Origin of the sequence: Streptomyces sp. ASQP_92 (assembly GCF_025399895.1) — a bacterium.
GTDB lineage: Bacteria > Actinomycetota > Actinomycetes > Streptomycetales > Streptomycetaceae > Streptomyces.
Window position 1 is genome coordinate 1 of sequence record NZ_JAODUA010000010.1, and the last position, 230686, is coordinate 230686.

At 70.8% G+C, this 230686-nt stretch carries 186 protein-coding genes, 1 tRNA gene and 1 riboswitch (1 of these 188 cut by a window edge); of the genes, 115 read left to right on the top strand and 72 right to left on the bottom strand.

Annotation, left to right across the window (positions count from 1 at the left end; genetic code table 11):
• Positions 1-39: 39 nt before the first annotated feature.
• Both N4G70_RS21235 and N4G70_RS21240 read right to left on the bottom strand, forming a co-directional pair.
• A complete protein-coding gene (locus N4G70_RS21235; protein WP_261714267.1) occupies positions 40-438 on the bottom strand; it encodes a hypothetical protein in 399 nt (132 codons plus the stop codon).
• Positions 439-751: 313 nt separating this feature from the next.
• Positions 752-823 (bottom strand) — tRNA-Arg (locus tag N4G70_RS21240).
• A 166-nt stretch (positions 824-989) separates the two neighbouring features.
• On the opposite strand from N4G70_RS21240, the gene N4G70_RS21245 reads away from it, so the two are divergent.
• The 25 genes from N4G70_RS21245 (at position 990) to N4G70_RS21365 (ending at position 26943) form a co-directional block, all read left to right on the top strand.
• Positions 990-1415 (top strand): response regulator, encoded by a 426-nt coding sequence (locus tag N4G70_RS21245; protein WP_261714268.1) that lies wholly within the window; start codon positions 990-992, stop codon positions 1413-1415.
• A gap of 101 nt (positions 1416-1516) precedes the next feature.
• The gene (gene nrtL / locus N4G70_RS21250; protein WP_261714269.1) at positions 1517-2551 is read left to right on the top strand and encodes an ArgS-related anticodon-binding protein NrtL; all 1035 of its coding nucleotides are present in this window, start codon (positions 1517-1519) and stop codon (positions 2549-2551) included.
• 67 nt (positions 2552-2618) lie between these two features.
• Entirely contained in the window at positions 2619-4010 is a 1392-nt protein-coding gene (lysA, locus tag N4G70_RS21255) for a diaminopimelate decarboxylase (protein WP_261714270.1), read from the top strand.
• Between the two features lie 98 nt (positions 4011-4108).
• Positions 4109-5401: a homoserine dehydrogenase gene (locus tag N4G70_RS21260; RefSeq protein ID WP_261714271.1), complete on the top strand. Its 1293-nt coding sequence runs from the start codon at positions 4109-4111 to the stop codon at positions 5399-5401.
• 6 nt (positions 5402-5407) lie between these two features.
• Positions 5408-6466 carry a threonine synthase gene (gene thrC, locus N4G70_RS21265; protein WP_120721386.1) on the top strand — a complete coding sequence of 353 codons (1059 nt, stop codon included), beginning with the start codon at positions 5408-5410 and terminating at the stop codon, positions 6464-6466.
• Positions 6467-6743: 277 nt separating this feature from the next.
• Positions 6744-7661 carry a homoserine kinase gene (thrB, locus tag N4G70_RS21270; protein WP_261714272.1) on the top strand — a complete coding sequence of 306 codons (918 nt, stop codon included), beginning with the start codon at positions 6744-6746 and terminating at the stop codon, positions 7659-7661.
• Between the two features lie 401 nt (positions 7662-8062).
• Positions 8063-10168, top strand: coding sequence for a transcription termination factor Rho (rho, locus tag N4G70_RS21275; protein ID WP_261714273.1), 2106 nt, complete (start codon positions 8063-8065; stop codon positions 10166-10168).
• Positions 10169-10511: 343 nt separating this feature from the next.
• Positions 10512-11624: an LCP family protein gene (locus N4G70_RS21280; protein ID WP_261714274.1), complete on the top strand. Its 1113-nt coding sequence runs from the start codon at positions 10512-10514 to the stop codon at positions 11622-11624.
• Between the two features lie 178 nt (positions 11625-11802).
• Positions 11803-12030: a 50S ribosomal protein L31 gene (gene rpmE / locus N4G70_RS21285; protein WP_053726981.1), complete on the top strand. Its 228-nt coding sequence runs from the start codon at positions 11803-11805 to the stop codon at positions 12028-12030.
• A gap of 100 nt (positions 12031-12130) precedes the next feature.
• Complete coding sequence (gene prfA / locus N4G70_RS21290; protein ID WP_261714275.1) at positions 12131-13210, top strand: peptide chain release factor 1; 1080 nt, start codon at positions 12131-12133, stop codon at positions 13208-13210.
• A gap of 32 nt (positions 13211-13242) precedes the next feature.
• Positions 13243-14124: a peptide chain release factor N(5)-glutamine methyltransferase gene (gene prmC / locus N4G70_RS21295; RefSeq protein WP_261714276.1), complete on the top strand. Its 882-nt coding sequence runs from the start codon at positions 13243-13245 to the stop codon at positions 14122-14124.
• Positions 14125-14170: 46 nt separating this feature from the next.
• Complete coding sequence (locus N4G70_RS21300; RefSeq protein WP_261714277.1) at positions 14171-14818, top strand: L-threonylcarbamoyladenylate synthase; 648 nt, start codon at positions 14171-14173, stop codon at positions 14816-14818.
• Positions 14815-15465 carry a protein-tyrosine-phosphatase gene (locus N4G70_RS21305; RefSeq protein ID WP_261714278.1) on the top strand — a complete coding sequence of 217 codons (651 nt, stop codon included), beginning with the start codon at positions 14815-14817 and terminating at the stop codon, positions 15463-15465. The genes N4G70_RS21300 and N4G70_RS21305 overlap by 4 nt, the downstream gene beginning before the upstream one ends.
• Before the next feature lie 66 nt (positions 15466-15531).
• A complete protein-coding gene (gene glyA / locus N4G70_RS21310) occupies positions 15532-16770 on the top strand; it encodes a serine hydroxymethyltransferase (RefSeq protein ID WP_261714279.1) in 1239 nt (412 codons plus the stop codon).
• Positions 16771-16963: 193 nt separating this feature from the next.
• Positions 16964-18307 carry an MraY family glycosyltransferase gene (locus N4G70_RS21315; RefSeq protein WP_261714456.1) on the top strand — a complete coding sequence of 448 codons (1344 nt, stop codon included), beginning with the start codon at positions 16964-16966 and terminating at the stop codon, positions 18305-18307.
• A 264-nt stretch (positions 18308-18571) separates the two neighbouring features.
• Positions 18572-19009 (top strand): hypothetical protein, encoded by a 438-nt coding sequence (locus N4G70_RS21320; RefSeq protein ID WP_261714280.1) that lies wholly within the window; start codon positions 18572-18574, stop codon positions 19007-19009.
• Between the two features lie 225 nt (positions 19010-19234).
• The gene (atpB, locus tag N4G70_RS21325) at positions 19235-20059 is read left to right on the top strand and encodes a F0F1 ATP synthase subunit A (RefSeq protein ID WP_261714281.1); all 825 of its coding nucleotides are present in this window, start codon (positions 19235-19237) and stop codon (positions 20057-20059) included.
• 76 nt (positions 20060-20135) lie between these two features.
• Positions 20136-20369 (top strand): ATP synthase F0 subunit C, encoded by a 234-nt coding sequence (gene atpE / locus N4G70_RS21330; protein ID WP_053726990.1) that lies wholly within the window; start codon positions 20136-20138, stop codon positions 20367-20369.
• 51 nt (positions 20370-20420) lie between these two features.
• The gene (locus N4G70_RS21335) at positions 20421-20957 is read left to right on the top strand and encodes a F0F1 ATP synthase subunit B (RefSeq protein WP_120727706.1); all 537 of its coding nucleotides are present in this window, start codon (positions 20421-20423) and stop codon (positions 20955-20957) included.
• On the top strand, positions 20954-21769 hold the full coding sequence (locus tag N4G70_RS21340; protein WP_261714282.1) for a F0F1 ATP synthase subunit delta: 816 nt from the start codon (positions 20954-20956) through the stop codon (positions 21767-21769). Before N4G70_RS21335 ends, N4G70_RS21340 begins: the two co-directional genes overlap by 4 nt.
• A 139-nt stretch (positions 21770-21908) precedes the next feature.
• Positions 21909-23501 (top strand): F0F1 ATP synthase subunit alpha, encoded by a 1593-nt coding sequence (atpA, locus tag N4G70_RS21345; protein WP_261714283.1) that lies wholly within the window; start codon positions 21909-21911, stop codon positions 23499-23501.
• Between the two features lie 23 nt (positions 23502-23524).
• On the top strand, positions 23525-24442 hold the full coding sequence (locus N4G70_RS21350) for a F0F1 ATP synthase subunit gamma (protein WP_261714284.1): 918 nt from the start codon (positions 23525-23527) through the stop codon (positions 24440-24442).
• A complete protein-coding gene (gene atpD / locus N4G70_RS21355; protein ID WP_120721371.1) occupies positions 24442-25884 on the top strand; it encodes a F0F1 ATP synthase subunit beta in 1443 nt (480 codons plus the stop codon). Before N4G70_RS21350 ends, atpD begins: the two co-directional genes overlap by 1 nt.
• Before the next feature lie 110 nt (positions 25885-25994).
• Positions 25995-26369 (top strand): F0F1 ATP synthase subunit epsilon, encoded by a 375-nt coding sequence (locus tag N4G70_RS21360; RefSeq protein WP_100577446.1) that lies wholly within the window; start codon positions 25995-25997, stop codon positions 26367-26369.
• A 127-nt stretch (positions 26370-26496) separates the two neighbouring features.
• Positions 26497-26943, top strand: coding sequence for a DUF2550 domain-containing protein (locus tag N4G70_RS21365; protein ID WP_114038179.1), 447 nt, complete (start codon positions 26497-26499; stop codon positions 26941-26943).
• Between the two features lie 302 nt (positions 26944-27245).
• Here N4G70_RS21365 and N4G70_RS21370 read toward each other — a convergent pair whose 3' ends face one another.
• The 3 genes from N4G70_RS21370 to N4G70_RS21380 all read right to left on the bottom strand — a co-directional run bounded on the left by N4G70_RS21370 (position 27246) and on the right by N4G70_RS21380 (position 31159).
• Positions 27246-29096, bottom strand: a complete 1851-nt coding sequence (locus N4G70_RS21370) for a glycoside hydrolase family 18 chitinase (protein ID WP_261714285.1) — start codon at positions 29094-29096, stop codon at positions 27246-27248.
• Between the two features lie 165 nt (positions 29097-29261).
• A complete protein-coding gene (locus N4G70_RS21375; RefSeq protein WP_261714457.1) occupies positions 29262-29900 on the bottom strand; it encodes a response regulator transcription factor in 639 nt (212 codons plus the stop codon).
• Between the two features lie 2 nt (positions 29901-29902).
• A complete protein-coding gene (locus N4G70_RS21380; protein ID WP_399036301.1) occupies positions 29903-31159 on the bottom strand; it encodes a sensor histidine kinase in 1257 nt (418 codons plus the stop codon).
• Between the two features lie 87 nt (positions 31160-31246).
• Between N4G70_RS21380 and N4G70_RS21385 the strand changes: the two genes are divergently transcribed.
• The 4 genes from N4G70_RS21385 to N4G70_RS21400 are packed head-to-tail and all read left to right on the top strand — an operon-like array spanning position 31247 to position 34534.
• Positions 31247-31894: a hypothetical protein gene (locus N4G70_RS21385; protein ID WP_261714287.1), complete on the top strand. Its 648-nt coding sequence runs from the start codon at positions 31247-31249 to the stop codon at positions 31892-31894.
• A gap of 23 nt (positions 31895-31917) precedes the next feature.
• Positions 31918-32613, top strand: a complete 696-nt coding sequence (locus N4G70_RS21390) for a response regulator transcription factor (RefSeq protein WP_261714288.1) — start codon at positions 31918-31920, stop codon at positions 32611-32613.
• A complete protein-coding gene (locus N4G70_RS21395; protein ID WP_261714289.1) occupies positions 32610-34070 on the top strand; it encodes a HAMP domain-containing sensor histidine kinase in 1461 nt (486 codons plus the stop codon). The genes N4G70_RS21390 and N4G70_RS21395 overlap by 4 nt, the downstream gene beginning before the upstream one ends.
• A gap of 44 nt (positions 34071-34114) precedes the next feature.
• Complete coding sequence (locus N4G70_RS21400; RefSeq protein WP_261714290.1) at positions 34115-34534, top strand: hypothetical protein; 420 nt, start codon at positions 34115-34117, stop codon at positions 34532-34534.
• 729 nt (positions 34535-35263) lie between these two features.
• Here N4G70_RS21400 and N4G70_RS21405 read toward each other — a convergent pair.
• From N4G70_RS21405 to N4G70_RS21415, 3 genes are read right to left on the bottom strand one after another with little or no spacing between them, the layout of a single operon-like run.
• Positions 35264-35836: a cob(I)yrinic acid a,c-diamide adenosyltransferase gene (locus tag N4G70_RS21405; RefSeq protein ID WP_261714291.1), complete on the bottom strand. Its 573-nt coding sequence runs from the start codon at positions 35834-35836 to the stop codon at positions 35264-35266.
• 13 nt (positions 35837-35849) lie between these two features.
• Complete coding sequence (locus N4G70_RS21410; protein WP_261714458.1) at positions 35850-36605, bottom strand: ABC transporter permease; 756 nt, start codon at positions 36603-36605, stop codon at positions 35850-35852.
• A gap of 2 nt (positions 36606-36607) precedes the next feature.
• A complete protein-coding gene (locus N4G70_RS21415; protein ID WP_261714292.1) occupies positions 36608-37402 on the bottom strand; it encodes an ABC transporter ATP-binding protein in 795 nt (264 codons plus the stop codon).
• 82 nt (positions 37403-37484) lie between these two features.
• Between N4G70_RS21415 and N4G70_RS21420 the strand changes: the two genes are divergently transcribed.
• The 4 genes from N4G70_RS21420 (at position 37485) to N4G70_RS21435 (ending at position 42392) form a co-directional block, all read left to right on the top strand.
• On the top strand, positions 37485-38126 hold the full coding sequence (locus N4G70_RS21420; RefSeq protein ID WP_261714293.1) for a TetR/AcrR family transcriptional regulator: 642 nt from the start codon (positions 37485-37487) through the stop codon (positions 38124-38126).
• Between the two features lie 134 nt (positions 38127-38260).
• The gene (locus N4G70_RS21425; protein WP_261714294.1) at positions 38261-39109 is read left to right on the top strand and encodes a 3-hydroxyacyl-CoA dehydrogenase family protein; all 849 of its coding nucleotides are present in this window, start codon (positions 38261-38263) and stop codon (positions 39107-39109) included.
• A gap of 135 nt (positions 39110-39244) precedes the next feature.
• Entirely contained in the window at positions 39245-39568 is a 324-nt protein-coding gene (locus N4G70_RS21430) for an STAS domain-containing protein (protein ID WP_100577458.1), read from the top strand.
• A 256-nt stretch (positions 39569-39824) separates the two neighbouring features.
• Positions 39825-42392: an ATP-binding protein gene (locus N4G70_RS21435; protein ID WP_261714295.1), complete on the top strand. Its 2568-nt coding sequence runs from the start codon at positions 39825-39827 to the stop codon at positions 42390-42392.
• Positions 42393-42477: 85 nt separating this feature from the next.
• On the opposite strand, the gene nucS is transcribed toward N4G70_RS21435, so the two are convergent.
• Positions 42478-43149, bottom strand: a complete 672-nt coding sequence (nucS, locus tag N4G70_RS21440; RefSeq protein WP_261714296.1) for an endonuclease NucS — start codon at positions 43147-43149, stop codon at positions 42478-42480.
• Between the two features lie 228 nt (positions 43150-43377).
• On the opposite strand from nucS, the gene N4G70_RS21445 reads away from it, so the two are divergent.
• Positions 43378-43770, top strand: coding sequence for an SCO5389 family protein (locus N4G70_RS21445; RefSeq protein ID WP_120721356.1), 393 nt, complete (start codon positions 43378-43380; stop codon positions 43768-43770).
• A gap of 115 nt (positions 43771-43885) precedes the next feature.
• Here N4G70_RS21445 and N4G70_RS21450 read toward each other — a convergent pair whose 3' ends face one another.
• Positions 43886-44923 (bottom strand): LLM class flavin-dependent oxidoreductase, encoded by a 1038-nt coding sequence (locus tag N4G70_RS21450; RefSeq protein ID WP_261714297.1) that lies wholly within the window; start codon positions 44921-44923, stop codon positions 43886-43888.
• 225 nt (positions 44924-45148) lie between these two features.
• Between N4G70_RS21450 and N4G70_RS21455 the strand changes: the two genes are divergently transcribed.
• Complete coding sequence (locus N4G70_RS21455) at positions 45149-45478, top strand: ATP/GTP-binding protein (protein WP_261714298.1); 330 nt, start codon at positions 45149-45151, stop codon at positions 45476-45478.
• 18 nt (positions 45479-45496) lie between these two features.
• Here the strand turns inward: N4G70_RS21455 and N4G70_RS21460 are convergent, their stop codons facing one another.
• The 7 genes from N4G70_RS21460 to mce all read right to left on the bottom strand — a co-directional run bounded on the left by N4G70_RS21460 (position 45497) and on the right by mce (position 55425).
• Positions 45497-46366 carry an ABC transporter permease gene (locus N4G70_RS21460; RefSeq protein WP_261714299.1) on the bottom strand — a complete coding sequence of 290 codons (870 nt, stop codon included), beginning with the start codon at positions 46364-46366 and terminating at the stop codon, positions 45497-45499.
• Positions 46363-47523, bottom strand: coding sequence for an ABC transporter ATP-binding protein (locus N4G70_RS21465; protein WP_261714300.1), 1161 nt, complete (start codon positions 47521-47523; stop codon positions 46363-46365). The genes N4G70_RS21460 and N4G70_RS21465 overlap by 4 nt, the downstream gene beginning before the upstream one ends.
• Positions 47524-47663: 140 nt before the next feature.
• Complete coding sequence (locus N4G70_RS21470) at positions 47664-48443, bottom strand: ABC transporter permease (RefSeq protein WP_261714301.1); 780 nt, start codon at positions 48441-48443, stop codon at positions 47664-47666.
• 3 nt (positions 48444-48446) lie between these two features.
• Positions 48447-49445 (bottom strand): ABC transporter ATP-binding protein, encoded by a 999-nt coding sequence (locus tag N4G70_RS21475; RefSeq protein ID WP_261714302.1) that lies wholly within the window; start codon positions 49443-49445, stop codon positions 48447-48449.
• A 95-nt stretch (positions 49446-49540) separates the two neighbouring features.
• Positions 49541-50479, bottom strand: coding sequence for a cellulose-binding protein (locus tag N4G70_RS21480; RefSeq protein ID WP_261714303.1), 939 nt, complete (start codon positions 50477-50479; stop codon positions 49541-49543).
• 114 nt (positions 50480-50593) lie between these two features.
• On the bottom strand, positions 50594-54784 hold the full coding sequence (scy, locus tag N4G70_RS21485; protein ID WP_261714304.1) for a polarized growth protein Scy: 4191 nt from the start codon (positions 54782-54784) through the stop codon (positions 50594-50596).
• A gap of 200 nt (positions 54785-54984) precedes the next feature.
• Complete coding sequence (gene mce / locus N4G70_RS21490) at positions 54985-55425, bottom strand: methylmalonyl-CoA epimerase (RefSeq protein WP_261714305.1); 441 nt, start codon at positions 55423-55425, stop codon at positions 54985-54987.
• A 149-nt stretch (positions 55426-55574) separates the two neighbouring features.
• On the opposite strand from mce, the gene N4G70_RS21495 reads away from it, so the two are divergent.
• Both N4G70_RS21495 and meaB read left to right on the top strand, forming a co-directional pair.
• Entirely contained in the window at positions 55575-56777 is a 1203-nt protein-coding gene (locus N4G70_RS21495; protein WP_261714306.1) for an acetyl-CoA C-acetyltransferase, read from the top strand.
• A gap of 54 nt (positions 56778-56831) precedes the next feature.
• Positions 56832-57791: a methylmalonyl Co-A mutase-associated GTPase MeaB gene (gene meaB / locus N4G70_RS21500; RefSeq protein ID WP_261714307.1), complete on the top strand. Its 960-nt coding sequence runs from the start codon at positions 56832-56834 to the stop codon at positions 57789-57791.
• A gap of 246 nt (positions 57792-58037) precedes the next feature.
• On the opposite strand, the gene N4G70_RS21510 is transcribed toward meaB, so the two are convergent.
• The 4 genes from N4G70_RS21510 to N4G70_RS21525 form a co-directional block, all read right to left on the bottom strand.
• Positions 58038-58514, bottom strand: a complete 477-nt coding sequence (locus tag N4G70_RS21510) for a MarR family winged helix-turn-helix transcriptional regulator (RefSeq protein WP_261714308.1) — start codon at positions 58512-58514, stop codon at positions 58038-58040.
• 141 nt (positions 58515-58655) lie between these two features.
• Positions 58656-59432, bottom strand: coding sequence for an AIM24 family protein (locus N4G70_RS21515; protein ID WP_261714309.1), 777 nt, complete (start codon positions 59430-59432; stop codon positions 58656-58658).
• Positions 59429-60079, bottom strand: coding sequence for an AIM24 family protein (locus N4G70_RS21520; RefSeq protein ID WP_261714310.1), 651 nt, complete (start codon positions 60077-60079; stop codon positions 59429-59431). The genes N4G70_RS21515 and N4G70_RS21520 overlap by 4 nt, the downstream gene beginning before the upstream one ends.
• Positions 60079-60711 (bottom strand): AIM24 family protein, encoded by a 633-nt coding sequence (locus N4G70_RS21525; RefSeq protein WP_261714459.1) that lies wholly within the window; start codon positions 60709-60711, stop codon positions 60079-60081. The genes N4G70_RS21520 and N4G70_RS21525 overlap by 1 nt, the downstream gene beginning before the upstream one ends.
• A gap of 161 nt (positions 60712-60872) precedes the next feature.
• On the opposite strand from N4G70_RS21525, the gene N4G70_RS21530 reads away from it, so the two are divergent.
• From N4G70_RS21530 to N4G70_RS21545, 4 genes are all read left to right on the top strand, one after another.
• The gene (locus tag N4G70_RS21530) at positions 60873-61217 is read left to right on the top strand and encodes a DUF3817 domain-containing protein (protein WP_261714311.1); all 345 of its coding nucleotides are present in this window, start codon (positions 60873-60875) and stop codon (positions 61215-61217) included.
• A complete protein-coding gene (locus tag N4G70_RS21535; RefSeq protein ID WP_261714312.1) occupies positions 61214-61507 on the top strand; it encodes an MTH1187 family thiamine-binding protein in 294 nt (97 codons plus the stop codon). The genes N4G70_RS21530 and N4G70_RS21535 overlap by 4 nt, the downstream gene beginning before the upstream one ends.
• A 250-nt stretch (positions 61508-61757) precedes the next feature.
• Positions 61758-63524: a cellulose synthase catalytic subunit gene (locus N4G70_RS21540; RefSeq protein WP_261714460.1), complete on the top strand. Its 1767-nt coding sequence runs from the start codon at positions 61758-61760 to the stop codon at positions 63522-63524.
• A gap of 3 nt (positions 63525-63527) precedes the next feature.
• Positions 63528-65483: a kelch motif-containing protein gene (locus tag N4G70_RS21545; protein WP_261714313.1), complete on the top strand. Its 1956-nt coding sequence runs from the start codon at positions 63528-63530 to the stop codon at positions 65481-65483.
• Between the two features lie 4 nt (positions 65484-65487).
• On the opposite strand, the gene N4G70_RS21550 is transcribed toward N4G70_RS21545, so the two are convergent.
• Complete coding sequence (locus tag N4G70_RS21550; RefSeq protein WP_261714314.1) at positions 65488-66516, bottom strand: glycoside hydrolase family 6 protein; 1029 nt, start codon at positions 66514-66516, stop codon at positions 65488-65490.
• Positions 66517-66693: 177 nt separating this feature from the next.
• Between N4G70_RS21550 and N4G70_RS21555 the strand changes: the two genes are divergently transcribed.
• The 3 genes from N4G70_RS21555 (at position 66694) to N4G70_RS21565 (ending at position 69609) form a co-directional block, all read left to right on the top strand.
• A complete protein-coding gene (locus N4G70_RS21555) occupies positions 66694-67200 on the top strand; it encodes a MarR family winged helix-turn-helix transcriptional regulator (RefSeq protein ID WP_261714315.1) in 507 nt (168 codons plus the stop codon).
• A gap of 274 nt (positions 67201-67474) precedes the next feature.
• A complete protein-coding gene (locus N4G70_RS21560; protein WP_261714316.1) occupies positions 67475-67813 on the top strand; it encodes a DUF3817 domain-containing protein in 339 nt (112 codons plus the stop codon).
• A gap of 95 nt (positions 67814-67908) precedes the next feature.
• Positions 67909-69609, top strand: coding sequence for a methylmalonyl-CoA mutase (locus N4G70_RS21565; protein ID WP_261714317.1), 1701 nt, complete (start codon positions 67909-67911; stop codon positions 69607-69609).
• A gap of 374 nt (positions 69610-69983) precedes the next feature.
• On the opposite strand, the gene N4G70_RS21570 is transcribed toward N4G70_RS21565, so the two are convergent.
• Both N4G70_RS21570 and N4G70_RS21575 read right to left on the bottom strand, forming a co-directional pair.
• Positions 69984-71399 (bottom strand): cell wall metabolism sensor histidine kinase WalK, encoded by a 1416-nt coding sequence (locus N4G70_RS21570; RefSeq protein ID WP_261714318.1) that lies wholly within the window; start codon positions 71397-71399, stop codon positions 69984-69986.
• Entirely contained in the window at positions 71396-72091 is a 696-nt protein-coding gene (locus N4G70_RS21575; protein WP_261714319.1) for a response regulator transcription factor, read from the bottom strand. Before N4G70_RS21575 ends, N4G70_RS21570 begins: the two co-directional genes overlap by 4 nt.
• 189 nt (positions 72092-72280) lie before the next feature.
• Here N4G70_RS21575 and N4G70_RS21580 point away from each other — a divergent pair, with 189 nt between their 5' ends.
• Positions 72281-73426 carry a glycosyltransferase gene (locus tag N4G70_RS21580; RefSeq protein WP_261714320.1) on the top strand — a complete coding sequence of 382 codons (1146 nt, stop codon included), beginning with the start codon at positions 72281-72283 and terminating at the stop codon, positions 73424-73426.
• Positions 73423-74421: an SDR family NAD(P)-dependent oxidoreductase gene (locus N4G70_RS21585; RefSeq protein ID WP_261714321.1), complete on the top strand. Its 999-nt coding sequence runs from the start codon at positions 73423-73425 to the stop codon at positions 74419-74421. Before N4G70_RS21580 ends, N4G70_RS21585 begins: the two co-directional genes overlap by 4 nt.
• A gap of 59 nt (positions 74422-74480) precedes the next feature.
• Here the strand turns inward: N4G70_RS21585 and N4G70_RS21590 are convergent, their stop codons facing one another.
• Positions 74481-75116: a TetR/AcrR family transcriptional regulator gene (locus tag N4G70_RS21590; protein WP_261714322.1), complete on the bottom strand. Its 636-nt coding sequence runs from the start codon at positions 75114-75116 to the stop codon at positions 74481-74483.
• A 297-nt stretch (positions 75117-75413) separates the two neighbouring features.
• Between N4G70_RS21590 and N4G70_RS21595 the strand changes: the two genes are divergently transcribed.
• From N4G70_RS21595 to N4G70_RS21615, 5 genes are all read left to right on the top strand, one after another.
• On the top strand, positions 75414-76382 hold the full coding sequence (locus N4G70_RS21595) for a tetratricopeptide repeat protein (RefSeq protein WP_261714323.1): 969 nt from the start codon (positions 75414-75416) through the stop codon (positions 76380-76382).
• Between the two features lie 642 nt (positions 76383-77024).
• The gene (locus N4G70_RS21600) at positions 77025-77708 is read left to right on the top strand and encodes a DUF6230 family protein (RefSeq protein WP_261714324.1); all 684 of its coding nucleotides are present in this window, start codon (positions 77025-77027) and stop codon (positions 77706-77708) included.
• Between the two features lie 108 nt (positions 77709-77816).
• Entirely contained in the window at positions 77817-78317 is a 501-nt protein-coding gene (locus tag N4G70_RS21605; RefSeq protein WP_261714325.1) for a DUF6114 domain-containing protein, read from the top strand.
• The gene (locus tag N4G70_RS21610) at positions 78307-79668 is read left to right on the top strand and encodes a hypothetical protein (RefSeq protein WP_399036326.1); all 1362 of its coding nucleotides are present in this window, start codon (positions 78307-78309) and stop codon (positions 79666-79668) included. The genes N4G70_RS21605 and N4G70_RS21610 overlap by 11 nt, the downstream gene beginning before the upstream one ends.
• A gap of 165 nt (positions 79669-79833) precedes the next feature.
• Positions 79834-81318, top strand: coding sequence for a hypothetical protein (locus N4G70_RS21615; RefSeq protein WP_261714327.1), 1485 nt, complete (start codon positions 79834-79836; stop codon positions 81316-81318).
• 75 nt (positions 81319-81393) lie between these two features.
• Here N4G70_RS21615 and N4G70_RS21620 read toward each other — a convergent pair whose 3' ends face one another.
• The 7 genes from N4G70_RS21620 to pta all read right to left on the bottom strand — a co-directional run bounded on the left by N4G70_RS21620 (position 81394) and on the right by pta (position 93222).
• Positions 81394-82635 (bottom strand): D-alanyl-D-alanine carboxypeptidase family protein, encoded by a 1242-nt coding sequence (locus tag N4G70_RS21620; protein WP_261714328.1) that lies wholly within the window; start codon positions 82633-82635, stop codon positions 81394-81396.
• A 220-nt stretch (positions 82636-82855) separates the two neighbouring features.
• Positions 82856-83209 carry a hypothetical protein gene (locus N4G70_RS21625; protein ID WP_261714329.1) on the bottom strand — a complete coding sequence of 118 codons (354 nt, stop codon included), beginning with the start codon at positions 83207-83209 and terminating at the stop codon, positions 82856-82858.
• Positions 83210-83222: 13 nt separating this feature from the next.
• Positions 83223-87053, bottom strand: a complete 3831-nt coding sequence (locus tag N4G70_RS21630; RefSeq protein ID WP_261714330.1) for a hypothetical protein — start codon at positions 87051-87053, stop codon at positions 83223-83225.
• A 55-nt stretch (positions 87054-87108) separates the two neighbouring features.
• A complete protein-coding gene (locus N4G70_RS21635) occupies positions 87109-88029 on the bottom strand; it encodes an FG-GAP-like repeat-containing protein (RefSeq protein ID WP_261714331.1) in 921 nt (306 codons plus the stop codon).
• Positions 88030-88374: 345 nt separating this feature from the next.
• Positions 88375-89805: a pyruvate kinase gene (gene pyk / locus N4G70_RS21640; RefSeq protein ID WP_261714332.1), complete on the bottom strand. Its 1431-nt coding sequence runs from the start codon at positions 89803-89805 to the stop codon at positions 88375-88377.
• A 106-nt stretch (positions 89806-89911) separates the two neighbouring features.
• On the bottom strand, positions 89912-91141 hold the full coding sequence (locus tag N4G70_RS21645) for an acetate kinase (protein ID WP_261714333.1): 1230 nt from the start codon (positions 91139-91141) through the stop codon (positions 89912-89914).
• Positions 91138-93222 (bottom strand): phosphate acetyltransferase, encoded by a 2085-nt coding sequence (pta, locus tag N4G70_RS21650; protein WP_261714334.1) that lies wholly within the window; start codon positions 93220-93222, stop codon positions 91138-91140. Before pta ends, N4G70_RS21645 begins: the two co-directional genes overlap by 4 nt.
• 255 nt (positions 93223-93477) lie before the next feature.
• On the opposite strand from pta, the gene N4G70_RS21655 reads away from it, so the two are divergent.
• A complete protein-coding gene (locus tag N4G70_RS21655; protein ID WP_261714335.1) occupies positions 93478-94503 on the top strand; it encodes an ATP-dependent 6-phosphofructokinase in 1026 nt (341 codons plus the stop codon).
• 395 nt (positions 94504-94898) lie between these two features.
• Here N4G70_RS21655 and N4G70_RS21660 read toward each other — a convergent pair whose 3' ends face one another.
• The 6 genes from N4G70_RS21660 to N4G70_RS21685 form a co-directional block, all read right to left on the bottom strand.
• Positions 94899-95573, bottom strand: a complete 675-nt coding sequence (locus N4G70_RS21660) for a helix-turn-helix transcriptional regulator (protein WP_261714336.1) — start codon at positions 95571-95573, stop codon at positions 94899-94901.
• Positions 95574-95696: 123 nt separating this feature from the next.
• On the bottom strand, positions 95697-96545 hold the full coding sequence (locus N4G70_RS21665) for a carbohydrate ABC transporter permease (RefSeq protein WP_261714337.1): 849 nt from the start codon (positions 96543-96545) through the stop codon (positions 95697-95699).
• Positions 96542-97438, bottom strand: a complete 897-nt coding sequence (locus N4G70_RS21670; RefSeq protein ID WP_261714338.1) for a carbohydrate ABC transporter permease — start codon at positions 97436-97438, stop codon at positions 96542-96544. The genes N4G70_RS21665 and N4G70_RS21670 overlap by 4 nt, the downstream gene beginning before the upstream one ends.
• Positions 97435-98805, bottom strand: coding sequence for an extracellular solute-binding protein (locus N4G70_RS21675; protein WP_399036338.1), 1371 nt, complete (start codon positions 98803-98805; stop codon positions 97435-97437). Before N4G70_RS21675 ends, N4G70_RS21670 begins: the two co-directional genes overlap by 4 nt.
• 112 nt (positions 98806-98917) lie before the next feature.
• Positions 98918-99604, bottom strand: a complete 687-nt coding sequence (locus tag N4G70_RS21680) for a response regulator (RefSeq protein ID WP_261714339.1) — start codon at positions 99602-99604, stop codon at positions 98918-98920.
• Positions 99601-101199 carry an ATP-binding protein gene (locus tag N4G70_RS21685; protein ID WP_261714340.1) on the bottom strand — a complete coding sequence of 533 codons (1599 nt, stop codon included), beginning with the start codon at positions 101197-101199 and terminating at the stop codon, positions 99601-99603. The genes N4G70_RS21680 and N4G70_RS21685 overlap by 4 nt, the downstream gene beginning before the upstream one ends.
• A 137-nt stretch (positions 101200-101336) precedes the next feature.
• Between N4G70_RS21685 and N4G70_RS21690 the strand changes: the two genes are divergently transcribed.
• Positions 101337-102722, top strand: coding sequence for a cation:dicarboxylate symporter family transporter (locus N4G70_RS21690; RefSeq protein ID WP_261714341.1), 1386 nt, complete (start codon positions 101337-101339; stop codon positions 102720-102722).
• A gap of 107 nt (positions 102723-102829) precedes the next feature.
• Here N4G70_RS21690 and N4G70_RS21695 read toward each other — a convergent pair whose 3' ends face one another.
• Both N4G70_RS21695 and N4G70_RS21700 read right to left on the bottom strand, forming a co-directional pair.
• Positions 102830-103282 carry a phospholipase gene (locus N4G70_RS21695; protein WP_261714342.1) on the bottom strand — a complete coding sequence of 151 codons (453 nt, stop codon included), beginning with the start codon at positions 103280-103282 and terminating at the stop codon, positions 102830-102832.
• A gap of 238 nt (positions 103283-103520) precedes the next feature.
• Positions 103521-104084, bottom strand: coding sequence for a TetR/AcrR family transcriptional regulator (locus tag N4G70_RS21700; protein ID WP_261714462.1), 564 nt, complete (start codon positions 104082-104084; stop codon positions 103521-103523).
• Between the two features lie 214 nt (positions 104085-104298).
• Here N4G70_RS21700 and N4G70_RS21705 point away from each other — a divergent pair, with 214 nt between their 5' ends.
• Positions 104299-105969, top strand: a complete 1671-nt coding sequence (locus tag N4G70_RS21705) for an MFS transporter (protein ID WP_261714343.1) — start codon at positions 104299-104301, stop codon at positions 105967-105969.
• 9 nt (positions 105970-105978) lie between these two features.
• Here the strand turns inward: N4G70_RS21705 and N4G70_RS21710 are convergent, their stop codons facing one another.
• Both N4G70_RS21710 and N4G70_RS21715 read right to left on the bottom strand, forming a co-directional pair.
• Positions 105979-106845, bottom strand: coding sequence for an aldo/keto reductase (locus N4G70_RS21710; protein WP_261714344.1), 867 nt, complete (start codon positions 106843-106845; stop codon positions 105979-105981).
• 1 nt (position 106846) lies between these two features.
• The gene (locus N4G70_RS21715) at positions 106847-107755 is read right to left on the bottom strand and encodes an NAD-dependent epimerase/dehydratase family protein (RefSeq protein ID WP_261714345.1); all 909 of its coding nucleotides are present in this window, start codon (positions 107753-107755) and stop codon (positions 106847-106849) included.
• 78 nt (positions 107756-107833) lie between these two features.
• On the opposite strand from N4G70_RS21715, the gene N4G70_RS21720 reads away from it, so the two are divergent.
• The 4 genes from N4G70_RS21720 to N4G70_RS21735 all read left to right on the top strand — a co-directional run bounded on the left by N4G70_RS21720 (position 107834) and on the right by N4G70_RS21735 (position 111638).
• Entirely contained in the window at positions 107834-108364 is a 531-nt protein-coding gene (locus N4G70_RS21720) for an Lrp/AsnC family transcriptional regulator (protein WP_261714346.1), read from the top strand.
• Positions 108365-108479: 115 nt separating this feature from the next.
• Positions 108480-108917: a MerR family transcriptional regulator gene (locus tag N4G70_RS21725; RefSeq protein ID WP_261714347.1), complete on the top strand. Its 438-nt coding sequence runs from the start codon at positions 108480-108482 to the stop codon at positions 108915-108917.
• Positions 108914-109246, top strand: coding sequence for a thioredoxin (gene trxA / locus N4G70_RS21730; RefSeq protein ID WP_315904279.1), 333 nt, complete (start codon positions 108914-108916; stop codon positions 109244-109246). The genes N4G70_RS21725 and trxA overlap by 4 nt, the downstream gene beginning before the upstream one ends.
• A gap of 160 nt (positions 109247-109406) precedes the next feature.
• Positions 109407-111638, top strand: a complete 2232-nt coding sequence (locus tag N4G70_RS21735; protein ID WP_261714348.1) for an AAA family ATPase — start codon at positions 109407-109409, stop codon at positions 111636-111638.
• Positions 111639-111691: 53 nt separating this feature from the next.
• Here the strand turns inward: N4G70_RS21735 and N4G70_RS21740 are convergent, their stop codons facing one another.
• The 5 genes from N4G70_RS21740 to N4G70_RS21760 all read right to left on the bottom strand — a co-directional run bounded on the left by N4G70_RS21740 (position 111692) and on the right by N4G70_RS21760 (position 114849).
• Positions 111692-111910 (bottom strand): hypothetical protein, encoded by a 219-nt coding sequence (locus N4G70_RS21740; protein ID WP_261714349.1) that lies wholly within the window; start codon positions 111908-111910, stop codon positions 111692-111694.
• Between the two features lie 95 nt (positions 111911-112005).
• Positions 112006-112854, bottom strand: coding sequence for a helix-turn-helix transcriptional regulator (locus N4G70_RS21745; RefSeq protein ID WP_261714350.1), 849 nt, complete (start codon positions 112852-112854; stop codon positions 112006-112008).
• A gap of 15 nt (positions 112855-112869) precedes the next feature.
• Positions 112870-113394: a DUF6879 family protein gene (locus tag N4G70_RS21750; protein WP_120721302.1), complete on the bottom strand. Its 525-nt coding sequence runs from the start codon at positions 113392-113394 to the stop codon at positions 112870-112872.
• The gene (locus N4G70_RS21755; RefSeq protein ID WP_120721301.1) at positions 113366-113608 is read right to left on the bottom strand and encodes a hypothetical protein; all 243 of its coding nucleotides are present in this window, start codon (positions 113606-113608) and stop codon (positions 113366-113368) included. The genes N4G70_RS21750 and N4G70_RS21755 overlap by 29 nt, the downstream gene beginning before the upstream one ends.
• A 158-nt stretch (positions 113609-113766) precedes the next feature.
• Positions 113767-114849, bottom strand: a complete 1083-nt coding sequence (locus N4G70_RS21760) for a LacI family DNA-binding transcriptional regulator (protein WP_261714351.1) — start codon at positions 114847-114849, stop codon at positions 113767-113769.
• 215 nt (positions 114850-115064) lie between these two features.
• On the opposite strand from N4G70_RS21760, the gene N4G70_RS21765 reads away from it, so the two are divergent.
• From N4G70_RS21765 to N4G70_RS21790, 6 genes are all read left to right on the top strand, one after another.
• On the top strand, positions 115065-116360 hold the full coding sequence (locus tag N4G70_RS21765) for a sugar ABC transporter substrate-binding protein (protein WP_261714352.1): 1296 nt from the start codon (positions 115065-115067) through the stop codon (positions 116358-116360).
• A gap of 128 nt (positions 116361-116488) precedes the next feature.
• Positions 116489-117448, top strand: a complete 960-nt coding sequence (locus N4G70_RS21770) for a carbohydrate ABC transporter permease (RefSeq protein ID WP_261714353.1) — start codon at positions 116489-116491, stop codon at positions 117446-117448.
• On the top strand, positions 117448-118350 hold the full coding sequence (locus N4G70_RS21775) for a carbohydrate ABC transporter permease (protein ID WP_261714354.1): 903 nt from the start codon (positions 117448-117450) through the stop codon (positions 118348-118350). The genes N4G70_RS21770 and N4G70_RS21775 overlap by 1 nt, the downstream gene beginning before the upstream one ends.
• Positions 118351-118409: 59 nt before the next feature.
• Positions 118410-119645 carry a glycosyl hydrolase gene (locus tag N4G70_RS21780; RefSeq protein ID WP_261714355.1) on the top strand — a complete coding sequence of 412 codons (1236 nt, stop codon included), beginning with the start codon at positions 118410-118412 and terminating at the stop codon, positions 119643-119645.
• 22 nt (positions 119646-119667) lie between these two features.
• Entirely contained in the window at positions 119668-121671 is a 2004-nt protein-coding gene (locus N4G70_RS21785; RefSeq protein ID WP_261714356.1) for an endo-beta-N-acetylglucosaminidase, read from the top strand.
• A 31-nt stretch (positions 121672-121702) separates the two neighbouring features.
• Positions 121703-124750, top strand: coding sequence for a glycoside hydrolase family 38 C-terminal domain-containing protein (locus N4G70_RS21790; protein WP_261714357.1), 3048 nt, complete (start codon positions 121703-121705; stop codon positions 124748-124750).
• 69 nt (positions 124751-124819) lie between these two features.
• Here the strand turns inward: N4G70_RS21790 and N4G70_RS21795 are convergent, their stop codons facing one another.
• Positions 124820-129151, bottom strand: a complete 4332-nt coding sequence (locus N4G70_RS21795; RefSeq protein ID WP_261714358.1) for an FG-GAP-like repeat-containing protein — start codon at positions 129149-129151, stop codon at positions 124820-124822.
• A gap of 827 nt (positions 129152-129978) precedes the next feature.
• Here N4G70_RS21795 and N4G70_RS21800 point away from each other — a divergent pair.
• Both N4G70_RS21800 and N4G70_RS21805 read left to right on the top strand, forming a co-directional pair.
• Entirely contained in the window at positions 129979-135861 is a 5883-nt protein-coding gene (locus N4G70_RS21800; RefSeq protein ID WP_261714359.1) for an RHS repeat domain-containing protein, read from the top strand.
• 141 nt (positions 135862-136002) lie between these two features.
• A complete protein-coding gene (locus tag N4G70_RS21805; protein ID WP_261714360.1) occupies positions 136003-136509 on the top strand; it encodes a hypothetical protein in 507 nt (168 codons plus the stop codon).
• Positions 136510-136630: 121 nt separating this feature from the next.
• On the opposite strand, the gene glgB is transcribed toward N4G70_RS21805, so the two are convergent.
• The 4 genes from glgB to N4G70_RS21825 form a co-directional block, all read right to left on the bottom strand.
• On the bottom strand, positions 136631-138976 hold the full coding sequence (gene glgB, locus N4G70_RS21810; protein ID WP_261714361.1) for a 1,4-alpha-glucan branching enzyme: 2346 nt from the start codon (positions 138974-138976) through the stop codon (positions 136631-136633).
• Between the two features lie 39 nt (positions 138977-139015).
• Positions 139016-140377, bottom strand: coding sequence for a maltokinase N-terminal cap-like domain-containing protein (locus N4G70_RS21815; RefSeq protein ID WP_261714362.1), 1362 nt, complete (start codon positions 140375-140377; stop codon positions 139016-139018).
• A 144-nt stretch (positions 140378-140521) separates the two neighbouring features.
• Entirely contained in the window at positions 140522-142228 is a 1707-nt protein-coding gene (treS, locus tag N4G70_RS21820) for a maltose alpha-D-glucosyltransferase (RefSeq protein WP_261714363.1), read from the bottom strand.
• Entirely contained in the window at positions 142225-144321 is a 2097-nt protein-coding gene (locus N4G70_RS21825; protein WP_261714364.1) for an alpha-1,4-glucan--maltose-1-phosphate maltosyltransferase, read from the bottom strand. The genes treS and N4G70_RS21825 overlap by 4 nt, the downstream gene beginning before the upstream one ends.
• 360 nt (positions 144322-144681) lie before the next feature.
• On the opposite strand from N4G70_RS21825, the gene glgP reads away from it, so the two are divergent.
• Positions 144682-147315: an alpha-glucan family phosphorylase gene (gene glgP, locus N4G70_RS21830; RefSeq protein ID WP_261714365.1), complete on the top strand. Its 2634-nt coding sequence runs from the start codon at positions 144682-144684 to the stop codon at positions 147313-147315.
• Positions 147316-147467: 152 nt separating this feature from the next.
• Here the strand turns inward: glgP and N4G70_RS21835 are convergent, their stop codons facing one another.
• Positions 147468-149501 (bottom strand): M4 family metallopeptidase, encoded by a 2034-nt coding sequence (locus tag N4G70_RS21835; RefSeq protein ID WP_261714366.1) that lies wholly within the window; start codon positions 149499-149501, stop codon positions 147468-147470.
• A 203-nt stretch (positions 149502-149704) separates the two neighbouring features.
• Positions 149705-149938: a hypothetical protein gene (locus N4G70_RS21840; RefSeq protein ID WP_261714367.1), complete on the bottom strand. Its 234-nt coding sequence runs from the start codon at positions 149936-149938 to the stop codon at positions 149705-149707.
• A 1134-nt stretch (positions 149939-151072) separates the two neighbouring features.
• Here N4G70_RS21840 and N4G70_RS21845 point away from each other — a divergent pair.
• Positions 151073-151579, top strand: a complete 507-nt coding sequence (locus N4G70_RS21845; RefSeq protein ID WP_261714368.1) for a DinB family protein — start codon at positions 151073-151075, stop codon at positions 151577-151579.
• 23 nt (positions 151580-151602) lie between these two features.
• Here the strand turns inward: N4G70_RS21845 and N4G70_RS21850 are convergent, their stop codons facing one another.
• A complete protein-coding gene (locus N4G70_RS21850; RefSeq protein WP_261714369.1) occupies positions 151603-152715 on the bottom strand; it encodes a HAMP domain-containing sensor histidine kinase in 1113 nt (370 codons plus the stop codon).
• Positions 152708-153415 carry a response regulator transcription factor gene (locus N4G70_RS21855; protein ID WP_261714370.1) on the bottom strand — a complete coding sequence of 236 codons (708 nt, stop codon included), beginning with the start codon at positions 153413-153415 and terminating at the stop codon, positions 152708-152710. Before N4G70_RS21855 ends, N4G70_RS21850 begins: the two co-directional genes overlap by 8 nt.
• Before the next feature lie 87 nt (positions 153416-153502).
• Here N4G70_RS21855 and N4G70_RS21860 point away from each other — a divergent pair, with 87 nt between their 5' ends.
• Complete coding sequence (locus N4G70_RS21860) at positions 153503-154693, top strand: endonuclease/exonuclease/phosphatase family protein (protein WP_261714371.1); 1191 nt, start codon at positions 153503-153505, stop codon at positions 154691-154693.
• A 25-nt stretch (positions 154694-154718) separates the two neighbouring features.
• Here the strand turns inward: N4G70_RS21860 and N4G70_RS21865 are convergent, their stop codons facing one another.
• Together N4G70_RS21865 and N4G70_RS21870 are read right to left on the bottom strand one after the other, a co-directional pair.
• Positions 154719-156572 (bottom strand): ABC transporter ATP-binding protein, encoded by a 1854-nt coding sequence (locus N4G70_RS21865; protein ID WP_261714372.1) that lies wholly within the window; start codon positions 156570-156572, stop codon positions 154719-154721.
• The gene (locus N4G70_RS21870) at positions 156569-158575 is read right to left on the bottom strand and encodes an ABC transporter ATP-binding protein (protein WP_261714373.1); all 2007 of its coding nucleotides are present in this window, start codon (positions 158573-158575) and stop codon (positions 156569-156571) included. Before N4G70_RS21870 ends, N4G70_RS21865 begins: the two co-directional genes overlap by 4 nt.
• Before the next feature lie 198 nt (positions 158576-158773).
• Here N4G70_RS21870 and N4G70_RS21875 point away from each other — a divergent pair, with 198 nt between their 5' ends.
• Genes N4G70_RS21875 through N4G70_RS21890 form a run of 4 tightly spaced genes read left to right on the top strand, consistent with a single transcriptional unit; the run spans position 158774 to position 162426 of the window.
• A complete protein-coding gene (locus N4G70_RS21875) occupies positions 158774-159676 on the top strand; it encodes an ABC transporter ATP-binding protein (RefSeq protein ID WP_261714374.1) in 903 nt (300 codons plus the stop codon).
• Positions 159673-160464: an ABC transporter permease gene (locus N4G70_RS21880; RefSeq protein ID WP_261714375.1), complete on the top strand. Its 792-nt coding sequence runs from the start codon at positions 159673-159675 to the stop codon at positions 160462-160464. The genes N4G70_RS21875 and N4G70_RS21880 overlap by 4 nt, the downstream gene beginning before the upstream one ends.
• A gap of 59 nt (positions 160465-160523) precedes the next feature.
• The gene (locus N4G70_RS21885) at positions 160524-161792 is read left to right on the top strand and encodes a sensor histidine kinase (protein ID WP_261714376.1); all 1269 of its coding nucleotides are present in this window, start codon (positions 160524-160526) and stop codon (positions 161790-161792) included.
• Complete coding sequence (locus tag N4G70_RS21890) at positions 161782-162426, top strand: response regulator transcription factor (RefSeq protein WP_261714377.1); 645 nt, start codon at positions 161782-161784, stop codon at positions 162424-162426. The genes N4G70_RS21885 and N4G70_RS21890 overlap by 11 nt, the downstream gene beginning before the upstream one ends.
• A 2-nt stretch (positions 162427-162428) precedes the next feature.
• Here the strand turns inward: N4G70_RS21890 and glgX are convergent, their stop codons facing one another.
• The gene (glgX, locus tag N4G70_RS21895; RefSeq protein WP_261714378.1) at positions 162429-164675 is read right to left on the bottom strand and encodes a glycogen debranching protein GlgX; all 2247 of its coding nucleotides are present in this window, start codon (positions 164673-164675) and stop codon (positions 162429-162431) included.
• 141 nt (positions 164676-164816) lie between these two features.
• Here glgX and N4G70_RS21900 point away from each other — a divergent pair, with 141 nt between their 5' ends.
• The 6 genes from N4G70_RS21900 (at position 164817) to N4G70_RS21925 (ending at position 171613) form a co-directional block, all read left to right on the top strand.
• The gene (locus N4G70_RS21900; RefSeq protein WP_261714379.1) at positions 164817-166046 is read left to right on the top strand and encodes an Ig-like domain-containing protein; all 1230 of its coding nucleotides are present in this window, start codon (positions 164817-164819) and stop codon (positions 166044-166046) included.
• Positions 166047-166283: 237 nt separating this feature from the next.
• A complete protein-coding gene (locus N4G70_RS21905; RefSeq protein ID WP_261714380.1) occupies positions 166284-167525 on the top strand; it encodes an Ig-like domain-containing protein in 1242 nt (413 codons plus the stop codon).
• A 123-nt stretch (positions 167526-167648) separates the two neighbouring features.
• Entirely contained in the window at positions 167649-168416 is a 768-nt protein-coding gene (locus tag N4G70_RS21910) for an enoyl-CoA hydratase/isomerase family protein (protein WP_261714381.1), read from the top strand.
• A gap of 285 nt (positions 168417-168701) precedes the next feature.
• On the top strand, positions 168702-169205 hold the full coding sequence (locus tag N4G70_RS21915; RefSeq protein WP_261714382.1) for an ATP-binding protein: 504 nt from the start codon (positions 168702-168704) through the stop codon (positions 169203-169205).
• 408 nt (positions 169206-169613) lie between these two features.
• Positions 169614-170432 (top strand): polysaccharide deacetylase family protein, encoded by an 819-nt coding sequence (locus tag N4G70_RS21920; protein WP_261714464.1) that lies wholly within the window; start codon positions 169614-169616, stop codon positions 170430-170432.
• A complete protein-coding gene (locus N4G70_RS21925; RefSeq protein WP_261714383.1) occupies positions 170432-171613 on the top strand; it encodes a YncE family protein in 1182 nt (393 codons plus the stop codon). The genes N4G70_RS21920 and N4G70_RS21925 overlap by 1 nt, the downstream gene beginning before the upstream one ends.
• Before the next feature lie 64 nt (positions 171614-171677).
• Here N4G70_RS21925 and N4G70_RS21930 read toward each other — a convergent pair whose 3' ends face one another.
• From N4G70_RS21930 to N4G70_RS21940, 3 genes are all read right to left on the bottom strand, one after another.
• A complete protein-coding gene (locus N4G70_RS21930; protein WP_261714384.1) occupies positions 171678-172868 on the bottom strand; it encodes a cytochrome P450 in 1191 nt (396 codons plus the stop codon).
• Complete coding sequence (locus N4G70_RS21935) at positions 172865-173560, bottom strand: tRNA-dependent cyclodipeptide synthase (RefSeq protein WP_261714385.1); 696 nt, start codon at positions 173558-173560, stop codon at positions 172865-172867. The genes N4G70_RS21930 and N4G70_RS21935 overlap by 4 nt, the downstream gene beginning before the upstream one ends.
• 202 nt (positions 173561-173762) lie before the next feature.
• The gene (locus tag N4G70_RS21940) at positions 173763-174413 is read right to left on the bottom strand and encodes a GNAT family N-acetyltransferase (RefSeq protein WP_261714386.1); all 651 of its coding nucleotides are present in this window, start codon (positions 174411-174413) and stop codon (positions 173763-173765) included.
• Positions 174414-174645: 232 nt separating this feature from the next.
• Between N4G70_RS21940 and N4G70_RS21945 the strand changes: the two genes are divergently transcribed.
• Together N4G70_RS21945 and N4G70_RS21950 are read left to right on the top strand one after the other, a co-directional pair.
• Positions 174646-174858 (top strand): EF-hand domain-containing protein, encoded by a 213-nt coding sequence (locus tag N4G70_RS21945; RefSeq protein WP_261714387.1) that lies wholly within the window; start codon positions 174646-174648, stop codon positions 174856-174858.
• Positions 174859-174997: 139 nt separating this feature from the next.
• Entirely contained in the window at positions 174998-175657 is a 660-nt protein-coding gene (locus N4G70_RS21950) for an NADPH-dependent F420 reductase (RefSeq protein ID WP_399036369.1), read from the top strand.
• 101 nt (positions 175658-175758) lie between these two features.
• On the opposite strand, the gene N4G70_RS21955 is transcribed toward N4G70_RS21950, so the two are convergent.
• The 4 genes from N4G70_RS21955 to gcvT form a co-directional block, all read right to left on the bottom strand.
• The gene (locus N4G70_RS21955) at positions 175759-177129 is read right to left on the bottom strand and encodes an L-serine ammonia-lyase (protein WP_261714388.1); all 1371 of its coding nucleotides are present in this window, start codon (positions 177127-177129) and stop codon (positions 175759-175761) included.
• 155 nt (positions 177130-177284) lie between these two features.
• Positions 177285-178544 carry a serine hydroxymethyltransferase gene (gene glyA / locus N4G70_RS21960; protein WP_261714389.1) on the bottom strand — a complete coding sequence of 420 codons (1260 nt, stop codon included), beginning with the start codon at positions 178542-178544 and terminating at the stop codon, positions 177285-177287.
• 32 nt (positions 178545-178576) lie between these two features.
• Complete coding sequence (gcvH, locus tag N4G70_RS21965) at positions 178577-178951, bottom strand: glycine cleavage system protein GcvH (protein WP_261714390.1); 375 nt, start codon at positions 178949-178951, stop codon at positions 178577-178579.
• 100 nt (positions 178952-179051) lie between these two features.
• A complete protein-coding gene (gene gcvT, locus N4G70_RS21970; RefSeq protein ID WP_261714391.1) occupies positions 179052-180176 on the bottom strand; it encodes a glycine cleavage system aminomethyltransferase GcvT in 1125 nt (374 codons plus the stop codon).
• A gap of 153 nt (positions 180177-180329) precedes the next feature.
• Positions 180330-180426, bottom strand: a riboswitch (glycine riboswitch).
• Between the two features lie 128 nt (positions 180427-180554).
• Here gcvT and N4G70_RS21975 point away from each other — a divergent pair.
• The 11 genes from N4G70_RS21975 to N4G70_RS22025 all read left to right on the top strand — a co-directional run bounded on the left by N4G70_RS21975 (position 180555) and on the right by N4G70_RS22025 (position 193246).
• Positions 180555-181223: an AAA family ATPase gene (locus tag N4G70_RS21975; RefSeq protein ID WP_399036374.1), complete on the top strand. Its 669-nt coding sequence runs from the start codon at positions 180555-180557 to the stop codon at positions 181221-181223.
• Positions 181224-181349: 126 nt separating this feature from the next.
• A complete protein-coding gene (locus N4G70_RS21980; protein ID WP_261714392.1) occupies positions 181350-182123 on the top strand; it encodes an enhanced serine sensitivity protein SseB in 774 nt (257 codons plus the stop codon).
• A 171-nt stretch (positions 182124-182294) separates the two neighbouring features.
• The gene (locus tag N4G70_RS21985) at positions 182295-183092 is read left to right on the top strand and encodes an enhanced serine sensitivity protein SseB C-terminal domain-containing protein (RefSeq protein WP_261714393.1); all 798 of its coding nucleotides are present in this window, start codon (positions 182295-182297) and stop codon (positions 183090-183092) included.
• Positions 183093-183479: 387 nt separating this feature from the next.
• Positions 183480-184484, top strand: coding sequence for an ABC transporter permease (locus N4G70_RS21990; RefSeq protein ID WP_261714394.1), 1005 nt, complete (start codon positions 183480-183482; stop codon positions 184482-184484).
• An 80-nt stretch (positions 184485-184564) separates the two neighbouring features.
• Positions 184565-186337 carry an ABC transporter substrate-binding protein gene (locus N4G70_RS21995; protein ID WP_399036378.1) on the top strand — a complete coding sequence of 591 codons (1773 nt, stop codon included), beginning with the start codon at positions 184565-184567 and terminating at the stop codon, positions 186335-186337.
• 123 nt (positions 186338-186460) lie between these two features.
• A complete protein-coding gene (locus N4G70_RS22000) occupies positions 186461-187459 on the top strand; it encodes an ABC transporter permease (RefSeq protein WP_261714395.1) in 999 nt (332 codons plus the stop codon).
• A complete protein-coding gene (locus N4G70_RS22005; protein ID WP_261714396.1) occupies positions 187456-188553 on the top strand; it encodes an ABC transporter ATP-binding protein in 1098 nt (365 codons plus the stop codon). Before N4G70_RS22000 ends, N4G70_RS22005 begins: the two co-directional genes overlap by 4 nt.
• Positions 188550-190076, top strand: a complete 1527-nt coding sequence (locus tag N4G70_RS22010) for a dipeptide ABC transporter ATP-binding protein (RefSeq protein WP_399036382.1) — start codon at positions 188550-188552, stop codon at positions 190074-190076. Before N4G70_RS22005 ends, N4G70_RS22010 begins: the two co-directional genes overlap by 4 nt.
• 97 nt (positions 190077-190173) lie before the next feature.
• On the top strand, positions 190174-191577 hold the full coding sequence (locus N4G70_RS22015; RefSeq protein WP_261714397.1) for a M1 family metallopeptidase: 1404 nt from the start codon (positions 190174-190176) through the stop codon (positions 191575-191577).
• A gap of 45 nt (positions 191578-191622) precedes the next feature.
• On the top strand, positions 191623-192282 hold the full coding sequence (locus N4G70_RS22020) for a trimeric intracellular cation channel family protein (protein WP_120721255.1): 660 nt from the start codon (positions 191623-191625) through the stop codon (positions 192280-192282).
• Between the two features lie 94 nt (positions 192283-192376).
• A complete protein-coding gene (locus tag N4G70_RS22025) occupies positions 192377-193246 on the top strand; it encodes a thioesterase family protein (RefSeq protein ID WP_261714398.1) in 870 nt (289 codons plus the stop codon).
• Positions 193247-194055: 809 nt separating this feature from the next.
• Here the strand turns inward: N4G70_RS22025 and N4G70_RS22030 are convergent.
• Positions 194056-194676 (bottom strand): TetR family transcriptional regulator, encoded by a 621-nt coding sequence (locus tag N4G70_RS22030; RefSeq protein ID WP_261714399.1) that lies wholly within the window; start codon positions 194674-194676, stop codon positions 194056-194058.
• 123 nt (positions 194677-194799) lie between these two features.
• Between N4G70_RS22030 and N4G70_RS22035 the strand changes: the two genes are divergently transcribed.
• From N4G70_RS22035 to N4G70_RS22045, 3 genes are all read left to right on the top strand, one after another.
• Positions 194800-194955, top strand: a complete 156-nt coding sequence (locus N4G70_RS22035) for a hypothetical protein (RefSeq protein ID WP_261714400.1) — start codon at positions 194800-194802, stop codon at positions 194953-194955.
• Between the two features lie 2 nt (positions 194956-194957).
• Positions 194958-195227: a DUF4190 domain-containing protein gene (locus N4G70_RS22040; RefSeq protein ID WP_261714401.1), complete on the top strand. Its 270-nt coding sequence runs from the start codon at positions 194958-194960 to the stop codon at positions 195225-195227.
• A gap of 70 nt (positions 195228-195297) precedes the next feature.
• A complete protein-coding gene (locus N4G70_RS22045; RefSeq protein ID WP_261714402.1) occupies positions 195298-196467 on the top strand; it encodes a cysteine desulfurase family protein in 1170 nt (389 codons plus the stop codon).
• Between the two features lie 111 nt (positions 196468-196578).
• On the opposite strand, the gene N4G70_RS22050 is transcribed toward N4G70_RS22045, so the two are convergent.
• Positions 196579-197187, bottom strand: a complete 609-nt coding sequence (locus N4G70_RS22050) for an N-acetylmuramoyl-L-alanine amidase (RefSeq protein WP_261714403.1) — start codon at positions 197185-197187, stop codon at positions 196579-196581.
• Positions 197188-197370: 183 nt separating this feature from the next.
• Here N4G70_RS22050 and mnmA point away from each other — a divergent pair, with 183 nt between their 5' ends.
• Complete coding sequence (mnmA, locus tag N4G70_RS22055) at positions 197371-198516, top strand: tRNA 2-thiouridine(34) synthase MnmA (RefSeq protein WP_261714404.1); 1146 nt, start codon at positions 197371-197373, stop codon at positions 198514-198516.
• 11 nt (positions 198517-198527) lie between these two features.
• Here mnmA and N4G70_RS22060 read toward each other — a convergent pair whose 3' ends face one another.
• On the bottom strand, positions 198528-199475 hold the full coding sequence (locus N4G70_RS22060; protein WP_261714405.1) for an NADP-dependent oxidoreductase: 948 nt from the start codon (positions 199473-199475) through the stop codon (positions 198528-198530).
• 115 nt (positions 199476-199590) lie between these two features.
• On the opposite strand from N4G70_RS22060, the gene N4G70_RS22065 reads away from it, so the two are divergent.
• The gene (locus N4G70_RS22065) at positions 199591-200577 is read left to right on the top strand and encodes a GlxA family transcriptional regulator (protein WP_261714406.1); all 987 of its coding nucleotides are present in this window, start codon (positions 199591-199593) and stop codon (positions 200575-200577) included.
• Between the two features lie 10 nt (positions 200578-200587).
• On the opposite strand, the gene N4G70_RS22070 is transcribed toward N4G70_RS22065, so the two are convergent.
• Complete coding sequence (locus N4G70_RS22070; protein WP_261714407.1) at positions 200588-200917, bottom strand: DUF427 domain-containing protein; 330 nt, start codon at positions 200915-200917, stop codon at positions 200588-200590.
• 80 nt (positions 200918-200997) lie between these two features.
• Here N4G70_RS22070 and N4G70_RS22075 point away from each other — a divergent pair, with 80 nt between their 5' ends.
• The 15 genes from N4G70_RS22075 to N4G70_RS22145 all read left to right on the top strand — a co-directional run bounded on the left by N4G70_RS22075 (position 200998) and on the right by N4G70_RS22145 (position 222313).
• Complete coding sequence (locus N4G70_RS22075; RefSeq protein ID WP_261714408.1) at positions 200998-201537, top strand: TIGR00730 family Rossman fold protein; 540 nt, start codon at positions 200998-201000, stop codon at positions 201535-201537.
• 39 nt (positions 201538-201576) lie between these two features.
• Positions 201577-202266: an SDR family oxidoreductase gene (locus tag N4G70_RS22080; RefSeq protein ID WP_261714409.1), complete on the top strand. Its 690-nt coding sequence runs from the start codon at positions 201577-201579 to the stop codon at positions 202264-202266.
• A 40-nt stretch (positions 202267-202306) separates the two neighbouring features.
• The gene (locus N4G70_RS22085; protein ID WP_261714410.1) at positions 202307-203332 is read left to right on the top strand and encodes a methionine synthase; all 1026 of its coding nucleotides are present in this window, start codon (positions 202307-202309) and stop codon (positions 203330-203332) included.
• 31 nt (positions 203333-203363) lie between these two features.
• Entirely contained in the window at positions 203364-205559 is a 2196-nt protein-coding gene (gene ligA / locus N4G70_RS22090) for an NAD-dependent DNA ligase LigA (protein WP_261714411.1), read from the top strand.
• Between the two features lie 274 nt (positions 205560-205833).
• Complete coding sequence (locus N4G70_RS22095; RefSeq protein WP_261714412.1) at positions 205834-207951, top strand: bifunctional diguanylate cyclase/phosphodiesterase; 2118 nt, start codon at positions 205834-205836, stop codon at positions 207949-207951.
• 473 nt (positions 207952-208424) lie between these two features.
• Entirely contained in the window at positions 208425-208721 is a 297-nt protein-coding gene (gatC, locus tag N4G70_RS22100; RefSeq protein ID WP_003966094.1) for an Asp-tRNA(Asn)/Glu-tRNA(Gln) amidotransferase subunit GatC, read from the top strand.
• A 5-nt stretch (positions 208722-208726) separates the two neighbouring features.
• Positions 208727-210220 carry an Asp-tRNA(Asn)/Glu-tRNA(Gln) amidotransferase subunit GatA gene (gatA, locus tag N4G70_RS22105; RefSeq protein WP_261714413.1) on the top strand — a complete coding sequence of 498 codons (1494 nt, stop codon included), beginning with the start codon at positions 208727-208729 and terminating at the stop codon, positions 210218-210220.
• Positions 210217-210456, top strand: a complete 240-nt coding sequence (locus N4G70_RS22110) for a hypothetical protein (RefSeq protein ID WP_120721241.1) — start codon at positions 210217-210219, stop codon at positions 210454-210456. Before gatA ends, N4G70_RS22110 begins: the two co-directional genes overlap by 4 nt.
• A 17-nt stretch (positions 210457-210473) precedes the next feature.
• Positions 210474-211982, top strand: a complete 1509-nt coding sequence (gatB, locus tag N4G70_RS22115) for an Asp-tRNA(Asn)/Glu-tRNA(Gln) amidotransferase subunit GatB (RefSeq protein ID WP_261714414.1) — start codon at positions 210474-210476, stop codon at positions 211980-211982.
• Between the two features lie 794 nt (positions 211983-212776).
• Complete coding sequence (locus N4G70_RS22120; protein ID WP_261714468.1) at positions 212777-214873, top strand: phosphocholine-specific phospholipase C; 2097 nt, start codon at positions 212777-212779, stop codon at positions 214871-214873.
• A 164-nt stretch (positions 214874-215037) separates the two neighbouring features.
• Positions 215038-217242 (top strand): MMPL family transporter, encoded by a 2205-nt coding sequence (locus N4G70_RS22125; RefSeq protein ID WP_261714415.1) that lies wholly within the window; start codon positions 215038-215040, stop codon positions 217240-217242.
• A 34-nt stretch (positions 217243-217276) separates the two neighbouring features.
• Entirely contained in the window at positions 217277-217846 is a 570-nt protein-coding gene (locus N4G70_RS22130) for a GNAT family N-acetyltransferase (protein WP_261714416.1), read from the top strand.
• Positions 217847-218007: 161 nt separating this feature from the next.
• Positions 218008-218649, top strand: coding sequence for a hypothetical protein (locus N4G70_RS22135; protein ID WP_261714417.1), 642 nt, complete (start codon positions 218008-218010; stop codon positions 218647-218649).
• Positions 218650-218863: 214 nt separating this feature from the next.
• On the top strand, positions 218864-219040 hold the full coding sequence (locus N4G70_RS22140; RefSeq protein WP_261714418.1) for a hypothetical protein: 177 nt from the start codon (positions 218864-218866) through the stop codon (positions 219038-219040).
• Positions 219041-219253: 213 nt separating this feature from the next.
• The gene (locus N4G70_RS22145; RefSeq protein WP_261714469.1) at positions 219254-222313 is read left to right on the top strand and encodes a helix-turn-helix transcriptional regulator; all 3060 of its coding nucleotides are present in this window, start codon (positions 219254-219256) and stop codon (positions 222311-222313) included.
• Positions 222314-222319: 6 nt separating this feature from the next.
• On the opposite strand, the gene N4G70_RS22150 is transcribed toward N4G70_RS22145, so the two are convergent.
• A complete protein-coding gene (locus N4G70_RS22150; RefSeq protein WP_261714419.1) occupies positions 222320-223483 on the bottom strand; it encodes a sorbosone dehydrogenase family protein in 1164 nt (387 codons plus the stop codon).
• Positions 223484-223667: 184 nt separating this feature from the next.
• Entirely contained in the window at positions 223668-224681 is a 1014-nt protein-coding gene (locus N4G70_RS22155) for an aldo/keto reductase (protein ID WP_261714420.1), read from the bottom strand.
• A gap of 74 nt (positions 224682-224755) precedes the next feature.
• On the opposite strand from N4G70_RS22155, the gene N4G70_RS22160 reads away from it, so the two are divergent.
• The 3 genes from N4G70_RS22160 to N4G70_RS22170 form a co-directional block, all read left to right on the top strand.
• Positions 224756-225697 carry a 2-hydroxyacid dehydrogenase gene (locus N4G70_RS22160; RefSeq protein ID WP_261714421.1) on the top strand — a complete coding sequence of 314 codons (942 nt, stop codon included), beginning with the start codon at positions 224756-224758 and terminating at the stop codon, positions 225695-225697.
• A gap of 391 nt (positions 225698-226088) precedes the next feature.
• Positions 226089-228956 (top strand): bifunctional diguanylate cyclase/phosphodiesterase, encoded by a 2868-nt coding sequence (locus tag N4G70_RS22165; RefSeq protein ID WP_261714422.1) that lies wholly within the window; start codon positions 226089-226091, stop codon positions 228954-228956.
• Positions 228957-229183: 227 nt separating this feature from the next.
• Positions 229184-230686 carry the 5' portion of an acetolactate synthase large subunit gene (locus N4G70_RS22170; protein WP_261714470.1) on the top strand. Its footprint extends 366 nt past the window's final position, so only the first 1503 of its 1869 coding nucleotides appear in the window; it begins with the start codon at positions 229184-229186; the stop codon falls past the right edge of the window.

Here is a 230686-nt window from a genome sequence, read left to right on the forward strand (position 1 = left end):
GTAAGAAATTTACGGTCACGGTGCGGGGCTTTTTCGCGTTCATGACTGAGCGGCAGACCGCGCTTTGCCGGCCTTCCGGAAATCGAGATAGGAAAGCCCCAGGACCAGCACGGGGGCCACGATGCACATCAGTGTGACGCGGAGGGGCCCGTCGGTGAGAAGGACGATCAGGAGCACCACGGCGGCGCTGCCCACAAAACCGAAGAACTGCCGGTAGGAGGCGAAGCCCCCTGTGGGCGCGGGCCGGGTCGTCGGCGGCGTACTCACCTCATCGGGGCCGTCGTCTTCGTGCCACACGGCGCGAGCCGGGTGGCTGCGGCCGTCGTGCCTGGCTTGCCGCCAAGCGAAGAACCAGCGACCCAGGACGTAGAAAACGATCACGCCCAGGTAGATCCACCATTCGACGGGATCGTCGGGTAATGAGCGAGCCAGTGTCATGCGCACCGTATGCCCCGACGACTGGGGAGTAGACGGTTCCACATGTGGTGCGAGCCATCGCCGGACGCATCGGCATCGGCATCGGCGCCGGACGCACAGGCATCGGCACCGAGCTCAACTTCCGCGCAGACAGCCGGAGTTGGTGCTCTCGCCGTCCGGTCCGTATGCGTATGCCAGGCCGGCCTTGGGCGGGGGAGTGGAGTCGTGGACCTTCGGTGAGGTACGACGAAGAGCGGGACCCAGTGGAACTGGATCCCGCTCTCGAAGTTCGGCACTCGCGCTGATCAACCGCATGACCTGGGTTGAAGCGAAGTGCCCCCGGCAGGATTCGAACCTGCGCACACGGCTCCGGAGGCCGTTGCTCTATCCCCTGAGCTACGGGGGCGTGCGCCGCGTTCGGCGGCGACGGGTAGAACCCTACCAGCTCTGTCGGGGTGGCCGTGAACAGGTATTTCGGTCTCCCCGGCGGCCCGCTTCCCCCGCGTGGGGTGGAAGTGGGGAAAACCCGGACGCGGCGCCCTCCTCGGACCTAACCTCGAAGTGTGTCAGGCGTGTCCGGTCGGGTCCTTGTGGTGGACGACAACAAGGTCATCCGGCAGTTGATCAGGGTCAACCTCGAGCTGGAGGGCTTCGAGGTCGTGACCGCGGCCGATGGTGCCGAATGCCTGGAAGTCGTGCACCAGGTCAGCCCCGATGTGATCACGCTCGACGTGGTCATGCCCCGGCTCGACGGACTGCGTACGGCGGCTCGGCTGCGTTCGGACCCGAGGACGAGCGGGCTGCCCGTCGCCATCATCAGTGCCTGCACCCAGTACGAGGTGGAGACCGGGCTCGCCTCCGGTGTCGACGCCTTTCTCGCGAAGCCCTTCGAGCCGGCGGAACTGGTCAGGCTCATACGGCAACTGCTGCACCGGGAGGCTCCGCCGTCCAGCGACGGCAGCAGGGAGTCCGGGCGGGCCGGCAGCACCCGGGGCTGACCCCGCCCGTCCACCCGAGCCCGCCCGCCCCGCCTCCGCCCTCTGCCCGTATGGCGAAACCGGTTCGCGGAGGGACCCCCCCTCTCCCATACGCTGGTCACGTGACCCCCGCCGAGCTCTCCCGTACCGTCGCGCACGTCGTGCGTGGCGCGGTCGGCGAGGGCGCTCTGGGTGCGGTGGGTGACGTGGTGCCCGAGGCCGTCAAGGTCGAGCGGCCCCGCCCCGGGGGCGCCGGCGACTACGCCAGCGGGATCGCTCTCAAGCTCGCCTCCGCGGCGGGGCTGCCTCCCCGCCAGGTGGCCGAGGTGCTGCGACAGCGGATCGCCGGGCGGCCCGGGATCGCCTCCGTCGAGATCAGCGGGCCCGGCTTCCTCAACATCACCCTTGACCGCGACGCCCAGTACGACCTCGTACGCCACATTCTCGAGTCGACGAGTGGGGTGGGTGCGGCGGGTGCGGGGAGGGTGACGTCCGGTCGCGCCCCTTATGGACACGGCGACGCCCTCCGCGGTGAAACCCACGAGTTCGTCGATGGCGTGGACGAGCGCGGGCGGGTCGTCGTCGAGGTCGTGGTGGGGCTGCTCCGGGCTCAGGGGGCGGTCGCGCGGGTCGTTCCGGGCGGGAGCGGGCGGAAGCTCGCCGTCGTGCCCTGTCCCGTGCCCCGGCTCGCCGAGCTCGTCGGGGTCGACGCGGCCCGCTGGGCCATGCTCAGGGCCGCCCGGCACGACCGGCCCCGTACCGACGTCGAGGAGTTGCTCGCCCAGCGGGAGAGCAACTCCCTGTTCCGGGTGCGGTACGCGTACTCCCGCAGCCGTGCCCTCACGCGCAACGCCCTGGAGTTGGGGTTCCGCTCCGAGGCCGGGCCCGTGCCCGAGGGGGGTGCGCTGCTCGGATTGTTGGGCGACCACCCCACCGTGCTCGAAGGCGCCGCCCGGCACCGGGCGCCCGACCGGCTGGCGCGGCACCTCGAAGCCGTCGCCGACGAACTGCTGCGTCACCAGCACGCGGTGCTGCCGCGCGGCGACGAGAAACCCTCGGCCGCCCACCGCTCCCGGCTGGCCCTCGCCGAGGCCGCCGGGACGGTGCTGGCCGGTGGCCTGTCCCTGCTCGGCATCGACGCCCCCGAGTTTCTGTGACATGCGGCGACCCACACCGTCAGCCGCCGTCATGACCGCAGACGTGTAAGAGAAAGACGTACCGAACATGAGCCGATCCGCGCACCCCGCCGGACCCCGCCACGCCGACGTGCTGACCGAGGGGCACTACTCCGCGCCGCCCGCCGACCTCAACGCCCTCGATCCGAAGGTCTGGTCGAGCACCGTCGACCGCGGCGCGGACGGCGAGCTGACCGTCGGCGGGCTCCAAGTGACGCGCCTGGCCGAGGAGTTCGGCACGCCCGCCTACTTCCTCGACGAGTCCGACTTCCGCTCCCGGTGCCGTGCCTGGGCCGAGGCCTTCGGGCCGGGCGCCGACGTGTTCTACGCCGGGAAGGCCTTCCTGTCGCGGGCCGTCGTGCGCTGGCTGCACGAGGAGGGACTCAACCTCGACGTGTGCTCCGGCACCGAACTCGTCACCGCCCTCGACGCGGGAATGCCCGCCGAGCGCATCGCCTTCCACGGCAACAACAAGAGCGAGGCCGAGATCCGGCGGGCCGTCGAGGCCGGGGTCGGCCGGATCGTGCTCGACTCGTTCCAGGAGATCGTGCGCGTCGCGCACATCGCCCGAGAGCTGGGCACCGTGCAGAAGGCCTTCCTCCGGGTCACCGTCGGCGTCGAGGCGCACACCCACGAGTTCATCGCCACCGCGCACGAGGACCAGAAGTTCGGCATCGCCCTCGCCGACGGCCAGGCCGCCGAGGCGGTGCGCCGCGCCCTCAGGCTCGACGGGCTCGAACTCGTCGGCATCCACTCGCACATCGGCTCGCAGATCTTCGACATGGCGGGCTTCGAGGTGTCCGCGCGCCGCGTCGTCCAACTGCTCGCCGAGGTGCGCGACGAGCACGGCGTCGAGCTGCCCGAGATCGACCTCGGCGGCGGGCTCGGCATCGCGTACACCTCCGACGACGACCCCCGCGAGCCGCACGAGATCGCCAAGGCGCTGACCGAGATCGTCACGCGCGAGTGCGACGCGGCCGGCCTGCGCGTGCCCCGCATCTCCGTCGAGCCGGGCCGCGCGATCGTGGGGCCGACCGCCTTCACCCTGTACGAGGTCGGCACGATCAAGCCGCTCGAAGGGCTGCGGACGTATGTGAGTGTGGACGGCGGCATGTCCGACAACATCCGCACCGCGCTGTACGACGCCGAGTACTCGGTCTCGCTCGTCTCGCGCACCTCCGACGCCGAGCCGATGCTGGTGAGGGTGGTCGGCAAGCACTGTGAGAGCGGCGACATCGTGGTCCGGGACGCGTTCCTGCCCGCCGACCTCGCGCCCGGTGATCTGATCGGGGTGCCGGCGACCGGCGCGTACTGCCGCTCCATGGCCAGCAATTACAACCACGCGCTGCGCCCGCCGGTCGTCGCCGTACGGGATGGATCGGCGCGCGTGATCGTCCGGCGTGAGACGGAGGAAGATCTCCTGCGTCTCGACGTCGGGTAGATGAAATAGTTGTCTCAGGATCCGGACCGAGGGCAGAAACCCCGGTCCGGTGAGTGAGACTGGTTCGCATTCCAGGTTTGAAGAGGAAACGAGGTCGGATGATGCGTACGCGTCCGCTGAAGGTGGCGCTGCTGGGCTGTGGAGTGGTCGGCTCAGAGGTGGCGCGCATCATGACGACGCACGCCGACGACCTCGCGGCGCGCATCGGCGCCCCCGTCGAGCTCGCCGGGGTGGCCGTCCGCCGGCCCTCCAAGGTGCGTGAGGGCATCGACCCCGCCCTGGTCACCACCGACGCCACCGCCCTCGTGAAACGCGGCGACATCGACGTCGTCGTCGAGGTGATCGGCGGCATCGAGCCCGCCCGCACCCTCATCACCACCGCGTTCGAGCACGGCGCCTCCGTCGTCTCCGCGAACAAGGCGCTGCTCGCCCAGGACGGGGCCGCTCTGCACGCCGCCGCCGTCGAGCACGGCCGGGACCTGTACTACGAGGCCGCCGTCGCCGGCGCGATCCCGCTGATCCGCCCGCTGCGCGAGTCGCTGGTCGGCGACAAGGTGAACCGCGTGCTCGGCATCGTCAACGGCACCACCAACTTCATCCTCGACAAGATGGACTCGACGGGCGCCGGCTACCAGGAGGCCCTCGACGAGGCCACCGCGCTCGGCTACGCCGAGGCCGACCCGACCGCCGACGTCGAGGGCTTCGACGCCGCCGCCAAGGCCGCCATCCTCGCGGGGATCGCCTTCCACACCCGGGTCCGCCTCGACGACGTGTACCGCGAGGGCATGACCGAGGTCACCTCCGCCGACTTCGCGTCGGCGCGCCAGATGGGCTGCACCATCAAACTGCTCGCGATCTGCGAGCGGGCGGCCGACAACGGTTCCGTGACCGCCCGGGTGCACCCCGCGATGATCCCGCTCGACCATCCGCTGGCCTCCGTGCGGGGCGCCTACAACGCGGTGTTCGTCGAGGCCGAGGCCGCCGGTCAGCTCATGTTCTACGGGCCCGGCGCGGGTGGCGCACCGACCGCCTCCGCCGTCCTCGGGGACCTCGTCGCGGTCTGCCGCAACAAGCTCGCGGGGGCCACCGGTCCCGGCGACTCGGCGTACACCCGGCTGCCGGTCAGTCCCATGGGCGATGTCGTCACCCGCTACCACATCAGCCTCGACGTGGCGGACAAACCGGGCGTGCTCGCCCAGGTGGCGACGGTCTTCGCCGAGCACGGGGTGTCCATCGACACCGTGCGGCAGTCCGGCAAGGACGGCGAGGCCTCCCTCGTCGTCGTCACTCACCGCGCGGCCGACGCGGCCCTCACCGGGACCGTGGACGCCCTGCGCAAGCTCGACACCGTGCGTGGTGTCGCCAGCATCATGCGTGTTGAAGGGGAGTAACCAGCAATGACCCACCAGTGGCGCGGAATCATCGAGGAGTACCGGGACCGGCTCCCCGTCTCCGCTACGACGCCGGTCGTCAGCCTCCGCGAGGGCGGCACGCCGCTCGTACCCGCGCAGGTGCTCTCCGAGCGCACGGGCTGCGAGGTCCACCTCAAGGTCGAGGGTGCCAACCCGACCGGGTCCTTCAAGGACCGCGGCATGACGATGGCGATCACCCGGGCCAAGGAGGAGGGCGCCAAGGCCGTCATCTGCGCCTCCACCGGCAACACCTCCGCCTCGGCCGCCGCCTACGCGGTGCGGGCCGGGATGGTGTGCGCGGTCCTCGTGCCGCAGGGCAAGATCGCGCTGGGCAAGATGGGCCAGGCGCTCATCCACGGCGCCAAGATCCTCCAGGTCGACGGCAACTTCGACGACTGCCTCACGCTGGCCCGCTCGCTCTCCGACAACTACCCGGTGGCGCTGGTCAATTCGGTCAACCCGGTGCGCATCGAGGGCCAGAAGACCGCCGCGTTCGAGATCGTGGACGCGCTGGGCGACGCCCCCGACATCCACGTCCTGCCCGTGGGCAACGCCGGCAACATCACGGCGTACTGGAAGGGCTACAGCGAGTACGCCGCCGACGGCGTCTCGACGCACCGCCCGCGCATGTGGGGCTTCCAGGCCTCGGGTTCGGCGCCGATCGTGCGCGGGGAGGTCGTCAAGGACCCCTCGACGATCGCCACCGCGATCCGTATCGGCAACCCGGCCTCGTGGCAGTTCGCGCTGGCCGCGCGGGACGAATCCGGGGGCTTCATCGACGAAGTGACGGACCGTGAGATCCTGCGCGCCTACCGGCTGCTGGCCTCGCAGGAGGGCGTCTTCGTCGAGCCCGCCTCCGCGGCCTCGGTCGCCGGGCTGCTCAAGGCCGCCGAGCGCGGCCTCGTCGACCCGGGCCAGAAGATCGTCTGCACGGTGACCGGAAACGGCCTGAAGGACCCCGACTGGGCCGTCGCCGGAGCACCGCAGCCCGTCACCGTCCCGGTGGACGCGGCGGCCGCGGCCGAGCGCCTCGGTCTCGCGTAGCGGCCGCTCGCTCGTCGCGTACGCGTCCCGCCCCGGTGGGACGCGTACGTAAAGCCGGACAAGCCCGCACGTAGGGGCACAGGGGGCTCGCGACACGCATCGTGCGCCTCCTGTGCGCCCTATGTCGCCGCGGAACCTTCCTTCGATAGGCTGTACCCAACCCGCCCCGCCGCATATGCCGTGGTGCAGTCGCCCACGTGGCCCTCGGGTGTTTTGTACGTCTCCGAAAACCTCGCAGCAGACCCCAGCAGCAGCCTCACAAGGAGTCATCAGAGCGATGGCCGGTCCCGCATTCCGCGCCGCCGCCGTACGGGTGCGCGTCCCCGCCACCAGTGCCAACCTCGGCCCGGGCTTCGACTCCCTGGGCCTGTCACTGGGGCTCTACGACGACGTGGTCGTCCGCGTCGCCGACTCCGGCCTGGGCATCGACATCGCGGGCGAGGGCGCCGAGACGCTGCCCCGCGACGAGAGCCACCTCCTCGTACGGTCCCTGCGCACCGCGTTCGACCTGCTCGGCGGGCAGCCGCGCGGTCTTGAGGTCGTGTGCGCCAACCGCATCCCGCACGGCCGCGGCCTCGGCTCCTCCTCCGCCGCCATCTGCGCCGGCATCGTCGCCGCGCGCGCCGTGACCATAGGCGGCGACGCCCGCCTCGACGACGCGGCCCTGCTGGAGCTCGCGACCGAGATCGAGGGCCACCCCGACAACGTGGCCGCCTGTCTGCTCGGCGGTTTCACGCTCTCCTGGATGGACGGCGGCTCGGCCCGCGCGATCAGGATGGATCCGGCGGACTCCGTCGTTCCGGTGGTCTTCGTGCCCGGCAAGGCGGTCCTGACCGAGACGGCCCGCGGGCTCCTGCCGCGCACGGTCCCGCACGTCGACGCCGCGGCCAACGCCGGCCGGGCGGCCCTGCTCGTGGAGGCCCTGACCAGGCGCCCCGAGCTGCTGCTGGCCGCCACCGAGGACCGGCTCCACCAGGAGTACCGCGCGCCGGCCATGCCGGAGAGCGTGGCGCTGGTCAACCGGCTGCGCGCGGACGGCGTCCCCGCGGTCATCTCCGGCGCGGGGCCGACCGTGCTCGCGCTGGTCGAGGAAGGTGCCGCCGACAAGGTCGCACGCCTGGCGGGGGAGGGGTGGGCCGCCAACCGGCTCGGCCTCGACGCCGCGGGTGCGAGCGTCCTGCCGCTCGGGTCGTAGACGGGCGCGGGAAGCGCGGCTTGCCGGTGAACGAGAGGGGGAATGTTTGTTGGATCCGGTAGTGTTAACCTCAAGTCTGCATCGGTCGTCTTCGTGGCGCGGTGCTTCGTGTCCCCTTCAGGGACCGCCTTTCTTCCGAGAGCCTCCCCAACTGCCTGCGCAGCCTGCCTGAGCAGTTTCGAGCACGCTCCGGAACCGGCACGACACCCCACGCTTTTTCCCGGCAGGGGCCGAGCAGGGGGATCTCGGGCCGGAACCCACGCACTTTTGTCTCTCCGCCGTACGCGGCGGACCACCGCCCCGGCACGATCAGTGGTCGAGAAGATCACGGGACGCAGCCGGACAGCACAACCGGTCGCCGAGCCAGACAGGCCGACGTCCGCTCCAGGGAAGGACCCTTCGTGAGCGACACCACCGATCTGATGGGCGTGACTGCCGACAGCTCTGTCGACACCTCCGCGCCCGCCGCAGGTGCTGCCTCTGGCACCACCTCACGGCGCCGCCGCTCCGGCACCGGCCTCGACGGCATGGTCCTGGCCGAGCTGCAGCAGGTCGCGTCCGGCCTCGGCATCAGGGGCACCGCGCGCATGCGCAAGAGCCAGCTGATCGAGGTCATCAAGGAGGCGCAGGCCGGAGGCGGTTCCCCGGCCCCGGCCAAGAGCGCCGCGCCCGACGCCGAGGCCAAGCCGAAGCGCCGCGCCACCTCCAAGGCGCGTACGGGCGAGGAGGCCGCCGCGCCCGCCGCCGAGAAGCAGGCCGCGCAGCAGCAGATCGACATCCCCGGCCAGCCTTCCCCCAAGGTCTCCGACCAGGCCGCCGGCGACGAGCAGCCCGCGGGCGAGCGTCGCCGCCGCCGTGCCACCGCGCCGACCGGCAGCCCCGAGTCCGCGGCGGTCGAGACCGTCACCAAGACGGAGGTCAAGGCCGAGGTCAAGTCCGAGGGCCAGCAGCCCGAGGGCAGGGCCACCGAAGCGGTCGACACCGCCGAGGGCCGCCGGGAGCGCCGCGACCGCGGTGAGCGGGGCGAGCGCGGCGAGCGCCGGGACCGCCAGCGCGGTGACCGGGGGGAGCGCCAGACCCAGGACCGTAGCGACCGCGGCGACCGCGGTGACCGTGGAGAGCGCCAGGACCGCGACCGCGGTGACCGCGGTGAGCGCCGCGGCAAGGGCGACGACCAGCAGGGCGGCCAGCGCCAGCAGCGCCAGGGCGGCCAGCAGGGCCAGCAGCAGAACAACAACAACGGCCCTCAGGACGACTTCGACGATGCTGACGGCCGTCGTGGCCGTCGCGGCCGCTACCGCGACCGGCGTGGCCGCCGCGGAGGCCGCGAGGAGTTCGGCGCGGAGCCGCAGGTCGCCGACGACGACGTCCTGATCCCCGTCGCGGGCATCCTCGACATCCTCGACAACTACGCGTTCATCCGGACCTCCGGCTACCTGCCGGGCCCGAACGACGTGTACGTCTCGCTGGCCCAGGTCCGCAAGAACGGTCTGCGCAAGGGTGACCACGTCACCGGTGCCGTCCGTCAGCCCAAGGACGGCGAGCGCCGCGAGAAGTTCAACGCCCTGGTGCGTCTGGACTCCTCCAACGGCATGGCGGCCGACTCGGGCCGCGGCCGCCCGGAGTTCAACAAGCTGACCCCGCTCTACCCCCAGGACCGGCTCCGTCTGGAGACCGACCCGGGCATCCTGACCACGCGGATCATCGACCTCGTGTCGCCGATCGGCAAGGGGCAGCGAGGCCTGATCGTGGCCCCGCCGAAGACCGGCAAGACCATGATCATGCAGGCGGTCGCCAACGCGATCACCCACAACAACCCCGAGTGCCACCTGATGGTCGTCCTGGTCGACGAGCGTCCGGAAGAGGTCACCGACATGCAGCGGTCGGTGAAGGGCGAGGTCATCTCCTCGACCTTCGACCGTCCCGCCGAGGACCACACCACCGTCGCCGAGCTGGCCATCGAGCGCGCCAAGCGTCTCGTCGAGCTCGGTCACGACGTGGTCGTGCTGCTCGACTCGATCACCCGCCTGGGCCGTGCGTACAACCTGGCGGCCCCGGCCTCCGGCCGCATCCTGTCCGGTGGTGTCGACTCGACGGCGCTCTACCCGCCGAAGCGCTTCTTCGGTGCGGCGCGCAACATCGAGGACGGCGGCTCGCTGACCATCCTCGCCACCGCGCTCGTGGAGACCGGCTCGCGCATGGACGAGGTGATCTTCGAGGAGTTCAAGGGCACCGGCAACATGGAGCTCAAGCTCGACCGCAAGCTCGCCGACAAGCGCATCTTCCCGGCGGTGGACGTGGACGCGTCCGGCACCCGTAAGGAAGAGATCCTGCTCGGCAGCGACGAGCTCGCGGTCGTCTGGAAGCTGCGCCGGGTGCTGCACGCCCTCGACCAGCAGCAGGCCATCGAGCTGCTCCTGGACAAGATGAAGCAGACGAAGTCGAACGCCGAGTTCCTGCTCCAGATCCAGAAGACGACGCCGGGGCCGGGCAACGGCAACGACTAGCAACTCCGGTTCCAGCAGGGCCACTTGAGAGCGCCCCCGGCACTTCGGTGCCGGGGGCGCTCTCGTGTGCGCGGGCCCGGCGGCCTCCGGGTGGGCGCTGAGGCGTACGACACACGCCCCTCGGCGGACCGGCCCCCGTGCGAAAGCGGTGGCCCGGGTGAAGCCGCAGGTGAGAGCGGTGCGACGCGGGCCGGGCCGGGCGGCGGCCCCGCGCTGCTCTTAGGGCGTTCTTAGAACCCTGTGCAACCCTTCTTGGTGCTTCGACCGTCTGACAAGTGTCGACAATCCGTACCCGCACATCGGGGTAGGGGGCATCGGAGGCACACCGGGAACTGAGGAGACCATGGCCGAGCAGGGCACACGCACCAGCCGAATACGCGGGGCGGGCAAGCGCCGCAAGCAGCCCAGCACGCGCCGTCGCGCCGTGCGGATCGCCGCCTGGAGCGCGGCCGGCGTGGTGCTCGTCGGCGGGGCCGGCCTCGGCTATGTGTACTTCCAGCTCAACGGGAACCTCAAGGGCGTCGACATCAACGCCCGGCTCGGCACCGACCGCCCCCAGAACGTCGACAACGGCTCGATGGACATCCTGGTCCTCGGCTCGGACTCGCGGGCCGGCGCCAACAAGGAGTACGGCGAGGACGAGGGCGGCGCCCGCTCCGACACGGCCATGGTGGTCCACGTCTACCAGGGCCACAAGACCGCCGGCGTCGTCTCCATCCCGCGCGACGCCCTGATCACCCGCCCCTCCTGCACCACGCAGGACGGCAGCAGGACCGACCCGGGCGCCCAGCGCCAGATGTTCAACACGGCGTACGAGGTCGGCGGCCCGGCCTGTGCCGTCAAGACCGTCGAGCAGATGTCCGGCATCCGCATGGACCACTACCTCGAGGTCGACTTCACCGGCTTCAAGAAGCTCATCGACGAGCTCGGCGGGGTGCCCGTCACCACCAACAAGCCGATCAAGGACGCCAAGAGCCACCTCGATCTGCCGGCCGGCCGGCACACCCTCGACGGGGAGCAGGCGCTCGGTCTCGTGCGGACCCGGCACGGCGTCGTCGGCGACGGCAGCGACCTCGGCCGCATCCAGCTCCAGCAGGCCTTCATCAAGGCACTGATCGGCCAGGTCGAGAGCGTCGGCGTGCTCAGCAACCCGGCCAAGCTGTACGGGCTCGCGAACGCCGCCACCAAGGCGATCACCACCGACACCGACCTCAACTCGGTCAACTCGCTCATCGGGTTCGCGAGCGGCCTCAAGGGCCTGGACGCGGCCGACGTCAAGATGATCACGCTGCCGGTGCAGTACGACAAGCGCGACCCCAACCGCGTCAGCCCGCTGCCCGCACAGTCGCGGCAGGTCTGGGAGGCCCTGTCCAAGGACCAGCCGATCCCGGCGTCCGCGACCGCCGACTCGGCGGGCGACAAGGGCACCGCGGGCGGTTACGTCGCCGGTCAGTAGGGGCGCGGCCCGGTGGAACGGGCGCCCTCGAAGGCCCTGGACCGGCCGGGGAATAGATGCGGGCGTACCCCGGTTTTGGGAGATACGGCCAGTCCTGGCAGACTGGTACGTCGGCCCCGGTTCACGTATGCGCAATCCGCGCCTGCGACCCGGAGCCCTCCCGAACCTAGGAGACACCTTGAAGCGCGACATCCACCCCGAGTACGTCGAGACCCAGGTCAGCTGCACCTGTGGCGCGGCTTTCACCACCCGTAGCACGATCGGCGGCGGCTCCATCCGCGCCGAAATCTGCTCCGAGTGCCACCCGTTCTACACGGGCAAGCAGAAGATCATGGACACCGGTGGCCGTGTGGCCCGCTTCGAGGCCCGCTTCGGCAAGGCCGCTGCCGGCTCCGCCCAGAAGTAGCGAGCCCACTGCGCCGGTCCGCGGCGCCTCCTTCCCGGGGGCGCCGCGACCGGCGCTTTGCCGTCCAGTCCTACTTCTTCGTCTGAACCAGGAGTCACCGATGTTCGAAGCGGTCGAGGATCTGATCGGCGAGCACGCCGACCTCGAGGCGAAGCTCGCCGACCCTTCGGTCCACGCCGACCAGGCCAACGCGCGCAAGCTGAGCAAGCGCTACGCCGAGCTGACGCCGATCGTCGGGACCTACCGCGCCTGGAAGCAGACGGGCGAGGACATCGAGACGGGCCGTGAGTACGCGGCCGACGACCCCGACTTCGCCGCCGAGGTCAAGGACCTGATCGCGCAGCGCGAGCAGCTCACCGAGAAGCTCCGCCTGCTCCTGGTCCCGCGCGACCCCAGCGACGACAAGGACGTCCTCCTGGAGATCAAGGCGGGCGCGGGCGGCGACGAGTCGGCCCTGTTCGCCGGAGACCTCCTGCGCATGTATCTGCGCTACGCCGAGCGGGTCGGCTGGAAGACCGAGATCATCGACTCCACCGAGTCCGACCAGGGCGGCTACAAGGACGTCCAGGTCGCCGTGAAGACCAAGGGCGGCCAGGGCGCGACCGAGCCCGGCCAGGGCGTCTGGGCGCGGCTGAAGTACGAGGGCGGCGTGCACCGCGTGCAGCGCGTGCCCGCGACCGAGTCGCAGGGCCGCATCCACACCTCCGCCGCCGGCGTGCTGGTCACGCCCGAGGCCGAGGAGGTCGACGTCGAGATCAACATGAACGATCTGCGCATCGACGTGTACCGCTCCTCCGGCCCCGGCGGCCAGTCCGTCAACACCACCGACTCCGCCGTGCGCATCACGCACGTACCGACCGGTGTCGTCGCCTCCTGCCAGAACGAGAAGAGCCAGCTCCAGAACAAGGAGCAGGCCATGCGCATCCTGCGCTCGCGGCTCCTCGCCGCGGCCCAGGAGAAGGCCGAGGCCGAGGCCGCCGACGCCCGCCGCAGCCAGGTGCGCACCGTCGACCGCTCCGAGAAGATCCGGACGTACAACTTCCCGGAAAACCGCATCTCGGACCACCGGGTCGGCTTCAAGGCGTACAACTTGGACCAGGTGCTCGACGGCGACCTGGACGCGATGATCCAGGCCTGCGTCGACGCGGACTCCGCGGCCAAGCTCGCGGCCGCCCAGTAATCACACCCCCGTACGACTGCCGGAGGACCAGCGTGCAGCAAAACACTGGGGGGCGCCCCCCAGGCCCCCGAAGCGTGCTGCTTGCCGAGGTGGCCCAGGCCACCCAGCGGCTGGCCGACGCCGGCGTGCCTTCCCCGCGCTTCGACGCGGAGGAGCTCGCCGCGCACATCCACGGGGTGAAGCGGGGAGAGCTGCACAACGTCAAGGACGCCGACTTCGACGCCCGCTACTGGGAGGCGATCGCCCGCCGCGAGGCCCGCGAACCGCTCCAGCACATCACCGGCCGCGCCTTCTTCCGCTACCTCGAACTCCACGTCGGGCCGGGGGTGTTCGTGCCCCGCCCGGAGACCGAGTCGGTGGTCGGCTGGGCCATAGACGCCGTCCGCGCGATGGACGTCGTCGAGCCGCTCATCGTCGACCTGTGCACCGGCTCGGGCGCCATCGCGCTCGCCATGGCGCAGGAGGTGCCCCGCTCGCGCGTGCACGCCGTCGAGCTGTCCGAGGACGCCCTGGCGTGGACGCGGAAGAACGTCGAGGGGTCCCGCGTCGTTCTCCACCAGGGCGACGCGCTCACCGCGCTGCCCGAGCTGGACGGCCAGGTCGACCTGGTCATCTCCAACCCGCCGTACATCCCGCTCACCGAGTGGGAGTACGTCGCCCCCGAGGCGCGCGACCACGACCCCGAGCTCGCGCTGTTCTCCGGCGAGGACGGCCTCGACACCATCCGGGGCATCGAACGGACCGCGCACCGCCTCCTGCGGCCCGGTGGGCTCGTCGTCATCGAGCACGCCGACACCCAGGGCGGCCAAGTGCCGTGGATCTTCAACGAGGAGCAGGGGTGGACGGACGCGGCCGACCACCCCGACCTGAACAACCGCCCCCGCTTCGCCACGGCCCGCAAGGCCACACCGTGATCCGCGTGAACACCCAGACCGTGTATGTGTACGAGGAGGCCCGCTAATGGCTCGGCGATACGACTGCAACGACGCGACCGACCGCACGACCGGTCTGCGCGAAGCCGCGTCCGCCGTCCGCCGCGGCGAGCTCGTGGTGCTGCCGACCGACACCGTGTACGGGATCGGCGCCGACGCGTTCAGCTCGCAGGCCGTCAGTGATCTGCTGGACGCCAAGGGCCGCGGCCGCAACATGCCCACGCCCGTGCTCATCGGCTCGCCGAACACCCTGCACGGCCTGGTCACCGACTTCACCGAGCAGGCCTGGGAGCTCGTCGACGCGTTCTGGCCGGGCGCCCTCACCCTGGTCACGCGCCACCAGCCGTCCCTTCAGTGGGACCTCGGCGACACCCGGGGCACCGTCGCGATCCGGATGCCGCTGCACCCGGTCGCCATCGAGCTGCTCAACGAGGTCGGCCCGATGGCCGTGTCCTCCGCCAACCTCACCGGCCACCCCTCGCCCGAGGACTGCGACGCGGCCCAGGGCATGCTCGGCGACTCCGTCTCCGTGTACCTGGACGGCGGCCCGACGCCGGGCATCGTCCCGTCGTCGATCGTGGACGTGACCGGCAAGGTCCCGGTGCTGCTGCGCGCCGGCGCGCTCGACGCGGACGAGCTGCGCAAGGTGGTACCCGACCTCGAGGTGGCCAATTGACCGCCCCTGAGGGGCGTGGCATAGGCACGGTCCACCCCGCGGTGGACTCGTTCCGCATCCTCCACGTCAGCACCGGCAACGTCTGCCGCTCGCCCATCACCGAGCGGCTGACCCGCCATGCCCTGAGCGACCGGCTCGGGGACCCGTTCTCGGGCGGCCTCATCGTGGAGAGCGCCGGCACCTGGGGGCACGAGGGCGCTCCGATGGAGGCCAACGCGGCCGCCGTCCTCGCCGACTTCGGCGCCGACGCGACCGGCTTCACCGGGCGCGAGCTCCTCGACGAACACGTCATCACCGCCGACCTGGTCCTGACCGCGACCCGCGACCACCGGGCCCAGGTCATCTCCATGGGCCACTCGGCGGGCCTGCGCACCTTCACCCTGAAGGAGTTCACCCGGCTCGTACGGGCCATAGACCCGGCCACCCTGCCCGACCCGCTCCAGGAGGGCATGGTCGAGCGTGCCAGAGCGCTGGTGCGGGCCGCGGCCGCGCTGCGCGGCTGGCTGCTCGCCCCCAGCGCCGAGGCCGACGAGGTCAACGACCCCTACGGCGCCCCCATCACGTTCTTCCGCTCCATCGGCGACGAGATCAACCAGGCGCTCGACCCGGTCGTCACCGCGCTGACGGGCGTGCCGACCCACCACTGACCCCACCCGGGGGTATCGACTCCCGCACGCCGGGCGGCCCCGGCGGCCGAGGCCTACGCTGAAGTCATGCCGGTCATCTCCGCGGAAAGCGCCCAACTCGCGGGGTCCGACGCCCTCAGGCGCCAGGACCCCGAAATGGCCGACGTGCTCCTCGGCGAGGCCGAGCGCCAGGCCACCTCGCTCCAGTTGATCGCCGCCGAGAACTTCAGCTCCCCGGCGGTGCGTGCCGCGCTCGGCTCCCACCTCGGCAACAAGTACGCCGAGGGATATCCGGGCGCGCGCCACCACGGAGGGTGCGAAGTCGTCGACGTGGCCGAACGCATCGCCGTCGACCGCGCCAAGGCCCTCTTCGGGGCCGCCCACGCCAACGTCCAGACGCATTCGGGGACTTCGGCGGTACTGGCGGCCTACGCGGCGCTCCTGAAGCCCGGAGACACCGTTCTGGCGATGGGCCTCCCCTACGGCGGACACCTCACGCACGGCTCGCCCGCCAACTTCTCGGGGCGCTGGTTCGACTTCGTCGGGTACGGGGTCGAGCGGGACACCGGGCTCATCGACTACGGCGAGGTGTGGGACCTGGCGGCCGAGCACCGGCCCAAGGCGATCGTGTGCGGTTCGATCGCCTACCCCCGCCACCCGGACTACCGGGCCTTCCGCGAGATCGCCGAAGACGTGGGCGCCTACCTCATCGCGGACGCCGCGCACCCCATCGGCCTGGTCGCCGGGGGAGCGGCACCGAGCCCGGTGCCGTACGCCGACATCGTGTGCGCCACCACCCACAAGGTGCTGCGCGGCCCGCGCGGCGGGATGATCCTGTGCGGCGCCGACCTCGCCTCCCGCGTCGACCGGGCCGTCTTCCCCTTCACCCAGGGCGGCGCCCAGATGCACACCATCGCCGCCAAGGCCGTCGCCTTCGGCGAGGCGTCCACTCCCGGGTTCACGGCGTACGCCCATCAGGTGGTCGCCAACGCGCGCACGCTCGCCGAGGGGCTGCTCACCGAGGGGTTCGGCGTCTTCACCGGCGGCACCGACACCCATCTGGTGCTCGCCGACCCTTCTCCGTTCGGCGTCGACGGCCGCACCGCGCGCGGCCGTCTCGCCGGCGCCGGCATCGTCCTGGACTCCTGCGCCCTGCCGCACGCGGACGCCCGCGGCATCCGGCTCGGCATCGCCGCCGTCACCACCCAGGGCATGCGGGAGACGGAAATGGCCAGAATCGCGGTGCTGTTCGCGATGGCGATGCGAGAGGATCCCAGGGCGCGGGCGGCGGTGAGGGAACTGGCGGAAAGGTTCCCCCCTCCCTGAGGGGCGGTTCCCCAGGATCCCCAGGAGAAGGGGAATACGGGATTCGGCGCATTCTCACAGGATTCGCATAACGGCAAAAATGCGGGCTTATCCGTGCTTTACCGGGGTAGCTGCAACCATCTGCCGGATCCGGATGTCCTCAACCACATGCACGCGAAGCTAGGGTGTGGGGCTGAGATGGCCAGCGATACCTCTGGGGCAGCCCGTGCGTGAATACCTGCTGACGCTCTGCGTCACGGCCGCGGTGACCTATCTGCTCACCGGGCCGGTGCGGAAGTTCGCCATCGCCGTCGGTGCGATGCCGGAGATCCGCGCGCGTGACGTGCACCGGGAACCGACGCCGAGACTCGGCGGCATCGCCATGTTCGGCGGCCTGTGCGCGGGACTGCTCGTCGCCGACCATCTCGACGGGCTCAACGGCGTCTTCAGCCAGTCCAACGAACCGAGGGCCCTGCTGTCCGGCGCCGCGCTGATCTGGCTGATCGGCGTCCTGGACGACAAGTTCGAGATCGACGCCCTGATCAAGCTCGGCGGCCAGATGATCGCCGCCGGCGTCATGGTCATGCAGGGTCTGACGATCCTGTGGCTGCCCATCCCCGGCATCGGCTCGGTCTCGCTGACCTCCTGGCAGGGCACCCTGCTCACGGTCGCGCTCGTCGTGATCACCATCAACGCGGTGAACTTCGTGGACGGCCTCGACGGCCTGGCCGCCGGCATGGTGTGCATCGCGTCGGCGGCGTTCTTCATGTACGCCTACCGGCTCTGGTACGGGTACGGAATCGAGGCGGCCGCCCCCGCCACCCTGTTCGCCGCCATCCTCATGGGGATGTGCCTGGGCTTCCTTCCGCACAACATGCACCCGGCCAGGATCTTCATGGGCGACTCGGGCTCGATGCTGATCGGGCTCGTCCTCGCGGCGGGCGCGATCTCCATCACGGGCCAGGTCGACCCCGACGCGATGAAGCTCAACTTCGGCGGCACCCGCGACGCGACCCACGCGATGCTGCCGGTCTTCATCCCGCTCCTGATGCCCTTGACGATCATCGCGATCCCGATGGCCGACCTGGTGCTCGCGATCGTCCGCAGGACCTGGAACGGGCAGTCGCCGTTCGCCGCCGACCGGGGGCATCTGCACCACCGGCTCCTGGAGATCGGGCACTCGCACAGCCGGGCGGTGCTGATCATGTACTTCTGGTCGGCGCTCATCGCCTTCGGCGCGGTCGCCTACTCGGTGCACTCCGCGTCGATGTGGATCGTGCTGCTGATCGTCGCGCTGAGCGCGGTGGGGCTCGTCCTCCTGCTGCTGCCGCGGTTCGCCCCGCGCACCCCGCGGTGGGCCGAGCGGTTCGTTCCGCCGCGCTACCGGCGCACCCGCGAGGAGCCGGAGACGGTGCACTCGCTCGCCCCCGAGGAGGGCGACGAGGTGCGCGGCGAGCGCGCCCCGGTGGCGGCCGGAGTCTCCGGCGTCAACGGAGCGACCGCGATCGGCCCCCGTTCGCGCTTCCCCGACCGACGTAAGACCGGTGCGTCGCGCTGACGATTTGCCGCGTCCAAGCCCAATACCAGACATCTCGCCGCCCGTTGTGCACAAACGCGCGGCACCACTCTCAAGTGTGATGGGCAGCACACTTCCATGGTAAAGACCTCATCAAATAGTTTGTGATACGGTTCACGAGACCCGGCGCCAGAGCCGAAGGACCGTAGTGCGACGGTCCGTTGGCCCGAGGGACCAACTCGGCCCGGGCTTACGCTCGTCCATGACGACACCACTTTGCCCCCACCAGCAAGCGGAGCTGCCGCCATGCCGTCCAACGACGCACGCACTCTTCTCCCCACCGCCCTACCCACCGCTGCCGCGGGCGCTGTTGCGACCCTCGTGAGCGGTGTGGTCGCGGGCGGCAAGGGAGCGGTGGGTGCCATCGTCGCGACGCTGGTCGTGATCCTCTTCATGGGCATCGGACTCGTCGTCCTGGAGCGCACTGCCAAATCGCTTCCGCATCTGTTCCAGGCCATGGGACTGATGCTGTACACCGCGCAGTTGCTCCTGCTCTTCATCTTTGTCGCGGTCTTCAAGAACACGACGCTGTTCAACCCGAAATGCTTTGCGGCAACCCTTGTGGCGCTGACCCTCGTCTGGATCGGCGCGCAGGCGCGTGCGCACATGAAGGCGAAGATCCTCTACGTCGAACCGGACACCGCCAAGGGCGACAAGCCCGAAAAGACGGGGCCGTCGTCGTGAGAGGTAGGGCCGGAATAAATGCGAGTTCAGGACCCTGCTATCGTCCGGTGCCAACTGCGGCACTGCGGGCGCGGGCATCTGAGCTGACGCCTGCTCAATCGCGAGGCTTGATGCCCGACCGCCGCCCCATCATCCGAAACACCAGTCCAGTGCCGAACCGCGGCTGCGCGCCGCGCCGACACAACGAGGTTGCCGTACCTATGCGCCACGCTGAAGGAGCCCGCGGTGAGTGCTGACCCGACGCAGGTGCTCGCCTTCGATCCGAGCTGCCACATCTTCCAGTCGAACGGCTGTGGCTTCGAGGGTCCCGGCCTGCACTCGTTCCTCTTCGAGCCGCTCTGGGGCGACACCGACGGGGTGTACTTCAACAAGCCGATGCTGCTGGCCCTGCTGGGCTCGCTGATCATCGTCGGCTTCTTCTGGGCCGCCTTCCGCAAGCCGAAGCTCGTCCCCGGCAAGTTCCAGATGATCGCCGAGGCCGGCTACGACTTCGTACGCCGCGGCATCGTCTACGAGACGATCGGCAAGAAGGAGGGCGAGAAGTGGGTCCCCCTCATGGTCTCGATCTTCTTCTTCGTCTGGATGATGAACCTCTGGTCGATCGTCCCGGTCGCCCAGTTCCCGGTGACGTCGATCATCGCGTACCCCGCGGTGCTCGCCGCGGTCGTCTACGTGATCTGGATGACGCTCACGTTCAAGCGTCACGGGTTCGTCGGCGGCTTCAAGAACCTGACCGGCTATGACAAGACGCTGGGCGGTGTGCTGCCGCTGGTCATGACCATCGAGTTCTTCTCGAACGTGCTGGTCCGCCCCTTCACCCACGCGGTGCGACTCTTCGCGAACATGTTCGCCGGGCACACCCTGCTGCTGCTCTTCACGATCGCCAGCTGGTACATGCTCAACGGCATCGGGATCGCGTACTCCGGCGTCTCCTTCGTGATGGTCATCGTGATGACCGCCTTCGAGCTCTTCATCCAGGCCGTCCAGGCATACGTGTTCGTGCTGCTGGCCTGCGTCTTCATCCAGGGCGCGGTCGCCGAGCACCACTGACCGCCCGCCCCCTCCATACCCCCAGTCGTCCGGTGGCCAACCCCCACCGGTCCGTGAAAGAGAAGGAAGAACTGGCATGTCCCAGATCCTCGCTGCCTCCGATGGCGTCACCGGCTCGCTCAGCTCCATCGGTTACGGCCTCGCCGCGATCGGCCCCGGCGTCGGCGTCGGCATCATCTTCGGTAACGGCACGCAGGCTCTCGCCCGTCAGCCCGAAGCGGCCGGCCTGATCCGCGCCAACCAGATCCTCGGTTTCGCGTTCTGTGAGGCGCTGGCCCTGATCGGCCTCGTCATGCCGTTCGTCTACTAAGACGAACCACGACCAGACCGACCGACGAAAGGCACTGATGTGAACCTCACCATGGTTCAGCTGGCGGCCGAGGGCAAGGAAAACCCCCTCGTTCCGCCGTGGCCTGAGCTCGTCATCGGCCTCATCGCCTTCGTCATCGTCTTCGGCTTCCTCGCCAAGAAGCTCCTCCCGAACATCAACAAGGTTCTGGACGAGCGTCGCGAGGCCATCGAAGGCGGGATGGAGAAGGCCGAGGCCGCTCAGACCGAGGCCCAGAGCGTCCTTGAGCAGTACAAGGCGCAGCTCGCCGAGGCCCGCCACGAGGCTGCGCGCCTGCGCCAGGAGGCGACCGAGCAGGGCGCCGCGCTCATCCAGGAGATGAGGGCGGAAGGCCAGCGGCAGCGTGAGGAGATCATCGCTGCCGGCCACGCCCAGATCGAGGCCGACCGCAAGGCCGCCGCGCACTCGCTCCGTCAGGACGTGGGCAAGCTGGCGACCGACCTGGCCGGCAAGCTGGTCGGCGAGTCCCTCGAGGACCACGCCCGCCAGAGCCGCACCATCGACCGTTTCCTCGGCGAGCTCGAGGAGAAGGCCGAGGCCGTCCGATGAACGGTGCGAGCCGCGAGGCACTGGCCGCCGCACGCGAGCGTCTCGACGCGCTGATGGACAACACGTCCGTCGACGCGGCGAAGCTCGGCGACGAGCTGGCCGCCGTCACCACGCTGCTCGACCGCGAGGTCTCGCTGCGTCGGGTCCTGACCGACCCGGCGCAGGCCGGCGAGGCCAAGGCCGAGCTGGCCGGGCGTCTGCTCGGCGGCCAGGTGGGCGGCGAGACCGCCGACCTGGTGGCCGGCATGGTCCGCTCCCGCTGGTCGCAGTCGCGTGACCTGGTGGACTCGCTGGAAGAACTGGCGGCCACCGCCGACCTCACCGCCGCGCAGCAGTCGGGCGCGCTGGACGACGTCGAGGACGAGCTGTTCCGGTTCGGCCGCATCGTCACCTCCAGCACCGAACTGCGCTCCGCGCTCACCAGCCGCACCGCCACGGTCGCGGCCAAGAGCGAACTGCTGCGCAGCCTGCTGGGCGGCAGGGCCAACCCGGTCACCGAGCGTCTGGTCGCCCGTCTTGTGACCCGGCCGCGTGGACGTAGCTTGGAATCGGGACTCGAGTCCCTCTCCAAGCTCGCCGCGGGACGCCGGGACCGGATGGTCGCCGTGGTCACCTCGGCGGTACCGCTGACCGACCTCCAGAAGGCGCGCCTCGGCGCGGCTCTGGCGAAGATCTACGGCCGCCAGATGCACCTGAACCTCGACGTGGACCCCGAGGTCCTCGGCGGGATCTCGGTGCGCGTCGGCGACGAGGTCATCGAAGGCACCATCGCGGAGCGCCTCGAAGAGGCGAACCGGCGGCTGGCGCGCTGACCTCACGGTCGGCACAGCAAGTGAATTAGCAACACCAGCGGCCCGGTTGGGCCGTGCAGAAATTGCAGAAGATTCCTGGGGGTCGGCCCCCAGACCCCCTTAGAAACTTCGGGCCCAACAAGGAGAGCAGGGAACCCAGATGGCGGAGCTCACGATCCGGCCGGAGGAGATCCGGGACGCGCTGGAGACCTTTGTCCAGTCGTACCAGCCGGACGCGGCCTCGCGCGAGGAGGTCGGTACGGTCAGCGTTGCCGGCGACGGCATCGCGAAGGTCGAGGGTCTTCCCTCGGCCATGGCGAACGAGCTGCTGCGGTTCGAGGACGGAACCCTTGGTCTCGCCCTCAACCTCGAGGAGCGCGAGATCGGTGCGATCGTCCTCGGCGAGTTCAGCGGAATCGAAGAGGGCCAGCCGGTGCAGCGCACCGGTGAGGTGCTCTCGGTCGGCGTAGGCGAGGGTTACCTCGGCCGCGTCGTCGACCCGCTCGGCAACCCGATCGACGGCCTCGGCGAGATCGAGACCGACGGCCGCCGCGCCCTGGAGCTTCAGGCTCCGGGCGTCATGGTCCGTAAGTCGGTGCACGAGCCGATGGCGACCGGTTACAAGGCCGTCGACGCGATGGTGCCGATCGGCCGTGGCCAGCGTCAGCTGATCATTGGTGACCGTCAGACCGGCAAGACCGCTCTGGCCGTCGACACGATCATCAACCAGCGCGACAACTGGCGCTCGGGCGACCCGAAGAAGCAGGTTCGCTGCATCTACGTCGCCATCGGCCAGAAGGGCTCGACCATCGCCTCCGTGCGTGGCGCCCTGGAAGAGGCCGGCGCGCTGGAGTACACGACGATCGTCGCCGCTCCCGCGTCCGACCCGGCCGGCTTCAAGTACCTTGCCCCGTACACCGGTTCGGCCATCGGCCAGCACTGGATGTACGACGGCAAGCACGTCCTCATCATCTTCGACGACCTGTCGAAGCAGGCCGACGCCTACCGCGCCGTGTCCCTGCTGCTGCGCCGTCCGCCGGGCCGCGAGGCCTACCCGGGCGACGTCTTCTACCTGCACTCGCGTCTGCTCGAGCGCTGCGCGAAGCTGTCGGACGAGATGGGCGCCGGTTCGATGACGGGTCTGCCGATCGTCGAGACCAAGGCGAACGACGTGTCGGCGTTCATCCCGACCAACGTCATCTCCATCACCGACGGCCAGTGCTTCCTGGAGTCGGACCTGTTCAACGCCGGTCAGCGCCCCGCCCTGAACGTCGGTATCTCCGTCTCCCGAGTCGGTGGTTCCGCGCAGCACAAGGCGATGCGCCAGGTGTCCGGCCGACTGCGTGTCGACCTCGCCCAGTACCGCGAGCTGGAGGCGTTCGCCGCCTTCGGTTCCGACCTGGACGCCGCCTCCAAGGCCTCCCTGGAGCGCGGTAAGCGCATGGTCGAGCTGCTGAAGCAGCCGCAGTACTCGCCGTACCCGGTCGAGGAGCAGGTCGTCTCCATCTGGGCCGGCACCACCGGCAAGATGGACGACGTGCCCGTCGAGGACATCCGCCGCTTCGAGGCCGAGCTGCTGGAGCACCTGCGCCGCGAGCGCAAGGAGCTCCTCACCTCGATCGCCGAGGGCGCCAAGATGTCGGACGACACGCTCCAGGCCGTGGGCGACGCCATCGCCGGCTTCAAGCGGCAGTTCGAGACCTCGGACGGCAAGCTCCTGGGCGACGACGCTCCGGTCAGCACCAGCAAGTGACGACGACGGAAGGGACCTGACTCATGGGAGCGCAGCTCCGGGTCTACAAGCGTCGCATCCGATCCGTCACCGCGACCAAGAAGATCACCAAGGCGATGGAGATGATCGCCGCCTCGCGCATCGTCAAGGCGCAGCGCAAGGTGGCGGCCTCCGCGCCGTACGCGACCGAGCTCATCCGTGCGGTGACCGCGGTGGCGACCGGCTCCATCACCAAGCACCCGCTCACCACCGAGGCGGAGGCGCCGACCCGCGCCGCGGTCCTGCTCATCACGAGCGACCGCGGTCTGGCCGGCGGCTACTCCTCCAACGCCATCAAGGCCGCGGAGAAGCTCTCGGAGCGGCTGCGGAGCGAGGGCAAGGAGGTCGACACGTACATCGTCGGCCGCAAGGGTGTCGCCTACTACGGCTTCCGTGAGCGCAAGGTCTCACAGTCGTGGACCGGCTTCACCGACAGCCCGACCTACGCGGACGCCAAGCAGGTGGCCGCACCGCTGATCGAGGCCATCCAGACGGAGACGGCCGAGGGCGGAGCGGACGAACTGCACATCGTCTTCACGGAGTTCGTGTCGATGATGACGCAGACGCCGGTCGACAACCGGATGCTGCCGTTGTCGCTGGAGAAGGCTCCGCAGGAGGAGGGCGCGAAGGGCGAGATCCTTCCGCTCTTCGACTTCGAGCCGTCGGCGGAGGACGTCCTCGACGCCCTGCTGCCGCGCTACGTCGAAAGCCGCATCTACAACGCGCTGCTTCAGTCGGCCGCTTCCGAGCACGCCGCCCGCCGCCGTGCGATGAAGTCGGCCACCGACAACGCCGGAGAGCTCATCAAGAGCCTCTCCCGGCTTGCCAACGCGGCCCGCCAGGCCGAAATCACCCAGGAAATCAGCGAGATCGTCGGTGGCTCCAGTGCGCTGGCCGACGCGACCGCGGGGAGTGACAAGTAATGACGACCACTGTTGAGACGGCCGTTGCCACGGGCCGCGTCGCCCGGGTCATCGGCCCGGTCGTCGACGTGGAGTTCCCCGTCGACGCGATGCCGGAGATCTACAACGCCCTGCACGTCCAGGTGGCCGACCCGGCCGAGGACGGCAAGCTCAAGACGCTGACGCTCGAAGTCGCCCAGCACCTGGGTGACGGCATCGTCCGCGCGATCTCGATGCAGCCCACCGACGGTCTGGTCCGCCAGGCCCCGGTGACCGACACGGGCAACGGCATCACGGTGCCGGTCGGCGACTTCACCAAGGGCAAGGTGTTCAACACCCTTGGCGAGGTGCTGAACAAGCCCGAGGAGAACGCCAACATCGGCGAGCGCTGGCCGATCCACCGCAAGGCGCCCAACTTCGACCAGCTCGAGTCCAAGACCGAGATGTTCGAGACCGGCGTCAAGGTCATCGACCTTCTCACCCCGTACGTCAAGGGTGGAAAGATCGGCCTGTTCGGCGGTGCCGGTGTCGGCAAGACCGTCCTCATCCAGGAAATGATCTACCGCGTGGCCAACAACCACGACGGTGTGTCGGTGTTCGCCGGTGTCGGTGAGCGCACCCGTGAGGGCAACGACCTCATCGAGGAGATGCAGGACTCGGGCGTCATCGACAAGACCGCCCTGGTCTTCGGTCAGATGGACGAGCCGCCGGGCACGCGTCTTCGGGTCGCCCTGGCCGGTCTGACGATGGCGGAATACTTCCGTGACGTCCAGAAGCAGGACGTCCTCTTCTTCATCGACAACATCTTCCGGTACACCCAGGCGGGTTCCGAGGTGTCGACCCTGCTCGGCCGTATGCCCTCCGCGGTGGGCTACCAGCCGAACCTGGCCGACGAGATGGGTCTCCTCCAGGAGCGCATCACCTCGACCCGTGGTCACTCGATCACCTCGATGCAGGCGATCTACGTCCCCGCGGACGACCTGACCGACCCGGCCCCGGCCACCACCTTCGCCCACCTCGACGCGACGACGGTTCTCTCCCGTCCGATCTCCGAGAAGGGCATCTACCCGGCCGTGGACCCGCTGGACTCCACGTCCCGGATCCTGGACCCGCGCTACATCGCGCAGGAGCACTACGACGCCGCCATGCGCGTCAAGACGATCCTGCAGAAGTACAAGGACCTCCAGGACATCATCGCCATCCTCGGCATCGACGAGCTCGGCGAAGAGGACAAGCTGGTCGTGCACCGCGCCCGTCGCGTGGAGCGCTTCCTGTCGCAGAACACGCACGTCGCCAAGCAGTTCACCGGCGTCGACGGTTCGGACGTCCCGCTGGAAGAGTCGATCACGGCGTTCAACCAGATCTGCGACGGCGAGTACGACCACTTCCCCGAGCAGGCGTTCTTCATGTGCGGTGGCCTGGAAGACCTCAAGGCCAACGCCAAGGAGCTGGGCGTCTCCTGACGCGCCCCACCGCGAAGAGGGGCGGGTGCGTCCCGCCCCTCTCCGCACGCCTACTAGAATTCGACCCAACACCCGGCCGAACCGCCGGGTGGTGACCCGAGGAGCCAACCTTGGCTACTGAGCTGCACGTCGAGCTCGTCGCCGCGGACCGCAGCGTGTGGTCCGGCGAGGCCACCCTGGTCGTCGCGCGCACCACGTCCGGCGACATCGGCGTCATGCCCGGTCACCAGCCGCTCCTTGGTGTGCTGGAGTCGGGCCCGGTGATGATCCGTACGAGCGAGGGCAGCACCGTCGTCGCGGCGGTGCACGGTGGATTCATCTCCTTCGCCGACAACAAGCTTTCGCTGCTCGCCGAGATCGCCGAGCTGGCGGACGAGATCGACGTCCAGCGTGCCGAGCGTGCGCTGGAGAGTGCGAAGTCGGAGTCGGACGCCGCCGCCGAGCGACGCGCCGATGTACGACTGCGTGCGGTGGCGGTGCGCTAGCACCCCCGCCGGAGATTTCCCTCAGCCGCGGCTCGGTCCGGAATTTCCCGGAGCCGGTCGCGGCTGAGGCGATGCAGGCAGATTTTTCCGTTGCTGGATTACTGGTTGAGCGAGGAGGTCGGTGTAGATGACTCTCGCTCTGCTTGTGTGTGGCCTGGTCGTCGCGCTGGTACTGGTGGGACTCTTCGTCTTCGGTCTGCGCCGGCGGCTGATCCAGCGCTCGGGCGGGACCTTCGACTGCAGTCTGCGCTGGGGCCTTCCGGAGACGCCGGACACCAGCGGCAAGGGCTGGGTCTACGGGGTGGCCCGCTACAACGGTGACCGGATCGAGTGGTTCCGCGTCTTCTCCTACGCGCCTCGGCCGCGACGCGTTCTGGAGCGTTCCGCCATCGACGTGGTGTCGCGGCGTCTGCCCGAGGGCGAGGAGGAGCTGGCGCTCCTGTCCGACGCGATCATCCTGGGGTGTACGCATCGGGGTACGCGCCTCGAGCTGGCGATGAGCGAGGACGCGCTGACCGGTTTCCTCGCCTGGCTGGAAGCGGCCCCGCCCGGCCAGCGGGTCAACGTGGCGTAGGCCCCCGGTGGCCCTGGGGCTCCGCCCCAGACCCCGTATCGCGCCTGAACGGCGCTCGTCCTCAATCGCCGGACGGGCTGAAATGCCCGATGCGGGCCAGCACCGGTCCTGCCAGGGGCGCGGGGAACTGCGCGAGAAGCGGGCACGGCCCGCACCGAAAAGCGGGTTTCAGGGGCGCGGGGAACTGCGCGAATGGCCAAGCGCGGTGGGCCGCGGGTGAAAGACGTTCCTGGGGCTGGGTAACCCAGAGACCCCGGGGGCGGGGGACGGGCCCGCCTCCGGGGTGCTGGGGTTGGCCCGGGCTACTTGAGGCCGCTGTCGATCGCCGAGATCAACTCACCATTCGACGTGTCGCCGCTGAACTCCCAGAAGAACGCCCCCCTCAACCCCTGGTTCTTCACGTACGTCATCTTGCCGCCGATCGTCGCCGGCGTGTCATAGCTCCACCAGTTGCTGCCGCAGTGGGCGTAGGCCGTGCCCGCGATGGTGCCGGTCACGGGGCAGGACGTCTTGAGGATCTTGTAGTCCTCGATGCCCTGCTCGTACGTGCCGGGCGCCGGACCGGTCGCCGTGCCGCCGGGGGCGTCCTGGGTGACGCCCGTCCAGCCGCGGCCGTAGAAGCCGATGCCCAGGTTGAGCTTGCTCGCCGGGACGCCCTTGCCGAGGTACTTCTGGATCGCCGCGTCCGTGTTGAAGCCCGCGATCGGGATGCCGTTGTACGAGGTCAGCGGGGAGTGCGGGGCGGTGGGGCCCTTGGCGTCCCACGCGCCGAAGAAGTCGTACGTCATCACGTTGTACCAGTCGACGTAGCTCGCGGCGCCGCCGTAGTCGGCCGCGTCCATCTTGCCGCCCGTCGAGCCGTCGGCGGTGACCGCCGCCGTGACCAGTGCCGAGCCGCCGAACTTCGCGCGCAGCGCCGCAAGGAGGTTCTTCAGCGCCGCGGGCCCGCTGGTGTCGCAGGACAGGCCGCAGGCGTTGGGGTACTCCCAGTCGATGTCGATGCCGTCGAAGACATCGGCCCAGCGCGGGTCCTCGACCAGGGAGTAGCAGGAGTTCGCGAACGCCGTCGGGTTGGCCGCGGCCGCGCCGAAGCCGCCGGACCAGGTCCAGCCGCCGAAGGACCACAGGATCTTGATGTTCGGGTACTTCTTCTTCAGCTCGCGGAGCTGGTTGATGTTGCCCGCGACCGGCTGGTCCCAGGTGTCGGCCGTGCCGTCCACGCTGGAGGAGGCGTCGTACGTCTTCTGGTAGTCGGCGTAGGCGTCACCGATGGCGCACTGGCCGTTGGTGACGTTGCCGAAGGCGTAGTTGATGTGGGTCAGCTTGCTCGCCGAGCCCGAGGTGACGATGTTCTTCACCTGGTAGTTGCGCTGGTAGATGCCCCAGTCGGTGAAGTAGCCGAGGCGCACCTTGTCGCCGACGGGACCGGGTCCTGTGCCCCCGCCGGTGGTCGTCACCGTGACCGAGCCCGAGGAGGGGCCGGTCTGGTCGGCGGTGTCGCGGGCGGTCACGCTGTAGGTGTACGTCGTGCCCTTGGTCAGGCCCGAGTCGGCGTAGGTGGTGCCGGTGACGGTCGCTATTTTGGCCGAGCCCCGGTAGACGTCGTAGTTCTTGACGCCCTTGTCGTCGGTCGCGGCCGACCAGGAGAGGGAGACACCGGTGTCGGTGACGTTGCTCGCGGTCGGGGTGCCGGGGGCGGAGGGCGGGGTGTCGCCGGGCGGGGTCGAAGTCCCGTCGCAGGAGCCGCCGTTGAGCTTGCAGCCCGAGGGCGATCCGCTGCCCGCGCCGTTGAAGCCGAAGCTCACGCTGGCGCCGGGGGCAAGGGTGCCGTTGTACGACTTGTTCTTGGCGGTCCAGTGGGTGCCGGAACTGGTGACGTCCGCGTCCCAGGCCGAGGTCACGGACGTACCCGAGGGGTAGTCCCACTCCACGGTCCAGGAGCTGAGTGCGGTGGTGCCGGTGTTCTTGATGGTCCAGCCGGCCCCGAATCCCGTACCCCAGTCCGAGGACTTGGCATAGGTGGCGGTCGCCGAGGTGGCGGCTTCGGCGGGGGAGGCCAGGCCGACGAGGGCGGCCAGGGGGAGGGCGAGTGCGGTCAGGGCCGCTGCGGCTCTTGATCTGAAGCGCGTTCGTACGACACGTGCGGTTCTCAAGGCTGCTCCCGAGTGGTGCGACGGTGGTGGGGGTGGAACCCTGCTCCGTCCGGTGGGCGTGCCTTGAGCGCCAGGGACGGCGCGCCCACCACAGCAGTGTGCGGTGAGCGTAGAAAGGTCTGGACCAACCGTCAAGAGGTCCAGACCTCCGGTGGAGGGGACGGCTCAGATCCCCAACTCCCTTGCCAGCACGGCCGCTTGGGCTCTGCTGCGCAGCTCCAGCTTGCCGAGCAGCCTGCTGACATGGGTCTTCACGGTGGCCTCCGCCATGTCCAGGCGGCCGGCGATCTCCGCGTTGGACAGCCCGAGACCCAGACAGGAGAGCACCTCGCCCTCGCGCCGGGTGAGCGCGTCCAGGGCCGCCGGGCGCCGCGGCGCCGCGGGGCGCGGCGAGGAGGCGAACTCCGCGATGAGGCGGCGCGTGACGGCCGGGGCGATCAGGCCCTCGCCGCGCGCCACCGTCCGTACCGCCTCGATCAGATCCCTCGCTTCGGTGCTCTTGAGCAGGAAGCCCGCGGCGCCCGCGCGCAGCGCGCCGAACACGTACTCGTCCAGGTCGAAGGTGGTCAGGACCAGCACGTCGGCGAGGTGCTCGGCGACCACGGCCGCGGTGGCCGAGACCCCGTCCAGCCTGGGCATCTGGATGTCCATCAGGACCAGGTCCGGGCGCAGTTCGCGGGCGAGCGCGACCGCCTGCTCGCCGTCCGCGGCCTCCCCGACCACCTCGATGTCCGGGGCGCTGGAGAGGATCAGGACGAGCCCGGCCCGCACGGCCGACTGGTCCTCGGCGACCAGGATCCGGATCGTCACGTCCTCAAGTTCCTTTCTTCTGCGGGCAGTTGAGCCTCCACCCGCCACATCCGGCTGCCGTCCGGCGCCGTTACGGGGCCCGCGGTGAAGGTGCCGTCGAGCAGTTCGGTCCGCTCGCGCATCCCGATGATCCCGGCCCCCGAACCCGGCGCGCGCGGTCCCGGCCGGTCGCCGTGGGGGCTGGTGACGCACACGGCCAGCAGCCCGTCCACGCGGGAGAGGGCGACCTCCACGGTGCCGGGCGTCGCGTGCTTGAGCGCGTTGGTGAGGGACTCCTGCACGATCCGGTACGCCGCGAGCTCCACCGGGGCCGGCAGCGGCCCGGTCCCGGCGCGCCGGTCGTCGAGCGTGAAGCCGAGCCCGCTGTCGGCGCCGTTGGTACGGGCCTGGGCGACCAGCGCGTCGAGGCCGGACAGGGTGGGCGCCGCGGTCGGCTCGTCACGGCCGCCGGTGTCGCGCAGCAGACCGATGAGCCGGCGCATCTCGGCGAGCCCGTCCACGCTGTTCTCGCGGATCACCGACAGCGCCTGGCGGGTGGTCGCCGGATCGTCCAGGGAGAGCGCGGCCGTGGAGTGGATGGCGATCGCCGAGAGGTGGTTGGCCACCATGTCGTGCAGCTCGCGGGCCATCCGCGCGCGCTCGGCGACCACGGCCTGGCTGCGGTCCATCTCGGCGAGCAGGGCGGTCTGTTCGGCCCGCAGCCGGGCGCTGTCGGCGGCGTCCCGGTGGTGGCGCACCAGGGCACCGGTGGTCGCGGGCGCGAACGTGATCAGCCCGGTCACCACGCCGATGAGCAGTGCCTCCGGCTGCTGGAACCAGGCGTAGAACCCGATCGTCATGCCGACCGTGACGATCCCGGTCGTCACCGGGATGCGGCGCGCGGCGGCCGGGGTGCCGTAGACGACGGCCGCGTAGACGAGGTCGGTGAACATCACGACCGTCGCCAGGCTGCCCCGGGTGAACTGGTCGAGGACCAGCAGGCAGGTGCCGAGGGCCAGCGCGGGTTGCGGGGCGGTGCGGCGCAGCAGCTCCAGGGCGGCCGTCCCCACCAGCGGCAGCAGCACCCAGGCGCCGGGCAGCGAGCGGCCGCCCTGGGTGTGCAGCCCGACGGCCCACAGCACCAGCCCGCTGAGCAGGCCGCCCACGGCGATGAGGACGTCGTCGCGGTGCGGGCGGGAGGTCGGGGTCACGTACTCATCCAACACGGCCGCCCGGGCGGGGGCCTCCCCACCCCGGCCGAGGCGGGACTGCATCGAAGGATGCAGTCCTCTTTCGTCACTGACGACGACGCCCGGACGCCGGGCGCGGGCGAGCCTTGAGGAGTACGAGAGGAGACCACCGTGATCGTCGCTTTGATCATCGCCTGTGAGGTCGGCTTCTGGGTCCTGCTCGCCCTCGGCCTCGCCCTGCGTTACGTCGTCGGCATGCGCAGGACGAGCGTGGCGGTCCTGCTGTGCGAGCCGCTCCTGGAAGTCGTGCTGCTCGTGGTGACCGCCATCGATCTGAAGAACGGCGCACAGCCGGACTGGAAGCACGGCCTGGCCGCCGTCTACATCGGCTTCTCGGTCGTGATGGGCCACGATCTCGTCACCCGCGTCGACGCCTGGGTCGCGTACCGCTTCGCCGGCGGCCCGAGGCCCGCCCGGGCGCCGCGGGGCGGGGCGGCGAGGACGGCGTACGAGTGGCGGGTGGCGGGCCGCTTCACCGGCGCCGCGCTGCTCGCGATCGCCCTGCTCCAGGCCGCGATCTGGTACGTCGGCGGCGACGGCGCCACCGACTCGCTGCGGGCATGGCAGAGCAGGATGCTGGTGGTGATCGGCATCAACCTGATCATCGCGCTGAGCTACACGCTGTTCCCGAAGAAGGCCGAGGAGGCGAAGGGGTCGCCCTCGGTGCTCGACCGGCTCCTCAAGCCGCCGGCGGATCGCACCGGACAGGACACGCCCGGTCGGCACACAGGGGAGGACCGTACGCTGACCCGGCGGTAGCCGGACGACGTGAGGGAGCGCGGATGAGCGGGCCGAGCCGTGCCAAGGACGTGCTGGTCGTGGACGACGACGACGCGGTGCGCCGCTCCCTGCACCGCGGGCTCGGGCTGCACGGCTTCCGGGTCCGCACCGCCGACGGGGGACGGGCCGCGCTCGACGCCATCGAGCAGAGCCCGCCCGATGTGCTGGTCCTGGACGTGTCCATGCCCGGCATGAGCGGCATCGAGGTGTGCGCGGCGCTGCGCCGGTCCGGACACGATCTGCCCGTCCTGATGCTGTCGGCCCTGGACGAGACCGCCGACCGCATCGCCGGACTCCAGGCGGGCGGCGACGACTACCTGGTCAAGCCGTTCGCCCTGGAGGAACTGGCGCTGCGGCTGAGCGCCCTGCTGCGCCGGCGGCCGCCCGGCCCGCACGACGTGGTCCGCGCCTGCGGCCTGGTCGTAGACCCGGCGGCCCGCACCGCCCACCGCGACGGACACCCCCTCGACCTCACCCGGCGCGAGTTCGCCCTGCTCGAAGTCCTGGCCCGCAACGCCGGACACGTACTGAGCCGCGACCAACTGCTCGAACGGGTCTGGGGGTACGACGTCGAGGTGCGCACCGACGCCGTCGACACCTTCGTCAGCTATCTGCGCCGCAAGCTGGAGGCCGACGGCGCGTCCCGGCTCGTGCACACCGTGCGGGGCGTGGGCTTCGTCCTGAGGGAACGGCCGTGAAGCTCTCCACCCGGATCGCGCTCGCCGTCGGCGTCACCGTCCCGCTCCTGGTGCTGGCCTGCGGCGGCCTGCTGCTCGCCCTGGTCGCCCGCGATCTGCACCGCGCGGAGGACAGCCACCTCAAGGCCCGCGCGGCCGCGATCGCCCCGGACGCCCGTACCCTGCTGCGCGCCGCCGCCAACGATCGGCCGACCGCCGAGGAGAACCGCCAACGCAGGCTGTTCAACGCCGCGTTGGACGTCGGCGTACGGCTCACCGGCCCCGACGAAACCTACAGCGGCGGACCCCAGCCCGGCCCCTCGGTGGCGCTGCCCGCGCCCGGCGGAGGGCCGGTCACCGTGCGGGGCGCCGGGCGCGGCTGGCGGGCGTACGCGCTGCCGCTCACGGGGCCTCAGGTCTCCGGCACGCTGTGGGTGTTCGCGCCGGACACCGCGAGCCGCGCCCAACTCGCCCTGGTGCGCGGGCGGGTGGCGACCACGGCGCTGCTCGCCGCCCCGCTGTCCGCGCTGCTCGCCTGGGCCATCGCGAACGGGGCGACCCGCCCGCTGGGCCGGCTGCGCAAGGCGGCGGCCGGGCTCGACCCGAGGACGACGTCGGTACGTCTGGAACACCGCCCGACCCGGATCGTCGAGGTGGACGAGCTGGCCGCCACCCTCGGCACGGTCCTGGCCCGCTACGACGAGCAGGCCGCCCGCACCGCCGAGGCCCTGGACACCGCCCGCTCCTTCTCCGCGGCCGCCTCGCACGAACTGCGCAACCCGCTGATGAGCATCGGCACCAACCTCGACGTCCTGGCCCACCCGGGGCTCCCGGACGGCGAGCGCGCCGAGGTCGTCGAGGAGCTGCGGCGCGAGCACCGGCGGCTGCTCGGGATGCTGGTGGCCCTGCGCGAGCTGGGGCGCGGCGATCTGGTGGAGGCCGACGCGTTCCACCCGCTCGACGTGGCGGAGGTCGCCGACGCCGCGGTCGCCGAGGCGCGACGGCGCGCCCCGGACGCCGAGATCGCCCTGAACGCGCGGGCCGCGCCGGTGCACGGCTGGGAGCCCGGCGTCCGCATCCTGCTCGACAACCTCATCGGCAACGCGCTCACGCACGGCAGGGACGGGGCGGGGCGGGCCGAGGTCGCGGTCACCGTGGCCCGTGACGGCGACCAGGTGCTGGTCACCGTCGACGACCGGGGGCCGGGCATCACACCCGCCGACCGTCAGGAGGTGTTCCGCCGCTTCCACCGGGGGCCCGCCAGTACGGGCTCCGGGCTCGGGCTCACCCTGGTCGCCCAGCAGGCTGCGCTGCACCGCGGCACCGTCGAACTCGGCGAGGGGCCGGGCGGGACGGGTACCCGCTGTACGGTGCGGCTGCCCGTCAGGGGGCCGGAGGGGAGTCAACTCCCGCTCCGGCGGGACTGGTTGACGGTCACGGCGGGGCGGTCACAGAGTTCCCACAAAGAGCCGTCCTAGCGTGCGGGCGTATCGGACACCCGTACCTCAGGGAGGCATCTGCCATGCGCAACGCCATCATCCGCCGCCGTCGCCGTCTCGCGGCGGCCGCCCTCGCCGCGACGGCCGTGCTGACCGTCACCGCGCCCAGCGCCTTCGCCGACTCTTCGCCGTCGCCCGCCGCCACGGCGAAGGCGCCCACGGGCGACGGCGCCAAGGGCATCTGCAAGCGCGAACCCAAGACCGAGAAGCACCTCGAACGCGCCCTGAACCGCCTCGGCGGGGGAGCGGGCACGGTGGGCTCCGTGGCCCGGCTGCAACAGCGGGTGGACGACGCGAAGAAGGAGGGCCACACCGCGATCGCGACCTACCTCGACCACCGGCTCACCTACCGCAAGGGCCTGGTGACGACGCTCCAGCAGCGGCAGAAGGACCTCAAGGACGTGGCCTCCTGGTGCGCGGCCAACGACAACGGGAAGAAGTGATGCGTGCGGGGGGTGTGGGGCCGGCCATCGCGGCGGTGGCCCTGGCGGGCGGGCTCGTGACGGGCTGTACGCACTCCCATGCGGCGGGGTCTTCGGGGTCTTCGGAGTCGTCGGGAACGGAGCGGCAGATGGGGGAGAGGGTGTCCGACGCGGAGTCCGCGGCAGCGGCGGCCGACACGGACGCGGCGGGCTCCCCCTGACCCGGGGCGCGTTTTCCCACCCACCCGCCCGTGCGGCAGGGTCGGTCGGTTCCGGCCCCCCTGGGGCTCCGCCCCAGACCCCGGGGTGTTTTCCCACCCACCCGCCCGTGCGGCGGGGTCGGTCGGTTCCGGCCCTCCTGGGGCTCCGCCCCAGACCCCGTTCGCGCCTTAAGGGCGCTCGTCCTCAATCGCCGGACGGGCTGAAATGCCCGATGCGGGCCAGCACCAGTGCCGTTAGGGGCGCGGGGAACTGCGCGAAAAGCGACCACGGCCCGCAGGGTCGAGAGGGGTTAGGGGCGCGGGGAACTGCGCGAGGAGCGTCCACGACCCGCAGTCCGAAGCGGGTTCAGGGGCGCGGGGAACTGCGCGAGAAGCGACCACGACCCGCAGGCTGAAGCGGGTTCAGGGGCGCGGGGAACTGCGCGAGAAGCGACCACGACCCGCAGGCTGAAGCGGGTTCAGGGGCGCGGGGAACTGCGCAAAAAAGGGCCCCCGGGAGATGCCCCCCGAACGTGCGGCCCCCCGAGCCTTACCTCTCCCCACCCGGGACCCACAACACATCCCCCACCCCCTTGTTCGCCGAACGGGCCAGGATGAACAGCAGGTCGGAGAGGCGGTTGAGGTAGGTCGCCGTCAGGGGGTTCATGACGGGGGCGTGGGCCTCAAGGGCCGCCCACGTCGAGCGTTCCGCGCGCCGCACCACCGTGCACGCCTGGTGCAGCAGCGCCGCGCCGGGCGTGCCGCCCGGCAGGATGAAGCTGCGCAGCTTCTCCAGGTCCTCCAGGAAGTGGTCGCAGTCCGCCTCCAGCTTGTCGACGTAGGACTGCTCCACCCGCAGCGGCGGGTACTCCGGGTTCTCGACGACCGGCGTCGCGAGGTCCGCGCCGACGTCGAAGAGGTCGTTCTGGACCCGGACGAGGACCTTCACGACCTCCTCGGGGAGCTGCCCGAGCGCGATGGCCGTGCCGATGACCGCGTTGGCCTCGTTGGCGTCGGCGTACGCCGCGATCCGCAGATCGGTCTTGGCGGTCCGGCTCATGTCGCCGAGGGCGGTGGTGCCCTGGTCGCCGGTGCGGGTGTAGATGCGCGTCAGATTGACCATGCCGCCAGAGTAGTTACGCTCCGGCCGTCCGGAAGACGCGTGTGCCCACCGTCACGGCGAGCGCCGCGAATCCCGCCGCCACCAGGGCCCCGTACAGCATGGTCGTGGTGGCGTACGAGCCGAGATAGGCGTCCCGTACCGCGTCCACCAGATAGCGGAACGGCATGAGGTGGGACAGGACGTCCAGCCAGGTCGGCGCGAGCGTCATGGGCAGCATCAGGCCGGACAGCAGCATCGACGGCATCGCCAGGGCGTTGACCGCCGGACCGAACCCCTGCGGGGTGCGCACCTTCATGGCGAGCGCGTAGGACAGGGAGGCCAGCGACAGGGTCAGCAGCGCCACGAAGGCGAAGCCGATCAGCACCCCCGCGAGCGGCGCGCGCAGGCCCATGACCAGGGCGGCCAGGACGAGCAGCACCGCCTGGAAGACGAACAGGGCGGAGTCCCGCAGGACGCGGCCCAGCAGCAGCGCCAGGCGTGAGACGGGGGTGACGCGCATGCGCTCCACCACGCCCCAGTTGTTCTCGATGATGATCGCGAATCCCGCGAACGAGGCGCCGAACAGGGCGAGTTGGAGCAGCAGGCCGGGCACCAGGACCTGCCAGGAGCTGCCGTGCGAGCCCAGCGGCATACCCGTCAGGAGCGGGCCGAAGAAGAACAGGTAGAGCAGCGGCATCAGCACGCCGAAGAGGATCTGGAACTTGGAGCGCAGGGTCGCGCGGGCGTACCTGCCGAAGATGAGGGCGGTGTCGCTGAGCAGGGGCGGGATGGTCACGGGGCGTCCTGGAGGGCTACGGGGGCGGAGTCCTGCGGGGTGATGGTGCGTCCGGTGATGGCGAGGAAGGCCTCCTGGAGCGAGGCGCCGGGGCCGCTCGCGTACCGGGTCTTGAGGTCGGCCGGGGTGCCCTCGGCCACGATCACGCCCCGGTCGACGATCACCAGACGGTCGGCGAGGGCGTCGGCCTCGTCGAGGTAGTGGGTGGTGAGGAAGACGGTGGTGCCGTGCTCCGCGCGGATCCGGCGGACCAGGTCCCACAGGTCGGCGCGGCTGCCCGGGTCGAGCCCGGTGGTCGGCTCGTCGAGGAAGAGCACGGCCGGCCGGTGGGTGAGGCCCATCGCGATGTCGAGCCGCCGGCGCTGGCCACCGGAGAGCGTGGCCGTGGTGCGTTCCAGGAGGTCGCCGAGCCCGAGGTCGGCCGCCAACTCCTCGGCGCGCAGGGCGGCTTGGGACTTGGTGAGCCGGTAGAGGCGGCCCTGGGTGACCAGTTCCTCGCGTACCGAGATGGTGGGGTCGACGCCGCCCGACTGGGCCACGTAACCGCACGCCCGCCGCACCCCGGCCGGGTCGCGCAGCAGATCGTGGCCGGCCACCGTCGCGGCGCCGCCGGTCGGCGCGAGCAGGGTGGTGAGCATGCGCAGGGTCGTGGTCTTGCCCGCGCCGTTGGGGCCGAGGAGGCCGAGGATCTCGCCGGCCCGGACGGTCAGGTCGATGCCGCGTACTGCTTCGACCGGTCCGGCCCTGCCCGGGAAGGTCCGGGCGAGCCCGGCCGTGCTGATGATTGCCATGACCCCAGAAAAACAGAGTCGCTTAAATTTTGCAACGGCACCAAAATTAAAGCGTGTGCACGGGATCGCCTACTCTGATGCCATGGCAGAAGGGCTCAGGGAGCGCAAGAAGCGCGAGACGCGGCAGCGGATCTCGGACCTGGCCACCGGGCTCTTCATGGAGCGCGGCTTCGAGGCGGTCACGATCGCCGAGATCGCCGAGGTGGCCGACGTCTCGGTGAACACCGTCTACAACTACTTCCCCGCCAAGGAGGACCTGTTCCTCGACCGCAGCCGGGGCATCGTCGACCGGCTCTCGCGCTGGGTGCGCGGCCGCGACGAAGGGGAGTCGGCCGCCGGGGCGGTCCTGCGCGAGCTGCGCGCGGAGGTCGAGTCGGTGTCGCCGCGCGTCGGCCTGATGGAGGGCTACAGCCGGTTCATGGCCGTCATCCACGAATCGCCCTCGCTCAAGGCCCGGCTGTGGGCGGTGGGCCAGGAGGTCCTGGAGAACCTGGACGCGACCCTGCGCGACGAGGTCGGCGCGCCCCCCGAAGAAGCGCTGCCCTCGCTGGTGGCCGGTCAGCTCAGCTGGGTCCACCAGACGGCCATGGGCGCCATCAGCCGCGAGATGATGGCGGGCCGCGACCCCAAGGTCGTCTCCCGAGAGGTGCTCGTCCTGATCGACGAGATGGAGGGGCTCCTGGGGGACAAGGTGCTCAACTACGCCGTACGGGGCGCCCGCTGAGACCCACCTCACGCCGCCGGTGTGATGTCCGTCATCCGAGACGTGACGCGTATTACTTAGCACTCCCAGAAGGCCTCCCGGCCGATAGCCTCCGCCAAGAAGGCTTGGGTGGAAACCTGTTGGAGGGAAGTGTCGTGGCCAGGAAGCTCGCCGTCATCGGAGCCGGACTCATGGGGTCCGGTATCGCGCAGGTCTCGGCCCAGGCGGGCTGGGACGTCGTGCTGCGCGACGTCACCGACGAGGCCCTCACCCGGGGCACCGACGGCATCAAGGCCTCGTACGACCGGTTCGTGAGCAAGGGGAAGCTGGCCGCCGAGGACGCCGAGGCCGCGCTCGCCCGCATCACCACCACCACCGATCTGGACGCCGCCGCCGACGTCGACATCGTCGTCGAGGCCGTCTTCGAGAAGCTGGAGGTCAAGCACGAGATCTTCCGCACGCTCGACAAGATCGTGCGCCCGGAGACCGTGCTCGCCTCCAACACCTCCGCCATCCCGATCACCAAGATCGCGGCGGCCACCGAGCACCCCGAGCGGGTCGTCGGCGTCCACTTCTTCTCGCCGGTCCCGATGATGCAGCTCTGCGAGCTGGTGCGCGGCTACAAGACCAGCGACGAAACCCTGGCCGCCGCGCGGGAGTTCGCCGAGTCCGTCGGCAAGACCTGCATCGTCGTCAACCGCGACGTGGCCGGCTTCGTCACCACCCGCCTCATCTCGGCGCTCGTCGTCGAGGCCGCGAAGCTGTACGAGTCGGGCGTGGCCAGCGCCGAGGACATCGACCTCGCCTGCAAGCTGGGCTTCGGCCACGCGATGGGCCCGCTCGCCACCGCCGACCTCACCGGCGTGGACATCCTGCTGCACGCCACCAGCAACATCTACACGGAGTCCCAGGACGAGAAGTTCGCCCCGCCGGAGCTGATGCGCCGGATGGTGGACGCGGGTGACATCGGTCGCAAGAGCGGGCAGGGCTTCTACAAGCACTGAACCGCCGACCGCCCGAGACCTCACCCCCAGGGGTGAATTAGGTATCGGTTGGCTCACGGGCGGCAACTTCTGCGGCCGTCGGGCAGTCAGTTGTTGAGTCGGTTGTCGAAAAGCCAAGCACTCTCGGGAGCGCATATGCACATCAGGGGCGACCACGTCGAGCTGGTCGTCGGGGGCCGCCTCGACGTCCGCAGCGCGGCGGACGCCCGTACGGCCCTGCACTCGGCGGTCGACGACGGGGCCGGTGACCTCGTGCTCGACCTCACCGAACTGGACTCGTGGGACGCCACCGGACTCGGCGTCATCATGGGAGCCCACCGCCGGGCCGGCCGGTGCGGTCGCCGCCTCGTGCTGCGCGGCGTGCCGCCGCAGATGCAGCGCCTCCTGGTCGCCACCCGGCTGCACCGCATCCTCGCCATCGAGGGCGGCATCGTGGCCGAGGCCCTGCCGCGCGTCTAGGGAAGGCCCGTCCGGGAGTTGTCCGGACAGGAGTGCGGTAAACGGACTCCGCGCACAATCCTCACGAGACCGTGACGTCTTGGGCGGGGCGGCACCCCGCCTGTTCGTAGATACTGTCCGGAGTCTAGGGTTCGGCTTCCCGCCGATCGACGAACCCACACGGCGGGGACCGGACCAGAAGCGACAGCGAAGAGCGAAGTGCGTAAGGGCCGGGAGGGGCAATCCTTACGCACCACGCATCTGGGGGGCTTTCACCATGGACCCGAAGAGCCGGGGACCGGAAGAGTTCAACCATGCCGACGACTCCGTCGGCGTTGCGGGCGCACACGCGGAACCGGGCGCCGGACCGCAGCGCTCCGCACGCGACAAGGAGCCCGCGGCCCCCGAGTTCGCCCAGCGCGCGGCCGGCCTCGCGCGCACCGTCCAGCTCGTCGCGGGCGACTTCCTCCTGACGGTCAATCCGGTCGACGGCAGCGAGATCGAGAACTGCCCGCCGGGCGAGATACCCGGCCGCCCGGTACGGCGCACCGCCGCCGAGCGGGCCGAGAGCGAACGGGCCGCCCGGCCGCCGCTGCCGCCCGGCCTGATGACACCCGCCCCCGCCCTGCTCGAACGGGCGGAGGAACGCGCCCGGTTGGTGCGCCTCCTGGGCCGTGGCCGCTCCGTGCGGCTCACCGGGCCCGCGGGCGCCGGACGCAGCGCCCTGCTCGACGCCGTCGCCGGCGACTGCGCCGAACTCGCGCCCGACGGCGTCGTACGCCTCTCGGGCCACCGTCGCGGCCCCGCCGAGCTCCTGCACGAGCTGTACGCCACCGTCTTCCGCACGCCCCTGTACCGGCCCGACCGGCCCACCCTGCTCGACCGCGTCCACGAGATCGGCGCCGTCGTCGTCCTCGACGACCTCGAGTTCGGCGGGGCCGCCCTCGAAGAGCTGCTCATGGCCACGCCCGAGTGCGCCTATGTGCTCGCCGCGACCCCCGACACCCCCGCGCCGCACCCCGACTCGCACGTCGAAGAGGTCTTCCTCGCGGGCCTCGGCCGCAACGCCTCGCTCGAACTCCTGGAGCAGGCCGTCGACCGGCCGCTCACCGACGAGGAGGCCAACTGGGCGGGCGACCTCTGGTTCGAGTCCGAGGGTCTTCCGCTGCGCTTCGTCCAGGCCGGCGCCCTGCTGCGCCAGCGCGACCGCCTCCGGGGCGAGGGCACCTCGCGCGACGCGTACGGCTTCCCGGTCGACGAGCCCGCGGACGCGTCGGTGTTCTCGGGCGAGGGCCGCGAGATTCCGCTGCCCACGCTCGGCGAGGGCGCGGCCCCCGCGGCCCTGCTCGCCTCCCGGCTGAGCGAGGCCGCCCGCGCCACCCTGCGCTTCGCCGTCGCGCTCGGCGGTGAGGTGCCGCACCAGGCGCATCTGCCCGCGCTCATCGGCGACACCCACGCGGACGCCGCCCTCGGCGAACTCCTCGACAGCGGGCTCTTGTCCCCGGTCGGCTCCCGCTACCGGCTCGCCGCGGGTGTCCTCACGCAGCTGGAGAGCACCGGTTACGCCGCCGACGCGGGGGAGCGCGCCCACTCCTCCGCCCAGCACTACACCTGGTGGACCGGCCACCCCTCGGTCACCCCCGAGCGGGCCGCGGCCGAGGCCGACGCGGTGCTCGCCGCGATGAGCGCGCTCGTGCCGGGCGACCAGGACGAGCACCCCGCCACCGCCGTCAAGCTGGCCCGCACCGCCGCGCCCGTCTTCGCCGCGGGACTGCACTGGGGTGCCTGGGAGCGGAGTCTGCGGGTCGGGTCCGAGGCGGCCCGGCTGACCGGCGAGGTCGCCGAAGAGGCGTACTTCCACCACGAGTTGGGTGTCCTCGCGCTGTGCAACGGCGGCCTGGACCGGGCCCGCGCCGAGCTGGAGGCCTCCATCGCGCTGCGCGGCGCGCTCTCCGACAAGCGCGGCACCGTCGCCGGACGCCGGGCGCTCGCCCTGGTCGAGGACTGCGCGGGCGGCCTCACCGTGGCGGGCCGCACCCCCGTCGGCGAAGAGGTGCCCGCCGCCCGCCACGAGGAGTCCCAGTCGCAACCCGGGACCGTCCCCGCAGCGGCGGTGACCGCCCAACTCCCGGACTACGGCGCCCCGTTGATCACCCGACGTGACACCCCGGTCGGCGGCGCCATGCCCTCCGCCCGGCGGCGCACGGTGTTCGGCGGTGCCCGGCGCAACCTCGTCGCGGCCGGAGCGGGGGCGCTGCTCGCCGCGGTGCTCGGCACCGTGGTCACCCTGGGCGCGACCTCCAACGACAACAGCGACGGCGGCGGCGGTGGCGTCAAGCAGCATCAGCCCGCCGACGAGGGCGGCTCCGACGGTGGCCCGGACGCCGGCTCCGACAACTCCGGCCCCGGAGCCACCCCCGGCGACGGCAAGGGCGGCGGCCCCGCGAGCCCGAGCAGGCCGGGCACCACCGGCAGGCCCGGCACCTCGGGTCAGCCCGTCCCCGGCACCAGCGGCAGCCCGGTCCCGGGCCATTCCTCCACCGGACCGTCGACGCCGGGCACCCCCAAGCCGTCCACCTCGGGCCAGGCCTCGCCGTCGGGCAAGCCGTCGCACTCGGGCAAGCCCACGCCCACCAGCTCGGGCTCGACCTCGCCGTCGCCCTCGGGGTCGACATCGCCCGGGCCCTCGGCCTCGCCGAGCAGTGGCGGCAGCGGCCCGCCGCCTTCCACGAAGGCCCCGCCGCCCTCCACCAAGGCACCGCCGCCTTCCAGCAGCGCCTCCACCTCCCCGACGTCCAGCGCGCAGGCAGGATCCAAGCCGCCGTCGCCGTCGACCAGCTCGTAGAACAGTGGCAGCACACACGAGAAGGGGCCCGCAGCACTCTGCGGGCCCCTTCTCGTACGTCACCGCGGCCGTCGCGGTCCCGGGGTCAGAACAGCCGGAGCTTGTCGTCCTCGATGCCGCGCAGGGCGTTGTAGTCGAGCACCACACAGTTGATGCCGCGGTCGGTGGCGAGCACCCGGGCCTGGGGCTTGATCTCCTGGGCCGCGAACAGGCCCTGGACCGGCGCGAGGTGCGGGTCGCGGTTGAGCAGCTCCAGATAGCGGGTGAGCTGCTCGACACCGTCGATCTCGCCGCGCCGCTTGATCTCGATGGCGACGGTCCTGCCGTCACCGTCCCGGCACAGGATGTCCACCGGGCCGATGGCCGTGGGATATTCGCGGCGGATGAGGGTGTAGCCCTCGCCGAGGGTGTCGATGCGGTCGGCGAGCAGTTCCTGGAGGTGCGCTTCCACGCCGTCCTTGATCAGGCCAGGGTCCACGCCGAGTTCGTGCGAGGAGTCGTGGATGACCTCCTCCATCGTGATGATGAGCTTCTCGCCCGCCTTGTTGATGACGGTCCAGACGCCCTCGTCGTCCCCCGAGCCCTCCTTGAGGGTGCACGGCGGCGACATCCAGTTCAGGGGCTTGTAGGCCCGGTCGTCAGCGTGGATGGAGACGCTGCCGTCCGCCTTCACCAGGATGAGACGGGGGGCGGAGGGCAGGTGGGCGGTGAGCCGGCCCGCGTAGTCGACGGAGCAGCGGGCGATGACGAGACGCATGGGGCGCAACGCTACTCGAATCCCCCCGCCGAACGCGATTCGCCCAGGAGTGCACTGTTCGTTATTGGCCGGTTACGTGCCAAGTACCTGCCACTAGCCGGACATCGCGCCTACCGTGGACGCGGGAGGTTGTCGGCCGCGCACGCTGCGTTGTGGAAAGAGACGGCCGTCATCGTCCCCTTCCCTGCCCGTAAGGCCCCGCTCCCCGGGGTCGCGAGAGGAGAAACCATGTCGCTCGACGTCTCACCGGCCCTACTCGAACAGGCCGAGCGAGGCGAGGTCGACGAAGCTGCCTTCGTCGACTGCGTCCGGACCTCCCTGCCCTACGCGTGGGAGATGATCAGCTCTCTGGTGGCCCAGCTGAAGGTCGACGGCGGTACGTTCGCCGACAACCAGACGCCACCGCCGGACGAGCAGGCCCGCGGCCAGCTGCTGCGGGCTCTTGCGAGTGACGCCATACGCGGTGCGCTCCAGCGGCACTTCGGTGTCCGTCTGGCGTTCCAGAACTGCCACCGTGTCGCGGTGTTCCCTCTGGACCCCTCCTCCGATGAGCGGCTGGCCCGCTTCACCTCGATCAGGGGTCAACTCCTCAACCAGTCTCCGGAGCTTCGGGACTGCTGAGTCTTCGCTGCCGCTCCGCGTCGCGGGAGGTGCAACTGACGCGGGGCGGCGGCCACTTGGCGACGGCCGCCCGGGTGCCGGGCCCGGGTCCGGCGTCCCGGCCCCGCTTGGGGGGCTACGTCAGCAGGGGCAGCACCTCGGTGCCGAGCCTGCGTACATTCTCCTCCGTGGCGGCCAGGTCGCCCGATCCCTCGACCAGCAGGGCGAAGCGGGTGATGCCGGTGCGCTCCGACGTGGCGGCCAGCCGGTCCGCCGCCAGCCGCGGGGTGCCCACCGGGTGCAGGCGGCACAGCAGTTCGGTGTACGCCACCGGGTCGCGCATCGCGCGATGGCGGCCGTCGACCGTCACATGGGCGTCGAGCCCCTGCTTGAGCCAGCCCGGCATCGACTTCACCAGGGTTTCCGCGGCCTCGGCCCGGCGGTCGGCGATCTGGGCGACCCCGGCCGACACATGGCCCGCCGCCATGACCTTCTCCGGCGCGTGCCCCGCCGCGAGCGCCTCCTTGCGCCACAGTGCGACCATCCCAGCCTTGTCCTCGTCGCCGCAGTGCATCCCGAGCAGCATCGGAAGACCGCGCTCCGCGGCCAGCTTCACGCTCTTCGGCGAGGTGCACGCCACGATCACCTCCGGACAGTCGTCCTCGGGGCCGCCGTCCAGGATCTCGGCGGGCCGCGGCACGACCGGCACCTCCCGGAAGGGGAATCGTTCCCCAAGGCCGGCGACCCGGGGCTCGCGCAGCCAGCGCAGGAGCAGGTCGAGCGATTCCGGGAAGCCGTGCTCGTACGCCGCGAGGCCCGCGCCGAACACCTCCAGGTCGACCCAGGGCCCGCCGCGCCCCACGCCGAGCGTGAACCGCCCGCCCGAGGTGAGGTGCAGCAGCGCGGCCTGCTCGCCGAGCGTGACCGGATGCGCGGTCGGCAGCACGGAGACCGCGGTGCCGACCCTGATCCGCCGGGTGCGCCCGAGCAGGAGCGCCGCCAGTGTCACGGCGGACGGGCATACCCCGTACGGTACGAAGTGGTGTTCGGCCAGCCACACCGAGTCGAGTCCGGCCTCCTCGGCCACCTCGGCGGACCTGACCGCTCGGTGGAGCGTTTCTCCCTGCCCCTGGCCCGGAAACTGGGCTGCCAGTACAAAAGTGCCCACACGCATCGCCTTCTGCCTCCTTGCGGCCGACGCGGCTCTCCCCCTCTTACTGGCAGGAACGTCTGACAAGTGCCAAAGGCACGGCCCATCGCCAACTTCTTGCGATTGTCCGCTAAGAGTCCCTCGAACGGGTGATGCCGCGGCCGTCGAAACTCCCTGCCAGGACGGGTACCCGGACCGCGTGGGCCTAGGCTGGACGGAAACGTCCGGCCCGCCCCATGAGGTGTCTACGTGTCCCCGCGCCGCAACCGCCCCAAGGGCGGCGAGAAGCCGACCGAGTCCGAGAGCAGGACCGGCGGCGACCGCTTCGGCCTCCAGGGCACCGAGTACTGGCAGGGCGAGGAGTGGTCGATCCGGCACGTGGCGGGCGCCAGCGCGGCCGGCAAGCGCTACCGCTGCCCCGGCTGCGACCAGGAGATCCCCTCCGGCGCCCCGCACCTGGTGGCCTGGCCCGAGTACGGGGGCGTCGACGAGCGCCGCCACTGGCACAAGGCGTGCTGGAACGCGAAGGACCGCCGCACCACGAGGGTGCAGCGGTCCAGGAACGCGCCGAGGTACTGAACGTCCGCGTGAACGGCGTTACACGTCACGCGAGTTGAGCGAGAGGAACGCGCCGCCGAGCGCGACGGCGGTGATCCCGGTGATGATCCACAGCGGGTCCCAGCCACTCGGACCCGTCTCCGAGATCGTGGCGCCGTAGAACACCCCGAGCTGGCTCGGGATCGAGTACTCCATGAGGAAGTCGCGCACTCCGCTCAGGGACTCGGTGAACATGAACAGGGCGAGCACCAGGGGCAGCAGTACGACGCCGATCATGATCGTGATCGAGCCCGCGGAGTGCCGGATCAGCGCGCCGACCGCCAGCGAGAGCAGCCCGATCATCGCGACATAGAGGCCGACGCCCACCGTGGCGCGCAGCCATTCGTCGGCGCTCGGCGTCGGAGCGTCCGGCACCAGCGCGGTCTGGATGACCGCGACCAGGGCGGTTCCCACCGTGACGATGACGAACGCGAGCAGGAAGAAGACGACCGACTTGGCCGCCAGGATCCGGGCCCGGCTCGGGCAGGCCGTCAGGGTCGTACGGATCATGCCGGTGCCGTACTCGGACGCGATGGTCAGGACGCCCAGCGTGATCACGCAGATCTGGCCGAGCAGCACCCCGTAGAAGCCCAGGACGAGCACCGAGGTGGTGCCCATATCGGGGTTGCTGGCGCGCACGGCGAAGCCGGCGAGCAGGCCGAGGCCGAGCAGGAGCACGATCAGCACACCCAGCGTCCACATGGTGGAACGCACCGACCGGATCTTGGTCCACTCGGAGGCGAGCGCGTCGCCGAAGGTGGCCCGGCGCACCGCGATCGGCGAGGTGTACGTGCCGAGTTGGGGACCCGGCGCCTGAGGGTGCTGCTGCGGGTGCGGCGGCTGGTGCTGCTGCTGGTAGGGGGTGGTCATCGGGCGTCCTCGGGCTTGGTCGGGGCGGCAGGCCCGGCCGGGGCCTGCGGAACCGGGGGAGCGGCGGGCGGCTGCGGGGCCGGCGGGGCCGGCTGGGCGGGGGCTGCGGCGGGAGCGGCCGCGTACGGGTTCTGGCCGGGCGGCGGCGGGGCGTACCAGCCCTGCTGCGGCACCTCGGGGACGACCGGCGGCAAGGCGTACCCGGGCGGCATGGCGGGCTGGAGGCCGGCCTTCTGGTCGTCCGTCGAGCGGTAGTCGACCGCGCCCTGCGTCATCCGCATGTACGCCTCTTCGAGGGAGGCCTGGTGCGGGGAGAGCTCCCACAGCCGTACGTCGGCCTCGTGGGCCACGTCGCTGATGCGGGGCAGGGGCAGACCGAGGACGCGCAGGGCGCCGTCCGGCTCGGACATGACCTGGCCGCCCGCCTCGGTCAGCGCGGCCGTCAGCTTCTCGCGCTGGGCCGGGTCCGTGCCGGGGGTGCGCACCCGGGCGAAGTCGGCGGAGTTGTGCGAGATGAAGGCGGTGATGGGCATGTCGGCGAGGAGCTGGCCGCGGCCGATCACGATGAGGTGGTCCGCCGTCAGCGCCATCTCGCTCATCAGGTGCGAGGAGACGAAGACCGTACGGCCCTCGGCGGCCAGCTGCTTCATCAGGTTGCGCACCCACAGGATGCCCTCGGGGTCGAGGCCGTTGACCGGCTCGTCGAAGAGCAGGACCTGGGGGTCCCCGAGCAGCGCCGCCGCGATGCCGAGCCGCTGGCCCATGCCGAGCGAGAACCCCTTGGAGCGCCGCTTGGCGACCTCCTGGAGGCCGACCACGCCGAGCACCTCGTCGACCCGCCGGGCCGGGATGCCGGAGAGCTGGGCGAGCGAGAGCAGGTGGTTGCGGGCGCTGCGGCCGCCGTGCACCGCCTTGGCGTCGAGCAGCGCACCGACCTGGCGCGGGGCGTTGGGCAGCTCGCGGAAGGGGTGGCCGCCGATCGTCACATGGCCGGCGGTCGGCTGGTCGAGGCCGAGGATCATCCGCATGGTCGTGGACTTGCCGGAGCCGTTGGGGCCCAGGAATCCGGTGACCGTGCCCGGTCGCACCTGAAAGGAAAGGTTGTGCACGGCTGTCTTGGCGCCATAGCGCTTCGTCAGGCCGACTGCCTCGATCATTCTCCAGCCCCATCGACGGTTTGGGTCGTCGGGGCGGTGTCCGGCGTGCGGCCGGCATGCCCCCGTATGAGTGAGGAGCTTATCCAGGCCTTGACGGTTCCGGCTAAGTCGTGACGTTCGTCCCTCGTGTCACATGCGCCTCAGGCGTCCCGCTTCTTCAGGACGAGCAGGCCGCCGGCGACCGCCGCCACCACCCACAGCGCCATGATGCCCAGACCGCCCCAGGGCCCGTACGGCGCCGGGTCACTGTTCATGGCGTCCGGGACCACCTGCATGATCTGCGAGCCGGCCCGGTCGGGGAAGTAGCGGGCCACGTTCTTGGCGCCCGGCACCGCGGACAGGATCTGCGAGATCAGGAAGAAGAACGGCATCAGGATGCCGAGCGACAGCATCGAACTGCGCAGCATCGCCGCCACCCCCATCGAGAACAGCGCGATCAGGGCCATGTAGAGCCCGGCGCCGACGACGGCGCGCAGCACGTTGGGCGCGCCGATGGTGGTGCGGTGCGAGCCGAGCAGCGCCTGCCCCAGGAAGAACGACAGGAAGCTGGTCACCATGCCCACCACCAGGGCGAGCAGCGTGGCCACGGTGAGCTTGGAGAGCAGGAACGTGGCGCGCCGCGGCACGGCGGCCAGCGAGGAGCGGATCATGCCCGAGCTGTACTCGGTGCCGACGACCAGGACCCCGAAGACGACCATCGCCAACTGGCCGAGGACCATCCCGTAGAAGCTGTTGAGCGTCGGGTCGAAGGTCAGCTTCTCCGCCGGCGAGAGGTCGTCGAACTGCGACTTCATCAGCGCGCAGAGCGCCGCGCTGATCGCCACCGTAACGATGAGCGCGCAGGCCAGTGTCCAGGTCGTCGAGGAGACCGTACGGATCTTGGTCCACTCGGACTTGAGGACCGCGGGTGCCGATGCCATCGTTCAGATCCCCTTGTCCTGGTCGTGCGCGCCCCAGTTCGGTGCCTGCCGGCCCTCGCCCCGTCCGGGCGGGGCGAGCGGCCGGTCGGGGGCGGGGGCGCCGTGCGCGTGGTATTCCACCGAACCCGCCGTCATCTGCATGAACGCCTCTTCGAGGGAGGCCTGCTGGCCGGAGAGTTCATGCAGGACGAGCTGGTGCTGGGCGGCCAGTTCGCCGAGCGACTCGATCCTGCCGTTGTCGATTTCGATGGCGCCGTCCCCGGTCTGCGTGAACGCGATCCCGGCCTGCTCCAGCACATCCAGAAGCCGTTCCCACTGCGGTGAACGCAGCCGTACGAAACTCCGGGAGTTCTCGCGGATGAAATCGGCCATCGATGTATCGGCGAGCAGTCGGCCCTGCCCGATAACGATCAAGTGGTCGGCGGTGAGCGCCATTTCGCTCATCAGGTGAGACGAAACGAAGATCGTTCGTCCTTCACCGGCGAGCTGCTTCATGAGATTGCGGATCCAGTGAATTCCCTCGGGGTCCAGACCATTGACGGGTTCGTCGAACATCAGGATCTCGGGATCGCCCAGCAGCGCCGAGGCGATTCCCAGCCGCTGTCCCATACCCAGCGAGAAGCCCTTCGCCTTCTTCTTCGCCACCGCCGTCAGACCCACCGTGTCCAGGACCTCCGAGACCCGCGAGGCCGGGATCCGGTTGGACTGGGCAAGACACAGGAGGTTGTTGTACGCGGTGCGGCCGCCGTGCATCGCCTTGGCGTCGAGCAGCGCCCCGATGTACTTGAGCGGCTCCGCCAGTTCGCGGTAGTGCTTCCCGTCGATGCGTACCGTGCCGCTGGTCGGGTTGTCCAGATCGAGCAGCATGCGCATGGTGGTCGACTTGCCGGCCCCGTTGGGTCCCAGGAAACCCGTCACCACACCGGGTCTGACCTGGAACGACAGATGGTCGACGGCGACCTTGCTGCCATAGCGCTTGGTGAGGCCCTCCAGCTCAATCATGCGGCCACGCTACGGGCGCACAAAGCCCCCCGCCACCGGAATGGCAGGGGGCTTCGCGAGATTCTTCCGCAGCCCACGGGGGAGGGGCTGCGGGACTAGCGGGACTGCTGAGCCGGAACGCCACGCGAGACGGGCTCGTCGTCGACCGGGGAACCGGCGGCGGCCACGGCCGCACCGGTCAGCGTCGCCAGCATCTCGCGGACGTTGGTGAGCTGCGCGTTGATCGAGTCGCGGCGGTTGGTGAGGGCCGCCAGCTCGCGCTCGGATTCCGAACGGATGCGGTCCGCCTTGGCGTTGGCGTCGGCCACGATGTCCTCGGCCTGGCGCTGCGCCGTCTCCACCGTCTGGCGCGCCCGGCGCTCGGCGTCCGTACGCAGCTTCTCGGCCTCCAGGCGGAGCTGCTCCGCGCGGTGCTCGATCTCCGCGAGGCGCTTCTCGGCCTTGGCCTGACGCGACGCCAGGTCGCGCTCCGACTGCTCGCGACGCTTGGCGAGGTTGGTCTCGAAGTCCGCGGCGGCCTGGGCGGCCTTGGCGCGGGTCTCCTCGAAGAGCGCGTCCGCCTCCTCGCGCTTGGACTGCGCGTCCTTCTGCGCCTCGGAGCGCAGCGTGGAGGCGTCACCCTTCGCCTTCTCGACGATGCGGACGCCCTCGTCCTCGGCCTTCGCCTTGCGCTCGGACGCGAACGACTCGGCATCGTTGCGCACCTGCTGGGCGGCCGACTCGGCCAGCTCACGGTGCTGCTCGGCGGCGCGGCGGGCCTCCTCGCGCAGGTCCTTCGCCTCTTCCTCGGCGAGCCGCAGGATCTTCTCGACCCGCGCACCCAGACCCGCGTACGACGGCTCCGCGTCGTTCACCTGGGCCTGGGCGTTCTGCGTTTCGAGGTGGAGCTCCTCGATGCGCTTTTCCAGAGAAGTGATCCGTGCCAGAGCACTGTCACGGTCGGCGACGAGCTTGGTAATGCGGTCATCCACCTGACCGCGGTCGTAACCACGCCGCACTAGCTCGAAGCCGAAGGGGGAGGAAGTGTCGCTCATGGGGTTCCTGTCGAATGAGACCGGTGAGGTGATAGGGGGAATCCTAGGGGCCCAAGCGGCGTGTCATCGAGCGGATGCCCGTTTGATCTGGAGAATGTCCAGCCTTTTGAGTGGCTAGCCCTCCGAAGACTTGCCACTCGAACGTGTTGCCCCGGCCGCCGCGCCCGCCTTGACACCTGCGGAGGAACCGCCGCCGGACCCCGACTTGCCGCCCGCCGTCGGCGCCTCGAAGGATTCCAACGCCTCAAGTACGTCCTGGACACGGGAGATCTCGGCATTGATGTCCTGGCGCCGCCGAACCAGTTGGTCGAGTTCGCGCTTGCCCTCCTCGACGGTGCGGCGCGCTTCGGCCGCCGCGTCGTCACGCAGCTTGGTGGCCTCGCGGATCAGCTCCGCCTTCTTGGTCTCCGCCTCCTTGAGCAGCGCCTCCGCCTTCTTCACGGCGGCGATGCGCACCTTGCCCGCCTCGGAACCGGCGTCCGCCACCAGCGCCTTGGCCTTGGCCTCGGCCTCGGCGGCCTGCTCGGTCGCGGCCTTCACCAGCTTGTCGACGCGCTCGCCCGACGTCTTCATCTGCTCGGCGCTCTCGCGGCGGGCCCGGTCGTGCAGCTCCTCGATCTCGGCCTCGGTACGGGCGCGCACCTCCTCGGTGCGCTCCCTTATGGCGGTGGCGTCCGCGCGCGCACCGGCCAGCAGCTCGTCGGCGTCCGTACGGGCCTTCTCCACCAGGGAGTTGCCCTCGACCGTCGACTCGGCGACGATCCGCTCGGCCTCCTTGCGGGCCGCGCCGACCATCGTGTCGGCCTGCTCCTCGGCCTCGGTCGCGGCGCGCAGCGCCTCTTCCTGGGCCTTGTTGATGAGCTGGTCGGCCTGCTCGGCCGCGTCCGCCCGGCGCTTGGCGGCGGCGGTACGCGCCTCGTCGAGCAGCCGGTCGGCCTCCTCGCGGGCCTCGGTACGCGTCTTCTCCGCGGCCTGTTCGGCGCGGGACCGGTTCTTCTCGGCCTCCGCCCGGATCCGCTCGGCGGCCTGCTGCGCGGAGCCCACCGTCTCGGCGGCCTCGGCGCGCAGCCGCTCGGCCTCGCCACTCGCCTCCGCGATCAGCTGGTCCGCCTGGGTGGCGGCGTCGCTGCGGCGCTTGTCGGCCGCGCGGCGCGCCTCGTCGAGCAGTCGCTCGGCCTCGGCGCGGGCCTCGTTTATGGTCTGCTCGGCCTCGGCGGTGGCCGCGCCGAGCGTGGAGCCGGCCTCGGCGCGCGCCTCGGTGGTGACCAACTCGGCATACGCGTTGGCCTCGTTGGTGGTGCGCTCGGCGTCCGCCTGCGCCTGGCCGGTGACGCGCTCGGCCTGCTCGCGGGCGGCCGTGGTGACCTGCTCGGCCTCGGCGAGGGCCGCCGAAGTGACCCGCTCGGCCTCCGCACGCGCCTCGGCGCGCAGCGCGTCGGCCTCCGCCTGGCCCTCGGTGCGTACCTGCTGGGCCTCGCCGAGGAGCCGCTCCGCCTCCGCTGTCGACTCGGCGGCGAGCCGCTCGGCCTCCGCCGTCGCCTCGGTGACCAGGCGGTCGGCCTGGCTCGCGGCGTCGGAGCGGATGCGGTTGGCGTCCTCGCGCGCCTCGGCCCGGGTGCGGGCCGCGTCCTGCTCGGAGGAGGCCAGCGCGTCCGAGGCCTCGGTACGCATGCGCTGCGCGTACTCGGAGGCGTCCGAACGCGCCTTCTCCGCCTCGGCCATGGCGTCCGTGACGGTCCGCTCGGCCAGCGCCTTGGCGGCCTCGGACTCCTCCTGGGCGCGGGTGCGGATCCGGCTCGCGTCCTCACCGGCCCGCTCGCGCTCGGCGTGCGCGTCGGCGCGGACCCGGTCCGCCTCCGCCTGCGCCTCGCTGGTGGTGCGCTCCGCCGTGTGCTCGGCGGCGCTGCGCAGCCCCGCGATCTCCTGCTCGGCCTCCTCGCGGAGCCCGGCGACGGAATCCCGTACGTCCTTGGCGGTCTGCTCGGCCGTCGACACCAGCTCGGTGGCGCGCCGGTCGGCCTCCTCGCCGAGCCGCTGCGCCTCGTTCTGGGCCTCCTCGACCCGCTTGCGGGCGGAGGCGAGCAGCTCCTCGCTCTGCTCACGGGCCTGGGCGCGCTCCGAATCGGCTTCGGCACGCGCCGAGTTGAGGGTCTCCTCGGCCTCGCGGCGACGCCGGGCGGCCTCCTCCTGGGCGGCGGCCAGCGCCTCGGCGGCCTCGGTGCCGACGCGTTCGGCGGCGGCCGCGGCCTCCGCGCGCATCCGGTCGGCGGCCTCCTGCGCCTCGTACTTGAGCCGCTCGGCCTCCGCGGACGCCTCCGAGCGCAGCCGTACGGCCGCGTTCTCCGCCTCCGATCGGGCGGTCGAGGCATCGGCGGCGGCCTCGGTGCGCAGCCGCTCGGCCTCCTGCTCGGCCTGCGCCTGGAGCGTACGGATGCGCTCGGCGGCCTCCGTGCGGATCCGCTCGGTCTCCTCGGCGGCCTCGCGCCGGATCCGCTCGCCCTCGGCGCGGGCCTCGCTCAGGGCCTGCTCGGCGGCCGCGTGGCGCTGCTCGGCCTCGGCGTGCAGCCGGGTCAGTTCCTCGGCGGCCTCGGCCTGGCGCGCCGCTATCGCCCGCTCGGTCTCCTCGCGCAGACGGACGGCCGCGCCCTCGGCGTCCGCCGTGGTCTGCCCGGCCTGCTCCTCGGCCTCGGCGCGCATCCGCTCGGCCTCGGCGCGGGTGCGCTCCAAGGTCTCCTCGGCCTGCTTGCGCAGCGTGGTGGCCCGCTCCAGCGCCTCGTTCCGTACCCGCTCGGACTCGGTGCCCGCGGTGGTGCGCAGCTCGTCGGCGTCCGCCTTGGCCTTGGCGAGGAGTTCCTCGGCGGTCTTGGCCGCGCCCTCGATCTGCTGGACGGCCTCGCGCCGCGCCTCGCCCCGGATCCGCTCGCCCTCGGCGACCGCCTCGGCGCGCAACTGCTCGGCCTCGCCGCGCAGCCGGCGGGCCTCCTCCTGGAGCTCGACCGTTTTGGCCCGGTACTCCTTGGTGTCGTCCTTGGCCGCGCCCTTGAGCTCGTCGGCCTGCTCGGCCGCCTCGCCGCGCAGCCGCTCCGCCTCGGCCTCCGCCTCGCGCCGGATCCGCTCGGCCTCCTCGGACGCCTTGCGGGTGGTCTCCCGGGCGTCCTCGGACGCCTTGGTGAGCACCTCCTCGGCCGTACGGGCGGCCTTGGCGAGCTGGGCCGCGGTGTCCTCGGCGGCGCTGGTGCGCGCGGCCTCGGCGGCCTCGGTACGCAGCCGCTCCGCCTCCGCCTTCGCGTCCGCGAGCGCCTGCTCGGCCTCGGCCTTGAGGGTCTCGGACTCCTTGGTGGCCTCCGCGACCAGACGGGCGATCTCGGTCTTCGCGGTCCTGGTGCGCTGCTCGTTGGCGGACTCGGCGCTCGCCAACTGCTTGGCCGCGGCCTCCTTCGCCTCGGTGAGGGCCCGCTCGGCCTCGGCGCGCGCCTCGCGCAGCGCGGCCTCCGCCTCCTGCATCCGCTGCTCGGCGGCGCGGCTCAGCTCGGCGGCCTGCTGGCGCGCCTGGTCGGACTCGGCGGTGGTGGTCGTCCGCAGCCGCTCGGCGTGGGAGGTGGCCTCCTGGGCCTGGGTGGAGGCCGCGTTCAGGAGCCGCTCGGCGTCCTTGCGGGCGCGCAGCAGCGTCGCTTCGGCCTCGGCGCGGGCCGACTCCGCCTCGGAGCCCAGCCGTTGACGGGCCTCCTCGGCGATCCGGGTGGCCTCCGCGCGGGCCGCGGCGAGGGACTGCTCGGCCTCGGCGCGGGACTCCTCCATCAGGCGGCGGGCCTGCGCCTCGGTGCGGGCGCGCAGCTGCTCGGCCCACGCCACGTTCTCGTTGACGTGCGACTCGACGGTGGCCCGGCGCTCGGCCAGCTCCTGGTCCAGGCGCTGGCGGCGGCTGACGGCCTCGGCGTGCAACTCCGCCTGGAGACGCGCCTGGTGCTCGGCGTGCTCCTGGAGGATGCGCTGGGTCTGGGCGCGGGCGTCCCGCAGTTCGCGCTCGGCGTCGTTGCGCAACTGCTCGGCCTGCATCTGGGCGTTGCGGAGCAGCTGTTCGGCCTGGTAGCCGACGTTCGCCGTGTCGTAGGCGGGACGGGTCGCGAGATTGCGGCGCGCCTCGTGGAGCTTGGCGCGCAGCACTTCGACCTGGTAACCGAGATCCTCGGCGTGCTGAACGGCCTTCTCCCGCTCGGTCTTCAGCCGCTCCATCTCGGCCTCGAACCGCGAGAGGTGGTCGTCAGGCCGGTGGCTCTGGCTCTCCTGGCGTTCGTAGCCCCGCACTGCGCGGTCCCATCCGTCCCCTGGTCGCGAACACTGCCCGTACGAGCGCCGTCCGACCGCGAGTGACAGCGGACGGGCCCCCGGTGAATGGTGTCAGATCAAAACAGGGGCGTGGGTCCCAGGCCCCGACCCGACCCCGGCCCGGAACCGCCCACTGTACCGGGCCGAGTATCCGGAGGTCCGGCCTCCACTGTGTGGGCTCAGTGGTCGTCTGCGCCCGTGGGTGCGGAAGTGACGAGTTCGGTGAGCACGCCGTGGCAGTCCTTGGGGTGCAGGAAGGTGATCTGCGAGCCCATCGAGCCGGTCCGCGGCTGGTCGTAGAGGACCCGTACGCCCTTGTCGCGGATGGCCTCGGAGTCGGCGGTGACGTCCCCGGTGCCGAAGGCGATGTGGTGGACACCCTCGCCGTTCTTGGCCAGCCACTTGCCGACCGCGGAGTCCTCGCGGGTGGGTTCGAGGAGCTGGAGGTAGGAGGCTCCGCCGTCGGAGGTCTCGTTGATCTTGAGCATGGCCTCGCGCACGCCCTGCTCTTCGTTGACCTCGGTGTGGAACACCTCGAATCCGTAGGTGGCACGGTAGAACTCGACGGTCCTGTCGAGGTCGAAACAGGCGATCCCGATGTGGTCGATTCGCGTCAGCATGCCTCCAGTGCAGCGCTACCAGGGGCGGTTACGCAACGTGCGCGCCATCACACCGGCCGACCGGTGACGTGGGGCAGTACCGCTCAGTACATTCGACGCACTCGAAGTAAACCCTCGTTCACATCTCACCTCCCTAAGGGCCGTGCCTCATGTCTGGAACGACCGGTACCACCTCAGTGATCGTCGCGGGCGCCCGTACGCCCATGGGCCGCCTGCTCGGCTCCCTCAAGTCCTTCTCCGGCGCGGACCTCGGCGGCTTCGCCATCAAGGCGGCACTGGACCGGGCCGGCATCGGGGGCGACCAGGTGCAGTACGTGATCATGGGTCAGGTGCTCACGGGCGGGGCCGGCCAGATCCCCGCCCGCCAGGCCGCGGTCAAGGCCGGCATCCCGATGAACGTGCCCGCGCTCACCATCAACAAGGTCTGCCTGTCGGGCCTGGACGCGATCGCCCTCGCCGACCAGCTGATCCGCGCCGGTGAGTTCGACATCGTGGTCGCCGGCGGCCAGGAGTCCATGACCAACGCCCCGCACGTGCTGCCGAAGTCCCGCGAGGGCTTCAAGTACGGCGCGATCGAGATGCTCGACTCCATGGCGCACGACGGTCTGACCGACCCCTTCGAGTCCATCCCCATGGGTGAGTCGACGGAGAAGCACAACACCCGCCTCGGCATCGCCCGCGCCGAGCAGGACGAGATCGGCGCCCTCTCGCACCAGCGCGCCGCGACCGCGCAGAAGAACGGCATCTTCGAGGCCGAGATCACCCCGGTCGAGATCCCGCAGCGCAAGGGCGGCCCGGTCCTGTTCGCCAAGGACGAGGGCATCCGCCCCGACACCACCGTGGAGACGCTCGGCGGACTGCGTCCGGCCTTCGCCAAGGACGGCACCATCACGGCCGGCACCTCCTCGCAGATCTCGGACGGCGCGGCCGCGGTCGTCGTCATGTCCAAGGCCAAGGCCGAGGAGCTCGGCCTGGAGTGGATCGCCGAGATCGGCGCCCACGGCAACGTGGCGGGCCCGGACAACTCGCTCCAGTCCCAGCCGTCGAACGCGATCAAGCACGCGGTCGGCAAGGAGGGCATCACGGTCGAGGACCTCGACCTGATCGAGATCAACGAGGCCTTCGCGGCGGTCGCCGTGCAGTCGATGAAGGACCTCGGGGTGTCCCCGGAAAAGGTGAACGTCAACGGCGGCGCCATCGCGCTCGGCCACCCCATCGGCATGTCCGGCGCCCGCGTCGTGCTGCACCTGGCCCTCGAACTGAAGCGCCGCGGCGGCGGTGTGGGCGCGGCGGCCCTGTGCGGCGGCGGCGGCCAGGGCGACGCCCTGATCGTGCGCGTCCCGGGTAAGTAGTCCCGGAACGACCCCCTGATCCCTGCGGTGCGTACGCGACTGAACGGAGCGGCAATGGTGGATGTCCCCGAACTGGTGGCCCAGGCCCGAGAAGGCCGGCCCCGGGCCGTCGCCCGGCTGATCTCGCTGGTCGAGGGAGCCTCCCCGCAGCTGCGCGAGGTCATGGCGGCGCTGGCCCCGCTGGCGGGCAACGCGTACGTCGTGGGGCTCACCGGCTCGCCCGGTGTCGGCAAGTCGACCTCCACCTCCGCCCTGGTCTCCGCCTACCGCAGGGCCGGGAAGCGGGTCGGCGTGCTCGCCGTCGACCCGTCCTCGCCCTTCTCGGGCGGGGCCCTGCTCGGCGACCGCGTCCGGATGTCGGACCACGCCTCCGACCCGGGCGTCTACATCCGCTCGATGGCGACCCGGGGCCACCTGGGCGGCCTCGCCTGGGCCGCGCCCCAGGCGATCCGGGTCCTGGACGCGGCGGGCTGCGAGGTGATCCTGGTCGAGACGGTGGGCGTGGGACAGTCCGAGGTGGAGATCGCCTCCCAGGCCGACACCTCGGTGGTGCTGCTCGCGCCCGGCATGGGCGACGGCATCCAGGCGGCCAAGGCCGGCATCCTCGAAATCGGTGACGTGTACGTCGTCAACAAGGCCGACCGGGACGGCGCGGACGCCACCGCCCGCGAGCTCAACCACATGCTGGGCCTGGGCGAATCGCGCGGCCCCGGCGACTGGCGGCCGCCCATCGTCAAGACGGTGGCCGCACGCGGCGAGGGCATCGACGAGGTCCTGGAGGCGCTGGAGAAGCACCACGCGTGGATGGCCGAGCACGGCGTCCTCGCGGAGCGCCGCCGGGCCCGCGCGGCCCGCGAGGTCGAGACCATCGCCGTCACCGCGCTGCGCGAGCGCATCGGCTCCCTGCACGGCGACCGCCGCCTGGACGCGCTGGCCCAGCGCATCGTGGACGGCGAGCTCGACCCGTACGCGGCCGCCGACGAGCTGGTGTCGAGCCTCACCGAGACCGCTTAGCCGCGTTCTCTCAACAGCCCCGGAAAATCCGCTCGTTGGGTGGGTACCGGGGCTGTTGGCGTGCTGGGCATGCTCCTGCTCCGCGCGTAGGTGCCGCCCGTACCCGGGCCGGGGCGTGGGTCAACACCGCGGTGAACGCCGGGAGTTCGGGTGCCGGCGCCGCGGCGGGTCTGCTGGTGGGGAGGCGGCCCGTCGCCCTGTGCTTCGTGCTCGCGGGAGTGCCCGCGCCGTGTTCGGCGTTCGCCGTCAGATCTTTCCGCGGTGTCCGCGCAGATGCTCGGCGACCGGCCCGAGGGACTCGCGCAGATCGGCCAGCGCCTCGCTCGACAGCAGGTCGATGAAGTGGCGCCGGACGGACGCCACATGGTGCGGGGCGACCTTCTCCATGGTGTCCGTGCCCTGCTCGGTCAGGACGGCGTACAGCCCGCGCCGGTCAGACTCGCAGTTCTCGCGCCGGACCAGACCCGCGTTCTCCATGCGGGTGATCTGGTGCGAGAGGCGGCTCTTGGACTGGAGGGTGGCGGCCGCGAGGTCGCTCATCCGCATCCGCTTGTCCGCCGACTCCGAGAGGTTCACCAGGATCTCGTAGTCGTTGTTGGTCAGGCCGAACGGCTGCAGATCCTTCTCCAACTGGTACGTCAGCATCCTGTTGACGTCCAGATAGGTGCGCCAGGCGCACTGCTCGTCGTCGCTCAGCCAGTTCGTGGCCGTCTCGGTCTCCATATGTGGATTCTACCTAAGAAGTTGAATTCTGAACAAAGTCCGGGAGTGTGACGCCCGGCACGTCGGGCGGTCGCGCATGGCGCGCGCACCGCCCGCCCCGAGGGGCTCAGACGTTCGACGTCACACTCCGCAGACTACCGCTCACAGGCCGAAGCGACGCTGGAGGTCACCCAGCTGGCCGGGAAGGCGCGGTCCCGCCGCGGCCTGGCCCGGCCCGCCCTGGCCGCCGCCCGGCACCCCGGGCTCGTTGGCGACCTGCCCGGTCGCCTGCTCCGCCATGAGGACCTCGGTGGACTGGAGCAGCACCGTACCCGCCCCCACGAACTCGAACTGGTGCTCCTCGCCGGACGTTCCGCCGAGCCCGGTGAGTGACCGGATTCCGCCCAGGACGCCCGTCATGTACCCGTGGTCGTAGTGGTGACAGGGGGAGGGGCAGTCCGCCCAGCCGACCAGTGCCTGCGGGTCCACCCGGATCGGCGGCTCCATGAAGACGACCGGACCGTTGGAGGCCGCGACGAACTTGCCGGTGCCGATCAGGGTCAAGAAGCCCGGCACGATCGACTGCTTCAGGGCCAGCGTGGGCTGGTAGGCCAGCAGGTTGCCGGAGCGGATCGTCAGATTGCCGTCGTCCAGGTCGTAGCTGTTGACGTCGAAGGCGCGGTCCGCGAGCAGCATCTTGCCGCTGCCGTCCGCCACCACCCAGTCGCTCGCGTGCAGCGGCGAGTGGAAGCTGGTGCGCAGCAGCCGGTCGAGCCGGCCGTGGCCGATGCCGTTGAACTCGATCCGCCCGTAGTAGGCGATCATCTTGCCCTTCTGCAGGAACCACTGGCTCGATTTGAGCTCCACGCAGAAGGTGTACTTGTTGACGTTGTCGTCGGACGGCAACGAGTGGGGATCGAAGATCACCGGGGCGGTCACAGCTTGTCCTCCGAGGCCTGTACGTACACCGAACCCTGGCCGGACAGTTCGAGCTGGAAGGCCTCGCCGGAGCCCCGGCCCACCATGTCGCGCCAGCCGAGCGCGGTCGAGAGCTTGTTGCGCACGTCGCCGTGGTGGGCGACGTAGGCCTGGGGGTCGACATGGACCGGGCGCTGCGGGGTGATCGGAAGCTCGATCACGCCGCCGTGTGCCATCACCGCGACCGCGCCGTGGCCCTTGAGGGTGGTGGTGAACAGGCCCTGGCCGGTCACCTGGCCGCGCACCATGCCCATCACGCCGCCCTGCGAGCCCATGAACATGGTGCCCTGCTGGAGGGTGCCGTCGAAGGCGAGCAGACGGTCGGCCTCGACGTACAGGGTGTCGCCCTGCAGGTTGATGACCTGGATGTGGTGGCCGCCGTGGCCGAACATCACGGTCCCGCTGCCCTCGACCGTCATCAGCGGGGTCGCCTCGTTGGCCACCCGGCGGCCGATCATCGACATCAAACCGCCCTGGCCGCCCTGGATGTTGGGGGTGAAGGACACCTCGCCCTTGTAGGCGAGCATCGCGCCGCGCTGGCTGAACATCTTCCGGCCGGGCTCCACCGTCGCCTCGACCATCTTCGAGTTGATCTCGCGGAAGGGCATCAGACGTCCCCGCCGATCGTGTTGCGCTCGCTCGGCTGCACGTACACCAGGCCCTCGCCCTCGAACCGGATCTGGAACGCCTCGCCCGAGCCCTCGCCGAGGAAGGTGCGGAAGGTCACCCCGGACTGGAAGTGCTGCTGGAGGTTGCCCTGGTGCGCGATGTACGCGCCGGGGTCGACGGACAGCGGGTACTGGGCGCTGACCCGCAGCACCACGGCAGGCCCGTCCGACATGATCGCGGCCTGCCCGTGGCCCTCGATGGTCGTGGTGAACAGGCCGTTGCCCTGGCTCGCGCCCCGCAGGCCGGTGAAGGTGGTGCCGGTGCGCAGCCCGGCGTCGGTGGCGAGCAGATTGCTCGACTCGACGAAGAGCTTGTCGCCCTGGAGGCTGACGAGGTTGATCTCGCTCGCGCGGTCGGCGAAGTAGCACGTGCCGTGTCCCTTCACCTCCATCACGGTCATCTGTTCGCCGGTGAGGCGGCGGGTCACCATGCCGCGCAGACCCTCACCGCCGCCGGACATCTTCTTGAACGCCATCTGGCCGTCGTAGGCGACCATCGAGCCGTTCTTCGCTTTCACTGCGTCGCCCGTCATGTCGACGGCGAGCACCTTGCTGCCCTGGAGTCGGAACATTGCCACGGCCCGACGTTAGCTGCCGGGGACCCGCCCCGACAGGGGCAAGGGTGCGATGTCAGAATGGGGAACGTTTGTGCATGCGTTCACAAAGATCGCTGCCGAACGATCGCGCCTGACGATCACTGCCGCCCGCCCCTCCCAGCGAAGGTGCCCCGCCCGTGGACCTCAAGACAGCCTCCGCCCTGCATCGACTCCGACTGATCTCGCTCCCCGAGGCCATCTCGTTCCCGATCCTGCTGGTGTGCTCCCTGCTCAAGCGCACCACCTCGTTCGACGGGGTCATGGTGATGGGCATGGTCCACGGCATCCTGTTCACGCTGTACGTGATCTTCTGGCTGGACGCGTGGAACCGCACCAAGTGGTCGGCGAAGACCGGCGTGCTCTACTTCGTGCTCGCGGTGCTGCCCTTCGGCGGCTTCTACGCCGAGCGCAAGATCCGGCGCGAGCTGGACGACGCGGTGATCGCCACCCGCGCCCGCAAGGAAGGCGTGGTCAACGCGTGATCGTCGCCTTCTCGGTCAGTCCGCTCGGCGTCGGTGAGGACGTGGGCGAGTACGTGGCGGACGCGGTCCGGGTGGTGCGCGAGTCGGGTCTGCCCAACCGCACGGACGCCATGTTCACCTCCATCGAGGGGGAGTGGGACGAGGTGATGGACGTCGTGAAGCGTGCGGTGGCCGCCGTCGAGGCCCGCTGCAACCGCGTCTCGCTCGTCCTCAAGGCGGACATCCGCCCCGGCGTCACGGACGGCCTGACGTCCAAGGTCGAGACGGTGGAGCGCCACCTGTCGGCCTGACCGGCCACCCCTGGACGACCGAACGCACCCGAGAGCCCCCGGCCCACCCCGGCCGGGGGCTCTCGCGCGTCCGGAACCCGGCCGCAACCCGCCCGGAACCCGGGCGCGAGGGGCCGCTCCCGGCCACCAAAGCCGTCCACCGTAGAACCGCTCACTCGGAGTACTCCAGTCGACACGCCGGGCTTTCTCCACTTTTGTGGGGATATCACCCCGTGCAAAAACCCTGCTCGACGACAAGCTGGAGGGCACCGTGCGTCCGGAGGGCTATGACTACGACACCCACAGCCGACTGGCCGGACCCCTGACAGAGCCGGGCGCCAAGCCCTACCGGGTCCAGTACCGGAGTCTGCTCTCCCAGGAACCGCACCGCATACGCGCCGTGCTCCTGATGACCCTGGCCCCCATACTCACCGGCCTGCTCCTCGTCTATCTCGTCTGGCCCACCCACTGGGTCGAGCGCGAGGGCGGCGACCGCTGGCTGATCGACCTCGACATCGCGATGCTGGTGTCGATCGCTCTGATCGAGCTCTTCATGGTCGCCAACGTCGCCTCGGTGGCCCACGCCACGCTGGTCGCCCGCGACCCCGTCCCGGTCACCCCCGAAGAGGGCACCCGGGTCGCCTTCCTCACCACGTACGTACCGGGCAAGGAACCCATATCCATGGTGCGGGGAACCCTGGAGGCGGCCGTCCGGCTCACCCACACCGGGCCCCTGGACATCTGGCTCCTGGACGAGGGCGACGACGAACGGGCCAAGGCGCTCTGCGCGGAACTCGGCGTACGCCACTTCACCCGCAAGGGCGTCCCCGAGTGGAACCGCGAGAAGGGCGCCCACAAGGCCCGCACCAAGCACGGCAACTACAACGCGTGGATCGCGATGCACGGCGGCGGCTACGACTTCTTCGCCTCCGTCGACACCGACCACGCCCCGCTCCCCAACTTCCTGGAGCGGATGATGGGTTACTTCCGCGACCCCGACGTCGCCTTCGTCGTCGGACCGCAGGTGTACGGGAACTACGACTCGCCGGTCACCAAGGCAGCCGAGTCCCAGCAGTTCCTCTTCCACGCGCTGATCCAGCGGGCCGGCAACCGCTACCGCGCCCCGATGTTCGTCGGCACCAACAACGTGGTGCGGATCGCGGCCCTGCGCCAGATCGGCGGCCTGTACGACTCGATCACCGAGGACATGGCCACCGGCTTCGAACTGCACCGGCACAAGAACCCGAGGACAGGACACCACTGGCGCTCCGTGTACACCCCGGACGTGCTGGCCGTCGGCGAGGGCCCGGCCTCCTGGACCGACTTCTTCACCCAGCAGATGCGCTGGTCGCGCGGCACCTACGAGACGCTGTTCAAGCAGTACTGGAAGGCACCCTTCACCATGCCGCCCGGCCGGCTGCTCTCGTACACCCTGATGCTCGTGTACTACCCCATGACGGCCGTCAACTGGCTTCTGGGGATCGTGAGTTGCGTCCTCTTCCTCTGGTTCGGAGCCTCCGGCACCGAGGTCACCGCCTCCGTCTGGCTGATGCTCTACAGCGACGCGGCCGCCCTCCAGATCGGCCTGTACCTGTGGAACCGGCGGCACAACGTCTCGCCCCACGAACCCGAGGGCTCGGGCGGCCTCGCGGGCATGGGCATGTCGGCGCTCTCGGCGCCCATCTACCTCAAGTCGCTCGGCTCGGCCCTGCTGCGCACCCGCGGCCGGTTCGTCGTCACGCCCAAGGGCGGCCAGGCCAGCCCCGACCGGCTGTGGACCTTCCGGATCCATCTGTTCTGGGCGGCCGTGCTCGCCTGCTCGCTGGTCGCCTCCGTGCGCTACGGCCACACCCACGCCGCGATGCGCACCTGGGCCGTGCTCGCCCTGTGCATCGCGCTGGCCCCGGCGGCCATCTGGGCCTGGACCGCGGTGCGCGCACGCGCGGCGACCCGCGGCACGGTGAAGCCCGCCGCCCCGCAGCCCAAGGCGACCGGTGAGGCGGAACCCGCCGTCGCCACGACGACAGGAGGGAACTGAGCCATGCCCTTCCGGCCCTCGAAGAGGACGAAGAAGACCCTGCTGGGCGGCGGCGCCGTCGTGGTCCTCGCGGGGCTCAACGCACCCGCGGCCGTCTCCTTCGCCACCGCGCAGTACCACGCCTACGAGATCGCCCAGCCCGAGTACATGCGCCAGTACGGCGCCTGGCACGGCGTCGACATCCCCAAGGAGTACCGCACCAACGCCATCCACGCGGCGCTGCTGCACACCGGCAAGGTGCTCATCATCGCGGGCTCCGGCAACAAGCAGACCCATTTCGACGCGGGCACCTTCGACACCGTGCTGTGGAACCCGAAGGACAACTCCTTCAAGAAGATCCCCACCCCCGAGGACTTTTTCTGCGGCGGCCACGCCCAGCTCCCGGACGGCAAGCTCCTGGTGGCGGGCGGAACGGCCCGCTACGAGGTCCTGGACGGCGAGGTGAAGCGGGCCGGCGGCGGCATGCGGGTCAAGAACGAGGACCCCAACAAGCCCGTCACCCTCAAGAAGGGCACCAGATTCCGCTCGCCCTCGGGCGTGGAGTACGTCTCGAAGTTCGACGTCACCGTGCCCCGCGCCAAGCGCGAGTTCGAGATCTCGTACTACGCGTCCGGGCAGATGAAGCCGTGGAAGACCAAGACCACCGCCGCCGAGGCGCGGGTCTTCGTCGAAGCGGTCGACGAGGGCCCCCAGTCGGTCGCCACCGACCAGGCGCAGTACGAGGTCGAGGGCCTGACCGGCAAGGACGCCGACAACGTGTACGGGCTCGCCGAGAAGATCACCCTGGAGAAGCAGGACTACCAGGGGATCCGGGCGGCGTACGAGTTCGACCCGAAGGCCGAGAAGTACATACCCGTGACCCCCATGAAGGAGGCCCGCTGGTACCCGACGCTCACCACCCTCCAGGACGGCAGGGTGCTCGCCGTCTCCGGCCTCGACGACGTGGGCGCCATCATCCAGGGCGACAACGAGATCTACGACCCGAAGTCGAAGAAGTGGTCCAAGGGTCCCTTCCGCTACTTCCCGACCTACCCCTCGCTGTTCCTCACCAAGGGCGGAAAGCTCTTCTACTCGGGCGCGAACGCCGGGTACGGGCCCGCCGACAAGGGCCGCGAGCCGGGCCTGTGGGACGTCGAGAAGAACACCTTCACCAAGATCGGCGGCCTGAGCGCCGCGGACCAGCTGGAGACGGCCAGTTCGCTGCTGCTGCCACCCGCGCAGGACCAGCGCTTCATGCTCCTGGGCGGCGGCGGCGTCGGCGAGTCCAAGAAGGCCACACCGCGCACCGCCGTGGTGGACCTGAAGCAGAACAACCCCGCGTTCACCTCGGGCCCCGAACTCCCGCAGGGCACCCGCTACTTGAACAGTGTGCTCATGCCGGACGACTCGGTCTTCACCACCGGCGGCTCCTCCGACTACCGGGGCCGGGGCGGCTCCAACCTCCTCAGCGCCCAGTTCTACGACCCGAAGGCGAACGCCTTCCGCGAGGCGGCCGACCCCACCATCGGACGCAACTACCACTCCGAGGCGCTGCTGCTGCCCGACGGCCGGGTCGCCACCTTCGGCTCCGACTCGCTCTTCGGCGACCGGGACAACACCAAACCCGGCAAGTTCGAGCAGCGCATGGAGATCTACACGCCGCCCTACCTCTACCGCGACAAGGACAAGCGCCCCGCGCTCGGCGACGGCCCCGAGGCCGCGGCCGCCGACGGTCGCGCGACCTTCAAGACCGACCACCCCGAGCGCGTCGTCAAGGCGCGGCTGATGCGGCCGAGCGCGGTCACGCACACCACCGACGTCGAGCAGCGCTCGATCGAACTGGGCCTGACCAAGGACAAGAGCTCGGTCACCATCACCGTCCCCAAGGACCACGCCCTGGTCCCGCCCGGCTGGTACATGGTCTTCGTCTCCGACGCCGAGAACACCCCGTCCGAGGCGAAGTGGCTGCGGGTGGACTGAGCCCTCAGGGCCGCGCGCGCCGGGCGAGCCCGAGCGCGTACTCCGGCCACCAGGTTCCGGCGGACGGGCCCCCGCGGCAGGGCCCGTCCGAGTCGCCCGGCCGCTTGATCCACAGATACGCGTCGACGAGCGGATCCCCGGTGCTCACCGACGGCGGGGCTCCGAGCGAGCGGCCCGGGGGATTGCACCAGGCCTGGTCGCGGTCGTCGAGCAGCGGGCCCTCGCCGTTGCGGCTGGTGTCCATGACGAAGTGCTTGCCGCCCAGACCCTGGGAGACCTTCGCCCCGTACGCCCGTACCGCCGCGTTGGTCTGGAAGTTGGAGACGTTCAGCGCGAACCCGTCGGCCTGCTCGACGCCGGCCCGCCGCAGCGGCTCGACGAGGCTGTGGGGATCGGGGATCCAGGACGGGTTCCCGGCGTCGAGATAGACCTTGGTGCGCGGCAGCCTCTTGAGGCGCTCGATCGCCTCGCCGAGCAGCTGATAGCGCTCGTCGTGATGCTCGGGTGTCGTGCACCCGTCGACCACGTGGGCGACCGCGTCGGGCTCCAGGACCACGAGCGCCGGTGCGTCGCCGATCGCCTCGGCGAACATCCCGAACCAGGCGCGGTAGCCCTCGGCGCCGTTCGCCCCGCCCGCCGAGTACTTGCCGCAGTCGCGGTGCGGAATGTCGTACGCCACGAACAGCGAGGTCCGCTTCTCCTTGACCGCGCCCTCGACGGCCTTGCGGATCCCGGGCCGCGGGTCGTCCCCGGACGGCCAGATGGCCACCGGCCGCTCGGCGATCCGCCGGAGCACCTGCGCGTCGGCGGTACGGCCCTGGCCCTGCCAGAGCTTGATCTGCCGGGCGGCGTCGCTCTCCGGGTCGACCCAGAAGGGGGCGCCCGGCGCGGGCGCGGGCGCGGATCCGGCCGGGGCCGAGCCCCGCACCACGGAGCCCTCGCCGGGGCCCGCACCGGACGAGCAGCCCGCGACGGCGGTGACCAGCAGGGCGGTGAGCGGAACGGCGGCGAGGAGCGTTCGGTACCGGGACATCGGGCCCCTTCGGGGTCGCGAGAGCAGGACGCAACCGGCCAAGCCTCACATATCCCCCGCTCCGCGCCGGGGAACGCCGTGCCGGGCGGCACCCGCCGATCACGCGGCCGCCGGCGCCGGGGTACCGAACTTCGAGACGGGGCTGACCGGCATGTGACCAGTGGGTAAGGTCGACGGGTGCCCAAGCCGCTCAGCCTGCCCTTCGACCCCATCGCCCGAGCCGACGAACTCTGGCAGCAGCGCTGGGGACCCGTGCCCTCGATGGGGGCGATCACCTCGATCATGCGGGCACACCAGATCCTGCTGGCCGAGGTCGACGCGGTGGTCAAGCCGTACGGGCTCACCTTCGCGCGGTACGAGGCGCTGGTGCTGCTCACCTTCTCCAAGGAGGGGGAGCTGCCGATGTCCAAGATCGGCGAGCGGCTGATGGTCCACCCGACCTCGGTCACCAACACGGTCGACCGCCTCGTGAAGTCGGGCCTCGTCGACAAGCGCCCCAACCCGAACGACGGCCGCGGCACGCTGGCGTCCATCACGGACAAGGGGCGCGAGGTGGTGGAGCGGGCCACGCGGGATCTGATGGCGATGGAGTTCGGGCTCGGCGTCTACGACGCGGAGGAGTGCGGGGAGATTTTCGCGATGCTGCGGCCGCTGAGGGTGGCGGCGAACGACTTCGAGGACTAGCCCTCGCGCTCCCGACCCCCTTTTTGGCCGCGGACCGTGCGGAGTTGCTCGCGCAGTTCCCCGCGCCCCTGAAACCCTCTTCGGCCTGCGGACCGTGCCCGCTTCTCGCGCAGTTCCCCGCGCCCCTTAGCAGTACTGGTGCTGGCCCGCCTCGGGGCATTTCAGCCCGTCCGGCGTTTGAGGACGAGCGCCCTTTAGGCGCGAACGGGGTCTGGGGCGGAGCCCCGGGGGGCCGAGGGAAGATCGCCCGGCATGTCCGGTTAGGCTCGGCGGCATGAAAAAGAGCGTGCTGACCCGCTACCGCGTCATGGCGTACGTCACCGGCGTCCTGCTGGTCCTGCTGACCCTCGGCGTGATCGCGAAGTACATCCTCGACATGAACGGCGCCGCGGACTTCACCAAGATCATCGGCATCGCCCACGGCTGGCTGTACGTGATCTACCTCGTCTTCGCCTTCGACCTGGGCTCCAAGGCGAAGTGGCCGGTCGGCAAGCAGCTGTGGGTGCTGATCGCCGGCACGATCCCCACCGCCGCCTTCTTCGTGGAGCGCAAGGTCTCCAAGGAGCTGGAGCCGAAGGTCATGGGCACCGTCCCGGCCGGCGCCAACGCCTGACCCCACCGCGTCACCGCACGACCCACCGCCGCGCGAGCACAACGCGTGGCGGTCGGCCATCGACATTTACTAGGACGTCCAAGTAAATTTGAGCCATGGACGCTGACGCGATCGAGGAAGGCCGCCGCCGCTGGCAGGCCCGTTACGACAAGGCCCGCAAGCGCGACGCGGACTTCACCACACTCTCCGGGGACCCGGTCGACCCCGCGTACGGGCCCCGGCCCGGCGACACCTATGACGGGTTCGAGCGGATCGGCTGGCCCGGCGAGTACCCCTTCACCCGCGGCCTGTACCCGACCGGCTACCGGGGGCGCACCTGGACGATCCGGCAGTTCGCCGGGTTCGGCAACGCCGAGCAGACCAACGAGCGCTACAAGATGATCCTGGCCGCCGGTGGCGGCGGCCTGAGCGTCGCCTTCGACATGCCGACCCTCATGGGCCGCGACTCCGACGACCCCCGCTCGCTCGGCGAGGTCGGCCACTGCGGCGTCGCCATCGACTCGGCCGCCGACATGGAGGTCCTGTTCCAGGACATCCCGCTCGGTGACGTGACGACGTCCATGACCATCAGTGGTCCGGCCGTCCCCGTCTTCTGCATGTACCTGGTCGCCGCCGAGCGTCAGGGCGTCGACCCGGGCGTCCTCAACGGCACGCTCCAGACGGACATCTTCAAGGAGTACATCGCCCAGAAGGAGTGGCTCTTCCAGCCCGAGCCGCACCTGCGCCTCATCGGCGACCTGATGGAGCACTGCGCCAAGGGCATCCCCGACTACAAGCCGTTGTCCGTCTCCGGCTACCACATCCGCGAGGCCGGGGCGACGGCCGCGCAGGAGCTGGCGTACACCCTCGCCGACGGCTTCGGCTACGTCGAGCTCGGCCTCAGCCGCGGCCTGGACGTCGACGTCTTCGCGCCCGGCCTGTCCTTCTTCTTCGACGCGCACGTCGACTTCTTCGAGGAGATCGCCAAGTTCCGCGCGGCGCGGCGTATTTGGGCCCGCTGGATGAAGGAGGTGTACGGCGCGCAGTCGGACAAGGCGCAGTGGCTGCGCTTCCACACCCAGACCGCCGGGGTGTCGCTGACCGCGCAGCAGCCGTACAACAACGTCGTACGCACCGCCGTCGAGGCGCTCGCGGCGGTGCTCGGCGGCACCAACTCCCTGCACACCAACGCCCTCGACGAGACCCTCGCGCTCCCCTCCGAGCAGGCCGCGGAGATCGCGCTGCGCACGCAGCAGGTCCTGATGGAGGAGACCGGCGTCGCCAACGTCGCCGACCCGCTGGGCGGTTCCTGGTACGTCGAGCAGCTCACCGACCGCATCGAGGCGGACGCGGAGAAGATCTTCGACCAGATCCGGGAGCGCGGCACCCGGGCCCACCCCGACGGGCAGCACCCCATCGGCCCCATCACCTCCGGCATCCTGCGCGGCATCGAGGACGGCTGGTTCACCGGGGAGATCGCGGAGTCCGCCTTCCGCTACCAGCAGTCCCTGGAGAAGGGCGACAAGCGGGTGGTGGGCGTCAACTGCCACCACGGTTCTGTCACCGGTGACCTGGAGATCCTGCGGGTCAGCCACGAGGTGGAGCGCGAGCAGGTGCGCGAGCTGGCCGCGCGCAAGTCGCGGCGCGACGACGCGGCGGTGTCGGCGGCGCTGGACGCGATGCTGGCGGCGGCGCGGGACGGCTCGAACATGATCGCGCCCATGCTGGACGCGGTGCGGGCGGAGGCGACGCTGGGGGAGATCTGCGGGGTGCTCCGCGAGGAGTGGGGCACGTACACGGAGCCGCCCGGCTTCTAACCCCGCGGCACTGGGGCGCGGCCCCCCTCGCGCAGTTCCCCGCGCCCCCAAAACCCCCGGTCGCGTGCGGACCGTGGTCGCTTTTCGCGCAGTTCCCCGCGCCCCTAGCTATTCGGTGCTGGCCTGCATCGGGGCACCTTAGCCCGTCCGGCGTTTGAGGACGAGCGCCGTTCAGGCGCGATCGGGGTCTGGGGCGGAGCCCCAGGTGGGTCGGCTTTCGGGTGCGAGTCCTGCCTGGCTGGTCGCGCAGTTCCTCGCGCCCCTGGCGGTACTGGTGCTGGCCCGCATCGGGCAACCTCAGCCTGTCCGGCGTTTGAGGACGAGCGCCGTTCAGGCGCGGGCGGGGTCTGGGGCGGAGCCCCAGGGGGCCGGGGCTATCCCACCCCCGTCACGGGTGGGTGGGTGGGCGGCGGGCCCAGGGTCAGCCGGAACAGCGCCCCACCCCCTGGCGCGGGATGCGCCGAAAGCTCCGCCCCGTGCGCCCGCGCGATCTGCCGGGCCATCGCGAGCCCCAGCCCGGACCCCGGCAGGGCCCGCGCCCGCTCCGCCCGGTAGAACCGGTCGAAGACATGGGGGAGATCGGCCTCCGCGATGCCGGGCCCGTGGTCCCGTACCGTCAACTCCGAGCCCGACAGGGCGACTTCGACCGGCGACCCCGGAGGGCTGAACTTCGCCGCGTTGTCCAGGAGGTTGGAGATCAGCCGGGCGAGCCGGGCCGGAACGCCGGGCAGCGTCACCGAGGCGTCGACGAGGTCGAGCTGGAACGGCGTCGCCGGCCAGTGCGCCCGCGCCGTGTCCACGGTGTGCGCGAGCAGCGGAGCGAGCCGCACCTCCTCCAGGAGCGGCGTCGGCTCCTCGTCCCTCGCGAGGTCGATGAGGTCGTTGACCAGGATCGACACCTCCCTGATCTGACGGCCCAGCGCCGCCGAGGCCCGCTCGCGTTGCACGGCGGTCAACCGGTCCCCCCGCGCCAGCAGTTCGGCGTTGGTACGCAGTGCCGTCAGCGGCGTCCGCAGCTCGTGGGAGGCGTCGGCGACCAGTCGCCGCTGGGCCGTCACCGACTGCTCCAGCTCGCCGAGCATCGTGTTGAAGGACGCCGCGAGCCGCGTCACCTCGTCCTCCCGGTGCGGCGGCCCCGGCGGAAGCTCGATGCGATGGCTCGGGTCGCGGGTGGCCGCGATGTGTTCGGCCGTCGCGGTGAGGCGGGCCACGGGGGCGAGGCCCGTGCGCGACACCCAGTACCCGAGCGCGGCCGCGAGCAGCACCCCGGCCGCCCCGACCCCGCTCAGCAGCCAGGCCGCCTGCGCCACTCCCTTGCGTACCGTGTCCGAACGCAGCGCCACCTGGAGCGAGGCACCGCTGCCGCCGAAGGTGGTGGTGAGCATCCGGGCGGGCTCGCCGCCGGGAAGCGTGATGTTGGTGGTGTACGGCCTGCGCTCACCGGTGGCGACCTCGCGTACGGGCGGGCTCACCGGCAGCAGATAGGGCCTGGCGGGATCCTTCACCGGGTCGGCGGGAACGACCTGCGCGCAGGCCGGAGCCGACAGATAGCGGCACTCCCCGGCGAGCACTCCGGGCGCCGCACCCCGGTTCTGCTGGATGGTCAGCGTCGCCGACTGGGTCAGGTTCAGGTCGAGCTGCTGGTACAGCTCGAAACGGATCACGAAGAAGGCGGCCGCGCACACCCCGACCGCGACCAGCGCGACCGCGGCCGACGCGGCCACCGCGAGCCGGGTGCGCAGCGGGCGGTGGCGGCGCCAGCGCGCCCCGAGGCGGCGCCGGGAGCTCACGAGGCGTCCAGCCGGTAGCCGACCCCGTGCACCGTGTGCACCAGCCGCGACTCGCCCGCCGCCTCCAGTTTGCGGCGCAGATAACCCACGTACACCGCGAGGGAGTTGGAGTCCGGACCGAAGTCGCGCCCCCACACCAGCTCGTGGATCAACTCCCTCGGCAGGACCTGTCCGGGGTTGCGCATCAGGAGTTCGAGCAGGGCGAACTCGGTGCGCGTGAAGTCGATCGGGCGCTCGCCCCTGCGGGCCGTGTGGGCGACCGGATCCACCACCAGATCGGCGTAGCGCAGCTCCTGCGGCTCGGCCGGATCGGGAGCCGCCCGCCGCAGCAACGCCCGTACGCGGGCGATGAGTTCGTCCAGTGCGAAGGGCTTCACCAGATAGTCGTCCGCCCCCGCCTCCAGGCCGTCCACCCGCTCGCTCACCGAGTCGAGCGCGGTGAGCACGAGCACCGGGGTGCGGTCGCCCATCGCGCGCAACTGGCGGCACACGCCGAGGCCGTCCAGGACCGGCATCATCACGTCCAGGACGATCGCGTCCGGCCGCCAGGCGGCCACCTCGGACAGCGCCGCGAGGCCGTCCCGGGCGCCCCGGACCTCGTACCCCTCCACCGCGAGGCCGTCCTCGACGGCCGCCCGTACCTCCGGCTCGTCGTCGACGACGAGGATTCTGACCGCGCGCGTGGTGCTCATGGGCAAAGCCTGCCAAACGCGGCTCTTAGAACCTTCTTATGGCGCCCCGTGACGCCAAGCGCGGCTCTTGGAACCTTCTTATGGCGCCCCGTGACGCCAAGCGCGGCTCTTGGAACCTTCATAAGGCGCCCCATGCCGCCAGGCATCGCTCTTAGAACCCTCTTAAGCCGCCCCGTGAACCTCGGTGCCATGCGCACACCATTGTCAGTAGTGATCGGGGCGGGCGGCACCGGAGGGCACATCTACCCCGGGCTCGCGCTCGCCGAGGCACTGCGGCGGGCCGTCCCCGACGCCGTGATCTCCTTCGTCGGTACGACCCGGGGCCTGGAGGGCGAGCTCATACCCGGCGCCGGGTACCGGCTGCACACCGTCGACATGATCCCCTTCGACCCGTCGCTGGGCGCCAAGCGGTATCTGCTGCCGGCCGCCCTGCTGAAGTCGGGCGCGCAGTGCCGGTCCATCCTCAAGGCGCAGGGCGCCCAGGTCGCGGTGGGCATGGGCGGCTACCCGAGCGCGCCCGTCATCGTCGGCGCGAAGATGGCCGGGCTGCCGAGCCTCATCCACGAGTCCAACGCGGTGCCGGGGCGGGCCAACCAGTTCGCGGCCCGGCTCACCCCGCACATCGCGGTCGCCTTCGACCGCAGCCGCGCCCATCTGTCGGGCGGCGAGAACGCCGTCACCACCGGCATGCCCATCGCCGCCTCGCTCGCCTCGCTCGACCGTACGGCGCTGCGGACCGAGGCCCGGCGGGTGCTCGGCGTGCCGCCCGGCGCGCGGCTCGTGCTGGTCAACGGCGGCAGTCTGGGCGCGGCCCGGCTCACCGCGGCGGCGATCGGCCTCGCCGAACGGTGGCGGGAGCGGACCGACGTCCACCTCCTCATCAAGACCGGGTCTGTCCAACTAGCCGACACCCAGTGCCAGTTGAGTGGTCTGCCCGGAGCGCGGGCGGTGCCCTACCTCGACCGGATGGACCTCGCGTACGCCGCCGCCGACCTCGTGGTGTGCCGGGCGGGCTCCGCGACCGTCGCCGAACTCGCCGCGACCGGCGTGCCCGCCGTCCTCGTGCCCTATCCGCACGCGCCCGGCGACCACCAGACCCACAACGCGCGGGTCCTCTCGGACGCGGGCGCGGGCCTGCTCGTGCCGGACGCCGAGACCACCGCGTTCCGTCTGGCCGGCCTCATCGAACCCCTCCTGGCCGACCCGGCGCGCCTCGCCGCGATGAGCGGCGCCGCCGACCCCGGCGACCACGCCCGCGCCGCCGAACTGCTGGCCGCCCGCGTCCTCGCACTCGCCTCCTACCCCACCTCGTACACCAGGGAGTACGCAGCATGAGCACCTCCACCGCATGGCAGAACCGCACCGTCCTGGTCACCGGCGCCGAGGGCTTCATCGGCTCGACGCTGGTCGACCTCCTCGTCGAACTCGGCGCGAACGTCCGGGCGTTCGTGCACTACAAGCCGTACGCCGAGAAGGGCTTCCTCGCCCACCTCATCGGCCACCCCCGGGTCGAGATGGTCTCCGGGGACGTCCGCGACGCGGGCCGGGTCTCGGACGCCGTGGCCGGCTGCGACACCGTCTTCCACCTCGCCGCCCTCATCGGCATCCCGTACAGCTACGAATCCCCGGGCGCCTACGTCCAGACGAACGTCGTCGGCACCGAGAACATCGCCGAGGCCTGCCGCCGCCACACGGTCCGCCGACTCGTCCACACCTCCACCAGCGAGGTGTACGGGACGGCCCTGACCGCGCCGATCAGCGAGCAGCACCCCCTCCAGCCGCAGTCGCCGTACTCCGCGTCCAAGATCGGCGCCGACATGATGGCGCTCTCGCACTGGCACGCCTTCGAGCTCCCGGTCACCGTGGTGCGCCCCTTCAACACCTACGGCCCGCGCCAGTCCGCCCGCGCCGTGATCCCGACGATCCTGGCCCAACTCCACGCGGGCGTACGGGAGATCAGGCTCGGCTCGCTCACCCCGACCCGCGACTTCACCTACGTCACCGACACCGCCCGGGGCTTCCTCGCGGTGGCGGAGTGCGACCGGGCGCTCGGCGAGGTCGTGAACCTCGGCAGCGGACGGGAAATAGCCATCGGCGACCTGGCCCAGGCACTCATCACCGCCTCCGGCCGCGAGGCCTCGGTCGTGGTCGACCCGGCGCGTCTGCGCCCTTCGGGCAGCGAGGTGGAGCGACTGCTTTCGGACAACGCGCGGGCCCGGGAGTGGGCGGGCTGGGAGCCGGAAGTGAGCCTGGAGGAAGGCCTGAAGCGGACGTCGGCGTGGGTGGAGGAGAACCTGGCCCTGTTCGCGCCGGGGCGGTACCAGGTCTGAGCGCGGCCGGCGAAAGCGCTCTCAGGCCAAGGGCTCCCACGCGAGGGGGTGGGCGGGGCTCAGGCCGTCGCGGCCAGCCCCGAGCAGATCAGCAGGGTGAACTCCCGGGCCCACTCCTCGTCGACCGGTTCCGCGCTGACCAGCGCCCGGTGCACCACCGCGCCGGCCACCACGTCGAAGATGAGGTCGGTGTGACGGGCGGAGACCACCGGGTCCGTCTCGTAGGGGAGTTCACCGCGGGCCTGGGCGCGCTCGCGACCGACCAGAACCAGCCGCTTCTGCCGGTCGACGATGGCCGAGCGGATCCGCCCGCGCAGGGCGTCGTCCCGGGTGGATTCGGCCACCACCGCCATGAGCGCGGTCTTGGTCTCGGGGCGTTCCAGGAGCGCCGCGAACTGGAGGACCACACCCTCCACATCGGCCACCAGGCTGCCCAGATCCGGGAGTTCGAGCTCGTCGAAGAGGACCGCGACCGCGTCGACGACGAGTTCGTTCTTGCCTGCCCAGCGGCGGTAGAGGGTCGTCTTGGCGACCCCGGCCCGCGTCGCCACGTCCCCCATCGTCAGCTTCGACCAGCCCAGGTCGACCAGCGCCTCGCGAGTCGCCAGCAGGATCGCCGCATCGGCCTCGGCGCTGCGGGGCCGACCGGTGCGACCCGTGCAGGGCCGTCTCGCGGCGCGGGGTGAAGAAGGCATGTCGGCGACCATACCGGCCGGTAGCAATCGCGCCAGGGGGCGCGCTATGTGCGCGAGATCACCCTGCGCGCCGGGCCCGCGACCAGTTACGCTACGACTCGTAGCGAAAGCCTTGAGCGGCCTTCAGCGACAACCACATGTCACCGGCGCCGGGGTGGGGACCCGGGCGCCACAAGAGAAGATCCGCGGCGCGATCCGTGGCCCCCGATGCCTCGCAATCCGGCGGGAGGCAGCGGGTGGGCACGGATCCTGCCACCGGATCACCACGCACCGTCGCGGAAGGGGGAGGATGTACGCATGCAGCCTAGGAACATGTCCATGAGCGGCGTCGTCGACCTCGCCGCGGTGAAGGCGGCCAGCGAGGCCAAGAGCAAGGCGGAGCAGGCCCGAGCCGAGGCCGCCCGGCAGGGCGGGGCCCCGGCCATCACGCCGTCCGCGCTCGTCATCGATGTCGACGAGGCCACCTTCGAACGCGACGTCCTGACCCGCTCCTCCGAGGTGCCCGTCGTCATCGACTTCTGGGCCGAGTGGTGCGAGCCCTGCAAGCAGCTCGGCCCGCTGCTCGAACGTCTCGTCGTCGAGTACAACGGCCGTCTGCTCCTTGCCAAGATCGACGTCGACGCCAACCAGATGCTGATGCAGCAGTTCGGGATCCAGGGGATCCCGGCGGTCTTCGCGGTCGTCGCCGGTCAGGCGCTGCCGCTCTTCCAGGGCGCGGCCCCGGAGGCGCAGATCCGCGAGACGCTCGACCAGTTGGTGCTGGTCGCCGAGGAGCGCTTCGGTCTGACCGGCATCGCGGTCGACCCGAACGCCCAGGCCCCCGCCGCCGAGGCGCAGGTCCCGGTCGGCCCGTACGACGCCCTGCTCGAAGCGGCCGTGGTCGCCCTCGACTCGGGCGATCTGGCCGGCGCGGCCCAGGCGTACCGGAACGTACTGTGCGACGACCCCGGCAACCCCGAGGCCAAGCTCGGCCTCGCGCAGGCCGAACTGCTCCAGCGCGTCCAGTCGCTCGACCCCCAGCAGGTCCGCAAGGAAGCCGCCGAGAAGCCGGCCGATGTGGCCGCGCAGATCGCCGCGGCCGACCTGGATCTCGTCGGCGGCCATGTCGAGGACGCCTTCGGACGGCTCGTCGAGACCGTGCGGCGCACGTTCGGTGACGATCGCGAGGCCGCACGGGTGCGCCTGCTGGAGCTGTTCGAGGTGATCGGCGGGGACGACCCGCGCGTCATGGCGGCCCGAACCGCCCTGGCGAGGGTGCTCTTCTGACCCTCCCGTGAACGCCGTCGAGCGTTCATCCACCTGTCACCGAATGAGCGTCCGGGCGGGGTAACCGACGGGCGATTTGGCGACAGAGAGACAAGAGGCGGCCGCGCTTTGCCAAAACTTGGTAAACGCGGCCGCTGTTACTTGCAGTAAGTTGAGCCGCTTCTTACGTCCGCTTTTCTGCGGCGATTTCCGCTTCTGTCCGGTCACTCGGCGGCACCCTGAGTGCCCGCCCGATGCCGACCGGTCGCACCTCGGTTATCAGGCCGTTACTGGCTAGTAACGACCCCCCTTGTGCCCCGGCCCGGAATGGACCACGATCGGCCACGCTCGGTCCAATAACGCACCAGCCCGACAGCCATTCGGCGCTGCCGCCCACTTGGGTCCCCACCGAGCCGACCGGTGACGTTGACACCGGCCGTGGACAGGGGGGTCTCTGCTCTCCGGCAGGGCCTGTCCAGAGGTTGCGCGAACGCGTGGCCAGTGGTTGTCGCTCGGGGGTGATCGCCGGTGTCGGACGGTGCGCGAGTCGTACACGATCGACCTCCCGTGCGCTCCCCTTCCCGAGGACGTAGCACTTCTCCCATCCCGTGACAGCCCTTGAGGGTCCGTCCCGGAGATGTACGTCCGAGAAGGAGGAAAGTCATGGAGTCCCAAGTACGTGGCGGGACCAGATGGAAGCGGTTCGCTCTGGTCATGGTGCCGAGCGTGGCCGCGACGGCCGCGATAGGCGTCGGCCTTGCGCAGGGCGCGCTGGCGGCGTCGTTCAGTGTGTCGGGTGTCGACTTCAAGGTGACGGCACAGGAGCTGGTAGGTAACAACCTCCTGCAGTACGGAAGCGTCGCGACCGGCAAGACCTTGGAAGGCAAGGACGCCGAGCCGCACCCGGTCGTTGTCTCCGGGTTCAGCGACGCCAAGATCACCAACATGTGCCAGTCGGTCGTTCAGCCGCTGCCGTTCGGTCTTGGCAACGTCACGATGACGCTGCGTGCGGGCCAGAAGGAACAGATCGAGGCAAGCAACCTCTACCTCGATGTCTCGCAGCTCGACACCGACGCGACGTTCACCAACATCGACATCGGCGTCGCGGCCGGTGAGGGCAAGCGGGACGCCTCGGGCAAAGTCGTCACCAAGATCCAGCCGGGTGCTGACGGAAAGACGCCAGGCGGCAACCCGTACGGCTTTGCGCAGCGCGCCGACGTGGCCAAGCTCCAAAACGTCTCGCAGCGCGCGTGGGCGACCACCGCGGGCACTTTCAAGCTCCCTGGTCTCAGCCTGAGGCTGTCCAAGGGCGGCCCCGAGTGCGAGCTTCCCAAGGCCGCCCAGTAGGTAAGGCCTAGGCCAGCAACCGTTGACCGGCGGGTGTCCCCCAGAGCCCGTCGGTCATCGGAACCTTTTCAAGATCACAGCAATTGCGGTACCAGGGAGCTGTTTTCCATGAGCGCCGAGACCACGGGTTCCCGCGACTTCCGTTACTGGCGGCTTCGTTTCCGGGCGTGGAGGGGCCGCAGGCCGTTCTGGGCCGGGCTGCTCACCATGGCCGGTGGCGTGCCCATCATGTACTTCCCGTACGCCAACATGCACCTCGGGAACGTCACGCTGGCCATGTCGACCACGGCCGGTGCGGGCTCGCTCATCATCGGCGTTCTGCTGGTCACGCTCGGCCTGACCATGTGGTTCCACAGTGTGGTGCGGACGTTCGCCGGCGTCGCGGCGATCCTTCTGGCGCTGATCTCCATCCCGATCGCCAACATCGGCGGCTTCGTCATCGGCTTCCTGCTCTCCCTGTTCGGCGGTGCGCTGGCCTGTGCGTGGGTGCCGACCAAGCCACGTCGAGGCGACAAGGTGGAACAGGTCGAGAACTCGCCGGAGCCGACCGCAACCGCCGCCACCGAAACGACAGTTGACGCCAACGGCGGGAGGAACAGTGCGGGGTGACCAGACGCAGCTGGACTCGACCGGAGGCGGCGACCCGCGGGAAAGAAGAGGGCCGCGGCACGCCGCCCCCAAGAAGTCCCTGCTGACCAAGTGGCACATGCCTGCCGGCAAGGCGATGGCCCTGGCCGCCATGCCCACGGCCGTCCTGATGGGCATGACCCTCACGCCCAAGCTCGCGATGGCCGACGACAAGACGGACATCCCGTTCGCGCCCGGCCCCTGCGTGACCCGCTCGGACAGCCCCTCGGCCTCGCCGAGCCCGTCCAGTAGCGCGTCGGGCAAGGCGTCGCCGAGCCCGTCGGCGTCGGACGACCAGAAGTCGGACGACGGCGCGGCGAAGGCGAAGACCAAGACGCCCACGCCCACCGCGACCGGTTCCGTCGGGGACACCGTCGACAAGCTTCTGAAGCCGGTGACCCAGCCCTCGGCCAAGCCGACCGCTGCCGAGCCGCCGGCGACCCAGACCGCGACGCCGCCGCCCGCCAAGAAGACCAACCCGCTGGACCCGCTGGGTCTGGGCGACGCGCTCAAGGGTCTGTTCGGCATTCACGACACGTCGACCCCGACGCCCACGCCGAGCACCTCGACGCCACCCGCGCCGAAGCCGTCGGCGAGCACGGCCGCACCCAAGGCCTCGACGAAGCCGTCGACCAAGCCGGAGTCGAAGTCGGCCAAGCCGACCAGCCCCGCGGCGAAGACGGTCGACACTCCGCTCGACAAGACGGCAGAGGCGATCAAGAAGGCGGCCGACGAGGCCGGCCAGAAGGTCACCGAACTCCCGGACGCGGCAAAGGGGTTGGACCCCAAGGCGGACACCGCCATCCCCGACGGCGCCAAGCCCCGCTTCCCGTGCCCGACCGCCGACCCGAAGGCGCTCGCCGCGGCCAAGCTGGACGGTGGCGTACCGGTCCTGCCCAGTCAGCCGTGGATCCTCAAGTCCTCGATGCTGACGCTGACCGGTCTGAACTACGAGGGCATCGTCGAGGTCAAGGCAGGCGAGACGACCAAGAAGGTCCTCAAGTTCACGGCCACGGGCGTGAAGATCGACAACCTGGACCAGCAGGTCTACGGGCCCGAGGTGAACGGGAAGCCGACCACCGCTCATGTCGTGGCGCGCGCCGGCTCCACCTCGACGATCACCAACGGCACCGTGACGATGTACACGGAGGAGCTGAAGGGTAACCTCCTCGGCATCGTTCCGATCGTCTTCAGCCCGGAGACCCCGCCCCCGGTGAACATCCCGATCGTCTTCTTCACCAACGTGACGATCCGTCAGGCCGGCCAGTTCGGCGGCACCCTGACCGTCCCAGGTCTGCACAACTACGTCACGGACGGCAACCCGACGACGTAACCCAGCGCTTGCCAACGCCCGCCGAAGGTCCCTTTTCCGGGGACCTTCGGCGGGCGTTCGCGCGGTCGGGGGTGGCTCACACTCGGAAGGAGCAACCTACGGTTCCGTAGGTTGTGGCCGCCGGCCTTTGGTCGGCCGCTCTGCCGACCCGAGAAGGGACCCCGTATGCCGACGACAGCCCGCCCCCACCCTCTCCTCATCCAGGGCGGCATGGGCGTAGCCGTGTCCGGGTGGGAGTTGGCTCGGGCCGTGGCGGGGCGGGGGCAGCTCGGGGTGGTGTCGGGGACCGCGCTCGATGCCGTGCTGGCGCGGCGCCTTCAGCTCGGGGATCCGGGCGGCCACATGCGGCGGGCCCTCGCCGCCTTCCCCGTGCCGGAGGCGGCCGCGTACGTGCTGGACCGGTACTTCGTCGAGGGCGGTGTCGCGCCCGGTGAGCGGATGCGGGCGATGGCGCGGCTCCGGGTCGAGCGGGGCGCGGATGCCCAACTCCTCACGGTGATCGGCAACTTCGTCGAGGTGTGGCTCGCCAAGGAAGGGCATGACGGGCTCGTCGGGGTCAACTACCTGGCCAAGATCGAGCTCGCCACCGCGCCCGCCCTGTTCGGCGCGATCCTCGCCGGTGCCGACCACGTGCTGGTCGGCGCGGGCATCCCCGGGCAGATACCGGCCCTCGCCTCGCGGCTCGCTCGCGCGGAACCCGTCACCACCCTCATCACCGTGGAGGGGGACGAGGAACCCCTGCCTCATACGTTCGACCCTCGGGGCGGGCTCATGGCTCAACTCCCGGATGGATACGGCCCATTGAGGCGCCCCGAGGTGCTGGCCATCGTCTCGCTGCCGGTCCTCGCCTCCTACCTCGTACGCGACCCGGCGACCCGGCCCGACGGGTTCGTCATCGAGACGCACCGGGCCGGAGGGCACAGTGCCCCGCCGCGCGGAAAACTCGCCCTGGACGGTGCGGGGGAGCCCGTCTACGGGCCCCGCGACCACCCCGACCTCGCCAAGGTGGCGGCGCTCGGCATCCCGTTCTGGCTCGCGGGCGGCGCCGCCCACCCCGAGCGGCTCGCCGAGGCGCGGGCCGCGGGGGCCGTCGGGGTCCAGCTCGGCAGCGCGTTCGCGCTGTGCCAGGAATCGGGGCTGCGGGACGATCTCCGGACCGAGCTGCGGGAGCGGGCCCGCGCCGGGACGCTGCGGGTGCGCAACGACCCCAGGGCCTCGCCGACCGCCTTCCCGTTCAAGGTCGCCGAACTGCCCGGCACCCTGTCCGACGAAGCGGTGCGCGCGGCCCGGCGGCCCGTGTGCGACCTCGGATATCTGCGCACCCCGGCCCGTGCCGCGAACGGGTCCCTCGTGTACCGCTGCGCCGCCGAGCCGATCGCCGCGTATGTCCGCAAGGGCGGTGACGCCGTGGACACCGCCGGGCGGATGTGTCTGTGCAACGGGCTGCTCGCGACCGTGGGGCTCGGGCAGCGCAGGCCGGACGGGGCGGTCGAGCCACCCGTGGTGACCCTCGGCCAGGACCTCGGGTTCCTCGACCACCTCAGCCCGGACGGGCGTCCCTACTCGGCCGCCCAGGTCATCGACTGGATGACCGGCGCGGAGGCATCGGCCCAGACCCCCCGATCGCTCACGTCATCGACTGGTGGATGACCGGCGCGGACGCATCGGCCTAGACCCCCTGATTGCTCAGGTCAACGGCTGGATGACCGGCGCGAAGGCATCCGCTCAGACGCCCCTGCCGCGCTGAGCCCGCACCCTCCTGCGACGGCCCAGTACCAGTACGCCCGCGCCGCCGGCCGCGACCACCGCCGCGCCGATGCCCGCCCAGCCGAGCGTGCCGATGCCGTCGTCGCCCGGGCCGGCCGCGTCGCCGCTCGCCGAAGCGCCTTTGCCGGACCCGGCGGCGGCCGGCGCCTGTGTGTCGAGGGTGCCGACGGGCTGGGCCCGGCCGGCCGCCGAGAAACCCCAGTCAAGGAGCTGGCGCATCTCGGTGTAGACCTTGTCGTGCTTGTTCTCCTGCGGGTTCATCACCGTCACCAGGATGGTGTGGCCGTCCCGCCGGGCCGCCTCGGCCAGGGTGTTGCCCGCGTTGGTGGTGTAGCCGTTCTTGCCGCCGATCAGGCCCGGGTACTTGGCCACCCCGTCGATGCCGGACAGCATGCGGTTGGTGTTGGAGATCCCGAACGGCTTGCCCTTGGTGTTGGGGCCGCCGGGGAAGTCGGCCGACGCCGTCCCGCAGTACTCCGTGAAGTCCCGGTTCTTCAGACCCGAGCGCAGGAACAGCGTCAGGTCGTACGCGGACGAGACCTGGCCCGGCGCGTCATAGCCGTCCGGGCTCAGCACATGGGTGTCCTTGGCGCCGAGTTCCTCGGCCTTCCTCTGCATGTCGGCCACCGTCTTCCCGACGCCGCCGTTCATCGCCGCCAGCACATGCACCGCGTCGTTGCCCGAGCGCAGGAACACCCCGCGCCACAGGTCGGGTGCCTTGTACGTCTGGCCGGGCACGATACCGACCGCGCTGCTGCCGCCACCCATGCCCTTGAGGTCCTCGTCGCTGACCGTGCGGCTCGCGTCGTGCGGTACCGCCGGCAGCACGGTGTCCGCGAAGAGCATCTTCAGGGTGCTGGCCGGGGGAAGCGGCCAGTGCGCGTTGCGCGCCCCGAGCACCTGGCCGGTGTCCGCGTCCGCCACCACCCAGGACAGCGCGGACAGGCCCGGCGGCAACGCCGGTGCGCCGGGGCCGAGTTGATCGCCCGGCTGCCCCAACCGGGCGCCGCCCGCCTGCGACATGCCCGCCGGCGGCTCCTTCTTCGCCGGGGCGCCGGGCGCCCCCGGGGGCGGCGACTTCGGGGGCGTCGCGGGGTGCCCGCTCGCCGACGCGGGGACGACGGCGGCGCCCGCGGCGGCCGCGGTGGCGGTGAGCGCCACGAGTGCGCGTCGGACCTGCGGCGATATGGGAAGACGCATGGACGTGAACGTACCTCAGGAGCCGTCGCGCGGTTGAGGCGTCCGGCCGTGGAATTTGCCACGTGCTGTTCATGGAACGGCCACCCCGCTCAGCCCGTCCACGACCGCGAAGGCGGGCACGGACGACGCCCGCCCACTGCCGCGCGGCCCCGGACACGGGCGTGGCCCGCACCCCCCGGAAGGGGTACGGGCCACGGTGTCCTCGGCGGGGCCGGTCGCGTTATGTGCGCGGCTTCGGGCCTCCGTCGATGCGGTCGGCCCTCGCCTGGAGGTCCGCCGCGATGTCGTCCCAGTCGGGGCCGAAGTTGTACAGGTCGGCCGCGGCCTCCCGGAGCAGGTCCGCGTCGTCGGGACGTTGCAGACAGGCGATCCGGTAGGACAGGTTGCGGGCCCACACGGGCAGCCCCGACCAGTCCTCCGCGATGACCACCCGCAGCATCTCGCGGATGGCGTCCGCGTCGGCGTAGCTCACCGCCTGGACGAACTCGTGCTCGGGCAGGGCGAATCCGGGCTCGGCGTCCGCGGGACGGCCGCCGGCCATGACGGCGCGGGCCAGGGAGATCAGGTCGGGCACGGGGTCACTCCTCTCAGGGGCCGGGCCAGTAGGTGCTGCTGTCGATGATGTCATCGGTGATCTGCATGATGCGGTAGCCGACCTCCACCTTGCCGATCTTGAAGGTCCGGGTCAGGGCCTGGACCCCGGGGCCGGCCTTCGGCAGCTTGCCGCCCTGACCGAGATAGGTCACGACGTCGTTGATGATCGCCTTCTCGACCTCGTCCGGCGTCAGACTCGTCAGACGGAAGTCCTTGAGCGTGCCGGGGCCGGGGTGGGCGCGGTAGAACGAGTGGCCGGTCTTGAACCGCCAGGTGTAGCCGCCGGCCTGGACCGCCCGGCGCATGTTGACCAGCGCCTCGCCGGCCTTGGAGATCTCCTTGAACTCGCCGATCTCCATGTGCGCGCTGGCGACGACCCGGGCCCGCACCAGCGCCCGCAGCCGCTCGACGGTCTGCTCCGCGATCCGCAGGGAGCGGAAGAAGTCGGACAGACCCGAGGAGATGCTGACGATCGCCTTGCTGACCGCCGGGATCTTGCCGAGGATCGCCACCAGGCTCGCCACGTTGACCAGCGTCCACAGGCAGCTCTCCACGTCGCCCGAGGAGAAGCAGCGCTTGGCGTCGGTGACGCCGACGACGTCCAGGAGGACCTGGCCGCCGTTCTCGATCACCCAGTCGATGACGCTCTTGTTGGAGTCGGCCAGCGCCTTGCGGAACTCGTCCACACAGGCCTGCCCGCACTCCGCGCGCAGCGCCTGCTCCTCGTCGCCGGTCAGATCGGCTCCGGCGTTCCCGCCGCCGCCGTCGCCCTTGCTGGCGGCGAGTTCCGCCGCGCGCTGCTGGGCCTGGAACGCGCGGAGCTCCTCCTCGGCATGGTCGGCCGAGGCGTCCGCGTCCTTGGCGTAGCCGTCCGCGTTCGAGGCGGCTTCCTCGGCGGCGGTGGCGTCGCCCTCGGCGGTGGTCGCCGTCGCGCGGGCACTGGAGGCGTCGCCCTCCGCGGCGGTGGCCGCGGTCCGGGCGCCGCTCGCGCTCTGCTCGGCGTCGGTCGCCGAGGCGCGTGCCGCGGTGGCCGAGGTGGCGGCGGTGGTGGCCGCCTGCTGCGCGAACACCGCGTCCTCGTTGGCCTGGCGGTCGTACTCGACCGTGTGGGCCTCGGCGGCCTTGGCCGCCTTGGCCGCGGCGGCTGCCTGGGACGCGGAGGCCTGGGCCTGCTTCACCGACACGGCGGCGGCCGCAGCGGAGTCGGCGGCGTTGGCGGCGGCGGTCGCGGCCGCCTTGGCGTCGGCGTCGGCCTTGGCGGCGAGCGCCTTGGCCTCGACGGCCGCCTTCGCGGCCTGGTCGGCCTTGGCCTGGGCGACGGCCGCCTGCTGGTCGGCGGCCGACTTGGCGGCCTGCCCGGTCAGCACGGCGAGGCCCGCCGAGGAGTCGGTCTCCTTGTACGGGGAGCCCAGCTCGATGGCGTCATTGGCGGGCTTGACGACCTGGAGCGCCGAGTCACGGGCGGCCGTGGCCGCCTGCGCGGTGGCGTAGGCGAAGCCCGCCGTCTGAACGGCCGTGGCGGCCGCGGCAGTTGCCTCGGAGCGGGCCGCCGTCGCGTTCTGCCGTGCGGTGACGGCCTGCTTGGCGGCCTCCGCGGCGAGCGCCTGGGCGTTCTTCACGTTCTGCGCGGCGGCCTCCGAGGCCGCGATCGCGTCGGCCGCGGCGGCGTGCGCCTTGAGCACCGCGGCACGGGTGGTGGCGGCGTCGGCCGCCGCACCGTCCGCGGCCGCCTGCGAGCGAGCCGCCGCGCCCTCGGCGCGGGTGGCGGCGGCGTCCGCGGCCTGCGACGCGGTGCCCGCGTCATTGGCCGCCGAACGGGCCGAAGTGGCCGCGCTGGTCGCCGAGTTGGCGGCGCTGCGCGCCTCGGTGGCGGCCTGTCGGGTCTCGGTCGCGGCCGTGGTGCCCTCGGCCGCCGCGGCGGCCGCCTCCAGGGCCTTGGCCCGGGCGGTGGTGGCATCGCGGTTGCGGTCGGCGGTGGCCGCGTCGTTGCGCGCGTTGAACGCCTTCAGCTCGGCGGCCTCGGCGTCGGCCCGCTTGCCGCTCGCGGTGGCGCCCGCCGTCTCGGCGTTCCGGCGCGCGGTGGCCGCCGCGGCCTGCTGGGTCTGCGCCCGGGCCTCCGCGTCGGCTGCCTTGGCGCGCTGGCTGTCGGCGGTGGCCCGCTCGGCCGCCGCCTTGTCGCGCTCGGCCTCGGCGGTGGCCCGCTTGGCGTGGGCGTCGGCGGCCGCGTTCTTGGCGGTGGTCTCGGCGGCCTCCGCCTTGGTCTGGGCGGCCTTCGCCTTGGCGGCGTTGTCCGCGGCGAGCCTGGCCTGGAGGGCGGCGCCGTCGGCGGCGGCCTTGGCCTGGGCCGCGGCCTCCTCGGCGGCCTTGCGGCGGAACTCCGCCTTCGAGGCGTGCGCCTGCGTCATCGCCAGGGCGTTGAGCGTCTTACTGTCGGCGGCCGAGGCGCGGGTGGCGTTCGACGCCGTCTCGGTGGCCTTGGACGCGGCGAGGGCGGCGGCCGCCGACGCCTTGGTGATCTGGGCGGCCTGCTGGCCGTAGAGGAGACCGCGCCCGCGCGGCAGCCCTGCCGAGTCCGCGATCGCGTACGCCGCCTGCTGGGCCTTGTCCACCTTGTCGGCCTGCGCCGTGGCGTCGAGCGAGGCACGCGAGGCGACGTAGAGCCGTCCGGTGGCCCGCGCCTTGGCGTTGGCGATGTCCACCTTCACCTTGGCGAAGTCGGCCTTCGACGGGTAGGAGAGCCCGGCCTTCGCCGGGTCGGCCTTCAGCCAGTACGCCTCCCAGTCGGCGAGCCTGCTCGCGATGAGCGACTGGCCGAGGGACTCGCCCATGGCCTGGGTCGCGATCTGGAGGTCCTTGTTGGCCTGCGCCTCGGCGCCGAGGATGATGTCGCGCTGGCCGCGCTGGCCGGCGAGTTCGGCCTGCCATTCGATGGCGGCGGTGGCCAGCTCCTGGCCGAGCACGTTGTGCGGGTCCGGCGGGTTCTGGCTCGCGCACGAGGCGAAGCGCGCCTTGAGGTTCTCGACGTCGATCCGGAACTCCATCGAGTCCGGGTCGGGCGCGCTGGTCGGGAAGCCGCCGTTCTGCAGGAAGATGCGCGCGTCGTCCGCGTACATCTTGTGCATGAACGTCATGTCCTCGAAGGCGCGACGGTCGTAGTAGTTGTCGCTGGTCTCCGGGTAGTACCGGGACGTGGCGAGCGCGGTGACCGCGTCCGCGGCCTCCTTGTTGGCCGGCGGGGTCAGATCGTTGTAGAAGTCGCTCTCGCCGGTCCAGAACTGGTCGGCTATCCAGCCCGAGTAGCCGGTCTGCGTGAAGATCGACGGCGTGGAGTCGCCGGGCATGCCGGGCGGGTCCTGGAAGGCGGCGACCGAGGCGTAGCCGGGCGGCGGCTCCTGGTTGAGGGACTGCGACCAGACGTCGTTGCGCCCGTACAGCTCGTCCATCTTCGCCGAACCGGCGTCGTGGTCCTTCTTGTACGCGGCCGAGAGCGGGGTGCCCTCCCAGTACTGCGGGTTGGCGGCGGTGGCCAGTTCGGCGTCGGTGCGGTTCAGGCCGCCGCGGGCGACGGACTTCATCGCGGCGCCGCCCTTGCGCAGGACGAAGTCGAGCCGGCACTGGTCCTGGCGGACCTTGGCGGCGGCGTCGAGGTCGAAACCGGCGGGCACGTCGGTGACCGCGGCGGTGTCGCGGATGTCCAGCGGCGGCTGGAGGCCGCTGCCGGAGACGGTGGTGGCCAGCGCGGTCGCGAGGGCCGTGGAGGCGAGGAGTTTCGACCAGGTGCCGAGGTGTCGGCGGCGTCTGGCCCCGGGTGCGTGGGTACGCATCACGAAGTAGCCGTTCTGCTGGGTCTGTTGGGGGAGAGGAAGGCTGCGGCGCCGGTCAGAAGAGGGTGTCGAAGGCGGCCCAGCCGGTGGTGCCGATCTGCACCCGGGCCGCGAACGGCGCCTTCGGGTCGCCGGTGCCCTTGAGCAGCCACAGGGCCCCGGCCGCGTCGTTGCCGATCAGATCGGCCTTGCCGTCACCGTTGTTGTCGCCGGTCGACACGAGCTGTTTGTACGTCTCCCAGCCCTTGCCCACCGTGATCCGCGCGCCGAGCGCGGCGTCCGCGACGGCCTGGCCGGTGCCGGGGTAGATGTAGAGGGTCCCGTCGGTGCCCCGGGCGAGCAGGTCGGTCTTGCCGTCGCCCGTGTAATCACCGCGCCCGACCAGCTGGTTCATGCCGTTCCAGCCCCCGCTGCCGATGCGGATCTTCGCCTGGAAGGTGCCGTCGGCCTTGCCCTGGTAGAGCCACAGGGCGCCGGCCGCGTCCCGCGCGATCAGGTCCGGGTCGGCGCTGCCGCCCATGTTCCCGGCCGACACGAGCAGGTTGTAGACGTCCCACCCGCCACCGATGATCCTGGTGTCGGCGCCTTCCTCGGCGGTGTAGTAGAGCGTGCCGCCCACACGGTGGTACAGGTCGTTGCCGGTGCCGCCGGCCGAGACGTTCGCCTGGACCAGCGCGGTCGCGTCGCCGAAGCCGCCGCCCAGGTCCACCTGGGCCTGGAAGCCGCCGGTGCCCTTGGGCTCGTAGTCGTAGAGATGGCCGTTGCTCTTGCGGGCGAGCAGCGGGAACGTCGTGGCCGCTCCGGGCGCCGCCAATGCCGTCTGCTGACTGGCGGCGGCCGGCTGCGCGGGTGCCTGGCCGGTCTGGGCCGCGGCCGCGCCCACCGCGCCGACGGCGGCCAGCGCCACGGCCGCCACCAGCGCCCGGCGCAGCGGGCGCCCGGCGAGTCCGGCTGCGGAAAGGAGTCCTCTTCGCATGTGTCTTCCTGCCTCTGGGTGATGGTCCGGCCCGGAGGAAGCGCGCTGCGCGGTGCCGGGGAACCCGGCTGATCCGTAGAAGACTGCAAAGAGATGCCCCTCGGGCATACGAGCCCGATGCGAGGTGTCTGAGAACCCTGGCGCCCCCCCAGGGCTGACACGATCCTTACACCTCACCCGCACAACTGGAAGTAACGGTTTGGCAGTTGGCGGGGAAATTGGCGGGCAAAGTTCCGCTTTTCGCCCGTAAAAACTTCGGCGGGGGCGTGGCCACCGGGGCCGGACGCACCGGAGGGCGGCACCCGTACGAGACGGGGTGCCGCCCTCCTGGGGGTGGGGCCGCTACTACTCCTGCGCGGAGCCGCCGAGGTGGTGCACCCGGACCATGTTGGTGGTGCCGGGGATGCCGGGGGGCGAACCGGCCGTGATGACCATGATGTCGCCCTCGCTGTAGCGCTTGAGCTTGAGCAGCTCGGCGTCGACCAGGTCGACCATCGCGTCGGTGGAGTCCACGTGCGGGACCACATAGGTCTCCACGCCCCAGCTCAGGGCGAGCTGGTTGCGGGTGCCCGGGTCCGTGGTGAACGCGAGGATCGGCTGACAGGTGCGGTAGCGGGACAGGCGCCGGGCCGTGTCGCCGGACTTGGTGAAGGCGACCAGCGCCTTGCCGTCCAGGAAGTCCGCGATCTCGCAGGCGGCGCGGGCCACCGAACCGCCCTGGGTGCGCGGCTTCTTGCCCGGCACCAGCGGCTGGAGGCCCTTGGACAGGAGCTCCTCCTCGGCCGCCTCGACGATCTTCGACATCGTCTTGACCGTCTCGATCGGGTACGCGCCCACCGAGGACTCGGCGGAGAGCATGACCGCGTCCGCACCGTCCAGGATCGCGTTGGCGACGTCGGACGCCTCGGCGCGCGTCGGACGCGAGTTGGTGATCATCGACTCCATCATCTGGGTCGCGACGATCACCGGCTTGGCGTTGCGGCGGCACAGCTCCACGAGGCGCTTCTGCACCATCGGGACCTTCTCCAGGGGGTACTCCACCGCGAGGTCGCCACGGGCCACCATCACACCGTCGAAGGCGGCGACGACGCCTTCCATGTTGGCGACGGCCTGCGGCTTCTCGACCTTGGCGATGACCGGCACGCGGCGGCCGACCTCGTCCATGACCTTGTGGACGTCCTTGACGTCGTCGGCGTCGCGCACGAAGGAGAGCGCGACCAGGTCGCAGCCCATCCGCAGGGCGAACCGCAGGTCCTCGATGTCCTTCTCGGACAGCGCCGGGACGTTGACCGCCGCACCGGGCAGGTTGATGCCCTTGTGGTCGGAGATGACACCGCCCTCGATGACGATGGTCTTCACTCGGGGGCCCTCGACCGAGATGACCTTGAGCTCGACGTTGCCGTCGTTGATCAGGATCGGGTCGCCCTTGGTGACGTCGCCCGGCAGGCCCTTGTAGGTGGTGCCGCAGATCGACTTGTCGCCCGGGACGTCCTCGGCGGTGATGGTGAACTCGTCACCGCGGACCAGCTCCACCGGCCCCTCCGCGAACTTCGCGAGGCGGATCTTCGGGCCCTGGAGGTCGGCGAGCACGCCCACCGCGCGGCCCGTCTCCTCGGCGGCCTTGCGGACCCGGTCGTAACGGGCCTGGTGCTCGGCCTGGGAGCCGTGGCTGAAGTTGAAGCGGGCCACGCTCATGCCGGCCTCGATCAGAGCGACGAGCTGCTCGTGCGAGTCGACGGCGGGGCCCAGTGTGCAGACGATTTTGGAACGGCGCATAAGGCGGATCCTATCGGTTTGTTTCGCTGCGGAATATTCCGTCTGGTGGAATGTACAAATGGGCGGGATGGCGCTCAGGTGTCGTCCAGGCAAACCGGAAATCCGCTCAGGAATTCAGCGCCGGTGATACCAGCGCATACGTCTGCCGGGCGATTTCCAGCTCCTCGTCCGTCGGCACCACGGCGACGGCCACTCTGGCGTACTCCGGGGAGATCAGCCGGGGACGGTCGGACCGTACGGCGTTGAGATCGCCGTCCACCGCCAGGCCCAGCTCCTCAAGACCCGCGACCGCCGCCTCACGCACCGGGGCCGCGTTCTCGCCGACGCCCGCCGTGAACGCGATCGCGTCGACCTTGCCGAGCACGGCGTAATAGGCGCCTATGTACTTCTTCAGCCGGTGAATGTAGATGTCGAAGGCGAGTTGGGCCTTCTCGTCGCCCTCGTCGCAGCGACGGCGGATCTCGCGCATGTCATTGTCGCCGCACAGCCCCACCAGGCCGCTCTTCTTGTTGAGCAGGACGTCGATGTCGTCCGTCGACATTCCGGCGACGCGCTCGAGGTGGAAGGTGACCGCCGGGTCGATGTCACCGGAACGAGTGCCCATGACCAGGCCTTCGAGGGGGGTGAGCCCCATCGAGGTGTCGACGCACCGGCCGCCGCGCACCGCCGAGGCCGACGCCCCGTTGCCCAGGTGCAGCACGATCACGTTCACGTCCTCGGGCGCCTTGCCGAGCAGCCGCGCCGTCTCCCGCGACACATAGGCGTGCGAGGTGCCGTGGAAGCCGTAGCGCCGGATGCGGTACGCGTCGGCGGTCTCGGTGTCGATCGCGTAGCGGGCCGCCGACTCCGGCATCGTCGTGTGGAACGCGGTGTCGAACACGGCGACCTGCGGCAGATCGGGGCGCAGCGCCTGGGCGGTCCGGATGCCGGTGATGTTCGCCGGATTGTGCAGCGGAGCCACCGGCACCAGGCGCTCGATCTCCGCGAGCACCTCGTCGGTGATCACGGTGGGCGCGCTGAACTTCAGGCCGCCGTGCACCACCCGGTGCCCGATCGCCGCCAACTCCGGCGAATCCAGGCCCAGTCCATCGGCCGCCAGCTCCGCCGCGACCGCCTTGAGCGCGGCCTCGTGATCGGCTATCGGGCCGTTCTGCTCGCGGGCCTCGCCCCCGGTCGCCAGCGGGGAGTGCTTGAGCCGGGACGTCCCCTCACCGATCCGCTCGACAAGCCCCACGGCGAGGCGCGAGGCGTCGCGCATGTCGAGGAGCTGGTACTTCACCGACGAGGACCCGGAGTTGAGCACGAGGACGCGGGTGCCCTGGTTGGCGGTGGTCATGCGGAGGCCTCCTGCTGCGCCTGGGCCTGGATGGCCGTGATGGCGACGGTGTTGACGATGTCCTGGACGAGGGCGCCGCGCGACAGGTCGTTGACCGGCTTGCGCAGACCCTGGAGCACCGGACCCACGGCCACGGCGCCGGCCGAGCGCTGCACGGCCTTGTAGGTGTTGTTGCCGGTGTTGAGGTCCGGGAAGATCAGCACGGTCGCCTGCCCGGCCACCTCCGAATCCGGCAGCTTGGTCGCGGCGACCGAGGGCTCCACCGCCGCGTCGTACTGGATCGGGCCCTCGATCCTCAGATCGGGCCGGGCCTCACGCACCAGCTTGGTGGCCTCCCGCACCTTGTCGACGTCCGCGCCCGACCCCGAGGTGCCGGTCGAGTACGACAGCATCGCGATCCGCGGGTCCACGCCGAACTGCCGGGCGGTGGCGGCCGCCTGGACCGCGATGTCCGCGAGCTGCTCGGCGTTCGGGTCCGGGTTGACCGCGCAGTCGCCGTACACGAGCACCTTGTCGGCGAGGCACATGAAGAAGACCGAGGAGACGATCGAGGCCTCCGGCTTGGTCTTGATGATCTCGAAGGCGGGGCGGATGGTGGCGGCCGTGGAGTGCACCGAACCCGACACCATGCCGTCGGCCAGGCCCTCCTGGACCATCAGCGTGCCGAAGTAGTTGACGTCCGCGACCACGTCGTACGCCAGCTCCACCGTGACGCCCTTGTGGGCGCGCAGCTGGGCGTAGCGCTCGGCGAAGCGCTGGCGCAGCTCGGAGGTGTGCGGGTCGATGATCTGGCACGTCGTGACGTCGATGCCGAGGTCGGCGGCCTTCTTGCGGATGGTCTCCACGTCGCCGAGCAGCGTCAGCTCGCACACGTCGCGGCGCAGCAGCACATCGGCGGCGCGCAGCACCCGGTCCTCGGTGCCCTCGGGCAGCACGACGCGGCGCCGGTCGGCACGGGCCTGCTCCAGAAGGACGTGCTCGAACATCATCGGGGTGACCCGGCCGCTGCGGGCCACCGAGACCCGGCGCAGCAGGTCGGCGGTGTCCACGTGCCGCTCGAAGAGGCCGAGCGCGGTCTCCGCCTTGCGCGGGGTGGCCGCGTTCAACTTGCCTTCCAGGGCGAACAGTTCGGCCGCCGTCGGGAAGGACCGGCCGGCCACCGCCACCACCGGGGTGCCGGGCGCGAGCCGGTCGGCCAGGGTCAGGATCGCCTCGCCGGGCCGCTCGTCGAGGGTGAGCAGTACGCCCGCGATCGGCGGGGTTCCGGCGCTGTGCGCGGCCAGCGAGCCGACGACCAGGTCGGCGCGGTCGCCGGGGGTGACGACCAGGCAGCCCGGGGTCAGGGCGTTCAGGAAGTTCGGCAGCATGGCGCCGCCGAAGACGAAGTCGAGGGCGTCGCGCGCGAGCCCCGCGTCGTCGCCGAGCAGCACCGTGCCGCCCAGGGCCGCGGTGATCTGGGCGACGGTGGGCGCCGAGAGCGCGGGCTCGTCCGGCAGGACGTAGCAGGGCACCGGGAGCCGGCTCCGCAAGCGCTCCTCGATCTCCTGCCGGTCGGCGGGGGCCACCCGGTTCACCACCATCGCGAGCACGTCGCAGCCGAGCCCGTCGTAGGCCCGGTGGGCGTTGCGCGCCTCGGCCCGTACGGACTCGGCGGTCTGGCCCTTGCCGCCGACCACCGGTATCACCGAGGCGCCGAACTCGTTGGCGAGCCGGGCGTTGAGCGCCAGTTCGTCGGGGAGCTGGGTGTCGGCGAAGTCGGTGCCGAGGACCAGGACCACCTCGTAGTCGCGGGCCACCTGGTGGAAACGCTCGACGAGCAGCGAGACGAGTTCGTCGGTACCCTTCTCCGCCTGGAGCGCGGACGCCTCGTGGTAGTCCATCCCGTACACGGTGGCCGCGTCCTGCGCCAGCCGGTAGCGGGCGCGGAGCAGATCGAACAAGCGGTCCGGGCCGTCGTGCACCAGGGGGCGGAAGACGCCCACCCGGTCCACCTGGCGGGTCAGGAGCTCCATGACTCCCAGCTCGATGACCTGGCGGCCGTCTCCCCGGTCGATCCCGGTCACGTACACGCTGCGCGTCACGCGTGCTCTCCTGTTCTGCGTCGCAGGAAATGTCCTGATAGGGCGGTCTTGCCCTCTTGACAATACCTCTGCGGATGGATAGGACGCCCGCCGGACGAAAGGCCCGGAGGCAGGGTCCAAGGACCCGCCCCCCATGATGGTCGGAGTAGCAGGATGGGCGAGTGGCCCATGGTGCGTGGGACAATCTGAATTGCTCACGTTATGGGGGATACGGGCGTGACGTCCCAGGACCGGCGAAGCAGGAGATTCAGCACGATGCGCATCGGAGTTCTCACCGCAGGCGGCGACTGCCCCGGCCTGAACGCCGTGATCCGGTCGGTCGTGCACCGAGCCGTGGTCGGCCACGGCGATGAAGTCATCGGATTCGAGGACGGGTTCAAGGGCCTGCTCGACGGTCACTTCCGCCCGCTCGACCTCAACGCGGTGAGCGGCATCCTGGCCCGCGGCGGCACCATCCTCGGCTCGGCCCGCCTGGAGCGCGACCGGCTGCGCGAAGCCTCCGAGAACTGCGCCGAGTTGGCGAAGCGCTACGGCATCGACGCGCTCATCCCGATCGGCGGCGAGGGCACGCTCACCGCGGCCCGGATGCTGTCCGACGCGGGCATGCCCGTCGTCGGCGTGCCCAAGACCATCGACAACGACATCTCCGCCACCGACCGCACCTTCGGTTTCGACACCGCCGTGGGCGTGGCGACCGAGGCCATCGACCGCCTCAAGACCACCGCCGAGTCGCACCAGCGCGTCATGGTCGTCGAGGTCATGGGCCGGCACGCGGGCTGGATCGCCCTGGAGTCCGGCATGGCCGGCGGCGCCCACGGCATCTGTCTGCCCGAGCGGCCCTTCCAGGTCGACGACCTGGTCAAGATGGTCGAGGAGCGCTTCTCGCGCGGCAAGAAGTTCGCGGTCATCTGCGTGGCCGAGGGCGCTCACCCCGCCGAGGGTTCGATGCCGTACGAGCGCGGCGCGATCGACCAGTACGGCCACGAGCGCTTCGCCGGCATCGGCAACCGGCTCGCCGTCGAACTGGAGCGGCGCCTGGGCAAGGAGGCCCGCCCGGTCATCCTCGGCCACGTCCAGCGCGGCGGCGTCCCGACCGCGTACGACCGCGTGCTCGCGACCCGCTTCGGCTGGCACGCGGTGGAGGCCGTGCACCGGGGCGCCTTCGGCAACATGACGGCGCTGCGCGGCACCGACGTCGTGATGGCCCCCTTGGCGGACGCCGTCACCAGCCTCAAAACGGTCCCGGACGCCCGCATGTACGAGGCCGAGTCGGTCTTCTGACGTTGCCCCGGGGGCCCAGACGCCCCGTGCGGGCCGGCACCAACCCCGCCAGGGGCGCGGGGAACTGCGCGAGCAGCGACCGCGGCCCGCAGCGCGAGGGCCCCTGGGGCTCCGCCCCAGACCCCGTTCGCGCCTGAACGGCGCTCGTCCTCAAACGCCGGACGGGCTGAAATGCCTCCATGTGGGCCGGCACCAACCCTGCCAGGGGCGCGGGGAACTGCGCGAGAAGCGACCACGGCCCGCAGCCGTGAACGGGGTTGAGGGGCGCGGGGAACTGCGCGAGAAGCGGCCACGGTGCGCAGTCGTGAACGGGGTTGAGGGGCGCGGGGAACTGCGCGACCAGTTGCCGGGCGCCCGCGGACAAGGTGCGGCGGACAAACCCGCCCCCCGCGGAGCTACCCGTGCGCCAGCTCCCAGAACCGGTCCACGATGCGGTCGAGGAAGTCCCGCCCCGCATCCCCCGTGTCGTTGGCCGCGCCCCAGTTGAGCGTGGCGACCATGTGCGACTGGTACTCGGTGTGGAGCTGGTCGAGCACCCCCTCCAGATGCTGGCGGGAGAGCGGCAGCAGCTTCGCCGTCGGCTTCACATACGCCTGCCAGCGCGTGGTCACCGCGCCGCGCAGGAGCTCCGCGAGGTCCTCGTTCTGGCCGGTGGCCGTCACATAGTCGCGCAGCGGCAACTGGAGCAGATCGGCGAGCGCCGCCGACTGGCGCTCGTTGCCGCGCCAGCGCCCTGCGTCCTCCATGCGCCGGTACGCCCCGGCGTCGAGCCCGACCCGGCGGGCCATGTCCTCGATGCCGAGCCCGCGCGCGAGCCGGTGTTCGCGCAGCGTGGAGGCCGCCGCCATGAGATCGCCGGGGGAGCACCACAGGACGCCGGCGAGCGCGGTCAGCTCCCGCGCCTCGGGCGCCGCGAGCCCCCGCTCCCACGCCGTCACGGTGTCCGGTGACACCAGCAGGCCGTACTGGGCGCGCATGCCGTAGGCGACGTGGCCGGGGGCCATGCCCAGGGCTTCTCGCAGTCGGCGGGCCGCGAGGGCGTTGAAGGGTGGGGTGGGGTGCACGCGCACACCGTAGGACGGTAAGTGACATCTGCCTACGGTGTGTTCCACCAAAGAAGGTGAATTGGAGGAAAGTACGGTTTTGTTGGCGTCCGGGTTACCTAAGGGTTCGGTAAGCGTGCGCTCGCCACGCTAACCCTTCACCGCGCCGGCCGGTGCGAAACCTCCGCCGAGCCGCCGCGCCACAGGGACGTACAGCAGCAGCACCGGCGTCGAGTACAGGATCGAGAAGGCGGCGAGTTCGCCGTAGACCACCGAGCCGTGGTTCCCGAAGAACGTGAAGATCGAGACGGAGGCCGGGAGCTTGTCGGGGGTGAGCAGCAGCATGAAGGGGACGAAGAAGTTCCCCCACAGCATGATGAAGGTGTAGATCGTTACGACGGCCGCCCCGGGACCCATCAACGGCAGCACCACCCGCACCAGCGTCTGCGGCATCGACGCGCCGTCCGTCCAGGCGGCCTCCTCCAAGGCGATCGGCACCCCGTCCATGAAGTTCTTCATCAGCCAGATGGCGAACGGGAGTTGGGCGGTGGCCAGGAACAACGCCGTGCCGTACGTCGTGTCGACGAGGTCGACCCGCACGAAGAGCCCGTACACCGGCACCATCACCGCGGTGATCGGCAGACACGTGGTGAACAGGACCGTCAGCAGATACGGGCGGGCCAGGCGGGAGCGGTGGCGCGAGAGCGGATAGGCCGCGAGCGTCGCGCACACCACCGTGAGCAAGGTCGAACTCCCGCACAGCACCAGGCTGTTGAGCATCGGGGTGTACGTGATGTCGGGCGTGAGGACGGCCGAGAAGTTGTCCAGGCTCGCCGAGCTCGGCACCCGTACCCGCAGATCGGCCTCGCTGTCGAGGGAGGCGAGCAGCAGCCAGAGCAGCGGCACCGCGAAGGCCGCCGCCACCACGAGCAGGGCCGCGTCGGCGGCGAGCCGGCGCCGGGCACGGCGGCGCGTCCGGCGGGCCGGCACCGCCCTCACACCTCCACCTCGAGCAGCCGCAGATAGACCACCGAGAACAGCGAGCCGACCAGGAGCAGCAGCAGCGCGACCGCCGTGCCGTAGCCGATCAGGCTCTTCAGGAACGCCTGGTCGTACATGTACACCGGCAGCGTCTGGCTGCGGTCGCCCGGACCGCCCCGGGTCATCGCCCAGATCAGCCCGAAGACGGACAGCGTCTGGAGGGTGTTGAGCATCAGGCTGGTGCCGATGGAACGGCGGATCATCGGCAGCGTGATGTGCCAGAACCGGCGCGCCCCGCTCGCCCCGTCGACCTCCGCGGCCTCCTCGACGTCCCGCGGGATCTCGGCGAGCGCCGCCGAGTAGATCAGCATCGAGAACGCGGTGCCGCGCCACACGTTCGCGAACGACACGGCGAGGATCGGCAACGTGAACAGCCAGTTCTGGGTGGGGAGATGGAGCTGGACGAGGATCGCGTTCAGGGTGCCCTCGCGCCGGAAGAAGGCGTACAGCAGGAAGGCGGCCACGATCTCCGGCAGCACCCAGGCCGTGATCACCAGCGCTCCGGTCACCGTCCGCACCGGGCGCGAGGCCCGCCGCATCAGCGCGGCGAGGGCCAGGCCCAGCGTGTTCTGGCCGAGCAGCGCGGACAGCACGGTGAACACCAGCGTGAGCCATACCGCGTTGCGGAACGCGGGATCGGCGAAGGCCCGCCGGAAGTTCGCGAGACCGACGAAGTCCACCGTGGAGGACCCGGTCAGGCGCATGTCGGTGAAGGCGAGGTAGCCGCAGTAGCCGATCGGCCCGGCGAGGAAGAGCAGCAGGAGCAGGGTGGCGGGCGCGATCGGCAGCCAGCGCACCGCACGGACGCGGCGCCTGCCGGGCGCGGCCGGTGCGGACGGGACGGCGCTCACCGGGTGAGCGAGGCGAGCTGATCGTCGTAGGCGTGGGCCGCCGAGTCCGTCGAGCCGCCTGTCGTCACCGACTCCATCGCCTCCCCGATCGCCGTGGAGACCTGGGGATAGTCGGGGAGCGCGGGTCGGTAGTGGGTGAAGGGGACCAGGCCCGTGAAGAAGGCGATGCCCGGCACGGAGCGCAGATAGGCGGGGTCGGCCGCCACGTCCTGGCGGACCGCGATCTGGGCGTCCGCGATGTCCCACCGCACGGCGTTCTCCTTCGTCTGCAACGTCTTGACGAAGTCGAAGGCGAGGTCGGGGTGGGCCGCCTTCGCGGGGACCGCCCAGGTCCAGCCGCCCGACAGGGAGACCTTGCCGGGCGCCTGGCCGTACTGCGTGGGCATCGCGGCCCGGCCGAGCACGGTCGACCAGGCCGGCCACTCCTTGGGCCCCTTGTCGATCCAGTTCTGGCCGAGCCAGGAGCCGTCGAGGGCGATCGCCAGCTTGCCGTTGGGCATCCAGTCGGTCGCGAGGCGGGTGCCCACGTTGGGGTCGAGGGCGTCGGAGGGGTCGGGCCCGAGCTTCTCCGCGTACACCGTCCGTACGAAGTCGAGGGCGTCCCGGAAGCCCCGCGAACCCGTCACCCACTTCTTGGCCGCCGTGTCGTACAGCGGGTTCGCGCCGGTCCCGTACAGCAGCATCTCGAAGCCCTGCATGGCCGCCGCCTCGCCGGCCGCCTTGCCCGTGTAGACGTTGAGCGGGATGACGCCGGGGACTTTCCGGCGCACGCTGCGGGCGGCGTCCAGAACCTCCGCCCAGTTCCTGGGCTGCCAGTTCGTCGGCAGGCCCGCCTTCGCGAAGATCTCCTTGTTGAACCACAGGCCCCGGGTGTCGGTGCCGTCCGGCACCCCGTACGTCCTGCCGTCCTCGGCCCTGGCCGCGGCCTTGGCGGTCTCGGCGAACCGGCCCCACAGGTCCCACCGGGACAGCTGGTCGTCGAGGGGGCGCAGATAGCCGGCGGCGATGTCGGAGTTGACGCGGAACGTGTCCTCGTACACCAGGTCGGGGGCGGTCTTCGGGGAGCGCATCATCTGCTGGACCTTGGCCGCGTAGTCGTTGTCGGCGGCCTGGATCGGGACCAGCCGCACCTTCTTGCCCGGGTGCGCCTGCTCGAACTGCTCGCGGACCGACTCCAGGAACGCGTCCTTGAAGCGGATCTTGTTGTCGGTCGAGCGGTTGTACGCGACCTTCACGGTGTCGGGATCGCCCGCCGAGCCGCCGCACCCGGCGAGCGCCCCGGCCATGAGGCTCGCGGCGAGGATCAGGGAGAACCGGCGTCCGGGCCGGATCGGGCGGGACCGGGGGGCGGGGGCGGTGGGGCGCACGGGCACGACCTCCTGTCGCCGGGCGGGCGGCCACGGCCACCCTTGGCTGCCCGGTGAACGTAAACGCGCCCGGTGACCGGGTCAACCCCGCGTCCGTGCGTCCCGAAGCCCGTCAACTTCCGTGAGTGCGCGGCGAGTTGAGCCAGCGGTACTGCAACTCGGGGCGGCCGATCTGGCCGTACTGGGGGGTGCGTTCGGCGCGGCCGGAGGCGACCAGGTGCTCCAGGTAGCGGCGGGCGGTGATGCGCGAGATACCGACCGCGAGGCCCGCCTCCGCCGCCGTCACACCCCGGGGCGTCTCGCGCAAGGTCCGGGTGACCGCCTGAAGGGTGGGCGCGCTCAGGCCCTTGGGGAGCGCGGAGGGCTGCGGGGCGCGCAGCGCCGCCAGCGCCCGGTCCACCTCCTCCTGCCCGCTCGCCTCCCCGGCCGTCGCCCGGAACTCGGCGTACCGCACGAGACGGTCGCGCAGGGTGGGGAAGGTGAACGGCTTCAGGACGTACTGCACCACCCCGAGCGACACCCCCTCGCGCACCATCGTCAGATCCCGGGCCGAGGTCACCGCCACCACGTCGGCGCTGTGCCCGGCCGCACGCAGCGACCGTACGAGCTGGAGCCCGTGGCCGTCCGGCAGATACAGGTCGAGCAGCAGGAGGTTCACCTCGGTGCGCTCCAGGGCGCGCAGCGCCTCGGCCCGCGAGTGGGCCACCGCGACGGCGGTGAAGCCGGGCACCCGGCCCACATAGAGCCGGTGCGCCTCGGCGGCGACCGGATCGTCCTCGACGACCAGCACCCTGATCATGCGCGCACTCCCTGCTCGATGGGCAGCCGGACGGTGAACTCGGCGCCACCGTAAGGGCTTTGGGCCAGCGCGATGGTGCCGCCGTGCCGTGCGGCGGCGAGCCGGACCAGCGCCAGGCCGAGACCGCGCCCGGGGCTCTTGGTCGACCAGCCCCGCTCGAACACGGCCTCCGCGGCGGCCGGATCGACGCCGGGCCCACTGTCGGCGACCCGCACCAGGAGCTGCCCGTCCTCGGTGGTGAGGGTGACGGCGACCTCGGCGACCGCGCTGCCCTGCGCGGCGTCCACCGCGTTGTCCAGGAGGTTGCCGAGGATGGTGACCAGGTCGCGGGCGGGCAGGGTGTCCGTGAGCAGGCCGTCGCCGATCGCGCTGCCCTCGGTGAGGACCAGCTCCACGCCGTGCTCGTTGGCCTGCGCCGCCTTGCCGAGCAGCAGCGCGGCGAGCACCGGTTCGCCGACCGCCGTGACCACCTGGTCGGTGAGCGCCTGAGCCAGCTCCAGTTCGGCGGTGGCGAACTCGACGGCGTCCTCGACACGGCCCAGCTCGATCAGCGAGACCACCGTGTGCAGCCGGTTCGCGGCCTCGTGCGCCTGGGCCCGCAGCGCTTGGGTGAAACCGCGCTCGGAGTCCAACTCGCCCGAGAGCGCCTGGAGTTCGGTGTGGTCGCGCAGGGTCACCACGGTGCCGCGCCGACCGCCGGAGGAGACCGGCCGGCTGTTCAGGACGACGATCCGGTCGGCGGTCATGTGCACCTCGTCCACCCGGGGCTCGGAGGCGAGCAGCGCCCCGGCGAGGGCGATGGGCAGGCCGAGTTCGGCGACCGACCGGCCCACCGCGTCCTCGCCGAGCCCGAGCAGCTCGCGCCCCCCGTCGTTGATGAGCGCGATCCTCCGCTGCCCGTCGAGCATCAGCAGGCCCTCGCGCACGGCGTGCAGGGTGGCCTGGTGGTAGTCGTGCATCCGGCTCAGCTCGGCGGCGTTCATGCCGTGGGTGTGGCGGCGCAGACGCGCGTTGATCACGTAGGTGCCGAGCCCGCCGAGCGCGAGCGCGCCGGCCGCCATGGCGGCCAGGGCCACCAGCTGCTTGTGCACCTGCTCGCTGATCCGGTCGATGGTGATGCCCGCGCTGACGAGCGCGGTGATCCGGCCATGATCATCGGGGTCGCGCACCGGCGCCACGACCCGTACGGAAGGGCCGAGCACTCCCATGTGGGTCTCGGTGAACGTCCGCCCGCGCAGCGCGGGGGCGATGTCGCCGAGGTAGGTCTTGCCGATCTCACCGGGCACCGGGTGCGTCCAGCGGGTGCCGTCCGGCCCCATGACCACGACGAAGTCGACTCCGGTGGTGGTGCGCAGGGTCTCCGTGTACGGCTGGAGGGCGGCCGTGGGGTCGGCGCCGCGGGCCGCGGCGATCACCGCGGGCGAGGCGGCGACGGAGGTGGCGGTCGCGACCGCCTGCCGCCGGGCCGTCTCTTCGGCCTGGTGGCGGTCGGTGAGGTACGAGAACAGGGCGCACCCCGCCACGATCGCGGCGACCAGGACCACCTGCATGGCGAAGAGCTGGCCGGCGAGGGAGCGGGGTCCGGGAAGACGCATCCGGTAAGTGTGCTGGCTGGATCTGTATGAACGAAATGCACGTAACGGTGACCGGCGTCACAGCGTGCTGGATAGTCGCGGGGATCGCTGAATCGGCCACCGGGGCACTCCCGCAGCCGCTACCGAGGAGGATCCCCGTGGCAGAGCCAGTCGCCCGCCCGGAACGCCCCCAGGGCCCCAAGGGCCGGGGCGCCAACCGCACCCACTACCTGTATCTGGCCGTGATCGGCGCGGTGATACTCGGCATCGTCGTGGGGTTCGCGGCGCCCGGAGTCGCCGTCGAGCTGAAGCCGATCGGCACCGGCTTCGTGAACCTGATCAAGATGATGATCTCGCCCATCATCTTCTGCACCATCGTGCTGGGCGTCGGCTCGGTGCGTAAGGCCGCCAAGGTCGGCGCCGTCGGCGGCCTCGCGCTCGGCTACTTCCTCGTCATGTCGACCGTGGCCCTCGCCATCGGCCTCGTGGTCGGCAACATCCTGGAGCCCGGCTCGGGTCTGCACCTCACGGAGGCCGCACGCCACGCCGGGGCCAAGCAGGCCGCGGGCGCGAGCGAGTCCACGGCGGACTTCCTGCTCGGCATCATCCCCAAGACCATGGTGTCCGCCTTCACCGAGGGCCAGGTGCTCCAGACCCTCCTGATCGCCCTGCTCGCGGGCTTCGCGCTCCAGGCGCTCGGCTCGGCGGGACAGCCCGTGCTGCGCGGCGTCGAGCACATCCAGCGACTCGTCTTCCGGATGCTCGCCATGGTGATGTGGGTGGCGCCCATCGGCGCGTTCGGCGCGATCGCGGGGGTGGTCGGCGAGACCGGCCTGGACGCCCTCAAGGCGCTGGCCGTCATCATGATCGGTTTCTACATCACCTGCGCCCTGTTCGTGTTCCTGGTGCTCGGCGCGATCCTGCGCCTGATGACCGGCGTCAACATCTTCAGCCTCCTGAAGTACCTGGCCAGGGAGTTCCTGCTGATCCTGTCCACGTCCTCCTCGGAGTCGGCGCTGCCGAGGCTCATCGCGAAGATGGAACACCTCGGCGTGAGCCGCTCGGTGGCGGGCATCACCGTGCCGACGGGCTACTCCTTCAACCTGGACGGCACCGCGATCTATCTGACGATGTCCTCCTTGTTCATCGCGAACGCGATGGGCAAGCCGCTGTCCGCGAGCGAGCAGATCTCGCTGCTCCTCTTCATGATCATCGCCTCGAAGGGCGCGGCGGGCGTCACGGGGGCGGGCCTGGCCACCCTGGCGGGCGGCCTCCAGTCGCACCGACCCGAACTGGTCGACGGCGTCGGGCTGATCGTCGGCATCGACCGCTTCATGAGCGAGGCACGGGCGCTGACCAACTTCGCGGGCAACGCGGTCGCCTGTGTGCTCGTCGGCACCTGGACGAAGGAGATCGACAAGTCCCGGGTCACAGAGGTCCTCGCGGGCCGGCTCCCGTTCGACGAGAGCATGCTGACGGCGGGCGAGGTGGAGGTGCCGGAGCAGCGCGACGTGCCCAACCAGCCCGCTGTGGCCGCGGGTTGAGAGCATGACGGCGCGGGCGCGCGTCCCGCGCGGCGCGAGCCCGCCCCGAGGAGGGCCCGTGTTCGGCGGCAGGACCGCGCCGCCGAACACGGGCCCCGCGCCGTTCCTCAGTCGCCCAGCGCCTTCACCGCCTGGTAGTACGTCCACGCCGTCGCGTTGCAGGACGCCTTCTTCGCGGTGCCGTACGCGTTGCAGACCCGCTTGAGGTCCTCGTACAGGGCGCTGTCGATGCGGGCCTTGTTGGCGGGGAACTGGCCCGCCGCCTTGTAGTTGCGGTAGCCGAAGTCGTGGCGGGCGCAGGACGGTTTGAAGGGGAAGCCGAAGGGGTTGTCGGGGGACTTCGAGCAGTAGTCCGTCGACCAGTCGAAGGCGTAGGCGGACCAGCGGGACTGGTCGTTGCGGGCGGCCTGGAACGCGTTCGAGCTGGTCGCGCTGGTCTGCGTGAACGAGGCGAGCACCTGCGGCTTGTCGGCCGGGGCGGCCTGGGCCGGGGCGGTGGCGAGGGCGGCGAGCGCGAGGGTCGCGGTCGCGGTCATGCTCAGGGCGGTACGACAGCGCATCCTGAAACTCCGTGGGGAGAGGGGCAGTTGACGTGCCGTCACTCTGGCCGCACGGACTACGCGGGCGCTACAGATTCACTTGAGCCTGAAAGACGGGGGAGTGGTGCGGCCGCCCGTCCTCGCCACGGGGCGGAAAAGCCCCGGGTGGCGGGAGCCCCTTCGCCATCCGGGGTTGGCGGGGCTCCCTCGCATCGCCCGCAACACCCACGTGGACCTCCGCGGTCCTGCGTCCGCGCCGCTACCGCGCCAGCGCCGCTGCCACGATGGCGGCCGTACGGTCCGCCGGGACGCCCGCCGAGAGCAGCAGGGTCGTCGCGGCCGAGCGGCCCGCCTCCGACGCGGGCAGCGCGCCCTCGTTGACCGCCTCCATCAGGCCGAACAGGGACTGTTCGTGCACATAGGCGAGGGCCGTTGGTGGCAGGGGAGAGGTGAACACCCCCTGGGTCAGGCCGAGTTGGAGCAGATCCACGCACTCCTTGCGGACCGGGGCGAGGCGCAGCTTGATGCCCGCCATGGTGACGCTGCGCTGGGCCAGGGCGACGAGGAGCCGGTAGCGGTCGGCGATCTCCCAGACCGCGAGGGTGGCCCGCGCCAGCGCCTCGGCCGGATCCACGACGCCTTCGCGCCCCTCGCGGTGCGCGTCCGCGACGGTCTCCGCCGCCTCGTCCACCAGCGCCGCGATCAGCGCGTCCCGGCTGGGGAAGTGCCCGTACACCGTGCGCCGTACGACACCCGCCGCCCGGGCGATCTGGTCCATCGACGCGTCCGGGTCGCGGAGCAGCTCGGCGAAGGCCACCTCCATGATGCGGCGGCGATTCGCGTCGGCGCGGCCCCCCGAGGGGGCGGCAGGGGTGGCAGTCACGACCCCATTTTGCACAGTGGCGTGCACCGGCGTAAATTGCACAGCGGTGTGTAATTGCACAACGATGTGCAAGTAGATCTTCCCCGACAGGGGAGCAGTGCCCCCGTGGACACCAGATCCCGGGGGAAGCAAGGCACAGGAAGGGTGAGACACCGTGGGTCTCGTCATCAAGGAGCCCGTCGAGAAGATGCAGGCGCCCTATCGGCGGCGCTGGTGGGCACTGCTCGTGCTCTGCCTCAGCCTGCTCATCATCGTGATGGCGAACACCGCCCTCACCGTCGCCGCCCCCGACATGACCAAGGACCTCGGGCTCAGCAGCTCCGACCTCCAGTGGGTCATCGACGGCTACACCGTTCCGTACGCCGCCCTGATGCTGCTGCTCGGTGCGATCGGCGACAAGTACAGCCGGCGCGGCGCGCTCGTGCTCGGCCTGCTCGTCTTCGCGGGCGCCTCGGTGGCCGGCTCGCTCGTCGACAGCTCGACGGGCGTCATAGCCTCCCGCGCCGTCATGGGCGTCGGCGCCGCGCTGATCATGCCCGCGACGCTGTCGCTGCTGGCCTCGACGTTCCCGCGCGCGGAGCGCGCCAAGGCGATCCTGCTGTGGACCGCGACCGCCGGAATCGCCATCGCCGCGGGTCCGCTGGTGGCGGGCGCCCTCCTGGAGAACCACGGCTGGGCCTCGACGTTCCTCATCAACGTGCCGATCGCGCTGCTCGCGGTCGTCGGCGCGTTCGTCCTCGTACCGCCGTCGAAGGCCGCCCACCACGACCGCATCGACTACGTCGGCGGGCTGCTCTCGGTCGTCTCCGTCGGCGCGCTGGTCTACATGATCATCCAGGGTCCGCACTTCGGCTGGGACGCCAAGGCGATCGGCGCCGCCGTCGTCGCGGGCCTCGGCTTCGTGGTCTTCGTGCTGTGGGAGCTGCGCCACCCGCGGCCCGTCCTGAACGTCCGCCGCTTCGCGCACCGCATGTTCTCCGGCTCGCTGCTCGCCGTCGCGCTGTTCTTCCTCGCGGTGTTCGGCGCGTTCTACTACCTCACCCAGCACCTTCAGTTCGTGCTCGGCTACACCCCGCTGGAGACCGGCATCCGCATGCTGCCGCTGGCCGGCGCGGTCTTCGTGGGCTCCGCCCTGACCGGGTTCCTCACGCCGCGGCTCGGCATGAAGGTCACCGTCACCGCGGGCATGGTCGCCGGAACCGTCGCGCTCGCGCTGCTCACCCGGGTCGACTCCGGTTCCGGTTACGGCGACTTCCTCGCCCCGCTGATCATCCTCGGCGTGGCCATCGGGCTCGCCCTCTCGCCCTGCACCGACGCGATCATGGGCGCCTTCCCCGAGGCCGAGCTCGGCGTCGGCGGCGCCGTCAACGACACCTCCCTCGAACTCGGCGGCTCGCTCGGCATCGCCATCCTCGGCTCGGTCCTCGCCAAGTCGTACTCCTCACACCTCGCGGACGCCACCGCCGGGACGAAGCTGCCCCCCTCCGCGCTCAGTACCGCCCAGGACTCCGTCGGCGCCGGATACGCCGTCGCCCAGGGCATCGGCGAGCAGGCCAAGCAGCTCGGCGCCCAGGCCCTGCACGCCGGCAACCCGCAGCAGGCGGCCCAGCTCAAGGCGCAGGCCGAGCAACTCGCCGCGGGCGCCCAGCAGATGAGCCACGCGGTGGGCTCCGCCTTCTCCGACGCGGTGGCCCGCACCAGCCTGGTCGGCGCGGTGATCCTGGGTGTCGGAACCGTCCTGGTCGCCGTGCTCCTGCCCCGTCGCGGCAAGGGCGAGGAGCAGGGGAGCGAGGCCGCCGAGGAGCGCGAGAGCCTCTCGGTCTGACCCCGCGCCTCAGGGCAGCAACGCCAACTCCGCCCCGCTCAGTACGAGATCGGCCGCGCCCGCCGAGTCCCGTACCGACGCGGGGCGGCTCGCTCCCGGGATCGGCAGCACCACCGGCGACCGGCTCAACAGCCAGGCCAGCACGGTCTGTTGGGGGCTGACCCCGCGCTCCCTCGCCACGGTGTGGAAGGCGGTCTCGGGCGCCGGGCCGCCCGGCCCTTCGAGCGCGCTGCGCGAGATTCCGCCCAGCGGGCTCCAGGGCAGGAACGCCAGGCCGAGCTCCGCGCAGAGCCCCAGCTCCGGCTCGCTGTCGGTGACGGCGGGCGAATAGCGGTTCTGGACGCAGACCAGACGGTCACCCAGGATCTTCCGGGCTTCCCGTATCTGGTCGGTGTCCACGTTGGAGAGGCCCACCGTGCGGATCGTCCCCTCGTCGGCCAGCTCCGCGAGCGCGCCCACGGACTCGGCGAACGGCACCGCCGGGTCGGGCTTGTGCAACTGGTAGAGGCCGATCGCCCCACCGCCGAGCCGGCGCGCGGACGCCTCGGCCGCCCGCCGCAAGTGGCCCGGGTCGCCGTCGACCGTCCAGCCGCCGTCGTCGGTGCGCCCGCGGCCGCCCTTGGTGGCGACCAGGACGTGGTCGGTGGGGCCGCCGTAGGAGGCGAGGGCGCGCGCGATCAGCAGCTCGTTGTGGCCGGGCTCGCCGCCCGGCGCGTAGTAGGAGTCCGCGGTGTCGATGAGGGTGATCCCCGCGTCCAGCGCGGCGTGCACGGTGGCCAGCGCCCGCGCCTCGTCCGGACGCCCCTCGATCGACAGCGGCATCGCGCCGTACCCGATCGCGCCGACCTCGAAAGGCCCAAGTGTGCGGTACCGCATGTCAGTTGACCCCCAGCGTTTCGGCGACGGCACGCGTCAGCCAGTCCTTGGTGTGCGAGAAGACGAAGCCGAGCGACTCGGCGCGGGTGGTGGCCATCGGGTACGCGCGGGCGAACGAGAACGGTGAGACCGCGCCGACCTCCACCGGCTGGTAGGTAACGGCCGGCCACTCGCCGCCCAGCGCGGCGACGACCGCCGCCACGATGTCCTCGGTGCCCAGTGGCCCGTGCGAGGCGGCGTTGACCGGGCCGGTGAAGTCCTGACGGGTCACCCAGAACAGGAAGTCGGCGATCTCCTCGACGTCGATGTAGGTGGCCGGGCGGTTCGGCACGGCCACCGCGATGGGCTCGCCCGCACGGATCCGGTCCGCGTAGTGGGCGAGGCGGCCGGTGAAGTCGTCGGCGCCGCCCAGCACATGGGCCACCCGCACCACGACGTGCGGGAAGGGCGGCCCCGCGGCGAACACCGCCTCCGCCTGACGCTTGCCCTCGCCGTAGTGTGCTGCCACGAACTCGGGGTCCTGCCAGGGGAGTTCGGGCGTGACGACCACCCTGGCGGGGTCGAGGACGTCCTCGCCGAGCGGCTCGGCGAGGACGTCCTCGTACTCGTACACCTCGACCGTCGACGTCATGACGTAGCGGGCCGTGCGGCCGGTGAAGACGCGGCGGGCGATCGCCGCCTGGCGCGGGGTGTAGCAGACCTGGTCGACGACGACGTCGAAGGTGCGCCCGCCGACGGCCGCCGCCAAGGACGCCTCGTCGTCGCGGTCGGCGATCAACTGGCCGGCCCCCGGTGGGGGTGGCGTGGAGCCGCGGTTGAGGACCGTGACCCGGTCGCCGGCCGCGAGCAGCCGGGCGATGAGCCGCTTCCCGAAGTAGCGGTTGCCCCCGATGACCAGAACCTCGCGCATGTCCTCAATCCCCTTCCCACCTGCGGTTTTCCCGGGTACCAGTGTTACGTTGACGGCCCTGGGACTGAAGGGGGAAACATGGGAGATCTCGCCGCCGTACCAAAAGAACCACGGCATTCGCGCACCGCGGCCAACGATTCGTCAGGGGGCTTCGATTCGCTGGATCGGCAGTTGCTCGACGTCGTCCAGCGGGAGGGCCGGATCAAGCTCAGCGAACTGGGCCGGCGGGTCCGGCTGAGCCCCGCCGCGGTCACGGAGCGGCTGCGCCGGCTGGAGGCGAGCGGCGCGATCACGGGGTACGGGGCGCGGGTCGATCCGGCCCGGCTCGGCTACGGCATCCAGGCGTTCATCCGGGTCAGCCCGCACGGCGGCTACAACCTGAAGCACCCCAGGACCCTGGAGCTGATGGACCGGCCGGAGGTCGTCGAGGTGCACCACGTGGTGGGCGAGGACTGCTGGATCATCAAGGTGGCGGTGGCCGACACCATCCACCTGGAGGAGATCCTGGAGCAGACCTCGGCGCTGGGCCGCACGACGACGTCGATCGTGCTCTCCTCGCCGGTCGGCGGCCGGGAGGGCAAGCCGCTGCTGCCACCGTCGCGCGGGTGAGCGGGCCGGCGTCGCGCCTGCGCGCGCCCGGGCCCGCAAGCCCCTCCTTCCGCCGGGCATCTCGCATGCCGTCGCGCTTGCCTTGACGTCGGCGGCAAGGATTACCGTCCTTGTCATGCGCATCGGCGAACTCGCGGCGCGGGCCGGGACGACCACCCGCACGCTTCGGTACTACGAGTCGCGCGGCCTGCTGGCCGCGCGGCGCACCGACAACGGCTACCGCACGTACGACGAGAACGATCTGCGCCTGCTCCAGCAGATCAGGACCCTTCAGGACTTCGGGTTCGAGCTGGAGGAGACCCGGCCGTTCGTGGAGTGTCTGCGGGCCGGCCACCCGGCCGGGGACACCTGTCCCGCGTCGCTCGCCGTGTACCGCCGCAAGCTGACCGAGCTCGACGCGCTCATCGGTGAACTCACCGCCGTACGCGCCCAGGTCGGCGAGGAGCTGGCCCGGGCCGAAGTGCTGGCCGCGGCGCAGGTTCCGGGCGGCCCGGAGCCGCTCTGCGAGTTGAGTCCGCCGACCCCGCCCCACACCGAGGAGACGACGCAATGATCAAGGCAGCAGGCGTGGACGAGGTCACCGACGCGACCTTCCGCGCGGAAGTGATGGAGGCCGGGCTTCCGGTCCTGGTGGAGTTCACGGCCGACTGGTGCCCGCCGTGCCGGCAGATCGCGCCCGTGCTGAGCGCCGTGGCGGCGGAGGAGGCGGACAGGCTGAAGATCGTCCAGATCGACGTGGACACCAACCCGGAGACGACCGCGAAGTACGGCGTCCTGTCGATGCCCACCCTGATGGTCTTCCGTGCGGGCGAGCCCGTGAAGTCGATGGTGGGCGCGCGGCCGAAGCGGCGGCTGTTGCAGGAGCTGGAAGACGTGATCTGACCGTTCCCGCGGACGCGCGGACGCGGGAACGAAAAAGGAATGCCCCGGATGAATTGACATCCGGGGCATTCCCTTGCGTATATTAGGTGTTTCGTGTCTCCGAATGAACGCAAGCCACGAAGAAGCCTTATGGAAACACTGTACCGCGTCAGGAGTGGAATTGTCAACCGAGGAATTCCGGAAGGAACAGCAATTCATCACCGGTCTCTACGCCCGCCTCGACGAGCTGCGCGACGAGGCGGAGGGCTCGGCGCGGGTGGCGTTGGCGCAGGTCGGGACCGGTCAACAAGCGCGCCTTGAGCGCGATGTGCTGGTGGCCGAGCAGTCCGGCCTGCTCGCCGCCCTGAACGCGGGAGAGAACGGACTGTGTTTCGGCCGGCTCGATTTCCGCGACGGTACGACGCATCACGTGGGACGCATCGGAATCCGCAGGAATGATCGGGAACGCACCCCGCTGGTGGTCGACTGGCGCGCCGATGTCGCCCGCCCCTTCTATCTCGCGACCGGATATTCCCCCATGGGATTGCGCCGCAGGCGCCACATCAGCACCGAGGGCCGCACCGTCACGGCGCTGCACGACGAACTCCTCGACCTGACGGACGCGGAGCGCACCGGCCACGAGGGCGCCAACGCGGACGAGGTGCTGCTCGCCGCGCTCGACGCGGCCCGCACCGGCCGGATGCACGACATCGTGCAGACCATCCAGGCCGAGCAGGACCGCATCATCCGCGCACCGCACCGCGGCGTGCTCGTCGTGGAGGGCGGCCCCGGCACCGGAAAGACCGTGGTCGCCCTGCACCGGGCGGCGTATCTCCTGTACGAGCACCGGGAGTTGCTGGCCCGCAGGGCCGTGCTCGTCGTCGGGCCCAACCCGGCGTTCCTCGGCTACATCGGGGACGTACTGCCCTCGCTCGGCGAGACCGGGGTGCTCCTGTCGACGATGTCCGAGCTGTTCCCCGGCGTGCACGCGAGTGGCACCGACACCCCCGAGGCGGCCGAGATCAAGGGCCGCGCGGACATGGCCGACGTGCTCGCGCGGGTCGTACGCGACCGCCAGACCGTGCCCGAGCGGTTCGTCGAGATCCCGCACGACGGTTACGGCACGCTCCAGTTGGACCGGGCGATGGCCGAGGACGCCCGGTGGAAGGCGCGGGAGAGCGGCTTCCCGCACAACCTGGCCCGGCCGCACTTCGCCTTCCACATCATCGACGCCCTCACCGCGCAACTGGTGGAGCGGATCGGCGCCGACCCCTTCGGCGGCCCGAACCTGCTCGGTCCCGACGACGCCGCCCAGATGGGCAAGGAGATCGCGACGAGTCGGGAGGTGCACGCCGCGATCGAGACCCTCTGGCCGCTGCTGACGCCGCAGGAACTCGTGGCGGACTTCCTCGCCGAGCCGACCCATCTGCCGGACGCCGAGGCCAAGTTGATCCGGCGCGAAGGCGGCGCCTGGACGCCGGCGGACGTACCGCTGCTCGACGAGGCGGCCGAACTGCTCGGCGAGGACGACAGTGCCGCACGGGCCGCCGCCGAGGCCGAGCGCCAGGAGCGGATCGCCTACGCGCAGGGCGTGCTCGACCTCTCCGCCGGATCGGAGTCGTACGAGTTCGAGGACGAGGAGTCCGAGGTGCTCGCGGCGCACAACATCATCGACGCCGAGCGGATGGCCGAGCGCCACGAGGAGGCCGACCACCGCAGCGCCGCCGAACGGGCCGCCGCCGACCGCACCTGGGCGTTCGGCCACATCATCGTCGACGAGGCCCAGGAGCTCTCGGCGATGGCCTGGCGTCTGCTGATGCGGCGCTGCCCGACCCGCTCGATGACCCTGGTCGGCGACCCGGCGCAGACCGCCGACGCGGCGGGCGTCGGATCCTGGGACGCGATCCTGGCGCCGTATGTCGCGCCGGGGAACTGGGAGCACGTCCGGCTCGGCGTGAACTACCGCACGCCGGCGGAGATCATGGAGGTGGCGGCCGAGGTTCCCCGCGCCGTCGATCCCTCCTTCGTGCCGCCGAGCTCCGTACGGTCCACCGGGGTACGCCCTTGGGCCCGGCACGTCGCCCCCGACGCGCTGACCTCGGCGGTGGCGGAAGCCACGACGTCCTGGCGCGGCGCGGGCCGCCTCGCCGTGATCGCCCCGGGTGCCCTGCACCCCGCGCTCCGTGCGGCCCTGCCCGGCGCGGCATGGGGCTCCGCCCCCGACCTGACGAGCGAGGTGGTCCTCCTGGACCCCCGCCAGGCGAAGGGGCTCGAATTCGACTCGGTGCTGGTCGTGGAGCCCGGGGAGTACGGGGTGAGCGACCTGTACGTCGCGCTGACCCGGGCGACGCAGCGGCTCGGGGTGCTGTATTCGGGAGTGCTGCCGGGGGCGCTGGGGGGTTTGGCGGGCTGATCTTTCCCCACCCCGCCCCTTCCCGAAGCCCTCCGGGGGGTGGGGCCGGGCTGTCATCTCTCGGCGCGGGCGGGCGCGTGGGGGTGGTTGCGGATCTCCGCGGCGGCGTCATAGGCCCGGCCGTGCTCCTGCTGCGCGCGCGCCGCCGCGAGCTCCTTGGCCAGCGCGGCGCAGACCCCGCAGCCGGCGGCAGGGGAGCAGCCGTAGAGGTACTCCTCGACGAAGTCGGCCAGTTCGACGGCCGGTTGGGGGTAGGTCGGTGGGTCCGTCATGGTCGTGTCGCCCATCCCGTCGCGTGGTTCGATGACGACCACGGTAGGAAGTCGGGTGCGGCAACACCTAGTGAGTTCTACTGAGTTCCACGAGTTCACTCCAGCGCGTCGATGGCGGCGGTGATCAAAGACCGGGCCTCGGCGCCGTGCACGGCGAGTTTGGCGAATTCGCCGAACGCTTTGACGTACTGCCCGACCTCGGAGGGCGCGGTCACGTTCACCTGTGCCGTCAGTAGCTCGACCTGGGCCTGTTGCTCGTCGTAGATGCTGAACGTCTCGATCATCCACATGCGGCGTTCGGCGGTGAAGGGGATCACGCCCAGAGACACGGACGGAAGTGCCATGGCCGAGAGCAAGTAGCCCAACTGCCCTGCCATCGCCTCGGCGTCGCCCACGCGGTGACGGAGAGCCGCCTCTTCGACCAGCAGGGCGAAGCGATGGTTTCCTTCGCGGATCACGCGCGAGCGGTCCAGCCGGGCCGCCACCGCTTCGGACACATCGTTCGGGGCGTCGCGGAACGCGGTGATGGATCCGAGCAACGCACGTGCGTAGCCGTCCGTTTGCAGCAGTCCCGGAACGACGTTGGAGCAGTAGATCCGAAACAACCGGGTGCGCTCGAAGAGGGGGACGTACGACTCCTGGAGCCGACGCAAACCGGTGCGTTGGAGCCGTCGCCATTCGACGTACATGTTGTCTGCCGAGCGGGAGGCCGCGATCAGGTCCGCGGCCAGCCCGTCGGCATCACAAGCCCGGCACCATGCTCGGATGTCGTCATCGGACGGGGGCGTTACGGCGTTCTCGAGGCGGGAGACCTTGGACTTGTACCAACCTGTGCGATCGGCGATGTCGGTGGCGGTCAGGTTCGCATCCCTGCGGAGCTCCCGTAGCCGGTCAGCGACCCTCTTGCGGGCAGACTGGACACTTGAGGACGGCGACGTGGGCATGTGCTGTGGTGGCCGTCAAACCCGGTATTCGGCGTGCGGCGTCGCCCTGCTCCAGACGCTCTGGAAAGCGTCAGCGCACAGCTTGGCCACGGCGGGTTCGTCGGATACCTCGTCGCCCAGGTAAGCCCCGTCGCCCGCGAAGTAGCCGAACCTGACGAGATGGTCGTCGAACAGCCAGAAGTCGTTGCCGGGCAGTGCCAGGTCCGAGGCCTTGCGGCGGGGCAGCCACCGAACCTCTTCGCCGGCCGCCACATTGGTGAACGTGCCGTCGTAGAGGTACTTCGTGTACTCGCTGACCGGTTCCGAGACGATTCGGGCACGCCGGATGACAACACCCCGGGCGACGGTTTCAGCGACCATGTCGAGCCACGGCCGCCACCATGACGCACGGTCGTCCGGGTCGGGACGGTGCCCCGCCTTCCACGCCGCGACGCGGGGTGCCTCGTCCGGGTCGTCATAGTGGTCCCGCATCTCAAGATGCAGGGCCGAGTGCTGACAACCCGCCAACAACTCAGCGAACGGCGGCGCGCTCCGCCACATCACATGCCTCCCTGATAGCGGCCACCATGCTCAGCGGCAGCCGTACCACCGATTCGTATGCGGGAACGGGTCCGGTCACCAGGCACTCGGTCAACGTGTGCTCGTCAGCCGTGCGGCCCTGGAACACCAACTCATGGGTCTCTTCGTCCACCCACGCCGTGGGACAGTTCGCCCCATCCGTGTTCGGATCTTTCGCGATGAACCGTAGTGCCATGGCTCCTCCAGCCCGGTGCGGTTCCACATGGTTCTATGACCATCGCCCGGACTCGCCGAGAGCGTCAAGGGGGCCTGCACTCGGTCATTTGAGCCCGCAGCGCTTGGTGACGGAAGCACCCCGTCACGAGCGGAGCGGGTGGGAACGGCCACCCGGGTCTACTGGCCCGGAGGCGACCCCGTGCTTTCTCGGGGCTGCAACCGCGGCAGTGGGTCCTGGAGTTGGCGGGGGGCGCTGCCGTCGAGGAGGGCCAGGAGTTCGGAGGCGGCGCGGCCGCCGAACTCGTCCGCCTTGCGGACCAGCGCGGTCAGTTGGGGATGCAGCGTGTGGCAGATCGGGGAGTCCTCCCAGGACACCACCGAGACGTCCCTCGGGATCAGCAGCCCCCGCTCCGCCGCCACGCTGACCGCCGCCACCGCCATCACCTCGTTGTCGCAGATGAGGGCGGTCGGCGGGGCCGGCGCCGAGAACAGGCGGCGGGCCGCCTTGGCGCCCTGGCGGTCCGTGAAGTCCGTGGTCACGGAGACCGCGTGATCGAGGCCGAGCCGCCGCGCCGCCGCACGCAGCGAGGCGATCCGGCGAGCCGTGTGGGCGAAGCCCGGCGTACCCGCGATGTGGCCGATGCGGCGGTGGCCGAGGCCGTACAGATGACGGACGATCAGGTCCATCGCCCCGGAGTCGTCGGCCCAGATGTTGGACAGCCTTGCCTGGCGGGGGAGTTGGGGCGCGCCCGGATTGCCCGGCGCCTCCATTCCGCCGATGATCACGGCCGGCAGGCCGAGTACCGCGAGGGTCTCGGGCCGGGGGTCCGAGACCCGGGGATCGACCACGATCACCCCGTCGACCCGCCGCTGCGCCCACCAGCGCCGGTACAGCTCGCACTCCGCCTGGACGTCGTCGACCATCTGGAAGACCAGCGCCTGGTCGCGCGGCGCGAGGCTCGCCTGGATGCCCGAGACGAGCTGGAGGAAGAAGGACTCCCCGCCCAGGCTGTCGGCCGGGCGGGCCAGCACCATGCCCACCGCGCCCGCGTTCTCTCCCGAGAGCGCCCGCGCCGCCGAGCTGGGCCGCCAGCCGAGCCGGTCCGCGACCCGTATGACCCGCCGACGGGTCGCGTCGGACACCCCCGGGCGGTCGTTGAGCGCGAAGGAGACGGCGCTGGTGGAGACGCCGGCCTCTCTGGCCACGTCCTTCATCGTCGGGCGGCGGGGTGGCGGCGCATCGCTTTCGATCTCGCTCATGAGGGGATGCTAACGCGCGTTGGTAACGCGGTTTAGTTCCCTTCTGACTAAACCGCCTTAGTTGACCTGCAAGATTAGGGACTTTAGTCCTTTTTAGCGGCTCCCACCTGCGGGTTTAGTGAATGCTGGCACTTATTCGGTATTGACGTCCAATTCCTAGGCGCTGCATGGTGTGCGGCAACGTCATCGGGACGAGGCGAAGGAGTCAGCCACTCATGTCCATTCATCGCAGTGTCGCGATCCGGACGGCCGTAGGTCTCGGCGCAACCCTCTCGCTCACCCTGCTCACCGCGTGCGGTGGCGGCGGGGGCGGCAAGGGCTCGGCCACCGACGGAAAGATCGAGGGCGAGATCAAGTTCCAGACCTGGAACCTCCGTGCCAACTTCAAGGACTACTTCGAAGGCGTCATCAAGGACTTCGAGAAGGCGAACCCCGGCGCCAAGGTGAAGTGGGTGGACCAGCCCGCCGACAACTACGCCGACAAGCTGAGCGCCGACGCCACCGCCGGTACCCTCCCCGATGTCGTGAACCTCTCCCCGGACCTCGCCTATCCGCTGGCCAAGGCCGGCACCCTGCTCAACCTGGACAAGGACAAGGTCGCCGCGAAGTTCAGGCCCGAGTACCTGGACGGCGCCTGGCACGGCTTCGACATGCCGGGCCTCGACGGCTCGTACGCCCTCCCGTGGTATCTCAACACCGGCCCGCTCTTCTACAACAAGGCCATGTTCAAGGACGCCGGACTCGACGCCGACAAGGCCCCGAAGACCTTCGACGAACTCTTCGCGGACGCGGCCCAGTTGGGCCAGAAGGGCAAGGCGACCCTCGCGCAGCCGCCGACCGTCGAGGACTTCGGGCGCTACGGCGTGGAGATCATGAGCAAGGGCGGCACGAAGTTCACCTTCAACGACGCCAAGGGCGTCGAGTTCCTGACGAAGTATCAGACCATGTTCAAGGAGGGCGGGCTGCACAAGCAGGCACTGACCCTCACCGGCGAGACGGCCGGGCAGAAGTTCCTCCAGCAGGAGGTCGCCATGAACCCGGGCAGCGCCCACGACCTGGAAACCTTCAAGAAGACCGCCCCGTCGCTCTACAGCAGCCTCGGCATCACCGACGTACCGACCAACACCGGCAAGCAGAACATGTACTTGCAGGGCCTCTCGGTCAACGCGCAGAGCAAGAACGCCGCGACCGCGCTCGCCTTCGCCCACTTCGTCACGGACCAGAAGAACCAGGAGGACTTCGGCCACAAGGTCGCCGTCTTCCCCAGCACCAAGGGCTCCCTCGACAAGGAGTACTGGACGAAGTCCGACGGCAGCGAGGAGGGCAAGATCCGGGTCGCCTCGGCCAAGATGCTGCCGACCGCCGTCAACTACACGCCGGTGCTGTTCAGCGACGAGATGAAGACGATCCTGCGCAACGAGATCGCCAAGTGCCTCCAGGGCAAGGAGTCCCCGAAGGAGGCCCTGGACAGTGCGGCCGGCCAGATGACCAAGCTGATCCAGCAGAAGTGACCCGGTGATCGAGACATGCGCACCGCACATCCGAACGCTCGGTCCCGGCGGGACATGAGCGCCGCACACCCGATCCGGCGGTCCCGGCGCGATATGAGCGCCGCACACCCGATCCGGCGGTCCCGGCGATGAGCACCTCCCCTTCGACCGTCGCCGTCAAGGGGGCCGCGAGCCGCCCGCGCACCGTGGCCCCCGGCCGGCGCGCGGGCCGTGCCGCCGGACGTACGCACCGGGCGTTCAGCCCCTGGCTGTTCCTGGCGCCGGGCCTTGCGATCACCCTCGCCTTCAACCTCTACCCGTTCCTCGCCACGGTGTGGAAGTCGTTCACCGACGCCCGCACCCTCACCCCCGGTACCTTCGTCGGCCTCGACAACTTCACGGCGCTCCTGCACGACGACCAGTTCTGGGTCGCCCTGCGCAACAGCGCGCTGTACGTGGTCCTGGTCGTGCCCTGTCTGGTGTTCCTGCCGCTGCTCCTCGCCCTTCTGGTGCAGCGGCACATCCCCGGCATCGCGTTCTTCCGGTCCGCCTACTACACGCCCGTCGTGGCGTCCGTGGTCGTCGTCGCCCTGATGTGGGTGTGGATGCTGGACGACCGGGGCTTCATCAACGGCGTGCTGCACATGGTCGGCGTCGACCCGGTGCCGTTCCTGTCCAACCAGTGGCTGCTGCTGCTCAGTTCCATGGCCCTGACCGTGTGGAAGGGCCTCGGCTACTACATGATCATTTACTTGGCGGCGCTCGCGAACGTACCGAAGGAACTGCACGAGGCCGCCGAGGTGGACGGCGCCGGGCCGATCCGGCGCTTCGTCTCCATCACCATGCCGTCCGTGCGCTCCACGATGGTCCTGGTCGGCGCGCTCTCCTCGGTCTCCGCCTTCAAGGTCTTCACCGAGGTCTTCATGATCGCCGGACCGACGGGCGGACCCGGCGGCGCCGACACCACCCTGGTCATGCTCATCCAGCGGGCCGGCACCGGCCTCCAGGGCCGCACCGGCTACGCCTCCGCCATGTCGATCGTGCTGTTCCTGCTGACCCTGGTCCTGATGCTCCTCGTGCTGCGGGCCGACCGGAAGGACAAGGACTGATGGCCGCCGCCACCCACGCCGCTGCCCCCGCCCCCGCCCCCGCGACCCCCGCCTCCGGCGGCCGGCCCCGCCGCACCCGGTCCCCGCGCTGGCGCACGGCCCTGCGGTACGCGGCTCTCCTCGCCGTGCTGCTGATCATGATCGGGCCGTTCCTGTGGCAGCTCTCCACCTCGTTCAAGGGCACCACCGAGGACATCTACACCTCGCCGCCCCGGCTGCTGCCCGCCCACCCCACCTTCGCGAACTACGGTCACGTCGCCGACACCATCCCGGTCTGGGACTTCGTCCTGAACTCGGTGAAGGTGGCCGTCAGCAACGTCGCGACCAACGTGGTCGGCGCCGCGATGGCCGGATACGCCCTCGCGCGGCTGCGCTTCCGGGGCAGGGGAGCCGCCGGGATCGTGTTCGTCCTGGCCCTCCTGGTGCCGATGGAAGCGACCATGCTGGCCCAGTTCGCGACCATGCGGAGCCTGGAACTCAACAACACCCTGGTCGCCGTGGTGCTGCCCGGCTGCATCGGCGCGATGAACGTGCTCCTGATGCGCAACGCCTTCGGCACCATCCCGTACGAGATCGAAGAGGCGGCCATCGTCGACGGCGCCAACGTCTGGCAGCGCTTCACCCGCATCGCGCTGCCCGCCGTCAAGGGCACCCTCGCGGTCGTCGCGATCTTCTCCTTCATGGGCGCCTGGGACGACTTCCTGTGGCCCCTGATCGTGCTGTCCGACTCGGACCACTTCACGCTGACCGTGGGCCTGAACTTCCTGCACGGCACGTTCTCCAACGACCAGCGCGTCGTCGCCGCGGGCACCATCATCGCCGTCGCCCCGCTGATCGTGATGTTCGCCTGCCTCCAGCGGTTCTTCTTCCGCGGCGTCGGCGAGGGCGCCGTCAAGGGCTGAAGCGCGCCCGGCCGACGACGTCAACTCCCCTTCCGCAGAACGACCTTGGAGTTCACCCCATGGCAGCCCCGCGCTTCGGCGTCAACTACACGCCCAGCCAAGGCTGGTTCCACCACTGGCTCGACTACGACCCGGGCGCGGTGCGGGCCGACCTCGACTCGATCGCCGCGCTCGGCCTCGACCACATACGGGTCTTCCCGCTGTGGCCCTACTTCCAGCCCAACCGCACCCTCATACGGCCCCGCGCGGTCGAGCACCTCCTCGACCTCGCCGACGCGGCCGCCGAGCGCGGCCTGGACGTCAACGTCGACGGACTCCAGGGGCATCTGTCGAGCTTCGACTTCCTGCCCGCCTGGACCAGGACCTGGCACCGGCGCAACCTGTTCACCCACCCCGACGTCGTCGAGGGGCAGGCCGTCTACCTGCGCACCCTGGCTGCCGCCCTCGCCGACCGGCCCAACTTCATCGGGATGACCCTCGGCAACGAGATCAACCAGTTCTCCGCCGGCCCCCACCCCGACCCCGACCGGGCCACCGAGGCCGAGGCCGACCACTGGCTCGGGCGGATGCTGGCGGCCTGCGAGGCGGGCGCCCCCGGCAAGCTGCACCTGCACGCCGAGTACGACGCGTGCTGGTACCAGGACGACATGCCGTTCACCCCCGCCCAGGCCGCCCGGCGCGGCGCGGTGACCGCGGTGCACTCCTGGGTCTTCAACGGCACCGCGCAGCGCCACGGCCGCCACTCGGTGCCCAGTGAGCACCACGCCGCCTATCTCGTCGAGCTGTCCAAGGCGTGGGCCGACGATCCGCGCCGCCCGGTCTGGCTCCAGGAGGTCGGCGCCCCGGCGCCGCTCGTACCGCCCGCGCACGCCGCCGCGTTCACCGAGGCGACCGTCGACAACGCCCTGGACTGCCCCGACCTGTGGGGCATCACCTGGTGGTGCTCCCACGACGTCTCGCGCGAGCTGGCCGACTTCCCCGAACTCGAATACGGGCTCGGCCTGTTGACCAACGACCGGCGCCCCAAGGACACCGCCCGGGTGCTCGCCGGGGCCGCGGCCGCCGTCCGCACCTCGGGCCGCACGCCCGCCCCCCGCACTACCGCCCTGGTCGTGCCCGACGACCCCGCGGCCCGCTCCCGGTGCGCCCCCGGCGGCGCCGTCTTCGAGGCGTTCTTCCGGCTCACCGCCGACGGCGCCCGCCCCACCACCGTCCTCGCGAGCCGCGCCGACGACACCGCGCACCTCGCGGCCCGCGGCATCACCGACGTCGTCACCCCCGACCAGGTCCGGTAACGCTCCCTCCAGGAGGCTCCCCGTGCACCACCACCCCACCAGACGCGCCGTGGTCCTCGCCGGCGCCGCGGCCGCGCTCGCTCCTGCGTTGCCCGCCCAGGCCGCAACTGCCCTCGGTTATAAGGCAGTTGCTCCGTACGCCTCCTACTGGTACCCGGACTCGCTGCCCCCGGGCAGTCCCGGCGAGGGCGTCACCTGGCGCAGCCTGAAGGCCTGGCGCGCGGCCACCGACGCGGACCTCGCCTTCAACGCCGCGTCCGTGCCGCTCGCCCCCCGCTTCACCCCCGTGCCGGCGAACCCGACCGCCCGCGCCGGCCAGGCCCGTATCCAGTCCCTGGTCTCCTTCGGCCCCACCGCGTCCAACCCCTCCCAGGGCGCGCCCACCGCCGACTACTACGCCCTCACGCACTGGGCGTACATCGACGAGCTTGTCTTCTGGGGCGGGTCCTCCGGCGAGGGCCTGATCCTCGCGCCCAACGCGCCGATCGTGGACGCGGCCCACCGGCACGGCGTGCCCGTCCTCGGCAATGTGTTCCTGCCGCCGGTCGCCTACGGCGGACAGCTCCAGTGGACCCGCGACCTCGTGCAGAAAGACGCGGACGGCCGCTACCCGCTGGCCGCCCAACTCGTCGCGGTGGCCGACGCGTACGGCTTCGACGGCTGGTTCGTCAACGCCGAGACCGACGGTGGCAACGCCGCGCTCGCCACCGGCATGCTCGGCTTCCTGGCGGAACTCAAGAGGCTCGGCGCGGCCAAGGGGCAGCGCGTCACCTGGTACGACGCGATGACCACGAACGGCTCGGTGAGCTGGCAGGGCGCGCTCAACGACCGCAACCAGGCGTTCTTCCGGACCGCGGACACCCTGTTCCTCGACTTCCGGTGGACCTCCGCGACCCTGGCGTCGTCCGGCGCCAAGGCTGAGCAACTGGGCTGCGACAGGCGCGAGTTGTGGGCCGGCGTGGATGTCGAGTCCCGTGGCTACGACACCCCCGTGGACTGGGACGCCATCGTGCCCGCGAACAAGCCGCACACCGTCTCGTACGGGTTCTACCGGCCCGAGTGGACCCGTAACCACCTTCCCGCGACCCGCACGCCCGGCGACTTCCACGCGGCCGACGACCACTTCTGGACCGGCCCCACCCGCGACCCCTCGCGCCCCGACGCCGAGGCGCCCTGGCGGGCTCCCGCCCTGGTCGTCGCCGACCGGTCGACGGTGAGCGGACTGCCCTTCGCCACCACTTTCAACACCGGGCACGGACTGCGCTGGTACGAGGGCGGCCGGGTGACCTCGCCCGCCCAGTGGAACCATCTGGGCCTCCAGGACCGCCTTCCGTCCCGGCGCTGGATCACCCGCACCACCGGCCAACACCCCACCGTCACCCTGGACTTCGCGGACGCCTGGCGCGGCGGGAGCAGCGTCCTGGTCAGCGGGACGCCGGGCGCGCCCGTCACCCTCGACCTGTACGCCACCCGGCTGCCGCTGTCGAGGCGTACCGTCCTCGAACTCACCCATCGCGCCGCATCGGACGTCACCGTCGAGCTGGCCGTCGCCACCGCGGAACCCGCCGCGCCGGGCGATCCCCAGCCGTACCGGTATCTGCCCGCCGGCACCCTGAAGGCAGGCGCCTGGACCACCACACGGCTGTCGCTCGCCGCCCTGTCCGGCACCGTACGGGCGATCGGCGTACGCCTCACCGCTCCTGGCCCGCTGGACTACCGACTGGGCGCACTCGCCCTCCATGACGGACCCCAAGTTCCGGCCTGTCCAAGGCACTTGAGGGTGACGGCAGGGGCGGACGGGCTGTGCTTCACCTGGCGAGGCGCTCCCGGCCCCGTACGCCACTACGAGCTGCACCGGATCCTGCCCGACGGCACCCGGCGCTTCCTCGGCGGCACCTGCCAGAACGCGTACTACGTGCCCGGCGCCGTAGCCGAACCGGGGGAGAAGTCGGCACGCTTCGAGGTACGGGCGGTGGGGGAGCTCTACACGGTCTCCGGACCCGCCCCGGCCGTCCACCCCTGGTAGTCCCACCCCATCCGAAACGGAGCACCCCCTCATGCATGACGACCGCGGCCTGGTCGAAGCCCGCCTCAAGCGCGTTCTCGACGAGCGCGTCCGCCCCGCCGTATACCCCGAGTCGGTACCGCTGGAGGTCGCCGTCTGGAACGCGCCCGGGATTGGGGCCTCCCCTGATCGAGCGGAGTCGAGAGCTCGGGGAACGGTGCAGGTGGCGGAGGGCCTGGCCGCGCCGGTGACGCCGATCGCGGTCGGCGACCTCTGGGGCCCGCCCTGGGGGACCAGCTGGTTCCGGGTGACCGGGACCGTACCGCGCGAGTGGGCGGGCAAATCCGTGGAGGCCATCCTCGACCTCGGCTTCGACGAGAACATGCCGGGCTTCCAGTGCGAAGGCCTCGTCTACCGTCCCGACGGCACCCCGGTGAAGGGGCTCAACCCGCGCAACCAGTGGGTACGGGTCGGCGCCCCGGTCGAGGGAGGCGAGGAGGTCCTGCTGCACATCGAGGCCGCCTCCAACCCGGTCCTGCTCGACTACCACCCCTTCGTGCCGACACGACTCGGCGACATCGAGACCGCGCACCGCGACCCGCTGTACCGGCTGGCCCGGATGGACCTGGCGGTCTTCGACGAGACGGTGTGGCACCTGGTCATCGACCTGGAGGTGCTGGGCGAGCTGATGGCGGAGCTGCCCGTGGACTCCGGCCGGCGCCACGACATCCTGCGCGCGGTGGACCGGGCGCTCGACGCGCTGGACCTCCAGGACATCAACGGCACGGCGGCGAGCGCCCGTTCGGAACTGGACGGAGTGCTGTCCACCCCCGCCGAACCGTCCGCGCACCGGATCAGCGCGGTGGGCCACGCGCACATCGACTCGGCGTGGCTGTGGCCGCTGCGCGAGACGGTGCGCAAGGTGGCGCGTACCACGTCCAACATGACGGCTCTCCTGGACGACGAGAGCGAGTTCATCTTCTCCATGTCGCAGGCCCAGCAGTGGGCGTGGATCAAGGAGCACCGGCCCGAGGTGTGGGTCAAGGTGGTCAAGGCCGTCGAGGGGGGCCGATTCGTGCCGGCCGGGGGCATGTGGGTGGAGGCCGACACCAACATGCCGGGCTCGGAGGCGATGGCCCGCCAGTTCGTGCACGGCAAGCGGTTCTTCCTCGACGAGTTCGGGATCGAGAACGACGAGGCGTGGCTGCCGGACACCTTCGGCTTCGCCGCGGGCCTTCCGCAGATCATCAAGGCGGCGGGCTCCAAGTGGCTGCTCACCCAGAAGATCTCCTGGTCGCAGACGAACAAGTTCCCGCACCACACCTTCCAGTGGGAGGGCATCGACGGCACCCGGATCTTCACCCACTTCCCGCCCGTCGACACCTACAACTGCGCCATGAAGGGCAGCGAAATCGCCCACGCCGCACGGAACTTCAAGGACAAGGGCGTCGCTCGGCACTCGCTCGCGCCCACCGGCTGGGGCGACGGGGGCGGCGGCACGACCCGCGAGATGATCGCGAAGGCGGCGCGGCTGCGGGACCTGGAGGGCAGCGCGCGGGTGGTGTGGGAGACCCCGGCCGACTTCTTCGCCAAGGCGGAGGCCGAGTACGCCAACCCGCCGGTGTGGGTGGGCGAGCTGTATCTGGAGCTGCACCGGGCCACGCTGACCAGCCAGGCGAAGACCAAGCAGGGCAACCGGCGCAGCGAACACCTGCTGCGCGAGGCCGAGTTGTGGTCGGCGACAGCGGCGGTCCGGGTGCCCGCATTCGCCTACCCGTACGCCGACTTGGACCGCATCTGGAAAACGGTGCTGCTCCACCAGTTCCACGACATCCTGCCGGGATCGTCGATCGCCTGGGTGCACCGGGAGGCGGAGAAGACGTACGCGGCGGTCGCGGCCGAGCTGACCGCCCTCATCGAGCGGGCCCAGCGCGCCCTGGCGGGCGAGGGCACCCAGCCCCTGGTCTTCAACGCCGCCCCGCACACGCGGCACGCGGTGGCGGCGGGCGGCGCGGCGCTCGCCTCCGTCGAGAAGCCGGCCGAGCTGTCGGCCCGTCCGGGCGGCGGCTTCGTCCTCACCAACGCGCGGCTGCGGGTGGAGATCGACGCGCGGGGCCTGGTCGTCTCGGCGTACGACCTGATCGCCGACCGCGAATCGATCGCCCCGGACCGCCCCGCGAACCTGCTCCAACTCCACCCCGACTTCCCCAACATGTGGGACGCGTGGGACGTGGACGCGTTCTACCGCAACACGGTGACGGACCTCGTGGAGGTGGACGAGCTGGTGGCCGGGGACGGCGCCTCGGTGCGGGTGGTGCGGTCCTTCGGCGCGTCCACGGTGACCCAGCTCCTCACGCTCGCGCCGGGATCCTCGCGCCTGGACATCCGCACCGAGGTGGACTGGCACGAGACGGAGAAGTTCCTGAAGCTGGCCTTCCCGCTGGACGTGCACGCCGAGCGGTACGCGTCCGAGACGCAGTTCGGCCACTTCTACCGGGCGACGCACACCAACACGAGCTGGGAGGCCGCCAAGTTCGAGGCGTGCAACCACCGCTTCGTCCACCTGGAGGAGCCGGGCTGGGGCGTGGCACTGGTCACCGACTCGACGTACGGCCACGACGTGACGCGCACGGTGCGGCCGGACGACTCGGGCACGACAACGACCCTGCGCGTCTCCCTCCTGCGGGCCCCCCGCTTCCCCGACCCCGAGACCGACCAGGGTCGGCACCACTTCCACCACGCCCTGATCCCGGGCGCGACCATCGCCGACGCGGTGCGCGAGGGGTATGCGGTGAACCTCCCCGAGCGCAGGGTGCCCGGCGCCGCCCCGGTCGCCCCCCTGATCGAGGTCGACAACGACGCGGTGGTGGTGACGGCGGTGAAGCTGGCGGACGACGGGAGCGGGGACGTGGTGATCCGCTTCCACGAAGCCCACGGGGGCCGCGCCCGCGCCACCTTGACCCCGGGCTTCGCCACGGCCCAGGTGGTCCCGACGGACCTCCTGGAACGCCCCCTCGCGGAACCGGAGCTGACCCGGGGCGGCGTGGAGGTCGCCCTGAAGCCGTTCGAGCTGCGGACGCTGCGGTTCGGGCGGGCGTAGACGGCCCGAGCAGCAAGGGGCCCCTGCCCGGACGTCCGCCCGGGCAGGGGCCCCTTGGTGAGCTACAGGTTAGTTGTAGGGCCTGAGCATGGTGTTGGCCGCGAAGGTCCACGAGGCCGGGGTGGTGAAGGTGTAGCCGTCGAGGGGATGGTTGAGGGTGCCGTCAGGCTTGGTGATCCAGGTCAGCATCTTGGACGTGCCATCGCTGTAGCCGTACATGGCGCCGATGTCATCGAGGCCGTCACCATTGAAGTCGCCGCTGGCGAGCTTCATGTGATTGTGGTCGAAGTTGCCGGCGGCGGAGAGCCAAGCCGTGGCGGAAGAGGTGATTTTGCCGCCATGCTTCCCGTCATAGAAGTAGGTGGCGACCCCGTCATGGCCATCGGCGTAGTCGTACCAGAGCGCCAGATCGTCGACTCCGTCGTTGTTGAAGTCGCCGGCCTGCAGGTCGATCCGGTTCAGATCGGCCCAGTTGGCATTCGTGTAGGAGACGGTGCCGCCGTCCAGCCCGCCGGTGGGCGTGGCGAAGTACGTCCAGACCTTCGCGGTGCCGTCGTCGTAGACGTACCAGGCGGCGAGGTCGTCGCGGCCGTCACCATTGAAGTCACCGGTCACGGTTTTGGCGTGCTTCACGTCCCACCAGCCGGACTGCAGCGTTGAGCCGCCGAAGGGCAAGTTGAAGCCACCGCGGACATCCGCGGTCAGCGTGAACAGCCGGTCGGATCCGTCCGAATACGAGTACCAGATGCCGAGGTCGTCGCGGCCGTCGCCGTTGAAGTCCCCGGACTCCAGGGTCATGCTCCCGACATACCAGCTCCCCTTAGCCGACGTGTAGGAGAGGACGGGGAACTGGAATCCGCCGTCCGGCTTGCCGAAGGCGGTGAACACCCTCATGAGCCCGTCCCCGTAGTCGTACGTCATCGCCGCGTCCCCGCGGCCGTCACCGTTGTAGTCGCCGGTCGTGAACCGCATGCTGTTCACGTTCCAGGAGCCCACTCCGGAACTGTATGAGGAGAAGGGCTGCTTGAGTGTGCCGTCGGAGTTGGTGAGGAACGTTTGGAACGCGGAGTGCCCGTCGCCGTAGGTGTACCAGGTCGCCATGTCACTGCGTCCATCGCCGTTGTAGTCGTGCCGGATGGCGGTGCCACTGGACCACAGGGACTGGCTCTTGACGTTGTAGACGACCAGGTTGCCGCGGTCCTGCAGAAGGGCGTAGCCACCGGGAGCGGCGGTCTTCGTCTCCCACAGCTTGGTGATGCCGTCTGCCTTGTAGACGACGAAATTGCCGTCGTTCTGCACGATTGCGGTGGCCCCGGGGTTACCGGCGGTGTTGGTCGACCACAGTTGCTTGTTGGCGACCGAGGAGATGACGAGATTGCCATCGTCCTGCATGGTCAGCTTGGCGGACCGTGAGGCGAAGGACTTCCCGCTCGACAGCGTCGTTCCGGCCGGGATGCGGGATCCTCCGGTGATGCCGTCGATGATGAACCTGTCGCCGAAGGCGTAAGACGAACCAACGGGGACCCTGCCGGGCCAGCCGACCATGGAATTGTCGGTCTTGCGCGCCCAGAGGTCGGGCAGCCCGTCACCGGTGATGTCGCCCACCGAGCCGATGGAAGGGAAGTCGGTGGCGGTGACACCCGCGCCGATCTTCACGCGATTCGCCGCGTCGCCCCACGTAGTGGGGTCGAGGTTGCCGTTGGCCCCCTTCCGGCCGTCGCTACGGAATATGTCACCGGTGGCGTTGTCCCGCAGCCATAGGTCGGCGATGCCGTCACCATTCAGGTCCCCGGGGGCCACCACGGTGTACTTGTCCCAGTCACCGTTGCCGACCAGCACAGGGCCGTTGTCGTTGTCGAGGGTGCCCGCGGCCCTGCTGCCGTAGTACGCCCAGAGCTGCTTGCCCTCCTTGACGAGCAGGTCCGGATTGTGCTGGGGATCGTTGTTGATGTCTCCGGGGGTGATGATCTGGTCCGCGTCGAACCAGTGGTCGTCGCCCGTCCAGTCCGGACCGAAGTCGCAACCGAGGTCGGCGTCCTTGACCGGGCACGCGACAGACAGGCCGATGGGGTCGGAGCGGACGACGCCCTGGCCGTTGTTGGGGTAGGCCCGCAGGACTTTCCGCTTCTCAGTGGAGTCGTACTGAAGGGCCACGAGGTCGTTGTAGCCGTCCTGACCCCAGTCACCACGTGCCGTGACCTGTCCGCCGTCGAACGAACCGCCACCGTTCGCCGCCGTGGAGAACTGGGTGTTGCCCTGGCCGGCGTAGGTCAGCAGCGTTCCGTTGGAGTCGACGTTCCAGATGTCGCTGTTGCCGTCGCCGTTCAGGTCGTTCGGACCGTCACGGTCCTGAGAGCGCGAGGCGTAGTAGATGTAGGTGGTGGTGTCCGACCGGTTGCCCGCCTTGTCCACGCTGTAGGCGTATACGAAGTGAGGACCGTACCCGGGGGGCTGGACGGTTACCGGTACGCCGGGGGTGGTTTCTTGAGGAGTCGGCTCGTAGTCGGTCCACCAGGTGAAGCGGAAGACATCGGTGACCCCGTTGGCGTCGAAACTGAACGTGCCGGGGGTGCGGGCCTTGCCGGTCGCAGAACTACCGTCGGGATTGGTGGGCCAGCCGTTTTCACCGCTGGGGAACTGGGTGGAGGCGATGACAGGCGGTTTGGAGGGCCGGGTGCGGTCCACGGAGAACTTGCAGGTGTTCGACCATGAGGAGGTCGCACCGTCGGGGTCCTTGGCCTGCACCTTCCAGGTGTAGTCCCCTGTGGGCAGGTTCACGTCCGGGACGGACCAGGTTGCCACCTTGCCCTTCGCGGCCGGGATCGACTGGGTGACCGTGGGCGTGGTGGCCCCTGCCTTGAAGACCTGGAACTGGGCCGTCAGGTTACCGGCGTCCGGGTCGTCGATCGTCGCGTACAGGCTGATCCTGGTGTTGCCGATGAGGCCGCCTGCCGAGCAGGAGGTCCTGGGGTTGGTGCCCAGAGCACTCGGTGTCTTCGGCGGGTTGTTGTAGACCGTCTCAAGAGTGGCGGTCTTGGCGTCGAATTTCTTCCAACCGAACGTGTCGCCCTCGTCGCCCGCGTACAGGCCGAGATTCAGGCTGCTCCAGCTCTTGCTTGCCGCCTCCCGGACCTTGGAGGTCGCGTCGAACTCCAGGTTGCCGGCCGCACAGTCCTTGCTCCAGCCCTTGGACTCGTTGACCGTGTTCAGCCTGGTGCCCCGGGCGGGCTGGTTGTTCCACGTGGTCTTGGACGAGATCGCCCCGACGCTCCACAGCTCGACCGGCCGTGCCTGGCAGGACCAGGACCACGTGTTCTTGACACGAAACGTCGACGACTTGACCTGGGCGCCCTTGATATTGGACGTGTCCAGCTGGAAGAAGGACCGGGACAGGCCGTTGGTCTCCGCCTCGTAGCCGACCCGGACGACGTCCTTGGTGTTCCAGAACGACGTGTTCGGATACTTCTTGTAGACCCGCGTCCAATTCTGTCGCTGGCCCCAGGCCCAGGTCGGGTCGATGAAGACGGGGTACTTGGTGCCTGCATCGGTCAGCAGTGCCTGATCCGGTTTGATCTCCAGACTGTCCCCGGAGACTGTGGTCGGCATCTGCGCGTCCTTCGCGCCCGGTGCGGGGTCGAAGACGGTCGCTGGAGCGTCGGGTGCCGTATCCGTGGCCGAGAGCGCGGACTTGGCGAACTTGGCTCCTTGCGGGACAGTCGCGGAGCTGGTGGTCGTGGAGTCCCACATCAACGGCGTGGGGCTCGTGAAGACCGTCTGGCCGGCCGGGTTGACCGCCGTGATCGAGCCTGTTTGCTCATCGGTCGAGACATTCAGTCCGACCGTGTCCAACTTGTATTTCAGGGTGGCAAGTTGAGGGTTTTTTGCTGCTTCCGCGGACTTGACGACGAGGAGCTGAGAGAAGCCCTCCACTTCCGCCTTGAGCTGTAGATCGACGCCGGGCAGCACCTCGGAGTAGGTAGCCACATTGTCCGCCAGCGCAGGCTTCGGCAGAGCACTCGGCCACGTCAGGGTGAGGGTCCGGCCGTCCTTCACGCCTGAGAGCAGCGGTCCGGTGCCGCCGCCGGAGAACGTGACGGCGACGGTCGCGGCCCTTGGTGCGACGCTGCCGTCCGCCTTGAACGCCAGAGTCGCGTCCGTGGGCACCCAAGCTCCATCGCGCAGCATGCGCACCGGAGTCCCGTATCGCTTCAAGGACCACGTGCCGTCCGGCAGGGCCCAGGTGTCCGAGGACTCCGTACGCGCTGACGTCAACTCGAACGGCTGCCCAGTCGCCTTGGCCCTTTCCAGGGCGAAGTCCTCTGCGCTCTTGGAACCGTCGGCCACCGGATCCGGGTCGGCCGCCACCGCCGGTCTCGCCACTGCCGTTGTCGGCAACGCCACGAGACCGGAGGACACCAGGCCTGCTATTAGAGCGACAGCTACCACTCGCATTTGCGGTGGCCCTCCCGGTCGCCCTCTTCTTCGCGTCATGTTGTACACCCCACCCATCCTTCACTTCCAAGGGAACTGCAGAGGAGACCATATAGCGTCCCGCTGACAACGAACGGGAATTCCGCAGTCTCATACAGGTGCTTAATCGCCCACCTCGGCCAAGGCGTTTTATATCCCACAGACGGAACAAAGGGGATACATAGGGACACTGCTGATGACGCCGTCCCACCTGGAGGTTCACCGAACCTCCACGTGTCGATCGGAGGTTCGTGGCGGAAACGCCCGAGATGTTCAACTATTTGAATGTGCTTCCTGTAATTGAAAGTGAGCGTCCTCTTTACACGCCCTGTTAAGGTCCGGAGGTTGATTCCGAAAATTGTGCAGGGGGTGGGGGCGTGGGCCTGTTTGGCATACGCGCACTGGCGGTCACTGTGGCCGCCGCAGTCATAGCCGGGGTAGTTCCGGCCACATCGGCGTTTGCGGCAGGAAGGGATTCCCCCCTGCCGAAACCGTCGCTGAAACAGCCTGCGGCTGTGCCGGTGAAAAAGGCTGAGCCGGGTGGCGCGTCACGGCCTGACGCTGCGGCGGCGCATCCGTGGAAGACGCCGAAGGTGTCGTGGCCCACTGCCGGTTCGGCCGTGGTCGATCCCGCCGTGACGGGGCGAACGAAGGCTGAAGGGCTGCCCGTATCGGTGACAGCTCCTGCCGCGGGCGGCGCAGCGTCGGGGCCGCTGAAGGTGTCGGTGAAGGACCGCGGTGCCGCACAACGAGCGGGCGTGGAAGGCCTGTTGCTGTCCGTCGCTCCGGTCGACGAGAAGGCCAAACCGGGCTCCGCGCGGGTCGAGGTCAACTACTCCTCGTTCAAGGGGGCGTTCGGCGGTGACTGGGCGACCAGGCTGAGACTGGTCGAGCTCCCGGAGTGCGCGCTGACCACTCCGCAAGAAGCCAAGTGCCGTATCACCAGGCCAGTTGCGACCACGAACGACGTCAAGACGAACACGTTGAGCGCGACTGTCACGGTCTCCTCGGCGCCCGCGTCCGGCCACGGCAAGGCACTGACCGCGCAGAGCGCCAACTCGGCCGGGCCCATGGTCCTGGCCGCGACAGCCGAGACTGTCGGTCCGACCGGAAACTACAAGGCAACTCCCTTGCAGGCGTCCGGCTCGTGGACCGGTGGTGGCTCGTCGGGCGCGTTCAACTGGAACTACCCGATCAATGTGCCCTCTGTCCCGGGCGGCCTTCAGCCGACGGTGGCCCTGGGCTACAACTCGCAGTCCGTGGACGGACGTACGGCAGCCTCGAACAATCAGACCTCCTGGTTGGGTGACGGCTGGGACTGGGCGCCAGGATTCATCGAGCGGCGCTACAAGGCGTGTGACGACGACAAGACCGGCGGCACGAACACGACCAAGGTCGGCGACCAGTGCTGGTTCAACGACAACGCCACCATGTCGCTCGGCGGCAAGTCGACCGAGCTGGTCTACGACAAGGACAAGGGAGGCTGGCACGCCTCCGACGAGTCCGGGGCGAAGATCGAGAAGCTCACGGGCGCGAGCAACGGGGACAATGACGGGGAGCACTGGAAGGTCACCACGACCGACGGCACCCAGTACTTCTTCGGTCTGAACCACCTTCCCGGCTGGAAGGACTCATCGACGCCGACCACCAACTCGGCTTGGACGGTGCCGGTATTCGGCAACCAGGCGGGTGAGCCCTGCTACAACGCCTCGTTCGCTTCCGCCTGGTGTCAGCAGGCATGGCGCTGGCAGCTCGACTACGTAGTCGACCCGCATGGCGACGCCATGGCGTACTACTGGAACACCGAGACGAACAACTACGGCCGCAACGTGTCGGACACGACGGGCAAGTCGACGGTGACGTCGTATGTACGCGGAGGATGGCTGGACCACATCGACTACGGTCTGCGCGCGGACAGCGTGTACAGCGCAAAGGCCATGGGGCAGGTCAAGTTCGATGTCACCGAGCGTTGCTTGACAGCATGTGACAGCTTCGACGAGACGAACGCCAAGAACTGGCCCGACACACCGTTCGACCTGTACTGCAAGGACGGCGCGACGGAGTGCAAGTCCCAGTACGCGCCGAGCTTCTGGTCGCGCAAGCGGCTGGCCACGATCACGACCAAGGTACTGACCGGCGGCGCCTACAAGAACGTCGACTCCTGGGGGCTGAAGCAGGACTTCCCCACGGGCCAACCGGGTCAGGATCCGGCCGCCGGCGATGGCATCTCCACGCCGATGTGGCTGAAGTCGATCACCCGGACGGGGTTCGACGCCAGTGGGGCACAGGTCTCCCTTCCGCCAGTCACTTTCGCAGGCGTCCAGCGCCCCAACCGGGTCGACAAGCTGGGTGACGGCCTGGCGCCCATCGTCCGGCTGCGGCTCTACCAGATCACCACGGAGTCCGGCGGGACCATAGCGGTCACCTACTCCGACCCCGACTGCACGGCCTCCACTCTGCCGCCGGCGGACGCTACGAACACCACGCGCTGCTACCCGGTGAAGTGGGCGTTCGAGGGCGAGACGGCCAAGCAGGACTGGTTCAACTCCTATGTAGTGACGCAGGTGTTGGAGGGCGACAACCTGGCATCCACCCCCGACAAGGTCACCTCCTACTCCTACCTCGACGGTGCGGCCTGGGCCAAGGACACCGACGAGTTCACGAAGGCGGAGGACCGCGGCTATTCCGTCGCGCGGGGCTACGGCCGGGTGCAGGCCCGGACAGGTGCCGCCAACGACGCGAGGACGCTGTCCGAGGAGCGTTATTTCCGGGGCCTCGACGGCAGTGCGGTCAAGAACTCTGCCGGTGACCCGGTCACGGACCGACCGGAGTTCGCCGGAATGAAGCGTGAGGAGGCGACCTACAACGGCGACGACACCAACAAGCTCGTCTCCGCCACCTCATACACACCATGGCGCTCGGACGTGACCGCTTCCCGGTCCCGCACCGGTCTGCCCGACCTCACGGCGCGTTTCACCGGCACTTCGGAAGAGACCAAGCGCACCACGGTCACCGGCGGAGTGCGGAAGACGAAGACCACACGTGCTTTCGACGAGTACGGCATGATCACCAGTGAGTCGGACACCGGCGATGTCGACAAGCCCAGTGACGAGAAGTGCGTGACCACCGAGTACGCCCGCAACAAGGACAAGTGGATCCTTGACGCGATCTCCCGCACCCGGACGGTCGCCGTTCCGTGCGGCACGACCCCCGGCACCGGCGACGTCGTCGACGACGTGCGCAAGTACTACGACAACGGTGCTTTGGGAGCTGGTCCCACGAAGGGAGACATCACCAAGAGCGAGCGGATCAACGGCAGCGGTGACGGCTACGACACGGTCACTTCCGTGACGGGCTACGACACCTACGGTCGCGAACTGAGCTCCACCGACGCCTACGGCAAGCCCACGAGTACGGCATACACACCGGCCACGGGGGAGGTGCCCACGAAGAAGGCGGTCACCAACGCCCTCGGGCATACGGTGACGGCCTCCCTCGACCCGCTGCGCGGACAGACCACCCAGACCACGGACGCCAACGGGAAGGTCACGATCTCCGCTTACGACGCGCTCGGCCGACTGGCCAAGGTGTGGCTGCCGACCCGCTCGGCCGCCGTCTACCCGGACTCGCCCAACTACGCGTACGACTACCTGATCCGCAACGACGGTCCGACCGTCGTCACGACCAAGGCGCTGGACGAGAACGCGAAATACAAGACGAGCTACGCGTTCTACGACGGCATGCTGCGTCCGGTCCAGACCCAGCAGGCGTCCCGTGAGACGCTTGGAACCGCCGCGGCCAAGAGGCTGGTGACCGAGACTCTGTACGACACGCGTGGTCTGGCATGGCGCTCTTCGGGCACGTACGTGGCCGACGGCAGTGCCGAGCCCGTTCTGGTGACCGGCCAGGAGCTGAAGTACCCGGCTTCGACCGACACGGAGTACGACGGCGCCGGCCGTCCAACGGCCGTCATCTACAAGAAGTTCGGTGACGAGACCAAGCGGACCACCACCAGCTACACCGGCGACACCACCACCGTCGTTCCGCCCCAGGGCGGCGTGGCCAGCACCACGGTGACGGATGCGCTGGGTCGCAAGACCGAGCTCAAGGAGTACACGGACGCGGCACGGACTCACTCCCAGTCCACTACTTACAGCTACAACAAGCTCGGCCGCCTCTCGGAGGTCATCGATCCTTCGGGCGCGAAGTGGACGTATGCCTATGACGTCCGGGGCCGCCAGATCCAGACGGACGACCCCGACAAGGGCACGGTCAAGACGACCTTCGACCAGGGCGACCGGGCTACGGACGTCACCGACGCCCGCAGTATCACGCTGCACACCGACTACGACGCGCTCGGTCGCAAGACGGCGCTGAAGAACGGCACCACGGTGCTGTCGTCGTGGGCGTACGACACCGTGGCCAAGGGGCAGTTGTCCAAGGCCACCAGGTACGTGGACGGTCAGGCCTACGAGACCGCCATCACGAGCTACAACTCGCTCAACCAGCCGGTGAACACCCAGGTGACCATCCCGGCGGCCGAAGGCGCGCTGGCCGGCACCTACAAGTGGACGACCTCCTACGACCTCAACACCGGTAAGGAGCTGTGGACGAAGCAGCCGGCTCTGGGCGACCTGCCGGCCGAGACGGTCACCACCAAGTACGACGCGAATTCTGGCCAGCCGAAGATGGTGGGGGCCGGCAGTGACGCGTTGCTGGCCGACGTCACCTATGACTACTACGGGCGCGGCACCATCGAGAAGTACGGCTCGTTCGGGCAGCAGGTGACCCTCTCGAACGCCTACGACGACCACACGAGCGCACTGACGGACACGTACGTCGACAAGGACACCGCACCGCAGCGGGTGGAGGACAGCCACTACAAGTACGACCCCGCCGGCAACGTCACCTCCATTTCGACGTCGTACGGTCAGGACGCGACGCGCACCACGGACAACCAGTGCTTCGCCATGGACGGTCTGCTGCGGATCACCAACGCGTGGACAGCGAAGAGCGACTGTTCCGCGGCTCCGTCGGACACCACCGTCGGCGGCCCGGACGCGTACTGGACGTCGTACAGCTACGACGTGCTGGGCAACCGGCAGACGGAGACGCAGCACAAGACCGCATCCGGACCGGTCGCCGACACGGTCCGCACCTACGGTGCACCGGCCGCGGGCAAGCACGACCTGCCCAAGGTCACGCAGACCGGGACCGACCCGCACGAGGAGACCTACGCCTACGACAAGGCGGGCAACACCACGTCCCGCTCAACCGGTACCGCGGGTCCCCAGGTCCTGTCCTGGGACGCCGAAGGCCGCCTTGCCACCGTCACACAGAACGGAACTGCCAGCTCCTATCTGTACGACACCGAGGGCCAGCGCCTGGAGCGGAAGGACTCCACCGGGGCCACGCTGTACCTGCCGGACGGCAACGAACTGCTCCTCACCAAGACGGGTTCCGTCACCGGTACGCGCTACTACAGCGCCGGCGGCAAGACGATGGCGGCCCGCTCCGGAGGAAAGCTGTCCTTCCTGGTCTCCGGCCCGCACGGCACCAACACCACCCAGATCACGGCGGACAGTGCCCAGACCGTCTCGCGGCGCAAGTCCACCATCTTCGGCGGCGCGCGCGGTGACCAGGCCGCGCTGTGGGCCGGCGACAAGGGTTTCGTAGGCGGCACCAAGGACGCCGACGCGGGCCTCGTCCACCTCGGGGCCCGGGACTACGACCCGCTGCTCGGCCGCTTCATCTCGGTCGACCCGCTGTTCGTGAGTGACGATCCGCGCCAGTTCAACCCGTACGCGTACAGCAACAACAACCCGGTCAGCTTCTCGGACCCTACGGGTACGCAGATGGAAGAGTGCCGGAGCGGGATGTACACCTGCGAGACGAGCAGCCACGGGACCACGGTCACGGGATTCGGATCGAATTACGAATACCAGGTTGAGGTGGCGGGTGGAACCTTGGCTCCGGCATACGTGCAGAAAAAGCGCAAAAATCAATATATCTGCTCGAAGGATCCGGATTGCAGAAACACCTCCGGTGCCTCTATCGGTGGGAGCGGCGGGAAAGCAGCCGGCGCTGGGGACCAAGCCGACAAGGAGCAGGAACAAAAGAAGAAGAGTGTTTTGAGCAGCATCTGGGATGGCATCAAGGCCCCCGTGCAGTGGGTCGGTGATCATTGGGACGGAACGAAGGAATTTCTGGGCGTTGTGGGCTTTGGCGCCTGTATCGTGGCCTCGGTCGGCGTCTGCCTGGCAGCTGGCCTTACTGTTGCTAGTGCCAAGTTCTTCGGCGATGGCTTGATCGACGACAACTGGGACCTCAGTGCGTACTCCAAGGATCTGGCTTGGTCGACTGTCGGCGCTGGAAGCGCCGGAGCCTTCGGTCGAGCCCTCGGCGGCGCCAAGACCTGGCGAGAGGCGTATACCGCGTCACCGTTCGTCTCTGAGCCCACGTTGCTGGTGCTGCGTAAGGCCAGCGCTCTCAAGCATGCGATAATCCGCGATGGCGGCAATCGGATCAACTGGGGTGTCACATACGGGAATCTTTCCATAAATGCCGCTTTCAACACGGTGTTCTGCTCGTCGGGGAGTGCCAGCCTCGGCTCGTATCTCCCGCACGGCGGGATCTGCTAGAGGGCGGATGGGCTGCGGGGAGGGGGCTCAAGCACTCCCCGCAGCGCTCCCGCGGTTAGGCCGGCTGTAAACGGAAATTTTCAAGGCAAGGACTGGCGGATGGTAGGCGACGCGCGGCGTAAAACACTGCGGAGAAGGTCCGTGATCGTGCTTTCTTGGATCCATACGCTGAGCTTCGGATTTTTCGGCTTTTTGATGACGCAGATTGATCATGGTAGTCGTGGCGGTCTCATGAGTGGTGCTGCCTCCTGCTTCGGTACTATTGCCATCGTTCGACGAATCTTCGGAGCAAGGGTCATCCTTGATCGGCAGGTTACCGTCATTAACCCGGTGTTTACGTACCGAATTCCGTACAGTTCCATCAAGGAGGTCGTGGTCAATGGCGGAGGTTCGCTTGTCATATGCGGCATCGACGGCGGCCTCACCTACGTTTCAGCCTTCAATGGTTCGCTGATAGACAAGTTCGTCGGAAGTTCTCTCAAGGCTGCCGGTAGTATTGATGAGCGCCGACATGAAGAGCGTCGGCGCGCGGGTAAAAGCGAATCTTCGAGTCGTCCGTCGCGGTCGGTGTCGCGCGCCTGGGTCGCGGACGCTTTCCTTGCGGCCGCTATTTTCTGCGCTGTTTGTGCTGGAATTATCGGCATCTAGAGGTGATTGGAGGGGGCTGTTTCACCCGGAGTCCTGAGCAACCTCGTTCCCGTGGCATGCGCAGTCCCGGTGGCCGCGTTTGGCTACCGGGACTGGCGTCACCGCCCTGACGCGTCCGTCCTCACACCCCCCGGAACCACACCGTCGCCAGCGGCGGCAGGGTCAGGGAGAGGGACAGCGGGCGGCCGTGGGACGGAGTGGGCTCCGGTTTGAGGGGGTCGGGGTTCAGGACGCCGCCTCCGCCGTAGCGCGACTCGTCCGTGTTCAGGACTTCCTGCCAGGCGGCGGGGCCGTCCGGGACGCCCAGGCGGTATTCCGCGCGGACCACGGGGGAGAAGTTGGAGACCGACAGCAGCGGCGTGCCCTGCGCGTCGTGGCGGAGGAAGGCGAAGACGTTGTCCTCGGCCGCGTCACCGGCCACCCACGAGAAGCCCGACGGGTCGGTGTCGCGCTCCCACAGGGCGGGCTCGGCCGCGTACACCGCGTTCAGGTCGCGGACCAGGTCGCGTACGCCCCGGTGGTCCGACTCGGCGCTGTAGGAGGGGTCGAGCAGCCACCAGTCCGGGCCGTGGCCCTCCGACCACTCCGCGCCCTGCGCGAACTCCTGGCCCATGAACAGGAGTTGCTTGCCGGGGTGGGCCCACATGAAGCCCAGATAGGCGCGGTGGGTGGCGCGCTGCTGCCACCAGTCGCCGGGCATCTTGGAGACGAGGGACCGCTTGCCGTGGACCACCTCGTCGTGCGAGATGGGCAGCACGTAGTTCTCGCTGTACGCGTACACCATCGAGAACGTCATCTCGCTGTGGTGGTACTTGCGGTGCACCGGCTCGTGCTGGACGTAGCCCAGTGAGTCGTGCATCCAGCCCATGTTCCACTTCAGGCCGAAGCCGAGGCCGCCGTGGTCGGTGGGCCGGGTGACGCCGTCCCAGGCCGTGGACTCCTCGGCGACGGTCACGACGCCGGGGCAGCGCCGGTAGACCGTGGCGTTCATCTCCTGGAGGAAGGCCACCGCGTCCAGGTTCTCCCGCCCGCCGTGCTCGTTGGGCGTCCACTCGCCGTCCTCGCGCGAGTAGTCCAGGTACAGCATCGAGGCCACCGCGTCCACGCGCAGGCCGTCGACGTGGAACTCCTCGCACCAGTACGTCGCGTTCGCCACGAGGAAGTTGCGGACCTCCTTGCGGCCGTAGTCGAATTCGAGGGTGCCCCAGTCCGGGTGCTCGGCGCGCAGCGGATCCTCGTGCTCGTACAGGGTGCGCCCGTCGAAGCGCGCCAGCGCCCAGTCGTCCTTGGGGAAGTGCGCGGGCACCCAGTCCACGAGCACCCCGATGCCCGCCTCGTGCAGCGCGTCCACCAGGAAGCGGAAGTCGTCGGGCGTGCCCATGCGTGAGGTCGGGGCGTAGAAGCCCGTCACCTGGTAGCCCCACGAGCCGCCGTAGGGGTGCTCCGCCACGGGGAGGAACTCCACATGGGTGAAGCCCAGGTCCTTGACGTAGGCGGGGAGCTGATCGGCGAGCTGACGATACGTCAGGCGCGGGCGCCAGGACGCCAGATGGACCTCGTAGACGGAGAAGGGCGACTCGTGGACCGGGCGGGCCGCCCGCCGCGCCATCCACGCCTCGTCCCGCCACACATGGTGCGACTCGGTGACGATCGAGGCGTTCGCGGGCGGCACCTCCGTGCGCTGCGCCATCGGGTCGGCCCGCAGGGTGTGGGTGCCGTCGGGGCGCATGATGTCGAACTTGTACAGGGCGCCGTCCCCGACGCCAGGCAGGAACAGCTCCCACACCCCGGACGAGCCGAGCGAGCGCATGGGGTGGGCGGTGCCGTCCCAGTAGCTGAAGTCGCCGGTGACCCTGACCCCCTGGGCGTTGGGCGCCCACACCGTGAACCGGGTGCCGGTGACGCCCTGGTGGGCCATCGGGCGGGCGCCCAGCGCCGTCCACAGCTCCTCGTGCCGGCCCTCGCCGATCAGATACAGATCGAGATCACCGAGCGCGGGCAGGAAGCGGTACGGGTCCTGGATCTCGATCTCGGCGTCGTCATAGGTCACGAGCAGCGTGTACTCGGGAATCGCGCGCAGCGGCAGCACCCCGGAGAACAGGCCGTCGCCGTCGTCGTGCAGCTCGGCCCGCAGCCCCTTGCCGAGCACGGTCACCGCCTGGGCGTACGGGCGCAGCGCCCGGAAGGCGATCCCGCCGCGCACCGGATGCGCGCCGAGCAGGGAGTGCGGATCGTGATGCCCGCCCGCGAGCAGGCGCGCCCGGTCCGTGTCGGGCAGGGGCGCCCCGGGCCGTACGCCACGACTCGCGGTCCGGCGCGGGGCCGCCGCCTGGCGCGGCGCGGGCGGTGCCTTCGCGGGCTTCGCCGCCGGTTTCGCGGCGGACTTCGCGGCGGACTTCGTCGCGGTCACCGGCTCGGCGGTGCCGGGGGCGGGTTCGGAGGAGTTGCGGGCGGGGCGGGGGGTCACGGGGTCTGCCTCCTCAAGTGGCTTGTTTCACAGGTGAGTTCACGCCCCGGCCAGCCGGCGGATCGCCGCCATCGGCACGGGCAGCCAGTCGGGGCGGTGCCGGGCCTCGTAGAGCACCTCGTACACCGCCTTGTCGGTCTCGTACGCGCGCAGCAGCTCGGGGCTCTCGCGCGGGTCGGAGCCCGACCGTGCCGCGTATCCCGCGCAGTACGCGGCCCGGCACTCCTCGGCCCAGCCCGGGTTCGCGGGCCGTGCGGTGCGGGCGGCGTAGTCGAAGGAGCGCAGCATGCCCGCGACATCGCGGACGGGGGGCTGGGGGCGGCGGCGCTCGGCGAGCGGACGGGCCGGCTCGCCCTCGAAGTCGATCACCGACCAGCTCCCGTCGGCCGGGCGCAGAGCCTGGCCCAGGTGCAGATCGCCGTGGACGCGCTGGGCGGTGCCCGCCGACGTGAGCGCCGCGACCGCCTCGAAGGCGGCCCGCAGCCGCGGGACGTACGGGCCGAGCGAGGGCACCGCCTGCGCGGTGGCGTCCAGGCGCTCGGTCATCGCGGCGGCGATCAGCTCGGTCTGCGCCGGGCCGAGGGTGAGGGGCGGGAAGGCGTCCGCGAGGGCGAGGTGCACCTCGGCGGTGGCCCGCCCCAGCTCGTACGACTCGTCGGTGAAGGGACGGCCCTGGGCGAGCGAGGCGAGCGCCAGGGTCCAGCCGTCGTCGGCGCCGCGCAGGAACGGCTGGAGCACCCCGAGGGTGGCCGCCTCCGGCTCGGATGTGTGGAACCAGGCGGCCGGCGCGGGCACCCGGTCGCAGCCCTGGCGGGTCAGCGCCCAGGGCAGTTCGAGATCGGGATTGACGCCCGGCTGGACCCGCCGGAACACCTTCAGGATGAACGTATCTCCGTACACCAGTGAGGTGTTGGACTGCTCGACGCCGAGCAGCCGCGGCGCGAGGCCCGGCGGGATCGTCACCTTTGGATCGTGCTCGAAGCTCAGCGGACCCACCGTGCCCGGGTTGCGCAGCCGCTCCAGGAGCAGGGCCGCGGACTGCGGGTCGTGGAGGGCGTCGTACACCGCGCGGCCGGCCAGCGGGCCCTGGCTCGCGTGCCCGATGAGGGCGGGGGCGAGCCGTGGCGGGAGCTGGTCGCGCACCCCGATCAGGAGTTGGTAGCAGTCGGCCGGCGCCGCCGTCGCCTGGGCCGGGGCCGGGGAGTGTTCGGTGCGGACGAGCAGATGCAGGAGGCCCGGCAGCAGCTCGGTCGCGGTGAGCAGGACGAAGTCGGTGACGGGACGCCCCTTGCCCGCGAACCAGCGCTGCCGTGGCAGCCATTCGTGCAGGAGCGGGGCGAGTGAGGTCAGCAGCCGGGTGGGTGGGAGGCCGGTGGTACGGGGCGGTGCGGCCTTCGGCATGGCAGCGCATCCTTTCCCCGGGCACACAATCGATTTGCGCAGAGTGTCCCGGATTGCAACAGAAGCTGTCCGGCGGCGCGCGGGGTTCGGGGTTCAGAGTGCCCCGGGTGGAGCGGCGGAAACCGCTCCGCCCGGGGCGGCGGGTCAGATGGCCGCGGGGTCCTTCCGCAGCCGGAACCAGTAGAAGCCGTGTCCCGCGAGGGTGAGCAGATAGGGCCACTCGCCGATCGCCGGGAAGCGCACCCCGCCGATCAGCTCCACCGGGTGCATCCCGTTGAACGCCCGCAGATCCAGCTCGGTGGGCTGGGGGAAGCGCGAGAAGTTGTGCACGCACAGGACCAGGTCGTCGCCCCGCTCGCGCAGGAACGCGAGGACGGCAGGGTTCGACGACATCAGCTCGGTGTACGAGCCGAGCCCGAAGGCCGGGTTCTGCTTGCGGATCTCGATCATGCGCCGGGTCCAGTGCAGCAGCGAGGACGGCGAGGCCATGGCGGCCTCGACGTTGGTCACCTGGTAGCCGTAGACCGGGTCCATGATCGTGGGCAGATAGAGCCGGCCGGGGTCGCACGAGGAGAAGCCCGCGTTGCGGTCCGGGGTCCACTGCATCGGGGTGCGCACCGCGTCGCGGTCACCGAGCCAGATGTTGTCGCCCATGCCGATCTCGTCGCCGTAGTACAGGATCGGCGAGCCGGGCAGTGAGAGCAGCAGCGCGGTGAACAGCTCGATCTGGTTGCGGTCGTTGTCGAGCAGCGGGGCGAGCCGGCGCCGGATGCCGATGTTGGCCCGCATCCGGGGATCCTTGGCGTACTCCGCGTACATGTAGTCGCGCTCTTCGTCCGTGACCATTTCGAGGGTGAGCTCGTCGTGGTTGCGCAGGAAGATGCCCCACTGGGCGTTCTTGGGGATCGCCGGGGTCTTGGCGAGGATTTCCGAGACCGGGTAGCGGGACTCGCGGCGCACCGCCATGAAGATGCGCGGCATCACCGGGAAGTGGAACGCCATGTGGCATTCGTCGCCGCCCTTGGTGTAGTCGCCGAAGTAGTCGACGACGTCCTCGGGCCACTGGTTGGCCTCGGCGAGCAGCACCGTGTCCGGGTAGCTCGCGTCGATCTCGGCCCGCAGCCGCTTGAGGAACTCATGCGTTGCCGGAAGGTTTTCGCAGTTGGTTCCCTCCTTCTGGTACAGGTAGGGCACCGCGTCCAGGCGGAAGCCGTCGATGCCGAGGTCCAGCCAGAACCGCAGGGCGGAGACGATCTCCTCCTGCACCGCCGGGTTCTCGTAGTTGAGGTCGGGCTGGTGGGAGAAGAAGCGGTGCCAGAAGTACTGCTTGCGCACCGGGTCGAAGGTCCAGTTCGACGTCTCGGTGTCGACGAAGATGATCCGGGCCTCGGGGAACTGTTTGTCGTCGTCGGCCCAGACGTAGTAGTCGCCGTAGGGACCCTCCGGGTCCTGGCGCGACTCCTGGAACCACTGGTGCTGGTCGCTGGTGTGGTTCATCACGAAGTCGATGATCACGCGCATGCCGCGCTGGTGGGCGGCATCCACGAACTCCACGAAGTCGGCGAGGTCGCCGAACTCGGGCAGTACGGCCGTGTAGTCCGAGACGTCGTATCCGCCGTCCCGGAGCGGGGATTTGAAGAACGGCGGCAGCCAGAGGCAGTCGACGCCCAGCCATTGCAGATAGTCCAGCTTGGCGGTGATGCCCTTGAGATCCCCGACGCCGTCGCCGTTGCTGTCCTGGAAGGACCGCACGAGCACCTCGTAGAACACCGCACGCTTGAACCACTCGGGGTCGCGGTCCTTGGCGGGGGTGTCCTCGAAGGTGTCGTGGACGGGCTCGTTGACGATCATGGTGTGGGTGACCCTCCGATCGGCGGGGACGGTCGCAGGACCAGGATGTGCGCGGGCGCTCGGCCCGGATCCAGGCGCACGTAGTTGGTCCTGCCCCAGTGGTAGGTCTCTCCGGTGAGCTCGTCGCGCACCGGGACGGACTCGTCCCAAGCGAGGCCGAGCGCCGGCATGTCCAACGAGACCGTCGCCTCCTGGGTGTGGTGGGGGTCGAGGTTGGCGACCACCACGACGGTGTTCGACCCGGCGCGCTTGCTGTAGGCGATCAGCGCGTCATTTCCGGTGTCGTGGAAGTGGACCGAGCGCAACTGTCGCAGCGCCGGATGGCGGCGCCTGATGCGGTTGAGGGAGGTGATCAGCGGTGCGATGGAGCGGCCTTCCCGCTCGGCCGACTCCCAGTCGCGGGGCTTGAGTTGATACTTCTCGGAGTCCAGATACTCCTCGCTTCCGGCCTTGGCGGGGGCGTTCTCGCACAGCTCGTATCCGGCGTAGACGCCCCAGCTCGGCGAGAGGGTCGCGGCCAGCACGGCCCGCACCTCGAAGGCCGGGCGGCCGCCGTCCTGGAGGTAGCCGTGCAGGATGTCCGGGGTGTTCACGAAGAAATTGGGCCGCATATAAGCCGCGGTCTCGTTCGCCAGTTCGGTGACGTAATCGGTGAGTTCGTGCCGGGTGGTACGCCAGGTGAAGTAGGTGTACGACTGCTGGAAGCCGATCTTGGCGAGGGTGCGCATCATCGCGGGCCGGGTGAACGCCTCGGCCAGGAAGATCACGTCCGGGTCGGAGCCGTTGATCTCGGCGATGACCTTCTCCCAGAAGACCACCGGCTTGGTGTGCGGATTGTCGACCCGGAAGATCCGTACGCCGTGCTCCATCCAGAACCGCAGCAGCCGGACGGTCTCCTTGATCAGGCCGGGCATGTCCTGGTCGAAGGCGATCGGGTAGATGTCCTGGTACTTCTTGGGCGGGTTCTCGGCGTACGCGATCGAGCCGTCGGCCCGGTGGTGGAACCACTCGGGGTGCTTGTCGACCCAGGGGTGGTCGGGGGAGCACTGGAGGGCGAAGTCGAGCGCCACCTCCAGGCGCAGATCGCGGGCGGTGGACACGAAGGCGTCGAAGTCGTCCAGGGTGCCCAGGTCGGGGTGGATCGCGTCGTGGCCGCCGTCCGGAGAGCCGATCGCCCAGGGTACGCCGACGTCCCAACGCCCGGCTTTGAGGCTGTTGTTGGGGCCCTTGCGGTGGGTGGTGCCGATGGGGTGGATCGGTGGCAGATAGACCACGTCGAAGCCCATCGCGGCGACCGCCGGCAGCCGCTCGGCCGCGGTACGGAACGTGCCGGAGACCGGCCGGCCCCGGCTCTTGACGACGGCTCCCTCCGAACGCGGGAACAGCTCGTACCAGGACCCGTACAGGGCGCGCTCGCGCTCGACGAGCAACGGCATCCGGGCCGATGAGGTCACCAGCTCGCGCAAGGGGTAGGCCGCCAGCGCGGCGTCCGTCTGGGGAGCGAGGGCCGCGGCGAGCCGGGCCTCGGGGGAGCGGGCCGTGTCGCGCAGGGCGTCCACGGCGGCGAGCACCGCCTCGCGCCCCTTGGCCTTGGGCACCCCGGCGGCGGCCCGCTCGTACAGCGCGGCGCCCTCGGCCAGGACGAGCTCGATGTCCTGGCCCGCCGGGATCTTGATGCCCGCGTGATGGCGCCAGGTCGCCAGCGGGTCGCCCCAGGCCTCGACGGCGTACGTCCACACGCCCTCGGTGTCGGCGGTGATCTCGGCGCCCCAGCGGTCGGTGCCGGGGGCGAGCTCCCGCATGGGTGTGAAGGGCCTCGCCCGCCCTCTGGGGTCTCTCAGCACGACATTGGCGGCTACGGCGTCATGGCCCTCGCGAAAGACGGTGGCGGTGACCTGGAAGCTCTCCCCGGTCACCGCCTTGGCGGGCCTTTTGCCGCACTCGACGGCGGGGCGTACGTCGAGCACGGGGATGCGGCCGATTGACGGGTTCGGGTTCACGGGCTCACCTGCGGGTGATTGGTAGGGTTTGCCGCGTTTGCGGGAATCTGTCCTTTTTAACTGCTCCGTTGACGGCTGACCGGCTGCGGGCATGGCCGCTCCTGTCCGCGTTCACTCGAATGGCGTGCGGGAGAGAGTGCGGGAATGCGTTACCGGATGAGCCTTCCACGGTGTGCGGGTGGGCATTCCGGCGGTTTGTTAACTACCTGCGCGTAACGGTTCGGGCAAGGAGGACGTCCGGGCTCCCTTCGGGCGACGGCGCGAACCGTGCGCACCGGTCACGGGGGTGACGCCGTGTCAGCGCGGCGCCCTCCCGGAAGCGGAATCCGGCGGCGCCCGGCCGCGAGGCGCCGTGGCCGACGGGGCGCACCCGCACTACCTTCGGGAGTGAAGGAGGGGCGCACATCGCGGTGTGCCCACCCCGATACGTACGTCCCCTGCAAAGGTGGAAGCGTGAAGGCAATCCGTCGATTCACCGTGCGCCCTGTCCTGCCCGACGACCTGCGGCCGCTCAGCGACCTCGCGCGCAATCTGCGCTGGTCCTGGCACACCGAGACCAGAGAACTCTTCCAGTTCGTGGACCCCGACGGCTGGCGGGCGGCGGGTGAGGACCCGGTGCGGCTGCTGGGGACCGTCAGCGCCGCCCGGCTCGACTCGCTCGCCCAGGACCGCCGCTTCCTGCGCCGTCTCGCCGCCGCCGCCGACGACCTCGACGACTATCTGCACGGCCGCCGCTGGTATCAGGAACAGGGCGGTGAACTCCCGTCCGCCATCGGCTACTTCTCTCCCGAGTTCGGCATCACCGCGGCCCTGCCCCAGTACTCCGGCGGCCTCGGCATCCTCGCCGGCGACCACCTCAAATCCGCAAGCGACCTCGGTGTTCCGCTCATCGGGGTCGGCCTCCTCTACCGCCACGGCTACTTCCGCCAGTCGCTCTCGCGCGACGGCTGGCAGCAGGAGCACTACCCCCTGCTCGACCCCAACGAGCTGCCCGTCTCCCTGCTCCGGGAGGCCGACGGCACCCCCGCCCGGGTCTCGCTCGCGCTGCCCGGCGGCCGGGCCCTGCACGCCAGCATCTGGCAGGCCCGGGTCGGCCGGGTGCCGCTGCTCATGCTCGACTCGGACGTCGAGGAGAACGCGCCCGGCGAACGCGATGTCACCGACCGGCTCTACGGCGGCGGCAGCGAGCACCGGCTGCTCCAGGAGATGCTGCTCGGCATCGGCGGGGTGCGCGCGCTGCGTACGTACTGCCGTCTGACCGGACACCCGGAACCCGAGGTGTTCCACACCAACGAGGGCCACGCCGGCTTCCTCGGGCTCGAACGCATCCGTGAACTCGCGGGCGAGGGGCTGGAATTCGACGCCGCCCTCGAATCGGTGCGGGCCGGAACCGTGTTCACCACCCACACCCCGGTGCCCGCCGGCATCGACCGCTTCGACCGCGAACTGGTCGCCCGCCACCTGGGAGACGACGCCGAACTGCCCGGCGTCGACGTCGAGAAGATCCTGCGGCTCGGCATGGAGACCTACCCCGGCGGCGAGCCCAACCTCTTCAACATGGCCGTCATGGGACTGCGGCTCGCCCAGCGCGCCAACGGGGTCTCCACCCTGCACGGCGCGGTCAGCCGGGAGATGTTCGCGGGGCTTTGGCCCGGCTTCGACGCGCAGGAGGTGCCGATCACCTCCGTCACCAACGGCGTGCACGCCCCGACGTGGGTGGCGCCCGAGGTGTTCCGGCTCGGCGCCCGCCAGATCGGCGCGGGCCGCACCGAGGACGCGATGACCGTCGGCGGCTCCGAACGCTGGGACGCGGTCGCCGACATCCCGGACGCCGAGATCTGGGAGCTGCGCAGGGAACTGCGCGAGCAGCTCGTCACCGAGGCCCGGGAGCGGCTGCGCGCCTCCTGGCGCCAGCGCGGCGCCGGAGCGGCCGAACTGGGCTGGATCGACGGGGTGTTGAGCCCCGACGTGCTCACCATCGGCTTCGCCCGGCGGGTGCCCTCGTACAAGCGGCTCACGCTGATGCTGCGCGACCGCGACCGTCTGATGGAGCTGCTGCTGCATCCGACCCGGCCGGTGCAGATCGTCGTCGCGGGCAAGGCGCACCCGGCCGACGACGGCGGCAAGCGCCTGGTGCAGGAACTGGTGAAGTTCGCCGACGACCCGAGGGTGCGCCACCGGATCGTGTTCCTGCCCGACTACGGCATGGGGATGGCGAAGAAGCTCTACCCCGGCTGCGACGTCTGGCTCAACAACCCGCTGCGCCCCTTGGAGGCCTGCGGAACCAGCGGCATGAAGGCGGCCCTGAACGGCTGCCTCAACCTGTCGGTCCTGGACGGCTGGTGGGACGAGTGGTTCGAGCCGGACTTCGGCTGGGCCATCCCGACCGCCGACGGCTCGGCCACCGACGAGGACCGGCGCGACGAGCTGGAGGCCAACGCGCTGTACGACCTCATCGAGGACCGGGTCGCCCCGCGCTTCTACGAGCGGGGCACCTCCGGGCTGCCCGACCGCTGGATCGAGATGGTCCGCCAGACCCTCACCACACTGGGTCCCAAGGTGCTCGCGGGGCGCATGGTGCGGGAGTACGTCACCCGGCTGTACGCGCCCGCCGCCGCGGCCCACCGCACCCTCGAACCGTCCACGGCAGGCGAGTTGGCGCGGTGGAAGGCGCGGGTCAGGGGCGCCTGGCCGCGGGTCGCGGTCGATCACGTCGAGGCGCTGGCACCGGTGGCCGCGGCTCCGGGCGGCACCGCGGAGCTCGGCTCCACCCTGGCGCTGCGGGTGCGGGTCGCGCTCGGGGAGCTCGGGCCCGACGACGTCGAGGTGCAGGCGGTGGCGGGCCGGGTGGACGCCGCGGACACCATCGCGGACGCCGCCGCGTTCCCGCTGAAGCCGACCGGCGGCCCCGACCTGGAGGGCCGCTGGATGTACGAGGGCCCGCTCGCCCTCGACCGCACGGGCCCCTTCGGCTACACCGTCCGGGTGCTGCCGGCCCACCCCCACCTCGCGACCCACGCGGAGCTGGGTCTGGTGGCGGGGCCGACCGAGGCGACCGGGGAGGGCGCGGGCGTCCTCATGCGCTGAGTCCGCGCCCCGAGTCCGCGCCCCGAGAAGGCGCGGACATGGGCGGTGCCCGGAGCCTTGTGGGCTCCGGGCACCTTCACTTTCCGGCCAGCCGCCTGGTCAGAAGGTGAGTTTCCTCAAGGGGAACGTCACGGCTGTCGAAGCCCGGAGGTTCAGAAGGTCAGCTTGAAGTCGGTGATGGTGCCGACGTCCTGCGCCGCCTTGTCCTGGACCTTGAGCTTCCAGGTGCCGTTCGCCGCGACGCTGGAGGCGTTCACGGTGTACGTCTTGTCGAGGTTGCGCGTCGAGTCCGAGGACGAGCTCTTGAGCCGGAACGACGTGCCGTTCGGGGCCACCAGGTCGATCTGGAGGTCGCCGATGTAGGTGTGGGTGATCTTCACGCCGACCTGGAGGGTGGCCGGCGCGTTGCCGGTGATCCCCGAGACGGTGACCGGGTCGGTGACCGCGGCGCCCGGGTAGTCCGGGATGGCCACCTGGCTGGTGCTCTCGAAGACCTTGCCACCAGGGTTGCCGCCACCGGCACGGGCGCCGACGTTGATGCCCGCCCAGGCGTTGGTGACGTTGGTGACCTCGGCGCTGTTCGCGCCGTACAGCTCGGTCGCCGCGGCGATGGTGCCGGCGCGGGCACCCGCGTAGTTGGTGCTGGAGTTGAACTTGGTGGTCAGCGCCTTGTACCAGATGAGCTGGGCCTTGTCGCGGCCGATGCCGGTGACCGGCAGGCCGTCGGAGGTCGGCGAGTTGTAGGTCACGCCGTTGATGACCTTGGTGCCGCTGCCCTCGGAGGCCAGGTAGAACCAGTGGTTCGCGGGTCCCGAGGAGTAGTGGACGTCGAGGTTGCCGACGCCGGAGTACCACGCGTCCGCGGAGCCGCCGTCCTTGCTCGGCTTGTCCATGTAGCGCAGCGGGGTGCCGTCACCGTTGATGTCGATCTTCTCGCCGATGAGGTAGTCACCCGGGTCGGCGGAGTTGTTCGCGTAGAACTCCACCGACGTGCCGAAGATGTCGGAGGTCGCCTCGTTCAGACCGCCGGACTCGCCCGAGTACTCCAGGCCCGCGGTGGCGGCCGTGACGCCGTGCGACATCTCGTGGCCGGCCACGTCGAGCGCGGTCAGCGGGTCGTTGTTGCCGGACCCGTCGCCGTACGTCATGCAGAAGCAGCCGTCGTCCCAGAACGCGTTCACGTACGAGTTGCCGTAGTGGACGCGGGAGTAGGCGGCGACGCCGTCGCCCCGGATGCCGCTGCGGCCGAAGACGTTCTTGTAGAAGTCCCAGGTGGCTCCGGCGCCGTAGGCGGCGTCGGCGCCCGCGGTCGCGGCGTTGGTGTTGGTGCCGTCACCCCAGGTGTCGGTGGACTGGGTGAACAGCGAACCGGTGCCGGACGTACCGTGGTTGAGGTTGTACGTCTTGTGGCCGCCGCGGCCCGTGTCGGTCAGCGTGTAGCTGGAACCGGACTGCGAGGTGCCGAGGGTGACCGTGCCGCTGTAGCGGGTCTTGCCCACGCCGGTCTCGATGCCCTGCCACTGGTGCAGCTTGGCACCCGTCTTGGCGTCCGTGATGACGTGCAGCTGGTTCGGGGTGCCGTCGTCCTGAAGCCCGCCCACGACGGTCTCGTACGCCAGGGTCGGCGCGCCGTTGACCATCCAGATGACCTTGCGGGCGCTGTCGGCCTTGTCGGCCTTGGAGCCGGCGGCCTTGGCGGCCTTGAGGGCCGTGGTGGTGGCGGTGGCCGGGGCATCGGCCGGGGCGCTCGTGGAGATGTCCTTGAGCTGGGCGCTGTTCGCCTTGATGACGCCCTTGGTCTTGCCGGCCGCGGTGTCGACCATCAGGTCGCCGCCGAGCACGGGCAGGCCCTGGTAGGTGCGCTCGTAGCGGGTGTGCGTGGTGCCGTCCTGGTCCTTGGACACATCGTGGACGACCAGCTTCTCCTGCGCGCCGAGGCCGAGTTCCTTGGCGGTGGCCGCCGTGGTCGCGGTGGCCGTGCGTATGAGCTCGGCACGCTGGGAGGGGGTGAGGCTCGCGGGCAGGGCGCCCGGGTTGCGTACTGCCTGGGCCTTGAGGGCCGAGGCGGCCGCGGAGTCGTCGGGGCGTGCGCTGGCGCTACCTGCCTGGACGCCGACGCTGAGCATGGCGGCTGCGGCGATCAGGGCGCCGGTGGCGGTGGCACGACGACGGTGCGTGGATCTCACGCGAACTCCTTCTGCGAGGGGGATCCGGTCGACTGGGTGGGGCCGACCGGGCAGAGCAAAGCGGAGCAAGTGCGGCAACGAGATGTGCTGCGCGAAAACTTTGTGCGAGGAACGGGGGAAGAGTGCCAGCAGGGGAGAACCCGTGTCAGGAGCGCGTCAATAAGTTGGCCGAAAACCGTCCGTTGTCCGAAGGTCGTCGTTCGTTAAGCGGACGTTTCGTGGACGCGTGCGGCGATACCGTCCACAAGTCGGCCGAGGCCGAAACCAAAGAGCGAGTCCAAGTCCGGCTCGAACGGTTCGTGTTCGAACACCGTGGTCAGGACGGGGTATCCACCGCCCGACACGATGGCCGCAAACCGCCCCCCGTTGCGGGCCATCCACGCGTCGTTGGACACCCCGGTGTCGTCCGCGGGGTGCGCCGCCGACTCCATGGCCATGCCCAGTCCTTGGACGAACGCGATGAGGGTGGGTGCGTGGGGAGGGCGTCGAGTGCGCTTTCGCGACGTGCCGCGCGGGGCGGCGGGGCGGCGGGGCCGCGGGGCCCGTGGCGCGTCCCCGGGGGGCGGCGGTAGGTACCCCACAACTCGCCTGCTGCGGCGGTGATTTGTTCCCGCCAGTCTCGGCAGGGGTGCCGGGGGCGGTGCCTCGCGGGGTGTCGCGTCCGTCATCGGGCGTACGAGTTCTCCGCCTGGTCGGCACGGCCGGTACGACGGCGTCGTGGAGGTGCCGGGTTCGCGCCCTCCGCCCGCCGCACCGGTGGCCCCGCCAGTCCCTCGCCGCCCGCGGGACGGCCCGCGCGGGCCGTCCCACCGGCACGGCTCAAAGCCACCGGGCCGGCGGTGCCGGGGGATGCCGCTTGGGGGGTGGGGGTGGGGGCGCGTTGTGGGGTGCGGGCCGTGCGTGGCTGGTCGCGCAGTTCCCCGCGCCCCTTGGGGGGTGGGGGTGGGTTTGTGGGGTGAGGGCCGTGCGTGGCTGGTCGCGCAGTTCCCCGCGCCCCTTCAGGGCTGGGGTCGCGTTGTGCGGTGCGGGCTGTGTGTGGCTTGTCGCGCAGTTCCCCGCGCCCCTTCCGGGCTGGGGTGGGTTTGTGGAGGGCGGGTTGCTGGTTGCGCGGGGCCTTGCGTCCTTAGGGGCCGGCTTTGGGAGTTGGGGCCAGGTGGTGCTGTCAGGGGCGCGGGGAACTGCGCGAACGGCCCCCTGCGGGTCGCAGTCGAAGGGAGACGTGGGGGCTGGCTCGGATGGGCCGGTGATGAGAACTGGGTTGGGGCAAGGGTGGCCTTTTGGGGGCGCGAGGAACTGCGCGATCGGCCCCCGGCGGGCCGCGGTCGAAAGGAGACGTGGGGCCCGGGCCGGGGTGGGCAGGGGTCTTTAGGGGCGCGGGGAACTGCGCGATCTGCCCCCGGCGGGCCGCGGTCGAAAGGAGGCGTGGGGGCCCGGGCCGGGGTGGGTCGGGGGCTTTAGGGGTGCGGGGAACTGCGTATGCGGGCAAGGGGGTCGGGGGTGAGCCCCGGGGGTGTGGGGGCGCGGGTAGGGTGCGGGGCGTTCGAGATGGAACGACCGCAGGAGCCCCCACCATGACCGACCCCCGCATAGGCCCACCCCACTTCGGCACCGAACGCGAAACGCTGCGCGCGTTCCTCGACTACCACCGCGCGACGCTAGCCATGAAGTGCGAGGGGCTCGGCGACGAGGAGCTGCGTCGGCAGTCGATGCCGCCCTCGACCCTGTCCCTGCTCGGCCTCGTACGGCACATGGCCGAGGTCGAACGGACCTGGTTCCGCCGGGTGTTCGAGGACCACGACGTCCCCATGGTGTGGTCCGACAAGATCGACTTCCAGGCCGCGTACGACGCGAGCGAATCCACCCGGGCCGAGGCGTTCGCCGCCTGGGAGGCGGAGGTGGAGCACTCCCGGCGGATCGAGCGGGACGCCGAGTCCCTCGACCTCGCGGGCTACCAGCCGCGCTGGGAGGAGGAGGTGTCGCTGCGCATGGTGATGCTGCACATGATCCTGGAGTACGGCCGCCACAACGGCCACGCCGACCTGCTGCGCGAGGGCATCGACGGCACCGTGGGTGCCTGACGTCGAGGGAGCGATGCCGGGAGTCACCCCGCGCGGCGCGGGGGCCTCGCCGGCAGTTCCACCGTGACGCGCATGCCGCCCGCCGGACGCGGGGTCAGGGTGAGCGTCCCGTCGTGGGCGGCGGTGATGGACTGGACGATGGCCAGACCGAGGCCGACGCCGGCGTGATCGGTGTGGACGCGGTCGGTGCCGCGCCGGAACCGTTCGGTGAGGGTCGCGGCCCGCTCCGGGGCGACCCGCTCCCCGGTGTTCTCGACGGTGAGCACCACCGCCGTGGGACGGACGGCGGTGGTCACCCACACCGACCCCCGCGCGGGCAGGTTGTGGACGATCGCGTTGTGCACCAGATTCGTCGTGAGCTGGAGCAGCAGCGCCGGTGATCCGGTCGTGGGCGCGACGTCCCCGCCGGTTTCGAGGGTGACACCGCGCCGCTCCGCGAGGGGCAGCAGCGTTTCGGTGGCCTCCTCCGCCAGCAGGGACAGGTCCACGGGTTCATGGGTGACGGTCCGCCGGTCGGCCCGGCTGAGCAGGAGCAGAGCCTCGGTGAGGTCGATCGCCCGGGCGTTGACGGCGTGGAGGCGTTCGACGAGTTCACCGGTGTCGGACGGCGGATCGGTGCGGGCCACGTCGAGAAGGGCCTTCGAGACGGCCAGCGGCGTGCGCAGTTCATGGGAGGCGTTGGCCGCGAACCGCTGCTGTTCGGCGACGTGCGCCTCAAGTCGTTCCAGCATCGCGTCGAAGGCGTCGGCCAGTTCGCGGAACTCGTCCTGGCGGCCCGGCAGTTGGATCCGGTGCGCGAGCGATCCGTGCGCCGCCAGACCGGCGGCGGCGGTGATGCGGGTCAGCGGGGCGAGCATGCGACCGGCCAGGAGCCAGCCGCCCAGAAGCCCGAAGACCAGCAGGAACGCCAGGACTGCGGCCGCCCGGGGAGCGAAGACCTCGAGGAGGGCGGAGCGGATGGGGAAGACGCCGTCGACGGGTCTGACGTCGGGGTTGATGAGCATCGCGCGGTCGGGGACGTACCGCAGGAGGAACGCCCACACCGCCGCGAGCAGCAGCACGCCCGCCAGCATGAGGAAGCCCGCGTAGCTGAGGGTGAGCTTGAGGCGGACGCTCAGCCCGCGCGCCCTATCCACGACGCCCGCCTCCCTCAGGTCCCTCGGGCCCGCCCCGCGGCCCGGTGTCGATGCGATAGCCGACGCCCGGCACCGTGGCGATGATCCAGGGCTCACCGAGCCGCTTGCGCAGGGCCGAGACGGTGATGCGCACGGCGTTGGTGAACGGGTCCGCGTTCTCGTCCCAGGCCCGTTCCAGGAGTTCCTCCGCGCTCACCACACCGCCCTCGGCGGCGACGAGGACGTCCAGCACGGCGAACTGCTTGCGGGTCAGCGCGACGAAGGAGCCGTCCCGGTAGACCTCACGGCGAAAGGGGTCCACCCGCAGCCCCGCGAGTTCGCGTACGGGGGGCCTGTTGTGGGCGCGCCTGCGGTCGAGCGCCCTGAGCCTGAGCACGAGTTCCCTCAGGTCGAAGGGTTTCGTGAGGTAGTCGTCGGCGCCGAGACCGAACCCGGACGCCTTGTCGTCGAGCCGGTCGGCCGCGGTGAGCATCAGGATCGGCATGCCGCTGCCGGAGGCGACGATGCGCCGCGCGATCTCGTCACCGGAAGGACCGGGTACGTCGCGGTCGAGGACGGCGGTGTCGTAGGCGTTGACGCCCAGGAGTTCCAGCGCGGTGTCGCCGTCTCCCGCGATGTCGGCCGCGATCGCCTCCAGACGCAGGCCATCGCGGATGGCCTCCGCCAGATACGGCTCGTCCTCCACGATCAGCACGCGCATGGTTTCGATGCTACGAGCGGCGACCTATCGCGGGTGTATCGGAAAGCGCATACGGGACGGCAACACCGCGCGGCCTCGACTGGTGCCATGCAGCGAAACCCACCACCATCCCGTACCAGTACATCTCCCCGGGCCGCCGAGCCGGCGAAGACACGGACGGACACCGCGCGAGCCGGACAGGACGACAGCGGCCGCCCCGGCACCGGCATCGACGAGCCGGACACCGGACGCCCCGGCACCGGCACCCACCCCCAAGACGCCGCGACCGGCGGTCTCGGCGCGCGTCTTCGCCGGGCGCTGCGCCATGCCACCCGGCCGGGCCCCTGGAAGCGCGGCCGGGTGCTCGCCGCGCTCGCCCTGCTGCTCGGACTGCTCCTACCGCTGCACGCGCGGATCACCGACCGGGCGGGACTCGGCAGCCTGGTGGAGACCTTCCTGCCGTGGAGCGGCCTGGGGGTTTTGGTGCTGCTGGCGGCGGCGCTCCGACGTCGCTCCGCCACCGCACTGGCCGCGCTGCTGGTGCCGGTCACGGTGTGGCTGAGCCTCTTCGGGGGCCTGCTCGGCGACAAGTCCCACCCGGGTGGCGACCTCACCCTGGTCGGCCACAACGTCGGCGCCGACAACCCCGACCCGGCCGGCACCGCCCGCGCCCTCGCCGCCTCCCACGCGGACGTGCTGGCCCTGGAGGAGATCACCGCGCGGGCGAGGCCGCTGTACGAGAAGGCGCTGGCGGCGACGTACCCGTACCACAGCGTGCAGGGCACGGTCGGGCTGTGGAGCACGCTGCCCCTGTCGGACGTGCGGCCGGTGGACACCAAGATGGACGCCGGGCCGCTCGGGGAGGCGAAGCCGGCCGACGTCAAACTGGCCTACACCCGCGCGCTGCGCGCCACGGTGGCCACCGACCGGGGCCCGCTGGCCGTGTACGTGGCCCACCTGGGGTCCGTACGGGTGCTCCCGACCGGGTTCTGGACGGGCTCGCGCGACCGCAACGCGGGGGCGCTCGCCGACGCCCTCGCCGCCGAGCGGAACCAGCGCATGGTGCTGCTCGGCGACCTGAACGGCACCGCCGACGACCGCGCCCTCGCCGGCATCACCTCGCGGCTGCGCTCGGCCCAGGACGAGGCGGGCAGCGGCTTCGGGTTCAGCTGGCCGGCCGCGTTCCCGGTCGCGCGGATCGACCAGATCCTGGTGCGCGGGGTGCGCCCGGAGAGCTCGTGGGTCCTGCCCGCCACCGGCAGCGACCATCTGCCGGTGGCGGCCAGGATCAGCCTGTGAGCACTGCCCGAAGGGCTCGCGCCCGTCAGGCCAGGCTGTCGCGCCAGGCGCGGTGCAGATCGGCGAAGCGGCCGGTGCCGGCGATCAGTTCGGCGGGAGGTCCGTCCTCGACGATGCGGCCGTGCTCCATCACGAGGACCCGGTCCGCGATCTCGACCGTCGACAGGCGGTGCGCGATCACCACCGCCGTGCGGCCGCCCAGGACCGTGTGCATGGCGCGCTGCACCGCCCGCTCGCCCGGAACATCGAGCGAGCTGGTCGCCTCGTCGAGGATCAGGACCGCCGGATCGGCGAGCAACGCCCGTGCGAACGCGACGAGTTGGCGCTGGCCGGCCGAGATGCGGCCGCCCCGCTTGCGTACGTCGGTGTCGTAGCCGTCGGGCAGGCTCGCGATGAAGTCATGGGCGCCGATCGCCTTCGCGGCCCGCTCGATGTCGTCCCGGGTGGCGTCCGGGCGGCCGATCGCGATGTTCTCGGCGACCGTGCCGGAGAACACGAACGCCTCCTGGGTCACCATCACGACCCCGCGCCGCAGATCCCGTACGGACAGCTCGCGCAGATCCGTTCCGTCCAGCAGGACGCGGCCGGCCGAAGGGTCGTAGAAGCGGGCCAGGAGCTTGGCGAGGGTGGACTTTCCGGCGCCCGTCGAGCCCACCACGGCCACGGTCTGGCCGGCCGGGATGGTCAGGTCGAAGCGGGGCAGCACCTCGCCACCGGTCCGGTAGCCGAAGCCGACCTGCTCGAAGTCGACGCGCCGGCCCGGGAGTTCACCCGCCGTCTCGGGCAGCGGGGTCGGCCGCGCCGGCTCCGGGACCGAGGGGACCTGGGCGAGCAGTCCGGCGACCTTCCCCAGGGAAGCGGCCGCCGACTGATAGGAGTTGAGGAACATCCCGAGGCGGTCGATGGGGTCGTAAAGGCGGCGCATGTACAGCACCGCGGCCGCGAGCACCCCCAGCGCCAGGGTGCCGTCGGCGACCCGCGTCGCACCCCACAGGACCATCGCCGCGACCGTCAGGTTGGCGACGAGACGGGAACCCACCACATAGCGGGCCATCTCCAGGAGCGCGTCGCCGTTCTTGCGCTCATGGCGCCGGTTCAGCTCCTGGAACTCAGTGTCGTTGGCCCGCTCGCGCCGGAAGGCCTGCACGGGACGGATGCCGTTGAGCGTCTCCGCGAACTTGACGATCACCGCCGCGATCGCCGTGGACCGCGCCCCGTACACGGCCCGCGCCCGGCGCTGGTAGAGCCGGATCAGGAAGTGCAGCGGGAGGTAGGAGGCGACGGCGAGCGCGCCGATGCCCCAGTCCAGCCAGAGCAGCATGGCGCAGATGTAGACCGAGGAGAGGATGACCCCGATCAGCTCCTGGAGGCCCTCGCTGAGCAGCTCGCGCAGCGACTCGACGTCGGTGGTGGACCGCGAGATCAGCCGGCCCGAGGTGTACCGCTCGTGGAAGTCCACGCTCAGCGCCTGCGCGTGGCCGAAGATCCGGCCGCGCAGATCGAGCAGCACGTCCTGGTTGACCGAGGCCGAGGCCCGCACGAAGGCGTACTGGAAGAACCCCGAGGCCAGCGCGCTCACCAGATAGCCGACGCCGACGACGATCAGCGGCCCGTAGTCGTGCGCGCGGAACGCCGGTACGCCCCGGTCGATGGCGTACGCCACGAGCAGCGGGCCGGCCTGTGCCGCGGCCTGCTGCACCACGAGCATCAGCGTGGCGAGCACCACCCGCCGGCGCAGCGGCCGCAGCAGCGACCTCAGCAGTGCCCCGGTCGCCCCGGGCGGCGCGGGCAGTTCGTCGCGGTCGAAGGGGTCGCCCTCGCCGGCGGCGGCCACCGCCGGTTCGTCCGTGCCGGTCTGCTCCCCGACGGTCGTGGTCATCGCCCGTCCTTCCCCTCGTCGTCGTGGTGTTCTCCGGCACCGGACATCAGCCAGGCGTACTCGGCGCTGTCCCGCAGCAGTTCCTGATGCGTGCCGACGGCGGTGATGCGGCCACCCGACAGCAGGGCCACGCGGTCGGCGAGCATCACCGTCGAGGGGCGGTGCGCGACCACCAGCGCGGTGGTGTCCTGAAGGACCCGGCGCAGCGCCGCCTCGACCAGCGCCTCGGTGTGGACGTCCAGGGCGGAGAGGGGATCGTCGAGGATCAGGAACCTCGGCCGCCCCACCACCGCCCTGGCCAGCGCGAGACGCTGCCGCTGCCCGCCGGACAGGCTCAGCCCCTGCTCGCCGACCTGGGTGTCCACGCCCTGGGGGAGCCGCCGTACGAAGTCGGCCTGCGCGATGTCGAGCGCCCGCTCCAGATCCTGTGGGCCGCCGCCGCCCATGAGGACGTTCTCGCCGACGGTGGCGGAGAAGAGCGTGGGCTCCTCGAACGCCACCGCCACGAGCCCGCGCAGCCGCTCCCGCGACATCCGCGCGATGTCCTCCCCGTCCAGCGTGATCCGCCCCGCCCCGACCTCGTGCAACCGCGGCACGAGCGCGGTGAGCGTGGTCTTGCCGGACCCCGTCCCCCCGACCAGCGCCATGGTCTCCCCGGGCCGGATGTGCAGATCGATCCCCGCGAGCACGGGCGCACTGCCGTCAGCGGCATCCGGATACCGAAAGACAACCCCCTCGAACCGGATCCCCCCGCCACCGAATTCCGTCAACCCCTCGCCCACTGACGCCACTTCGTCCCTGCATCGGCTCATTCCACCCCCGCCCACCAGCAACTCGGCCGCGTGGGCCACCAATTCAGCGCTGCCCGGCACCAATTCAGCCCCTCCGGCGTTTGAGGAGCGGGGGCCCGGGGGCAGAGCCCCCGGCACACGGCCCGCGGACGAAGCCGATACGGAACCAAGGGACCCGGGGTCCGGGGCAGAGCCCAGGAGGCCGGAGAAACCAGCACCCTCCTCCTCCGCATCCATCGCCTCAAAGAACCGCACCGTAGCCGTCGCAGACTCCTGGCTCATCGCCAGCAGGAACCCGATCGACTCCACCGGCCACCGCAGGGCCAGCGCCGTGGACAGGAACGCCACCAGCGTCCCGGCCGAGAGGTCCCCGTCGGCCACCTGCACCGTGCCGAGCACCAGGGCCGCCCCGATGGCCAGTTCGGGGATGGCGGTGATCAGGCCCCAGAGCCCCGCGAGCAGCCGCGCCTTGGCGAGTTCGGTGCCGCGCAGCCGTCCGGAGAGCTCGCGGAAGGCCAGTGCCTGGCTGCGGTGCTGTCCGAACCCCTTGATGATCCGGATGCCGAGGACGCTCTCCTCGACGACCGTCGTGAGATCGCCCACCTGGTCCTGCGCCTGCCGGGCGACCAGCGAGTAGCGGGTCTCGAAGAGCGAGCAGAGGATCACCAGCGGGATCACCGGCACGAGCAGCACGAGGCCGAGGCTCCACTGCTGGGACAGCAGGATCGCGAATCCAGCCAGGATCGTGACCGAGTTGACGAGCAGGAAGGTCAGCGGGAACGCCAGGAACATCCGCAGCAGCATGAGGTCCGTGGTGCCGCGCGACAGGAGCTGGCCCGAGGCCCAGCGGTCGTGGAAGGAGACCGGAAGCCGCTGTACGTGCCGGTACAGATCGGCCCGCATCTCCGCCTCGACACGCGCGAGCGGCCGCGCCACCAGCCACCGCCGGAACCCGAAGAGCGCCGCCTCCGCGAGCCCGAGGAGCAGCAGGTACAGCGCGCCGAGCCACACCCCGCCGGGGTCGTGCTCGGCCACCGGCCCGTCGACGATCCACTTCAGGACGAGCGGGATCACCAGGCCGAGACAGGAGGCGACGACGGCCACGAACGCCGCGCTGAACAGGCGCGTTCGGATCGGGCGCACGTAGGGCCAGAGCCGCAGGAGCGAGCGCGTGGCCGACTGGTCCTTGGGAGCTGCATGTGTTTCGGACATCGGGCCGAGCCTACGGATGGGCACGGACAGTGCCCACCGAGTTTCGGACGGGCCGCGCTCGTCCGCTGGTCCTAGGACCTGCCCGGCGGATCTTGTCCGGGACGCCGGGAGTCGTAGCGCCGGTCAACCGATCGGTTGATGCGGGGTCGAGCGCGATGGGCGATGTGGCCGACCCCCGCCGGCGGGGATTCTCGACGCATGGCAATCATCGAGGTCACCTCACTGCGCAAGGCGTACGGCCGCAGGCCCGCCGTGGACGGTGTCAGCTTCACCGTCGAGGAGGGCGAGATCTTCGGGATCCTCGGCCCCAACGGCGCGGGCAAGACCACCACCGTCGAGTGCGTCGAGGGGCTGCGCGTCCCGGACGCCGGGACGGTCCGGGTGGCCGGTCACGACCCGGTCGCCGACCACGACCGGGTCACCCGCATCCTCGGCGCCCAGCTCCAGGAGAGCGAGCTCCAGCCCAAACTCACCGTGCGCGAGGCGCTGGAGCTGTACTCCGCCTTCTACCCGGACCCCGCCGACTGGCGCCCGCTCGCCGAACGCCTGGGGCTCGCCGCGAAGTTGACCACCCGCTTCGCCAAGCTGTCCGGCGGCCAGAAGCAGCGCCTGTCCATCGCACTCGCCCTCATCGGCAACCCGCGCGTGGTGGTGCTCGACGAGCTCACCACCGGACTCGACCCGAGGGCCCGCCGAGACACCTGGGAACTCATCGAGGACGTGCGGCGCGGCGGGGTCACCGTCCTGCTGGTGACCCACTTCATGGAGGAGGCCCAGCGCCTCTGCGACCGGATCGCCGTCATCGACAAGGGCAGGATCGCCGCCCTGGACACACCCTCGGGGCTGATCCGGCGGGCGGCGGGCTCCACCGTCATCTCCTTCACTCCCTCGGCGCCCCTCGACGACCTCGCGCTCGCCGGGCTGCCGCAGGCCGCCGCCGTGGAGGAGAAGCAGGGCCGGGTGACCATCCACGGCACCGACGACACCGTCAACGCCGTGATCACCCTGCTCGCCCGGCACCACATCACCGCCCACCAACTCCGCGTCTCCGAGGCCACCTTGGACGACGCGTTCCTGGACCTGACGGAGGCCTCGGCATGACCACCACCCTCACCCCGCCGCGCCCCTCGGGCATCGCCGGTGCCTCCCGCCGGGCCGCCGTCGCCGTGCTGCGGACCGAGACCACCCTCTTCCGCCGGGAGCCGGCCGGACTCTTCTGGATCATGGTCTTCCCGACCGTCCTGCTGGTCGTGCTCGGCTCCATCCCGGGCTTCCGCGACCCCGACAAGGCGCTGGGCGGCATCCGCTTCGTCGACGCCTACGTCCCCGTCGCCGTACTCCTGTCCATGATCATGGCCGGACTCCAGGCCATGCCGCCCGTGATCACCGGATACCGCGAGCGCGGCATCCTGCGCCGGATGTCGGTCACGCCGGTGCGCCCGTCCGCTCTGCTCGGCGCCCAGATGGGGCTGCACGGCGCGGCCGCGCTGCTCTCCGCGGTCCTCTCCCTCACGGTCGGCCGCCTGGCCTTCCACGTGGCGCTGCCGCGCCAACTGTTCGGCTACATCCTCGCGTTGCTGCTCGCCGTCCTGAGCGCGCTGGCCCTCGGCGCCCTGGTCTCCGCCCTGTCCCGTACCTCCAAGGTCGCGAGCGCCATCGGCTCCGCGGTGTTCTTCCCGATGATGTTCAGCGCGGGTGTCTGGCTGCCCGTCCAGGCCATGCCCGACACCCTGGGCCGCGTCGTGGAACTGCTGCCCTTCGGCGCCGCCGCCCAGGCCCTGGGCGAGGCCGCGGCCGGCGGTTGGCCCGGCTGGGACCACCTCGGCGTCCTCGCCCTGTGGACCGTGCTCCTGTCGGCCGCCGCGACCCGCTGGTTCCGGTGGGAATGACGGCGGTGCCGGTGCGAGCCGGTTCCGGCGGCGGCTTCGGCGTGGACGAGACTGGGGCCATGAGCGACGGGGCGAGCGGCATCAAGCGGGACACGGTGGAGGAGCGCTGGGAGGCGTTCCACCGCTGGGGGCCCTACGGGCTGCTGTTCATCGGCTGCCTCGCCGCCGCGGCCACCGCAGATCTGCTGATGAGCACCGCCGACCGCTGGGCCGCCCTCGCCCTGGTCGGCGGCGCCCTGCTGCTCCAGCTCGGCTGGGGCCGGGTGCGCCGCGGCCGGTCGGCGCGGGGCGCCGCGGGTGTCGTCTACTACTTCCTGCGCTGGGCCATCGCCTTCGCGCTCACCTGGCTCAACCCGTTCTTCGCGTTCTACGCCGTCGTCGGCTACTTCGGCGCCCAGGCGGTGCTGCCCCGGCGCTGGGTGAAGGTCGGCCTGTTCGCGACGGCGGTCATCATGGCCGGCTCCCAGTCGGGCGGGCTGCCCCCCAAGGGGTCCATGGGGTGGGTGCTGTTCGGCGCGGTGCTCGCCATCAACGTCGTCCTCCTCACCGTGTTCAGCCACCTCGCCGCCCAGGAGGACGAACGCGCCCGGGTGCAGGCCGAGACCATCACCGAGCTGGAGACCACCAACGCCCGGCTCCAGCAGGCCCTCGACGAGAACGCCGCCCTGCACGCCCAACTCCTGCTCCAGGCAAGGGAAGCGGGCGTCGCCGACGAGCGCCGCCGGCTCGCCGCCGAGATCCACGACACCATCGCCCAGGGTCTGACCGGCATCATCGCCCAGCTCCAGGTGGTCATGAGCAGCCCCGACCCGGCCCAGGCCCGCGAACACCTCGCCAGCGCCCAGTCGCTGGCCCGGCACAGCCTCGGCGAGGCCCGCCGCTCGGTGCAGAACCTCAGCCCCCTCGACCTCGAACACGGCGTCCTGCACGAGGCGTTGAAGAAGACCGTCACCCAGTGGGGCGCCCGGCACGGGGTGCGCGCCGACTTCACGGTGACCGGCACCGCGGTGCAGCTCCACGACGAGATCGAGGCCACCCTGCTCCGCATCGCCCAGGAGGCCCTCGCCAACGCGAGCCGCCACGCCCAGGCCTCCCGCATCGGCGTCACCCTCTCCTTCATGGGCGACGAGGTCTCCCTGGACGTACGCGACGACGGCCGGGGCTTCGACCCGCTGGACCTGCCGGCCCGCTCCGGCACCGGCGGCTTCGGCCTCGACGGCATGCGGGCCCGCGCCGAACGCGTCGCCGGCAGCGTCACCGTGGAATCCGAGCCCGGCCATGGCACCGCCGTCTCCGCCCGCGTACCGTTGGTCCCCCATGACCACTGACGCCGCCATCACCCTGCTGATCTGCGACGACCACCCCGTAGTGCGGGACGGTCTGCGCGGGATGTTCGCCTCCGACGACGGCTTCGAGGTCCTCGGCGAGGCCCGCGACGGCGTCGAGGGCGTCGACCTCGCCCAGCGCCTCGACCCGGACGTGGTCCTGATGGATCTGCGCATGCCCGGGGGCGGGGGAGTGGCCGCGATCGCCGAGCTCACCCGGCGCGGGCTGCGCTCCAAGGTCCTCGTCCTCACCACGTACGACACCGACTCCGACACCCTGCCCGCGATCGAGGCGGGCGCCACCGGCTACCTCCTCAAGGACGCCCCGCGCGAGGAGCTGTTCACCGCGGTACGCGCCGCCGCGGCCGGCCGCACCGTGCTCTCGCCCGCGATCGCCTCCCGCCTGGTCACCGCGGTGCGCACGCCCGCCGGGCCGGCCGGGGAGCCGCTGTCGGGCCGCGAGCGCGAGGTCCTCGAACTGGTCGCCAAGGGCACCTCCAACCGGGAGATCGCGCGCGCCCTGTTCATCAGCGAGGCCACCGTGAAAACCCATCTGACGCACATCTACGGCAAGTTGGGCGCCAAGGACCGGGCCGCCGCGGTCGCCGTGGCGTACGACCGCAAGATCCTCGGCTAGCCCTACCCGGCCACCTTCAGGACCAGGACGGACCGGGCGGGCAGCGTCACCGTGTCGCCGCCCCGGTGCGTCCCGCCCGGCGGCTCGGCCTGGTCCTCCAGCGAGGTGTCCACGATCCGTTCGTAGGAGGCGGCCCACGGCGGCCCCGGCAGCACACAGCTCGCCGGCCGGTCCCCCGAGTGCAGCAGGATCAGGAAGCTGTCGTCGGTCACCGGCGCGCCCCGCGCGTCGCGCCCGGGGATGTCGCGGCCCGACAGATACAGGCCGAGCGTCGCGGCCGGCGCGTACCAGTCCCGCTCGGTCATCTCCTCGCCCCGCACGGTGAACCAGGCCAGGTCCCGCAGCCCGTCCGTGCCCTGCGCCCGCCCGGAGAAGAAGGCGCGCCGGCGCAGCACCGGGTGGCGGTGGCGCAACGCGACCAGGCGGGTGGCCAGTTCGAGCAGCCCCCGCGGGCCGGGCTCGTCCAGGAGCGACCAGTCGACCCAGCTCACCTCGCCGTCCTGGCAGTACGCGTTGTTGTTGCCGCCCTGGGTGCGGCCCATCTCGTCGCCGGCCACCAGCATCGGCACACCCGTCGACACCAGCAGGGTGGTGAGCAGGTTCCGCAGCTGGCGCCGTCGCAGCGCGTTGACCCCCGGATCGTCGGTCTCGCCCTCCACACCGCAGTTCCAGGCCCGGTTGTCATGGGTGCCGTCCCGGTTGCCCTCCCCGTTGGCCTCGTTGTGCTTGCGCTCGTACGAGACCAGGTCGCGCAGGGTGAAGCCGTCGTGCGCGGTGATGAAGTTGATCGACGCGTACGGGCGCCGGCCGCCCCAGGCGTACAGGTCACTGGAGCCCGAGAGGCGGTACCCCAGATCGCGGACATCCGGAAGCGCGCCCCGCCAGAAGTCCCGTACGGCGTCGCGGTAGCGGTCGTTCCACTCGGTCCACAACGGCGGGAAGGAGCCCACCTGGTAGCCGCCGCTGCCCACGTCCCACGGTTCCGCGATCAGCTTGACCCGGCGCAGTACCGGGTCCTGGGCGATGACGGCGAGAAAGGGCGACAGCATGTCCACGTCGTGCATCGAGCGAGCCAGCGCCGCCGCCAGATCGAACCGGAAGCCGTCCACTCCCATCTCGGTCACCCAGTAGCGCAGCGAATCGGTGATCAGCCGCAGCACATGGGGCTGGACCACATGCAGGGTGTTGCCGCAGCCCGTGTAGTCGGCATAGCGGCGGGCATCGGCCGCGAGTCGGTAGTAGCCGCGGTTGTCGATGCCCCGCAGGGACAGCGTGGGCCCCATCTCCCCGGCCTCCGCGGTGTGGTTGTACACCACGTCGAGGATGACCTCGATGCCCGCCGCGTGCAGCGCCCGCACCATCCGCTTGAACTCGCCGACCTGCTGCCCGGTGGTCCCGCTCGCCGAGTAGGCGGCGTGCGGGGCGAAGTAGCCGATGGAGTTGTAGCCCCAGTAGTTGCGCAGTCCGCGCCGCAGCAGATGGTCCTCGTGCGCGAACTGGTGCACCGGCAGCAGCTCCACCGCCGTCACCCCGAGCCGCACCAGGTGGTCGATGGCCGCCGGGTGCGCGAGGCCCGCGTAGGTGCCGCGCAGCGGTTCGGGGATGTCCGGGTGGAGCCGGGTGAAGCCGCGTACGTGCAGCTCGTAGATGACGGAGTCGGCCCAGGGGGTCTTGGGGCGGCGGTCGTCCGCCCAGTCGTCGTCGTCCTGCACCACCACGCCTTTGGGAACGTGCGGCGCCGAGTCGCGGTCGTCGCGCACGGTGTCGGCGACGTGCTGCTGCGGCCAGTCCCGCACGTGCCCGTACACCTCGGGCGGCAGCGTGAAGTCGCCGTCCACGGCCCGCGCGTACGGGTCGAGCAGCAGCTTCGCCGGGTTCCAGCGGGCCCCCGTCCACGGATCCCAGCGCCCGTGCACCCGGAACCCGTAACGCTGCCCGGGACGTACGCCCGGAACGAAGCCGTGCCAGATCCCGTGGGTCAGCTCGGTGAGCGCCAGGCGGGTCTCGGTGCCCGCCGGGTCGAAGAGGCACAGCTCGACCGATTCGGCGCCGCCCGCCCACAGCGCGAAGTTGGTGCCCGCGACACCGTCGGGGCCGACCCGGAAGCGCGCCCCGAGCGGAGTGGGGGCGCCCGGCCAGACCGGGGGGCGCAAGGCGCCCGGTTCACCTCGGTGGCCGTTCGCCCTTCGCTGCCCCTGCGTGCCGGGCGCGGCACCCGGCACCGCCTTCTGTTCGGCTGCGCTCGACACCTGTCGGCCTCCCGCGGCTCGGCGCGGGGGGTGGCAACGGCGTCCCGGCCGCGGCTTCCCTGCGCGTCTCTGCCCCTGTTCTTCCCGCAACAGCCCTCGTACTCACGTTTCCCCCGGCGGGGGGCGGTCGTTGGGCCGGTCGTGAGAGACGTACTGAAGCGGGCAGGGGCGGGCGCGACCGCCGCCCTGGCATGGGCAGGACTGACCGCGGTCCTGGTGACCGCGCTGACCGGGTGTTCGGGCACGGCCCTGGACATCGGTGACATCGGGGGCAAGCCCCTGACACCGCAGGAGGCCATCCTGGTGACCCCCGAGGACGGGGCCAAGGGAGTCAAGGCGGACCAGAAGGTGGAGGTGCGGGTGCCGGGCGGGCGCCTGGAGCGGGTCAAGGTGATGAAGACGGAGGACGCCCAGCCCGAGGAGGTGCCGGGGAAGATCTCCGCGGACGGGCTGACGTGGACGCCGACCGGCGGCGCGCTGCAACTGGCGGCGCTGTACACGGTGGACACGGTGGCGCTCGACGGCCACGGCCGCCGCCAGGCCCGCCACACCAGCTTCGCCACGTTCGTGCCCGAGCACCGCTTCATCGGGTACTTCAAGCCGGAGAACCGCTCCACGGTGGGCGTCGGCATGATCGTGTCCTTCAACTTCAACCAGGCGATCAAGGACAGGGCGGCGGTCGAGCGCGCCATCACGATCACCTCGCAGCCCCCGGTGGAGGTGCGGGGCCACTGGTTCGGCAAGGACCGGCTCGACTTCCGGCCCGCGAACTACTGGGCGCCCGGCACCAAGGTCACCGTCGACATGCGGCTGCGCGACGTGGTCGCGGCCCCCGGGGTCTACGGCATCCAGGACAAGACGATCGGCTTCACCGTGGGCCGCGACCAGGAGTCCCTGGTGGACGCCGAGGCGCACACCATGGAGGTGCGGCGCGGCGGCGAGCTGGTGTCGACGCTGCCGATCTCGGCCGGGTCGCCGAAGAACACCACGTACAACGGCAAGATGATCGTCACCGAGATGTACGACGTGACGCGGATGAACAGTCAGACGGTCGGCTTCGGCGGGGAGTACGACATCCCGGACGTTCCGCACGCCATCCGGCTGACCAACACCGGCACCTTCCTGCACGGCAACTACTGGGCTCCCTCCAGCACGTTCGGCAACTCCAACACCAGCCACGGCTGTGTCGGGCTGCGCGATGTGAAGGGCGGCAGCTCGGACACCCCGGCGGGCTGGTTCTTCGACCGCACCCTCATCGGCGATGTCGTCGAGGTCGTCAACTCCCACGACCGCCAGGTCGCTCCGGACAACGGGCTCAGTGGCTGGAACATGGACTGGCCGAAGTGGAAGGCGGGCTCCGCGCTCACCTGAAATCCCCCGCACCCTCGATCGCATGGTCCCCGACCGTTCCCGGTACACCAACCGGGAACGGTTTCTGTGTTTCGCCTGAGAGTGCCAGGAAAAAGTTGGGACTGAACGGTGACATGGGACGGGAGATCGGGCCCCATCCGGTGTGATTATCTAGCGCCGTGCGTGCGCGAGGACGTGCGCGGGGGTGAGTGAGTGCGGGCGGTGGCGGGGCCACGCCGTGCGAGGGGAGAAACAGTCTTGAACGGGCAGCCTATTTCGGGGGCTTCGAGCGCGGCCGCACGGCGCGGCCGCAGGGGCGCGGTGCCGGCCCTCATCGCCGGGGCGCTGCTGCTCCTGGTCACGGCGTGCGGCGGGGGCGACGGCTCCAGCTCCAACGCCAAGGCGGGCGGCGCGAACGCCGCGGAGGACACCAAGGCGTCCGAGGCCGTGGTCACCGTCGTTCCGGCAGACAACGCCAAGGACGTGGCCACCAATGGCGCGCTGAAGATATCCGCCGACAAGGGCAGGCTGACCGCGGTCGCGGTGGCCGACAGCAAGGGCAACGCGGTCGCCGGGAAGATATCCGCGGACGGCCTCGGCTGGACCCCGGACCAGCACCTCGCCTCCGCCACGCAGTACAAGGTCCACGCGGTGGCCAAGGACACCAAGGGCCGCGAGTCCGCGAAGGACACCACCTTCACCACGCTCGTCCCCAAGAACACCTTCATCGGCCAGTACGTGCCCGAGGACGGCTCCACCGTCGGTGTCGGCATGCCGGTCTCCATCAACTTCAACCGGGGCATCACCAACCCGGAGGCCGTCGAGAAGGCCATCGCCGTGACGGCCGAGCCGTCCGTCCCCGTCGAGGGCCACTGGTTCGGCAACGACCGCCTCGACTTCCGGCCCGAGAAGTACTGGGCGCCCGGCACCAAGGTCACCGTCAAGCTCAACCTGGACGGGGTCGAGGGCCGGCCCGGCGTCTACGGCAAGCAGACCCGCACCCTGCACTTCACGATCGGCCGCTCCCAGGTCTCCACCGTGGACGCGAGCGCCCACACCATGCAGGTGGAGCGCGACGGCAAGCTCCTGCGGACCATCCCGATCAGCGCGGGCGCCCCGGCGAACACCACGTACAACGGGCAGATGGTCATCAGCGAGAAGTTCGAGGTGACCCGGATGAACGGCGCCACCGTGGGCTTCGGCGGCGAGTACGACATCAAGGACGTGCCGCACGCCATGCGCCTGTCCAGCTCGGGCACCTTCATCCACGGCAACTACTGGGGCGACCCCTCGGTGTTCGGCTCGGTCAACACCAGCCACGGCTGCGTCGGCATGCGTGACGCTCGTGGCGCGGGCGACCCGTCCAAGCCGGCCGCCTGGTTCTACGACAACTCCCTGGTCGGCGACGTGGTCGTGGTGAAGAACTCCAAGGACAAGGTCATCCAGCCCGACAACGGCCTCAACGGCTGGAACCTCTCCTGGTCGGAGTGGACCAAGTAGGCAGGGAACCCGGGGCCGCGCACGCGGCCCCCGACGGGCCCGGCGCCGTGCGAGTGGGGGGCGACCCCCGGGAACTCGCCATGCGCCGGGCCCGCCGTCGTTAGTGAGCGTTAACCTGCCTCCATGACTGTGAAACTGGAAGTTTCCGAGGGCGTCGGCACCATCCGCCTGGACCGCCCCCCGATGAACGCCCTGGACATCGCGACCCAGGACGGGCTGCGCGAGCTCGCCGAGGAGGCGAGCCGGCGCGAGGACGTGCGGGCCGTGGTCCTGTACGGCGGCGAGAAGGTGTTCGCGGCCGGCGCGGACATCAAGGAGATGCAGGTCATGGACCACGCGGCGATGGTCGTCCGCGGCCGGGCGCTCCAGGACTCCTTCACCGCCGTCGCCAGGATCCCCAAGCCCGTCGTGGCGGCCGTCACCGGCTACGCGCTGGGCGGCGGCTGCGAGTTGGCGCTCTGCGCCGACTTCCGCATCGCCGGCGAGAACGCCAAGCTGGGCCAGCCCGAGATCCTGCTCGGCCTGATCCCCGGCGCCGGCGGCACCCAGCGCCTGGCGCGCCTGGTGGGCCCCTCCAAGGCCAAGGACCTCATCTTCACCGGCCGTCAGGTCAAGGCGGACGAGGCGCTCGCCATCGGCCTGGTCGACCAGGTGGTGCCCGCCGACGAGGTGTACGAGCGGGCCGTCGCCTGGGCCGCCCGGCTCGCCAAGGGCCCGGCCATCGCGCTGCGTGCCGCCAAGGAGTCCATCGACGCCGGCCTGGAGACGGACATCGACACCGGGCTCGCCGTCGAACGCAACTGGTTCGCGGGCCTGTTCGCCACCGAGGACCGCGCGCGGGGCATGCGCAGCTTCGTCGAGGAGGGCCCGGGCAAGGCCAAGTTCCTCTGATCGCGGCCGAGTTGAGGGGCGCGGTCAACAGCGGCTGTACATGTGGGGGCGGTGTGTACACCCTGTGGGGGGATTAGCACAGCCTTAAGGCGACCTTAAGGAAAACCTCTGCGGAACGCTTGGTGATCAAGCGAACGCGGTACGTCATCGCAGGTCAGGGTGGGTGCGGCGGGTCATCGGCTGCCTCCGTCATATGCCAGATCGCGCCTTCGGAACGTCAGCTTCCGGAGGCGCGATTCCTTCGGAATCGCCCCCAAGGGCGCGCCGGGCCGCCATGATGGTGGCATGGCGGGGCTGGAGGGTATGGAACAACCGGCGCAGCGCGTGAGTGCGACCGCGGCCCGGTGGCTGCCGTCCGCCGATGACGAACTGGCTCTGAAAGCACTGGAGTTGTTCGGGAATCCGACGGAGGACGAAGTCCGGCTGCCCTCGCGTCCGGAGTCGGCGGCGACCGCCCGACGCATCACCCAGTCCGTCGTGCTGCGCCAGTGGGCGCTCTCGCCCACCCTCGCCGAACACGCGGTGCTGCTCGTCTCCGAACTAGTCGGCAACGCCGTGCGCCACACCGGGGCCCGCGTCTTCGGCCTGCGGATGCTGCGGCGCCGGGGCTGGATCCGGATCGAGGTGCGCGACCCTTCGCGCGGGCTGCCCTGTCTGATGCCGGTGCACGAGCTCGACATCAGCGGCCGGGGCCTCTTCCTCGTCGACAAGCTCTCCGACCGCTGGGGCGTGGACCTGCTGCCGCGCGGCAAGACCACCTGGTTCGAGATGAGGGTGGCCGACCGCTGAGGCGACGGGAGCCCGTGAGGGTGGTGACATCACAGAAGCCCCCTGGCTGCCGGATGAGGCGCCGCGGGGGCTTCTGTGGGGCGCCGTGGATCTGGGGGGGTGTGATCCACGACGACTGAAGACGACCTGGCCCGGGTCAATGGGGGTCGTGGCTCCGACTATGACAGATGGGCGGCCCATCCTCAAAAGTCCCTAGTCGGACATAACGCCATGAACCCTGACAGTTTAGCTGTGAATCGTAGGTGAGCTACAGCACTCACCTTCTAAAGCATGAATAGATATCGGGAGTGCTGAGTGAATCAGCGACCTGATCCTCCTCGGGAAACCCCGCGCGGCCACGACCCGCAAAGGTCCCGAAGCGGGTCAATCGTTACCAACGAGCCTTCGGCGCACTTAAATGTCCATGTGCTGAATCCATCACCCCGTGCGGTCGATCGCCGCAGCGCCCTGCGCGCCGGGGCGGGCGCGGCCATCGTGGGGGCGTTCACGGCGGGCTGCTCGGACGACCGGGCCGGCCGGCAGCCGACCGGCTCTCCGAAAGCGCCGCCGTCCGCCTCCGCGGCGGCCGCCCTTCCCGCCCGACCCCCGACACCCCACCCGGCACCGGCCCCCCGCTCCTTCCCCGGGCAGCCGGTCCAGATCACCAGCGGACCCCGGGCTCGCCCGCAGGTCGCGCTCACCTTCCACGGCCAGGGTGATCCGAAGATCGCCACCACCCTGCTGAGCGAGGCCGAGAAGGCCGGGGCGCGGGTCACCGTCCTCGCCGTCGGCAGTTGGCTCGACGAGCAGCCCGAGATGGCCCGCCGCATCCTGGACGGCGGCCACGAGCTGGGCAACCACACCCAGCACCACATCGACATCTCCACCATGGACGAGTCGGAGGCCTACGCCGAGATCACCGGCTGCGCGGACCGGCTGCGCCGCCTCACCGGCTCCATCGGGACGTGGTTCAGACCCTCCCGCGCCCAGCACGCGACACCGCTCGTCCAGACACTGGCCCGGCGGGCGGGCTACCCGCACGTCCTGTCGTACGACGTCGACTCACTCGACTTCACCTCGCCCGGCGCCTCGGCCGTGACCCGCAACGTCACCGGGCAGATCCGCAACGGGTCGGTGGTGAGCCTGCACTTCGGCTACGCGGACACGGTCGCCGCGCTGCCCGTCCTCCTCGCCGAACTGGAACGCCGCCGACTGCGCGCGGTCACGACCACGGAGCTGCTGACCTGATGCCGACCGTAACGAAGACGACCACCGCGCTGCTCGCGGCGGCCCTGCTCGCGGCCCTCGCCGGGTGCGGATCGGGCTCCGACCACAAGGACGAGGCGCTCGGCACCAAGGAGGCGGTCCCGCCCGCCGTCGCCAAGAAGGCACCGCCGCAGGGCCTGCCCGGGATGCCGCCCGTCCTCGACCCCAAGGACGCCTACGCGGCCGACCGCCCCAACGCCCTGCAACCCGCGGTGAAGAACTTCCTGCCGCGCGTCTATGTGCCCAACACCAACTCCAACACGGTGTCCGTCATCGACCCGGCCACGTACAAGGTCATCCAGACGATCCCGGTCGGCCACCAGCCGCAGCACGTGGTGCCGTCCTGGGACATGAAGACGCTCTGGGTCAACAACGACCTCGGCGACTCGCTCACCGCCATCGACCCGGCGACCGGCAAGGTCGGACGGACCGTGCAGGTCTCCGATCCCTACAACCTCTACTTCACGCCCAACGGCAAGTACGCCGTCGTCATGGCGTCGATGGACCGCGAGCTCGTCTTCCGCGACCCGGTGACCTTGAACCGGGTCAAGACCGTCCCGGTGACCTGTGCGGGCGTCAACCACGCCGACTTCTCCATGGACGGCCGGTACTTCATCGTCTCCTGCGAGTTCTCCGGCGAGCTGTTGAAGGTCGACACCGAGCAGATGAAGGTCGTCGGGCAGCAGAAGCTCCCCTTCTCGGGGGCCATGCCGCAGGACGTGAAGATGTCCCCGGACGGCAAGACCTTCTACATCGCCGACATGATGGCGCACGGCATGTGGATCCTGGACGGCGACAAGTTCGGCACGCCGACCCTGCTGCCCACCGGCAAGGGCTGCCACGGCCTCTACATCAGCCGCGACTCCAAGGAGATGTACATCTCCAACCGGGGCGAGGGCACCATCTCCATCTTCGACTTCACCAAGAACAAGCTGACCAAGAAGTGGGAGCTGCCCGACGGCGGCAGCCCCGACATGGGCGGCGTCTCCGCCGACGGCAAGGTGCTCTGGCTGTCCGGCCGCTACAACGCGGAGGTGTACGCCATCGACACCACCACCGGCAAGGAGCTGGCCCGCATCCCCGTCGGCTCGGGCCCGCACGGCCTGGCCGTCTACCCCCAGCCCGGCCGGTACTCGCTCGGCCACACCGGCATCTTCCGCTGAGCGGGGCCGGCCGCGCGCGGCGGCGCGGTGCCCCGGGGTCCGTCGGCCCCGGGGCACTCCTGCGTCACCACAGCACCGGAAGCCGCTCCGGAAGCCGTTTGATGAATCCCGTGCGCCACACGAGCTGTTCGGCCGGTACCGCGAGGCGCAGCCCCGGCATCCGGTCCACCAGGACCGCCAGCGCCGTCTCGGCGTGCAGCCGGCCGAGCCCCGTGGCCGGGCAGAAGTGCCGCCCGGCGCCGAACGACAGATGCGGGTTGTGTTCCCGGTCGAGGTCGAGGCGCTCGGGGTCGCTGAAGACCGCCGGGTCGAAGTTGGCGCCCTCGACCAGCACCAGCACCAACTCGCCCTTCTTGACCAGGACGTCGCCGAGCCGTACGTCCTCCAGGGCGAGCCGGGGCAGCCCGTCGCCGATGGACAGGTTCCAGCGCAGCAGCTCGTCCACGGCCCGGCCCATGCGCTCGGGGTGCTCGCGCAGATGGCCGATCGACTCCGGGTGCTGGAGCAGCGCCAGGATCGCGAGGACCAGGAACGCGGAGGTGGAGACCGCGCCCGCGCCGAACATGGACACCGCGACCGTGGCCAGCATCTCGTCGGTCAGATGCGCGGACTCGGTGTCCTCGCGCAGCGCCCCGAGCCGGCCCAGCAGACTGTCGGGCGGCACATCGGGCGCGTTCAGGCGCTCCACCATGTAGCCGAGGTCCTTGTACCAGTTGAGGCCGGCGCCCTCGAAGGTGTGCGCGCTCGTCATGAACGCGGTGTCCAGACCCGACATGAGCCGGCGCCAGTCCGTGAACGGCACCCCGATCACCTGGCAGTGCAGCGCCGCCGAGAAGGGGTCGGCGAACCCCGCCCGGAGGTCGGCCGGGGGGCCCTCGGCGAGCAGCGCGTCGACGAACTCCCCGGCCCGCTCGCGCAGCCGCTCGGCGAGCCCGTCCGCGCGTGGGCTCAGGGACTTCATCACGGCGGAGCGCAGCCCCGCGCTGTTGATGTTGCCCATGTTGTTGACGACCTCCGGCGGGATCGTCAGCGCGTACTGGCGCGGCGCGCCCTCGGCGGCGGTGTCCTTCAGGCTGAACCGCTCGTCCTCCAGGACCCGCGTGGCCAGCGCGTGCGTGCTCACCAGCCAGGCCTGGTCGCCGGTGAGCGTACGCACCCGGGCCACCGGCTGTTTCTCGCGCAGCCAGGAGCACTCCCCGGGCAGCACGTCGCCGCGGCGCGAAAGCGGGAAGTCGAGTACGGGCTCGGGGCTCATGCGGCTGTTCCTTCCGGGCGCACCACGGCATAGGCCTGGTTGCGGGAGGCACGCAGGCCGCCGCCCTTGGCGTAGAGGAGTTCGGTCAGCGGTATCTGCGCGTGGTAGCACGACACGGAGGAGGGGACGCCGAGGATGCCCGGGGTGTCCAGGAAGAAGGGGAGCTCCGCGGCGATGTAGTCGAGACAGGCGGCCAGTTGCTCCGCGCTCGCGGCGGGGCCGCCCACCTTCGTGGCGAGGAAGTGCCCCGCCATCCGCTCGCAGCCGGCCCGGAAGTGCGGGTCGGTGGCCAGAAAGTGCCGCACGCGCCGGTGCAGCAGGTCGTACACCGGGTTCGCGGCGAACTCCGAGAGGCCGTGCACGCCGACCAGGGTGCCCGGCAGGTCCGCCTCCTCGACGCCGCGCACGATCCGGCGGCGTACGGCTTTGAGTTCCTTGGAGGCGCGGCGCGCCGCGTGATCCTCCTCGTAGCCGAGCGCGCTGAACAGCTCGGCCACATGGAGGTCGGCGTAGACGAGGTCGATGCGGGAGAACCGTGCCGAAGCCCAGCGGACGAGTTCGGTGATGCGACCGGCGCTGAAGTAGCTGTTTCCCGGACTCACGCCGATGAGGACGTGATCGCCCTCGTCCCATATGTGGTGGCAACTTCGTGTGAAGGGCTGCACGGTGAATGCTTCAGTTGTGATGGCCACAGCTGTAACGCCCCAGCGCCGCTAGTCCCTGGGAGCCCTGTGCTCCCGGTGTGGCGGCGACAGCAGCAAGTTATCCGGCAGTGGCGGAGCGTGAGGAAGGGGCGACCGGAAGTTGGCGTGAACTCCTCTTTGAGCGGCGGAAAACCGGCTCATGGGTATGGCGAACAGTCAGGCCCCTTCCGCGCGGATCGGCGCTCGCCGGTCAGTGCGCCAGGAGCAGCGCCTCGGAGCCGACCGGCCGGAAACCGGCGGCCTGGAAGGTGCGCACGCTGCGTGCGTTGCCCGGCGACTGCTGCGCCCACACCACCGTGTCCGGCACCAAGTGCCGCCCGGCCAGGGCGAGTTGGACCCCGAGGCCCCGGCCGCGCGCGGCCTCGTCGAGTTCGACGGCGACCTCCCAGCGGCCGGCGACTCCCCGCCCGAGCACCAGGATCCCGCCGTCCGCGGCCCACACCCGCACCTCGTCCCGGAACTTCAGGGCGCGCGCCACCCTGGGGTGGTCCGGGTCCTCGATCTCCCGCAGCGCCAGCGGGGGCGGCCCGGGCAGCGCGGGGGCACAGGTCAGCAGGTCGACGCAGTTCATCGAGCGGCCGGTGCGGGCCATCAGGGCGGCCAGGAACCCGGGGTTCATGGAGGCGCCGAGGGGGTCGGCGTCGGTCCGGGCCAGCGCGTCCCTGAGCCACTCCTCGTCCTCGTCGAGGAAGATCACCGAGTGCGCGGTGAACGCCAGCACGCCCGCGTCGCGGTGAGCGGGCTGCGCCACCACCGTCGTCCCGCCGTTGGCCGGCGGGAACTGTCCGCGCGCGACGCCCGCCAGGATCTCCCCGAGCGCACTGTCCGTCCCACTCACCATGTGCTGTTCCCGCTCCTTCTCGCTCCGTGACGTACGTCGTGATCTACGACGTGAGGCCTTGAGTCTCCACCCCCGTCGGGCGCCGCTTCCAGCCGGTCCCCTTCGCGGGCGGGGGAGAGCCGCGCGGGAGCCCGCCAAGGGCTGGCCGCCGCACGGCGCGTCCGCGGCGGCCGATAATCTGACCCGCGTCAGTAACGCACCAAGCAGTAGCACCAACAAAGGGGTGGACCCAGTGGCGGACATCGAAGAGGCGCGCAAGGCGTTCGCGAAGCTCGACGTCGACGGTGACGGACGCGTCACCGCGAGCGAGTACAAGACGGTCATGGCGCAGCTGGGCGACTTCTACGTCACCGAGACGGTGGCCCAGGCCATCATCAAGGCCAAGGACGCCAACGGCGACGGCAAGCTCTCCTTCGAGGAGTTCTGGGCGTCGCTGAACAAGTGACGCGCCCGGTGCCGGTGGCGTGAGCCCGCTCGCGCGGCGCGCCACCGGCACCGGACCGTACGGAGGGGGCCCGGAATAAGCGGAGGGTCCTTCCAGGTTCCCGGAGCGTGTCAACGCACCCTCTCCGGAAGGCCAGCTCATGAAGATCGGCATCATCGGCGCGGGCAACATCGGCGGCAACCTGACCCGCCGCCTCACCGCGCTCGGCCACCAGGTGTCCGTCGCCAACTCCCGTGGCCCGCACACGCTTTCCGCCCTCGCCGAGGAGACGGGCGCCACCCCCGTCACCGTCGAGGAGGCGGCCGACGGCGCGCAGGTCGTCGTGGTCACCATCCCGCTGAAGCACATTCCCGATCTGCCCAAGGGCCTGTTCGACAAGGCCGCCGACGGCGTCGCCGTGATCGACACCGGGAACTACTACCCCAAGGAGCGCGACGGCCGGATCGACGCGATCGAGGACGGGCTGACCGAGAGCCGCTGGACCGAGCAGCACATCGGCCACCCGGTCATCAAGGTCTTCAACGGCACCTACGCGCAGGACCTCCTGGAGCGCCCGCGCCCGCAGGGCGACCCCGAGCGGATCGCCGTGCCGGTGGCCGGCGACGACGAGGCCGCCAAGCGACTGGTCCGCGAGCTCGTCGACGAGCTGGGCTTCGACACCGTCGACGCCGGGGGCATCGACGACTCCTGGCGCCAGCAGCCCGCGACCCCCGTCTACGGGCTGCGCGCCGGCGTCGCCGAGGTCACCGACGCGCTGGCCGCCGCCCCCAGAGAGAGGCCGGCGGCGCACAGCTTCTGAGCGGCCCTACGCTGCGGGTCAGCGCCCCAAAGGGGCGCGGGGAACCGCGCGACCGGCAACCCACGGTCCGCAGCCGGTAGTCCCCGCCCCCCGCGGAGCGCTCAGCACTCGATGATGTTGACGGCGAGGCCGCCGCGAGCGGTCTCCTTGTACTTGACGCTCATGTCGGCCCCCGTCTCCTTCATCGTCTTGATGACCTTGTCCAGGGACACCTTGTGGCTGCCGTCGCCGCGCATCGCCATCTTGGCGGCGGTGACGGCCTTCACGGCGGCCATGCCGTTGCGCTCGATGCACGGGATCTGCACGAGGCCGCCGACCGGGTCGCAGGTCAGGCCCAGGTTGTGCTCCATGCCGATCTCGGCCGCGTTCTCGACCTGCTCGGGGGTGCCGCCGAGGACCTCCGCGAGCGCGCCCGCCGCCATCGAGCAGGCGGAGCCGACCTCGCCCTGGCAGCCGACCTCGGCGCCGGAGATCGAGGCGTTCTCCTTGAACAGCATGCCGATCGCGCCGGCCGCGAGCAGGAAGCGGACGACGCCCTCTTCGTCGGCGCCGGGCACGAAGTTCATGTAGTAGTGCAGCACCGCCGGGATGATGCCCGCGGCGCCGTTGGTGGGCGCGGTCACGACCCGGCCGCCCGCCGCGTTCTCCTCGTTGACGGCCATCGCGTACAGCGTCGCCCACTCCATGGCGTGCGCCTCGGGGTTGCCCTCGGCACGCAGCTGGCGGGCGGTGGTGGCGGCGCGGCGGCGGACCTTGAGGCCGCCGGGCAGGATGCCCTCGCGGGACATGCCGCGCGAGACACAGGCCTGCATGACCCGCCAGATGTCGAGCAGCCCGGAGCGGATCTCGTCCTCGGTGCGCCAGGCCTTCTCGTTCTCCAGCATCATCGCGGAGATGGAGAGACCGGTCTCCTTGGCGAGCCGCAGCAGCTCGTCGCCGGTGCGGAAGGGGTACTTGAGGACGGTGTCGTCCGGCACGATCGGGTTCTCGCCGGCCACAGCGTCCTCGTCGACGACGAAGCCGCCGCCGACCGAGTAGTACGTCTTCTCCAGTACCAGCTCGCCGTCGGCGTCGTAGGCGAAGATCGTCATGCCGTTGGCGTGGTACGGCAGCGCCTTGCGGCGGTGCAGGACCAGATCGTCGTCGTAGGAGAAGGCGATCTCGTGCATGCCGAGCACGTTGAGCCGCCCGGCGTCCTTGATGGCCTCCACCCGCTCGTCCGCGCTCTCGACGTCGACCGTGCGGGGCGAGTCGCCCTCCAGGCCGAGCAGCACCGCCTTCGGCGTGCCGTGGCCGTGGCCGGTCGCGCCGAGCGAGCCGTACAGCTCGGCCCGTATCCGCGTGGTGTGGGCGATGAGGCCCTCGTTCTTCAGGCGCGCCGCGAACATCCGGGCCGCCCGCATCGGGCCGACGGTGTGGGAGCTGGACGGGCCGATGCCGATCGAGAACAGGTCGAAGACCGAGATGGCCACGGAAGACTCCTTGTGGGGGTTGGTAGACGCCGTTGTCTGCCGGGTGGTGCAGAGCAAAGCTGGCACAGCATGGGACGGGGCACCGCGCTCACTACCAGTGTGCGCGGTGCCCCGGGGCTCCGTACGGAATGAAGCGAGAACTAAAGCGTACGAAACTACTTCAGGCCGGGGTACAGCGGGTGCTTGGCGGCCAGAGCGGACACCCGGGCGGCCAGGGCGTCCTTGTCGAAGTCCGGCTTCAGGGCCTCGGCGATGATGTCGGCGACCTCGCGGAAGTCGGCCTCGCCGAAGCCGCGGGTGGCCAGCGCCGGGGTGCCGATCCGCAGACCCGAGGTGACCATCGGCGGCCGCGGGTCGTTCGGGATGGCGTTCCGGTTGACCGTGATGCCGACCTCGTGGAGGCGGTCCTCGGCCTGCTGGCCGTCCAGCTCCGAGTTGCGCAGGTCCACCAGGACCAGGTGCACATCGGTGCCGCCGGTCAGGACGTCGACGCCGACGGCCTTCACATCGTCCTGGACCAGGCGCTCGGCCAGGATCCGGGCGCCGTCCAGGGTGCGCTGCTGGCGCTCCTTGAACTCCTCGGACGCGGCGACCTTGAAGGACACCGCCTTGGCCGCGATGACGTGCTCCAGGGGGCCGCCCTGCTGACCCGGGAAGACCGCCGAGTTGATCTTCTTGGCGAGCTCCTGCGTCGACAGGATGACGCCGCCGCGCGGACCGCCGAGGGTCTTGTGCGTGGTGGTGGTCACGACGTGGGCGTGCGGCACCGGGTTGGGGTGCAGACCCGCGGCGACCAGACCCGCGAAGTGGGCCATGTCGACCATCAGGTACGCGCCGACCTCGTCCGCGATGCGGCGGAAGGCCGCGAAGTCGAGCTGGCGCGGGTAGGCGGACCAGCCGGCCACGATGAGCTGCGGCTTGGACTCCTTGGCCAGGCGCTCGACCTCGTTCATGTCGACCTCGCCGGTCTCGTCCACGTGGTACGGGACCACGTTGTAGAGCTTGCCGGAGAAGTTGATCTTCATGCCGTGGGTCAGGTGACCGCCGTGAGCCAGGTTGAGGCCCATGATCGTGTCGCCCGGCTTGAGCAGCGCGAACATCGCGGCCGCGTTGGCCTGGGCGCCCGAGTGGGGCTGCACGTTGGCGGCCTCGGCGCCGAAGAGCGCCTTGACGCGGTCGATCGCGATCTGCTCGACCACGTCGACGTGCTCACAGCCGCCGTAGTAGCGGCGGCCCGGGTAGCCCTCGGCGTACTTGTTGGTGAGGACCGAGCCCTGGGCCTCCATGACCGCGACCGGAGCGAAGTTCTCCGAGGCGATCATTTCGAGGGTGGACTGCTGACGGTGGAGCTCGGCGTCGACGGCGGCGGCGACGTCCGGGTCCAGCTCGTGGAGGGGCTGGTTCAGAAGCGACATCAGACGATCCCTGTATCCCTGTGGTCTCTAGGTCAGCTGGCGAAGTCGGTGTACTCGTCGGCGGAGAGCAGGTCGCCCGGCTCCTCCGTGACCTTCACCTTGAACAGCCAACCGCCCTCGAACGGGGCCGTGTTGACCAGCGAAGGGTCGTCCACGACGTCCTGGTTGGCGGCGACGACCTCACCGGTGACGGGGGAGTACAGGTCGCTGACCGACTTGGTGGACTCCAGCTCGCCGCAGGTCTCGCCCGCGGTCACCGTGTCGCCCACCTCCGGGAGCTGTACGTACACGACGTCACCGAGCGCGTTGGCCGCGTGCTCCGTGATGCCGACCGTCGACACGCCCTCCTCGGCGGTCGACAGCCACTCGTGCTCCTTGCTGTAGCGCAGCTGCTGGGGGTTGCTCATGACCTGAATTCTCCTGTACGCGGGGGAGTGCTGCTGACGGGGTCTCGAAGAGTGTCTCGGACCGCGGGACGAGAAGGGGGACGCCGAAGGGAGGCGGGTGTCACTTCTCGCGCTTGTAGAAGGGCAGCGCGACGACCTCGTAGGCCTCGTGCGTGCCGCGGATGTCGATGCCGACCCCGGCGGTGCCGGGCGCGGCGTGCGCGGCGTCCACGTACGCCATGGCGATCGGCTTGCCCAGCGTCGGCGAGGGGGCGCCCGAGGTGACCTCGCCCACGACCTCGCCACCGGACACCACGGAGAACCCGGCGCGCGGCACCCGGCGGCCCTCGGCGATCAGGCCGACGAGCTTGCGCGGCGGGTGGGCCGCGGCCTTGTCGGCGGCGGCCTCCAGAGCCGTCCGGCCCACGAAGTCGCCGTCCTTCTCGAACTTCACGACCCGGCCGAGCCCCGCGTCGAACGGCGTCAGCGCGGTCGTCAGCTCGTGCCCGTACAGCGGCATGCCCGCCTCAAGGCGCAGCGTGTCGCGGCAGGACAGGCCGCACGGCACCAGGCCCGCGTCCTGACCGGCCTCGGTCAACGCGCGCCACAGTTGCTCGGCGTGCTCGGGCGCCACGAACAGCTCGAAGCCGTCCTCGCCGGTGTAGCCGGTGCGGGCGATCAGCGCGGGCACGCCCGCGACGGTGCCGGGCAGACCCGCGTAGTACTTCAGGCCGTCCAGGTCCGCGTCGGTCACCGACTTCAGGATGCCGGGGGACTCGGGGCCCTGGACCGCGATCAGGGCGTAGGCGTCACGGTCGTCGCGTACCTCGGCGTCGAAGCCGGCCGCGCGCTCGGTGATCGCGTCGAGCACGATCTGGGCGTTGCCCGCGTTGGCGACCACCATGTATTCGGGGGCCTCGGCCTCGCCCAGACGGTAGACGATCAGGTCGTCGACGATGCCGCCGTCCTCCTGGCAGATCATCGTGTACCGGGCGCGGCCGGGGCCGATGGTGGCGATGTTGCCGACCAGGGCGTAGTTCAGCGCCTTCATGGCGTCGGGGCCCGTGACGGTGATCTCGCCCATGTGGGACAGGTCGAAGAGCCCGGCACGGGTACGCACGGCGTTGTGCTCGTCGCGCTCGCTCCCGTAGCGCAGCGGCATGTCCCAGCCCGCGAAGTCGGTCATCGTGGCGCCCAGCGAACGATGCAGGGCATCGAGGGAGGTGAGGCGGGGGGCGTTGCTCATGGATGGTGCTCCAAGGTCCCGGGGCATGACGGTCGACGACATCCTCCCCATCTGTCATCGGAACCTGAGAGGTTCACCGTCGCGCGTCGCGCGGCACGGCTTGCACCTTGGGTGGGACCGCCCGGCAGGGGACGGCCCGCTTTTCAGATCTGCCTCGTCCGCGCGGTACGGGGCCTGAGAGATTCAAGGGAGAACTTGCTCCTTCGGCGCCCCAGCGCACAGCTCCTGAGGACTCTCCCGCGCGGATTCGAACGGCCGGTATGCAGTTGGCGCGCACATCATTGCACGCATCCTGGAAGCGTCACATCGCTGGTGACCTATTACCGGCTCTTTACACTTCCCAAGCAGCGGTCCGGGATCCGAACAGGGGGGAGTGCCATGACGGTTGGACACGAGAGGGGTCGGGTGGGGAAGGTGCCCGCGCCGCGGGGCGCGGGCGGCGGGGTGCCGGCGCCGCGCGCGCGGTCCACGGCGAACGAGGCGGTACGCGATCTGCGCGGGCGCCCGGAGCAGGCCGAGCCGGAGCTCCTCTTCGACCCGGGTGACGTCGTGGTGGTGTCGGGCCTGCCCGGCAGCGGCAAGACGACGCTGATGCGGCGCGCCGTCACCGACCGCCGCATCGACTCCCAGGACACCCGGCTCGCCTGGCAGCGCCGACTGCCCGGCATCCCCTACGCCCTGTATCGCCCGCTCACCCGCACCGCCCACTTCGTCCGGACCTGGTGGGCCCTGCGCTCCGGAGACAGCCTCGTCGTCCACGACTGCGGTACCCAGGCCTGGGTGCGGCACTGGCTGGGCCGCGGCGCCCGGCGCCGGGGACGCGCGCTGCGCCTGATCGTGCTGGACGTGCCGGCCGACGTGGCCCTTGAGGGCCAGGCGACCCGGGGCCGCTGGGTGTCGAAGTACGCCTTCGCGCGCCACCGCGGCGCGGCCCGCCGCCTCATAGCGCAGGTGGAGGCGGGACGGCTGCCGACCGGCTGCGCCGGCGCGGTGCTGCTCGACCGGGACGCGGCCTCCGCGCTGCGCCGGATCGGCTTCGGACAGTAGCCGCCCGTGGACGCGCGCCGGGTCCGTGCCCGGCGCCTTTCCCCGGCCCCCACCCACGGCGTTAGGGTCGAGGGGCACGGCCGAGGCGGGCCGGCAGGCATCGGGTTCGGGGGAGAAGGACGGCACATGAACTTTCCGGAGCAGGCGTTCGCGCACCCGCTCGGCGGCGGAGGCTGGCCGGGCAACGAGCTGGAGGAGGCCATGTCCGCGGCCCTCGGGCAGCCGGACGCGGGCCCCCGGCTCATAGAGGTCCTCGGCCGCAACGCGGTCTGGGTGCCGCTGCCCAACGGCGGCAGCCAGGAGAGCACCGACCTCGACCTGCCCACCCTGGAGCTCGACGGCGCCCCCTACGTGCCCGTGTACAGCTCCGAGCAGCAGTTCCTCCAGTGTGTCGGCTCGCACATGTCGTTCGCCGTGGCCCCCGCCGTCGAGTTCGCCCGCGGGCTGCCGCCGCAGCTCGGCATCGTGGTCAACCCCGAGGGCGCGGTGGGCATGCCCCTGCCCCCGCCCGCCGTCGCCGAGCTGTGCCGTACCGGGCGTACCGCGCTCGACGGACCCGCGTCCGGCGCCCGGGTACGCCTCTTCGAGCCGGACTGGCAGGAGGACCCGGTGGACTTCCTGGCCGTCGCGGCCGAGGAGTTCGAGGCGATCGGCGTGGTCCTCAGTGCCCGCCGCGCGCTCGCCTCCATCGAGGGCGAGTCGCCGACCCTCTTCATCGGCGTGGAGTTCGCGACCTGGGACGGAGCCGGGCGCAACGCTCCCATGGAGGCCCTGGGCCGGGCGCTCGGCCGGGCGCCCGTCGACTGGCCGGTCAATCTGGTCCTGCTCGACGTGACCCAGGATCCGGTCGCCACCTGGATGCGCGAGCGGGTGCGGCCCTTCTACGCCCGGACCCGGTAGGCGGCGACCACCGGGTGGAGCACGGCAGGTCCCGCCGGGTCATGGCGGTGTCTGTACGGCGGCTTAACCTGGTTTCATGACCCTTGCAACCCCGCAGCCGCACGCGTGTGCCCGGGGCTGCGGGGCGGCGCAGGCGTCGGCACGGTGGAACTAAGAGGGGCGGGACCCAGGGTGAGCGCGTCAGGCACCGCGGCGGCCGGGCAGGTCGAGCACATGCTGCGCCAGGTGACCCCCGGGCGCTACGACGTGTACGAGGCGCTGCTCCACGCGCTCGCCGACCCCGCGTCGGGCCGCCTCTGGATGCTGCTGTGGCACGGCAGGCCCGGCTCCCCGGACGCGCAATACGGAAACATGGAGGTCGACGGGGTCTCCTACGCCCCCTGTGTCACCTCCGCGCAGGAGCTCGCCGCCAGCGGCTGGAACCGGGCCCACGAGGTGGCCGCCGCCCTCGACGTCGCCCGGGGCCTCTACCCGGACCACTACGGGATCTGGCTCAATCCGCACGCCCACGGCGGCGGCGTCGGCATCCCCTGGACGGATCTGCGCCGGATCGCGACGGGCCTGGACCGGATGCCCGCGGGCCCGCTCAGGCTCTCCGAACCGACCGTGGAGATCCCGCAGTTCTACGCCCTGCTCGCCCAGCACGCCCACCGCACCCCGGCGGTGCGCTCGCTGCGCCGCGCCTGGGTGCAGCCCGCGCTCGGCACGCCGTACCTCGCGATCGGGCTCGACCTCTACACCACCGCCCCGCAGTCGGTGGACGCGGTGCGGGCGATGATGCGCCAGTCCGTCGCGGGCGTGCCGGACGGGCTCGCGGTCTCCACGGTCGCGATGTCGGACGAGTACGACCCCGTCGGCATGTGGCTGAAAGCGCATGCCCGCCCGTTCTACGACCGCGAGGCACACGGCGGCCAGGCCCCCGGGGGGCCCGGATACGGCTATCCGCCGGCCGCCCCCGGCACCTACTGAGCCCCGCTCCGCACCCACACCAACCGGGACGAACCCCGTCAACGCGCCCCGCACGTAAGGGGAATGTCCGTTGTGATGGGGCGAAGACCACAATAGGCCCGTGCGTCATATGTGCCCCAACTTCCCCACGTCCGCCCCTGGTTCAGCCGCGTCCGCATAACGGAAACCCTCTTTCCGCATCACGTTTACGCATACATTCGCCGTCAGGTCTGGCGGGTGATCGCGAGGCCATTGAAGACTCCCGGCATGCAGGGCCGTTCGGGCCCGTGTGCGAGCAGCCCGACCCGCTGCCCGGTGTCGCCCCCCGCTCGCACTGCTGATGGGAACGCGCCGCTACAGCGGCAAGTGCGGGCCGGTCACCGCCGGTTGAGAGGGGTCCTTGCCACGATGACGGCACCATTGCACGACACACCCGCCGACGCGGACCCGACCGCGGACATCAGTGTCACGCCCAGCGGCGAGACCAGAACGGTCGAGGGACGTTCGCTGGGACGTATCGCCTGGAACCGGCTGAAGAAGGACAAGCTCGCCCTCACCGGTGGCATCGTTGTCGTGTTCCTGGTCCTCGTCGCGATCTTCGCGCCGCTGATCGTCGACGCGTTCGGCCATCCGCCGGAGGACTTCCACGAGGACCAGATCGACCCGCTGCTCTCCACCCCGGTGGGCAGCTGGGGCGGCATCAACTCGCACTTCCTGCTGGGAGTTGAGCCGGTCAACGGGCGCGACGTGTTCAGCCGCATCATCTACGGCGCGCGGATCTCGCTGCTCGTGGGCTTCCTCGCGGCGGTCTTCGCGGTGCTCGTCGGCACCGTCCTCGGCGTGATCGCCGGCTACTTCGGCGGCTGGCTCGACGCCGTCATCAGCCGCGTGATGGACATGCTGCTCTCCTTCCCGCAGCTGCTCTTCATCATCGCGTTGATCTCCGTGGTGCCCAACCAGCTCTTCGGTCTCAGCGGCACCGGAGTGCGGCTGCTCGTGATGATCCTCGTCATCGGCTTCTTCGGATGGCCGTACGTCGGGCGCATCGTGCGCGGCCAGACGCTCTCACTGCGCGAGCGCGAGTACGTCGAGGCGGCGCGCAGCCTGGGCGCGGGACGCGGCTACATCCTGTTCAAGGAGCTGCTGCCCAACCTGATCGCGCCGATCACCGTCTACATGACGCTGATGATCCCCACGAACATCCTCACCGAGGCGGCGCTCAGCTTCCTGGGCGCGGGCGTCAAGCCGCCCACCTCCTCCTGGGGCCAGATGCTGTCGACGGCGATCGCGACCTATGAGTCCGATCCGATGTTCATGATCATCCCGGGTGTGGCGATCTTCATCACCGTGATGGCGTTCAACCTCTTCGGCGACGGCGTCCGCGACGCCCTCGACCCGAAGGGCTCCCGCTGATGCGGGACTTCACCGACTCCGGCCCGGCGCATCGCACGGGCCGTGACACACAAGACGCCCCCAACGGAGGAAGCCAGATCGTGACAACCCAAGGTTCATCGAGGCGAAAGACGGCCGCCGGCGCCGCCATCGTCGTTGCGGCTCTGCTCTCCACCGCGGCCTGCGGCGGAGGCGACAGCGACAGCAAGGGCAGCAAGGCCCCCGGCTTCAACGCCGCCAACAGCAAGCTCGCCAACGCGTCGACGAAGAAGGGCGGGGAGCTCAAGTTCGTCGGCACCCAGGACGCCGACTCCTGGGACCCGCAGCGCGGTTACTACGGCTTCATGTGGGACTACGCGCGCTACTACACGCGCACGCTGATCTCCTACAAGCCCGCCCCGGGCAAGGAGAGCGAGACGCTGGTCCCGGACATCGCGACCGGCCTCGCGGACGTCTCGGCGGACAAGAAGACGTACACGTACCACCTGAAGGACGGCGTCAAGTGGGAGGACGGCAAGCCCGTCACCTCCAAGGACGTCAAGTACGGCATCGAGCGCATCTGGGCGCAGGACGTCATCTCCGGCGGCCCCGTCTACCTGAAGGACGTCCTCGACCCCACCGGTGAGTACAAGGGTCCCTACAAGGACACCGCCCCGGACAAGCTGGGCCTGAAGGCGATCGAGACGCCGGACGACAAGACCATCGTCTTCAAGCTGCCGGCGCCCAACGTCGACTTCCAGCAGATGCTGGCCATGCCCTCGGGCACCCCGGTCCGCCAGGACAAGGACACCCAGTCGAAGTACGGCCTGAAGCCCTTCTCGCTCGGCCCGTACAAGTGGGAGTCCTACTCCCCGAACAAGTCCATGGTGCTCGTCCGCAACGAGAACTGGGACCCGAAGACGGACGACGTCCGCAAGGCACTCCCGGACAAGATCAGCCTGACGCTGCTCAGCAGCGCCGACGACATGGACAGCCGTCTGATCAACGGTGACTACGACGTCGACCTGAACGGCACCGGCCTCAGCGTGGCCGGCCGCACCAAGGCGCTCCAGCAGCACAAGGGCAACGTCGACAACCCGGACACCGGCTACATCCGTTACGCGGTCTTCCCGCAGACGGTGGCCCCGTTCGACAACGAGCACTGCCGCAAGGCCGTCATCTACGCGGCCGACCACAAGTCGCTCCAGACCGCCCGCGGCGGCCCGCAGGCCGGTGGTGACATCGCCACCAACATGCTGCCGCCGATCATCAGCGGTTCGGACCCGAAGTTCGACCCGTACGGCGTGACCTCCAACGACGGTGCCCCGAACATCGCGAAGGCCAAGGAAGAGCTCGCCGCCTGCGGCAAGCCCGGGGGCTTCTCGACCACCATCGCGGTCCGCAACAACAAGCAGGTCGAGGTCGCCACGGCGCAGTCGATGCAGGCCGCGCTCGCCAAGGTCAACATCAAGGTCGACATCGACCAGTACGACGGTTCGCAGACGACCGGCATCATCGGCAACCCCGAGGTCGTCAAGAAGAAGAACTACGGAATCATCATCATGGGCTGGGGCCCGGACTTCGCGTCCGGCCAGGGCTTCCTGCTCCCGCTGGTGAACTCCAAGTTCATCCTGCCGAACGGCAACAACAACTACTCGATGCTGAAGGACCCGGCCATCGACAAGCTCTTCGAGGACGCCATCGCGGCGGCCACCCCCGAAGAGGCCGCCGGTCTCTACAAGCAGATCAACCAGAAGGTGTCCGAGCACGCCGTCTACCTGCCGTTCGTCTTCGAGAAGAACGTCAAGTGGCGCAGCAGCCGGCTCACCAACGTCTACACGACGACCAACAACAACGGTTTCTACGACTACGCCTCCCTCGGCGTCGAGAAGTGACCGTCGTCCAATCGCTCCGCCGGCGCACCCGCCGCTAGGCACGAAGGGCAGGTGAAGGCCGTCGCGTGACGGGTCGGGGGTACCGCAATCCGGTGCCCCCGGCCCGCCGCCGGGCCGAGAGCAGTGCTCGCATATCTCATCAGGCGGTTCGCCGCCGCCATCGTGATGCTGCTGATCGTCATGCTCGTGACGTTCGGCATCTTCTTCCTGATCCCCAAGTGGACGGGCGTCGACCCGGCCACGATGTACGTCGGCAAGCAGTCCGACGCCGCTGCTCTCGAAGCGGTCCGCTCCAAACTGGGTCTCGGCGACCCGATCTTCGTGCAGCTCTTCGACTTCGTGAAGGGCATCGTGGCCGGCCGCGACTACACCGGCGGCGGCTCGACGATCCACTGCGACGCCCCGTGCTTCGGCTACTCGTTCAAGAACGAGCAGGCGATCTGGCCGGTGCTCAAGGACCGCTTCCCGGTCACCCTGGCGCTGGTCCTCGGCGCGGCCATCCTGTGGGTGGTCTTCGGCGTCCTGGCCGGCGTGGTCTCCGCCCTCAAGCGCGGTTCCCTGTGGGACCGGACCGCCATGACGGTGGCCCTGGCGGGCGTCTCGCTGCCCATCTACTTCACCGGCCTGCTCTCGCTGGCGATCTTCTCCTTCGGACTGCACTGGATCGACGGCCAGTACGTGCCGTTCAGCGATTCACCAGGGGGCTGGTTCAGCGGCCTGATCCTGCCCTGGATCACCCTGGCCTTCCTCCAGGCGGCGATGTACGCCCGCCTCACCCGGGCGACCATGCTCGAAGTGATGGGCGAGGACTACGTCAGAACCGCCCGCGCCAAGGGCCTGAGCGAGTCCACCGTCATCGGCAAGCACGCCATGCGTTCCACGATGGCGCCGATCCTCACGGTGCTCGGCATGGACATCGGCGCCCTCATCGGCGGCGCGATCCTCACCGAGACCACCTACAGCATCCCCGGCCTCGGCCAGGCGGTGCTCCGCGCCATCGGCGAGCGCGACCTTCCGGTGATCCTCGGTGTCACGCTGATCACCTCGGCTGCGGTGATCTTCGCGAACCTCGTCGTGGACCTCCTGTACGCCGTGATCGACCCCCGAGTGAGGCTCGCATGACCGACCTGAACAAGACCGGCGCCGCGGTCGGCGAGCCGGTCGCGGGTGAGCGGCCCTCGGACGCCTTCCTGGACGTACGCGACCTGAAGGTGCACTTCCCGACCGACGACGGCCTGGTCAAGTCGGTCGACGGGCTCAGCTTCTCGCTGGAGAAGGGCAAGACCCTCGGCATCGTGGGCGAGTCCGGCTCCGGCAAGTCCGTCACCTCGATGGGCATCATGGGCCTGCACACGGCCGGCCAGTACGGCAAGCGCAAGGCCCAGATCTCCGGCGAAATCTGGCTGAACGGCAAGGAGTTGCTCTCCGCCGACCCGGAGGAGGTGCGCAAACTCCGCGGCCGCGACATGGCGATGATCTTCCAGGACCCGCTGTCCGCGCTGCACCCGTACTTCACCATCGGCAAGCAGATCATCGAGGCGTACCGGGTCCACCACGACGTCGACAAGAAGGTCGCCCGCGCCCGGGCGATCGAGATGCTCGACCGGGTCGGCATCCCCCAGCCCGACAAGCGCGTCGACTCCTACCCGCACGAGTTCTCGGGCGGTATGCGCCAGCGCGCGATGATCGCGATGTCGCTGGTCAACAACCCCGATCTGCTGATCGCGGACGAGCCGACGACCGCTCTGGACGTCACCGTCCAGGCGCAGATCCTGGACCTGATCCGGGACCTCCAGAAGGAGTTCGGCTCCGCGGTCATCGTCATCACCCACGACCTGGGCGTCGTCGCCGAGCTCGCCGACGACATCCTGGTCATGTACGGCGGCCGCTGTGTCGAACGCGGTCCCGCGGAGAAGGTCTTCTACGAGCCCCGCCACCCCTACACCTGGGGCCTGCTCGGCTCGATGCCGCGCATCGACCGCGAGGAGACCGAGCGCCTCATCCCGGTGAAGGGCTCCCCGCCGTCCCTGATCAACATCCCGTCCGGCTGCGCCTTCAACCCGCGCTGCCCGTACGCCGATGTGCCCAAGGACAACATCACCCGGACCGTACGCCCCGAGCTGACCGACGGCGGGAGCGGCCACTGGGCCGCCTGCCACATGACGCCGGACGAGCGGGAGCGTATCTGGACCGAAGAGATTGCGCCCAAGCTGTGAGCGAGGACAAAGGCGTGACGGACAACGACGTGACGATTCCCGCCCAGAGCAAGGGCGCGGTGTCGACCGAGGCCGTGTCCAGGAAAGACGCGGCCCCCGGTGAGGTGCTGCTCAAGGTCAGCGGACTGCAGAAGCACTTCCCGATCCGCAGCGGCCTGCTGAAGCGGCAGACGGGCTCGGTCAAGGCCGTCGACGGCCTCGACTTCGACGTGCGCTCCGGCGAGACGCTCGGCGTGGTCGGCGAGTCCGGCTGCGGCAAGTCGACCATGGGCCGGCTGATCACCCGCCTTCTCGAACCGACCGGTGGCACCGTCGAGTTCGAGGGGCGCGACATCACCCACCTCGGGGTGCGCGGCATGCGGCCGATGCGCCGCGACGTCCAGATGATCTTCCAGGACCCGTACTCCTCGCTCAACCCCCGGCACACGGTGGGCGGCATCATCTCGGCCCCCTTCAAGCTCCAGGGCGTCGAGCCCGAGGGCGGGGTCAAGAAGGAGGTGCAGCGCCTCCTGGAGGTGGTGGGCCTCAACCCCGAGCACTACAACCGCTATCCGCACGAGTTCTCCGGCGGCCAGCGCCAGCGCATCGGCATCGCCCGCGCGCTCGCACTCAAGCCGAAGCTGGTCGTGGCGGACGAGCCGGTCTCGGCGCTCGACGTGTCGATCCAGGCGCAGGTGGTCAACCTCCTCGACGACCTCCAGCAGGAGCTCGGCCTGACCTATGTGATCATCGCGCACGACCTGTCGGTCATCCGGCACGTGTCGGACCGGATCGCGGTCATGTACCTCGGCAAGATCGTCGAGTTGGCCGACCGCAAGTCGCTGTACGCGGCGCCGATGCACCCGTACACCAAGGCGCTGATGTCGGCGGTGCCGGTGCCGGATCCCCGGCGGCGCGGCATGAAGAGCGAGCGGATCCTGCTCAAGGGCGACGTGCCCTCGCCGATCTCGCCGCCGAGCGGTTGCCGGTTCCACACCCGGTGCTGGAAGGCGACCGAGATCTGCAAGACGCGGGAGCCGGTGCTGGTCGAGCTGAAGCCGGGCCAGCAGGTGGCCTGCCACCACCCGGAGAACGCGCCGGACCAGGCGCCGGGCGAGGCGGTCCTGCCGGAGGCCAGGGAGTCCATCGAGGTCGTGACGATCGGCGACGCGCCGACGACCGCGGAACCGGAGGAGCCGGAGGCCGCCGGGACGGCGGCGAAGCCGGAGCCGGCGGCGGTGGCCGAGCCCGAGGCGAAGTCGGAACCGACGGCGAAGTCGGAGCCGGTGGCGGTGGCCGAGCCCGAGGGGAAGTCGGAACCGGTGGCCAAGTCGGAACCGGAGACAGCGCCGGAGCCGGTGGCGAAGTCGGAACCGACGGCGAAGTCGGGGTCGGCGGCGGCCACGTCAGTGGCGAAGCCTGAATCGGCGGCGAAGCCGGAATCGGCCGTGGTGGCGAAGTCCGAGGCGGTGGGCTCCGAGGGCGAGACCGCGGCGCGTGACAGCGACTCCGAAGGCCCCGCTCAGGAGTCAACCGACAAGTAGGCCATGACAGTTCGGCAAAGTCATGTTCATGCCGAAGCGGGAGAGTGCAGAGTCTGCGTGTCCGTACCAACGGCATGCGTTCGAAGGGCAGACTCATATGGCACTCTCCCGTCCGGCACGTCGCACCTCCCGGTGGCTCTCCCTCGCCACCGCGGTGGCCGCCGGGTTCACCATCGCCGCCGCGCCCGCCGCCTCACCCGGCGCCCCGGGCATCGGTGACCCCTACTTCCCCGACATGGGCAACGGCGGCTTCGACGCCCTCCATTACGACCTCGGGGTCAGCTACAACCCCGATTCGGGGCGCCTGGACGGGCGCACCACGGTGACGGCCCGGGCCACCCAGAACCTCTCCCGCTTCGATCTCGACCTCCAGAAGCTGACCGTCGACTCGATACGGGTCAACGGCAGGCCCGCCGACTTCAACCGCAGCGGCGACGAGATCGTCATCACCCCGCGCCACCGGCTGCGCAAGGGCGAGGAGTTCGAGGTCACCGTCGTCTACGGGGGCGTGCCCCAGGCGCTGAACGGACCCATCGTCTTCGGCTCCGACTACGGCTGGATGAAGACCAAGGACGGCGTCTTCGTGGCCTGCGAGCCCAACGCCGCCTCCACCTGGTTCCCCTCCAGCGACCACCCCTCCGACAAGGCGACGTACGACATCCGCATCGACGCGCCCAAGGGCCTCACCGGTGTCTCCAACGGGCGCCTGGTGGACTCCCACGACCGTGGCGGACGCTCGTACTTCCACTGGCGTGAGTCCAAGCCGATGGCGACGTACCTGGCCACCGCCTCCATAGGCAAGTTCGACGTGAAGACGGGCCGCACGCCCGCCGGCACCCTCATCTACGTGGCGATCGACCCGGTCCTCGCCAACCAGAACAAGGTCGACGTGTACGGGGTGACCGCCGAGGCCACCGACTACTGGTCCCAGGTCTTCGGCCCGTATCCCTTCGAGGTGACCGGCGCGGTCGTCGACGACATGCCGCAGGCGGGGTTCTCGCTGGAGACCCAGTCCAAGCCCAGCTACTCGGCCGTGCGCTCCGAGTCGACCATCGTGCACGAGCTCGCCCACCAGTGGTTCGGCGACTCCGTCTCGGTCGACCACTGGAACGACATCTGGCTCAACGAGGGCTTCGCGACCTACGCCCAGTGGCTGTGGGCCGAGCACCGGGGCACCAGGAGCGCGCACGACTCCTTCCTCGCCGCCTACAACGCGATCCCGGCCGACGCCGACTTCTGGAAGATCGAGGTGGCCGACCCGAAGCGCGACACGATGTTCGCCGACGCGGTCTACCGGCGGGGCGCGATGATGCTCCAGGAACTGCGCGAACACATCGGTGACCAGGCCTTCTTCAAGCTGCTTCCCGCCTGGACCAAGGCCCATCGTTACCAGAACGCCGACACCGAGGACTTCGTCCGGCTCGCCGAGAAGATCTCGGGCAAGCAGCTGGACGGTCTGTTCCAGAAGTGGATCCACGACACGGGCAAGCCCGCGCTCTGATCCACCGCGTGTCGGAGGGCGCCCCGCGATGAGTAAAAATGCGGGGTGCTCCACTCACTGTTCAGTCCCTCCGTCCAGCATGCGCTGGACCTCGTCGGGATCTTCGTCTTCGCGATCTCCGGCGCCCTGCTCGCCGTGCGCAAGAACTTCGACGTGTTCGGCATCGCGGTGCTCGCCGAGGTCACCGCGCTGGGCGGGGGGCTGTTCCGCGACCTCATCATCGGGGCCGTCCCGCCGGCCGCCTTCTCCGACCTCGGGTACTTCGTGACCCCGCTGCTCGCGACGGTGCTGGTCTTCTTCCTGCACCCCGAGGTCGAGCGCACCCAGACCGCGGTGAACGTCTTCGACGCGGCGGGGCTCGGCCTGTTCTGCGTCACGGGCACGACCAAGGCGTACGACTACGGGCTCGGCCTCACCTCGTCGGCGGCGCTGGGTCTCGCGACGGCGGTCGGCGGTGGCGTACTGCGTGACGTCCTGGCCAACGAGGTCCCCTCGCTGCTGCGCTGGGACCGCGATCTGTACGCGGTGCCGGCGATCGTCGGCGCCACGATGATCGTGCTCTTCATCCGCTTCGACCTGCTGAACGCGGGGACCAGCGGGCTCGCCGTCGTCACCGCGTTCCTGCTGCGCATCGCGGCCCTGAAGTACCACTGGCGGGCGCCCCGTGCCTGGAACCGGCGCAGCTCGACGCTGGAGGAGGCGTGAGGCCGGAGGGGGAGCGGCGGGAGCGTTCAGGGCAGGGTGGTCGGCCGACAGAAAAAGCTACCGCTCAGTAATTTATCGGTGTACGGTGCTGCGCATGGCACAGGCATCGTCACAGGTACTCCCCGCCACGATCGGGGACAGCGAGTTCGACCGCGACACCGCGGTCACCCTGCGGGAAGCGGGGGTCTATGACGCGGAGCTCTCGGCGGGCTGGACCATCATCCACGCCGTCAACGGGGGCTATCTGCTCGCCCTGCTCGGCCGGGCGCTCGGCGACGCGCTGCCGCACCCGGACCCGTTCACCGTCTCCGCGCACTACCTCACGCCGTCCGTGCCCGGACCCGCGGTCATCCGCACCCAGGTCGTACGCGCCGGCCGCACCCTTTCGACCGGGCAGGCCTCGCTCTTCCAGTACGACGAGAGCGGCGCCGAGGTCGAACGCATCCGGGTGCTGGCCTCCTACGGGGACCTCGACGCCCTGACCGACGACATCCGCACGACCGCCACGCCCCCCGCGATTCCGCCGCTCTCGCACTGCATCGGCGCGACGGACGCCCCCGACGGCAGCCGCCCGCCGATCCCGGGCAGTTCCGCCATCACCGACCGGCTGATGCTCAAGCTCGACCCGACGACGCTGGGCTGGGCCGTGGGCGCGCCGTCCGGGAAGGGCGAGATGCGGGCCTGGTTCGGGCTCGCGGACGGACGCGACGCCGACCCGTTCTCGCTGCTGCTCACCGTCGACGCCCTGCCGCCGACCTCCTTCGAACTCGGCCTCAAGGGCTGGACCCCCACGGTCGAACTGACCACCCACATCCGCTGCCGCCCGGCACCGGGCCCCCTGCGGGTGTCCATCACCACGCGGAACCTGGCGGGTGGCTTCCTGGAGGAGGACGCGGAGGTCTGGGACACGGCGGACCGCCTGGTCGCCCAGTCCCGCCAGTTGGCCCGGGCGCCGCGGGGGTAGGGGGTCGGGGGTGGGGGTTTTCCCACCCGCCCGCCCGTGCGGGGGACTGGAGGGTGCGGCTCCTGGGGCTGTGCCCCAGACCCCCTGGGTGTTTGCCCACCCGCCCGCCCGTGCGGGGGGTTGGTGGGTGCGGCTTCTGGGGCTTCTGCTCCAGCCCCTGCGGGGGCTTCGTTCCCTGCACCGCTGGGGGTTCCCGCGTGCCCGCCCGCCCGTGCGAGGGGTTGGTGGGTGCGGCTCCTGGGGCTCGCCCCAGACTCCTGCGGGGACTTTGTTCCCTGCACCGCTGGGGGTTCCCGCGTGCCCGCCCGCCCGTGCGGGGGATTGGAGGGTGCGGCCCCTGGGGCTCGCCCCAGACTGCGGGGGCTTCGTCCCCTGCGCTCCTAGGGGTTTCCGCCTGCCCGTCCGCCCGGCCCGTGCAGGGGACTGGAGGGTGCGGCCCCTGGGGCTCGCCCCAGGCCCCGCGGGTACTTCCTCCCCTGCGCCCCCGCGGGACTTCGCGCCCCCCGCCAGAACCTCCCGCACCCTCGCCCTCCCGCGACGCGCCCTCAACTGCCCGGCTAGGTAGGCGAATTCAGCCCCTCCGGCGTTTGAGGAGCGGGGGTCTGGGGGCGGCGCCCCCAGGGGGTTGGCCGGGTCTGGGCAGGGGTGGGTTCTCGCCCCCGGAGGGTTTCGGGGAGGGGTGGGTGGGGGAGTCGAGGGGGCCGGAGCCCAGGGAGTGGGTCCGTTCCGGGGAGCCGAGCCGGCCAGGCCCTGTGGGGGGCGCACCTCAGGGTGACCCGAACCGGGGGCCGCAGGGCCCGCAGGCGGCGTCAGGACCCCGGGCGGTCAAGCCAGTGCCGGCGGCCCAGCGTCACCAGCCGCAACCGCGCCCGCGCCGTCGCGAGCACCGCCCCCTCCTCGCCCTCCAGCAGCGAGGACGCCGTCATCACCATGTGGTCGACGTACATCCCGCCCAGCATCCGCAGATCCGCCGACGACCACCCCACCGATTCCGGATCCGCACCGAGCGCCTCCGCCACCTCGTCCGCGAAGCGCCGCAGTTGTACCCCGATCGCCTCCCGGACCGGCGCGACCCCGCCATGTCGTTCGCGGGCGATGAAGCGGACGTGCGAGGGGTAGGCGAGGACATGGGCGGCGATCAACTCGACCGCCCGGTCGATGCGTTCGTCGCTCGCCCCGGTGGTGACGATCGCCGCCCGGATCGTCTCGTGGAGCGAGCCGAGCGCCTGCTCGACCAGGGCGACCCCCAGGTCGGCGGTGTCCTTGAAGTGCCGGTAGAACGCGGCCGGGGCCACCCCCACGGCGCGGGTGACCTCCCGGAGCCCGAGGCTGCTCAGGCTCTGGTGCTCCAGGAGCTGGAGCGCCGAGTCCATGAGGGCCTGGCGCGTCTTCTGCTTCTGGGCCTGCCGGATTCCGAGAGTGTGGCTCATTCCACTCAGTAAACATGTGTTCGCCGAAGTTGGGAAGACTAGACTCATGAGTCAGTGAACAGTTGTACTCCGAAGCATCGACGACGCCGGCCCCACGGAGCCGACCCGACAGAAAGGGATCCCATGCTTTTCCTCGTCGCCGCCCTCCTCCTGCTGGGGGTCGTGCTGGGCTCAGCGGCGCACCTTCCGCTCCCGGTCACCTTGGCCGTCGCCGGTGTCATCGGCGTCTGGCTGCTCGTCTTCGCCGCCCGCGAACGCTTCTCGCACCGGAAGGGCTGACCATGGAACTCGCAACGATCCGCCGCCGCACCCGGGACCGTGACGCCGACGGGATGGCCGTCGCGGCCTTCGTCCTCGGCCTGCTCGGGCTGCTCGTCATGAACGTCATCCTCGGCCCCATCGCCATCGTCCTGTCCTCCCTCTCGCTGCTGTACGGCACCAAGCGGCGCGGCCGGGCGATGCTCGGTCTGGGCCTGGGCGTGGCCGACCTCGCGGTCCTCGCGGCCCTCGCCATGGCCGACCACACCGTCTCGTGGGGCCTCAACGGCTGAGCCCTCGCGCCGGTCCTGGCCGGAACTGCGGCACGGCCCGCCCGCTACGGCTCGTAGAATCGGGCCCACCATGGCTTACCTCGACCACGCCGCGACCACTCCGATGCTTCCGGAGGCGGTCCAGGCGATGACCGCCCAGCTGACCGCCACCGGCAACGCGTCCTCGCTGCACGCCGCCGGCCGGCGGGCCCGCCGCACCGCCGAGGAGGCCCGCGAGGAACTCGCCGAGTCGCTCGGCGCCCGCCCCAGCGAGGTCGTCTTCACGGCCGGCGGCACCGAGGCGGACAACCTCGCCGTCAAGGGCCTGTACTGGGCCCGCCGGGACGCCGACCCGCGCCGCGTGCGCGTCCTGGCCAGCCCGGTCGAGCACCACGCCGTGCTCGACGCGGTCCACTGGCTCGCCGAGCACGAGGGCGCCACCGTCGAGTACCTGCCCGTGGACGCCCACGGCCGGGTGCACGCCGAAGCCCTGCGCGAGGCCATCGGGCGCAACCCCGACGACGTCGCCCTGGCCACCGTCATGTGGGCCAACAACGAGATCGGTACCGTCATGCCGGTGGCCGAACTCGCCGCGGTGGCGCGGGAGTTCGAGGTACCGCTGCACGCCGACGCCGTCCAGGCCTACGGCCAGCTCGAGGTGGACTTCGCCGCGTCCGGCCTCGCCGCCATGACCGTCTCCGGGCACAAAATCGGCGGCCCGTACGGCATCGGCGCCCTGTTGCTCGGCCGCGAGTACACCCCCGTACCCGTGCTGCACGGTGGCGGCCAGGAGCGGCACGTACGCTCCGGCACCCTGGACGTGCCCGCCATCGCCGCGTTCGCGGTCGCGGGACGGCTGGCCGCCGAGCGGCGCGGCGCGTTCGCGCGGGACATCGGCGGGCTGCGCGACCGCCTGGTGGAGGCCGTGCGCGATGCCGTGCCCGACGCGATCCTCGGCGGCGACCCGAGCCCGGCCGGCCGCCTGCCCGCCAACGCACACTTCAGCTTCCCCGGCTGCGAAGGCGACTCCCTCCTGCTGCTGCTCGACGCGCAGGGCATCGCCTGCTCCACCGGTTCGGCCTGTACCGCCGGTGTGGCCCAGCCCAGCCATGTGCTCCTCGCCACCGGCACCGATCCCGACCTGGCCCGCGGCACCCTGCGCTTCTCGCTCGGCCACACCTCCACCGAGGCGGACGTCGACGCGGTCGCCGAAGCCATCGGCCCCGCCGTCGAGCGGGCGCGCACGGCGGGTCTCGTCTGAGCCGTGGCACGCGCTCGCCCAAGCGCCCCGTACCAAACCCCGACGCCGAGCCCCGAACGCCAAGCTCCGAACCCCCGGCCCCGAATCCCGTGCTCCCGGCCGGGGCACGGCTCAGGCGCGGCCGGCCGCCGCTCCGACCAGCGAGATGTAGCGCGCCCAGTTCCAGTGCGGGCCGGGGTCGGTGTGATCGGTGCCCGGCACCTCCACGTGGCCCACGATGTGTGTGCGGTCCACGGATATTCGATAGCGCGCGCAGATCGCCGCGGTCAGCCGTGCCGAGGAGGCGTACATGGCGTCCGTGAAGGACGCGGCCTCCTCCACGAAGCCCTCGTGCTCTATGCCGACACTGCGCTCGTTGTACTTCCGGTTGCCCGAGTGGAACGCCACGTCCAACTCCCGCACCGTCTGCGCTATGTGGCCGTCCTTGCGCACCACGTAATGGGCGGCGGCCTTGTGGTCCGGGTCCTGGAACGCCTTGAGGGCGCTGGTGAAACCGCCCTGCACCACATGGATCACCACCCGGTCCACCGCGTAGTCGTCCGGCCGGTCCGCCATCCGCCAGTTCGCCGGATCGGCCGCGACCCACTGCGCTCCCGCGTAGTCCAGCTCTCCGGCCTTGCGCGGCCTGTGCGGCCGCGCCAGCGGTCTGTTCAGATAGCCGATCGCGCCGAGCGTCACCACCGCGCCCCCGATCAGCAGCCCCCTGCGGCTGGTCGCCATACGCCCCGCCCCCGTCGCTCCCCGTACCACTTCCCCGTGCGGTTTCCCGTACCGCTTTCCCCGCGAGGCCCGCGCCCTACCCGTACCCGGAGGGCCGGGACGACCTGGAGCGAACCCCTCTGAGATCCACAACGGATACTCCCGCGCTCCGGGTTCCCGATCCCACGTACCCTTACGAGTGCTATGACTCAGACTTCGCCGCAGCCCTCGCCGATGACCTCCCCCCGCCCCCTGCGGGTCCTCGCCGCCATGTCCGGCGGGGTGGACTCCGCGGTCGCCGCCGCCCGGGCCGCCGAGGCGGGACACGACGTCACCGGTGTGCACCTGGCGCTCTCCGCGAACCCGCAGTCCTTCCGCACCGGGGCCCGCGGCTGCTGCACCATCGAGGACTCCCGGGACGCCCGCCGCGCCGCGGACGTCATCGGCATCCCCTTCTACGTCTGGGACCTGGCGGAACGCTTCCGCGAGGACGTCGTCGAGGACTTCATCGCCGAGTACGAGGCCGGCCGCACGCCCAACCCGTGCCTGCGATGCAACGAGAAGATCAAGTTCGCCGCGCTGCTCGACAAGGCCCTCGCGCTCGGCTTCGACGCGGTGTGCACCGGCCACTACGCGACGGTCGTCCTGAACGAGGACGGCACCCGTGAGCTGCACCGCGCCAGCGACATGGCCAAGGACCAGTCGTACGTCCTCGGCGTGCTCGACGAGCGTCAGCTCGCCCACGCGATGTTCCCGCTCGGCGACACCCTCACCACCAAGGACGAGATCCGCGCCGAGGCCGAGCGCCGGGGCCTCGCGGTCGCCAAGAAGCCCGACAGTCACGACATCTGCTTCATCGCCGACGGCGACACCCAGGGCTTCCTCGCGAACCGCCTGGGCAAGGCCGAGGGCGACATCGTCGACGAGTCCGGCACGAAGATCGGCAGCCACGAGGGCGCCTTCGGCTTCACCATCGGCCAGCGCAAGGGCCTGCGCATCGGTCACCCGGCCGCCGACGGCAAGCCGCGCTACGTCCTGGACATCTCGCCGGTGAACAACACGGTAACCGTCGGCCCCGTCGAGGCGCTCGACGTCACCGCCCTCGGCGCGATCAAGCCCCGCTGGTGCGGCACGGCCCCGGACGGACCCGGGACGTACACCGCGCAGCTCCGCGCCCACGGCGGCGAGACCGAGGTGACGGCGGAGCTGGTCGACGACGTCCTCCATGTGACCTTCGCCGAGCCGGTCCGCGGTGTCGCCCCCGGCCAGGCGATCGTCCTGTACGACGGAACGCGCGTGGTGGGCTCGGCGACGATCGCGACGACCGAGCGGGCCGCCGCGACCGTCTGAGCTCCTGGCCGCTAGCCCACCCGGAGCACGATCTTGCCCTGCGTGCGCCCCCGCTCGCCGTACTCGTGCGCCTTGGCGGCGTCCGCCAGGTCGAACACCGAGTCGATCTCGACGCGCAGCCTGCCCTCCTCGACCAGCGCCGCGATCGCCCGCATGCCCGCCTGGTCCGGCTCCACCAGAGTGAAGCCCGCCCGGACGCCGAGGGCGGCGGCCTCCGTGCGCAGTGCGTCCTCGTCCGGGGACGAGATCGAGACCAGGGTGCCGCCCTGGCGCAGCACCTTCAGAGAGCGGCCGCCGTACTCGCCGCCGATGGGGTCGAGGACGACGTCGACGTCCCGCACCGCCTCGGTGAAGTCCACTGCCGTGTAGTCGATCAGCTCGTCCGCGCCGAGCCCGCGCAGGAAGTCGTGCTTGCCGGCGCGGGCCGTCCCGATGACGTACGCCCCGTGCGCCTTGGCGATCTGCACCGCGAGGTGGCCGACGCCGCCCGCCGCCGCGTGGATCAACACCCGCTGCCCGGTGGTCAGCCGGGCCGTCTCGACGAGCGCCTGGTACGCGGTGAGCGAGGCCAGCGGCAGGGCCGCCGCCTGGATGTGGTCGATCCCGGCGGGCTTGCGGACGAAGTGCCGGGCGGGGGCGGCGACGTACTCGGCGTACGCGCCCGCCTGGTGCGGGAAGAGCGGCATGCCGAAGACCTCGTCGCCGACCTCGTACAGGGTGACGCCGAGCCCCACCGCCTCGACCGTGCCGGACACGTCGAAGCCGAGGATCGGCGGCGTGGTCTCCCGCCCGAACGGGCCGTGCTCGCGGATCTTCCAGTCGGCGGGGTTGACGCCGGCGGCGTGCACACGCACCAGCACCTCGGTGGGGCCCGGCTCGGGGCGCTCGGTCCGGATCTCGGTGAGCACCTCGGGGCCGCCGAGGCGGGGGGAGCTCATGGCACGCATGGTCTGGGACATGTCTGATCCTTCACGGGGTGTTTTCGCTGGTGGGAGCCACCAACAGAGACAAGGCTGCGCCAGGGACGCCCCGCGTGGTGCTGGCCGTTTGGCCATGATGTGACAGAATCTGGCCATGACCGCAGAACCGGAACTCCACCGGGTGGCGGTGCTCGCCCTCGAAGGGGTGGTCTCCTTCGAGCTGGGCATCCCCTCCCGGATCTTCGACAGTGCCCGCGGGCCGGGCGGCGAGCGCCTCTACGAGGTGACCGTCTGCACCGCCGACGGGGGCCCGGTGCGTACCGAGGCCGGATTCTCGGTCACGGTCGACCATGGCCCCGAGGCGCTCGCCGCCGCCGACACCGTGGTGATCCCGCCCACCCACGACCTCGGCGCCATGGCCGAGGGAGGATCGCTGCCCGAGCCGCTGGCCCGCGCCTTCGACCTGATCCGGCCCGGCACGCGCATGGTCTCGATCTGCACGGCGTCCTATGTGCTGGCCGCGGCCGGCCTGCTCGACGGGCGGCCCGCCACCACCCACTGGTGCGACGCCACCGCCTTCGCGCGCACCTTCCCGCGCATCGACGTGGACCCGGGCGTGCTGTTCGTCGACGACGGCGACGTGCTGACCTCCGCCGGCGCCGCCGCCGGTATCGACCTGTGCCTGCACCTGGTGCGCCGCGACCACGGCAGCGCCGTCGCAAACCAGGCCGCCCGGCACTGCGTCGTCCCGCCGCACCGCGACGGCGGCCAGGCCCAGTACATCGAACGCCCGGTCCCCGAGCCGACCCTGGCCAGCACCGCCGCCACCCGCGCATGGGCCCTGGAACGCCTCCAGGAGCCGCTCTCGCTGGGCGAGATGGCCACCCACGCCCGGATGAGCCTGCGCACCTTCACGCGCCGCTTCCGCGAGGAGGCGGGGATGACCCCGGGCAGCTGGCTCACCTCCCAGCGCCTGGAACTCGCCCGCCAGCTCCTGGAGTCCAGCGACCTGCCGGTGGACCTGGTGGCCCACCGGGCGGGCTTCGGAACCGCCAACTCGCTGCGCCAGCACATGCGTTCCGTCCTGGGTGTCTCGCCGGTCGCCTACCGGCGCACCTTCCAGGTCGGCGCGCGGAGCTGAACAGGGCGCCCTACTCGGCGACGATCTCCACGTCGTAGAAGCAGAGGTGGTCCCTGATCTCGGCCACGTCCGGCTTCGGGTCGGGGTAGTACCAGACGAGGTCCGGCGCCTCGGGCAGCGACCAATAGGAGGCTGTGCCCTTGAACGGGCAATAGGAGTGGGTGTCCGAGGGTGTCAAGAGGTCCGTGCGGACGTCCTCGGGCGGCAGGTAGTAGCGGACCGGGAGACCCGTCTCGCGCAGCAGCAGCGGACGCGTGCTCTCGGCGAGCACCCGCCCGTCCCGAACGACCCGCACATGCTCGCTGCCCCGCTCGATGGTGATGCGATGTCCTGTCGTCATGTGAGGTGCAGCACCCGCCGGGCCGCGCTTCTTCCCTCGGGGCCCACGTGGCCCCGCTTCGTCTTTCGTAGGGTGGGCGCATGGATATCTGCGTCTTCCTCTCCGCGGCCGATCTCGACGAGCGCTACACGGGCCCGGCCCGGGAGTTCGCCGAACTCGTCGGCAAGGGCGGGCACACCCTGGTGTGGGGCGGCTCCGAGAGCGGCCTCATGAAGGTCGTGGCCGACGGCGTGCAGCAGGCGGGCGGCAGGCTCGTCGGGGTCTCCGTCGACTTCCTCGCGGCCAAGGCGCGCGAGAACGCCGACGAGATGGTCATCGCCAAGGACCTCGCCGAGCGCAAGGCGCTCCTGCTCGCCAAGTCGGACGCCGTCGTGATCATGGTGGGGGGCACCGGAACCCTGGACGAGGCCACCGAAATCCTGGAGCTGAAGAAGCACGGCAGGACCACCAAGCCCGTCGTCCTGCTGAACACCGCCGGCTTCTACGACGGCCTCAAGCAGCAGTTCCGCCGCATGGAGGAGGAGGGCTTCCTGCCCGTGCCCCTCACCGACCTGGTCTTCTTCGCCGAGGACGGTGTCGCCGCCCTCGCCTACCTGGAGGAGTCCGCCGGTATCCAGTAGTGCGGCGATCGCGTCGAAAGGAGTGCGAGCATGGCGGGTATGGCTACTCATCTGATCACCGGCGCCGGCTCCGGCATCGGCGCCGCCGTCGCGCGCCGACTGCACGAGCGCGGCGACGAGCTCATCCTGCTCGCGCGCGACGCCGGACGCGCCAAGGAGTTCGCCGCCCGCTACCCGGGCGCCCGCACCCTCGTCGGCGACCTCGGTGACCCCGACCGCCTCTCCTGGGCCTTCGACAAGCAACCGATGCCGGGACAGCTCGACTCGCTGCTGCACATCGCGGGCATCGTCGACCTCGGTCCCGTCGGCGACCTGCGCCCCAAGACCTGGCACCAGCAGCTCAACGTGAACCTCATCGCCCCCGCCGAGATCACCCGCCACGTACTGCCCCAACTGCGCGCCTCGCGCGGTCACGTGGTGTTCGTGAACTCCGGCGCCGGGCTCGCCGCGCACGCCGAATGGGGCGCGTACGCCGCCTCCAAGCACGGCCTCAAGGCGCTCGCCGACTCACTGCGTCACGAGGAGCACGCCAACGGCGTCCGCGTCACCTCGGTCTACCCGGGCCGCACCGCGAGTCCCATGCAGGCCAAGGTGCACTCGCAGGAGGGCAAGGAGTACGACCCGTCGAAGTTCATCGACCCGGAGTCGGTGGCCACCACCATCGTCATGGCCATCGACCTGCCGGCCGACGCCGAGGTCAACGACCTCACGGTGCGCCCCGGCAAGTAGCCCGCGCGGGTCCGTGCGCCCGGTTGCGTAGGCTTCCGGCGTGAGTGAACAGAGCAATTTCCCCTGGGGGCCCGCCACCGGCGTCGGTTCGATGCCGGGCGGCGACGCCCGGGAGACCGCGAAGACCGTCACCGGATCGCTGATCGGCGCCGAAGGGGCGGCCGGCGACTTCCCCCACCTCGCGGAACTGCCCGCGCGCGGACCCGGCGCCGACATGATCGGCCGCACCATCGGGCTCCTCGTCGAGATGTACGGACATGTGGAGCCCAGCGGCTGGCGGGTCGGCGACCGGCCCGGCCGCGACACCCGGCGGGCCAGGTCCTGGCTCGGCGAGGACCTGGACGCCCTGGAGGAATTCACCCAGGAGTACACCGGCCCGCTCAAGGTGCAGGCCGTCGGGCCCTGGACGCTGGCCGCCGCCCTGGAACTCAAGAACGGCGAGCTCTCGCTCGGCGACCCCGGCGCCTGCCGCGACCTCGTCGGATCGCTCGCCGAGGGCCTGCGCGACCACCTCGCCGACGTACGCCGCCGCGTCCCCGGCGCCCAGCTCGTGCTCCAGCTCGACGAACCCTCCCTCACCCCCGTCCTGCGCGGGCAGATCCGTACCGCCAGCGGATACCGCACCTACCGGGCCGTCGACCGGCAGGTCGTGGAGTCCGCGCTGCGTGAGGTGTTCGCCGTGCACGACGGGCCCGTGATCGTCCACTCCTGCGCCCCCGACGTCCCGTTCGCCCTGCTCCGCCGGGCCGGCGCGGCCGGGGTGTCGTTCGATTTCTCGCTGCTCACCGAGCGTGACGACGAGCAGATCGGCGAGGCCGCCGAGAGCGGCGTCAAGCTCTTCGCCGGAGTGGTGCCCCCCACCGACGGCCCATTGTCAGACCCGGCCGGTAGCGTCATGGGAGTCAGGACGCTGTGGCGCAGGCTGGGGCTGAATCCGGGGACTCTGGGCGAGTCCGTGGTGATCACCCCGACCTGCGGCATGGCGGGCGCGTCCCCGGCCCACGCCCGGGCCGCGCTCGCCCACTGCGTCCGGGCGGCGAGATCGCTCGCGGACAACCCTGAGTGACGGGGACAACGGGAAACGGGAGGACATGACGGTGGCTGGCGAACAGAACGCAGCGGTGCCGGCGGAGGCACGGGAGAAGCACGCGCTCCTCGCCGAACAGATCGAGGAGCACCGCTTCCGGTACTACGTCCGGGACCAACCGGTCATCAGCGACGGCGACTTCGACAAGCTGCTCCGCTCCCTCGAAGCCCTGGAGGACGAGCACCCCGAGCTGCGCACGCCCGACTCGCCGACCCAGAAGGTCGCGGGCGCCTACGAGACGGACTTCGCCTCGGTCGAGCACCGCGAGCGGATGCTGTCCCTGGACAACGCCTTCGACGACGAGGAACTGGCCGCCTGGTCCGAGCGCATCGCCAAGGACGTCGGCACCGGCTCCTACCACTACCTGTGCGAGCTGAAGGTCGACGGCCTCGCCGTGAACCTGACGTACGAACACGGCAGGCTGACCCGCGCCGCCACCCGCGGCGACGGCCGCACCGGCGAGGACATCACGCCCAACGTGCGCACCATCGCGGACATCCCGACCCGCCTCAAGGGCGACCGCATCCCCGCACTCGTCGAGATCCGCGGCGAGGTCTACTTCCCGATGGAGGCCTTCCAGGGCCTCAACGCCCGCCTGGTCGAGGCCGGCGACAAGCCGTTCGCCAACCCGCGCAACGCGGCCGCCGGATCGCTGCGCCAGAAGGACCCCAAGGTCACCGCCACGCGGCCGCTGCACATGGTGGTGCACGGCATCGGCGCCCGCGAGGGGTTCGACATCGACCGCCTCTCCCAGGCGTACGACCTGCTGCGCGAATGGGGCCTGCCGACCGCCCAGCACAACAAGGTCGTCAACTCCCTCGAAGAAGTACGGCAGTTCATCGCCTACATGGGTGAGAACCGGCACTCGGTGGTGGAGCACGAGATCGACGGCGTCGTCGTCAAGCTCGACGAGATCCCTCTCCAGGGCCGCCTCGGCTCCACCGCGCGCGCCCCGCGCTGGGCCATCGCCTGGAAGTACGCGCCCGAAGAGGTCAACACCAAGCTCATCAACATCCGCGTGGGCGTGGGCCGCACCGGCCGGGTCACGCCCTACGCCCAGGTCGAGCCGGTCACCGTGGCCGGCTCCGAGGTCGAGTTCGCCACCCTCCACAACCAGGAGGTGGTCAAGGCCAAGGGCGTCCTCATCGGCGACACCGTGGTGCTGCGCAAGGCCGGGGACGTCATCCCCGAGATCCTCGGCCCCGTCGCCGACCTGCGGGACGGCAGCGAGTACCCCTTCGAGATGCCCACCGAGTGCCCGGAGTGCGGCACCGGTCTGCGTCCGATGAAGGAGGGCGACATCGACCTGCGCTGCCCCAACGCACAGTCCTGCCCCGCCCAATTGAGGGAGCGCCTCTTCTACCTGGCGGGACGCAAGAGCCTCGACATCGAGAACTTCGGGTACGTGGCGGCCGCCGCGCTCACCAAACCCCTCGAACCGGCCACCCCGCCGCTGCGCGACGAGGGCGACCTCTTCGACCTCACGATGGATCAGCTCCTGCCCATCCGGGCGTACGTCCTGGACCAGGACAGCGGACTGCCCAAGCGCGACCCCAAGACGGGCGAGGAGAAGACCGCCCTCGTCTTCGCCAACATGAACGGCGAACCGCGCAAGAACGCCGTCTCCATGCTGGAGAACATCGCGGCCGCCAAGGAGCGCCCGCTCGCCCGCATCCTCACGGGTCTCTCCATCCGCCACGTCGGCCCGGTCGCCGCGGTGGCGCTGGCCCGCGAATTCCGCTCCATCGACCGCATCCAGCAGGCCGGCGAGGAGGAACTCGCCGCGGTCGAGGGCGTGGGCGCCATCATCGCGGCCTCCCTCAAGCAGTGGTTCGTCGAGGAGTGGCACCAGGAGATCCTGCGCAAGTGGAAGGCCGCGGGCGTGCGCATGGAGGACGAGAGCACCGGCGAGGACGAGGGGCCCCGCCCGCTGGAGGGGCTCACCGTCGTCGTGACCGGAACTCTTGAGCGGCACACCAGAGATGGCGCGAAAGAAGCGCTCCAGAGCCGCGGAGCCAAGGTCACCGGCTCCGTCTCCAAGAAGACGTCGTTCGTCGTCGTCGGCGACAGCCCCGGATCCAAGTACGACAAGGCGATGCAGCTGAAGGTTCCGGTTCTGGACGAGGACGGCTTCGCCGTTCTCCTGGAGCAGGGGCCCGAAGCGGCGAGAGAAGCCGCGATGCCCACCGCCCCAGAGGGGGAATGAGACTCAAACAAGGGTAGTAACAGGGGGCCTGGAGGCTGCGCGGAGTCACCCGTTCGGCGCATAGCAGACCGATGCGGGTGCCTGGGTCGCATTCGGGCAAGAGCTGTAGACCGCTGCCCGACAGTGCCCTTCGCGGCCTACTGTTGAGATGTGCGCCTGTCGTGCACGGCTGTTGACCCCTGATGTGGAGCGCTTGGGGTGGCACACCAGTCGTGGTGGCATGACATGGGGGCCATCGCGTGCACGGGCACCGCCGGCTGTGAGAGGGACGGGAATGAAACCGACCGAGAGCACCGCCCCGGCCGTGAGGCTGCGCGGGTTCACGGGCTTTTCGTCCAGGATGACGGCCGTCGTCACAGGCCTCGCGGGCGTGGTCCTCGCCACCGGCCTCTACCGCGCCGTCCAAGAGGGCGACGCCGTGTTCCCCGGCGGGACGACGGGCTGGTCGCTCGCCGTCCTCACCGGCATCATCATCGGCCACCTCGTCGCGCTCGGCCGTGACCGCTGGTGGGGCGGCACCGGCTCCGGCGCCGCCCTCACCCTCGCCGTACTGCTCCTGTACGGCTGGCTACCGGCCGCGCTCATCAGCCTCGCGGTGGTGGTCCTGGTCGGCGCGGCGCGCCGCAACCGCTGGCGTCAGGGCATGCTGCACGGCGCCGTGGACGTCCTCGGCATAGCCTCCGCCGGCCTGGTCCTGGCCGCGTTCGACGTCGTCCCGGCGGTGGCCCACCCGTGGTGGCCCACCCAGTGGAGCGTCGCCACCGTCCCCGAGATCGTCCTCGCCGCCGGCACCTATCTGCTGATCACCAGGATCCTGCTCTGGTACGCGCTCGCGCCCCGCGGCGGACTGCCCACGGTGGCCCGCACGGCCCTGCTCAGACAAGGTCTCGTGGCGGTCGCGCTGCTCGGCATCGCCCCGCTCATCTGCGTCGTCGCCATGTCGGTGCCCATCGTGCTGCCGCTGTTCGCGGTGCCGCTCGTCGCCCTCGACTCGACGCTGTGGATAGCCCGGGCCCGCGCCGAGGAACAACTGCGCGACCCGCTCACCGGGCTCCCCAACCGCCAATGGCTCCTGGAGCGCACCTGGTCGGCCCTGGAGGAGGCGGAGAACACCGGCACCCGCTCGGCCCTCGTCCTCATCGACCTGGACCGCTTCCGCTCGGTCAACGACACCCTCGGCCACCTCGCCGGAGACCGCCTCCTCCTCCAGATAGCCGAACGGCTGCGGACCGCTCTGCCGCGCGGCGCGGAGGCGGCCAGGCTCGGCGGCGACGAGTTCGCCGTGCTGCTGCCCGTCTGCGACTCCGCGACCAGCGTCATGCGCACCGCCCGCGCCCTGGTCGCCGAGCTGTCCTCGCCGCTCGACCTCGACGGGCTGACCCTCGTCCTGGAGGCCAGCGCGGGTGTGGCGCTCTTCCCCGACCACGCCCTGGACGCCGAGGGGCTGCTGCGCCGGGCCGACGTCGCGATGTACCAGGCCAAGCGGGACCGTACGGGCGTGGAGGTCTACGAGTCCAAGCGCGACTCCAACACCCCTGACCGGCTCGGCCTGTTGGGCGATCTGCGGCGCGCGCTCGACGCCGGGGACGTGGAGCTGCACTACCAGCCGAAGGTCCAGTTCGACGGCCGGGTGGCGGGGCTCGAAGCCCTGGTGCGCTGGGTGCACCCCGAGCGCGGGCGGGTCTCTCCCGACGAGTTCATCGCGATCGCCGAGTCCAGCGGGCTGATGCCGCACCTCACCGAGTACGTCCTGGAGACCGCGCTCGCCCAGGTCGCCCGGTGGCGCGCCCAGGGTCTTGACGTTCCGGTCGCCGTCAACGTCTCCCCGCGCGACGTCCACACCCCGGGCTTCGCGGGAGCCGTCGCCGCCCGGCTCGCCCGGCACGGCGTGCCGCCCGGCTCGCTCCAACTGGAGATAACCGAACACGTCCTCCTTGAGGACCCGCAGCGGGCCGCCGACACCCTCGCCGGTCTCACCGCCCACGGCGTCAAGATGTCCCTCGACGACTTCGGTACGGGGTACTCCTCGCTGGTCCACCTCAGGCGGCTGCCGGTCAGCGAGCTGAAGATCGACCGCTCGTTCGTCGCGCGGCTCGCCATCGACACCGAGGACGCGGAGATCGTCCGCTGCACCGTCGACCTCGCCCACTCGCTCGGGCTGCTCGTGGTCGCGGAGGGGGTCGAGGACGACGAGACGTGGGAGCGGCTGCGGGACCTCGGCTGCGATGCGGTGCAGGGGTGGTTGGTGGCCGCCGCGATGCCGCCGGCGGAGGCGACGGCCTGGCTGCTCGCCCGTGGCGACTCCGGGTGGCACCGGCCCGCCGAGATCGCGGCGGCGGCCGCCCGCGCCCAGGCCGAAGCGGCCCGCACCTCGGGCCAGCCCGTCCAATAACCCCCTGGGGCTCCGCCCCAGACCCCGCATCGCGCCTGAACGGCGCTCGTCCTCAAACGCCGGACAGGCTGAAATGCCCCGCTGCGGGCCCGCACCAGTGCCGCTAAGGGGCGCGGGGAACTGCGCGACCAGCCACGCACGGCCCGCAGACGAAAGCGGGTTTCAGGGGCGCGGGGAACTGCGCGATCAACCCCGCACGGTCCGCGGACGGAGGGGCTTTTGGGGGCGCGGGGAACTGCGCGAGGAGCGACCGAGGCCCGCGGACGAAGGGGCATCTAGGGGCGCGGGGAACTGCGCGATCGGCCCCGTACGGTCTGCGGCGAGAGGCGGGTTGTGGGGGCGCGGGGAACCGCGCGAGAGGCGGGCGGAGTGCCCAGGGTTGAGAGGGTCGGGGATATCCGTTTCGTGGTGTGGGGGCACCGCCCCATAGGATTGGGGCCACACCACACTCACTCACCCCTGAGGATCGCTGCATGCCTGGCATTACGCGCGAGGAGGTCGCCCACCTCGCCCGGCTGGCGCGTCTGGAGCTGAAGGGCGAAGAGCTCGACCACTTCGCCGGACAGCTCGACGACATCATCGGCGCGGTCGCCCGCGTCTCCGAGGTCGCCGACCAAGACGTACCCCCGACCTCCCACCCGCTGCCGCTGACCAATGTCATGCGCGCGGACGAGGTCCGTCCGTCGCTCACCCCCGCGCAGGCGCTCTCCGGCGCCCCGGCCCAGGAGCAGCAGCGTTTCAAGGTGCCGCAGATCCTGGGGGAGGACTAATCACCATGACGGACATCATCAAGCTCACCGCGGCCGAGATCGCCGCGAAGATCGCGTCCGGCGAACTCACCGCCGTCGAGGTCACCGAGGCCCACCTGGCGCGCATCGAGGCCGTCGACGAGAAGGTCCACGCCTTCCTGCACGTCGACCGCGAGGGCGCGCTCGCGCAGGCCCGCGCCGTCGACGCCAAGCGTGCGGCCGGCGAGAAGCTCGGCCCGCTGGCCGGCGTGCCCCTGGCCCTGAAGGACATCTTCACCACCGAGGGCATCCCGACCACCGTCGGCTCGAAGATCCTCGAAGGCTGGATCCCGCCGTACGACGCGACGCTCACCAAGCGCCTCAAGGACGCCGACGTCGTCATCCTCGGCAAGACCAACATGGACGAGTTCGCCATGGGGTCGTCGACGGAGAACAGCGCGTACGGGCCGACCGGCAACCCGTGGGACCTGACCCGGATCCCGGGCGGCTCCGGCGGTGGGTCGAGCGCGGCCCTCGCCTCCTACGAGGCCCCGCTCGCCATCGGCACGGACACCGGCGGCTCCATCCGCCAGCCCGCCGCCGTCACCGGCACCGTCGGCGTCAAGCCGACCTACGGCGCGGTCTCCCGCTACGGCATGGTGGCGTTCAGCAGCAGCCTCGACCAGGGCGGCCCCTGCGCCCGTACGGTCCTGGACGCGGCGCTGCTCCACGAGGTCATCGCCGGGCACGACCCGCTCGACTCCACGTCCATCGACGCCCCGGTCCCGCCGGTCGTCGAGGCCGCCCGCAACGGCAGCGTCTCGGGCATGCGCGTCGGCGTCGTCAAGCAGTTCTCCGGCGAGGGCTACCAGGCCGGCGTCGTCCAGCGGTTCAACGAGTCGGTCGAACTGCTGAAGTCCCTCGGCGCCGAGATCGTCGAGCTGGACTGCCCGTCCTTCGACCTGGCCCTGTCGGCGTACTACCTGATCGCGCCGTCCGAGTGCTCCTCCAACCTGGCCCGCTTCGACGCCATGCGCTACGGCCTGCGGGTCGGCGACGACGGCACGAAGTCCGCCGAGGACGTCACCGCGCTGACCCGCGAGGCCGGCTTCGGCGACGAGGTCAAGCGCCGCATCATCCTCGGTACGTACGCGCTGAGCTCCGGCTACTACGACGCGTACTACGGCTCGGCCCAGAAGGTCCGCACGCTGATCACCCGGGACTTCGAGAAGGCCTTCGAGCAGGTCGACGTGATCGTCTCGCCGACCACGCCCACCACCGCCTTCCCGATCGGCGAGCGCGCCGACGACCCGATGGCGATGTACCTCGCCGACCTGTGCACCATCCCGACCAACATGGCGGGCAACGCCGCCATGTCGCTGCCCTGCGGTCTCGCGCCGGAGGACGGCCTCCCGGTCGGGCTCCAGATCATCGCCCCCGCCATGAAGGACGACCGTCTGTACAAGGTCGGCGCCGCCGTCGAGGCCGCCTTCGTGGAAAAGTGGGGACACCCGCTGCTCGAGGAGGCTCCGTCGCTGTGAGTGCACTGACCAAGGCCAAGGGATTCAAGAAGTCCAAGGCCGGCACGTACCTGTCCATCGGCACCACCGCCTTCGGTGCCATCAGCGTCGTCAAGCAGGCCAAGAAGGCCCGCACCGAGAACGACACGCTGAAGCTGATCGACGCCGTCGTCTCCGCCGCCGCCATCGCCACCGGTGTCGCCATCCTGCTGCGCGAGCTCAAGCGCATCGGTGACGACGACGTCCTGTTGGGCTGAGAGGGAAGTTTTTCACCGTGACCGTCACTGATCTGGTCTCGTACGAGGACGCCCTCGCGTCGTACGACCCCGTCATGGGCCTTGAGGTCCATGTCGAACTCGGCACCAAAACCAAGATGTTCTGCGGCTGCTCCACCGAGCTGGGTGCCGAGCCCAACTCGCAGACCTGCCCCACCTGCCTCGGCCTGCCCGGCTCGCTGCCGGTCGTCAACGCGATCGGCGTCGAGTCGGCCGTCAAGATCGGTCTCGCGCTGAACTGCGAGATCGCCGAGTGGTGCCGGTTCGCCCGGAAGAACTACTTCTATCCGGACATGCCGAAGAACTTCCAGACCTCGCAGTACGACGAGCCGATCGCCTTCAACGGCTATCTGGACGTCCAGCTGGAGGACGGCGAGATCTTCCGCGTGGAGATCGAGCGCGCCCACATGGAGGAGGACACCGGCAAGTCCACCCACGTCGGTGGCGCGACCGGCCGCATCCACGGCGCCTCGCACTCGCTCCTGGACTACAACCGCGCGGGCATCCCGCTCATCGAGATCGTCACCAAGCCGATCGAGGGCGCGGGCGAGCGGGCCCCCGAGGTCGCCAAGGCGTACGTGGCCGAGCTCCGCGAGGTCATCAAGGCGCTCGACGTCTCCGAGGCCCGCATGGACAAGGGCCAGATGCGCTGCGACGTGAACCTGTCGCTTCGCCCGCACGGCGTCGAGAAGTTCGGCACCCGCTCGGAGACCAAGAACGTCAACTCGCTGCGCTCCGTGGAGCGGGCGGCACGCTTCGAGATCCAGCGGCACGCGGCCGTGCTGTCGTCGGGCGGCACGATCGTGCAGGAGACCCGTCACTTCCACGAGGAGGACGGGTCCACCACCTCGGGCCGTATCAAGGACAACGCCGAGGACTACCGCTACTTCCCCGAGCCGGACCTGGTGCCGGTGGCTCCCGCGCGCGCGTGGGTCGAGGAACTGCGTGCGGGGCTCCCCGAGATGCCCCGGGTGCGCCGCAACCGGCTCCGTGAGGAGTGGAGCGTCACCGAGCACGACATGCAGTCGATGCTCAACGCCGGCGCGGTCGACCCGATCGTCGCGACGATCGCGGCCGGGGCGGACGCGGCCGCGGCCCGCAAGTGGTGGATGGGCGAGCTCGCCCGCAACGCCAACGAGCGGGGCGTCGCGCTCGACGAGCTGCCCGTCACCCCGGAGCAGGTCGCCCGGGTCGCGGCGCTCGTCGCCGCGGGCGACCTCAACGACAAGCTGGCGCGCCAGGTCATCGAGGGTGTCCTCGCGGGTGAGGGCGACCCGGACACGGTCGTCGAGAAGCGCGGTCTGAAGGTCGTCTCGGACGAGGGCGCGCTCGGTGCGGCCGTGGACGAGGCCATCGCGGGCAACGCGGCGATCGCGGACAAGATCCGGGGCGGCAAGGTGCAGGCCGTTGGCGCGCTGGTCGGCGCGGTCATGAAGACCACGCGCGGTCAGGCGGACGCGGCCCGCGTCAAGGAGCTCATCCTGGAGCGGCTGGGCGTCGAGGGCTAGCCCTTCGATCCCGTGAAGGGGCGGCTGCCACCGGTGAGTTGACCGGGGTGGCCGCCCTTTTGTGATCCCCACCCCGCCCCTTCCCGAGACCCTCCGGGGGTGTGGGGGTGCCGACCGTTTCCTGGGGCTCCGACTCAGACCCCGTAACGCGCCTGAACGGCGCTCGTCCTCAAACTCCCCCAAGGCCTTAAGGGCCAGGGGGGACCCCCATGACAGGCTGAAGGTGCCCCCGCACCGAGTCGTCAAGGGCCGCGGGGCTGTCCCATACATGCGGCTCCGCCGCGCGGGCGCGACAAGCGACTTCGACCCGCGGGCCGAGGGGCCTTTAGGGGCGAGGGGCTGTGCCATATATGCGGCTCCGCCGCCTGGGCGCGACAAGCGACTTCGACCCGCGGGCCCAAGGGCCTTTAGGGGCGCGGGGAACTGCGCGACCAGCCACGCACGGTCCGCAGATGAGAAGGCATTTTGCCGGCACGGTCCGCAGGAACGGGAGGAGTTGGGGGCGCGGGGAACTGCGCAAAAAAGGGGGGCCGCCGTGCCGGGCGGGGTTAGGGGCGCGGGGAACTGCGCGACCAGCCACGCACGGTCGCAGGAGCAAGAGGAGTTGGGGGCGCGGGGAACTGCGCAAAAAGGGGGCGGGCCGCAGGGGCGGGGCGTTGGGGGTGGGAACCGGCGGCGTTCATCCCGGGGCCGGGGCGGGGCCTTCTCGTGGACACCCCGGGTCGCTAGCGTTCCCCGAAACCTTTCACACGGCCCGGGAGGCCCACTTGCCCACGGACAACGCAGACGGCGGGATTTCACGGCGACGACTCTTCGCGCTGGGCGGAGGCGCCCTCGGCGCCGCCGCGGCCGGCTCGTTGCTGCCGCCGTCGTTGCAGTCGGCGATGGCCGCAGGACCGCCGGCCGGAGGGCTGAGCGCGGTCAAGCACGTCGTGATCCTCATGCAGGAGAACCGGTCCTTCGACCACTACTTCGGCACGCTGCGCGGTGTGCGCGGCTTCGGCGACCGCAACGCCCTCCAACTCCCCGGCAAGAAGCCGGTGTTCGAGCAGCCGGGGCCGCTCGGCAGCACCGTCCTGCCCTTCCCCGTGCGCGGGGCCGCCGCGGCCCAGCACAAGGACCTCCAGTACATAGGCGCCCTCGACCACTCCTGGAGCGGCGGCGCCAAGGCCTGGAACGGCGGTTGGATGGACAACTGGGTGTCCGCCAAGACCTCGGCGACGATGGCGTACTACGACCGGCAGGACATCCCGCTGCACTACGAGCTCGCCGACACCTTCACCGTCTGCGACGCCTACCACTCCTCCATCCACAGCTCCACCAGCCCCAACCGCAACCACCTGTGGAGCGGGAAGACGGGCTTCGAGCCGAACGGGCAGCGGGCCGTCGGCAACGACGCGTACGACGAGGGCACCCACCCCGGGTACGACTGGGGGACCTACGCCGAGCGGCTGGAGAAGGCCGGGCGGAGCTGGAAGACGTACACCGAGTGGGAGAACTTCACCGACAACCAGATCGAGTTCTTCACCACCTTCAAGGCGATCGCGCGCAAGGCCCTGGCCAAGACCGGCGGCCACACCTTCATGGAGTCCTTCTACTCCGCTGTACGCGACACCACCGACAACGCCGAGCGTCAGAGGCTCCTCGGCCTGCTCGATCAGGGCGTGGCCACGCTCACCAAGGCCGAACGCAGCCTGTTCGAGCGGGGGTTGAGGCGGGTCCCGACCGGCACGCTGGCCGACGCCTTCGGCAAGGACGTAGCCGCCGGTACGCTGCCCGAGGTCTCCTATCTGGTGCCCTCCGCGCTCGACTCCGAGCACCCCAGCGTCTCCTCGCCCGTGCACAGCGCCACCATCGTCTACAAGGTGCTGGACGCGCTCGGCAAGCACCCCGACGTCTGGCGGCACACCGTCGTCCTCATCAACTACGACGAGAACGACGGCTTCTTCGACCACGTCCCGCCGCCCGTCGCGCCCCCCGAGGTGACCGACGAGCAGTGGCAGGGCAAGCCCACCGGGCTCGGCGCGCGGGTGCCGATGCTGGTCGTCTCGCCGTGGAGCGTCGGCGGCTACGTCTGCTCCGAGGTCTTCGACCACACCTCCGTGATCCGCTTCCTGGAGCGCTGGACCGGGGTGCGCGAGCCCAACATCAGCGCCTGGCGGCGCACCGTGGCCGGCGATCTGACCTCCGCCTTCGACTTCAAGCGCGGCAGGCCGCAGCCCGCGGTCGCCCGGCCGGGGCCCATCCCGCCGCTGAGCGGCCGCTGGCGGCCCGAGCCGCCCGCCCAGCAGCGCATGCCCGTCCAGGAGGAGGGCACCCGGCCCGCCCGGCCGCTGCCCTACCGGCCGGACGCGCACGCGAAGGTGGTGGACGGCGCGCTCCAGGTGCAGCTCAGCAACACCGGCCCAGCCAGCGCCCACTTCGCGCTCTATCCGTACGCCAAGGAGTTCGCCGGGCCGCAGCACAAGGACGTAAGGGGCAAGGCGCAATGGAGTGTGCCCCTTACTGGTGGCACTGGCGGCGCCTACAGGTTCACGATCACCGGGCCGAACGGGTTCCGGCGCGAGTTCGAGGGCGCCGGGGCCACCGACGCCGCCGAGGTGACCACCTACCTCGACCACCACGACCGCGATGTGCATCTGACGCTGCGCAACCGGGGCCGTCGGCCCGTCACGTTCGTCGTGCGGCCGCTCGGCTACGCCGACGAGGCCGATGTGCGCGACTGGAGGCGGACCGTCACGGTCAAGCCGGGACGCAGCCGCACCGTGGTGCACTCCGCCGCCGACGCGCACGGCTGGTACGACCTCGAAGTGACCGCGGACGACGGCGCCGGCTTCCGCAGGCGGTTGATGGGCCACATCGAGAACGGCCGCCCGAGCGTCTCCGGCTGACCCCGGCGAGCGGGGCACCCCCGACACGGCCTGTGAGTAAGGCCACGAAAGGGACAAACGATCACTATTGGCTGCCAGAGTGGCTGACGCGCGGATCGCGCGCGTCTCCACTCTGTGCGGGCTGTTCCCGGTAGAAGAGCCACAAGTCATCCGGGAGCACTCTGTTGGCCGCCCTCGCGCGCTGGTGCGTCAGGCACCGCCTCGTCGCCGTACTGCTCTGGCTCCTCGCGCTCGGTGCCACCACGGCCGGCGCCGCGGTGGCCGGGTCCGCGTTCTCCAACGACTACGAGGTCCCCGGCACCGAGTCCGGCCGGGCGAGCGCCCTGCTGGACGCCGCGTTCCACGGCCGGGGCGGCGACACCGACACGATCGTCTGGCACACCGCGTCCGGTTCGGTCCGTGACCCCGGCGTACGACAGACGATGGAACGCACCCTCGGGCAGGTGGCCGAACTGCCCGGCGTCGCCTGGGTGTCCGGCCCCTACGGCGCCGAGGGCGCGGCGCGCATCAGCGCCGACGGGCGTACCGCGTACGCGGCGGTCACCTTCGCGGAGCAGGCCGACGACATTCCCGGGGCCCAGGTCCGCGCGGTCGTCGACACGGTGGGCGCCGCCCGCTCCACCTCCCTCGACATCGCTCTGGGCGGCAGCGCGGTCGGGCTCACCGAAGCACCCTCCGCGCACCTCAGCGAGGTCGTCGGCGTGGTGGTCGCGGCCCTCGTCCTGTTCCTCGCCTTCGGCTCGTTCGCCGCGAGTCTGCTGCCCATCGCGACCGCCCTGATCGGCGTCGGCACCGCGTACGCGGGCATCTCCCTGCTCGGCCACGTCCTGACCGTCGCCGACTTCGCGCCCATGCTCGGCGTGCTCATCGGGCTCGGCGTCGGCATCGACTACGCCCTGTTCATCGTGGTCCGGCACCGGCGCGGACTGCGCGGGGGACTGGGCGTCGACGAGGCGGCCCGCGCCGCGGTCGCCACCACCGGACGCGCCGTCGTCTTCGCCGGGGCGACCGTGTGCATCGCGCTGCTCGGCATGCTGGTGCTGCGCCTGAGCTTCCTCAACGGCGTCGCCGTCGCGGCCTGCCTCACCGTCGTCCTGACCGTCGCCGCCTCCGTCACCCTGCTGCCCGCGCTGCTCTCGTACATCGGGATGCGCGCGCTGAGCCGCCGCGAGCGCCGAAGCCTCGCCGCTCACGGGCCGCGGCCCGAGCCGCCCGCCGGGTTCGCCGCCCGCTGGTCCGCGTTCGTGGAGCGCCACCCCAAGCTGCTCGGCACGGCCGCGGCCGGCGTGATGCTCGTCCTCGCGCTGCCCGCGCTCTCCCTGCACCTCGGCACCTCCGACCAGGGCAACAACCCCGCGAAATCGACCACGCGGCAGGCCTATGACCTCCTCGCGGAGGGCTTCGGAGCGGGCGTCAACGGGCCGTTGACCGTGGTCGCCGAACTCCAGGGCCCCACCGACCGGCTCGCCATGGACCGGCTGCCCGACGTGCTGCGCGCCACCGGCGGCGTCGCCTGGGTGAGCCCGGTGACGTACAACGGCAGTGGCAGCACCGCCGTCCTGACCGTCGTGCCGGACTCCGCGCCCCAGTCGCGCGACACCAGCGACCTCGTCGACCGGCTGCGGCACGACGTGCTGCCGGCGGCCGAGCGGGGCAGCTCCCTGACGGCGCACGTCGGCGGGGTGACCGCGAGTTACGACGACTTCGCGGCGGTCATCGTCGGGAAACTCCCGCTGTTCGTCGGCGTGGTGATCACTTTGGGCTGCCTCCTGCTGCTGCTCGCCTTCCGCTCGATCGGCATCCCGCTCAAGGCCGCCGTGATGAACGTGATGGCGGTGGCCTCCGCGTTCGGCATCGTCGTCGCCGTCTTCCAGTGGGGCTGGGGCAGCGAGCTCCTGGGGCTCGGCCGGTCCGGACCGATCGAACCGTTCCTGCCCGTGATCATGGTCTCGGTGCTCTTCGGTCTGTCCATGGACTACCAGGTGTTCCTGGTCAGTCGCATGTACGAGGAGTGGCTGGAGACCGGCGACAACCGGCGGGCGGTGCGGGTGGGCCTCGCCGAGACCAGCCGCGTGATCAACTCCGCGGCCGTGATCATGATTTCGGTCTTCCTCGCGTTCGTGCTCAGCGGGGACCGGGTGATCGCCATGTTCGGCATCGGCCTCGCGGCGGCCGTCGCCCTCGACGCGTTCGTCCTGCGCACCCTGCTCGTGCCCGCCCTCATGCATCTGCTCGGCGGCGCCAACTGGTGGCTGCCCGCCCGCCTGGAGCGATGGCTGCCCAGGATCGGCATCGAGGCGCCCGCGGGTCCCCGTGCGAGGATTCCGGAGCCGTCGGCGGCCGAGCGGGCCGACCACCTCGTGCCGTAGCGGGCACGCGTACGCAGCAGCCAAAGGAGCGGGGATGTTCGCAGTATCACTGGGCGACGACGGGGCGGAGCTCCGCCCCCTGGAGCCGTGGCAGGCCGGGGAATTCCTCACCCACATGGACCGGGGGCGGGAGTTCATCGGCACCCATATCGCGCTGCCCGACTTCGTCACCGACCCGGTCTCGGCCCGCGCCTACCTCCAGGGCTACGCGGACAAGACGGCAGCCGACACCGGGCGCCTGTACGGCATCTGGCTCGACGGCACCCTGGTCGGCGGCGTGCTGTTCCGGATCTTCGAAGCGGCGCAGGGCACCTGTGAGGTCGGCTGCTGGCTGGAGCCGGCGGCGGTCGGACGCGGCCTGATCACCCGCGCGATCTCCGTGCTGATCGACTGGGCCGTGGACGTGCGCGGCATGCACCGCGTCGAGTGGGTGGCCTCCGCCGAGAACACCCCCAGCATCAACGTCGCCAAGCGGCTCGGCATGACCCGGGACGGGGTGCGCCGCGAGAGCTACCTCTACCGAGGGGTGCGCCACGACAGCGAGATCTGGGCCGTGCTGGCCGACGAGTGGCGGGCGGCACGGGCGGCGCGGGCGGCGCGCTGAGCGCGTGGACAGTGCGGGCGAGCGGCGCGAACGGGGCGGGCGGGCGTCGGACAGTGCGGGCGAGCGGCGCGCGAACGGGGCGGGCGGGCGGCGGGCAGTGCGGGCGGGGCGTTAAGGAAGCTCTCAGCGGGCTCTCAGAAACGGCACCTAGCGTGCCCGGCATGAACGCCACCCCCGCCACGCCGAAGACCGACGCGAAGACCGACGCGAAGACCGACGCCGAGACCGCGCCCAAGGACGCCTCCACCGAGCGCGCGTCCACGCAGGGGGCAGTGACCACCGAGCCCGTCGTCGACACCCCCGAGGCCCCCGACATCGAGGACGCCCCGCTCGACGACGGCCTGGAGGACCGGGACCCGCGCGACGACGAGGACGGACTCGACGCGGAGGCCGCCCCCGCCCGGGCCGGGTTCGGCGCGGGCGCCGCGGCCGTCGTCTCGGGCGCGCTCGGCGCGGTGTCGCTGAGCGGCACCTGGATGGGCAAGACGCTCTCCGAACGGGCCACCCTGATCGGCCAGATCAAGACCTCCCAGGGCGGTACCGCGGCCGAGCAGATCCAGCAGATCTACGGCAACTCCTGGCACACCACCGCCCTGGTCAACGGCGTCTTCGCGCTGCTCGCCCTGGTCGTCGGCGCGGTCGTGCTCGCCCGGCCCGCCTTCGGGACGCCGGGCCGTTCCGAGCAGCCCGGGTGGGTCAGGGCCGTCGCCCTGGCCGGAGTGGTCCTCGGCGTCATCGGCCTGCTGATCTCGGCCGGCATGTACCTCGACCTCTTCGCGGCGCTGCCCAGCACCAAGGGCTGAGGCACCCGGCGCCCGCCTAAGGCGTCGACACCCCCGCCTTAGGCGGCCGCGGTCCACCATGCGGACCGCCTAAGGCACCGCCTCCTTACAGATGCGGCACTCTCCCCATGCGCGGGAGGCCCCTGGGAGACGAGAGTTGAGGCATCGCAAGGGGCCCGGAACACCGGGCCGAAGCGAAGCGCCTCGACCGGGGCCACACCCAAGGAGTGCCGAGATGTTCGACTACGAGATGCACAAGACCCACGAGGCCGAGCTGCTGCGCCGCGCCGACCGGGAGCGCCTGGTCGGCCAGGCCCGCCGGGCGGCCCGCCGCTTCGGCCGCCGCAGTGGCGACAACGGGCCGGAGGGGCCGGTGAGTTCACCGAGGAACCGGTTCGTACGGGCCGCCTGACGCCCGGCCGCCCGCGATGACCACCACCCCGCCCCGCCCCGATACCACCCGGCCGCCGCGATGACGACCATCCCGACCCGTCCCGACACCATCCCGCCTCGCCCCACCCCCACCGACCGGACCCCGTCCCCGGCCGTGGCCCCGACCTCCTCCGGGGCCGCCTCCCCAGCCGGGGACGGACCGTCCGGCAGCGCGTTGTCACAGGCCTGTGCGATGCTCACCAGCGTGGAGACCAGGTCAGTCAGTCCCGTGTTCGTCGGCCGCGCCGCCGAGTTGCGGACATTGAACGAGGCTCTCGCCCGCGCCGCGGCCGCCGGGGGAGAGCCACAGGCGCTGCTCGTCGGCGGCGAGGCGGGCGTCGGCAAGAGCCGGCTCGTCGAGGAGTTCACCGACGCCGCCCGCCGGTCCGGCGCGGTGATCGCCGTCGGCGGCTGTGTCGAAGTCGGCGCCGACGGGCTGCCGTTCGCGCCCTTCTCGGCCGCGCTGCGCGCGCTGCGCCGACAGCTGCCCGACGAGCTGGCGGCCGCGGCCGACGGCCAGCAGGAGGAGCTGGCCCTGCTCCTTCCCGAGCTCGCCAGGACGAGCCCCGCCACCTCTCGCGAAGACGGCACGGCGCGCCTGTTCGAGCTCACCGTGCGGATGCTGGAGCGGATCGCCGCGGAGCGCACCGTCGTCCTCGTCCTCGAAGACCTGCACTGGGCGGACGCCTCCACCCGCCATCTGCTCGCCTATCTCTTCCGCACCCTGCGGCGCGGCCGCCTGGTCGTGGTCGCCACCTACCGCGCCGACGACATCCACCGCCGCCACCCGCTGCGCCCCCTGCTCGCCGAGCTCGACCGGCTGCGCAGCGTGCGGCGCATCGAACTTCCCCGCTTCACCCGGGCCGAGGTCCACCACCAGCTCACCGGAATCCTCGCCGCCGAACCCGAACAGCGCCTGGTGGACGAGATCTTCGAGCGGTCCGACGGCAACGCCTTCTTCGTCGAGGAACTGGTCGTCGGCCGCGACCCGGACGGCACCTGCCCCGATCTCAGCGACTCGCTGCGCGATCTGCTCCTTGTCCGGGTCGAGGGCCTGCCCGAGGACGCCCAGCGCGTGGTGCGCATCGCCGCCGAGGGCGGCTCCACGGTCGAGTACCCCCTGCTCGCCGCGGTCGCCCGGCTCAGCGAGGACAAGCTCATCGAGGCGCTGCGGGCCGCCGTCGGCGCGAACATCCTGCTGCCCGCCGCGGACGGCGACGGCTACCGCTTCCGCCACTCCCTGGTCCGCGAGGCCGTCAGCGACGACCTGCTGCCCGGCGAGTCCTCGCGCCTGAACCGCCGCTACGCCGAAGCCCTGGAAGCCGACCCGGCGCTGGTCAGGCCGGACGAGCAGACCACCCGGCTCGCCACCTACTGGTACCACGCGCACGACGCGGCCAAGGCGCTGCCCGTGGTGCTGCGCGCCGCCGTCGAGGCCCGCCGCCGGCACGCCTACGCCGAGCAACTGCGGCTCCTGTCACGGGCGATGGAGCTGTGGGACACCGTGCCCGAGGAGATACGCCAGGGGCTCAGACCCCTCGATCACGCGGGCTCCTACCCGGCCTGCGGCTGCGCCCCCGAGAACCCGGCGTCGCTGCGCTACCTCGACCTGCTGGCCGAGTCCGTCGAGGCGGCCCGGCTCTGCGGCGAGCGGGAACGCGCCCTCAAGCTCACCAGGAAAGCGCTGCGGCTCATCGACGCCGAGAGCGCCCAGCCCTCGGGGAGCGACCCGCTGCGCGCCGCCTGGTTCTGGATCCAGCGCTCCCGCCTGGTGCAGAACCTGGGGCGCGGCGACGGCTGGACCGAGCTCGCCACCGCCCAGGACCTGGTGCGCGGCCTCGCGCCGTCCGCCGTGCACGCCGAGGTCCTCGCGACCGCGGCCGGCTGGCGGATGCTCCACAAGCCGGGACCCGAATCCCTGGTGGCGGCCGAACAGGCCGTGGAGTACGCCCGGTTGGTGCGCACCGAGGAGATCGAGCTCAACGTCAAGCTCACCCTGGGCAGCCTGATGGTCGACTCCGGCTCGGTCGAGGAGGGCATCGCCACGATGCGGGCGGTCATCGACCGCTCCCTGGAGATAGGCCTGGTCGGCGAGGCGACGCGGGGCCATGTGAACCTCTGCTCCGGCCTGGAGGCCGTCGGCCGCTCGGTGGAAGCCGTACGCGTCGCGGACGACGGGGTGCGCCTGGCCCAGAAGTACGGCCTGCTGGACAACGAGGCCTGGGTGCAGGCCAACCGCGCCGAGTCCCTGTTCAACCTCGGCCGCTGGGAGGAGGCCGCCGACTGCGTCGAGCGGGTCCAGCGCACCGCCGTGAGCACCAAACCGCTCGGCAACGCCCTCATGCGCCAGGCCGACATCGCGTTGCTGCGCGGCGAGTTGGAGGCGGCGAGGACCTCGCTCGACGACGCCCACGCCGCGTTCGGCAAGTACGACCCGATGGCCCAGCACGCCATCCCGCTCGCCCGGATCGGGCTCGGCGTCGCGGCCGCACAGGGCCGCATCGACGAAGCCCGCGCCGAGCTGGCCCGCGCCGTGGAGCCCGGCTTCCCGCCCGGCACCCAGCGCTACGGCTGGCCGCTGCTGGCCGCGGCCGCGGCGATGGAGGCCGATGTGCGCGGGCTCCCCTCGGCCCGGCCGGGCAGGGCCGCCGCCCTCGACCTCATCCGTACGGCCGCCAAGAGGCTTCCCACCGGCGTTCCCTGGTGCGAGGCGTTCGCCCTGGTCGTCGCCGCCGAACTGGAGCGCGCGGAGGACCGCGACGCGGCGGCCCGCTGGGAAGCCGTCACCCAGGCGCTGCGGCCCGCACAGCGCCCCTACGACCTGGCCCTGGCCTGTCACCGCTGGGCCGCGGCCCAGCTGGCCGAGGGCGGGGACCGGGAGACGGTCGCGGCGCTGCTGCGCCAGGCGCACGCCGAGTCCGAACGCCTGGGCGCCCGACCGCTGCGCGAGCAACTGGAGCTGCTGGCCCGCCGGGCCCGCCTGTCGCTGACCGCCCCGGACCCGGCCGGGCCCGAGGAGCAGGCCGAACCGGCGGAGGCGCTCGGTCTCACAAGCCGCGAACAGGACGTGCTGCGCCTGGTCGCGGCCGGTCACAGCAACCGGCAGATCGCCGAGGAGCTCTACATCTCGCCGAAGACGGCGAGCGTGCACGTCTCCAACATCCTGGCCAAGCTGGGGGTTTCGGGCCGGGGCGAGGCGGCGGCGCTGGCCCATCGCCTCAATCTGTTCTCCGGGCAGCCGGCGCGGGGCTGACGCCGCTCAGGTGACGTCCAGCTCCAGGACACGGTCGTCGCCGGGCCTCGGGGTGCCGCGCGAGTCGGTGTTGCTGGTGAGCAGCCAGAGCTTGCCGGTACCGGCCGCGAGGACGGTGCGCAGCCGCCCGTACCGACCACCCAGGAAGGCCTCGGGGGCGGCGAGCGGCTTGGTGGCGTCCAGCGGGACGCGCCACAGCCGTTCGCCCTTCAGTGATGCCATCCACACCGAGCCGCTCGCGAACGCGATCCCGCTGGGTGAGGCCTCGGTCGTCTTCCACTGGGCGACGGGATCGACGTACCCGGGCTTGTCGCCCCGGCCCTCCACCACGGGCCAGCCGTAGTTCTTGCCGGGCTCGACCAGGTTGAGCTCGTCCCAGGTGTCCTGCCCGAACTCCGAGGCCCACAGCCGGTTCTCGCCGTCCCAGGCGAGGCCCTGCACATTGCGGTGTCCGTAGGAGTAGACCAGCGAGTCCGCCTCCGGATTGCCGTACGCGGGCTGCCCGTCGGGCGTCATCCGCAGAATCTTCCCGGCCAGTGACTTCTTGTCCTGGGCCAGCCCCCGGTCACCCGTCTCGCCGGTCCCGGCGTACAGCATCCGGTCCGGCCCGAAGGCGATCCGGCCGCCGTTGTGGATGCTGCCCTTGGGGATCCCCCGAAGAATGGTGTCGGGTGCCCCGAGCTGCTGGCCCTCGGGCCGCTGCGGGTCGTAGTTCATGCGGGCGATGCGGTTGTCGGACTCGGTGGTGAAGTACGCGTAGAGCAGGTGGTCGGAGGCGTACGTGGGGGACAGGGCGAGCCCCAGCAGCCCCGCCTCGCCCTGGTGGGCCACCCCGGGCACGCTGCCCACGGCGGTCTTCTTGCCGGTTGCGGTGTCGACGCGTACGACGGAGCCGTCGTCACGGGAGCCGATGAGGAGGCCGCCCTCGGGGAGGGGAGCGATGCCCCAGGGCGACTTCAGACCGTCCGTGACGGTTCTGGCCACCTTCACCGAGCCCTGGGCGGGCGGCAGTTGGGGGCGGGGGGAGGCCGAGGCGGGAGCCGTGGCGGAGGGGGTGCCCTGGCCTTCGGGGTGGGTGGGTCCCGAGGAGCAGCCGGCCGTGAGGACGAGCGTGGCTGCGGCTGCGGCTGCGGCTGCGGTCAGGGCGGTTGGCCCTGTGGTTCGTCGCACGGTTCTGGTTCCCTTCGCCGGGGGTCGGTGCGGGTCCATTCTGGCGGCCGGGCGGAGGGTCCCGGCCGTGCCGCTCGCGCAGTTCCTCGCGCCCCTTTCAACCCCGCTTTCGGCTGCGGGTCGTGGTTGCTCCTCGCGCAGTTCCTCGCGCACCCCAGCCCCTTAAGTCCCCGGGACGGGGCGGTCAGTCGCGGGCCGGGGGGAGGGTGGTCAGTTCTTTGAGGTCTGGTGGGGTCAGGGTGAGGGCTGCCGCGCGGGCGTTCTCGCGGACCCACTCCTCCCGTTTGGCGCCCGGGACCGGGATCACCTGGCTTCCCAGGCGCAGCAGCCAGGCCAGCGCGATCTGCGCGGGGGTCGCCCCGTGGCGTTCCGCCACTCGACGCAGGCCCGCCACCACGGGCTGGTTGGCCGCCATCATCTCCGCCGTGAACCGCGGGTGGCGGGCCCGGATGTCGTCCGGTTCGAAGCCCTGGCCGGGGGTGAGCGTGCCGGTGAGGAACCCGTTTCCCAGCGGCATCGCGGCCAGCAGGGAGACCCCGCGGGCGGTGCACCACGGCAGCAGCGTCCGCAGCGCCTCGCGCGACCAGATCGCCAGCTCCGCCTGCACGGCCGCGACCGGGAACACCTGCTGCACACGGTCGAGCAGCCGCACCGTCTCCTCGTACCGGCCCTCGTGCAGCCCGTGCACCCCGGCCCCCGGCGCGGTCCGGCGCACCGCCCGCGCGCCCATCGCGCTCAGCCCGAGCGCCCGTACCTTGCCCGCCGTCACCAGCTCCGCCATCGCTCCCCAGGTCTCCTCGACGGGGACCTCCGGGTCGACGCGGTGCAGCAGGTACAGGTCGATGACATCGGTGTGGAGGCGGCGCAGCGAGGCGTCGCAGGCCCGACGCACGTACCCGGGGCGGCCGTTGGCGACCACGTGCTGGTCGACGCCGACGAGCAGCCCGCATTTGGTGGCCACGAACGCCTCGTCCCGCCGCTCCTTGAGCACCCGCCCGATCAGCAGCTCATTGGTGAACGGGCCGTACATGTCGGCGGTGTCCAGCAGGTTCGAGCCGGTGTCCAGGGCGGCGTGCACGGCCCGCAGGGAGCGTTCGAGATCCTGCTGGGAGCGGCTGTAGCCCCAGCTCATCGGCATGCAGCCGAGCCCGATCGCACCCGCCCGCAGGGCCCCCGCCCCGATTGTCCTGCGCTCCACCTGGCCGGATCCCTCCCTCGTCGCTCCCCAAACTAACCTCTGGCCCCCCGAGCCCTTCGCATAGCCTCCTGACCATGACTTCCGACGTGTGGATCCCCTTCGACCCGGCCGACGTACCGGGCCTACCCGACTCGCTCGCCTACCGTTTCTGGGACGGCGGCCCCGACTATCCGGCCGACCCCGCCGACTGCGTGTTCTACGTGGTCCCGTACATGAAGCCGTCCGAGATCGCGATCCGCCCGCTCGCCGCCATGACCGGTCTGCGCGTGGTGCAGACGCTGACCGCCGGCATCGACCACGTACAGCCCGGCATCCCGCGGCTGCCGCCCGGCGTACGCCTGTGCAATGCCCGCGGCGTGCACGAGGCGTCCACCGCCGAGCTGACCCTGACCCTGGTCCTCGCCTCGCTGCGCGGGATCCCGGGGTTCGTCAGGGGACAGGAGAAGCAGGAGTGGCGGTCGGGTTTCTATCCCGCGCTCGCCGACAAGTCGGTCCTGATCGTGGGGTACGGGTCGATCGGCGCCGCCATCGAAGACCGGCTCGCGCCCTTTGAGTGCGCGCGGGTGGCGCGCGTCGCGCGCTCATGGCGCACTACGGAGCGCGGTGACGTGCACGCCTTGACCGATCTGCCCGAACTGCTCCCGCACGCGGACGTCGTCATCGTCTCCACGCCGCTCACCGAGCAGACGAAGGGCCTGGTGGACGCCGCGTTCCTGGCCCGCCTCAAGGACGGGGCGCTCCTGGTGAACGTCGCGCGCGGGCCCGTCGTGGACACCGGCGCGCTGCTCGCCGAACTGGAGTCGGGCCGCCTCCACGCGGCACTGGATGTCACCGACCCCGAACCGCTGCCCGTGGGGCACCCGTTGTGGCATGCGCCGAATGTCCTCATCAGCCCGCATGTGGGCGGTTCGAGCTCGGCTTTCACGCCCCGCGCCAAGCGTCTGCTGGCCGCTCAGCTCACCCGCTTCGCGGCCCGGGAGCCGCTCGACAACGTGGTTCTGACGACGGATCAGTAACGCTCCGGAGTGAATCAAGTGCACCCGGTGCCCTGCCGATTGCGCGCTGTCACTGAGCGTACAGGGACTATGTCCCTGAGTGACGAGACTGGTGTATCGTCCCGACCGGGGGCCGGCGCCGTGCGTCTACGGCGCGGGAGCGATCACTGCGAGGGGGGCGACGGGCGATGCACGGCCAATGGACGAACGATCCGACGCGGCGGAACCACCTGCGGCATCCCCGCCGCGCGCACCGCGCGACACCGCACCGCGGTGGAGCGGCGACCACCGGGGCGATAAGCGGCACAACGACGAACGGCGCACAAAAGCACGGTCCACGGGCCGGAGATATCAGCACCCGGCTCCGGCCGGGCGGGACCCCGGTGCGGCTCCGGTGGCGTGGAGCGGTCCGGTGAGCGCGCCGGGAGCGATTCTGACCCGGCCCCCCCTCTCCGGAGGCGGCGGCCCCTGCATGGTGTCCCCCCTGGTGCTCGCACTGATCTGTGCCGGATATGCCACCGGCGCATTCCTGGGCTGGGGCTCCTCCGAACTCGCCCAGATCATGGGCGACTTCGGGCTCTCCTTCGCCGCCCTGATCGCGGCGATCTCCTGTCTGCGCTACGCGCGCGGCGGCGCGACCGGCAGCGAGAGCAGCTTTCGCCCGGCCTGGCTGCTGTTCTCCTTCTCCTCCGCCATGGCCGCCTGCGGCAACGGCGTCTGGGGCTGGTACGAGGTGGTGCTGCGGCGGGAGATGCCGATGTTCTCGGCCGCCGACTTCTTCTTCCTCTGCTTCGCACCGCCCGCCATCGTGGGCCTGCTCGTTCTCGCCAAACGCCCTGTCACCAGGGCGGGTTGGGTCTGCCTGGCGCTCGACTCCTGGCTCATCGGCGGCTCGCTGCTCACCTTGTCCTGGAGCCTGGCCCTCGCCAGCACGGCCCGCGAGGGCGAGGGCGTGGCCCACGCCACTCTCACGCTCGCCTATCCGCTGCTCGACATCGTGCTCGTCAGCATGGTGCTCGCGCTGCACTTCCGGCGCTCCTCGGCCAACCGGTCCGCGGTGAACACCGCCATCGCGGCGCTCGCCCTGACCGTCCTGTGCGACGCCCTGTTCACCTCGCCGCTGCTGCGCGAGCACTACCGCTCGGGCCAGCTCCTGGACGCCGGCTGGTTCGCCGGCTCCCTGCTGCTCGCCTACGCGCCCTGGGGCGCCCGCAGGCTTCCCCCGGCGCCGCCGCGCAGGCCCGCCGTCGCCCCCCGGGGCGCCCGCCCCTCCGCCGTGCGACCCCGCCCGTACTCCCAGCCGGCCACCCGGCCGCTCGCCAGCTCCCTGGCCGCGCTCACGCCGTACCTCGCGGCCGCCGTGTGCACCCTGGGGATCCTCTACAACGTCATCGAGGGCCACCGGGTGGACCGGATGGTGGTCTTCACCGGGTGCACCGTGGTGCTCGCCCTGGTGATCCGCCAGGGGATCATGCTGCTCGACAACATCGCGCTCACCCATGAACTGGCCCAGAAGGAGAACCACTTCCGCTCCCTGGTGCAGGGGTCGAGCGACGTCATCATGATCGCCGCGCCCACCGGAATGCTGCGCTACGTCAGCCCCGCCGCGGCGGGGGTCTACGGGCGGGACGCGGAAGAGCTGGTCGGCTCCGAACTGGCCTCGCTCATCCACCCGGAGGACCTGGGCCGGGTGGTGCACGAGGTGCGCCGGTTTCTGGCGGCGCCGCCCGCCGAGGAGCCCACGACGCGGATCGAGTGCCGCTTCAAGTCGGGGACCGGCGAGTGGCTCAACGTCGAGTCGACCGTCAACCGCCATCAGGGCGGGCTCATTCTCAACAGCCGTGACGTGACCGAACGGGTGCGCCTGCAAGCCCAGTTGGAGCACAACGCCGAGCACGACCCGCTGACCGACCTGCCCAACCGCGCCCTGTTCACCAAGCGGGTGCGCAAGGCGCTCGGCGGTCGCCGCAGCTCCGACCCCGGCACCGCCGTGCTCTTCATCGACCTCGACGGCTTCAAGCAGGTCAACGACACCATCGGCCACCAGGCCGGCGACGAACTGCTCATCCAGGCCGCCCGCAGGCTCCAGGAGTCGGTACGGGCCGGCGACACCGCCGCCCGGCTCGGCGGCGACGAGTTCGCCGCCCTGATCCTCGGCGACGGCACCCGCGACCCGGCGGCCCGCGAGTACCAGGTCAGGGAGATCGCCGACCGGCTGCGCCTCACCCTGTCGCAGCCGTACCAGATCGACGGCAACGATGTCCGGGTCGCCGCCTCCATCGGCGTCGCCTTCGCCGAGCCGGGCGTCGGCGCCGGGGAACTGCTGCGCAACGCCGACCTCGCGATGTACCGCGCCAAGAAGGGCGGCAAGAACCGGGTCGAGCTGTACGCCCCGCAGATGCAGGCCGAGGTGGTCCGCAAGACCGAACTCGCGGGCCGTCTGCGCACCGCCCTGAACGAGGGCGAGTTCGCGATCCTGCACCAGCCCGTCGTCGACCTCACCACCGGCGAGGTCTTCGCCGTCGCGGCCCAGGCCAGGTGGAGATCGGCCCAGGGCATCCTGTTCACCCCGGCCGAATTCCTCCGGGTCGCCGACGAGAGCGAGCGCGCCGCCGAGCTCGGCCGCTGGCTGCTCGAAGAGGCCGTGGAGCTGGCCGCGGAACGGATGCGGGCCGGTCACACGGCGCCCGTGTCGGTCCGCCTCTCGGCCCGCCGGCTGCTCGACAAGTCCATGCCGCTCGGCTCCGTGGAGGCTCTGCTGGCCCGGCACGGGCTGCCCTCCGGCGCGCTGATCATCGAGCTGGCCGACAGCGACCCGAGGATCTCCTTCGACGAGCTGGAGCGGCGTCTGGTGAGCCTGCGCAGAGCGGGCGTACGCATCGCGCTCGACGGGTTCGGCAGCGGCTACGCGGCGATCAACGCGCTGCGCCGGCTCCCCATCGACCTGCTGAAGCTGGACCGGGGACTCGTCGAGGGCGTCGTCGAATCGGCCCGACTGCACAAGATCACCGCGGGGCTGCTCCGGATCGCCTGCGACCTCGGCATGGAGTCGGTGGCCGACGGTGTGGACGTACCCGAGCAGGTCCTGGCGCTGCGCGCCATGGGGTGCACCCACGGGCAGGGCATGGCGTTCTCCGGCCCGCTGGACGAGTTCCGGCTGCGGCGGGCCCTGCGGCGGGGGGAGTACCCGGTGCCGGGCGGGGCCGCGCTGCCCGTGCTCAGTGGCCGGAGCGGACCCCTGCTCGGCTCACATAATGAGACGCCCGTCCCACCTACTTGACACCACCTGCGCGCCGGGGGGAGGGTCAATGCCATGCGCACCCGAATTCTCGTACTTGGAAAGCGCGTCGGCTGAAGCGGGGCCCCATGCAGGCTCCGCAGACCGCACCCGACGCGCTCCCCTCGCTTGCCTCACGGCACGAGGGGTTTTTTGTTGCACTGGCACCCCTCAAGCACCACCGCGATCTCGACCACACCACCGCGAACACCCTGAGCTTCGAGAAGAGAATGCCGATGACCGAGCAGGCCACCGGGGCCCACCATCCGCAGCCGCGGCCCCGTAACGGCGGACACCAGTCCGCGACCGTTGAGCACGTCACGGGCGCGAAGTCCCTCATCCGTTCTCTCGAGGAAGTCGGGGCGGAGGTCGTGTTCGGGATCCCCGGCGGCGCCATCCTCCCGGCGTACGACCCGATGATGGACTCCACCCGGGTCCGCCACGTCCTGGTCCGCCACGAGCAGGGCGCGGGCCACGCCGCGACCGGATACGCCCAGGCCACCGGCAAGGTCGGGGTCTGCATGGCGACGTCGGGTCCCGGTGCCACCAACCTGGTCACGCCGATCGCGGACGCCCACATGGACTCGGTGCCGCTGGTCGCGATCACCGGTCAGGTCTCCTCCCAGGCGATCGGCACCGACGCCTTCCAGGAGGCGGACATCGTCGGCATCACGATGCCGATCACCAAGCACAACTTCCTGGTCACCAAGGCCGAGGACATCCCGCGCACCATCGCCGAGGCCTTCCACATCGCCTCGACGGGCCGTCCGGGCCCGGTCCTGGTCGACATCGCCAAGGACGCGCTCCAGGCGCAGACCACGTTCTCCTGGCCGCCCGGCACCGACCTGCCCGGCTACCGCCCGGTCACCAAGCCGCACGCCAAGCAGATCCGCGAGGCGGCCAAGCTGATCGTGTCGGCCAAGCGCCCCGTCCTGTACGTCGGCGGCGGCGTCCTGAAGTCCGGCGCGACCGCCGAGCTGAAGGTCCTCGCGGAGCTCACCGGGGCGCCCGTCACCACCACCCTGATGGCGCTCGGCGCCTTCCCCGACAGCCACCCGCAGCACGTGGGCATGCCCGGCATGCACGGTGCGGTCACCGCCGTCACCGCCTTGCAGAAGTCGGACCTGCTCATCGCGCTCGGCACCCGCTTCGACGACCGCGTCACCGGCAAGCTGGACAGCTTCGCGCCGTTCGCCAAGGTCATCCACGCGGACATCGACCCGGCCGAGATCGGCAAGAACCGCGCGGTCGACGTCCCGATCGTGGGCGACGCCCGCGAGGTCATCGCCGACCTGATCCAGGCCGTCCAGGCCGAGTACTCCGAGGGCCACAAGGGCGACTACACCGCCTGGTGGAAGGATCTCGAACGCTGGCGGGAGACCTACCCGCTGGGCTACGACGAGCCCCACGACGGCACGCTCTCCCCGCAGCGCGTCATCCAGCGCATCGGTGAGCTCGCCGACCCCGACACCATCTACGCGGCCGGTGTCGGCCAGCACCAGATGTGGGCCGCCCACTTCGTCAACTACGAACTCCCCGCCACCTGGCTGAACTCGGGCGGCGCCGGAACCATGGGCTACGCGGTCCCGGCCGCGATGGGCGCCAAGGCCGGTCAGCCCGACCGCATGGTCTGGGCGATCGACGGCGACGGCTGCTTCCAGATGACCAACCAGGAACTCACCACCTGCGCGCTGAACAACATCCCGATCAAGGTCGCCATCATCAACAACGGC

Coding starts and splice junctions, on each gene's coding strand:
- N4G70_RS21630 (WP_261714330.1), bottom strand. CDS start 87,053: ATGCGTACCCACGCACCCGGGGCCAGACGCCGCCGACACCTCGGCACC.
- N4G70_RS22095 (WP_261714412.1), top strand. CDS start 205,834: ATGAAACCGACCGAGAGCACCGCCCCGGCCGTGAGGCTGCGCGGGTTC.
- N4G70_RS21415 (WP_261714292.1), bottom strand. CDS start 37,402: ATGGCAATCATCAGCACGGCCGGGCTCGCCCGGACCTTCCCGGGCAGG.
- N4G70_RS21715 (WP_261714345.1), bottom strand. CDS start 107,755: ATGCGCGAGGTTCTGGTCATCGGGGGCAACCGCTACTTCGGGAAGCGG.
- N4G70_RS21980 (WP_261714392.1), top strand. CDS start 181,350: ATGAACTTTCCGGAGCAGGCGTTCGCGCACCCGCTCGGCGGCGGAGGC.
- N4G70_RS21335 (WP_120727706.1), top strand. CDS start 20,421: ATGGTTCAGCTGGCGGCCGAGGGCAAGGAAAACCCCCTCGTTCCGCCG.
- N4G70_RS21875 (WP_261714374.1), top strand. CDS start 158,774: ATGGCAATCATCGAGGTCACCTCACTGCGCAAGGCGTACGGCCGCAGG.
- N4G70_RS22140 (WP_261714418.1), top strand. CDS start 218,864: ATGTTCGACTACGAGATGCACAAGACCCACGAGGCCGAGCTGCTGCGC.
- N4G70_RS21700 (WP_261714462.1), bottom strand. CDS start 104,084: ATGGAGGTGGCCTTCGCCGAGCTGCTCCGCGACCCGGACGCGTCGATG.
- N4G70_RS21365 (WP_114038179.1), top strand. CDS start 26,497: ATGACTCTCGCTCTGCTTGTGTGTGGCCTGGTCGTCGCGCTGGTACTG.
- N4G70_RS21775 (WP_261714354.1), top strand. CDS start 117,448: ATGGCCGCCGCCACCCACGCCGCTGCCCCCGCCCCCGCCCCCGCGACC.
- N4G70_RS21975 (WP_399036374.1), top strand. CDS start 180,555: ATGACGGTTGGACACGAGAGGGGTCGGGTGGGGAAGGTGCCCGCGCCG.
- N4G70_RS22075 (WP_261714408.1), top strand. CDS start 200,998: ATGGATATCTGCGTCTTCCTCTCCGCGGCCGATCTCGACGAGCGCTAC.
- N4G70_RS21855 (WP_261714370.1), bottom strand. CDS start 153,415: ATGCGCGTGCTGATCGTGGAGGACGAGCCGTATCTGGCGGAGGCCATC.
- N4G70_RS21340 (WP_261714282.1), top strand. CDS start 20,954: ATGAACGGTGCGAGCCGCGAGGCACTGGCCGCCGCACGCGAGCGTCTC.
- N4G70_RS21745 (WP_261714350.1), bottom strand. CDS start 112,854: ATGCCCACGTCGCCGTCCTCAAGTGTCCAGTCTGCCCGCAAGAGGGTC.
- N4G70_RS22045 (WP_261714402.1), top strand. CDS start 195,298: ATGGCTTACCTCGACCACGCCGCGACCACTCCGATGCTTCCGGAGGCG.
- N4G70_RS21765 (WP_261714352.1), top strand. CDS start 115,065: ATGTCCATTCATCGCAGTGTCGCGATCCGGACGGCCGTAGGTCTCGGC.
- N4G70_RS21445 (WP_120721356.1), top strand. CDS start 43,378: ATGTCGCTCGACGTCTCACCGGCCCTACTCGAACAGGCCGAGCGAGGC.
- N4G70_RS21450 (WP_261714297.1), bottom strand. CDS start 44,923: ATGCGTGTGGGCACTTTTGTACTGGCAGCCCAGTTTCCGGGCCAGGGG.
- N4G70_RS21890 (WP_261714377.1), top strand. CDS start 161,782: ATGACCACTGACGCCGCCATCACCCTGCTGATCTGCGACGACCACCCC.
- N4G70_RS22030 (WP_261714399.1), bottom strand. CDS start 194,676: ATGAGCCACACTCTCGGAATCCGGCAGGCCCAGAAGCAGAAGACGCGC.
- N4G70_RS21635 (WP_261714331.1), bottom strand. CDS start 88,029: ATGCGAAGAGGACTCCTTTCCGCAGCCGGACTCGCCGGGCGCCCGCTG.
- N4G70_RS21465 (WP_261714300.1), bottom strand. CDS start 47,523: ATGATCGAGGCAGTCGGCCTGACGAAGCGCTATGGCGCCAAGACAGCC.
- N4G70_RS21420 (WP_261714293.1), top strand. CDS start 37,485: ATGGCAGAAGGGCTCAGGGAGCGCAAGAAGCGCGAGACGCGGCAGCGG.
- N4G70_RS21545 (WP_261714313.1), top strand. CDS start 63,528: ATGCCCTTCCGGCCCTCGAAGAGGACGAAGAAGACCCTGCTGGGCGGC.
- N4G70_RS21620 (WP_261714328.1), bottom strand. CDS start 82,635: ATGCGTCTTCCCATATCGCCGCAGGTCCGACGCGCACTCGTGGCGCTC.
- N4G70_RS22050 (WP_261714403.1), bottom strand. CDS start 197,187: ATGGCGACCAGCCGCAGGGGGCTGCTGATCGGGGGCGCGGTGGTGACG.
- N4G70_RS21825 (WP_261714364.1), bottom strand. CDS start 144,321: ATGCCCGCAGCCGGTCAGCCGTCAACGGAGCAGTTAAAAAGGACAGAT.
- N4G70_RS21760 (WP_261714351.1), bottom strand. CDS start 114,849: ATGAGCGAGATCGAAAGCGATGCGCCGCCACCCCGCCGCCCGACGATG.
- gcvT (WP_261714391.1), bottom strand. CDS start 180,176: ATGAGCAACGCCCCCCGCCTCACCTCCCTCGATGCCCTGCATCGTTCG.
- N4G70_RS22040 (WP_261714401.1), top strand. CDS start 194,958: ATGGAACTCGCAACGATCCGCCGCCGCACCCGGGACCGTGACGCCGAC.
- N4G70_RS21860 (WP_261714371.1), top strand. CDS start 153,503: ATGCAGCGAAACCCACCACCATCCCGTACCAGTACATCTCCCCGGGCC.
- N4G70_RS21565 (WP_261714317.1), top strand. CDS start 67,909: ATGGACGCTGACGCGATCGAGGAAGGCCGCCGCCGCTGGCAGGCCCGT.
- N4G70_RS21865 (WP_261714372.1), bottom strand. CDS start 156,572: ATGACCACGACCGTCGGGGAGCAGACCGGCACGGACGAACCGGCGGTG.
- N4G70_RS21590 (WP_261714322.1), bottom strand. CDS start 75,116: ATGCCTTCTTCACCCCGCGCCGCGAGACGGCCCTGCACGGGTCGCACC.
- N4G70_RS21880 (WP_261714375.1), top strand. CDS start 159,673: ATGACCACCACCCTCACCCCGCCGCGCCCCTCGGGCATCGCCGGTGCC.
- trxA (WP_315904279.1), top strand. CDS start 108,914: ATGATCAAGGCAGCAGGCGTGGACGAGGTCACCGACGCGACCTTCCGC.
- N4G70_RS21710 (WP_261714344.1), bottom strand. CDS start 106,845: ATGCGGTACCGCACACTTGGGCCTTTCGAGGTCGGCGCGATCGGGTAC.
- N4G70_RS22070 (WP_261714407.1), bottom strand. CDS start 200,917: ATGACGACAGGACATCGCATCACCATCGAGCGGGGCAGCGAGCATGTG.
- N4G70_RS21510 (WP_261714308.1), bottom strand. CDS start 58,514: ATGGAGACCGAGACGGCCACGAACTGGCTGAGCGACGACGAGCAGTGC.
- N4G70_RS21725 (WP_261714347.1), top strand. CDS start 108,480: ATGCGCATCGGCGAACTCGCGGCGCGGGCCGGGACGACCACCCGCACG.
- thrB (WP_261714272.1), top strand. CDS start 6,744: ATGGCCGGTCCCGCATTCCGCGCCGCCGCCGTACGGGTGCGCGTCCCC.
- N4G70_RS21915 (WP_261714382.1), top strand. CDS start 168,702: ATGGCGGGGCTGGAGGGTATGGAACAACCGGCGCAGCGCGTGAGTGCG.
- N4G70_RS21885 (WP_261714376.1), top strand. CDS start 160,524: ATGAGCGACGGGGCGAGCGGCATCAAGCGGGACACGGTGGAGGAGCGC.
- N4G70_RS21595 (WP_261714323.1), top strand. CDS start 75,414: ATGCAGCCTAGGAACATGTCCATGAGCGGCGTCGTCGACCTCGCCGCG.
- lysA (WP_261714270.1), top strand. CDS start 2,619: ATGAGCCGATCCGCGCACCCCGCCGGACCCCGCCACGCCGACGTGCTG.
- N4G70_RS21235 (WP_261714267.1), bottom strand. CDS start 438: ATGACACTGGCTCGCTCATTACCCGACGATCCCGTCGAATGGTGGATC.
- thrC (WP_120721386.1), top strand. CDS start 5,408: ATGACCCACCAGTGGCGCGGAATCATCGAGGAGTACCGGGACCGGCTC.
- N4G70_RS21940 (WP_261714386.1), bottom strand. CDS start 174,413: ATGGTGAGTGGGACGGACAGTGCGCTCGGGGAGATCCTGGCGGGCGTC.
- N4G70_RS21845 (WP_261714368.1), top strand. CDS start 151,073: ATGACCGACCCCCGCATAGGCCCACCCCACTTCGGCACCGAACGCGAA.
- mnmA (WP_261714404.1), top strand. CDS start 197,371: ATGACTCAGACTTCGCCGCAGCCCTCGCCGATGACCTCCCCCCGCCCC.
- atpD (WP_120721371.1), top strand. CDS start 24,442: ATGACGACCACTGTTGAGACGGCCGTTGCCACGGGCCGCGTCGCCCGG.
- N4G70_RS21400 (WP_261714290.1), top strand. CDS start 34,115: ATGCGCAACGCCATCATCCGCCGCCGTCGCCGTCTCGCGGCGGCCGCC.
- N4G70_RS21405 (WP_261714291.1), bottom strand. CDS start 35,836: ATGGTCAATCTGACGCGCATCTACACCCGCACCGGCGACCAGGGCACC.
- mce (WP_261714305.1), bottom strand. CDS start 55,425: ATGCTGACGCGAATCGACCACATCGGGATCGCCTGTTTCGACCTCGAC.
- N4G70_RS21925 (WP_261714383.1), top strand. CDS start 170,432: ATGCCGACCGTAACGAAGACGACCACCGCGCTGCTCGCGGCGGCCCTG.
- glyA (WP_261714279.1), top strand. CDS start 15,532: ATGCCGGTCATCTCCGCGGAAAGCGCCCAACTCGCGGGGTCCGACGCC.
- N4G70_RS21615 (WP_261714327.1), top strand. CDS start 79,834: ATGCCGACGACAGCCCGCCCCCACCCTCTCCTCATCCAGGGCGGCATG.
- N4G70_RS22005 (WP_261714396.1), top strand. CDS start 187,456: ATGACCGACCTGAACAAGACCGGCGCCGCGGTCGGCGAGCCGGTCGCG.
- N4G70_RS22015 (WP_261714397.1), top strand. CDS start 190,174: ATGGCACTCTCCCGTCCGGCACGTCGCACCTCCCGGTGGCTCTCCCTC.
- pyk (WP_261714332.1), bottom strand. CDS start 89,805: ATGCGCCGTTCCAAAATCGTCTGCACACTGGGCCCCGCCGTCGACTCG.
- N4G70_RS21815 (WP_261714362.1), bottom strand. CDS start 140,377: ATGCCGAAGGCCGCACCGCCCCGTACCACCGGCCTCCCACCCACCCGG.
- atpA (WP_261714283.1), top strand. CDS start 21,909: ATGGCGGAGCTCACGATCCGGCCGGAGGAGATCCGGGACGCGCTGGAG.
- N4G70_RS21870 (WP_261714373.1), bottom strand. CDS start 158,575: ATGTCCGAAACACATGCAGCTCCCAAGGACCAGTCGGCCACGCGCTCG.
- N4G70_RS22060 (WP_261714405.1), bottom strand. CDS start 199,475: ATGTCCCAGACCATGCGTGCCATGAGCTCCCCCCGCCTCGGCGGCCCC.
- N4G70_RS21840 (WP_261714367.1), bottom strand. CDS start 149,938: ATGGCCATGGAGTCGGCGGCGCACCCCGCGGACGACACCGGGGTGTCC.
- prfA (WP_261714275.1), top strand. CDS start 12,131: ATGTTCGAAGCGGTCGAGGATCTGATCGGCGAGCACGCCGACCTCGAG.
- N4G70_RS21585 (WP_261714321.1), top strand. CDS start 73,423: ATGAGCACCTCCACCGCATGGCAGAACCGCACCGTCCTGGTCACCGGC.
- N4G70_RS22135 (WP_261714417.1), top strand. CDS start 218,008: ATGAACGCCACCCCCGCCACGCCGAAGACCGACGCGAAGACCGACGCG.
- N4G70_RS21390 (WP_261714288.1), top strand. CDS start 31,918: ATGAGCGGGCCGAGCCGTGCCAAGGACGTGCTGGTCGTGGACGACGAC.
- N4G70_RS21680 (WP_261714339.1), bottom strand. CDS start 99,604: ATGATCAGGGTGCTGGTCGTCGAGGACGATCCGGTCGCCGCCGAGGCG.
- gatA (WP_261714413.1), top strand. CDS start 208,727: ATGACGGACATCATCAAGCTCACCGCGGCCGAGATCGCCGCGAAGATC.
- N4G70_RS21300 (WP_261714277.1), top strand. CDS start 14,171: ATGGCTCGGCGATACGACTGCAACGACGCGACCGACCGCACGACCGGT.
- nucS (WP_261714296.1), bottom strand. CDS start 43,149: ATGCGTCTCGTCATCGCCCGCTGCTCCGTCGACTACGCGGGCCGGCTC.
- N4G70_RS21580 (WP_261714320.1), top strand. CDS start 72,281: ATGCGCACACCATTGTCAGTAGTGATCGGGGCGGGCGGCACCGGAGGG.
- N4G70_RS22160 (WP_261714421.1), top strand. CDS start 224,756: ATGACTTCCGACGTGTGGATCCCCTTCGACCCGGCCGACGTACCGGGC.
- glyA (WP_261714389.1), bottom strand. CDS start 178,544: ATGTCGCTTCTGAACCAGCCCCTCCACGAGCTGGACCCGGACGTCGCC.
- N4G70_RS22145 (WP_261714469.1), top strand. CDS start 219,254: ATGCTCACCAGCGTGGAGACCAGGTCAGTCAGTCCCGTGTTCGTCGGC.
- N4G70_RS21475 (WP_261714302.1), bottom strand. CDS start 49,445: ATGATTGAGCTGGAGGGCCTCACCAAGCGCTATGGCAGCAAGGTCGCC.
- N4G70_RS21550 (WP_261714314.1), bottom strand. CDS start 66,516: ATGTCCCGGTACCGAACGCTCCTCGCCGCCGTTCCGCTCACCGCCCTG.
- N4G70_RS21605 (WP_261714325.1), top strand. CDS start 77,817: ATGAGCGCCGAGACCACGGGTTCCCGCGACTTCCGTTACTGGCGGCTT.
- N4G70_RS21520 (WP_261714310.1), bottom strand. CDS start 60,079: ATGCCCTTCCGCGAGATCAACTCGAAGATGGTCGAGGCGACGGTGGAG.
- N4G70_RS21350 (WP_261714284.1), top strand. CDS start 23,525: ATGGGAGCGCAGCTCCGGGTCTACAAGCGTCGCATCCGATCCGTCACC.
- N4G70_RS21575 (WP_261714319.1), bottom strand. CDS start 72,091: ATGAGCACCACGCGCGCGGTCAGAATCCTCGTCGTCGACGACGAGCCG.
- N4G70_RS21470 (WP_261714301.1), bottom strand. CDS start 48,443: ATGGCATCGGCACCCGCGGTCCTCAAGTCCGAGTGGACCAAGATCCGT.
- N4G70_RS22025 (WP_261714398.1), top strand. CDS start 192,377: ATGGCACAGGCATCGTCACAGGTACTCCCCGCCACGATCGGGGACAGC.
- N4G70_RS22080 (WP_261714409.1), top strand. CDS start 201,577: ATGGCTACTCATCTGATCACCGGCGCCGGCTCCGGCATCGGCGCCGCC.
- N4G70_RS21495 (WP_261714306.1), top strand. CDS start 55,575: ATGTCTGGAACGACCGGTACCACCTCAGTGATCGTCGCGGGCGCCCGT.
- gatC (WP_003966094.1), top strand. CDS start 208,425: ATGCCTGGCATTACGCGCGAGGAGGTCGCCCACCTCGCCCGGCTGGCG.
- gcvH (WP_261714390.1), bottom strand. CDS start 178,951: ATGAGCAACCCCCAGCAGCTGCGCTACAGCAAGGAGCACGAGTGGCTG.
- N4G70_RS21790 (WP_261714357.1), top strand. CDS start 121,703: ATGCATGACGACCGCGGCCTGGTCGAAGCCCGCCTCAAGCGCGTTCTC.
- N4G70_RS21950 (WP_399036369.1), top strand. CDS start 174,998: ATGAAGATCGGCATCATCGGCGCGGGCAACATCGGCGGCAACCTGACC.
- N4G70_RS21750 (WP_120721302.1), bottom strand. CDS start 113,394: ATGTGGCGGAGCGCGCCGCCGTTCGCTGAGTTGTTGGCGGGTTGTCAG.
- N4G70_RS21435 (WP_261714295.1), top strand. CDS start 39,825: ATGGACCCGAAGAGCCGGGGACCGGAAGAGTTCAACCATGCCGACGAC.
- N4G70_RS21460 (WP_261714299.1), bottom strand. CDS start 46,366: ATGACCACCCCCTACCAGCAGCAGCACCAGCCGCCGCACCCGCAGCAG.
- N4G70_RS21525 (WP_261714459.1), bottom strand. CDS start 60,711: ATGTTCCGACTCCAGGGCAGCAAGGTGCTCGCCGTCGACATGACGGGC.
- N4G70_RS21600 (WP_261714324.1), top strand. CDS start 77,025: ATGGAGTCCCAAGTACGTGGCGGGACCAGATGGAAGCGGTTCGCTCTG.
- N4G70_RS21780 (WP_261714355.1), top strand. CDS start 118,410: ATGGCAGCCCCGCGCTTCGGCGTCAACTACACGCCCAGCCAAGGCTGG.
- N4G70_RS21930 (WP_261714384.1), bottom strand. CDS start 172,868: ATGAGCCCCGAGCCCGTACTCGACTTCCCGCTTTCGCGCCGCGGCGAC.
- treS (WP_261714363.1), bottom strand. CDS start 142,228: ATGATCGTCAACGAGCCCGTCCACGACACCTTCGAGGACACCCCCGCC.
- N4G70_RS21740 (WP_261714349.1), bottom strand. CDS start 111,910: ATGACGGACCCACCGACCTACCCCCAACCGGCCGTCGAACTGGCCGAC.
- N4G70_RS21655 (WP_261714335.1), top strand. CDS start 93,478: ATGCGCATCGGAGTTCTCACCGCAGGCGGCGACTGCCCCGGCCTGAAC.
- N4G70_RS21910 (WP_261714381.1), top strand. CDS start 167,649: ATGACTGTGAAACTGGAAGTTTCCGAGGGCGTCGGCACCATCCGCCTG.
- N4G70_RS21260 (WP_261714271.1), top strand. CDS start 4,109: ATGATGCGTACGCGTCCGCTGAAGGTGGCGCTGCTGGGCTGTGGAGTG.
- N4G70_RS22035 (WP_261714400.1), top strand. CDS start 194,800: ATGCTTTTCCTCGTCGCCGCCCTCCTCCTGCTGGGGGTCGTGCTGGGC.
- N4G70_RS21685 (WP_261714340.1), bottom strand. CDS start 101,199: ATGCGTCTTCCCGGACCCCGCTCCCTCGCCGGCCAGCTCTTCGCCATG.
- N4G70_RS21755 (WP_120721301.1), bottom strand. CDS start 113,608: ATGGCACTACGGTTCATCGCGAAAGATCCGAACACGGATGGGGCGAAC.
- atpE (WP_053726990.1), top strand. CDS start 20,136: ATGTCCCAGATCCTCGCTGCCTCCGATGGCGTCACCGGCTCGCTCAGC.
- N4G70_RS21380 (WP_399036301.1), bottom strand. CDS start 31,159: ATGCAGTCCCGCCTCGGCCGGGGTGGGGAGGCCCCCGCCCGGGCGGCC.
- N4G70_RS21560 (WP_261714316.1), top strand. CDS start 67,475: ATGAAAAAGAGCGTGCTGACCCGCTACCGCGTCATGGCGTACGTCACC.
- N4G70_RS21280 (WP_261714274.1), top strand. CDS start 10,512: ATGGCCGAGCAGGGCACACGCACCAGCCGAATACGCGGGGCGGGCAAG.
- N4G70_RS22065 (WP_261714406.1), top strand. CDS start 199,591: ATGACCGCAGAACCGGAACTCCACCGGGTGGCGGTGCTCGCCCTCGAA.
- N4G70_RS21770 (WP_261714353.1), top strand. CDS start 116,489: ATGAGCACCTCCCCTTCGACCGTCGCCGTCAAGGGGGCCGCGAGCCGC.
- meaB (WP_261714307.1), top strand. CDS start 56,832: ATGGTGGATGTCCCCGAACTGGTGGCCCAGGCCCGAGAAGGCCGGCCC.
- N4G70_RS21990 (WP_261714394.1), top strand. CDS start 183,480: ATGACGGCACCATTGCACGACACACCCGCCGACGCGGACCCGACCGCG.
- N4G70_RS21695 (WP_261714342.1), bottom strand. CDS start 103,282: ATGCGCTGTCGTACCGCCCTGAGCATGACCGCGACCGCGACCCTCGCG.
- N4G70_RS21320 (WP_261714280.1), top strand. CDS start 18,572: ATGCCGTCCAACGACGCACGCACTCTTCTCCCCACCGCCCTACCCACC.
- N4G70_RS22130 (WP_261714416.1), top strand. CDS start 217,277: ATGTTCGCAGTATCACTGGGCGACGACGGGGCGGAGCTCCGCCCCCTG.
- N4G70_RS21430 (WP_100577458.1), top strand. CDS start 39,245: ATGCACATCAGGGGCGACCACGTCGAGCTGGTCGTCGGGGGCCGCCTC.
- N4G70_RS21720 (WP_261714346.1), top strand. CDS start 107,834: ATGGGAGATCTCGCCGCCGTACCAAAAGAACCACGGCATTCGCGCACC.
- N4G70_RS21480 (WP_261714303.1), bottom strand. CDS start 50,479: ATGAGCGACACTTCCTCCCCCTTCGGCTTCGAGCTAGTGCGGCGTGGT.
- N4G70_RS21645 (WP_261714333.1), bottom strand. CDS start 91,141: ATGACCACCGCCAACCAGGGCACCCGCGTCCTCGTGCTCAACTCCGGG.